The sequence below is a fragment of the Pseudoalteromonas sp. DY56-GL79 genome, assembly GCF_041414765.1.
In the GTDB taxonomy this organism is placed as follows: Bacteria; Pseudomonadota; Gammaproteobacteria; order Enterobacterales; family Alteromonadaceae; genus Pseudoalteromonas; species Pseudoalteromonas piscicida.
Window position 1 is genome coordinate 97,412 of the sequence record NZ_JANHZS010000002.1, and the last position, 164,826, is coordinate 262,237.

The window sequence follows — 164,826 nt, forward strand, 5'->3', positions numbered from 1 at the left end:
TTCATACATGTTAGACAGGTTGTTAGATGCTAGCATGCAAAATGATCCTGCTATAGTTGATGAAGTATCGAATTTGCTGAAGGAAATCAAGTCTGCTTGGGACGCGATTCCAATTGATGTACGCAAGCAGACACTGGATGCTAACGGCGCGGATGCTAATGTCGGCTGAGTTAGCTCACATAGAAGCAATCCTTAATAAGCTGGATGCTGCTTGTCAGGCAGGTGAGTTGGAAGAGGCTCAATGTCTTTTCATTCAGATAGACAAACAGCTCCGGACAACATTAACAGCTGAAGTGTTAGCTGATTCAGAACAAGCTCAACAATCGGCTTTAGTCATATTCAATCAAGTCCAATCAATAATGAGCCAGTTGCAGCAGGAAAAAAGCGCTGTTGCAAAAGAACTATCACAAGTTATTGGCAATAAAAAAAAGATCAAAGCGTATAAAAATATTTAATACGACACTGGCAAATTTATGAACAAAGACCCCTTATCACAACAATTAGAGTCTCTGAGTGAGCAACTTTCGGATACCGTTGCTCATCAGGCTAAAGAAGCCAAGTTTGCTGAAGAAGCTAACGAACGTTTTAATCAAAATTTAAAAAGTTTCGAAAAATATTTCCCCAGTATTGCACAGACCATCAAGGAGTATCATGTTCGTGAAGACTTTTGTCTGCACGTGACTGCATCAGGGCATGGTAACTTTATTCCAAAGGGCTGTACAGCGCCAATTTATTCTCAGTCACCGATAGAACAAACCCAAACTCAAGTTGAGAAGCAGCTCAGTAAACCTGTACTAAGTCTTACTGATTATACCGGTTACGGTCAAAATCAAGAAGATGATCGCCTGCATGTCCGTTATATGACCGAACTGACTAATTTGATGGTTGATATTCGAAACCAAGGCGAAGAAAAACTAACTAATTTACCTGAACATTTCCCAACAGCAATTATTTTTGGTATTGGTTTGGGGTATCACATCCCATTATTGTTTGAACGGACTCAGTTTGATTATACTTTCCTAATAGAGCCCGACTTTGAGCAGTTTTTTGCGAGCCTATTTTGTACCGACTGGTACCAGATTATTTCAGATATTGACGAGCAGGGTGGATGCTTATTTTTTCACTTGGGAGTTGACCATAGTACGTTTATCCGAGACATTGAAAAAATAGCTGAAGATGTTGGTGCATTTGCTCTTGTTAGAAGCTTTTGTTATCAGCACACACCAGATGCACGATTGAATGTGCTTATTCAACAATGGGCGAAGGATTATTTCCGCTTTCAGTTTGGACACGGGTTTTACAATGACGCCGTGACAGGATTAGCTCACAGCATTCACCATGTTAGAAACAAAGCGGCATGGCTTACCAAAGCAAGCACAAGCTTAAATAAAGACACACCTGTTTTCATTATAGGCAATGGTCCTTCGTTAGATGAAGCTGAAGACTTTATTAAGCGCAATCACAAAAAAGCAATTGTAATTGCTGCAGGCACATCGATCGCCACTTTGTACAGAAAGGGGATCCCGGTTGATTTCCACGTTTTAGTAGAAAGGCCATATTCAAATTACAAAATCTTTGGTGATATTGTTCCACCAGAGGTTTATCAAAATACCAATCTAATCGGGTTAAGCACCTTATACCCAGATACAAATAAAAGATACAAATGGGCTGGCATCGCTGCGAAAGGCTCTGAGGCTGGTACTTCGATGATGGACATTATCGCATTGCGTTATATGTCACAGACTTTGCCAAAAATCCCGTATAGTAATCCAGTTGTTGCGAATACCGCTTTATCATTTGCCTTGTATTTAGGGTTTAGAAATGTGTACCTATTTGGCGTTGATAATGGAAAAGACCCTAGAGGTGCTCATCACAGTAAAGACAGTATTTACAGACCTAGTAATGACGATGATGAATCGTTGGGGTTGGGCCACTTAGAGATACAAGGCCACACTTTAGACGGTAATCTCGGTGGCATTGTTGTATCAAACGATCTATTTATGATCGCTCATGCCCAACTTGAAAAGCTGCTTAATTATTATGACGTCAATACATGTTTAAATATCGGGAGCGGCGCTAAAATTGAAAAGGCACTACCAGTAAAAGCAGATGACTTACTCGATATTGAAGAAGATTATGATATTACTGAAACTGTAGAGTTAATTAAGTCTGATTGCTTTGATGTATTTAACCTTGATGATGTAAGTGATGAATTTATTGCACTAGATAGCCTTAATGAACTTGTTTTGCATATTTGTGAGATAGCGTCAGAACCCGTGAAGTCCAGGCAAGAAGCAGCGGATCAGCTAAGGCGTCAATCACGCTATTTGTTTGCATATCGAGACTCTATTCTGGGACACCTATTTCATTTGGTAAAAGGGTCGCTACTGTATTATCACTGTCCGATGATAACCTTACTTTATACATACGAAGATGAAACTTTTTGCTTAGCACAATATGAAAGGCTGAATCAGCTTTGGATGAGTTATATCAAGGAAATTTATACTCATTTTTGTGAACATTACACTGAAAAATGTGATCTAGGAAAGGAGTTGCAGTAGTGCACTACGAAGAAAGTGAGCAATTTTACAGTGACCTTTATGACGAGTTGTTTCCAATCTTAAGGTCGATCACCGGACCTGGGCTCAGACAAAGTTACGACATTTTTGGACGATATATGCCATTGGAGAGACTATCTATTCCAACTGGTACTGCTTTATTTGACTGGCAGGTCCCTCAGGAGTGGCACTGTGATGAGGCTTACTTGGTGGGCCCTGACGGCGAACGTATTGCTGACATAAAACGGCTTAACCTTGAAGTTGTTAATTATTCTGAGCCAGTAGATAAGATCTTAACGCTAGAAGAACTCCAGCCTCACCTGTATAGCTTACCTGAATTACCAGAAGCTGTTCCCTATGTTACTAGTTATTATAAAAAGCGTTGGGGCTTTTGCCTGAGCCAGACACGTAGAGACGAACTAAAGGCTGGTCAGTATCGAGCTGTAATTAAAAGCAAATTTGTGGACGGTCATTTAGATATCGAGCACACGCTGCTTGCAGGGCAATCTAAACAGGAAGTGCTACTTAGCTCTTATCTATGTCACCCCTCTATGGCGAACAATGAGCTTAGTGGTCCTCTGGTGTTGCTTGGGCTTTATCATCGAATAAAGCAATGGCCAAAGCGCCGCTACTCATATCGTTTTGCGCTTCACCCCGAGACCATTGGAAGTTTGGGGATGTTACATGTAATGCAAAATCATTTCCGCCAAAACTTAGTTTCAGGGCTTGTACTGAATTGCTTGGGCGGAAGTCCACGGGAGCTAGTGTTTAAGCACAGTCGAAATGATAATGGGTTATTAGATAAGCTGCTTTATCATCTTAGCGAAGAAGGATATGGCCATAGCAATATTCCGTTCACACCACTGAGTGGCTCTGATGAGCGTCAGTATAATGCCCCTGGGTTCCAGTTTCCAGTTTGTTGCGTCAGCCGCAGTTTCCACACAGGTTACAAAGAATACCATACATCATTAGATAACAAAGAATATATGGGGATCAAGCCGTTATTAGATAGCATAGACAAACTGGAAAAGATCTTCCTAGCCTTTGAGCAAAGTGCGCGGTTTGAAAACACGCATCCTTATGGTGAGCCCAATTTGGGTAGTCGTGATTTATACCCAACTCTCAGCTTTTTTAGTGAAGAGCGAACCCGCCAACTGGATGAACTAAATCATATCAAGATGTTACTTTGCTACAGCGACGGGGAACATGACACGATAGATATTGCACGTAAGTACAGTCAACCGGTTACGGAGTTTGCAAGTGCAATCAGTAAACTTGAGGGGCATGCGCTACTAAAAATGTTATCTCCTAATAGGGAGGAGTCATGATGGCAAATAGTCAAGCGGTAGTCGTTGGGGGAGGTATATGTGGTCTGGTCGCAGCTTTACTGTTAAAACGACGCTTTACCAATGTGGTACTGATTGAACAGGCAGAAACCGTTGGTGGTTTGTTTTGTTCCGTGAAAGATAGCTCTGGTGCTGCTTACGATATGGGTTCGCATATACCTAATGCTACTGGAATAGAAGAGCTTGATAAGATTTTGTTTTCGGATGCCGATAGTGGCAGTTGGAATAAAATATCTAGACTACGCTCAGGAAACTTCTTCGGCGGTAGTTGGGATTTGAACAGTCCATTTCCTGATGCGACTAAGTTACCAAAAGAGACTTACTTAAGTGGCTGCGGTGAACTGATCAATTGTACAGAACTACCGGATACTGACCTGATTTACGATTATTGTGTAGACTCCTTAGGCATTGTTTTTACTGAAAGTATTGTGCTGCCTATTTTAGAAAAGCTCTATGGTAAGGATGCGCCACTGAAGGAGTTAACAATGGCGGCGGGGCTGTTTGGATTTACACGCATTCTCGCATTACCTGCAGATGTGACTGCGAACCTCAAGCAGTTACCAGCATTTGATGCTAAGCTTGGATACCAGCGTGAATCTGACTTTCAAAAACGTAAGGTGCAAGATAACCTCAGTGAGGTGACCTACTACTATCCAACCACAGGGGAGGGGATTGGTTACTGGGTAACGCAATTGCAACAGCAGGTTGAACAAGCAGGAGTAGAAATCATTACTTCAGAGCGAGTTACACAAATAGTGCATCGCAACAGTAAGGTTACCAACTTGGTGTTAGCTAATACTGAACGAGTGTTAAAGTGTGACTTTTTATTCTGGAGTGCTCCACCTTTCATTGCCTTGAGTGCAATGGGGCTGACGCCTTCCAGAGGCCAAATTACCTTGCGAACTGCGCTGATTTTTCACCTAAATTTTGACCGTCCTTTACTAGATAGAAATTCCCATTATCTTTGGGTTTGGGATCCAGACTGCGCTATTTTTCGTTTGACGTTATATCCAAACTTAATTGGTCGAAGCACACATCATCACATATCTGCGGAGATTTTGTGCAGTCCTGATGAAGTAAGTTCCTTTACAGAAGCGGAGATTATCAAGCAACTCAAGGCGATGGGGATTGTTGACCCAGAAGCGAAGCTTGTAAGCGGTCATACTCAAGTGATCAATAACACTTTTCCAGTTCCAACAACAGAGTTTCAGGCCGTTAATCAGCAGAACTACGAGACATTGACAAACTGCGTCGACAACGTCGTTGTTTCGGGTCGTTTCAGTGGAAAATGCTGGCGTCAGGCTGAGGTATTGATTGAGGCTTATGAGTCAATTATGCGGGCAGCCGACGCGAGTTAAACGTCGGCCTGTGTTAGCCAAGCCTGATATGAAAATATGGTTCGATATTGCCACCGAAACTCAATTTGAACCAGCCCCTCTGCGGACTGTTAATCCCCTCTAAATCCAATCGCGAGATACCTTTTTGCGCTAGTAGCGGGAAGGCTTGCCACAAAACAGCCGTCCCAGTATGGCTATCGCGCATGTCTGGGTGGTTTGCGCCGTAAAAATAGTAAGCAGTATCTTGATGAATTAAATAGGTCGCAAAACTACCGATTTTTTGGTCCTGAGTTTGTGCTTGATACATACATAGCAGCCCCTGTTCAGCTAAGCTTTTTATTCTTAGTGCTAGTGACGACAATTGCCTACCATCGACCTCAATTCCCTGACGCGCCATGGTCAACCCATAATATTGAGCGAACAAATCAAAGTTTTGTGACGGCTGGAGTGTTACTCCTTTTTTAATGCCATAGCGTATCTCCTGACGCCTTGATACTGAGCTATTGCTGTAGTTATCAGACTGTTCAAGTTCTACTTCTGTGGTGTTAAATTCATCGAGTTCAAGTATAGAAGTATAGCGCGGCACAGCAGCAAACATAGGGCCGTCATTATGATAATTGATCCACAAAAAGGCACGAATATCTTTAATGGCCGGGTGCAATTTGAGCTGCACCTGAGTGTAGTGCTCTGTGAGGTACTCGGCAATATATTCTTGCGCTGCGAACAACTCGGAGTGGCCCTGGGCACGATTAAGGTGACTGATATTGCGATGCGCTATGCCGTCATGGATAACATCATGGTGGCCGATGACCTGAGTTTCGCTTTCATCTACGATCAGTAGCACAGCGGCTATTTTTTCTTTGCCTTTACAGCAATAATAGGCGTGATACTTCACACCCAGCAGCGCAATAAACTGGCTATGAATAAACGGACTACCATGGGGAGATGTGGCGATAAAGCTGTCCCAGTGATGGTCCAGCTCACAACGCTCAAGAGTAAACTTATTCTTCATGAGTTGGCTTTTTCAGTACCATACTCCAAGCAGCATGTACTCCATCGCTGCCGTACTCGCTAGACTGAGCGTGACTGAGTGACACAATTTCAAATCGCGATACTAGCTGGTGGATGAGGTCTGCGTTAAAGAAATTGACGTTTCCAACACCTGCAAATGGTCCCCAAGTGTAGCCTGTTTTAGTATATTCATCGACCGACTCAGGCGCTTTAGCATAATCAGAGTGCTCAGTGCTAAACCAGTCAGTGATCAGTAATACACCGCCAGGCTTAAGTTTATCGTAAGCCTCATCTAGGTAGCGCTGAATGCTACTGGCTGGATTGTGTACGGATGCGCCCCGGTCGATGATTAAGTCGAACTGTGTTTGAAAGGGCCAGGGTTGTGTAAAGTCACCCACATACAGATTATTTGAAATGTTAGTGAATCTTTGTTTCAGCTCACCAATAATAAACTCGCTGCCATCAATACCATAAACGTTGGGACAATAACTGAGAAAAAAGGGAAAGTTTGCGCCAGCACCACATCCGACTTCCAAAATAGTAAAGTCTGGATTGCCCTCGCGCAGCTTAGTGTTGCGCAGAGCTCCGCTCACAATTTCGCTCCATGGCCAAACGGACATGTGCTGATTACTGCGGTAAAGTTGATCCCAGTTTTGACAAAATGACATAAATTATAAATCCTTAGACTTAGATTATTCTTTTAAGTTAAGCAAAGTTTGCGCCATTATAACAGTGGCATTGTCTGATTTTCGGCAATCTTTTGCGCTTCTGAGTAGCTTTCTGGTGTACCAATATCAATGTAATGCTCATCGACCAGCCAGCCTTGTAACTTACCAATCATACTAGGCACTACATCCAGGCTAAGCTCATAGGGCCGATCCACTTCTAGGTGCGAGAAATAGCGTTCATAGACTTCAGGTGAAAATATAAAGAGGGCGCCACTGGCAAGGTTGCCAGGAGGGTGTTCGACCTTTTCATGAAACTCCTGAATAACTTGATTTTCATCCAATTTAACAATACCACAGCTACGTGGCGTCGGGGTTTCGAACAAAAGTAAAGTAGCATCGGTCTGCGTCTGGCGTTGTTTATGTGCCTCAAGCATGCCCGCTAATGAGCTTTGACAGTAGTTATCAGCATGGATCACCATACATGTTTCTCTGTGCCAGAAATTTCGGTTGCGTACCAGTGTTCCTGCCGTGCCCATCAATTCAGGTTCGTAACTCAGGATAATGCGGTCATGATACGGGCTGGCGGCTACAAAGGCTTCAACCTGCTCACTAAAGTAATGGGTATTAACCAGGATCTCATCAACCCCAAGTTGAACGAGTTTATCTATCCATAAACCCAGCAAGGGTTGACCGTTGAGCGGAACAAGGCACTTTGGCAGAGTATCTGTGATTGGTCGCAGGCGGGTGCCAAGGCCTGCGGCAAGCAAAATAGCTTTCATATTAACTAAATGAATCCTTAACGGCTTGTTCAAGGAGCTGACAAGACAAAGGGGTATTACCCAGTGACGCAACCTGACATGCGGCAGCCAGGCTACCCAGGTAGCAGGCCTGCCAAATGTTTGCACCTGCAACCAACGCCAGTGAACTGGCAGCTAAAAAGCAGTCACCTGCGCCAGCAGGGTCGACGGCGTTGGTGTTCAGCGCGGGCAGGCGGTCGTTCTCCCAGTCATCAAATGTGTGATTGGGCTTGTGAATGAGGATCCCTTCTTCGGCGAGTGTAATCACCAGGTTTTTTGGCTGTGACACCTCTGTGAGCTTCTGCGCCAGGATAACCAAGCCGTCATCCGGATTATTCAGAGATACTCGCACCTCTCGCTCTGTTGGGGTTAACAGATCCATATTGCAGTAGCGGGCAATATCTCCCACTTGCGAAGAAGTCTGAGAGTCTGCAACCAGTCTGATCCCTCGCAGGTGGCAGGCAGCAGCAATTTTCTCAACCAGTGGTTGTGGTAGCAAACCGTAGTTAAAATCGGAAAATACTAACAGGTCAATCTGGTTGAGCTGGCTTTCGATTGCCTGATATATTTGTGCCTGCAACTCCTGTGATATCTTGTGTTGACGTACCTGATTAACCCGCAGCAAGGTTTTATTGCTGGCGCGGTAACGTGTTTTTAAAGGGGTCGGACGACTTTGATCGCTAAAGAACAAAGGCTCAACTTGGTAGTTTGCAATTTGCGAGCGTGTATAATTAGCGGTCTGATCCTCGCCCAATACCGAAGCCAGCACTACATGCTCTGCTCCCAGTGCTTTTATGTGTCCTGCTGTGATGGCTGCGCCGCCTAGGAATGTGTCTTTGCGGTTTGGGGTGATCACGATAGTCGGATCTTCCTGTGACAACCCTACGGCTGTGCCTTGTACATACTCGTCGACGATGACTTCGCCAATGACCAGGACACGCAGGGATTTCATTGCATCAAACAACTCATATAAGTCGTCAGCTGCAATCTTATGACGGTTGGCAAATCCTCGTGCCTGGGCAAAATCCATGCCCGGCACCGGCTTTTTGCTGCGGCGGAAAAAGTGCTCAGAATTACTTTCAAACTCACCTGAGCCAAAAATAAGCTTACCCCCGTAGCTGTTTAAGACTGCGAGTTCAGGATTTGAACGTGACTCAAACTCTTTTCCTTTAACAACTATTTGGGGCTTGAACCGTGCAACCTCTTGCTCAGGTGTGGCCGTGGTTATATGCGCTTCATCAACACACTCTAAGGACCGCACCACTTCCAGTCTAAGCTCTTCACTGACACGGCTGCGTACGGCCATAGATTTGTCCGCGTTGACAGCGACAATCAACTTGTCCCCACATTCTTTGGCGAATTTAAGAAGTCTGATGTGTCCTGCATGCAAGACGTCAAAGTTGCCTTGGACCAGGACAGTTCTTGTGTGTTTCTGTGGAGTGTCATTTGGCATAGTGTTGTTCGACTTTGACAATGGCGGCGCAAATATCCGTCACTTCTTGCTGGGTATATTGTTCATTTAAGTACAGGTTAAACGATCTGTCCCGCGCAGACACGGTATTTGGCGTTGATAATGGGGGCTTGATGTAGGGCAATGCCCACTTCCAGTCACTGATCAGGAATTTATAGTCCGGATTCAGGTCTACTCCCTCAGCTTGCAGGGCCTGACAAAATGTCAGTTTATCTACGCTGAGTGTCTCCTCGCGAATAAACACCTGAAGGAAAAACGGTGACGCACTGCCAGAGAATCTGGCAACATAACAACATGTCGATTGGGTGTTAATCCATTCAATTAGCGCATTTTGCACCGCGTTACGCGCAGTGATGGTCTCGTCAAGACGAGACAAAGAAGCATGGGCAACCGCACAGGAAAGCTCGTTGGTGTTCCAGTTAAGGGCGGGAAACAGGTTAAGCGAGGGGTCTCGTTCTGCGTATCCTTCTTGCCAAACTGGTTTTCCTCTGTCCGCATGTGCCAGAGCCATGTGATATAAAGATTGGTTTTTAGTGTAGACAATGCCGCCGCTGCCAGGGGCGGCAATATTTTTACGATACATGGTAGAGGTTGCCATGATATCGCCAAACCCACCAACCTTTTGACCATTCCATCTCGCGCCTGGCGCTTGAGAGCAGTCTTCAATGACTTTGATACCGCGCTGGTGGGCCTGGGTCACTATGGTTTCAACGTCGGTGGGGATACCCGCACAGTGAACCAGAATAATCGCACCGGTCTTGTCCGTGATCAGCGGTTCGATTTGTTCCCAGGTGCTGTTATAGCTATCCTCAGCCGCATCGGCTATCACAGGCACATATCCTTGGTGAATAATGGACGCGAGGGGCCCCGAATCGGTCACCGGTGAAAGAATAACTTCCTGACCTTGAGGTAGCATCAGCGCTGCAAGGGCAACGAATACGGATGCGGTGCCGGTTGCAACGGCTACGCTGTAACCGCCACCCATATACTCTGAAAAGGAGTTGCAATAAGCTTGCTCAAAGTCGCCGCCGTAGGGGGGATCAGATTCACTGTGCTGATAATGTGCAATCACCTTATTGAGCGCGTCTATTTCACTCGTGCCAAATGCCTTTCGGGCAGGCATAGGTGTGGTACGTACCGGGTTGCCGCCCAAGATAGCAAGGGGTTGTTTACTCATAACGCACTCCACCTGACAGGTTGTTTTGTCTGACGCGACAGATCTGCGCCAGTGAGTATTTTCACTACATTGAGGCCCAGCTCAAACTCCTCACAACATGACTGACCGCGTTGAACCTTAGCGATGAAAGACTCAAGAGACAGCCCAAGTGGCATCCGATTTGGTGAGCTAAGCGGCTGACTTTGTCCGCTATCCAGGTGTTCGACAAACAGATCCGGGTCCTCTCTGTCTACGAAATGGTAGACATCGTTGCCATAGGTCACAGCCATTTGTCTGGTTTTCTTGGCCATCCCATTCCCACCAACAACGGTTGCCGTGCTGCCATTACTAAAGGTCATAGTCACTTCAATATTTTCTCTTAATACATCCTGTGACAGATCAGCGTCGACAGGGAGTGCCCGACTGGAAATGGTGTCAGGCAATTCGCCGCAAAATTCCAGTGCTGCGGCAATAAAGTGGGGGGAATACTCCCAAAGTGGCGGCCAATTTTCTCGGGGATTGTAGGCCGCCCCTATTTTGGCCTCAAGATGTGTAGGCACACCAGGTTGCAGGCGGCGCAGTTGTGTAATTGCACTGTGATGCAGGTCGATGTGATCGACAGCCACAATGGCTTTACGTGCTCTGGCGAAGTCAAGCATCTCGGTTGCATCTGCAATGCTCATAGCCATAGGCTTTTCGATAAATAAAGGAATACCAGCGGCCATAATTTTCAGTGACGCAGCTTTGTTGAGATGCGGAGGCAGGGCCAAAATCACGCCATCTACTTTTACATCACTGCTCAGTAGCGCATTCACAGAATTAAACACCTGGCAATACGGTAATACGAAGTCGTGAGGGTTTTCGTTGCTTGTGACTACAAAGTCCAGAGACGCGCTGGTGATTTCTTCATTGAGTGTACGTGCAATTTTTTGTCCCCAACTGCCGAGTCCAACCAGTGCCAGTGAAAGTGAAGTGTGTACGCTCATTATTTAGCTTTGCTCCATATCAGCAGGATCGTCATAAAGGTCGGAGAAGTCTTGTAGTTCGCCGGTTTGTATCTGACGATGGAGTTTTAAGAAGGCACCATGAATGGTTTCAGTGGTGCCACTGTGCCAGATAACAACCTGATTCTCATGAGCTCTAAATTCTGGTTGTTCACCAAAGAAATAGCCACCGGTGGCAACATTTTTGACGCTGTTTGAAAAATGCTCCCGGCTGGTGGGGATAAACATGATCGAATTGACGTTTTCGGTAAAGAAGTAGGTGTAACTGGTGCCGCCATTGATACTCATGTTGATATGGGCACGACGGTACAGGGCAAACCGGACATGCATGTCTATAGAAGCCAGCGGCAAGGTATCGCAATGACTCAGGCACTCGGGCAGAGCTTCGCATGCTTTGCTGGTATCGCGCACGACAATAATGTGGAATTCTTCGCTGTCGACCCGTTTGGTAAATTCAGCCCATTCTTCCACCGGACTATTGCGGTGTTCATGCAGAGGGTACTCACGTAGTGTGATGACCAGCAACTTTTTACCGCCAATATTACGGTCCTGAACAAAGCTATCCACTAATGCTTCGGCATGGGCGTGCGGTCTGAAACGTGCTGTGTCTATACCCGCTCGTTTATATTTAAGCACTTGCTCAATTTTCAGGTGGATACCTCTATGTGTTTCACGGAATGACTCAGGAAAGACATGGGGCTGATGTTGCAACATCTCGACCGCTTGTTGGCGGTAGGACATTTTAGACACTCCCGAGCAGGCTGGGAGCGCTTCAAAAACAGGAATAACAATATGATTGAGTCGCCATTCAACATCATCCAGCTCATGAGAAGTGGTAAAACTCAGGGAGTCAGGATCTGAAGAGCGCTTCGGCTGGATCACAAAATGGATGGAATCGTATTGGTGCTCTTCTCGGTACAATTCTGCTTGGATAGCAAAACAGCAGCAATCAAATGTCGCAACGTTGCGAGACAAATCGAAGACAGCGTAGAGTACTTTGTCTTTGCGCACGGTGGGGATAATAACATCCTTGCACGCTACGATGATGCTTTGCATCTGGTTGTAAAAGTAAATTTTTTCCAGGTCGATACCGTGTTTAACTAAGTCATGTGCGATCTCGTCGACAAACATGGAGCAGATGATGATCCTGTCAATCTCTGTCTGGACTAGCTCAGGCAAAGATAAAGTAGGGTGGGATTCAAACTGCTCTTGTCCCGATGTGCAGGCATATATTAGTTCGTGCTCATCTGCTAGTGTTGAAGTAAGTTGTTCGGTGACTGTATTAACACCGTATAAAGCTATTTTCATTACTGACCTGTTATTCTTCTATAATACTCTTGCAATTCGTCAGGTTTATTTTCTGACGGTGCCCAGGGGGCGTATTCAACATCTATGTCTTTGTCGAATGGGCCGACATAACATTCGTGATAAACAACCCACTCTGAGCGGGCAATTGGCAGGTGCCATAATGGCGCACTAAGGCGATACATAAAAGCACCCTGACCATTATCTGACATGGGGATACGCTGTGATACCAGCCCCTTGTCGTCAAAAATAAAGACCTCCATTTCCCCTTCAATCAGATGATAGGACTCCGATTTATGTTGGGGGTGGCGGTGAGGCGTCATTAACGCGCTGCGATGCAACACAATAATCATCTCCTGGATAGGGTCTTGATTATCTCTGTGACAACACAATCTAAAGCGCTTGGTCGGGGAAGCCAACGCACGCGCTTTTAACATGTCTAAGGTACTGTTATCGACTGTCAACACGTCTTTGTCGTTGAAGATAGCAACACTCATCAGGTGTTGCTCGCTGATTTTTTACTGTAGCCACGTATCGCAAGGATATATGAGCCGATGCCATAGTGGCCACGCGGTTCAAACTCGATGTTGTATTTGTTGCAGATATCGGCCCAGGCTCTTTGCTGTCCAAACTCCGGGAGGTTACCGTTGCAGCTCCAGTCATCAAACAGCAAAATGGCACCCTTAGAAAGCAGCTCGTTGGTAAACATATAATCGAGTACCTGATAGGTAGATTCGTACAGATCGCAGTCCAGGTGTAACAGTGCAAACCGCTCTTCGGGTTTGATTTGCACCATAGTTTCTTCGAACCAACCCTGATAAATACTAAAATCTGAAAACTTGAGCTGAGTATTGAGTGTATCCGCCAGCTGTTGTGCACTGATGTCTGCACAGGCGCCTTCTCCCCAGACGTTACTCTGGACAAGAGGGGACTCCAGATCGATATCATGGGTAGAAGCTGGCAAGCCCTCAAAACTATCAAACAGGTGCAGGTGCTTAGCCGGCATATTGTAATACTGGCTGCAGTCTCTGAGAGTTCTGGCAAGCATATAGCTGGATTGGCCAGTGCCACATCCGAACTCAGCAATATTACCTGCGACCTGATTGGCCATGACTAACTCGACTTGCATCGCCAGCGTTCGAAGCACGTCTTCACGGAAGCTAAAATAGGTGTGAATATCGGGCGCTTTGCCTTGTGGGTAGCCAGTGAAAATGCCAAACTCCAGGCTAAACCCGTTCATCATATTGTGGTGCGCGACATAGACTTTTTCTTCCGGGACACCTAAAGAGAGCAGTTGGGGCTTAATCTCTTTGTGGTACTGACTGGCAATGATGATCTGATCATAGGACAAAGACGATAAAACGTCAGGCCCTTTGATTTCTACTCCTTCACGCATCGAGCCCCAAAGTGCAGCGTTGTTATCTATCAGGCATACAACCTCATGCCCTTGCTGATTTAAGAATAGCTGCAGGGTATTTTGCCCGCCTTTTCCTGTGCCAAAAATGATCACTCTCATAGAAGGTCTCCCTTAGGCTTTTTAAATAATAAAATATGTGTGTCGGTTGCATTAAGCGTCGTGACATCGCTGAAGATGCTTTTCAGTAACGCCTGCTCCGAGCTAATAAACGTAAATCCAAGCTCCATTGCTGTGCGCTCAAGTAACGCTGCCTGGTTTGACTGTGTTTGTTCGTTCATTTGTAACAGCAGATCCCCATCGGGCTTAAGTACACGCAATGATTCGGCCAGTAACGCTTGTAACCGGCTGTGCTCAAGATTGAATGTGCGGGGGGTCAGATAAACCAGCGCAACGCTGTTGGCGTCATGATAGAGGTCGACTGGTTGCTCATTCTCTGGGCTGAGTGTGTTGTAAAACAGCGATGGTGAGTCGCCATAGATGGCCCAGTTGTCGTTTTCCAGTGAGCCAATTGGATAAACACACACTTTGAGTTCACTACAACGTTGCCACGGCATAAGGGGATAATGTGAGACAATCCCTTTTATCATGGCCGCAGTGTTGCGACGACGGCTGGGCGTAATGGTTAGCTCGCAGACGATGCGCTGTGCAGAGTCACTCGAAATGCCTCTGTGTAGTAGTTGGCTGACCTCCAATAAAGCCCAGGTGCCGGTTGGCCCGGTCACAAACACTTCCTGGCCTTGCTCTGTTTTTATTGCTGTTGTACCAAGCGCTTTACTTGGTGGAGTCAAAAAGAGCAGCAGCTTTATGACTGTGTCTGGCAAACTATCGGTGTGATAAGCATTTGAGCCCAATTGAGAGTCTGATATTTGCGCCAGGCGGGTAATGCGGCCATTGACGACTTGCCAGTTATAACCAAGCTGAGTGCAGACATCGTCATACACATGAGCCAGAAATTCATCGATATGCTGTCGGGCCTCATGCGTTAATTGTAATCGTTGCACCTCCGAATCATCGTTCAGTGAGGTAAAGTTGCGGTAATAGGTGTAGTCTGACTGACTGGCAGTTGTGTCATAGCCTGAGCGAGGCAGAGATTCGGCAACCTGCCTGAAGCGGTCGGCAAAAGCTGGGTCAACCTCACCAATATAAAATTTGTTGCGAGCAAAATCTGCTGTGTGCGCGCCTTCGTAGTCGCGTCGAGCCAGATGGGTGTGTTCTTTCCATGCCTGCTCTGAGCGATACAAGGGGTTATCAAAGCTGGTTTGATAATCAAGCAGTGAGATTATCTCAAGCTCTGCCGGAGCGAAGCGTTCGAGTAATTTATCTTTAATGGCATAAAAAAATGTTTGTGATGACACTACTATCTTATAGTGCTGTAAATCTTCACGCGTTAAGTCGGTTAATCCGGTGACGGTGTCTGTGCCGGATTTGTCATCGATGAGCATAGCCGGAGAGACTAAAGCATCTTGTTTAATCAGCGCCAGAATTTGCTCACATCCACCACCACTGCCGTAAATGGCATAAGGCTCGGTGGCCAAGTTGTGCTTGTGATACTGTTCGAGAAACCGGGTTTTTATTTCACTCATAAGGACTTCCTGGATCAGACAAGCTGAAACATTACTGGCTCACATCGCTGTGTAGTGCTTTAAGATAGTGTGCAAATACCTGTTCAAAATCAGCATCGACTTCGGACGGGATCTTCAGCCTGCTTAATGGCGTTTGCGGGTCTACCGTAAAGTGGCTCGAAGTGTCGTCGAGATAAAGTGCAAACTGCGAGAGCAGCTCACACTCCATGTTATACGCCCTGTCACAGACCTCTTTGTAGGTGTCTGATGCTATAACCGGCACTGTCATTTTTTTAATCACGGTGCCTGCATCAATGTGTTTATCAATTTTATGCAGAGTAATACCGATTGGCTGCCGTCTGACAATGGCCCATTTAAACGAGTCTAAGCCTCTGTTTTCCGGGATCAGACCCGGATGACAGTTAAAAATAGTATTACCTTCAATAAAGTGCTGCGGGATGATTTTTGCGATGGCTGTGACAAAATAATCAGGTTTGTTTGCCAGCGTATTCAGACGCTCTGACGAAGCTGCACCCCAGCAATTCATAGCGTGGTAGTGAACGCCACAGGTATGGCAAAAGGCCTCTACATCTAGCTCTATGAGTTGAAATGGCCGCTCCTCAAAAGGGCGCGGCTGACTTGGGCGGTATGAAAAAGGAAAAGCAAATAGCGAGATTTCATACCCCATAGTCAAAAATTTTTGCATCAACTGATAGGTCATTAAGTGACCTGTTTGATAGGTGAAAATACCAACGTGCATAACCAACTCACTCTTTCTTGGGTGCCACACACAGCATGATCAGGTACTGGCACATTGGGAAGAAGCCGGTGTGAACCACTTCATCGTTCATCCCAAAGGGATAGACATTGTGAAAATACTGTTCACAAAATACCTTAAGATCCGCGCCTGACATACAGTTTATATGACCCTCTTTAGATGCCTTTGAGGCATACTTCTGTGACTCTAGCGAGGGGATCCCCAAGATTAAAGTACCCTGAGGAGTCATTGAAGCAACAATGTTTTCCATGAACAAACCAGCTTGTTGGGGATCGATGTGCTCGAATACATCCATCGTAAATACACCGTCAAATGTGCCTTCAACCGGACCACCAATAATGTCGTGCCCCTGAAAAGTCACATTGTCCAGATTTTTCCCCATATATTTCTGTGCATCTTGAATATGTGGCTTGTAAAAGTCCACGGATGTGAGCTTTTTCACAGTCTGAGAAACGATCAAAGATCCCATCCCTTCCTGACAACCAATTTCAAGTACATTATCGAAGTCTGCAAACATTTTAGAAACAAATTTATGGCGAGACATCAAGAAGCTAAAGCGCTTTGGGTCTTGTAAAATCCCCTGGCTGTTATAAGGACCGAGTGTCAGCAGATCCTGTTCTTCGATGTCAACGTTCTCATCCTGTTTTAGCCAGGTCTCTTTGGCCGTCTGAGATGAGCCGGTGCCAAAAAATGTCTTATCTTGTTTGTTCATATTTTTTCCTTGTTACATCGTTTCTATTCCATCCTAATTACTGCTCGGATAATTTTTTTGTTTGCGAGGTCGTCCAAAGCGTCGTTGATCTGGTCGAGCTCATAAGTTTTACTGATCAAAGAGTGCAGATCCAGCTTATTTTGTTTGAATAATTCGACAAAGATAGGAATGTCTTTGTCTGGCTGACTTCCGCCTCCCCAGCTGCCGCGAAGAGATTTGCCACGATGAAAAGCATGTGGCTCTAATTGAATTTTGAGGTCATTACTCGGATGAGAGGCAAAGACGCACTGACCACCTCCATCTCTTACAGATTCAAAAGCTTGCTCTATGGTGGTTGTGGTTCCACCGGCTTCCAGACTGTAGTCAACACCCAGACCTTCTGTGATGTCATAGATGGCACTGACAGGATCTGAATCGTTGGCATTGATGGTGTGCGTGGCACCCAGCTGCCTGGCGATGGCGAGTTTCTCTTCGCTAACGTCAACAGCGATTAACTTTGTTGGATTACTCAGCTTTGCGGCGAGCAGCGCGCTCATGCCGATCCCGCCAAGTCCAAAAATGGCCAGAGTTTTTTCTGTCTCAGGCTTCAGCTCGTTGAACACCAGGCCAAGCCCGGTGGGCAAGGCGCAGCCAAGTAGTATGGCGAGCTTGTCCGGAAAGCCTTCAGGCAGCTTCACAACCCGGTTTTCAGCCACTATGGTTTGATCGCACAGCGTCGTCGCGCTCCCCGAGTTAATGAGGTATCCGTCATGTGGATATTTTCCGCCCGGAGCATCCTGACCTTCACCTTTGATCCAGCCTATTACGACTTTGTCGCCGACCTGTACTTTGGTGACGCCGTCACCCACCGCCTCGACAATACCAACACCTTCATGTCCAAGCAGGTGGGGCAGATATTTGTCTTCACCACGACCACCATTGACTTCCATCAACTGGGAGTGGCACAAGCCGCTGTAGAGAATTTTGACCTGCACCTGGCCTGTGATAAGCGCCGGCAGTTGAATGTTGTCAACTATCTTAAGAGGCTGACCTGTTTCAAATAGTACTGCTGCTTTCATTCTAGTTGTCTCTTAATTGGGTTTGTAACGTATGCATTTTAACGTTAATTTGAGCAAAGTAGCGTTGACTCTTGTCAAGTTGCTGCGCCTGCATGTGCTGTAATTTTGCATTTCTTTCTTCTAAGCAAGAAATGTTCCAGGAAAACAGTCTCCTGGCCTGAACATCAGGTAAAAACTCGTTGAGCATGATTAAGCACCACTTGAGCAGCGTGAGCTCAAAGACGCACTTTAGAGTGTTCCCAGCGGATGCTTGTGCTGCAAATAGTGGCGAGCGTAAAAACAGTGGTAAGTAAGACAGTGGCACGGGCACAGCTGGCTGGGCAAAAAAGTCGCATAGCAGCTTCCAGGCACTGTCATTTCCAGCATATTCGAAATCAATAAAATACACGTCATCGCGATATTTCAGTGCGTTATGAAAGCCAAAGTCAGAGGGGGAGACCACGTCGTTTGGACAGGGCTGTTGCCAGTCTATACCGGGCGTTGTGCTGATAACTCTGGTGCGAAGTTCTATCGCCGTCAGCAGAGTATTGAGTTCAACGTTGTCACGCAGAGATTCGAATCGTGAAAGACGCCGTGTGACTAATTGAATAAAGTCTTCCAGTTTAGCCGGGCTATCCGCAGCCGCATTGAGCGCCGTGCGCTCAACCTGATGACTGTTGATGGCTGCAATGAAATTGCATGCTGCACTGACATCCTGTGCTCTCACTGTGTCAAAGGTGTGGCCGTCAATAAACTCGTATATGGCAGACAGGGTGTTAGAACAATAACCGATAGGCCTGGCTATATTTGAGATACCGGCCTTGTGTAGCTGCTGACTAAACTGAAATTCATTGTAAAGCTTGTCGAATGCCCGTGCGCCTGGCGCAAAGCATTTCAGAAAATAGGCGTTGTTATCCGAAAAGAGCTTATGCCCCTGATTATTTGCGCCCTGCGGCAAGCTGGAACTGCGCCAGTGGGTTTGTCCCAGAGTAGATGAGATAAAGTCTGTTAATTCAGCAGAGAACATAGCCAGGCATCCAATGCTTGCCAATGGTTGATTTGCGGGCCGCTGAACCCCTGAAGTGCGTTGGGTGCGAACAATACCCCATGACACTGTGCAGGAAAATCACTGTGCGTCAGAATATCTGGCAGATCATCAATAAACACGTCACACTTGAGCTGTGAGATACGCGCAACCTTTCGTACTTTGGTCTCGCTAAAAAAGACCAAATCAGAGTCAACAGGCGCATCGGCTGATCCGATAAAACCGTGGCTGAGGAGCCACTGTGTGGCTGCGTCATGAAAGTCAACACGCTCCCCAATAATCGGGTATTTAGTTTTATGCGACACGATGGCCAGTCTATGTCCTTGTGCATAAAGGCATTGCATTGCTGCTAGTGCACCTGGATAGGGGCGTGCCTGGGTGATTTCTTTCCCGTAGACGATACCCTGTAGCTCGGTCCATTTGGCTTCGTTGTCCTGGTCAATAAAATACTGTTTAACTTCATTTTTGCTTTGACCGACCGTCTCTGGTAGCCAGCCAAGCGCACAACCGACGCGATAAAATACGCCGGTGTAGTCGGCAATGGTGTTATCAAAATCTATGCCTATGATCACACCACACCTCGCTCTGATAAGGTGCTCATAATATCAGGCACAGTCAGACCCGCTTTGGCTCTTGCATCTGCGGTGGAATGCACCTGATCGATAAAGCGGTCCGGGATCCCGAAACGGTGCACCCGTGGCCAGTTTGCCTGTTCACTAAAGTACTCCAGCACAGCGCTACCAAAGCCACCGCTGACATTGTGTTCTTCGAGTGTGATCACATGGTCAAAACGGGTTATCGCATCGTTTAAATACGATTGGTCGAGCGGTTTTACGGTGTGGAAACTCACCAGTTCTGGCGATAATCCGCGCTCCGTCAGTTCGCTTACTAATGCTTGTGCAAGAGGCATAATGGTACCAGTACTCAGCACGGCAATGCGCTCACCTGGTTGCATCACATGCACCTTGCCAAAGGTAAGGGCAGGGTTTCCTTCGTGGACTGCCGGCTCGTTTTTCTTACCAATTCTGAAGTAGCAAGGAGCGTTAAGCTCTATCAGCTGTGGCATCAGTTGCTCAAGCTCGTATGCGTCAGCCGGGCAGACCACGTGCATATTTGGCAGTGCGCGCATCAGCGCAATATCTTCGAATGAGTGATGAGTGGGACCCAGGTTAGCGTAAGATAAGCCAGAGCCGGTGCCGACGATGACCACAGGCTGATTCTGATAAGCGATATCAATTTTGATCTGTTCAAAGTTACGTGACGTGGTAAACGGGGTGATAGTATAAATAAAGGGCTTATGGCCCATCATGGCGCTACCAGCGGCCATAGAGGCCATATTCGCTTCCGCAATTCCCGCGTTGATAGCGCGCTCTTCGGCAAACTCCTTTAAGGGGTTAAACAACCGGTTACCTATATCTGCGTAAAAGAGCAACAGTGATTCGTCGTCTTTAGCAAGCTCAGTCAGGACTCGTGCAAATGCGTTTCTCATGATATTCCCAGCTCCTGTTTTGCCTGAGCAACTTCTTCTTCAGTCGGAATGCGGTAGTGCCAGTTGTTGTCGTTTTCCATAAATGACACGCCTTTACCTTTAACCGTATCGGCCACAATGCACACAGGTTGTTGGATGGATTTTGCGGCTTCCAAAGCTTGTTCCAGCGCACCAAGATCATGACCATCGACGCGCATTGTATGCCAGCCGAAGGCTCGCCATTTCTCTTCAAGCGGCTCCAGATGCATAATCTCGGTACTTTCACCTGTACCTTGTAATTTGTTAAAGTCGACAATGGCAACCAGGTTACTTAAGCGCTTACCGGCTGCAAACATCGCAGCCTCCCAGACTGTCCCTTCATTGATCTCTCCGTCGCCCATGAGCACGTAAAAGCGGTTCTTAGCGCCTTGTAACTGTTTGCTCAGTGCCATGCCGGTTGCTAACGATAAAGCATGGCCCAGAGATCCTGAAACCGTCTCCATGCCTGCTGGGGCGTGTATTCCCGGGTGCTCTTCAAACTGGCTGCCAGTCTGACCATGCTCGTACAGTGCCGTTGGAGAAAAGTAATCACGGTAGGCAAGGGTTGTGTACAGCGCGCTGGCGGCATGTCCTTTACCCAACAAAAAGTAATCACGCTCAGGATTAGCCGGGTTGTTGGGCGTGATATGCATCGTGCGCCAATACAACACGGTCAGAATATCAACACAGGACAAACAACTGCCCAGGTGTGGTGTTTTTGTCTGGCTGGATACGTCACACAAAGTGTAACGGATCTGCGCAGCGATGGAGTTCAAAGTCATAATACGCCTACGGAATAAACCAATAAAAATCGCCAGTGTAACCGTTATCACGGAAAAACTGTTTCCAGTCATCCACATGCATAATGGTCTTGGCTGTCAGTGCCCACTCCATCATGCGTTCCTTTTCTTCATCGTTACGGTAGGCATCGACGGTAATAAAAGATTTGCCACGACTGACGCGCTCGATTTCACGCAGCGCCATGGCACATTCATTTTCTTCCAGGTTGTGAATGGTGTTGATTGACATCACCACATCAAAGCTGTTGTCTTCATAGGGCAGCGCCTTGGCATTGCCTAAAGTCAGTAGCTCCTTGACTTCTTCTTTGGCATTCTCCAGGGCATATTGAGAAATATCCAGTCCGCGCAATGTCATACCCGGGATCATCTGCTGCAGGTCGTACAGCATAAAGCCTTTTGCACATCCAACATCCAGCAGGCTAGAACTTTCATTAAGGCCGAAGTGTGCCTTCAGGTCTGGTACAACAGGCTGCCAAAAACGCGGAAAGTAACTAAAGCCACCGTAACCATAGGTACGGTCACCATCAAAAAAGTCTTTGCTATATTGTCTGGCAATTTCGCGATCTGCTTCGGTGATCACGTTGGCACGGCCCTTAGTATCGCGCTTAGACTTAGGGTAATTTTTTAATAAATCGATTTCTTGTCCGAACATAGGGAACTCACGCTTTATGAATGTAGTCATGGGGTAATGTACTTAGTTCGCTCTGGTACTGTTTGACCCAGGCAATGGTACGCTCCAGGCCGTTTTCCAGAGAGACTTGATCCTGCCAGTTCAGTTCTGAGCGGACTTTGTTGCTGTCAAGCAGGTAGGCTGCGTCTTTGCCGAGGCGATCCTCGGTGACGGCACAGACCTGTTCAAAAGGCACTTGCAGCATATCGCAGATCAGCTCAACCAAGGCGCGAATGGTGATCATGCGTTCGGTTGAGATATGATACGTCTCACCCAATGTGCCTTGTGTGCCAATCTTCAGTGTCGCGTCTGACACGTCATCGATATGGATAAACGAGCGGGTGGAATGACCACCGCCATGCAGAGGTAATACCTTACCGAGCAGCGCAAACAAAATGGTTCTGGGGATGATGCGATAGAGCTGCTGACCTTCACCATACACATTCGCTGCGCGGGTAAATAACACTGGGAATTTGTAGACATCAAAAAAGGTATGCAAGCTCATGTCTGCCGCAGCACGCGATACCGCATAAGGGGTGCTGGGCTGGTAGTTATTATGCTCTTTCACCAGACCTTCGCAGCTGCCGTACACTTCTGGTGTAGAGATATGTACGTATTTGTCCAGGTGATCCAGGTCTTTTAACTGATTGTGCAGTTTGATGGTTGACACCGCATTGGTCATAAACCAGTGTTCCGGATATTGCCAGCTTTGTCCCACCATGCTCTGCGCCGCAAAGTTATAAACAGTACTGACCTTATGGCGTTTGATCAGGGCCATAATATCGTCCAGCTGGTGGTTGAGGTCGAACTGATGAAAATCAGGCTGGTTAGTCTGCCATTTGTAGGGCAACAGAGCGGTGTGAGGTTCTGCTGAGCGACTGACTGCCAACACTGAATGTTCTTGTTTTAGTAAATGGGCGCAAAAAGAAGCGCCCGAAAAGGAGTTACTACCGAGTACAAGGATTGGCGCATTAGCCATGATTGAGCTCCTGATAAAGGGCTTTCATTAGAATGTGTCCGATCACCACCTGGGTATCTTCAGAGATCTGCATATCCTGAATCGCAAAGTGAAATGCCTGGTTGAGCAATGGCTTGGCTTTGCCGCCATCAAATCCAAGAATTCCGACAGTGTGCATCCCCAAAGCCTGGGCTTGCTCAATGGCACGGATGATGTTGCCTGAATTGCCACTGCCAGACAGAACCAGCAACACATCCTGCGCGGATGCTTTCACTTTTAGCTGGTGAGCAAAAATGTTGTCGTAGCCGATGTCATTGCCAAGACAGGTCAACACTGAACTGTTTGCTGCCAGTGCTTCCACTTTCAGGGCATCGCCCTGAGGGTGAACACCAAATGTAAAGTCGTTTGCAAGGTGGATGGCATTGGCGGCCGAGCCACCGTTGCCACACAAATACAAGGTACCGCCGTTGGCTTTCATATCCAGCAAAGTGCTGACCAGCTGTTTGACTGCATTACCGTCAAGATTGCTTAATACTTTGTGCAATGTCTCAACGTAGCTTTCAGTTAACGACACGATGGGGTCAATTGATGGTAACGGAGTGATGATACTTTGTTGCTTAGTCATAATACTTCTCGCTGCATCCACTTAAGGTTATAGAAGCGATCTTCATTTTTTAACTGGCCTCTGCGATAGGCGTCAATCAGTTCTTCAATCGCAGTGGCGACATTTTTAGTGGGCTTAAATCCAGTCGCCAACAATTTATCCGAGTTGATGCGGTAACACCTTGGATCGTTCGATGGCGTCACTTCAACGTCGCAATCGATCCGAGCCTTTACCATATTGGCGATGTCCATAATGGAGATGTTTTCAAATCCTGCATTGAACACACCACTGGTTTTTTCGGGATGTTCCAACATATAAATATACAGGTCAGTAATATCATCGATATGGATATTTGGCCGCACCTGTGCGCCACCAAAGACCGTAATCTTGCCATTCTCTAGTGCTTGCATCGTCAACATGTTGACAGATACGTCCAGGCGTTGGCGAGGAGATAAACCACAAACGGTGGCGGGTCGGACAATTTGAACGGTCATGTCATCTGCGTAGCTAAGTAGTACTCTTTCAGCGACCATTTTTGTCTTGTTATACTCGGAAATGGGCTCCAACGTTAAGTCTTCAGTAACCTGATCTTCGTCTTTTACACCGTAAACACTGCCTGACGAGGCATATATAAATTGCTTGATACCAGCACGTTTCGCTTTGTCAGCCAGCTGCATTGTGGCGAGCGCACTGACCTCCCAAGTTAACTTAGGGTTTAAATCTCCACAAGGATCGTTAGCAATAGAAGCTAAGTGAATGATGCTGTCAACAGTTGAGAGGTCTATATTTTCAGTTTGTCTAACATCGCTTTTAATTACGGTGAGATTCTCATGTGAAGTCAAGAAATTCCCAAACCATTGGGTGTCCAGCGCGATAACTCGATATCCTTTAGCCAGCAACTTAGGAACAAGCACCGTTCCTTTATAGCCGGTAGCACCAGTAACTAATACGGTTTTTTTATTCATTTTTCTCTCTTTTTGAATACGTTAATCACCAGGCATGATCTTGCTGAAGCAAAAATTGCGCCTAAATATTCATGCACAATTGACTTATTCTGTGCTAGACAGTTTTCTGTTCAACATGCTTGTTTATATCGGCTAGGTGGGGGTGATTCTTTAATGTTTCCAATAATTCGCTGTAACTAAAGTTAAGGTTGTTGTTAAATTGCAGGTAAATTGCTTGAATAGCGGTGTAGTCATCTGGTTCATCCAGTGTCAGGCGATAGTGGCTATTATCTTCTCCAGCGCTGATAGTGTGGCTATTGATGGTGTTGAATTTAGGCATACCTAAGGTGACGTGTTCTTTGTCTGGTGCACTATGTGCAAGTTCATGCGTGCGAGCCAGTAGACGAAAGGCAAATACACAGGTATCTAAACCTCGGGGAAAGCCACTATGTGGTCCTAAGCTGACCATATCCACGTTATGGTTTTGATAATAATCAATAGCTAAGCGTACCAACGTAGAGTCTATAAGGGGGCAGTCACTGGTCAGGCGAACAATTGCTGTATTGTCTTGAGCACCATAATGACGAGCGGCTAGGTAATAGCGGCTTAATACGTTTTCTGTGCTTCCGCGAAAATACTTTATATTTAAGCGTCTACAAAGGTCTACTATGGGTTGTTCAGTACCATCATCGGTGGTTGCAATAACTACATTATTAACCAAATCCCCAAGTCTATCTAACATCACTTGTAGTACAGAGCTATTGCATAACGGCAACATAACTTTGCCCGGTAATCGGCTCGATGTCATTCGGGCCTGAATTATTATTTGTAAGTCCTTCAAGGCAAACCTATTTATTGGAGATAGTTGTCAATTAGATGATATACAGAGGTTTCATGCAAGTAAAGTTGAAATGGTTTAAAGGGGATAGTGGTACCTTCTTTGAGCGAGAATGTTCTGAAAATAAACGATTTTCTACTGTTTATTTATAGTTTTTTTGGAGAAGCTTGTAGTAAGTTAATGTTTTGCTTAGAGTGGCCGATTAAAAGTAAGTATTGAATTATTCCCCCAAAAGAATCCTCTAGCAGACAATAGGGAGCTGCAGTGAACATACAAGATAGTCAATTCTATATTTATGGTGCAAGTCATTATGGCCAAGCATTAGCTGCGCACTTGTTGGAGAAGGGTCTCAAGCCTCGCGCAATTTTAGATAAATCGCCAAAATTTAATGATTACATGGGAATTCCTTGTCATGCTTTTCCCAACGATAAGCTTGATAAATGTTTTCCCGTTATTATTTCTATACTTGGTTACGCTGGAGTAGAAAAAAGTTTACTTGAATCTGGGTTTGATCAAATTGTTTCGACTCTAGATTCGTTCGACTTGTTTCCGGCAGCACTAAAGCGCCTGAACAAGTGTGGTGTACTCTGGATGCAGCCTTCTAGCGATTTGGTTGATGAAAGTAAATGTGCAAAAGTGCTGTCTTTGCTATCCGATCAACAATCTCGAGATACTTATAACTTACTTGTTAACTACCGTGTTAATCCGCGCCGCGATAACTACCCATTACCCGAACAATATGAAATGTACTTCCCAGATGACATTCCTAAATTGTACAAATACGAGAAGATGCGAGTTTTAGATATCGGTGCATATGATGGGGATACTTTGGCTGGCTTTTTTCAGCGTTACGCCCAAACTATCGATCATTATGCTGCTGTCGAAGTAAGTACAAAGAACATCAAGTTGCTAGAAGCGCGTTTGAAAGTCATGGGAGATGCTACTGAATATGTTAGTATTTATCGCAAAGCTGTAGGGCTTCCAGAAAATAAAAAACTCTTAGTGAAAGAGAACTTATCAGCAACTTATGTGAGTGTTATTGAAGAAGGTGAAGTTGCAAACGTGTCAGAAGACTGTTTGGTTGAGAGTATCAACTTAAGTGAATTAACGGCAATGACTCAATGTAATGTGATAAAAATGGATATTGAGGGAGCCGATTATGATGCTCTTGTTCAATGCAGAGATTATATAGCGGAGTGTACACCGACACTTGCTTTATCTCTCTACCACAGGCCAGAGGACTTATGGGAAATCCCGTTATTAATCGAATCTTTTGCAGCCAATAGGTATCATTATTACGTTCGCCAAGAAGGGCATTGGTTACTAGAAACTCAGTTTTATGCCGTGCCAAAAGATAAATGATACCCCTATTTTGCTCTTGGCGAAAGATTAACTCTTTAACAGTATTGAAGAACATAGATAAAAATTGAATTTAGGAACACAATGACATTTCAATCCAGTTTTAAAATCGATGGTAGGGTGATAGGACACGATCACCCTTGTTATGTTATTGCTGAAATGTCGGCAAACCATGGGCAGTGCTTAATCAAAGCGAAAGAATTAGTGCATGCGGCATATGAATCCGGCGCTGATGCAATTAAATTGCAAACCTATACAGCAGACACCTTAACAATGGACTGCAAACTGCCGCATTTTGAAGCCACGGGACCTTGGAAAGGTCAGTATCTTCACGATTTATACAAAACAGCTTACATGCCATGGGATTTTCATGCTGAGCTTTTCGAACTAGCCGCTAAACTTGGCTTGACATGTTTCTCATCGCCATTCGATAAAACCGCAGTAGATTTATTGAGCCAGCTGGATGCACCAGCATATAAAATTGCTTCACCAGAATTGATCGATCATCAGCTGATCCGAGATGTCGCCGCGACAGGTAAGCCTGTAATAATGTCTACCGGGGGCGCGACGCTACCAGAAATAGCTGAAGCAGTAAAAGTAGCTGAAGAGGCGGGTGTAACTGAGCTTGGGCTAATGAAATGTACGAGTACCTATCCAGCCCCTGCTGAGACGATCAATTTACGCACAATTCCACATATGAGAGAAGCGTTTAAGTGCCCTGTGGGGTTATCCGATCATACGCTTGGCAATGATGTACCTCTGGCATCAGTTGCGGTAGGGGCATGCATGATAGAAAAGCACTTTGTGCTCGATAAAAGTGACAACACCGCGGATAGCTTTTTTTCAATGACGCCAGATGAATTAAAGGCGCTAGTCCATGGCGTTAGACAGATTGAAAAAGCGATGGGTGAGGTTAATTATCCTACTGAAGCGTCAAAAGCTCGTCGCTGTGTCTACATTATAAAAGATATTAAATCAGGTGAACGTCTGACTACTGAACATCTAAGGCAGATGCGACCCGGCGGCGGTGAAATTATGCCAAAAGAGCTGCCGAGCTTAATAGGCCGGTCAGTGAATAGAGATCTGCGCTGTGGTGAGCAACTAGCATGGAGTGATTTATCGTGAATTTGAACAAAGAAATGCTGACCCAAACTATTCAACAGTTTTTGCTAGAAAGAGGTGTAATGGTCGCCGACAATGACATAGATTGTTATAACTTTGTAGCAGAAGGGACACTGGATTCGTTTGAAATATTAACGCTAATCATGCAGTTAGAAAGTGACTACCGTATTGCGGTGCCGCCCGAATTATTAATGGACACGGAAAATGCAAATGTAGGCACTTTGGTAAATTCACTGGTTAAGCTTGTCAATGATCGCGATAAGAGTTGATACCTTATGTGGCCTTGGCCACTTTATGCGTTGTAAGTGGTTAGCGTTAGCGCTTCAAGCTTGTGGCAAAGAGGTGATAGTTTTTGTCGATAAACCCGTTCTCGAGCAATTATCACTTGAGCTGAAGAGCAACATAAAAACTTTACCTTTTGCACAAACGCAAAAAGAAGATGCTCACAATACTTTGAAGGTACTTTCTGAGATACAAGAGCCGGTTGAAAGCATTATCGTGGACAGCTACCGTTTTGACTCAGAGTGGGAACTTGAAGTTGCGAAACAGATTCCCTCAATTGTCGCAGTGGACGATTTAGAAAGAGCGCATAGTGCTAAGCTACTTATTGATAGCAAGTGGTGTGGTGATAAGACTGGTGAGCGCTACGCAAGCTCGCAGTATAAGCTACTAGGCCCTGATTTTGCTATGCTGTCACCGGCATATCAACACTGCACACATCAAGAGCGTAAGCTAAATCGTGTGATGTTTTCTCTTGGCGGTGGAGGGGATTGGCATAGTGTTTCTGACTGGATAGCCTTGTTGCTAAATATGGCACCAGAAATTGAAATTGACGTTATCTTAGGGCCAATGGCTGAGAGAGTAGAGGCGTTAACTCTGCTTGCGAATACAACTTCTAGATTGCAGCTAATTCGGCAACCGACTTCCCTTGTGCCTTATTATCAAAGTTGTAGCCTATTTGTGGGGGCACTTGGTACTTCGCTTTATGAGCTGGCCGCAACCAACACGCCAGCATTGACGTTTTCGATTGCACCAAATCAAGACAATCAACAAAGCGCGCTTGATGATTTAGGTCATTATTTTCATGTACCAGAGCTATTAACGCGAGAGGCTAGTGAGGTTGTCGCGTTAATTTTGACGTTAGTGAAGCAGTCTACGCGAATAATTAAAGCGCGAGAAATTGCGCCGATTAAGGTAGATGGCCGAGGGGCAATTCGAGTTGCAGAGTTGGTTTTAGCGAATGACATAAGATCTTCTGTGACACAAAGGACTCTACATAGCCCAGAGGAAAATGTATGCCAGCTAACCGCACAGGTGAAGATCCGTCAAGTCAACGACTCAGACGTAAATAGATACCTTGCAGCGAGAAATTTACCAGATAACACTTGGCGTATGACAATTACTTCTGGTATTGACGTGCTGGGGCATTATCAGTGGTGGTTTGCTAACAGTAGAGAGTCATTTGTGATGGAGTCTAACGGCAAACCGTTACTATACGTTTGGCATCAAATGCATAGTATTGAAGCGCAAGAATATCTGGTTGGTGGGTGGTTTGCAGCCTCTGATGAGGTGAACTTTGCCCACGCACAAATGGTTTTGGAGTGGCAACTCCGTGAAACCGCAGCTAAATATCCTAAAGCCATTTGGCTTGCGGTAATAAACAAAGAAAATAAGTTTGTGAATCTGCTCAACCAGCGTGCGGGCTTCGTGTCTATCGAACATGATGAAAAGAAAATGCGCGCAACGCAACAGTTGTTTCCAAATGCATCGCTCTGCGAGTTTAATTATGTTGGTAAAGAGGTAAATACATGACAAAGAGTATTTACGAGTTATTCGAAGAAAATGTTAAACAGACTCCCAAGAAAGCGGCGGTTGTCTATCTAGATCAGCAAGTGAGCTATGAGGAGCTGAATCGACAGGTATTGAAGTTAAGTGCACACTTTGTACGGTCGGGTCTTACCCCCGGTCAACGAGTGGGTGTATTTGCGCCTAATGGCATCGAATTTGTCGTAACACTACTCGCTATTGCTAAGCTGGGAATCGCAGCTGTACCATTACCAATTAGCCTCAAAGGTAATGCATTAATAACAGCGCTGAAGAAAACGCCGGTTGCCATGGTTGTGGCATGGCCGACGATAAGTAAAATATTACTCGATGCCAATTTGATAGAGCCTAGTAACTTGGTAACTCTTGGTAAAGCCGTGAGTGAAGAGCTAAGTTGGGAAGCGGTTCAATCTTGTGAAAAATTAGATGACTTGCAACATGGTGTTGATCTTGATGCGCCGTTTATTTTGACGATGACCTCAGGCTCCACTGGGCAGCCGAAACCAATTGTGTTAAGCCAAGCATGTAAAATAAACCGCGCTATGGATGCAACTATCCAATATTACGGTTTGACCAAACAAGATGTGATCCTAGTAGCAACGCCAATGTATCACTCTTTAGCACAAAGAGGGGTGCTAATGCCGTTAATGCTTGGCGCTACAACCGTTGTTATGCCCAAGTTTAATCTTTCACAATGGCTAAGTGCGATTGAGCAGTATAAGGTCAGTTTTTTGTTTGCCGTAGCTGCTCAACTAGAAAGTTTGATTGCAAAAGGTACATCTGGTGCAGATTTAAGTTCTTTGAAATGTATCGTTTCATCATCTGCTGTGCTTGAGGATACGACCAAAAAGCGTTTATTAGGTATGCTAAGCTGTCGCTTTCATGAGTGCTACGGCGCTTCAGAAGTGGGTGTGGTCACTGATTTTGCGGTTTCAGAAAATCCTAATCAAAGCGGTAGTGTTGGCAAAGCACTGCCATTTGTCTCATTGAAAATTACGGATGATCAAGGGTGTGAAGTCGCAGCTGGTCAAGTCGGAGAGATATGTTGTAACACTTCTACCATTTTTGGTGGCTACCTAAAAATGCCAGATCAAACTCGGGCGGCTTTTTATGTGGGAGATTTCTTTAAAACCGGAGACTTAGGTTATGTGGATGAGCACGGATATCTCTACTACGTTGGCCGTAAAAAAGAGGTGATTTCTAGCGGCGGGATCAATGTATTCCCTCAAGATATAGAGACAGTTGTCAAATCAGTCGAAGGCGTAGAAGATTGCGTTGCATTTGGGATAAAAGACGCGCAATTGGGCGAAATTGTAAAAGTGGTCATAGAGCAAAGCCAAGACACCGACTTAATTCCTGTAATTAGAAAAGCGTGCTTGCAAGAGCTAACTGACTATCAACAGCCTAGATTTATAGAAAGAGTGGAAGCTTTACCGAGAAACCAGATGGGAAAAGTGCTTCGCAACGACGTTAAGACACAATTTAGTCAATAGAGTGAATAACCTAAGCAGGCGAAGTAAACTACTTCACCTGCTGCCATGTACCACTTTCAGCAGAGCGCTTTGCGGCTTCAAATAAAGCCAAACCTTGCTTGGCTTGCTCAAATCCAAAAACGTACTCTGAACGACTGGGTTGGTTGCTTAAGTGTAATTGGAGTGCTCCCGCAATATCGCTATATAAATTGGCAAAGGCCTCGACAAAACCGGTGGGGTGGCCAGGTTTCATCCGATTATATCGAAATTGATTCGCATACTGGCATTGGCCTGCTCTATCTAACACTTCCCGACGCCCATCATTATAGTTGAGTTCTAATTCATCAGGATTTAACTGAAACCAGCGAGCACTTCCTTTTGTGCCATACACGCGTACGGACAGACCATTTCTATGACCAATTGCTGTTTTAGACATCCACATTGAGCCAACGATACCATTTGGGTATTTCAAGAGCATATTAACGTCATCAACTAATCCTTTGAACTCTGAGTGATTAGCAAATTGCGCGCAGGTGGCTTCAGGCTCGACTTCTAATAGATAGCTAGATAAATGGTGAAGGTGCACACCTAAATCGAGACAGATAGTGGGGACGTCGTAATCTTTTAAACGCCATGATTGAGGTTGGCTAGGCTTACCTGCGATATCTGGTGGGCGTTTAAAGCCTTCTTGGGGCATTTCAAGATGAATTTTTTGTATTTCTCCAAGCGCACCATTAGAAATGATATGCTTGAGCTCCCTCACCATAGCATAACCACTGTAGTTGAAAGTTACTGCAAGAAAGTGTTTTTTGGGATCGTAACAAGCTTCAATTTCCTTCGCCTCAGCCAATCCACAAGTCAATGACTTTTCACTAATCACGGCTAAGTCTCTTGCCAATAAGGCCTTTAACACCTCAGTGTGATGAGGGGTTGGTGTTAAAATAACAAAAGCGTCTACCGCGTTTTGCTCTGCTAAAATTAACTCCTTCCAGCAGTTATAGGTACGCTCTGTACTTATATTCCATTGCTCAGCCGTGTGCTGATTGACCTTAGCGTCTCGACTAAATGCACCCGCGACGACCTGAAACTTATTATCTAAATGTGCTGCTGAAAAGTGTACATAGCCGACTGCAGAGTTATTACCTCCGCCAATAAAAGCCAGTTGCAATGGTCTATTATTCATAATCTTTCCTTTAGCTTTCATCACTGCTGGTACACTCAAGATAAAGCGCTTCAGTCGTGCTAACGATGTACTCTTGTTGGGTTAAAGTGAGGGTTGGATACAAAGGTAAAGTGATTGCACTGTAGTAGTAGGATTCAGCTTCAGCGCAATAGCCAGCCTTAAAGCCTAAATTCTGATAATAGGGCTGCAGGTATATTGGAATATAATGAACATGCGCAAAAACGCCTTTATTCCGAAGCGCGCTGACCATAAAGTTATGCTGATCAGGCGTACAACTTTCGAGTCGAATAACATATAAGTGATAGGCAGAAATTGAGCTTTCAGAGCGCGCGAGAGGTGTGATCCCAATACTATCTGCAAATAGCGTATCATACGTGTTAGCAAGATTATTTCGCTGCTTAACAAATGTATCGACCTTAGTAAGCTGTGCTACCCCTAAACTCGCGTGTAAATCCGTCATACGGTAGTTAAAGCCTAAATCTTGCTGTTGGTAGTACCAGACCCCATGGCTGGGTTCATTAAACTCGTCTGGATTTCCAGTAATACCATGACTGCGAAGCCTCGCCATCGTATTTGCCAGCGTTGAGTCATTTGTCAGCGCAGCACCACCCTCAGCCGAGGTAATTATTTTTACCGGATGAAAGCTAAAAACGCAGATATCAGAGTACTCACAACAACCCACCTTTTTATCATGATAGGAACCACCAATAGCATGTGACGCGTCTTCAATTATTTTAAAACCATACTGCACGGCTAATTGATGGATGGCCTTCATATCGCATGATTGCCCTGCAAAATGCACCGGTATAACTACTTTGGGGAGTTGGTTTTGTTGCTTTGCTAGTGCTAGCTTGTTACTGAGCGCTTGAATGCTCATATTACCGGTACTGATTTCAATATCGACAAAATCGACGCTCGCACCGCAATAAAGCGCACAATTAGATGAAGCAACAAATGAGTTTGGTGAGGTCCAGACAATATCACCTTTACCAACTTCAAGGGCGAGGCAGGCAATATGTAGTGCAGATGTTGCACTGTTTACCGCAACGGCACGATCTGCGCCAGTATACTGACAAAGTTTTTGCTCAAACTCTGGGACTTTGGGGCCTTGTGTCAACCAGTCCGATTGCAGTACTTCGATAACGGCGTCAATATCCGCTTGGTCTATTGATTGCTTTCCGTATGGGATCATAATAGTGCTTGTAGGTTAAACGCTTTTATCTCTTCCACGCTCATATAAACTGGGTTAGTCAAAGAGTTGTATTCAAATCCAGGTTGCACCGCTTTTCCTTGCTCACCAAACGCATTAAGGTCAAAAGAATTACTTCTGCTACTAAACTTGATCCCCGGAGCAATAACAAAATGATCAGAAAATTCAAAGGTGTCAAAACTTAAATCCTGAGGACACATTACTTCGTGAAGCTTTTCGCCAGGGCGTATCCCGATAATTTTTTGCGGTACATTGGGCGCCATTGCGGTTGCAAGATCTACGATTCGAATCGATGGAATTTTTGGCACAAAGATTTCGCCGCCAAGCATACGCTCAAAATTCTTAAGTACGAAGTCAACGCCTTGCTGAAGACTAATCCAAAAGCGAGTCATATCTGCATGAGTAATAGGAATATGACCTTTCCCTTCATCAATAAACTTTTGGAATACCGGGACCACTGAACCTCTTGAGCAAACCACATTGCCATACCTAACAACAGAGAATCGAGTTTTATGTCCGCCAGCCATATTATTTGCGGCGACAAAAAGCTTATCCGACGCTAATTTTGTAGCGCCGTATAAGTTGATTGGATTAGCTGCTTTATCGGTAGAAAGTGCGATTACCTTTTCGACGTCATTATCTAAAGCGGCTTCAATCACATTTTCAGCCCCATTAATATTGGTTTTAATACACTCCATTGGGTTGTATTCGGCAGCAGGCACCTGTTTTAACGCCGCTGCATGAATCACATAATCAACCCCTTGCATTGCTCGGCGCAGCCTGTCTTTGTCTCGTACATCGCCGATGAAGTAGCGCATACAACGTTGATTAAACTCTTGTTGCATTTCAAACTGTTTTAGCTCGTCGCGCGAAAATATGATGATCTTCTTTGGCTTATAACGATCTAACAATGTTTTGACATATTTTTTGCCAAAAGAGCCAGTGCCGCCGGTTATTAAAATGGTTTTATTATCAAACATAGGGTGTCCACCTACAGGTGCAATCAAAACTTTACAGTATCGAGTATCGAAACTGCTCTAGATATCTCACCGATACAATAAATTAGCTACTACTCAATACTTTATATCACTTCTATGTGTTTTGCAGTATTTATGCCAGTCATTGCAGGAAATTTAACGGCTATGGTGACTTTTTGCTCACAATAGCGTAGATTTAACCTAATGATAGTGAATGGGGGTATATATGAAAATCCAATCACAAAGTACTGCTTTTTTTAATCGTACGGAGCAGACTGCTAATAAACTCAATCAACAGCTGGCTTCTGGTAAGAAGGTTAATTCTGCTGCAGACGACGCTGCGGCTCTGCAGATCATCAATCGTTTGACGTCTCAGCAGGACGGCTACAGTCAATCCATTCGTAACGCATATGATGGTATCTCGTATTCGCAAACCGCTGATTCGGCATTATCTGGTGTGAATGATGCGGTTTCCCGAATTAGAGAATTATCGATTCAAGCCGGTAATGGGGCGCTGACAGATAGTGACCGTCAAGCATTGCAAGAGGAAGTGTCGCAGCTGCAAACGCAAATCAGTGAAACGTTTGAAAATACTACATTTGGCGGCGCACAAATTTTTGACGGTGAGCCTCGTAGTTTTCAGGTAGGTCCCGACGCTAATACGACTCAGTCGCTACAGCAGACTGATGGTGGTTTTGCCAATGCAATATTGAGTGTAGACATTTCGACGCAGGCGGGCGCACAAGCTGCCATTGATGCGGCAGATACAGTCTCTGAGGATTTAAACAGCCAACGCGCGGAGCTTGGCGCATTTGAAAATGCGGTATCTAGTACAATTCGCTCTGCAAGTAACCAACGTGAGAACATTGCGGCTAGCCAAAGTCGAATTCAAGACACCGATTACGCGCAAGCGGTGAGCGATCAAGTTGCCAACGATATTTTATCGCAAGCTTCTATTGCTTTGCGTGGTCAAGCTAATCAGTCTGCATCATCGGTACTAGGTTTATTATAAATTAATACCAAAGTATTGATATAGAACAGCTCTAGTGGCGATTTTTTGGCGTTAATGTCAAAAAGTTGCCACTTAGGTATTGCATCCCCCTTAATCTCTCTTACAATCTAACTATTGAAAAAATTTTAAGTAGATTGGTTCTCAAGCAATGGTCTTGATCTTAGATAACAACAACAAAAGAGCGATCGGATTAGGTGCGGCACTTAGTTTTGTCGGTCAAGCAAATGAAGTGCTGGCCGAAGAGCGTTATGAGCCCAAGATCCTTGATAACAACCAAGAACCAATTTTTGTGCTAGGCGCTTTGCAAAGCTTAACACACGAAGCACTAATAAAATCTCATCCAGCCGTCCCATTTTTATTAATAGGTGAAACGCTCAGACCACTACTTGCGTTGCCGAATGTGATAGGGCTCATCACCGAACCCTTTGGGCAAGAAGTCACGATGCAATTGCTACATGACTGTCAGCAATATTTACGTATGCTTCCAAACAAAGAGAACAAGCTACTAAATAAGAGCTTTGATGGTTTAGTTGGGGAAACCGAAGCGGTTAAAAACGTTCGTTTCTTGATTTCTCAAGTGGCTAAAACCGACGCCAATGTCCTTATTTTGGGGGAATCGGGAACCGGTAAGGAAGTGGTTGCACGTAACGTACACTTATTGTCTAAACGTGCGCAGGGACCATTTGTGCCAGTTAACTGTGGTGCTATCCCTGGGGAGTTGTTAGAAAGCGAGCTTTTTGGTCATGAAAAAGGCGCGTTTACTGGCGCGATTTCAGCCAGAAAAGGGCGCTTTGAACTTGCGCAAGGCGGTACGCTTTTTCTCGATGAAATCGGTGATATGCCACTGCAAATGCAGGTGAAGTTGTTACGAGTTTTGCAAGAACGCACCTATGAACGAGTAGGGGGCACAAAGCCTATTCAGGCCGATGTTCGTGTGATTGCCGCAACGCACCGTAATCTTGAAACCATGATTGAAGACGGCAAGTTTCGCGAAGACTTATTTTATAGACTCAATGTATTCCCCATTGAAAACCCCTCTTTAAACGAGCGTGCGGAAGATATTGCGCTACTGCTAAAAGAACTAACACGTAGAGTAAATGAACAAACGGGTAATTCGGTTAAGTTTACGGATAGAGCCGTAGACAGCTTAAAGTCGCACGCTTGGCCTGGGAATATTCGAGAGCTTGCAAACCTTGTGGAACGAATGGTGATTATGTTCCCAGACAAGGTTGTCGATGTGACGGATTTACCACAAAAATACCGCTATATAGAAGTTGAAGCGTTTGAGCCTGAATATCCAGAGGAACTATTAGAAAAAGATGCGTTCAATGAACTATTTAGCGATGGTTTTAGTGACGACGAAGAGGACATGGTCGCGGAAGATTTTGCGCCGCAAGCATCGAATGTTGGCTTACTGCCGGACGAGGGGATAGAGTTAAAAGAATATTTAGCAGAGCTTGAAATTGATTTGATCACTCAAGCTTTAGAGCGCTACGATTATGTGGTTGCTCGCGCTGCTGAAATTTTGGGCGTTCGCCGTACAACATTAGTTGAGAAGATGAAAAAGTATAATCTCAATCGTGACTGATAGTTCATCAATTACTACCGGATCAACTCAGCAAGGCCGCTTAATACGCGGCCTTGTGTTTTATTGTTTAAAGTCGAGTAAAATCCAAGTCTTGATAACTGGCAATAATGGTTTGTTTGCAAAAACAGTTATCGGCATGGTCGTTAACCATGCCGCAAGCTTGCATATGCGCATACACGGTCGTTGAGCCTAAAAACTTAAACCCACGTTTTTTTAAGTCCTTGGCAAATTTGTCGCTGAGTTCAGTGGTGGCAACGGCATCGTGTTTGTCACGCATGGGGTTGATAACAGGCTTGTAATTAACAAATTGCCACTGGTATTTTGCAAAGCTGCCAAACTCTTGCTGAATTTCAATAAATCGCTTAGCGTTGTTTATCGTGGCTGCGATTTTTGCGCGGTTTCTGATAATTCCGTCAAATGCTAATAGCTGCTCGACATCTTGCTCTGTCATCTGGCTCACTTTGTGTACATCAAAATCGTGGAATGCTTTTCTATAGCCTTCACGTTTTTTCAAAATGGTATACCAGCTTAAGCCAGCTTGTGCAGATTCCAATGTGATAAACTCAAACAAGCTCTGGTCATCCAGTACAGGTCTTCCCCATTCCTTATCATGGTATTCAACATAATCGGGTTTGCTCTCGTCCACCCAGCCGCATCGTATTGTCATTGTTGGCTCTCTTCTATCTAATTGTGAATATGAATAAGCTAAATGATTTACTACGCCAACTACTCATTGCGGCATCACATTTGGCTTTCAAAAACTCTATCATAATGCTGTATATAAAAACAGTGTCAATAAATTGATATTGTTAAACATTGCGTAACTCCATGTTTTAAATGAAATATAAAGTTGGATCGTTTTTTGCTTTTATCCATTGAGTTTATTTTTAAGAGAGCGGAAAAATGGCATTAGCACATGTTATTAATCCACAATTTGTACCAACGACGAATCGCTACAATCCCTGTTTGCTGCAAGAAGCCTACGTCGGTGAATTAAGCGACCTTAGGCAGCAGGCGAGTTGGTTAAGTCATCTCGTTGATACTATGCCTGCAGGTGTTGTGGTACTTGACGGTCAAGGTATGATTGCTAAGGCAAATCAAATCGCGATGGATATGTTGGGTGAACCACTCGAAGGTGAAAAGTGGTTTAGCGTTATTCAGCGTTCATTTCGACCACAGCAGGACGATGGTCATGAAGTCTCTCTTAAAGATGGCAGAAGAATTAAGTTAGATATTACTGCGCTAACACCAGAACCTGGGCAACTCATTTTGATGACAGATCTTACCGAGACGCGCCGGCTTCAAAGCCGTGTTGCGCATATGCAAAGGTTAAGTGCGTTAGGAAAAATGGTTGCTTCATTGGCGCATCAAGTGCGTACGCCGTTATCGGCTGCGATGTTATATGGTGCAAATCTAGGTGCAGCTAACCTTCCTTCGGCTTCTCGAGAAAAGTTTCACGATAAGTTGATGTCTCGGTTAAAAGACTTAGAAAGCCAAGTTAATGACATGCTGCTGTTTGCTAAAAGCGGTGAACAACAAGTGGTTGAGCGAGTGTCAATGCAACAGTTATTGAGTGAAGTCAAAGCGGGTGCTGACGCTATGGTTGAGCTTAACCAAGCAAAGTTGGAAGCATTTTTACCTGAGCCAGATATCGAAATATTAGGTAATCGTACGGCGCTTGCAAGTGCGATCCAAAATCTGATCCACAACAGTATTCAAATAATTGGCAGTGCGGCACACATTGAACTTAATGCAGAGCGCGAGCCGTGTGGCGAGTATGTACGTATCTCAGTTGTTGATAATGGTCCTGGCATTGATGAAACCTTAGTAGACAAGTTGTTTGAACCATTTTTTACCACTAAGTCGCAGGGGACTGGGCTAGGACTTGCTGTGGTTAATTCAGTCGCTAACGCACACAAAGGGTTTGCGCAGGCAGACAATGTTGAAGGTAAGGGCGCGCGTTTTAGCTTGGTACTACCACTAATTGAGGCGGAGGAGCTATGAGTAACAGAGTTTTAGTTGTTGAAGATGATGCTGGTTTAAGAGAAGCACTCATAGATACATTGCAGCTTTCAAATATCGAGTGCGTAGAAGCAAGTTGTGCGGAACAAGCCGTTTTATTGCTAAAGCAGGAAACCTTTTCTTTGGTGGTGAGTGATGTGCAAATGGGTGCCATGAGTGGGCTTGACTTGTTAAAGACCATTAAACTCAACTATCCCGAATTACCGGTATTGATGATGACAGCATACGCGACCATTGATGATGCGGTTGAGGCGATGAGATTGGGTGCTATCGACTATATGGCGAAGCCATTTGCGCCAGAAGTATTGCTTAATATGGTTGGACGTTATTTACCTGAGAAGGAAAAAGAGACAGACGGCCCCATTGTTGCCGATCCAAAGAGTATTAAACTACTTGAACTGGCCGCAAAAGTAGCTAAGTCGGATGCCAGCGTTATGGTACTTGGGCCAAGCGGTTCAGGTAAAGAAGTGTTGGCTCGTTATATTCACGATAAATCTGACAGAGCAGACGAGCCTTTTATCGCAATTAACTGCGCTGCAATCCCGGAAAATATGCTCGAAGCGACCCTATTTGGTTACGAAAAGGGGGCGTTTACAGGTGCCATTCAAGCGTGCCCTGGAAAATTTGAGCAAGCACAAAAGGGAACGATTTTGCTTGATGAGATCACAGAGATGGATTTGGGATTACAAGCAAAATTACTTCGCGTGTTACAAGAGCGCGAGGTTGAGCGTCTAGGCAGCAGAAAAACCATTTCACTGGATGTCAGAGTGTTGGCAACCAGTAACCGCGATTTAAAAGAAGCGGTGGATGATGGGGTATTTAGAGAAGATTTATATTATCGCCTCAATGTTTTCCCGCTAGAGTGGTTGCCATTGAAGGACAGAGCAGGTGATATCGCTGTGTTAGCCGAGCATTTGTTGGTAAGACATACGCAAAAAGCAGGCAAGCCAACACCTATATTAAGCATCGGTGCAAAGCGCAAGCTCAGTTCGCACACTTGGCCTGGAAACGTAAGAGAGCTAGACAACGTTATTCAACGTGCCCTGATTTTGTTCCAAGGTAATGAAATTCAAGAAGATGATATTTTTATCGAAAATTTCTCACCGATGGCTTTGATTGAGTCTGCACCACTTCTAAATCATGAAGCATCAGCTTTAATGGAGCGCTCTCAAGGTGAGGATGAAATCATTAGCTATAAAGATGAGTTACAGGATAAAGAACACCAAATTATTTTAGATACGCTGGCAAAGTTTAATGGTAAACGTAAAGAGGTGGCGGAGGTATTGGGTATGAGTCCTCGCACACTTCGCTATAAGCTGGCAAAAATGCGAGATTTAGGGATTGCGTTACCCGCTTAACCTAAGATACTTAAGCTTAAAAGGAGTGAGTTAGCTCATTGCTTTTCCAAACCTCAGGTTAAGCTTTATATGTCAATTAAAATTTAATTAGGTGCCTATAAAGATCAGCAGATCTTAGGCGCCTAGTTTTTACTTCTATGCACTGCCAATTTTTCGACATACTAAAAATGTTTCAAGATACTGAAAATTAACGATTTTAAGTTGGCACGTTTTCTGCTTTATTACAGGTAACTAAGAGTTATTTTGAGTAAAGCATCATGAAAGTACAATCATCAGCGCTATTTCAAGAAATGCAGGCAATGGCTGCAGAAGCGACGAGAAACACACAGCCATCAGTGCAGCCGGTTAAGACGGCGGCATCTTCATCGGCTCAGTTTGGCGATTTACTCTCAGACGCACTTAATACGGTTCATGGCTTACAACAAGAAGCGAAACAAAAAGTCACCGCTGTTGAAATGGGTGACAGAAGCGTTTCTCTTGCAGAAGCCATGATAGCGAAACAAAAATCGTCGGTCGCTTTTGAGGCAACAGTGCAAGTTCGTAATAAACTTGTTGAGGCCTATAAAGAAATCATGAGCATGCCAGTTTAATTGAGTGACTGTGGAGAGTAATCGTGGCTACTAATCAATCAACAGATCTTACGCTTTCCGATGCAGCGCTGAATAATGACAGCGGATCGGATGAGCAACAAGAGCAAAAATCAGGCTACTTCAGTGCGCTAAGCGGTGTTGATATGTTGCGCCAGGTTACTCTGGTTATTGCCCTTGCTATTTGTTTAGCAATCGCAATCTTTATTATCATTTGGGCGCGCCAGCCAGATATGCGTCCGCTTGGTAAATACCCAACAGAAGAACTCGTCGAAACGTTAGACTTTTTAGACCAACAGAAAATTGAATACCAATTAGATGGTAATACCATTTTAGTTGCTGAGTCGGACTATCAAGACATAAAACTACGCATGGCGCGTGACGGTTTTACCCAGTCTCCGAGTTCTGGCACTGATATTCTGATGCAGGATATGGGTTTTGGTGTTAGCCAACGTCTTGAAAGAGAGCGCTTAAAACATAGTCGTGAGCAACAACTTGCGAGAACAATTGAAGAGTTACAAGACGTAAACCGTGCAAAAGTGTTGCTTGCAATTCCAAAAGAAAACGTCTTTGCACGTCGCGAGAAAAAGCCCTCTGCAACCGTAGTTATTACCCTTAAACGTGGCAAAACGCTTGGCGGCGAAGAAGTTGATTCAATCGTAGACATTGTGGCATCAGCGGTACAAGGCCTGGAACCTTCACGCGTGACCGTCACCGATCAAAACGGTCGTCTACTCAACTCTGGTTCTCAAGACTCTTTAGCTGCACGCTCGAGAAAAGAGTACGAAATCGAACGTAAGCGTGAACAAGAATATCTAGAAAAAATTGATAGCATCCTGATCCCAACTGTAGGTCTTGGTAACTTTACCGCGCAGGTTGACTTAACGATGGACTTCAGTGCAGTTGAAGAAACGCAAAAACGTTATAACCCAGATTTACCTGCGGTTCGTAGCGAAACGACGTATGAAGAAAATAATATTGGTGGTTTAGCAGTAGGTATTCCGGGTGCGCTGACTAATCAACCTCCTATAAACTCAAATATCCCAGAGGTTGCAGGGCAAGGCGGTAATGGTCAAAGTGCGACACCAAGCAGTAATCAAAAAGAAGCAACCCGTAACTATGAATTAGATACTACTATTAGCCATAAACGTCAGCAAACTGGGGTTATTCGCCGGATCAGTGTGAGTGTGGCCGTTGACTACCTCGCAAAACCTGATGCTGAAGGTAACATGGCAATGGCGCCGCGTACGCAAGAAGAGTTAAATAACATCCGTCGTTTGCTACAAGGTGGTGTGGGCTTTGATATGCAGCGAGGTGATGCACTAGAGGTAGTGACTGTGCCATTCGTGCGTGAAGACCTCACTGAAATGCAAGAGATACCACTTTGGGAGCAAGATTGGTTCCAAAAGACAATCCGTCTTGCAGCAGGTACCTTAGTGATCATTGTGCTAATCTTAGCGGTAGTAAGACCTATGCTTAAGCGTCTAATTTACCCAGATGATACGCTTGAAGATTTTGATGAAGATGCGTTGACCAGTGGTGTAGATTTAGGTGACAGTACACTCGATATGCTAAATAACGAATTCGATGAGTCTGCGGTTGGCTTCTCTTCTGACGGTAGATTACAATTGCCAGACTTACATGGCGACGAGGACTTACTCAAAGCAGTACGTGCCCTAGTTGCTAACGAACCAGAACTCTCATCACAAGTTGTGAAAGCGTGGTTGACAGAAGATGACTGATCAAGAACAAAAACAATTGCCCGCAGCCTTTGACGTTGACAAGCTAGATGGCGTCGACAAGGCTGCCATCTTACTGCTTAGTTTGACTGAAGAAGATGCGGCTCAGATTTTGAAACACTTAGAGCCGAAGCAAGTGCAAAAGGTCGGTATGGCAATGGCCTCCATGGATGACCTATCTCAGGCTAAAATAGCAGCTGTGCACAATTTGTTTATCGAACAAATTCAAAGTTTTAGTACGATAGGTTTCCAATCGGAAGATTTCATTAAGAAGGCGCTAACCGCAGCACTTGGTGAAGACAAAGCGGCAAGTCTTATTGACCAAATAGTTATGGGCTCTGGTGCAAAAGGGTTGGATTCGTTGAAGTGGATGGACTCGAAGCAGGTTGCCAATATTATCCGCAACGAGCACCCGCAGATCCAAACGATTGTATTGTCTTATTTAGAGCCTGAGCAATCCGCCGAGATTTTGTCTCAGTTTCCTGAGAAAGTACGCTTAGATTTAACAATGCGTATTGCAAACTTAGAAGAAGTGCAACCTGCGGCACTACAAGAACTAAACGAGATCATGGAGAAGCAGTTCGCTGGTCAAGCTGGTGCACAAGCAGCGAAAATGGGTGGCTTAAAAGCCGCTGCAGATATCATGAATTACTTGGATACCAATATTGAAGGTCAGTTGATGGATTCAATCCGAGAACATGACGAAGAAATGTCGCAACAAATTCAAGACCTCATGTTCGTGTTTGAAAACTTGATGGATGTAGAAGACAGAGGTATTCAGGCTATTCTGCGTGAAGTACAGCAAGACGTACTGATGAAAGCAATAAAAGGTGCAGACGAATCTTTGAAAGAAAAGATTATGAAGAATATGTCCAAGCGTGCTGCTGAGATGATGCAAGATGACCTTGAGGCTATGCCTCCAGTACGGATCAGTGAAGTGGAAGCAGCACAAAAAGAAATTTTGGCAACGGCTAGACGTTTGGCTGACTCAGGCGAAATTATGCTTGGTGGCGGTGGTGGTGAGGAGTTCCTATAAACCATGGTCGATAAAAAGTTGTATAAAGGCCGCCCAGTCAGCACCGAAGCGCTGGATGAGTTATTAGAAAACTGGCCCATTCCAGATGTTACGGATAAGCCCGAAAAATTCCGCGGTCGTTCGACCGCATTCGGTACACCGCTTGAAGAGCTGTATACGAAAAAGCAGGCACACTCCGAACCTGAGCCACAAGAGCCTGAATTTCCTACTTTGACCATTGAAGAATTAGAGCAGATCCGTCAGGACGCCTACGACGAAGGAATAAAGCAAGGCCATGAACAGGGCTATATTGAAGGCTTTGACAAAGGGGTTTCTGAAGGTAAAGAAGCCGGTTATAAAGAAGGGGTAGAAATAGGTAAAGAAAAGGGACTTGAGGAAGCACAACCGCTTATTGAAGAAAGGATGAAAGCGCTATCCGCTATTCTAGATAGCATGCAAACGCCACTGAATAAGGTTGATGATGAGTGTGAAAAGCAGCTGGTAGTACTCGTCAATTTATTGGCAGAGCAGGTTATTTTTAAAGAACTCAAAACCTCGCCTGAACTCATTTTAAACGCGTTGAAAAAAGCAATGGACGCGCTGCCTGTAAAAGATCAAACAGTACGCATCCATCTGCATCCAGAAGATTTAGCCTTAGTGCAAGCCATGTACGGCGAAGAACATATACAATCACAGCATTGGCAGTTACTTCCAGAGCCGACGTTGGACAGAGGTGGCTGCGAGGTGAAAACGCTACAGTCATCCATTGATATGACGCTTAAGAACCGTATTAGCGAAGTGTTGGAATCATTTTTGCAAGATAGCGGTATAAACCAATAATACTGCACTGTTATCTTGATAAGCGAAGCAATCAAATCAGGATAACGATGCCTTCCTAAGGTAATTGCGAACATGTCGACATCTGCTGCTATGAGCGAGCGCATCAGTAAGTATCAGAAATTTATCAAACCATACGGGGTTGCGGTTGCAGGCAGCCTCACCCGTGTGGTTGGCCTCACCCTTGAAGCTAGGGGGCTAAGTGCTCCCGTCGGCAGTCAATGTAAAATCGAGACGCTGGGCGGTTTTATTGATGCAGAAGTCATCGGTTTCAATCAAGAAACGCTTTACCTTATGCCAAACGATCATATTACAGGCGTCCTTCCTGGAGCGCGAGTGATCCCAAAAGTCAAGGATGCTGGATTGCCTGTCGGAATGGGTCTACTTGGCCGCGTAGTTGACGGACTTGGTAGGCCACTAGATGGCCTTGGTGCCATTGACGCTGAGAAACATCTTAAATTTGCCGCAGCGCCTATTAACCCGCTTGCAAGGCGTCCAATCGACTCACCAATGGATGTAGGTGTACGCGCGATAAATTCGATCGTAACAGTAGGTCAAGGCCAACGTATGGGTCTGTTTGCAGGGAGTGGTGTGGGTAAATCGGTACTGCTTGGCATGATGACTCGAGGCAGTGAAGCGGATGTTATTGTCGTAGGCTTGGTCGGTGAACGTGGTCGTGAGGTGAAAGAATTTATCGATGAGATTTTGGGCGTTGAGGGTAGACGCCGCTCCGTAGTGGTTGCCGCTCCCGCCGATGCCTCACCGCTGATGCGCTTAAAAGGCTGTGAGAGTGCTGTGACTATTGCGGAGTATTTTCGCGATCAAGGGTTAAATGTACTGTTGTTACTGGATTCGGTGACGCGTTATGCCATGGCACAGCGTGAGATAGCGCTTGCGGTTGGCGAGCCGCCAGCCACAAAAGGATATCCGCCTTCCGTGTTTGCAAAGCTCCCAGCACTGGTTGAGCGCGCTGGTAATGGTGGTGAAGGACAAGGCTCAATTACCGCATTTTTTACGGTATTGAGTGAAGGTGATGATATGCAAGACCCTATCGCCGATGCTGCCCGAGCTATTTTGGATGGTCATATTGTATTATCACGAGAGCTTGCCGATAGTGGTCATTATCCAGCGATAGATATTGAAAAGTCCATTAGTCGAGTGATGCCTCAAGTGGTATCAGAGGCACACATGCAACAAGCCAGAGTGCTCAAACAAGTCTATTCAATGTACCAGCAAAATAAAGACATGATCACCTTAGGTGCTTATCAACGTGGCAGTGATCAGATGCTAGATCAGGCGATAAATATGATGCCTGCGGTGAATAACTTCCTTCAGCAAGGCATGAAAGATGTGATCAATTACGACGAGTGTTTACAAGGCCTCGCTAAGCTACTAGGACAAGCATAATGGCAAATAACAAACTGACTTTATTGCTTAAGCTAGAAAAAGACAAAGAAGATAACCTTCGAGCGAATTTTGTTCAAGCACAGCAGCACCTCGCAACAAACCAACAACGGTTATCGGGACTAAACGATTTCCGTCTGGAATACAGCATGCAGCTTCATAGTAAAGCACAAGTAGGTCTGTCTAGTGGCGGTTTCAATCAATACCATAACTTTATTAATAAGATTGAGCAGGCTATTGATCAGCAAGCAAAAACGGTCAACACCGCGAAGCAGGTGGTTGAACAACGCCGCAAGCTATGGCTAGCACAGCAGGCTAAAACGAAGGCAATTGAAAAGCTTATCGAGAAGCAAGCCCTCGCGAAGCAAACTCGTCTTGCCAAAGCAGAGCAAAAGATGCTGGATGAGTTTGCAACGAATCAGTTTGTACGAAAAGCGCGTGCTTGGTAAGTTGGCTCGAAATATGCTTCGTAATAATCAGCGTTTTATTATTTAGGTAGTTCACTCGTAAAAGTCACTAATATTCATAGTGTTGGTTTTTAACGGTGTATTACAACGGCAGGACATTGCCACTTTATGAGGTAGCTTTAAGATGAATCTAATGCTTGCATCCATGCTGCAACGAGGCAGTAACGAGGTTGATATTAAAGAAAAATCCCAAGATATGGATGCTGAGGGTTCTGAGGGCGGCTCTGGGTTTAGTGCTTTAATGGCTGAGTTAGCTGAACAAGAGAGTGCAAACAAGCAGGTAAAAGAGTCTGCAGATCCTGTAACCTCAGATCTGGATGCGCCAATAGATAGCGAAGTAGCATTAGATGATGCTCCGCAGTCTGATAGTAAAGCACAAGCCTCTTCTTCTAAGCAGCAAGGGGAAGTACCAACTTCTACTGTTAGCTACACTGACAAAGGTCAGGTAGTTGTGGACAAACCACTCCCAGATTCCCCTGATAATGACTTGTATGCTCAGATCAACGCTGCAAAACAGCAGAGCACTTCATTAAGTCAAATCCCAACAGCAATTGCGCAATCAGTCAAAGAAGCATTGGGCAATGCCTCTTCGGCTGATGAAGAGGTTGTAGCTAGCGATAGTGCACTGTCTCAGGAGCAACTACAAGACGAAGCAAGTCAACTCAGTCGAGGGGGGAAAGGCCAAACTGAAAACGCCGGTACTAAGCCAACCTCGTTATTACAGCAGGCAGCTTTTTTGGACAGCCAAGACTCAGAAGGTGAGGTTGCTAAACCTTCGTTATTGAATGACAGTTCAGAAACTGAAGAGCAAATATTACAGCCTAAGTTACAAAAGGATACTAGCACTCAAGCCTTGGTTACCAATACAAACATAGAAAAACTGGAGACAAGCGCTAATAAGTCAATCGGGTCTCAAGTTGAAAGTGAGTCTGAAACCGCGCAACTGAAAGAACTCTTAGCTGCTAAGAAATCAGAACTTGCTCAATCGGTTTCCTCATCTGAAGCTAAGCAATCAGAGGCAAAGCAAACCGTCTCTGAGGCTAGTGCACAAACTGCAAAAGACAAAAACGCAGTAAGTACTAAAAGCACTACAGATGTGCAAACTATGGTAGAAAAGTTGACCGTACAGCAACAACAAGAATTAAAAGCCGTGATAGCTGGTAAGCTGGATATTTATGATGCATCACCAAGTGTACAAAAAGCCGTAGCTCAATTAATTGGTAAAGGTGTTGATATCGCAAATGCACAGCAATTTAAAGCATTTGTGCCATCCTCTGTCGTAACACAAACTACAACAAACACGCCGCAAGAAGCTGCTACGGATGTTAAAAACACTACCCAAGCGTCTTTTAATGTAAATAGCGCGCAAGAAAAGTCTAACAATAGTGAGCAGCAGGCTGTGGCAGTTAAAGAGGATGAACGTGCTGAAAAAAATATAGCTGTAAATAAATTGACTAGCGATGAAAAGTTGGCAGCAGAGAAGCAAAGTTCAGAAAAACAGAACTTAGAAAAACAAATAAGTGAAAAGATAGTTGATAAAGAAAATAGTAAGCTGATGCAAGCGGAAGCAAGCATTGCGAAAGAGACGGTTAAAAATGAGCGTCAATCGGCTAATGCTGCAACAGCGATACCAACTCCAGTCAAGCCTGAAGCAAGTCCTTTAAGCGCATCGCAAGACACTAGCTCACTAAACCAAACATTGAAAGAAGTTCAGCAAATTCAACAGTCTCAGCCAACAAACCAAAGCACAACACAGACAAAGCAAGCAACAGATGCTAATCTTCAACAGGCGATTAACATAGCTCGTCAGGATGCCGCTAAAGAGTTGCATCAACGGGTAGGACTGATGCTAAACCTTAACAATAAGGAAGCTGAGATTCGCTTAGACCCGCCAGAGCTTGGGGCGATGCAAATTCGGATAAAAAGCGATGCAGAGCAGGCCCAAGTGAATATTGTGGTGCAAAATCAGCAAGCTAAAGAATTGTTAGAGCAATCACTTCCAAGACTAAGAGAAATGTTAGCTGAGCAGGGTATTGAGCTGGGTGACAGCCAAATATCACATCAGCAAGGTGGAAATACTGAATCAGAGTCGCAAACTGCTGGTGGCAATACGAGTGGACAGCAAACTCTAGGTGATGAATCGGGGATTTCTGATAATTCGCAATCGCCGCAAAAGAGAAATACTGATTCTGCAATAGATTACTATGCCTAACACCTGCTATTATTATAATTAATAAAGATCATAAGGGCTTGCTATGGCTGAAGAAACCGACTTAGAAATAGAAGAAACGGGTGGTTCTAAGAAAAAGCTGATTATCATTATTGCCGCTGCGGTATTGATACTCGGCGGTGTCGCAGGGTTTTTCTTATTTTCAGGCTCAGACGCACCAGAAGAATCCTTAGCAGAAGAGACGACAGCAAGCGAAGTTAAAGCGGAGCAAGGTAGCGCTGCGCAAATGGGGAGCGCACTGTACGTTGCTATGCCTCGCCCGTTTGTTTTTAATGTACCAGGTGCTAGTCGCGATAGAATTGTGCAAATTAAAGTTCAGCTGCTGGTTCGCGGTGATGTTAATGAAGAAGTAGCAAAGAAGCATATTCCCTTGATTGAAGGTACTTTACTGAGCGTGTTTTCAACGACTACTGCTGATGAGTTAAGCACAAGTGCAGGTAAAGAAACGTTGCGCTTAACGGCGCTAGATAAAGTCCAAGCTGCGATGGAAGGGGTTGAAGGTAGCAAAGTAATCGAGCGTGTGTTGTTTACTGGCTTTGTGATGCAATAAGGTAGTATTTGTGAGCGATTTATTATCCCAAGACGAAATTGATGCGCTACTCCATGGTGTAGATGAAGTCGAAGAAGACGAAATCGGTGATGGTGGTGACGGCGAAGGTGCTGGTGCCTTACAGTATGACTTTTCGTCTCAAGATAGAATTGTGCGTGGGCGAATGCCGACGCTTGAAATCGTAAATGAACGATTTGCCCGCCATATGCGGATCAGCCTTTTCAACATGATGCGCCGCACCGCTGAGGTCTCTATCAACGGCGTACAAATGCTGAAATTTGGCGAATATATCCATACTCTATTCGTTCCTACCAGCTTGAATATGGTGCGCTTTAGACCGCTAAAAGGTACTGGCCTGATAACCATGGAAGCGCGTCTGGTCTTTATTCTTGTAGACAACTTTTTTGGTGGGGATGGTCGTTATCATGCCAAGATCGAGGGGCGTGAGTTTACACCAACGGAACGTCGTATCGTGCAGATGCTCCTTAAGATCATCTTTGAAGATTACAAAGAAGCCTGGGCGCCGGTGATGGATGTGTCGTTTGAATACCTCGACTCAGAGGTGAACCCAGCGATGGCTAATATTGTGTCACCTACAGAAGTGGTGGTGATTAGCTCTTTTCACATCGAGTTAGACGGTGGAGGGGGCGATTTCCATATTTCACTGCCTTACTCTATGTTAGAACCTATTCGAGAATTGCTCGATGCCGGTGTTCAATCAGATACTGAAGATACCGATCTACGTTGGAGTAAGGCGCTTCGTGATGAGATTATGGATGTAGAAGTTGAGATTTCTTCCCAGTTACTGGAAGTTGACTTATCGCTTGAGCAAATAATGAAGCTTCAAGCTGGTGATGTTATTCCTGTGGAAATGCCAGAGCATGTAACGGTTTTTATTGAAGAATTGCCAACGTTTAGAGCAAAAATGGGCCGTTCTCGTGACAATGTCGCGTTGCAGATCAGTGAAAAAATTAAACGTCCAGAATCAGTTAAGTCTGAGCTTCATGTATTTACCAAAGGTGGTAAAAAGCTCGACTCTGATGCTGAACTGGCAGAATTAGAAGAAGATCTACATCTTTCTGAAGGTGTAGATTTAGATTGGTAGTCGCGGACTTGTATACGCAAAATCGTGAGACTAATTATGGACAACAAATTAACTTAATCAGGTAGTAATCCAATGAGCGATGATCAAGATACTATGGACGAATGGGCAGCAGCACTCGCTGAAGCCGAAGGTGCCGAAGGTGGCAGTGAGCCAGAAGTTGCAGAGTTAGATGAACTCAAAGATTCAGCGCCTGCATTATCGTCAGATGAAAAACGAAAACTCGATACCATTTTAGACATTCCAGTTACCATTTCTATGGAAGTTGGCCGCTCTAAAATTAATATTCGTAACTTATTACAGCTAAATCAGGGCTCTGTTGTTGAGCTGGATCGCGTGGCCGGTGAACCGCTGGATGTACTTGTTAACGGTACATTGATCGCACACGGTGAAGTGGTTGTAGTAAACGACAAGTTTGGTATTCGCTTAACGGACGTCATTAGTCAGGTTGAGCGTATTAAAAAGCTACGTTAATGCGCTGGGGTTGGTCTTTAGCAGTGTTTGGCATCGCTTTTTATACACGGGCTGTCACTGCAACAACCTCAGAGACAGTACCTAAATCTTCTGTAGGGGCTGGTACCGCGGGGTTAAGCTCAGAGCTACTTTCCATGGGATTGTCTCTGATGTTGGTGATCCTACTTATTTTAGGCTTAGCGTTCGTTTTAAAACGTTTAAATCCCAATATTGTAAACCAGAAAGACTTTAAGGTGATCCGAAGTATATCGCTCGGTACTAAAGAACGTTTGCTGGTTATCGAGTTGGATGAAAAGCAGCACTTGCTTGGAGTAACACCAAATAATATCAACTACTTATACCAGTTGGAAACACCGTTAGATGATGTTAGCCGAACGCCATTTGCAAATGAGTTACAAAAGTTTTTAGCGGGCAAAGGGCAAGTAGCCAATAACCATAATAAGAAAAGTCATGATTAGATTGCTGATACTCTGTTTATTACTGTTTTCTGGGGTAGCTTCTGCAGAAGGGATAGAAGCAATAAACGTTACAACAAACCCTGATGGCTCTCAAGAGTACTCAGTGACACTTCAAGTACTCGCCATTATGACAGCGCTGAGTTTTATTCCAGCAGCTGTTATCATGATGACTTCGTTTACTCGAATAATTGTTGTGCTTGCGATTTTGAGACAGGCGATTGGTCTGCAGCAGTCGCCATCGAATCAAATTTTACTCGGTTTATCGTTGTTTTTGACGTTGTTTATAATGGCACCCATATTTTCGCAGATAAATGATGAAGCGGTGCAGCCATATATAAAAGAAGAAATCACATCAATCCAAGCACTTGAACGTGCCAAAGAACCAATGAAAGCCTTTATGCTGTCACAAACCCGAATTAAAGACCTGGAAACCTTTGCCAAGATAGCGGGTTACGACAAGCTTGATAGCCCTGAAGACACGCCGTTTATCGTTATTATTCCGGCTTTCGTTACATCTGAGCTGCAAACGGCTTTTATTATCGGCTTTATGTTCTTTATTCCATTTCTGATAGTCGACTTAGTCGTAGCCAGTGTCTTGATGGCCATGGGTATGATGATGTTATCTCCAATGATAGTTTCCTTGCCGTTTAAGATTATGCTTTTTGTGCTCGTCGATGGTTGGAGTTTGGTCATGGGTACACTGGCCAGAAGCTTCGGATTGGGGGTGTAATGTGGAACCAGAAGTCTTTGTCGATATCTTAAGTGATGCATTGTTTTTAGTCATCAAGCTGGTGGCGGCGATTGTAGTACCTGGGCTTCTAGTTGGCTTAGTTGTTGCTGTGTTTCAAGCAGCAACATCGATTAATGAACAAACATTAAGCTTTTTACCGCGTTTAATTATCACGATTCTAGCCCTCATTTTTGGTGGCCATTGGTTAACTCAAGAACTGATGGACTATTTTAACCTCGTGGTTATGCGCATCCCTGAAATTGCAGGCTAATCATGGAGTTCACCTTTGCGGTAATCATGCAGTGGCTAAGTGATTTTTTACTTCCACTGGTGCGGATAAGTTCAATGATGATGGTAATGGCGGGGCTTGGGGCACAGAGTGTACCTGCCCGAATTAAGTTTGCACTTGCTGTGGTCGTTACCTTCGCCGTGGTGCCCGTTTTGCCCAAATCAGAGTTTACCGATTTGTTCTCCTTTTCGATGATTTTGGTTGTTATTCAAGAAATGATGACCGGAGTCGCAATTGGTTTTGGCTCTCTATTGCTTTTAAATACTTTTATCATTGCGGGTCAAATCCTTGCTATGCAAACAGGTCTTGGTTTCGCATCTGTTGTTGACCCTGCCAATGGATTAAGTGTCCCAGCAGTTGGTCAGTTCTATTTAATATTAGCGACATTACTGTTTTTTGTTTATAACGGTCACCTGATGATGATACAAATGGTAGTGTATAGCTTCGAAAGCTTTCCCATTGCAGGTAATTGGTGGGCGGTAGACAATTTTTGGCGAATAGTTAATTGGGGGGGCTGGATGTTTTCTACGGCACTGGCTCTTGCGTTAGCTCCGTTAACGGCAATGTTGGTTATCAATATCTCGTTTGGGATCATGACCAGAGCTGCACCTCAGATGAATATTTTCTCTGTAGGGTTTGCTTTTACCTTAGTTGCAGGGCTTACCATTATTTGGGCGACACTGGGTAACTTCTTAGCACAATTTGAGTTTCAATGGCTCAAAATGACGGAGCTGATGTGCGACTTAATTGGTTGCACGGTATAGGAGTTTGAAATGGCAGAAGATTCAGGTCAAGAACGCACCGAAGAACCCACCTCCAAGAAGATAAGTGATGCGAGGAGTAAAGGCCAGGTAGCCCGTTCAAAGGAGTTGGGGACTACGTTTGTGTTATTGTTTTCTGCTATCGCTTTACTAATGTATGGTCCTGGTATAGGGAAAGCGCTTTACAACGTGATGGGACGAATGTTGTCGCTTAATCGCAATGAAACCTACGATACAACCAAAATGTTTGCTGTGTGGGGGGATATTGGCGCTGAGCTGTTATTCCCAATGGCTATGTTCGTTTTTATTATCGCAATTGCCGGAATAGTGGGGAATACGTTACTCGGTGGCTTTAACTTTTCTTGGCAAGCGGCCGCACCTAAAGCAAGTAAAATGTCACCTATGAAGGGACTGAAGCGAATGTTGGGCCCACAAGCGGCCATTGAGTTATTGAAGTCAGTTCTTAAGTTTGTATTAGTTGCAGGCTTTGCAATCTTGCTTATCAATATGTATTTTAACGAAATATTACACTTGAGTATTGAACAAATCCCTTCGAGTATAGAACATGCGTTAGAAATCATTGCGTGGATGTTTTTAGCGCTTAGTTGCACTATGATTGTGATCTCCGCAATTGATGCACCCTATCAAAGCTATAATCATCATAAACAGCTTAAAATGACGCTACAAGAAGTCAAGGATGAATATAAAAACTCAGAAGGTGATCCTCAAATAAAAGCGCGGATCCGCCGAACACAAAGAGAAATGTCGCAAAGACGTATGATGCAAGATGTACCAGATGCCGATGTTGTTGTGACCAACCCTACTCACTATTCGGTTGCGCTTAAATATGACACTGAAAGGGCGGGGGCGCCTATTGTTATCGCAAAAGGGGTTGATGAACTTGCGATGCAAATTAGAAAAATAGCCAAAGGGAATGAAGTGCCGATAGTGGAATCACCTGTATTGACTCGTTCGCTTTACCACACCACTGAAGTGGGTGATCAAATCCCTGAACAATTGTTTACCGCGGTTGCACAGGTACTTGCTTATGTATTTCAGTTGAATCGTTTCCAAAAAGGCAAAGGGAAAAGACCCGTTGCACTTACTCGAGATTTACCAATCCCAGACGATTTGAAGCATTAAAATTGCCCTCATAAGAATAAGCTATTAATTGGAACGCATATTGCATTTGTTGCTATGTGTCAATTTTTTGCTTGTGTTAAGTTATGGAATTTAAAGCAGTTTTACAACAACTCAATCGAGATAAAAAAGAATATGCTAAAGGTGTGGGTACTCCATTGTTGGTGCTTGCAGCACTTGGCATGGTTATTCTACCGTTACCTCCTTTTTTGCTTGATATTCTATTTTCCTTCAACATTGCATTGGCACTAGTGGTGCTATTGGTGACTGTTTATACCTTGAAGCCACTCGAATTTGGTATGTTTCCGGCGGTACTACTGATCGCGACTATCATGCGATTGGCATTAAACGTAGCGAGTACTCGCGTCGTATTACTTGAAGGTCATAATGGTGGTGATGCGGCAGGTAAGGTGATCGAAGCCTTTGGTAGTGTTGTTATTGGTGGCAACTACGCCGTCGGTTTAGTTGTATTCCTTATCCTTATTATTATTAACTTTGTCGTAATTACCAAAGGTGCGGGTCGTATTTCAGAGGTGTCTGCGCGTTTCACCCTTGATGCTATGCCGGGTAAGCAAATGGCCATTGATGCGGACTTAAATGCCGGTTTTATCTCTGCAGATGACGCCCGGGCTCGTCGTGAAGAAGTGACTCGAGAAGCCGACTTTTATGGGTCAATGGACGGTGCAAGTAAATTCGTTAAAGGTGATGCTATTGCAGGTATCGTGATCCTCGCCATTAATATAATAGGTGGCCTTTTCGTTGGGATGATCCAGCATGATTTAAGCTTTGGCCACGCGATGGAAGTATATACCATGCTGACAATCGGTGACGGTCTGGTCGCGCAAATTCCATCTCTTTTACTCTCAATTGGCACTGCAATTGTCGTAACGCGTCAAAATGAATCGCACAACATGGGCGATCAGTTTAAAAGCCAACTGGGTAATGAAAAATCGCTAGCTATTGCTTCAGGTATTTTGATCACCATGGGACTTGTTCCAGGCATGCCACATGTTGCCTTCCTAGGTTTAGGCGTATTACTTGGGTATATAGCCTATTACACAAGCCAGCAAAAGAAAAAGGCGGAAATCGAAAAGGCAGAACAAGCTGCCAAAGGACCTGCTGCCAAAGGAGGCCATCAACAAGATCAAAAAGAGCTTGGTTGGGATGATGTACAACCTGTTGATGTGATTGGTTTAGAGGTTGGTTATCGCCTAATTCCTCTAGTTGACCAAGCCCAAGGCGGGGAGCTTCTCAGTCGTATTAAAGGGGTGCGTAAAAAGCTATCTCAGGAACTGGGCTTTTTAGTACCGCCGGTACATATTCGCGATAACCTAGAACTAGATCCAAATGCATACAATATTACTTTAATGGGAGTTGGCTCAGGAACCGGTGAGTTGAAGCATGGCGACGAACTTGCAATTAATCCAGGGCAGGTGTTTGGGCCGATTAAAGGCATAGAGACTAAAGATCCTGCATTTGGCCTAGATGCGGTATGGATTAAGCCAGACCAAAAAGATGAGGCGCATTCGCTTGGCTATACAGTAGTAGATGCTGCAACTGTGGTGGCAACACATATCAGTCAATTATTGACGAATAATGCATCACTATTGCTTGGCCATGAAGAAGTACAAAACCTATTAGATATGCTTGCGAAAAGTCACCCTAGATTAGTTGAAGGCTTAGTGCCTGATATTTTACCACTCACTACCGTGGTAAAAGTGCTTCAAAATCTGCTTAATGAGGGCGTTGCGATTCGAGATATGCGCTCGATTGTACAAACCTTAGTTGAGTACGGCCCACGGAGCCAAGACCCTGATGTGTTAACGGCTGCGGTAAGAATTTCATTACGCAGATTGATTGTTCAAGATGCCGTTGGAAGCGAAGAAGAAATTCCTGTCATAACATTGGCGCCTGAGTTGGAACAGATGTTGCATCAGTCACTTCAGAACGCAGGTGATGAGGGGGCGGGTATTGAACCTGGCTTGGCTGAGAGGCTTCAAGAATCATTAAGAGAAGCACATCACAACCAAGAAATGCTAGGGGAACCTTCCATCTTATTAACCTCAGGTATGTTAAGAAGTGTGCTGTCTCGATTTGTTAAACATACGATTCCAGGTCTTAGAGTGATGTCATATCAAGAAGTGCCGGAAGAAAGACAAATTAAGATAGTGAGCTCGGTTGGACAATAGAGGATAAAGGGGCTGTAACATGAAAATTAAACGTTTCTTCGCAAAAGATATGCGTACGGCTTTAAATGAAGTAAAAGAAGAGCTTGGTGCAGATGCTGTCATTATGTCTAACAAAAAGTTAGCAGATGGTGTTGAAATCGTCGCAGCAGTTGATAATGACCGTGCTGCTGCACCTGTTAAGCAAGCTCCAGCTGCCCGTGCGACTGCCTCAAACGAGGCTCCGACCCGCTTTGTCCGTCCAGAGCCTCGCCAAGCACAGCCAGCAAAACAAGCGCAAGTTGCCGATAGCTTAGCGGCATTGCTAGAGCGTCAGGCACCGCGCCCACGCTCACCAGAACTTGCTTCTATGTTCTCCCAATCGGGGATTGATACAGAGCAAATGTTAAGCAGCCAACGTAAAACACAAACTGCTGCGCCGGCGCACCAAGCGAAGCCACAGCAAGCTCGTCGCCAATCTTTTGACTTTGATGATGATGCATTTGAGCAGCCACAGCATTGGGGCGAGTCGGATGAGTTAGACAACGGTTTTGGTGATGATTTACCTGAGTTAAATGCCAAGCCTGACGAAATGAGTGCAATGCGCGAAGAAATGAACGCTATTCGTCAATTACTTGAACATCAAGTATCTGGTCTAATGAAACAAGAAATGGCTCGTCGCGATCCAACCCGTGCGTGTCTTGTTGACCGTTTGGAAGGAATGGGCATAGACAAAGATGTCGCTGAGCAAATGGCATGCTTTATCCCTGATGATGTGTCTCGTAAAGAAGCCTGGAATGCATTGTTAAACATGGTGATCAACCAAATGCACACCACTAACAATGATATTCTTCGTCAAGGTGGCGTATTTGCGATGGTGGGTCCAACTGGTGTTGGTAAAACCACAACGGTTGCAAAATTAGCGGCATTAGGTGCACAAAAATACGGTGCAGATAAAGTGGCGTTAATAACGACAGATACCTACAGAATTGGCGCTTACGAGCAGTTAGCTACCTATGGTAGAATCATTGGTTGTCCGGTTAAGCAAGTTAAAGATGCAAATGAACTTGCAGAAGTGCTTTATCATTTACGCAATAAGCGTCTAGTATTAATAGATACAGCGGGAATGAGTCAAAGAGATTTGCGCTTAACTGAACAGTTAAATACACTTATGCGTAGCGCGAGAGTAGATATTCGCAGCTATTTAGTATTGAGTGCGACAGCACAAATGAATGTGTTACAAGAAACAGTAAGACACTTCAAAAAAGTAAATTTAAGTGGCTGTATTTTCACAAAACTTGATGAAAGTCTAAGTTTAGGTGAGATAATTAGCATAGCGATTCAAAATCGCTTGCCAATAGGGTATCTTACCAACGGTCAGCGAGTGCCAGAAGACATTCGCGTAGCAAATGCTCAAAAGCTAGTAAAAAAGGCTGAGCAATTGTATTTAAAAAGAATAAAAGCACAGCACTCTCGACGTGTACCTGTAGCGTCAGAGTCAGTAGGAATGTATGATTAACACAGTTTTAGATCAAGCAAGTGGCCTGCGTAGAATGAGTCAAAATAGCAACCAGGGTGTAAAAGTAATAGCCGTGACCGGTGGAAAAGGTGGGGTGGGTAAAACCAACGTCTCGCTCAATACTGCCATCGCTATGGGCCAACAAGGACAGCGAGTTCTCGTTTTAGATGCGGACTTGGGCTTGGCAAACTGTGATGTGATGTTAGGTCTAAGGGTAGAAAAGAATCTGTCACACGTGTTGTCGGGTGAATGTGAACTAGATGAGATTCTCGTAGAAGGTCCCGCTGGAATTAAAATTGTACCGGCGACTTCAGGCTCTCAAAGTATGGTAGAGCTGACTCCCGCAGAGCATGCAGGACTTATTCGTGCATTTAGCGAGCTTAACACGCAATTTGATGTATTAATTGTTGATACCGCAGCTGGTATCTCAGATATGGTTCTGAGCTTCTCTCGAGCTGCACAAGATGTGATGGTTGTGGTGTGTGATGAACCGACTTCTATTACAGATGCTTACGCGTTGATCAAAGTTTTGAGCAGAGAGCATGGTGTCTATCGTTTTAAAATTGTTGCCAATATGGTCCGCAGTATGCGTGAAGGGCAAGAATTATTTGCTAAACTTTCAAAAGTTACAGACCGTTTTCTTGATGTAGCACTGGAATTAGTGGCCACCGTACCGTTTGACGAAAACATGCGTAAATCTTCTCGCAGACAAAGAGCTATCGTGGATTTATTTCCGAGTTCTCCTGCGGCGATTGCGATTAAGGGACTTGCCGCTAAGGCAGTGAAATGGCCAATTCCGCATCAACCTTCCGGTCATCTAGAATTTTTCATTGAACAACTTGTAAACGGGTGATTATGGCTTCTCCGGTCAATAGAGCTGCGGGATATCAAACTTCAGACCACATTCATAAGGTGGTTGAACGGCATGCTCCACTTGTCAAAAAAGTGGCGTGCCACCTGATTGCTCGACTTCCGGCAAGTGTGCAACTCGACGATCTGATCCAGTCAGGTATGATTGGGTTGATTGAAGCATCTAAAAATTTCGATGCAACTAAAGGCGCTAGTTTCGAGACCTTTGCCGGGATCCGTATTCGAGGCGCAATGCTGGATGAAATCCGTCGTGGTGATTGGGCGCCTCGTTCTGTTCACAAAAATAGCAGAATGGTTGCAGAAGCTATATCTGAGCTCGAATCTCTCCTTGGTCGAGAACCAAAAGACACTGAAATCGCTGAAAAACTTGATATATCTCTAGATGAGTACCATCATATTTTACATGATGTAAATGCAAGTAAAGTCATCGGGATTGAGGATCTTGGGGTTGATGAAGACGTGATAACCCCAGCAAACAGCGATTTTGCGCTAGACAAACCGTTTAATAACGTTAAAAATGAACGTTTTAACGAGTCTTTAGTAAATGCTATCAAAGCGTTACCCGAAAGGGATGCTCTGGTTTTATCACTTTACTATAACGACGAAATGAATTTAAAAGAGATTGGTGCCATCCTTGATGTCAGTGAATCTCGAGTAAGCCAAATTCACGGTCAGGCAATGATAAAGCTTAAAGCTAAAATCAATGACTGGATAAATTAGAGTACATAAAATAGTTGGGTTCGAACCTCACTGGAGGAAGTTTTGGATAAGAACATGAAGATTCTCGTGGTTGATGATTTCTCTACTATGAGAAGAATAATCAAAAACCTATTAAGAGATTTAGGCTTTACCAATGTTCAAGAAGCTGATGATGGTAGTACAGCACTTCCGATGCTACAAAATCAGGAGTTTGACTTTGTAGTAACTGATTGGAATATGCCGGGCATGCAAGGTATTGATTTGCTTCGTGCAATACGCGCAGATGAAAAGCTTAAGCACATTCCAGTGTTGATGGTTACCGCAGAAGCGAAAAAAGAACAAATTGTTGCAGCAGCGCAAGCAGGGGTGAACGGATATATTGTTAAGCCGTTTACTGCGGGTACGCTCAAAACTAAGCTTGAAAAAGTATTTGAGCGACTAGGCTAACAGCAAGGGGATATGGCCTATGTCTGTAAATGCTGCGCCTCAAATTACACTTGAACAAGCTAAGCAACTTGTTGAGCTTCTAGAACAAGGTGAACAAGAAAAAGCTGACCAGCTGATTTTAGAAGCTGCTAACAAAGAGCAATCGGAGTTATTTGCAGAAGTTGGAAAGCTAACTCGCCAATTACACGAGTCCTTGAAGAACTTTGAGCTCGATACTCGACTCTCAGATCTCACGACAGAGGCTATACCTGACGCCAAGCAGCGTCTTAATTATGTTATGGAAATGACAGAAAGCGCTGCTAATAAAACGATGGACGCGGTCGAAGAAAGCTTACCTCTTGCGCAGAATCTAGCGGATGAGTTAGCGCAAATAAAGCCCACTTGGGATCGATTGATGAGCAGAGACATTCAACTCGGTGAGTTTAAATCTCTGTGTCATGATCTCGACAGCTTTATGCAGACTTCAAAGACACGTACAGACGAATTACAAGGTTTAATGACTAATGTGCTGATGGCTCAGGACTATCAGGATTTGACTGGGCAGGTTATTCGGCGCGTCATTGAGCTTGTGAGAGAAGTAGAAGATAGTCTCATTCACCTCCTGACTGTTTTTGGTACTTCAGATGAAGCGCCTTCAACTGCTGTGAAAGCGAATGAAAACGAAATAAAAACAACTGAGACTATCAGTGATGAATTGTCTGGACCTGAAGGTCCAATTATTGACGCTGAATCGCGAGATGACGTGGTTTCTGGTCAAGACGAAGTCGATGACTTGCTATCTAGTTTAGGCTTCTAGTTGGAGAGTGTGTATGAGCTTTGAAGTCGATGAAGATATCTTGCAGGACTTTCTTGTTGAAGCAGGCGAAATATTAGAACTGTTATCTGAACAGCTTGTTGAACTAGAAAATAATCCCGAAGATAAAGAACTTCTCAATGCGATTTTCCGTGGCTTCCATACCGTAAAAGGTGGAGCTGGCTTCCTAGGTATGACCGAACTGGTCGATGCCTGTCACGGTGCGGAGAACGTGTTTGATGTACTACGACAAGGGCAACGAAAAGTAACTTCCGAACTGATGGATGTTATTTTGCAATCTTTGGATACGATCAACGAAATGTTCGCTTGTATTCAAAACCGTGAGGAACCAGAAGCGGCCGATCCTGTGTTGCTTGAAACACTCCACAAACTTAGCCAGCCTGCATCTGAAGACGAAGTCAGTGAAGTGATTGACGAACCTGCTTCTGAGCCAGAACCTGTGGTGCCAGATTTAAGTGCGGATGATATTTTATTCGACGCCGATGTTGGTTCAGGCGATGATAGCGGTTCTAGCATCGATGAGATAACAGAAGAAGAATTTGAAAATCTTTTAGATGAATTGCACGGTTCAGGTAATGCGCCTGCTGTTGCTCCTGCAACTAAACCTGAAGCTGTATCAACCGCAGATGATGGTGATATCACCGATGACGAATTCGATAACCTCTTAGATGAACTTCATGGTGTTGGTAAATTCGGTGGAGCACCAAATGCGGAAGATGCTGTTGTCCCAGAAGCGAGTGAACCTAAGGCTAAATCAACCTCACCAGCAGCCCCAAGTGGGTCTACTGGCGACGAAGAAATTACCGACGATGAGTTTGAAGCTTTGCTGGACGAGCTTCATGGTAAAGGCAGTGCACCTAAAGCGGTAGGTGAATTGCCAGTAGAGGTTTCAGAGACTAAACCTGCTCAACCTGAGCCTGTTAAAGCCGCACCTGCGCCGAAACCCGCTCCGAAGCCTGCGCCTAAAGTTGAAGCTAAGCCTGCGACTCCTGCACCGCAAAAAGAGCCAGAGGCTGCAAAAGCTTCCACACCAGCCGCTGCGAAGAAACCTGCGGCACAAGCTGAGACCACGGTCCGAGTTGATACTAAACGTCTCGATGAAATCATGAATATGGTTGGCGAATTAGTATTGGTTCGTAACCGTTTGGTTAGCTTAGCGAATAACACCAACAGCGAAAGCATGGGTAAAGCTATTTCGAACCTTGATGTAGTCACTGCTGATTTGCAAGGCGCCGTGATGAAAACACGGATGCAGCCAATCAAAAAGGTATTTGGTCGCTTTCCTCGAGTAGTGAGAGACCTTGCTCGCAGCTTGAAAAAAGAAATCAACCTAGTTTTACAAGGCGAAGAAACGGATTTAGATAAAAACTTGGTTGAAGCGCTTGCAGATCCATTGGTCCACTTAGTGAGAAACTCAGTAGATCACGGCATTGAAATGCCTGACGTACGTGAAGCGTCGGGCAAACCAAGAATGGGTACGGTCACATTATCAGCATCTCAAGAGGGAGATCATATTCTTCTCACGATTCGAGATGATGGCGCCGGTATGGATCCTGAAAAGCTCAAAAAAATTGCTATAAATAAAGGCGTGATTGACTCCGATCAAGCAAGCCGACTGTCCGATACCGAAGCCTATAATTTGATCTTCGCACCAGGGTTTTCAACAAAAGAACAAATCTCAGACATTTCTGGTCGTGGTGTTGGGATGGACGTTGTTAAAACGAAGATCACTCAATTGAATGGCTCGGTAAATATCCAATCAGAATTGGGGGTTGGTACCGTATTAGAGATTAAGGTACCGCTTACACTGGCTATTTTGCCTACCTTGATGGTGGTAGTTGGAGAGCAAACGTTTGCGTTACCACTTGCTGGCGTGAACGAGATCTTCCATTTAGATTTGACTAAAACGAATGTGGTTGATGGTCAGTTGACTATCATAGTGAGAGAAAAAGCAATTCCGTTATTTTATCTTGAACATTGGTTGGTAAAAGGTGCGAACAGGAGCATGAGAAAGGCTGAAGGCCATGTTGTCATTGCGCAAATTGGCACTAAACAAGTCGGTTTTGTGGTTGATTCTCTGATAGGCCAAGAGGAAGTCGTCATCAAACCACTAGATGCGTTATTACAAGGTACACCAGGTATGGCTGGTGCTACCATCACATCTGATGGTGGTATTGCGCTAATCCTTGATGTCCCTAACTTATTAAAACACTACGCCTAATTTTATTAGGCGTAGTTCGAATTCTAGAGCAGCATTTGCTGCTCTGCTGTAGAGCAAATTAAAGAGCGTTGCCAATGGCAGTTAAAGTGTTAGTCGTAGACGATTCTAGTTTTTTTCGTCGTCGAGTCAGTGAAATTTTAGAAAAAGACAGTGAAATCAAAGTTATAGATTTCGCAGTTAATGGAAAGGAGGCGGTTGAAAAGGCCGCTTCATTACGTCCAGACGTAATTACGATGGACGTAGAAATGCCCGTGCTTGATGGGATCAGTGCGGTGAAGCAGATCATGCAGGCCACTCCGACCCCAATCTTAATGTTTTCTTCGTTAACTCGTGAAGGCGCTAGTGCTACGTTAGATGCACTGGATGCGGGCGCTGTAGATTTTTTACCGAAAAAGTTTGAAGACATCGCTCGTAATAGCGAAGAAGCAATTAAATCATTACAAAATAAGGTAAAGGAAATTGGCCGCCGTCGCGTTAGCCGTTTTACTCGCCCTAGCATTACGACTCCGCCAAAGCGCGTCGAACCTAGAGCAACTCGTTCTGACACAGGAAGAACAACGATCCCTCAACCGGATAGAAGTTTTCAAAGACCGGTATCTGGTGGTACGTCTAGTGCTGCAGGAGCAAGAGCATCGGGTAAAAAATATGGACTGGTTGCAATTGGCACATCAACAGGCGGACCCGTTGCACTGCAAACAATATTGACCCAGCTGCCAGCAAACTTTCCTCATCCAATTTTACTTATCCAGCATATGCCGGCCGCATTTACACCTGCGTTTGCAGCAAGATTGAATAGTTTATGCCAGATTAAAGTTAAAGAAGCTGAGCAAGGTGATAGATTAATGCCTGGTGTGGCCTATTTAGCCCCTGGTGGTAAGCAAATGCTGGTTGAAAATCGCGGTGGCAGTAAGACACTAAAAGTGTTTGAAGATGATAGTCCAAGGATCACCTATAAACCCAGCGTTGATGTGACATTTGCAAGTGTTGCAAAAGCTTATGGTGGCGACACGTTAGCGATTGTCCTAACGGGAATGGGCGCAGATGGCCGAGATGGTGCTCGTATGCTAAAACAGGTGGGGGCCACTATTTGGGCGCAAGATGAAGCGACTTGTGTTGTGTATGGTATGCCTCAAGCTGTCGCTGGCGCTGGACTTTCGTCGGATAGTATCGCCCTACAAGACTTTGCTGCGAGAATTAATAAAGAAGCGGGTAACCAATAGACCAAGTCATTACTTGGTTGCTTTGCTTGAAGCTTGTAAATATCAAACGTCTAAAAAGAATGAATAACATTGAGTTGGTATAGTATCTATTGAACGAAATCAATAGTGATAAGCGAAGGAATATAGAGTGAAAATTTGGACAGTAGCAAATCAAAAAGGTGGCGTGGGTAAAACCACGACGACGGTGAGCTTAGGAGGCATTCTTGCTGAGCAGGGTCACCGAGTTTTGCTTATTGATACTGATCCACATGCTTCACTGACATATTACTTTGGTATTGATTCTGAAGAGTTAGAAGTCAGTGTGTATGATATTTTTGCACGCGGCAGCAGTATGACGAGTGAAGAAATTTTACAGTCGCTTTGCCCCTCAACTATAGAGAATCTTGATATTTTGCCTGCCACTATGGCTATTGCTACGCTTGATCGTAGTATGGGTAATAAAACGGGCATGGGGCTTATCTTAAAGAAATCGCTCGAAAAAATAGCGGATCAATATGACTATGCTATTTTAGACTGTCCACCAGTGCTTGGGGTACTAATGGTTAACGCATTAGCAGCGAGTGAGCGAATTTTAGTACCTGTCCAAACTGAATTTTTGGCGTTGAAGGGACTAGATAGAATGATGCGCACGATGGAGCTGATGCAGTCTTCACAGCAGAAACAGTATCAATATACTATCATTCCAACTATGTATGATAAACGGACCAAAGCGTCGTTGGAGGCGTATAAAACGTTGCTAGCAACATACAAAGAGGCCGTTTGGCCAGGTGTGGTTCCCGTAGATACCAAGTTTAGGGATGCGAGTCTTGCACAGCAAGTCCCAGTACAATTTTGTCCTAAATCACGAGGCGTGTTCGCTTATCGTGCACTATTGGACTATTTGAAGCAGTTAAGCTAGAGAGCATAATGAGTAAGCATTTATTTGCAAATGAAAAGGTGATGAAGCAGTATCTTGGCGCCCTATTACAAGAGGAGCCAGAGATTGAGCAATGCGAGTTATCACCAGTTGCAAAGCTACTTGAACAAGTAAAAGAGCCGGAATCCGAACTTGAAGACACAGGCCTTCCAGTTGTCGTTGCAACAGAGCCTCAGGAGTCGGTGAGTGAAGTTATTGAAGAACAACCGAGTAAATTAGCTCAAGATCTTGAAGTCACTGAAAATACATCTATTATCAAAGAACAGACAACGATAGAATCCGTTTCTGCAAGGGAAGCCTATCAAGAAGGTGAATTTCAGGCATTGTTTTTTGAAGTTGCAGGCTTAACACTGGCGGTTCCGCTTAAATCACTTGGGGGAATACACCAACTGGGTGAAGTCAATCAACTCTTTGGTAAACCTAAATGGTTTAAAGGCGTGATGCTAAATCGTGAAGAAAAGCTTAATGTTATTGATACTGCGCGATGGGTAATGCCTGAGAAGTTTACACCAGAATTAGAAGATGCTCTGGATTACCAGTATTTGATTACGCTTGGGGATAGTAACTGGGGACTGTTAGCAGAGAAGCTAGTCAACAACTTAACACTCAAGCCTGAAGACATAAAGTGGCGCACAGCGGATGGTAAACGGCCTTGGTTGGCTGGTGTGATTAAAGAGAAAATGTGCGCGCTGATTGATGTAGAGAATTTAAACCGTTTGCTAGAACAAGGCCTCGATAGTCGAGAGCAGTAACTAGTATATTGATGGAGTGAAACCATGAGCCAAGATAGACTACTTTCTGCAGACAAAAATGCTGATAGTAATGATGAAGTATTGCAATGGGTTACTTACAAGCTTGAAGAGGAAACTTACGGTATCAATGTAATGCAAGTGCAAGAAGTATTGCGTTATACCGAAATTGCACCAGTCCCAGGTGCGCCAAGCTACGTACTCGGGATCATTAATCTGCGTGGTAACGTTGTAACGGTTATAGACACGCGAGCTAGGTTTGGCCTGCAAAGTGCAGAAGTAACGGATAATTCAAGAATTGTGATTATCGAAGCCGAGAAGCAAGTTATTGGTATCTTAGTCGATAGCGTTGCTGAGGTGGTTTACTTACGTAGCTCGGAAATTGACAGCGCGCCAAACATTGGCACCGAAGAAAGCGCTAAGTTTATCCAAGGCGTATCAAATCGAGAAGGCGAGCTGTTGATCTTAGTCGATCTTAATAAGCTATTAAGCGATGATGAATGGGATGAGCTGAGTCATATCTAGATGTCTGAAGTAGTAAACGCACAAACCGTTTTACTCGTCATATCAATAACCTCAAGCATACTTGCGTTAGCATGCTTGAGGTTTGTTTTTGTGCTGAGTAAAAAATTACAGAATGCGCAGGGCCAAACAGCGCAACTTTCGAGCTCACTACAAGGATCTGAGCAACAAATAGCAATATTACGCAGCGAAGTTGCAGAGTTACGTGCCAGTATCATGAGTATTGGCAAGCGAGTGGTCGCAACCGAGCAAGAATTAAATGATGTTGCGAATCAGCAAGCGGCACAGAAATATGATGACCCCGACGCAAAAATGTATTCTCGCGCCGTGAAAATGGTGGAACTTGGCGCTGATATTGAAGAGGTGATGCGCGAGTGTGAGTTGCCAAGAGCTGAGGCGGAGCTGCTGATGTCTTTACATAACAAATCAAAATGATTGTCTAGGGCCTGTTGACCTTTCAAGTTTGTTTTTGCAGCAGTTTGATTGGTATTTATACAAGGCAGAGCCTGCGTAGCATAGTTATTCTATGTAAGTTAGGCGATAACACAGAAGAAATTCCAATCAAGCGCTGCCCTTTGGGTTCCCCTGAGTGCGCTTTGTTCTTTGTTGCTCAACTTTTGCCTAGATTACTAGGCGGCAAGTCGAGCGTCGCGATCAAAACACACTCAGGAGAACAAAAATCAAACAGCAAAGGTCAACAGGCCCTAGAAAGTAGGAAATTTTGGCTATGCCTTAATATCTAGCTTGCCACGAAAACCTTCCCAGCCAGGTGGAAACTTACCACGCATAATGTAAGAAAAAGCGATGAGTTCGGCAATCACATAGTAGAGCTCCTTTGGGATCTCTTGATGTAACTCAAGCGCACTGAGCGTTTGTACTAATGATTCATCTTCATGGATCATGATGTTTTTCTCTTTTGCCAGCGCAATAATTTCCTCTGCCAGCTCGCCATATCCTTTAAAGGTGACCTGAGGTGCGCTTCCGGCTTCATATAACAACCCGATTGCAGATTTTTGTGTCATCTCTTTTACACCTTAATGTTGATAATTGCGTGTTCATTAAAGAACTTATCTTGAAAGCTGGCTTCTTCCCTAAGGCCTATCTCAGCGACTTGTAGCTCATGAGATGCTAACTTATGTCTGAGCATTGCCAAATGTGGCTCTGCGAGCTGTTTGACCTGATTAGAGGTGGCTACTAATGCACATTCTAGAGCTTTATCCATCAGCTCGGCTTGGGCATGGATCTGACCTTTTTCAGCAAAATCAAAACAAAGACGAATAAACCACACGGATTTCTCTGGCATACCAGGTTTGGGCGATTTTTTATATTCACCTATTTGTAATTGTGTTTGCTGTTGCTCTTGTCCTACTTTAGTGGGGAAGAGCAGGTTAACAATCAACTGTGCTTCGCTGTCTTGTTTTGCAGAGTTGGTCGCTGTAGTGTGTGATTGTTGCGGTTGTAATTGGTTATGCAATTGCCCCAATTCGTTTAACAGCTCTTTTGCTTGTGGTTGTTGAAGCGCGTCTGCTGTTTGCTTGGGGGAGAGCAGCTTCAGCTGTGGTAGCAGCGCATCCAGCAAGGCTTGTATTTTTTGTGTTGCTTGTTCATTGCTCTGAGCTTGGTTTGCCACCTGACTACCTAATAGCGACACAATTAAACGGTCCAACATTTGTGTAAAGCTCGATTGAGCTAAACTTGTTGGCGTGTTAGCAAAGGTTGCCACGCCCAGTTGGCTTTCTAACTGGTTTTTAACGGTGAGCGCGTTGACTGAGCGGTCATCAAGCAAGCGCGAAAATGCTTGGTTGACTAATTTCTGTAATTCAGGCGTTTGTTTGAATGTATCTGCTTTTGCGAGCTTTTCGATGGTTGCAGAAGCTTGGCGTAACATGTTTGGTGTGTTTTCTTTTTGTTCGGGCTTAGCCATGGGCAGAGTAAGCAGGGCTTCAATTACCCCTTTAATTTGATTGCTGGTAGGCTGAGGTACTTGAGGAGGCGAAGCGGTTACTTTTGTGCTTTGTGAATGTGTAAATTGCAACTGGAGCGTTTTAGCAGGATCTACAGGCACAGAACTCGCTTTACGATAAAGCGGCCGCTCTAAGACTTGTGTCAGCTGTTCAACTTGCTTGTTGCTAAGCGACAGTTTACCTGTGAGGGTGTCCAATAATAAGGACAGGGCTTTTTGTTTCACCTCAAAATCAACCGGTGGCGCTTGATATTTTGGTGTCTCTGCTAGCTGGTGTTGTAAGTAACGAGAAATGGAGCTGGCTAACTTTTCGTTTTGCAAAGGTGTGTGACTTTTTTGCAATGGTAATGGTTGCTTTGCCATCAGCTCTGTAAGATTAAGCTTTATTTGGTTTGAGAGTTGTTGCAGTGGCGTGCTTGATTTATTTTCATTGTGAGCACTTACTTTCTCGTTTGGCGCAAGCAGAGTTGAGACCGAGCGACTCAAAACATCATTTTTACCTTTCTTGACTGGGGAGTTCGCGGGCTGATCTACCTGATTTGTGAGTGGTTTACCAAAAGGTCTTCCGATCAGTACTTGCAACGCTTTTACTACCGTTGACTTAATTTGTTGCAGATTGACTTCAAGTAACGGTTTGTCATACGCCAGCGTATGTACTGACGCTAAGCGTGACTCAAGCGGTGAAGGTGCATCCTTATTGACTACGCTTACCTGTTGCAGCAAAGCGCTAAGCGGCTTTATGGTTTCTACTTTTACTTGTTGTGTCGATTTTGTGATATCAATTCCATTGAAAGCCGTTTTTACTTCGCCCTTTTGCCATGTGGTTGCTGCTGGCCAGTTACTGCTTATTGGCGATAAGGTGACTGAACGGTCATGAATGTTAAGTGTTATTCCGCTTGGCTGCGGCTTTACCTCAACACTGCTAAGTTGACTTGAGATAAGTTTTGCAATCATTGACTTAGGTAAAGCTGTACTAAACAGCAAGTCTTTAAATTGATTGACGACTTGCAAGGAAACATTACTTTGTTGGGCACTAAGATGGGCAATGAGTTTGTTTTCACTTGCGAGCAATTGTGCCACGGCTTGCGGAAGCGGTACTTTTAAATCAAGCGCCTTGATGTGTAGTGTGGCGTCTGGCAACGTGGTAGCTGAAGACTGTACTACAGGGCTTGGCGTATGTGTCTTTAGCGTCGTTAAAATATCAAAAAGCTGTTTTGTTAGCGTTACTTGCGCTTGTAATTTGGGCGTTTGAAAGGTGATCACCTTGCCAGTTTCATCGATACTAACCTGTGCTTCTGGAAGCTGATTGGGCTGGGTTGGAGGCTTAAGCGCTAGTTGGATAGTTTGCCAGCGGCCATCAATTGCCACATCCATTTTTAGTTTATCGTTACTAATTTGGATATTCTTCGCTGCAAACGGTTGGTTTTTGGCTAAGTCTAATCTCGATACTTCGCTATTATCTGTGCTTATCACAGATGCTGTCGTCGTATTTGTTGTAATTGGCAGCTTATTCATTATTTTAAATCAAATTTTCGCTAATCGGTCGCATCGGATTATTCGTATTACCATACCATTATGTTAGACTAACGCCCAATTTTAGGTAAAGAGAAGCCCAAGTTTGCTAGAGATAGACGCCGTCACTTGTACCAAACAAGATAGATGCTTGTTTGACTCATTAAGTTTCACTCTCCATGCGGGGCAGATCATGCAAATTGAAGGCCCAAATGGTGCCGGAAAAACCTCTTTGTTGAGGATCATTGCTGGGTTCGCCAGAGCGGACGAAGGGCAGATCCGCTACAACAGCACTGATATCAGCGATGATTATGATTCATTCGCTGCCGATTTATTATTTATTGGTCATAAGACAGGTGTCAATCAACAACTTAGCGCCTACGAAAATGTCCAACATTGGCTTATGGTTCATGGCGCTCAGGCCGATGAAGAAGAAGTCTATACACTGCTTGCTAAGCTCGGCTTAATAGGGCTTGAAGATGTACCTGTGCGGACATTGTCGGCAGGCCAACAGCGCCGTGTTGCGTTAGTACGTTTGTGGCTGAATCAGGCCAAGCTTTGGGTGCTAGATGAACCATTTACTGCACTGGATAAAAAAGGGGTCGCCATGTTGCAAACCCAATTTCAGTCTCATCTTGACAAGGGGGGCGCCATTTTATTGACGACCCACCAAGATCTCACCGCACATTTTGCACAGTTACAAACCTTGGCGTTGGAGTACCGTTTGTAATGCAGACTCAACATTCTTACTGGTTAGCTTTTAAATCGGTTTACGCCAAAGATGTGACCTTGGCCTTTAGACAACGCGCTGAGATAGTCAACCCGCTGTTGTTTTTCTTAATCGTGATCACCCTATTTCCGTTAGCAATTGGGCCCGAACCTGCGCTGCTTACCAGAATGGCACCGGGTATTATTTGGGTAGCGGCGCTTTTATCGACTATGTTAGGTCTAGATAAATTATTTAGGGACGATTACAACGACGGCTCATTAGAGCAATTGATTGCTTCACCTTATCCTTTATCGCTATCAGTATTAGCAAAAGTAGCTGCGCATTGGACAGTCAGTGGTTTGCCAATGGTGGTGCTTGCGCCCTTGTTCGCGCTGTTAATGAATCTCGAGTCGCAGTCTCTCAATGCGACTGTATTGACCTTACTGATAGGTACACCGTTATTAAGTTTTATTGGGGCCATTGGCGCAGGACTCACCGTTGCATTGCAAAAGGGTGGCATTTTAATGAGTTTACTTGTCCTACCGCTTTATATCCCCGTATTGATTTTTGCAACGTCTGCCATAGATACCAGTAGCATGTCTTTAGCGTATGGTGGTCAGCTTGCAATCCTTGGTGCGATGCTTGCCGTCGCAATTGTTGCCGCACCAATTGCCATATCGTCAGCTTTAAGAGTGAGTGTAAGTTAAAATGTGGAAGTGGTTACATCCTTATGCCAAAGCGGAGCGTGCTTACCAACTGTGTAACACCTTGCTTCCTTACTTTGCCGTGATTGCGGTAGTGGGCTTAATTGTTGGATGGGTTTGGGGGTTAGCCTATGCGCCAGCCGACTACCAACAAAAAGACAGCTATCGTATTATCTTTATTCATGTGCCGTCGGCTATCTGGTCAATGGGCGCATACTCGTCTATGGCTATTGCGGCTATTGTTGCCTTGGTATGGCAAATTCGTAATGCTGAATTGGCGGTTATAGCCATTGCTCCCATTGGTGCGGCAATGACCGCGATTGCGTTAATCACTGGTGCTGCTTGGGGTAAACCTATGTGGGGTGCTTGGTGGGTCTGGGATGCAAGATTGACGTCAGAGCTTATCCTATTGTTTTTGTATTTTGGTGTTTTGTCTCTATATCACGCCTTTGAAGATAAAAAATCAGGTGGTAGAGCTGCCTGTATTCTTGCCATTGTCGGGGTCGTTAATCTGCCTATTATTCATTTCTCGGTAGAGTGGTGGAACACGTTGCATCAGGGGTCAACTATCACCAAATTTGATACTTCAGCGATTGATCCTTCTATGTTGTGGCCTTTGTTGATCAACATAGTGGCGTTTGCTGGTGTGCTTGGCGTGGTTACGCTAATTCGTTTGAAAAATGAAATTTTACGAAGTGAGCAACACCGTCCTTGGGTCCGCGAATTAGTGAATAGGGGTTAATCATGCAGTTTGAATCCTTCAGTGAATTTTTAGCCATGGGTGGTTATGGCTTTTATGTTTGGCTCTCATTTGGCTCATGTGCATTAATACTGGCTGGTATTATAGTCGGCTCTATCTTGGATGGTAAGGCGCTAAAGCAAGCAGTTAAAGCGCAAATGGCAAGAGAAGCACGCATTAAAAAAGCAAAAGAGGAGTCGCAAGCATGAATCCTAGACGCAAAAAGAGATTATTCACCGTTGTTGCCGTTATCTTTGGTATTGGCGCAGCGGTTGGGCTTACGCTTTACGCACTACAAGAAAATATTAATTTGTTTTACACGCCGAGCGAGCTTGTTGAAGGTAAAGGTGAGTTAAAAGAAATACCGCAAATTGGCCAGAAGCTGCGTATTGGCGGTATGGTTGTACCAGGGTCAGTAGTGCGTGATGAAACGTCCTTAGATGTGTCATTTAAACTTATCGACACCGGCCCTATGGTTACTATTCGTTATAAAGGCATTCTTCCTGATCTATTCCGTGAAGGCCAAGGTATCGTAGCGCAAGGGACGTTAGTTGAGTCTAATGTAGTTGAAGCGTTTGAAGTACTTGCCAAGCATGATGAAGAGTATATGCCATCAGAAGTGGCGGAAGCCGTGAAAGGCATTAAGCACGAAAAGCCAAAATATAATTTAAACAGCGAGAACTAAGATGGTCCCAGAAATAGGTTACTTCGCTTTAGTTCTGGCGATGGCATTGAGCTTATTACTGTGTATTTTCCCATTGTGGGGTGCTTATACGGGTAATTTGAGGCTGATGAAAGCCGCTCCTTCACTGGCCGTTGGTCAGTGTATTCTTGTGGTGTTCTCATTTGTGGTACTGATCTACATCACATTAATGGATGACTTTACGGTTGCGTATGTGGCACATCATTCGAGCAGTACTTTGCCTTGGTATTATAAAATCACCTCAACGTGGGGTGGACATGAAGGCGCAATTTTACTGTGGTTAGTGATGCAATCCATGTGGACCATGCTGGTTGCAGTGATGTCAAAGTCGCTACCGTGGGTATTGCGAGCGCGTGTGTTAGGCGTACTTGGCTTTTTAGGTGTGGGCTTTATGCTCTATACCCTGTGGATGTCGAGCCCGTTTGAGCGTTTGCTTCCTTACTTCCCTGTTGAAGGGCGTGATTTAAATCCATTATTGCAAGACCCTGGAATGATCATTCACCCGCCACTCCTTTATATGGGTTATGTTGGCTTATCTGTGTCTTTCTCTTTTGCAATTGCTGCGCTTTTAACCGGTAAACTTGATAACACTTGGGCTAAATGGTCACGTCCTTGGACAATGGCCGCATGGGGCTTTCTTACTCTAGGCATTACTATTGGTAGTTGGTGGGCGTACTCAGAGCTAGGCTGGGGCGGTTGGTGGTTCTGGGATCCGGTGGAAAACGCTTCACTGATGCCTTGGCTTGTTGCAACCGCTTTATTGCATTCACTCGCAGTAACAGAAAAGCGTGGTGTGTTTAAGTCTTGGACAGTACTACTTGCTATCACCGCGTTTAGTTTATGTTTACTTGGTACCTTTATCGTTCGTTCTGGGATCATCGTTTCGGTGCATGCGTTTGCAACCGATCCAGACCGTGGTTTATATATCCTGTCATTCTTGGCTGTGGTTGTGGGTGGTAGCTTAGCGCTTTACGCACTGCGCGTAGCTCAAGTATATAGCGAAGGGCGTTATCAATTCATTTCGCGTGAAGTAGCGCTGTGGATCAACAATATCTTCTTAGTGGTTGCGACCTTGATTGTATTATTGGGTACGCTATTGCCTATGATCCATAAAGAGTTGGGCTTAGGCTCTATTTCTATTGGCGTACCTTTCTTTAACCAAATGTTTGCGATATTAATCGTGCCGTTCGCGATTTTGCTGGGTTTAGCACCTATGCTGCGCTGGAAACAAAATAAAATGCCGCCACTAGTGAAAAAATGGGCTGTATTGATTGCGGTGAGTTTAGTGCTCACGGCGACGTGGTTGTACTCGAGCTACGAAGTGGTGGCGCCACTTACGTTTGTTGCGACCGCTTTAGCTGTGTGGATAAGTGTGGCTACTGCTGCTGACTTATTTAATAAAGTGACTGTTCACCCAAGTGTTGCGATCGGCTTTAAAAAGCTAGGATTGAGCTATTGGGCAATGGTACTCGGGCACGTTGGTATTGCCTTTGTTATCGCGTCGGTGACGTTAACTTCAGCATACTCAGTTGAGCGCTCCGTGAGCATGAAACCCGGTGAAACGGCGATGCTAAACGAGTACGAATATCGCTTTGATGGGGTAAAAGAAATTCGAGGCCCGAACTACGGTGGTCATGCTGGCGTAGTGACGGTATTCAAAAATGGTAAAAAAGTCACCGAGCTGCATGCAGAAAAACGCCGTTATGATGTAGGGATGCAGTTTATGACCGAAGCCGCTATTGATGATGGTTTCTTCCGTGATTTATATCTAGCACTCGGCGAGCCGCTTTCTGCAGGCGCGTGGTCGCTTAGGATCTATCACAAACCATACGTACGCTGGATGTGGCTAGGTGGGCTACTTATCTCTTTTGCCGGCTTCATTGTGCTTGCGGATAAACGCTACCGCAGCCGCGTGAAAAAATCATCCCAAGTGGAGGCTTAACATGAACCGCAAGTTATTAGGTTTAGTGCCTTTTTTGATATTTATTTTCCTGTGTGTGTTTTTGTACCAAGGACTATTTGGTAATCCTAGAGAGATCCAGACCGGCCGTTTAGGACACACTATGCCTGAGTTTTCATTACCCGATCTAATGGATAGTGATAAAACCTGGACAGCCGACTCGCTTAAGGGTGAAGTCTACTTGATGAACGTATGGGGCACTTGGTGCCCAACGTGTATCGCTGAGCTGGGTTATTTAACTGAGCTTAGAGAGCGTGGCGTGAAAATAATAGGTCTGTATTACGAGCAGGCTTATGACCCTGATTTTGGCGACCAGTTTGATATCAATGCTCTAAGACAAGATGTCAATAACATGTTGAGTCGTGCTGGTAACCCATACCAATTTAACATTCTTGATTTGGAGCGTACATTAGCACTGGATCTAGGTGTTTCAGGCGCGCCAGAGACTTTTTTGGTAGATAAGCAAGGTAAGATTTTGTTGCATCATACTGGCGACATCAATGAACGTGTGTGGCGTACTAAATTTGCAGCAATCTATCAGGAGCTAACACAATGAAATATGTAATTGTTTTGCTTTTAATGATGATTGCCGCAGCGGCGCAAGCAACGGAAGACAAATATAACTTTGCTACAGCTGAACGTGAGCAAACTTTCCGAGAGCTGACTCATGAGCTACGCTGCCCGAAATGCCAGAACCAAAACATTGCCGATTCAGATGCTGTCGTAGCCAAAGATCTACGTGACAAAGTTATCGCTTTGGTTAATGAAGGTCAGTCTAAGCAAGAGGTCATTGATTATATGATCGACCGCTATGGCTATTTCGTTCATTATCAACCACCGGTTACGCCTGCAACGATTGTACTTTGGGTACTGCCAGTGGCAATCATTATTTTAGGCTTCGGCTTTATCGTATTTCGTCAAAAGCGCGCTGCGAAAAAGCAAGATTGGAATGCAGCGGACGAACAAAAGCTGACAGAGCTCATTAATCAATATCAACGTCAGGAGCGTGAGCAGTGAGCGAATTCTCGACAGATTTAACCCAAATGTGGTTTTTGTTTCTTCTGCTGGGCGTATTTGCCGGTCTCTTTGTGGTTTTTCCGTTTATTAAAAAGGAAAAGCGCATCACGGTTGATCACGATGCGAATGCTGAGCGTATCGATATTTTCCATCAACGTTTGGAGGAATTAAAAGAAGAGCTTGCTAATCAGCGTATTGAAAAAGACAGTTATAGTGAATCCGTGGTTGAACTCAAGCGTCGCTTATTGAATGAGTTATCGCCTGAACAATCATTGACGAGTCGCGGAGACAACCGTGTGTTGGCGCTGACGGGTATTGCATTTATGGTGCTGGTCACTGGTGTCTTTTATTACTACACAGGTAGCCACAGGCAAATAGCGAGCTGGCATGAAGCCGTTGAAAAGTTACCTGAGTATGGTGAGCGTGCAGTAATGCAATCTGGAGAGCCGCTTAATGCCAACGAGCTACAAGCATTTGCGCTGGGGCTAAGAACTAAACTAGCAACAGCTGGCGATGATGCAGTTGCATGGATGTTACTTGGTCGTGTTGCAATGTCACTTAGTGACTTTGAGATGGCGATGCAGGCATTTGATAAAGCACTCGTGATGCAACCTAATAACAATAATGTTCTGGTGAATTATAGCCAAGCATTATTGATAGAGGGCTCAGAGCCAAGTATGAATCGCGCGGCAAAAATGTTGTCAAAAGTGCTCAAGAATGATCCAACGAATATTGATGCGATAAGCTTGCTGGCGTTAATTGCCTATGAACGTCAAGATTGGAAAGAGTCAAAAGCCGCCTTTGAAGTCTTGTTGTCACAATTAACCAAAGATGATCCGCGTTATGAGATGATTGCAGGGCGCATTGCTGAAATCGAACAAAAGTTGGGTCAACAAAAAGACGAACCAGTGGCTGTAAAAGCTGGTATTGTCGCTACTGTAACCATTTCAGCTGAGTTACAGAATAACATTCCAAAGGACAGCACCTTGTTCGTTTTTGCAAAAGCAGCTGAAGGTCCTGCCATGCCATTGGCGGTGGCCAAAATTACAAACTTTAACTTGCCAATGACGGTAAACCTAGATGATAGTATGGCAATGATGCCTGAATTAACCTTGTCGAAATTTTCTCAAGTTACGGTCACCGCACGTATTTCTAATGATGGTTCAGTAATGCCTTCAGATGGAGAACTTGAGGGTGTTTCAAGCGTAATTGAACTTCAACAAGGCGAAAATCAGCTCAATGTCGAGATTAGTCGTGTCTTAACAAATACAGGGAAATAAATGCTTAAAGCCGTGCTCACAGGCTTACTTGCGTTGACCATTGTCGGTTGTGCGCAAGTACCCGAAGAGAAAAAGGATCCACGAGATCCATTTCAATCACTTAACCGCCCACTCTATGACTTTAACATGGATGTGTTGGATGCCTATATTTTGCGTCCTGTTGCTAAAGGATATGTCGCGGTGACTCCCGCTCCTGTACGCAGTAGTGTCGTCAATTTCACCACCAACATCGCCGCACCGACCGATGCAGTAAACGCGGCATTGCAGGGTAAGCCTGATCATATGGCAATCAATGTTGCTCGCTTTTTAGTTAATTCTACGGTCGGTATTTTTGGCTTGTTTGATGTTGCGAAAACACTTGGTCTTGAGCTTAAAGACGAAGACTTTGGCCAAACCTTGGGTGTGTGGGGGGTTGGCGATGGTGCGTACATTATGATCCCTGGTATGGGACCGACGACCGCGAGAAACTTAACGGGTGATGTAGTCGATAACTTTGTGTTGCCAGAAATCGCACTCACAACGCCTCAGACGGTATTAGTGTTTGCGCTGCGTGCGGTTGAAGCAAGAGCGGCTTTGATGTCACAAGAAAAGCTGCTAAATGAGTCGCTTGATCCATACACTTTCTTGAAAGATGTCTATTATCAACGCCAGTTGTACGAGCTATTCGATGGCAATCCGCCAATGGAAGAAGAGCCGGATGATTTTGATGAGAACTTTTTAGAGAACTTGTAAAAACAAGGTCGGCAATCGCCGACCTTTTGGCTATCTTAGTATACGGTTAGAAGCGCCAGTTGAGATTTGCCCAGAGCGTCCGTCCCGGCTCATTGACTCGATCAATTTGGTCAAAGCCACTTACCGCGGCGCCTGAACGACTTAAATGTTCGGCATAGGTTTTATCGAGTACATTATCTACGCCAGCACTGAGCTGTAATGCATTGCTATATTGATAATTGGTATTGAGTGAAAGTGTGCCAAAGCCTGCCGTTGCAGTGATGTCCTGCCCTGCAATATTCCCTTGTCCAATCGCCACTCTATGCTGATGTTGTACTAATCTTACCAATCCGCCTAGTTGCCACTTATCGCTTAGTTGGTAATTGCTCGCAATACGCAGTTGCAGAGGCGGTTGCTGAGCTAATGCGAGATTGTCGGTAAGGTTATTACCCTTTACGTAGTTGATACTACTGGTGAGTTGCAGCGCTTTGCTCGCTTGCCACATTACTTCACCCTCAAAACCGAAGGTTTCCGCGTCAATATTTCTGGTCACTTTTGACATCATATTCATCTTTTCAAACATATTGTCGATTAATAAATAGTCGTCAATTTGGTTATAGAACACTGAGAAGTTGACGTTAATGTCTTTGAACTGCTTTACCAATCCAGCATCTAATTGCACGGTTTTTTCAGTATCGACATTAAAGGCAGAAATAGACGTTTCACTTCCTCGGCTACCACCGACTACTTCCCAGTAATCGGGAAAACGCTCTGTAACGCCGAAACCGACAAAATAGCTACTGTTTTCAGATTGTGCTTGATAGCGGCTAAATCCGCTGAATAACGTATCGTCTCTTGTTTGTAGGGCGGTTGGGTTTGGTTTCATCGACATCATTGCGCTTATCATGGTGCGATGATCTTCATTTTGCCAATCATCAATGCGCAATCCGCTAACCCATTGGCTAGTTTGACTCAATTGATATTCGAACTCGGCAAATACACCGAGCTGTCTAAATTCAGCATCTATTTGGCGTGGCATCGTTTCTACCGGATTGTTGAATTGATCTCGGCTGACTCGATTGCGGTGCTCATTTGCTTGATAATCGACACCGTAAATAAAAGTATGTTGGGTATTGATTTCTGAAGTCAACGTAAGCTTTGCGCCATAAGTTTTACGGTCTGGGTTGGAAGAGGTTGGGGTTTTCATCATCATGTTAGAGACAAAAGGACGTAAGCTATGATTGTCCATGATGTGGTCAACGTAGTTATAGTATGCGTTGAATGTTAACTCTTCAATCAGAGATGAAAGGGAAGATAATTTGATATTCAGGCCAATATTTTCTCGGTCGAAGAGGCTGCCATCCATCATGCGGTCGGCATAGGCAACTTCACCATCGCTTACCCCGTAAGTGATAGAGTAAAAAGCGTCATCGCTTGGGGTATAGGCAAACTCTGTGTCAATATTCCAGCGCTCATACGCTGAGTGAACTTTGGTGCCATTACCATCTTCATAATCATCTGCATCACTGTAATTTGCTGCTATCCGAGCGTATCCGCGTTCATTACCAGCCTTGATATCGCTGTTAACACTGTGGCGGCCTTGGCTCGAAAGCACCGCATTGGTAAAGCCAATCACTTCAGATTTAGCTAGGCGTTCATTTTCACGTTCAAACACCACAGTCGCAGCACTGTTGCCTGGACCATACAACACAGTTTGTGGGCCTTTGATGACTTTTAAGGTGTCGTAGGATTGTGGCGTAATATATGCCGTAGGCGGGTCCATGCGGCTACCGCAACCACCAAGCGTTTGACCATTATTGGCGATAATGGCAATTCTAGAGCCTGCCATGCCACGAAACACAGGGTCAGCACTTGCGCCGCCTTTTTTAATGAGTGAGAATCCCGCAATTGAAGAGAGTAAATCCGCGCCATCTTGTGCTGGTAGTGGTTGGCGTACTGCTTTGGTATCCGTTGTTAGCGTAATTGGTGTTTGCATCGGTGCAATAACAACAATTTTTTCAATTTCATCAGCATGGGTGATGGGAGATAAGGAAACAATAGCAAGAGAGAGTAGGGTGCGTTTCATAAGTTCACTTTGAAGTTGTTTTAGTGCACTTATTTTATCGCTATCAGGTGCTTAGCGGGATGCGACAGATTGTCGCATCCTTTGACAGGTTACTCTATCGCTTTTATTTGAGTGTCACTCCAAACTTGCGACTTTTGATATAGTTCGGCGATATTTTGGCTGGTTACGCCAAGAGATTTTGACATGGTGTCAACGCTATCCCAGTCACCCTTTTCCATCGATTCCGCAAGATCTAGATAAATACCAAAAGCACTCGGTTTCTTCAGTAAGGTTGATTTAATTTCTTGAGATAAGGGTAATTTCGTCAATAAGCTTGCCATATCGTCATCGAGAATGGCGTCCATCAGTGACATCATGCCAACCAAAAATGTGCTCCCAGTATCGGAGATCTTATTGGCCTTGGTTGCTATTGCTTCCATAAAATGTGCGCGCAATAAAGAGAGTGAAAGTAGCTCTTTGGGCTTTTCAGTATTAAGCTGTGAAGCAAATAATAATGAGATCAGACGCTTAAGCTCTTCACTACCGAGTACGACCAAGGCTTGTTTAATCGTTGATATTTCTGCTCGGCGTTTAAATACAGCACTATTTGCATAACGAAGAAGTTTGTAGCTTAGGTTTACATCACGCTCAAAGACCTGTGTGATCCTAGCAAGATCGGGCTCAACGCTTGAAGTCTCATAAAGCAATTCAGCCATGGCTAATTCCGAAGGAGCCAACGCTTTGGTTTTGACCATTTCGGGTTTGGCAAAAAAGAAGCCTTGAAAATATTTGAATCCAAGCGACTTGGCGAGCTCAAACTGTTCGTAGGTTTCTACTTTTTCTGCCACTAAATCAATGTTTGGGAAATCCTGTATCGCGGCTTTAATGGCATGGATTTGCTCTAGGTTAGTTGCCAACAAATCGACTTTTATCTGGTCAATATAGGGAAAAAAATGGCGCCACACATTTTGGTGATGGTAATCGTCAAGTGCAAGCGTATAGCCTTGCTCTTTAAGCTCTTTTACACACGCTAAGAGTCGTTTCCCCGGTTGTACCGTTTCTAATATTTCTACGACGACTTGTTCAGGCGCCAACATTTGCACATAGCCTTTTGCCAGCGTCTCTAGAGTGAAGTTAATGTAAGCAGGGCGTTGATTTGTGAGGTCATCAAGACCAAAGGTAAACTGGCTGCCTTCAACCAAGCGACTTGTTGCTTCATCACCGTCAATTTCGGGAAATACATTATTTAGGCCATCACGAAATAAAAGTTCGTAGCCAATCAATTCCCTTTGGACATCAAAAATTGGCTGACGAGCCGCGTAAAAGTACATAGATACTACCGTCCAAACAAAATGCTATTGGCTTTAATATAAGGTAAAAGTGCGAACAGGTCACGCTGGGAAATTGAGTTTATAGAATATGGGTAAATACAGAACATAGGGCGAATGATAATTAACCAATTGAATTAGGTACGAATAAAATACTGTTTTGATCAATGGTCGCAGGTGGTTGGGTGTATGGTTTGTGCATGTTATAGTGGGTTCTTTATGTTTTTGGCTTTTATTCAAAGTGAGTTAGAAATCGAATAATTAAGTGATAGAAAAAGCTCACATTTGGAGAAGAGCCCAACTAACAATTAGGAGGCTAATTTGGAGATAGGTACGATAATCTCTCTCGCACTGTATTTTATTGCGATGTTGGGAATTGGGTTATACGCATATAAAAAGTCGACCAGTGATGTGTCAGGCTACATGTTGGGCGGTCGTAGCTTACCACCAAGTGTAGCGGCGCTTTCAGCGGGCGCATCCGACATGAGTGGTTGGATCTTAATGGGCCTGCCGGGCGCTATGTTCCTGTATGGTTTTAGCAGTACATGGATTGCAATAGGTCTTGTGATTGGTGCTTGGCTTAACTATTTATTGGTTGCACCACGCCTGCGTGTTTACACAGAGTATGCAAATGACGCGATAACCATTCCTGACTATTTTGCAAATCGTTTTGAAGATAAAGGAAACGCGTTAAGAATAGTTTCAGCGTTGGTGATCATTGTTTTCTTCACCTTATACACCTCCTCTGGTGTGGTTGCGGGTGGTAAGCTGTTTGAAAGTTCATTTGGTATGAGCTATGAGAGTGGTTTATACATCACCACCGGCGTTGTTGTGCTTTATACTTTATTTGGCGGCTTTTTAGCGGTGAGCCTGACCGACTTTGTGCAAGGTTGTATTATGTTTATCGCTTTGATTTTAGTGCCTTTAGTTACCTTCTCACTGCTCGATAATCCGCTATCTCAAACACTAAATGAGTTAAACCCAACGATGTTAACGTGGGTTGGCTCGGCCGGTGCAATAGGTATTATCTCGGCAATGTCTTGGGGTCTTGGCTACTTTGGTCAACCTCATATTATCGTGCGCTTTATGTCTGTTCGAAGTGTGAAAGACATGCCGACAGCGCGTCGTATAGGGATGAGCTGGATGATAGTTGCAGCTCTCGGTGCTGTGGGCACAGGTTTGTTTGGTGCAGCTTACGCACATGAACATGGGATTGTTGTGGATGATGCCGAGACCATTTTCTTGATTTTATCTCAGCTATTGTTCCACCCGTTGATTGCAGGTTTTTTACTGGCAGCTATTCTTGCCGCAATTATGAGTACTATTTCTTCGCAATTGTTAGTGAGTTCAAGTTCGTTAACTGAAGACTTTTATAAGATATTTTTGAATAAGAATGCTTCGGATAAAGAACTGGTGCTTGTTGGTCGTACTAGTGTACTAGTTGTAGCGCTTGCTGCCATTTATCTTGCGTACGACAGAGATAGCTCGATTCTAGATCTTGTAAGTAATGCTTGGGCTGGTTTTGGTGCCGCATTTGGCCCACTGGTGCTGATAAGCTTATTCTGGTCTCGCATGAACTTTGCTGGCGCGCTTGCTGGTATGGTATCTGGCGCGGTGACTGTGTTGGTATGGATCTATGGTCCGTTTACTTATAATGGTGAGCCGCTTAGCGCGACATTATATGAAATTGTTCCTGGATTCATTGTTGCGACAATCGCTATCTTTGCTGTCAGCTTACTGACCAAGGAGCCAAGTAAAGAGATTACGACGCTATTTGATAAAGTAGAAAAAGCGCTTGATTAAAGGCGGTTGAAGTGAATAAAAAACGGAGCATTCGGCTCCGTTTTTTATTTCTTAAATATACGTAAATACGGTTTAAGGAGTCACTTTAAGCTTGCTCTTTTAAGTGGTTAATCACGACTTCATGGTGATCTTTGGTTTTAAACTTATTGAACACGTGCTTGATGGTACCGTCTTGACCGACTAAGAAAGATAGGCGATGAATACCATCATATTCTTTGCCCATAAACTTCTTTAGTCCCCACACACCAAACTCATCGGCTACCGCGTGGTCTTCATCCGAAAGTAAGTCAAAGTTGAGTTCTTTTTTGTTTTCAAAGTTCTTTAACTTTTTCACAGGATCTGGACTAATGCCAACGGCTACGGTGTTTAATTCAGCCAGTTCAGCTTTGTGGTCGCGTAGATTTTCGGCCTGAACCGTACAGCCCGGGGTCAATGCTTTAGGATAAAAATAGACTAAAACTTGGTGAGACTTTAATAAAGTAGCAAGTTCAACGGTCTCGTCGTTTTGGTTTTGCAGTGAAAATAGTGGCGCTTGATCACCAACTTTTAAAGTATTCATAGTAAATCCTTAGCGAATGCGTCTAAATATATAGTCTACGTTTAAGGAGTGAGAAAGATCTTCGAACTGAACTTTAAAGTTATCAATATCCACATCCACTGGAATATTAAACTCAAGCTCGCAGCGCATATGTAGCTCGTCTTCTTGCTCAAAGGTATCTGACTTCAGTGAACAAATATTCACTCCTTGTGCTGCAAAATAGCGCGTTACTTTGCTTAGTGTACCGGGAGTATCTAGTCCTTCATATTCCAAAGTATAACCTGCACTGTATTCGCCTTGCTGATGGCTCGACGTGCGTTTCATCATGGTTAAGAGACCGAGTTCCATCCCTTTTGCTGGTAAGGTATGTTCTACACGACTAATAGACGCCATGTCACCGGCGAGTAACATAATAAAGGTAAATTCATTTCCCAATATTGCGATACGACTGTCGATAATATTACAGTTGCAGTCACTCACAAGCTGGGTCAATTCGCCAACAATACCAGATCTGTCTTCTCCTATTGCGGTTAAGACAAGTTGATGGTTTGCATGCATGGTCATTTTGGAACCTCTGATTTCACGTAATGCGCTCAAGGTTAATAGTTAACGCGAAATACTACCATATCTGAGTTTTAGCGCTAGCGCGTTGTAATAAAAAATAGAATTAGGGTTGCGTGGCATGGTTGCTTGTTTTTCTAATGTATGACAAGTAACATAAGGCAAAATTTTGGCTATGGGATGTGTGTTCCCAGCATAGTACTTGGAATACTTGATACCATAGCGTTATCAATTCAAAGATTGTCAATTTTTGGCAACTTTGTGTGAACCAATTCGGCAATCCTAAATCATAACTTTGATTCGAATAATAATAGGGTTTGCTAAGGAGTAAATGAGTGCAGTATTGGATCCCAAAATCACTGGTTCTTGGAATTGCCGTGAGTCTAAGCGGCTGTAGTATTTTCACAAATGATGCACATCATGAAAGAAATTATCGTGCAAATGCACCGGTGAAAGCCCCTGAGGGCTTAGCTCAGCCTTATCGAGACCCTGAATTTGCAATGCCAGTCGGCCAATATGAAAATACAGCTGAACCGGTAAGTTACCGTGCACCGCAACAGGTACTAACAGTTGCGCAAGGCAGTTGGGTAGAGCAGGGCGAAGAAGCTGCAAGGATCTTTTTTGATAAGAATGACGGTATAGAAGATTTACCGGCATTTATTTGGCGTGCTGTGGATGGCGTTGTGGCGATGCACAATGCCGGACTTGAAAGCGATAACAAGGCGCAAGGCTCGGTAACCACAACCTGGTATTCACTGATCAAGCCAAAAGACGGCTGGTTTTGGGAAGAAGCAACAGAGCCATCTAAGCAAAAGTTTAAGTTTACTGTCGAGCAAAAAGAACATCAGCGTACGGCGTCAATTCGAGCGGAATTAGTAGATTATCAAGGCGATGGTGAGTTAACTGCGCTTCAGAAAAATCACCTCGAAGTTCGGGCACTGAACGAAGTCGTTTCAGAATTTGACTATCAATATCGTCTACTGCAAGTTGAAATGCGTAAGCGTCAGGGTGTACTGGCACTTGAACTTGGGTTTGACAAGAATGGTGATTCCGCGCTTCTGACTGAAAAAGGTCAAGAAGCGGTGCTTGATCGCTTCTCAAACTTCCTAGAACGAAGTAACTTCACGGTTGTCCGTGTCGATAGAGAAAAGCAGGAAGTTTTGGTCCGTTACGAAGCGCCTGAAAGCAGCGTTTGGGATTCTATTTGGGGTGAAGAAGCGGTTGTGTTGCCAATTGAAAATGGTGATTACACGATAAAGATCGCTCAAGCGCAGGATACGCGTACTTCAATTACCTGGAAGGATAGCGAAGGTAACGTACTTGATGCAAACACCATGAATAACCTGCATCAAGCCTTGATCACTTTGCTTAGGCAAAAAGGTCTAACAATCTAATAAATATAATAATTTAAAAACGAAAAGAGCTTCGGCTCTTTTCTTTGTTTTTGTGGAAGTAAAAAATGACAGAGAGCACTATAACACCACGCTCCACCTTACAAACGTGGTTTGCGTTTATCGTACCGTCATTGATTGGTATCTTTTTATTTATGACGCCAGTGGCGGTGGGGGAAGCAATGACTATCCCAATTGCTGTTATGGCGAAGTGGTTACAAGCGCAAGTCGCTCCTTTTATTAAAGACATGATTGTCGCAATAGTATGTATTACCGGGATCATGAGTTTGGTGATAAAGCTCCTAAGACCCCAAGCGCTATTAAAAATAACCATAATAAAGCACTTATTTGACGTTAGCTGGGTTTGGTTGATAACCCGACTAATTGGCATGGTGTTTATTGTGCTTACCTTCAATGGTGTTGGTCCAGAAGCGATCCATTCAGAAAACACAGGAGCATTAGTGCTAAATGACTTGTTACCTGTACTCTTTTCTGTCTTTATTCTTGCTGGCTTGTTACTGCCATTACTACTTAACTTTGGTCTACTTGAGATGGTTGGCACGCTCTTGACCAAAGTGATGCGCCCGCTATTCGGTGTGCCAGGTCGTAGCGCGGTAAACTGTGTTGCTTCTTGGCTTGGCGACGGCAGCGTAGGTATCTTGATGACTGCTCGACAATATGAGGATAAACACTATACACAACGAGAAGCGGCTATCATCGGCACCACATTCTCTGCGGTTTCCATTACTTTCTGTTTAGTTGTGATTGGTCAAGTTAAACTCGAACACCTGTTTGCTCCTTTTTACCTCACCGTATGTGCGGCTGGCTTTGTTGCAGCAATCATAGTGCCGCGCTTACCACCGCTAAGGTTTAAAAAGGATATCTATGTAGATGGTAGCGATCACAACCAGGATTCAGAAGCGGTGCCAGAAGGAAAAGGCCTATTAGGTCATTCTTTGGATATTGCACTTGCTAAGGCAAAAACGGCACCAGGGCTTAAAGGAACATTAGAAGAAGGCCTGCACAATGCCTTAGATATGGTATTTGCTGTACTTCCCGTGGTTATGGCAGTTGGTACTTTTGCCCTGATCATCGCAGAATACACCCCTGTATTTCAATATTTAGGCACACCTTTCGTTCCTTACCTCGAGCTACTCAATGTGGCAGAAGCCGAAAAAGCAGCACAGACAATCGTTGTCGGCTTTGCTGATATGTTTATTCCGTCAATCCTTGCTGCAGGTTCTATTGAAAGTGATACTACCAGGTTTATCGTTGCCGCAATGAGTGTTACCCAGTTAATTTACATGTCTGAAGTTGGGGCATTACTGCTTGGTAGCAAAATCCCAGTGAATTTGTGGGAGCTATTCCTAATCTTTATTTTAAGAACACTTATTACCTTGCCTGTTATCGTCTTTATGGCGAAATGGTTAGTCGGCTAAAATAAAAAACCCCCTACTATGCGAGGGGGTTTTATTTGAATAGCTAAACTTTTAGCTAATTCTTCTAAAGAGAATATTTTCCTTATCACTACTCCGCTTCATCAAAGTAACTTCAAAGTCATTCCCTCGTCTGTAAATCTAACAGGCCCTATTGACAGGTTTAGCACATTACCGATTCTATTAGAGACTTTGCTCAAGTATGGTAAATCAATAGCCTATTGTAACCGTATAGCTAGCCGAAAGTATAACAGCCTAGATCATTCTCCAAGCAAGCTCCGATTCGTTCCAAAGCTTCTTAAGTAGCATGTGTGGATAAACCCCGTTACCTTTAAGAACTTAAACCCTATAAAATTAACCTTGTTAACTATTTATTTTTGTTTTTTACGGGATGTTCAGCTGTGGCTTAGGGTGGGTTATAACTACTTGATTATAATAATTTGTTTTTTCCTGCTTTGTTTCTTTTTGTTTTTATTTTGGGTTTTATTGTTTATTAAATGTAACTTTTTGGGTTTACATGCGGGGCTTGCAACGCTAGTATGTTCCTGCTTAAGGAAAACATAGCTTAAGGAAGCTGATTTATGTACGAAGTAAAAGGATTCGGCGTATTACGTTTTGCCGCATTTTTTTTCATAGCTAGTAAAAGTTATGCATCGGGAACTGAAAACTCATGTCAAGTATCAGTACAAGTTAGAGATTTTATGCCTCGTACTTGTTATTCCGAGTATTCTGAATCTAGTTGTAATGATATTTGCGTTGCCGCAGAACCTTCTATGGAACCATCGTGTTTTAGGAAGATAGAGCTGCCTTGTGGGATAAAGCAAGAGCTTAAAGCATCGGCATTAGGGTACCAAAACAGAAATGGTCATGAATGGTTTCATGTCACCGACTTAATGAATCATACCGCCTTGATTGAGCAATATTATGTATTGCAGCAATCGCTTTACGGTGAACTATATAAAGATTTTGTTAACCCTGCAGATGTTGCAGGATTTAGTCCTGCAAGTGATAGCCTTCGAAAAGTTAATTTTAGACTGAATACTATTAGCTCAACTCGAAGCGTTGCAGCGGGTTTGTCACATGCTGCGCTCTACAGAAGATATGAGTATGGCTTGCTACTCGAAGAAAAGTTAAATGCGCATTTAGCGAAAGTGAATGCAAATATCAATCAATTTGACTTAATGAGTGCTTTTGAGAAAGAAAATCTAAAGGTGGAGATAAATCAACTGGTTGATAGCCAGACCCGGCTTTGGAAAATTCTCAAAAAATATGATGCAAGTACAATTTTATCAAGCAGGGTGCGAATTATTAATCGCAGACTTACTGCATTGAATGATTCACTAATCCTCATTCCATTTGTTCAACAACAAGCATTTATCAACAAGACTCAGGTATTAAATGCCTATTTTGATGTCAGCTTCAGACAATGCGAGACAACGACTTGCTTTAACGCACTTGATGCTAGCGCCGTGGTTATTGATACCGATTATGACAAAAAACTAACGTATTTTGAGTTATATTTGGAGCAGTTAAACAATGAAGCCTCTTTGCTGAGCAATGCTTATTCGAGTGATTATCACCCTGTTGATCCTGCTTTTGTTCGAATGCCGACTTTCGCAGGGTTTGTAACTGAGCACTATCAGGATATGCGAGCGCAGGGCACAGAACTCTCTTTGAAAAAGCTAGCGACTGCGATTAATGTTGCTTATTTAGCTAAAAATGTTGATGGCCGAAGACTGTCTCAAAAACTTGCACAGACGGCTGATAGTACGATTGATGGCTTCAGTTCAATAGCGCCATTTAATGAGCAGCACACATTGTTGTGTAAAGAGTACACACGAATAAACCCGCAACTAAGCCAGTTTCAGCAAGAGAGTTTCACTCTTGGTCATGAAGCTAATGAGCTAATTGCTACATTGATTGATTTTGGTTTAGACAGTGAACAGCTCGCTCGATTAGAGTGGATCATTACACGATTAAATGTCTTGGCGGCTCAATCAATTCAAATTGCGAACCTCAATATCACCGAAGTTGATAGGTATCAATCGGTAGTATGGAAGTTGGACCAAGCAGACAATTTCTTCACAAATAATGGCAACATCGAAATAGAATACTTGGAATACGATGGACTTTATTGGACACCAAATATGTTGCCATCAATCCCAGAGATAATGCCATCCATAGTCAATATCTCCACGCCTGAAAGTACGTTATTCCCCACCGGCAGCGCATCGGCAGGTTCGATGAATGTACTTCAAATGTTAATAAAGCAAAATCCCTTTAGTGCCTGTTCTGAGAACAATAATGAACTACAGCTCATTATAAAAGCGGAATCACCAAATGGTCAGGTTAAGCGGCACATTCTCAGAGCTACTCTAGAGCAACTCTAAGAAACGATAACTACACAGAAGGAAAATCTGATGAGCAAATATTTGCTTGCTGGACTGCTATTGTCTGGCGGAATGAGTGTGCACGCAAATGCCACGGAACAAACTATATTCGATGCCAATACCATGTGTACGGCAAAGCAAACAACGGAAGGAACAAGATACTTCCCGCCTTGTGCTTATTCGCCAACACAAGTGTATGCAGAGCAAGAATTAAGCTATTCAAGCCCAAGTATAGTAAGAAATGGATTATTCAAAACTGCGATAGAGTACACCTTTCAATGTGAGTCTATTCGACCGCTATCACTTCGGTATAGTGTTGAGTCAGATGGTGTTGCGAGTATCTCTAACCGGATTTCTGGCGCTGCTTCAAGTGAATTGAATACGATCCCATTAACTCATGGATTTTCAAATTCATATATCAGCTTTGAAGCGATGAGTGGTATCACGGGGTTTCAAGCTATCAAGCCTGGTTGTAAGCTCGTTGTTAGCAAAGTCGTAACTTATCCGGAACCCACTTATTTTAATCAAGTTGCTTCAAGCTTAAGTTCTTGGAACAGTACCTTGAGCACAATGATCAATATCTCTACACCATCTACAGGGTATTTAACTTTGCTCAATAGCATTGATAATACCTTAGATACTCTGGAGTTTGTGCTATTTGAGGTTGAAGACCCAATCACGATTGAACAACTTAATTCCGATATATCTCAACTACGCGCGTCAAAACAAATCCTCGAACAAAATTGTCGAGCAGGCACATCTGCTCAGCTATGCACGGCTGAACTTGCCAATATTCGCAGCTATGCAAATAGCAGTATTTTGCTAAACGAAATGAAAGCACAAGATTTATATCGTTACATCAATAGTCAAGTCAATTGGCTTGCAGATAAGTCGATTGGTCGTGATTACAGCATGCTAAGTCTAGTTAAGAACAAGCTAGCAAGGATTCAATGATTTTTATAACCCGTAAGGAAAATGGTATGTACTTAAAAAAGTCTGTTACATCAGTTTTAGCTGTGCTACTTAGTAGTTCAGTAGCATATGCTATGCCAGATGCAACAAAAGGAAACCCTCTTGATTCACTTGGTATTCCAACGCCAGCCGGTGTTGGTGACATCACAGTTGACCACGAGAACCCAAAAACACTACATGTTGGCCCAGCAAGCAGCAAAGTTATTATTGGCGATTATGCGGAGCTTGGTTCGTCGGGACCTCAGTGTTCTGATTATAGCAAGATAAAAGCTGACGCTTACCGTCAGAAATCAACACCAGCACAACAAGAGCAAGCTTATCGTAACAGAGAGTTTGTCAGTAACTGGTATCAGTTTACTTATGCATTGCCGCGCTCATCGGTTGAAACTATAAGAAAGATCAGCGATAGCCGCGCTGAAATGGACGAATTAGCGTTTCAAAATGCGGGTACTATTGAGCGATTTAAAGCAGTAGATGCAAAGTGGAAAGGTATTGCCATTGAGCTTGGTGCTTTAGAAGATGAGTTTGATACGCTAGATAAGGCGCAAGCTACTGAGACAAATACCTGTATCGTCTCTTACTCTACTAACCCTACGATGCTGAGTCAGTGCATAGTGGGTGTTATCACCAAATATCAAGCACCAAAGGCTGCCGTAACTGCAGAAATTGACCGAGTGAAACAAGATAGAGCGGCAATTCGTGATGAATACTACGAAGCAAAGGGCCTTTATGACGCGTATGAAGATAAAATCACACGCTTAGATAGTTCGCTTGATTTTCAAACTCGATTACTCGCAGCGCAAAGTGCAATCGTGAAATCAGCTTGGGAAGTACAAACTGATGTCGTTGAAACGAGTGGTGCCAAGATCACGGGTCTTGCTAGTGCGGGCTACAACCTTTGGGAAAATGAACGCGACTTATTAGCAAGCACACTTTACCAAGCAGGGCATGGTGACTATAGCGTCAAACAGCTGGATGTATTTAACGTGCGGTTAAACTCAGGTGTGACTCAGGCCAACCCAACCGTTGAGGCGAATAACTCTCCGCTGTTCTATAAGAATGTTTGGACTTTCCCTGCCAATACTTTGGTAAACAAAGATGTATTGCGTGATTGGGCAATGCCATTTGAGCGAGAGTTGGAAGGCGACACAATTCACTTCGACACGATGGATGCTCATTCTTTTGCATCTGGTGGTATTAACTTCTTTGTAACCCGTGACGCTCGTTGTGGTGAATACTCTGAACAAATCGAAGAAGAGTATACGGGTAATGAAAATGGGGTTTCTGCATCTTGGAGTGTAAAGCGTAAGCTTTATGAACCACAACCAAACCGTAGTGTATTCGTTGCAAACCTAGGCTTAGCCTACAACTACTACGCATTCCCTGGCGAAATCAAAGGTGAGTGTTCGATTGATGTCGACCGCATGAATAGCTACTGGAGAAATGCGGGTAAATCTAAGGGATGGAGCTGGTTCAGAAGCAAGACTCGTTCATGGGATCACATTCGTGAGGAAGCAAGAGAAGAGCTTGGCATGGAATGTTCGCTAGATCTGAAACCACAATCAAATGATCCGGCATTAGCTGCAGAGATTGCTGCTAACTTAGAAGCTGAGATGTACAACGACATGTGGACAATGTTCCTGTCTGTTTACGCTGAGTCTTACGACGTAGTTTCTGATGAGCCTGTTGTTGATGACGCAGGTAAAAGCCAAGTTGGCGCGCAACTTGGTGACGGTATCACTAAGTTCTGTAAATCGGCAGTCTGTGGTTTTGCGAATGTTGTGTTGAGAACATTAGACACTATTGGTGGCTCTAAAGCACAAGGTACTACTTCGCATGTATCAACCAATTACGGAAAAATCTGGAAACGATTTAATAAACGTACTTGGACTGTTAAGGAAGGCAGCGCATTAGTTACAGCAAAAGTTTGTGTAGATAAAGCAAGCTGTAGTTAATAAAAAATGTGGGAGAGGGTTCCACTTCTCCCACAAGTTTAAAAGGAGTACCTAAAGTGAAAGTGAAACTAATTTTGACAGGTGGGTTAATCAGCGCTGCACTCATCGGTGCTGCTGTTCATTTTAAATTACAAGACACGCCTATTGAAACCCTCAAGGTAAGCGTACCAAAACGCGCAGATAGTCCAGCAAAGGAGCTGGAACACAAAGACATTACCGCGAACGGTAAGTCAGAAGAAACAAAAATAGAAGCAGTAAAACAAGTAGAGCCAACGCTGAGTGCTCAACAACTACTAGAAGTTGATATGAGTAAGGAAGAGGAATATTACAGCTTTTTACTCGAAAACTTTCCCGAATTAAAGCAAGAAATTAGTGAGTATCGCCAGAGTGTTGGTGAGCAAAGAGAAAAAGTGCTGGGTTACAAAGAGAAAATTGCCAACCGCAATCAACAAATCTCTCAGTATGGTAGTACTTCGGCTTCATTAGATAGCATGCTCAAAGCAGAACGAGATGAGTTACTCCTGAGTGCAAACGTACTGGGGAAAAAAGCGCAAGAGCTCAATGAGTCGATTAGATTAGCCGCTGCAAGATATAACTAAAAGTTGTAGTTATAAAAGGAATTACATTTTGAATTTTAAAAAAGTTTACATCGCTGTTGTAACAGCAAACCTACTCGCTTGTGGTGGAAGCGATGCCGCCACTATCAATGCAGTCGAAGCTGGGCAAATGACAGACATCACGCAACCTCAAGCGTATTTACATGCTTCAGCTGAAAATTTGTTTTTATATCAGAATATTACGCTTGATGCTTCCTCAAGTACCGACACGCAAAGTGAGTTAACTTTTTCTTGGCATATCGCAGATAGCCAAGGTGGCATAGTTGAGAGGGTAGAAGCGGTCGATTCTGTTATCCAATATCGTCCTACCACCGCTGGCAATTTTAGTGGCGTGGTCACAGTCACTGATAGTGCTGGTAATAGCGATACTGCAAAAGTTGATTTTGTGGTGAGTGAAGAGTCAGTGATTGCTTTGGACTTGGGCCCTGATTTTGATTCTAAGAAAGGGAACAGTATTACGCTGAGCGCCAGAGAATCAGTTTCACAAGCAGGAGTCATTGAACATGCCGTATGGTCAATTACGGCTGCACCACAAAACTCGACTGCAAACCAAGCTAGTCCCTTATCTGAACTGGAAAGCACCTTTATTTTTGATGAAGTTGGTCATTATGAGATAGGGGTACAGGTGACGGATGAAGATAACAATATTGTGACTGATACTGTGTCCGTTAAAGTTTCTGACCGAATGCAAAATGCAGCACCACAAGCCGACATTTTTGGTCTACGTACGCAAGTAAAACCTAACGAGATGCTGTTGCTAGATGGGTCAAATAGTTATGACCCTGATGTTACCGACTTATTGATATATTCATGGAAAATAATCGAAAAGCCTAGTGGAAGCTTTGTTCGACTGAGTTCACCGTTCGATGAGCAAGTAGCTGTCAGCGCGACAAAAGTTGGTGACTATACTGTCCAACTGAATGTTAAAGATCTTGGCGGCCTATCCAGCGACGCGTTATATCACTTTACGGTGAGTAATGCTGATCAACCACCAATTGCTATGTTGGGTGCTGATATTTCAGCGACTCAAGGAGAGGTGGTTAATTTGTCCTGCGATGCATGTATTGATCCTGAACAAGCAGAGCTTAGTGGGCAGTGGAAACTGACGATTAGACCTTCTGGGAGTTCTGCAAATATTATTGGTAAAGAGCAGCTACTCGGAGCAACATTAACGCCTGATTTAGCGGGAATATACGGTATCAAGGCGTTAGTATCAGATGGCGTATCGCAATCTTGGTCGAATACACAACTTATCAATGTCAGCTCAAGCGGTGAGAGTAAACCTTCAGCGTTTATTGCTCCAATCTCAGACATTACCTTGGGTGAAAGTATCGTACTCGACGGTTCACAAAGTCGTGATCCAGAAGGGATGCCTTTGTCCTATATTTGGCGCATCGCCAAACAGCCTGGCTCTGATACTTTGCCAGCGCTGCAAGACGCTAAAATAGAGTTTACGCCTTCTGCTTTAGGTAGTTATCAAATTGAACTGAAGACTTTTGATGGTGCTCTATATTCAGAGGCGACATCGGTGACGTTTAATGTAACGGATAACCAATCGCCGATTATTCAAATTAAAGAACCATTAGAGACGGAAGTTCAAGTTGGCCAGTTGGTCAGCATTGATGCTTCACAAAGTTATGACCCAGAAGGACAAGCACTAAGTTACAGTTGGAAGCTGATAGGTCCAAACAATGACGTATTGACCGGTAATGAAAACACTAGCCTATTTTCGTTTACACCTGATTTGGCTGGGGTTTACAGAGTTGAGTTGGTCGTTAATGACACAGACGGTGCGAGTGCTAATCGCAACTTCGAATTTACCGTATTAGATTCTCCACAGCTAATCTATGGTTCAGTTAAAGGTCGACTAGTCAATAGCCAGTTACGAGGCATAGCCGATGTTAATTTAGCTATCAACGGTATGTCCGTCGTAACGGACAATCTCGGCGGGTTTTCTACCAGCGTACAGTTGGCTCGTGGTGAGAGAGTGATAATAAAAACGGCCGACGATAAAGTAATCAATGCCACTTATCAATCAGTATCACAACTCAACGATGGTTTCCAAATTTCGCTGGGTGAGGCATTTGTGCCGGTGATGCAACCTGTAAGACAGCATGTTTGGAGCTGTTTCGGTTATCAAGGTCAGAGCCAAATTAATATTAAATATGAGCTGGTTGATAGCTTTCCTGCAAGCAGCCCTTTTGTATTTGACTACAACAAAACGATAAGCGTACCGCTGAACAAGAGGCAAGAAATGTCTTTTCCCGCAACAGCTACTTACCGCATCACGCCTGCTGAAAGCGACACTTACTATGTGAGTTCCACGACTAATCGCCTTGAGGTAACGCTACTTGAAGGCTACCAGCAACCGATAGTTTATAACATTTGCAATTACAAATAAGGAAAATAATGAAATATCTATTTGCTCTTTTACTTGCGTCTTCGTCAGTGGTGCATGCTGCCGAGCCCATCTTAGTTTGGGGAACTAAGTACAGCTATAACAAAAGCGACTTTGAACCAGAAACGGTGGTTAACGGTAATATTTATACGTATACGTCAAATATAGAAATGTTGCTTGATGAATATGACGACTTTATCGGTGATTACCCTGTACTTACTTTTGATTTGAGCGCTGAAATTATGGCCGATGCAGTGCCATACCCGATACCACTTTCGTTAGTTGCTAGTTGCCAAAACGACTCTGGATATTCAGAGGCACTTGGCTTTAGTCAAAGCATTTTAATTGAAAAGTATAATTTCGTGCTGCCTGCAAGAATGAATGTTTTTAATCGTGTAAAAACAAATGGTGCCTGTAAGCAGCTTCGAATCGACATTGTCCCGCATACCGGCGAACTTATTGATTTGGACGCGATAATAAAATCTATCCGCTTCGATGCACTCATCTTATCTGATGCACAGTAATTCTAATAACTAAAGGAATAATAAGGAAAACACATGTTTAAAAAATCTTATCTTTGCGCTTCAATTGGCATAGTAATGTCTATGGGCGTATCAGCAAGCCAGATCGAAGAAACAAACGACGGGGTCGTTGGTGCGGATCTCCAATCAGGTTTAATCAATACTCCTGCGCGCCCGATTGATAGCGGCTGCTGTGATTATAGATATCCGTCACGACCTTGCCTTGAGCCTTTGTCTGATCAAAAAGTATTAACTGAAGCAGAGGTTGCTGAGAGCTTTAATCTACTGTCTGCTGAGCCTATTTATGTCGGCGGCGCTCGCTATCAATTAACCAAAAGTGACATGAAACCGATATATTCGTTTGAACCTATATATGGTCCGTGTCCTGGTAACCCGCCAGAATATATTAGAGTGCTTAAAGGGTATGAAGTTGAGCTACCGGTTGATGGTGATTTTGGTCAAGATCTGATTTATGAGGTAACAGGCAGAGCCAGTACCTCTGTGTCTATGTCAGTAAGTTGTGGAACGGGGAGTTCGGCGTTTACATTAAGCGATAGTGGAACAAAACTGATTATTTCAAAACGTCTAAATACGGGTGGAACATGCAGCAAAATGCACATCAAGGCAAAAGCAGCTAGAGGTGCATTGACTAGCCTAGATCTCACTGTTGCTGTTTATACTCCACTTCAATAAGGATATTATAATGAAAAATAAAATTCTATTTGCTTCTTTGTGCACAGTATTGTCTTCATCTGTGATGGCATCTGGCATTGCCCCCCCTGATATACGACTATGTCCTAGGTCAGTTGGTGCAGTAGAACCATTGACTCCTGCTCCGCTCTATACAAAACAAGATATGTTAGATGTTGCCGCGAATATTACTCCACATGGCGTTTATATTGGTGGACAGCGCTACAGCTTTGATATTCAAGATTTTGCACCTGTTTATGATGTGTATTACGACAGAATATTCAACCAAGAAATGCAATATATCAGTTCATATAAGGCGCAATTTATTGTTGATGGCGATTTCGGGCAGTTACTGAATTTTGATATATCAGGTAGTTTGAGTGAGAAAGGTAATATTACGGTTTCATGTGGTGATTTCCGTGCGTCAGCATCCGGAACACGTAGTATACAAGTGAATAAGCAGCAGCGTACAGGCGGAAGCTGTGACATTATGACAATCACAGTCTCGGCAGATAGAGAACCTTGTCGTATTTCGGACGCACCGCCAGCAAGCGCTGAAATGGATTCGATGAACTTTACCGTTATCATTTCAGAAAACCTCGACTGAGCACTAAGGAAAAGAACATGATAAAAATAAAGAAGTGGCCACTATGGCTACTTGCTTTACCTTTGGCGGCTGCAGCGAATACAGAAAGCTCAGCTACTGCGGTAATTATTGATGATGGTATAAAGCAGCTGCAAATTGCAGATTTTACACCAGTCACATCGAGTTGGGCTGGCAGAAATGTGATTACTGGCTATGAAGCCTTATTGGATGTAGATAACAGTAGCGGCGCCGATAGTTTGTTATTTAATGCAACAGCTGAACTCTCTGCCACTTGGTTTGCTGCAAATTTCATTGCGGATATTAAGATCACTTGTAGTGGTATACCTGTGGGTTATGACCTTGCCCAAGGTTATCGAGCACATCGCTATTCTATTCCCGGTCAGGTACAGATATCTGAGTTAAGAAAAGGAGTAAGTGACTGCAAGCAAATTAAAATTAACATCTCTAAGCGAGGGTCACTCAGTCGTCAATTTTTCACTCAGATAGAAAGTATAGATTTTGATTTGAGTATTGAAAGTATCAAAGGAGCAAAGTGATGACCTCTAAGTCAATTATAATTGCGGCGATGCTATTTTCAGGTGTGTCTGCCAATGCTCAAGCTAACTCAGTACCTTTTAGTGATGCAGAGATGACGGTAAGCGACAAGGGATACACGTTGTCCATTGCGCCGCTACAATTTGAGGGTAATCGACACTTATCTATTGAACTTGAAGTAAGTGGAGTTAAAACGATAAGTCGTCAAAGTATCTCTGTGTGCACCTATCTGCAAGCTGATGTGTGTACAGGTGCAACTCGTGAGGTGAACCATACTGAGGCCGAATTTGAGGCGCAGGTTGCACTGCGTTGCGATGACAACGTTTTGTTTGACATCACAAGCCACGACAGTGAATTTACCAACGAAAATGTGGTTGCAGACATCGCAAATATTCGCGTTGAGCAGTCTGTTTTTAGAGAAAATCTGTCAAGCTGTGAGTCTTTAACACTCAATGTGAATTTAGCTAAAGGCGACCGTGTTAGCACTGTACTTGGAAGCTATACAGTGTCTGATTCAACCTCAAACTAAGGAAAGGTGTATATGATGGTTAGAAAATTGCTTTCTGGCGTTGCTTTTTGCTGCATTAGTGCAATTACTAATGCAAACCCAGTACATGTTGGTGGTGTTATATACCAATTGGACTTCTCTGACTTTACGCCCATCACTAAACCATATGGTAGTACTACAGCAGTGGTAGGCTATGAGAAAGAGCTGTTTGTTGAGGGCGATTATGGTCAGTCTCTGCTCTATGAAGTTGATGGCGAGATTAAGACCAAATGGTTTGCCGGCAATATGCTTGCTTCAATGTTTGTCAGTTGCAGTGATGCAACCAATGATCCTAGTTCTGAGCAAATAATTGGGGCGACTTTTGCCTTTGGAGTGAGGTATGACCAAGTATCCTATACCGCAAAGCCAAGAGTCAGTGAGATCCGTAATACAGCGGGTCAGTGTAAAAAGATGAAAATCCGAATTAATAAAGAGGGTAATTTAAGCCGTCAGTTTTACACGATTTATACCGATATGAAGCTGCGAGTTAAAGTCATCGAAGTGGTAGGTGGCTAATGAGCAAGTTATATTGTTCACTTGTATTATTTGGCAGTATCGCGGTGAGCACTCACTGTGTTGCACTACCAACTGTTATTACTGGTGAAACCATTAATTTGACTAAATCCGACTTTGCCGTTATCAAAGAGCGATATAGTGTTAAAGATGGCGAACCCCAGTATGCTGAAACTGGATATGAGTTTCCCTTTGAGACACTCATTATCGGCCAAAACAGTATATTGGACTTTAACCTCAGCGGTTCAGTATATAGTGCGTGGTATTCGTCTAACTTTGCAATGGACTTTCAGTTGTATTGTGAAAATACCTTAGTTGCTGAAGATAGGGCGTTTGGTGTTCGATATCAGCAGGTTAGCTATTCGGCGACGCCATATATCAATACTAGATCAATAGCGGTACCAGATGGTTGTGGATCTGGGAAGTTGGTCTTAACAAAGGTTGGGAATTTATCGCGTGCTTTTTATACACGTATACAAGATATCAACCTTAATTTGACTATCAACAAACCATACTAGCGCTACGTTTATTTAGTGGTAGTCAAAGACAACAAGGCCAGCTCTGAATTATTGTAGAGCTGGCCTTCTTTTAGTGTGGCAACAGTCTTACTTAGAACGCTCGCTCTAAGCTGCCAAGTAACTCAACCTCAGCAACTGCAACTTGTTCTAACTTGCTTAGTTCCAGTGCAAGCTTATTCAGTTCAATATTATTTGATCTTGGTTTAACTAGAGCAATCTTATTTTCGAAGTCTCGTAAAATAATGAGATCGAACTTGTTTGCAATACTTTGCAGGTCACCATTATACTTAATTTCCAGATTGCCAGAAACTACCCGCTTGTTTCCTTGCTTGTCGGAAAGTACATCTCCTTTATAATAACCAACTTTGCGTATCGAGGCTGATTTTACATAGGCAATATCATGATGCACTCTAACTGTCTTTTCGGGTGCTGCAATCGCAGCTGGTAGAGCCTTTAGTCTTGCTTCTTTAGTTAAAACTGCGGTTTCAGCGGTATCTTTTACTTTTTTCAACGTTGCTACATCAACGGCTTTTAGTTCTAATGGCTTAAGCTCAGAGGTCATGACGTTTGCTAGTGTGTTCATTGAAATTACTGAGACAGAAGCCAAAAATAGTTTTTTTACATTCATTTTAATTACCTCTTACTTACGCCCGATAACTCTTAAACCCCAACCCTCAAGAGTCGAAGGTTCTGAGTTTGCAAATACAATACTCGCTTTATTAGCCCTATTTAAATAGTTTACTTGGTCCGGCTTATCAGTGTCCACGGCTCTTACAGTCCAAGTCCCCTTTGCCTGCTCACCATAAAATGCATTGCTCAAAAAGTGTACTGAAGGTAGTTGCACATAGCCTGAACGATAGTAACCATCTAGGATTGCGGGCATTAAGTGGGCATGTTTAGACGCAAGTACAATTGCCTTGGTACCCGATGGAGAAGTTACTTCAAGTGCTAGATCAGTACCAGCAGAGCTCGCGGTATCACCAGGAATACTTGGATTATTATATAGTGCCATTTCTGGGTTTGAAATCGTAAAGCGGAACTGCATCGACTCTACCGTCATTTCATCATCTAATACGATATTATGTGTAACACCTTGTGCATCGTTATCTGGAATCGTAAGGTTCAAACTTGGGGTTGTTGGTGCGACAAGTTCAGGGAACCCATTAGCATCGATTTTGGTTTCCAATATTTGACTACCAGCATCGATCCACTCAGAGGAAATTTGTGTGCCTAAGTCGGTCTTGTAGTTCATCGCCATTTTGACTGCTTTGCCTGCATTCGCAAGGCCAAACCCATAGTAGTTATTAAAATGGTAACCTGCAGCATTTTTCACCCAACCTAAATGTGCAATGAATTCGCCGGTTGGTGTTGTTAATTTAACTTGACTATTTTCTGGGTCATTCTTGACCGCTGTCGTAGCTAAAATATGACGAATGTCTCTTGCACTCAGATCTGGATTGGCCTCAAGTATCAAAGCAATCACACCAGAGGTGTTAGGAGCGGCTGAAGAAGTACCATTCATTGTATTTGTATAATTGCAGTTTGCATTCTGTGGATGGCCAGGGTAATTGAAGTTGGCAAAGGCCTCAACAAATGCTTGCGAGCCATACTGGTACAGCTCTTCTACTCCTGCAAAGCTTGAATAGCCTTCCAAGCATGTCATCTCGTCTGTTGTGACCATCGCAGGAGCAAATGCCCCGTATTCACCACCTGGAGCTGAAATAAATAGAGCACTACCAGCAGAAGAGTAACTCGACTTCTTACCATTTGCAGCAACAGCTGCAACTGTTAAGCTATGCGGCGAGCGGCTGGCTTGAGAAACGTTTACATCAATACAGCCTAATCCGATACTGGCGACATTCGTTCTTTTACAGTAGTCACCATTATGTGAACCATTAACAAACTCGTTCCCAGCAGCGACGATACTTAAGGCTCCTTTACCGTCTCTTAGAGTTGAAGGTGCATAGGCGAAGAGTGATTCTCTAACTTCGTTTTCTGGTAAAAAATGGGCAGGGCTATAGCCATAGCTTCTGTTAAATAAGACATTTTCATCTTTACGGATACCGCTACCATCCATGCCGTGAATAATGGCTAAATCTATTAGGCCACCGCGTTGATAATCTAAGTAGTTAATACTAATAAGGCTTGAGTCCGGAGCTACACCTCGCCCGCCGAGTCCATTCCACCCCTTAGCTGCGATTAACCCTGAAACAGCGGTGCCGTGCGCTTCAATATCATTTTTTTCGTATACTTCTTCGATATTACCGTCTTTGTCTTCTTGCTCAGTCCAATATCCTGTCATAGTCGGATCGGTAGGATCGCTTGCATTCGGAAGAAGGTTAATTGAACGACCTGAAAGTACATTATCGCTCAAATCTTCATGGCCGATATTTGTGCCGTGGTCAACAACTACGGAAATGATGCCTTTACCTGTGATCCCTAACGCATGTGCTTCTGCGACATTTAGGTCGTTACCTGCTATTTTGCTACCTACGAATGAATCTCTAAGTTTTTGTTCTTCGGCTTTGAGCTCATCTTCAGATGCAGAACTACCCAGTCTACGTTTGGCCATTTGTTCTACGAGCACTTCGCTTTGTGAGAATGCTGACTGTTCAGTGTTTCTTAAATGCCACTGTTGGTTTGCAAGCGGATCTGTAATTGATGCTGGGATCTCAATGCTACCATTTGCAGATTTACCTTTGGCTGTAACGGTATATTTAATTGTTGCTGCTTCGCCTGTGAGCGGCAAGTAATCAAACGTAGAGATGCTCTTTAGTGTTAAAACACCGTGTGGCAATGTATAAACATTGTCTACCGGTGTTATCTCAGTTTCGCCATCAAATATTGCGATTGAAAGGTTATCACTATCTGGATCTGAAGCCTGAATTGTACCTGAAATGGTCTGCCAGTGTTTCACATTCTCTAGCTGAGTCACACCAGCTTGAGGTGAACGGTCAATTTGTTGCGCAGTGTTGCCATTATCTTTATCACTGCCACCACAGGCTGATAGGGCTAAAACTATCGCTGTCGATAGCGCCGTGTATTTAAATTTATTGTTATTCATGTTATTTACCTTTGTACTCTTTACGGCAACAAATGTACTCAAGTAAATTTATGTTAGCAATTTTATAATTTATTTGTTTGTAATAACGATGTGAATAAAAATTATTTTTTATTCATACTTTCAAGTAGTTAATGGCATTGAAAACGAATGTAAATGGTAGCTGAGAAAGATGAAAAAACAAACAGGTTAGAGGAGTATTTAACCTGTTTGCTTGTAATCATTGGCGGGAAGCTATTATAGATTGTTGATATCCTTTTTAACTTGATAACCTTCGTCGGTCACAATCTGCTCAAGAATGGCAACTCTTGATTTCAAAGCATTAAGCTCTGTGTGCAACTGGTCTCGTTCTTTTTGGCTTTGCGAATCTAACTTTTTGTATTCTAAACGGCGTTTATACATTTCGCTAAGTATGCCTCCACCAACGCTAATAAGTACAATTAAAAAAACCATCGTAGTGCCGGACATAATCAATTTACTCCTTTTTGTTGATAATTGATGTTGATATTTAGCTTAGTCGTATTTTATCCATCTATTACCGTATGGATGTAAATAGCCTGAATTTCTGATAATGCTTATTTATCATGGATCTTGTAGAAATTATTCCATGGTTACTACATATTGCCTTGACTAAATGACAATAGATACTTTTGCGTTTGCAAGGTGATTAAGTGCTGTCACCATAAAAACTCTATTGTTGTAACAGGCAGTTGCTATATAAAGGTTTTGACCACAATGCGCTATTTTACCGCTTACTCTGGTCTAAAGTTAATTATTCATGCTTATAAAGAGTAAACTAAAATCAGTAATTTAATCTGTATACACCATAAAAAATGGCATCATGATTTGCCATCATGATGCCATTAAGTCATCTATAAAGTGAACTGACAATTGTCAGTTAGCACTCAATAATATTTACTGCCAATCCACCGCGTGCGGTTTCTTTGTACTTGGTTTTCATGTCGTTACCGGTATCAAGCATCGTTTTAATCACTTTATCTAGTGATACTTTTTGATCGCCCGTACCGCGTAAAGCAAGGCGAGATGCGTTAATAGCTTTAATAGAGCCCATCGCATTACGCTCAATACACGGAACTTGCACAAGCCCACCGACAGGGTCGCAGGTAAGACCCAGATTATGCTCCATACCAATCTCGGCGGCATTCTCGACGTGTATAACGTTACCACCCATTATTTCGGTTAGCGCGCCAGCAGCCATTGAGCACGCAACACCTACTTCACCTTGACATCCTACTTCAGCACCAGAAATTGAGGCATTCTTTTTATATAAGATCCCAATTGCCGCTGCGGTAAGTAGATAACGTGTGGCAATCTCTATATCCACTTCTTTGATAAAAGTGTGATAGTACATTAACACCGCTGGAAGAATACCAGCTGCACCATTGGTTGGTGCGGTCACTACGCGGCCGCCCGCTGCATTTTCTTCGTTGACTGCCAGTGCAAACAAATCCACCCAATCCATTGCGCGTAGCGGATCTTGGTGCGTCTCTACACTGAGTTTTAAATACAGGCTAGATGCACGACGACGAACTTTTAAACCGCCCGGTAAAATACCTTCGGTTTTCATACCACGTTCAATACAAGCTTTCATTACTTGCCAGATGTGGAACAGCGTTTCTTTTATTTCAGATTCTTTACGTAGAGTCTTCTCGTTGGCCATCATTAATGAAGACACACTGAGACCAGACTCTTTACACATTTCCAGTAGCTCAGCGGCTGAATTGAATGGATAAGGTGCCGGGTTTTCTGTTCTGATATCTAGCGCTGCTTGCTTTTCAGCTTCAAAATTCTGATCGGTAACGATAAAGCCACCACCAATCGAATAGTAAATTTGGCTATGAGCAAGCTCTTCGCCTTTGTACGCTTTTATTTCCATTGCATTGGAGTGCTTAGGCAGCGTTTTGCGACGGTGAAAAACAATCGCGCCTTGCTTAGGAAATTTTACTTTGTGTTGCTTGTCGAGATAGATAACCTGTTCATTTTCTATGGTTTCTAAGATCTCTGGTACTAGATCTGCATCTATGGTCTCAGGGTCGTAACCCGCAAGTCCCAAAATAACAGCTTTGCCAGAGCCGTGGCCAATACCTGTTTGGCCTAAAGAACCGAACAGTTCCACTTTCACCGAAGTGATATCATCAACGATGCCTTGTGCCTGAAGGTCTTGTACGAATAACCTAGAAGCACGCATTGGTCCCACTGTATGAGAGGAAGAAGGGCCAATACCGATACTAAACATATCGAATGCACTGATCATAAATTTTACTCACATTGCCTTTAAAACGGACGCCATCATAACGTGTCTACTTAGGGAAGTAACCCATAATCGGCAAAAGTATATGCCAGATTTTGCAGTAAGCATGATAGAAAGGTCTCTGATCTGCAAGGTGGAGGTGGATTTTAAAAAAGGTCTTACCAGTTAAGGGCTAAAATAGGGCGGTGAACTGTTTGACGATTTTTGCCGTTGCACCCCACAGTAAACCGTGCGGTGTCATAAATCCGTCGAGTGAAACTGGTTTGCCTTTATGGGTAAAATGGAAGGTTCGCCAATTCTTGGCCGTGCTTAATTGCTTTAATGACACCGTAAATGTGTGTTGCACTTCGTCGCTTTGATTCACCCAAGTTGCATCTTGTTGTACAGAAGCAACAACGGGGGTGATTTGGTATCCGGTGAGCGTTTGCATAAATGGTAATATGCCCAGTACTTGAGACTCAGAGATTGTCAGACCTATCTCTTCTTCGGTTTCACGCAGTGCTGTGTTGATGATATTACTATCTTGTTGTTCGACTTTGCCGCCAGGAAAGCAAATTTGACTAGGGTGGCTCGGTAACTCGCTGCTGCGTTTGCAAAACAACAGGTGCGCACGAGCATTTACATCAACAATAGGAATAAGCACCGCACTTTGCTTTAGAGTATGCAGTGCGGTTGGTGTTTGCGCCATGATGGGTGCCAACATAAATTGCGATATAACCTGATCAATCTTCATTTAATACCGGGAGGATTTTATTCACTTTGTGGTAAGTCTCTTCAAATTCCAACTGCACTTGAGAGTCTTTGACTATACCACCACCTGCCCAGCAATGTATCTTATTTTGATGACAAACTAGGGTTCTGATAGTGATAGAGGTATCCATATTACCACAGGCGCTGAGGTAACCGACTGAGCCGCAATAAACGCTGCGTCTGTGTGGCTCTAGCTCTTCGATGATCTCCATGGCGCGGATCTTAGGTGCACCTGTTATGGAGCCACCAGGGAAGGCGGCTTCGAGTTGATCAACAGCACATTTACCCTCTGCTAGTTTAGACGTTACCGTGCTGACTAGATGGTGAACAGCAGGAAAGCTCTCGATTGCGAAGAGTGATGGAACTGCGACGGAACCTGGCTCCGCTACCTTACCCAAGTCATTACGTAGTAGGTCTACTATCATGACATTCTCGGCTCGGTCTTTGCTGCTGTTTCGCAGTTTTTCAGCTTGCGCTTTATCGGCGTCAGTATTTGGTAACCTTGGCAAGGTGCCCTTAATCGGCTTAGTTTCTACAATATTGTCTTTAACTTGGATGAAGCGCTCTGGTGACACGGAAACAATGGCACTATCGCCCAAGTTAAAAAATGCTGAGAAAGGTGCTTGGTTGTGGTTTCGAAGCTTTTTATACGCTAACCACGGCGCGCCGGAAAAGCTCGCACTGAATCGTTGTGCTAGGTTTATTTGATAGCAGTCGCCACTTAGCAAATAAGATTGAATGCGCTCAAAATTTTGCTCGTATTGTGTTCTACTCATGTTTGACTGCCACTGTGACGTCAGTCTAAATGGCTCGAACGCTGAGGCGTCTTTGAGCCGCTGCAAATACATTTCTAGCCTTTGTGTATTAGGTTGTGACACATAAAACCAAGCTTTGAGTACTTTGTCATGAATTAACGCGTCTGGATACAAGCCAACACAGGCGTCGGGTAGCTTAATATCATGTTCTGCACAATGTGGTATGTGTTCAATATAACGGCCGAGATCATAGCCAAAATAACCAAGCCAACCGCCATTAAAAGGTAAATCATGGGGAGCACTGCAATTACTAAACTGGGCAAGCTTATCTTTCATCATAGTGAAAATAGAACTACTCTGCAGCTGGCCGTCTAAAAATACATTTCCGTCTTTAGCTTCAAGTAAATTAATTGGTGCAAGCGCAATGATATCGTAGCGGCTATTGATGTGATTAGAATCGCTGGAATCTAACAGGATAGCCTGAGATTCGTTTGCAAAGTGTTCAAATAATTCTAGTGCATTGTGCCTAATGTCTAATTTCGTACAGTTTATTCGCTCGTTTATCATTTACTTGACCTGCAAAGCTAGCCCCAAACGGGCGGGGAGGTTATCATAGTTACCTGCTATTCCATAGTTTAAGGTATTGAAATTGACTTTCTAACGCTGAATAACAACAATTGCCAGCGAAGTTTCAATACCAAAAAATACCGTCGAAAATTGAGGAACCGTCATGAGTACAATCCGTCAGCAAGACTTTATTGATAGCATTGAAGATGCGCTTCAATATATCTCATTTTACCACCCACTTGATTTTGTCCAAGCATTAGAAAAAGCCTACGAAAAAGAAGAAAGTAAGGCCGCGAAAGATGCAATTGCACAGATCTTAATTAACTCGCGTATGTCAGCAGAAGGTAAGCGTCCGCTGTGTCAAGACACGGGGATAGTAACCTGCTTTGTTAAAGTCGGTATGGACGTTAAGTGGGATAAAACAGACTTGACGGTACAACAAATGGTAGATGAGGGAACTCGTCGTGCCTACATGAATCCAGATAACCCACTACGTGCATCAATCGTTGCCGATCCGGCTGGTAGCCGTAAAAACACCAAAGACAATACGCCTTCGGTAGTACACATTGACTTAGTACCTGGTGCTGAAGTTGAAGTGATGATTGCAGCGAAGGGGGGCGGCTCTGAAAACAAAACTAAAATGGTGATGCTAAACCCATCAGATGATGTTGCTGAATGGGTAGAAAAAACATTACCGACAATGGGCGCTGGTTGGTGTCCTCCGGGTATGCTAGGTATAGGTATCGGTGGTACAGCAGAAAAAGCGGCTGTATTGGCAAAAGAATCTTTAATGGATCCGGTTGATATCCATGAGCTAATGGAACGTGGCGCCGAAACTGCAGAAGAAAAGCTGCGTCTAGAAATTTTTGAACGTGCAAACAAGCTTGGTATTGGGGCACAAGGTCTTGGTGGTTTAACAACCGTTGTTGACGTTAAAATCAAAACAGCACCAACACACGCAGCGTCTAAGCCAGTGGTAATGATCCCTAACTGTGCCGCTACACGCCACGTACATTTCACACTAGATGGTTCAGGTCCTGCAGATCTAAAAGCACCAAAGCTCGAAGATTGGCCAGAAGTGACTTGGGAAGTGGGTGAAGATACGCGTCGCGTCAATTTAGATACTTTGACCAAAGCAGATATCCAAGAATGGAAAATGGGTGAAACGGTGTTGCTTTCAGGCAAGATCTTAACTGGTCGAGATGCAGCGCATAAACGTCTGCAAGAAATGATGAATTCTGGTCAAGGCTTGCCAGAAGGTGTCGATTTCACTAATAAGTTCATCTATTACGTGGGTCCAGTGGATGCTGTTGGCGATGAAGTCGTGGGTCCTGCAGGCCCTACCACATCTACACGTATGGATAAGTTTACTGATCTGATGTTAGAGAAAACGGGTCTTATCGGCATGATCGGTAAAGCCGAGCGCGGTCCAGCAACTGTCGAGTCAATCAAACAAAATAAAGCCGTGTATCTTATGGCTGTAGGCGGCGCAGCGTACTTGGTGGCTAAGGCAATTAAGAAATCACGTGTTGTAGCGTTTGAAGACTTAGGTATGGAAGCTATTTACGAGTTTGAAGTAGAGGACATGCCGGTGACGGTTGCTGTTGATAGCAATGGTGAGAATGCGCATACCCAAGGCCCAGCAATTTGGAAAGCACGAATTGAAGAGTTAGATAGCAAACTTAGTTAATCAGCTATACATTGATGGAGAGTACAAAATAGGTACTTTCCACTTCAAACATTCGGTTTCAGTGTTAAGTTGGGAGCCGAAGTACTACTTAGGAGGCTATACGCCTCCTTTCTTGTATGGATAAGTTTACAACAACTAGTTACCTTCCGTTTACGTAAACAGTAACTTCAGAAAAGCTCAATAAGTTAAATTAAAATTCCTTTAATGTTTTTATTTTTGGTTTGATTTTTCTGTATTTGTTTTTATTTTGAATTAAATATTTGTATTTGCTTTGAATTGGGTTTATATCATCTCAATTTGTGGAATGGTGCTAGAGTTAGTGATAGAGTCTTGCCAATTTCAGCGCTATTTGCCCTTAGTGTGGTATTGAACGCAAAGTCACACTTAAGAGCTTACCCGTATGGGATAGATAATTTTTGGAGAAGAAGAAAGTGGCTGTATTTAACCAAGTTGAATTTGATAACCATGAGCAAGTCGTATTTTGTTCAGACGAAGCATCAGGCCTAAAAGCGATTATCGCGGTACATAACACTAAACTAGGTCCAGCGGTAGGCGGTTGTCGCCTATGGAATTATGCCTCTGATGAAGATGCAGTATATGATGTACTGCGTCTGTCTAAAGGGATGACATATAAGAATGCGGTTGCACGTTTACCATTTGGTGGTGGCAAATCTGTCATTATTGGCGATGCTAAGACTATCAAGTCAGAAGCGCTATTCAGAGCATTTGGTAAACACCTAGACCGCCTAGGTGGCAGTTACTACTCAGCTGAAGATGTAAACATCACAACCGGTGATGTAATGGTAATGCATAAAGAAACTAACTACGTAATGGGCCTCGAAGGTAAAAGCGGTAACCCTTCTCCATTTACTGCGTTAGGCACGTTCCTTGGAATTAAAGCAGCTTACCAACACAAGTATGGTCACCAAGACTTGGCTGGTATCAAAGTTGCCGTACAGGGCTTGGGTGCAGTTGCTTACACTTTATGTAAGCATCTTCATGAAGCGGGTGCAGAGCTATTTGTTACAGACATCAACGAAGAGTCAGTGCAACGAGTGGTCAATGATTTCAATGCGACTGCTGTTGGTATTGACGAAATCTATGATTTAGATGTTGATGTGTATGCGCCGTGTGCACTAGGTGCTACGGTAAATGACGACACTATTCCACGTATCAAAGCCACGATTATTGCAGGGTGTGCAAACAACCAGCTTGCAGAGTCGCGTCATGGTGAGATCATTCGTGAAAAAGGCATTTTATATGCACCAGACTATGTGATTAATGCTGGTGGGATCATCAATGTTTACTATGAAACAAAACCTGAAGGTTATGATGAGGCAGCAGCAACTAAACACGTTGAAGGTATCTACGACACGCTAACCGAAATCTTTAAGCGTTCTGAAGATGAGAAAGTTTCAACACATATAATTGCTGATAAATTAGCTCAAGAGATTATTGAAAACGGTCTATAATAACATCGCCGTTTAATTACCAGAGAGGGGCATGCGCCCCTTTTTTTGTATGAAAAAGAAAATACCTCTTGATACTTGGCCTCGCCAAGAACACTTTTCGTTCTTCAATGATTTTGCCCAACCTTACTTCACCGTTACCGTCAGCTTACAAATGGAAAGAGTTTACGAAATGAGTAAACGTAATGCCGTTCCGTTTTCTCTTAGTTGCCTATACGCACTACAACTGGCATTACAAAGCTATACCCCTATTCGTTACCGTATAGAGGCAGGAGAGGTGGTTGAATATGATGCTGTAGAAATTAGCAGTGTTTTTCTGCGAGGGGATGAAACCTTTAGATTTGTAAGGCTCGCACCTGAAAGTGATTTCAACCGCTTTATTAGCGCCAATATTCATAGCAAAACTGAGCAACTAAATGGACCGCTAGTCAATGAGCAATTTTTAATGGAAAGTCAGGTGCCAAATTGCGTGCATGTATCTATACTTCCATGGTTATCTTTTTCCAGTTTTGGTCATGCGAGACACAGTCGAGATGACTTCGGGATCCCAAAATTTGTGTTCGGAAAATACAATAAAGCAGATGGTACGATGCCATTTTGTATTGAAGTCCATCATGCCTTAATGGATGGTCTACACGTCGCTGAATTCGTTCAAATTCTGCAGGAAAAAATAGATCAAGCGATTTGGGACAGATAAACAAATTTTGCGTTAGTTCGCAGAAGATGAAATAATTTGCGTTCTGTGCAATGAGAAATCTAGCTTATGCTGCTGTTTTAATAGGTTATTCATAATTTCTATTTGGAATATCTATTCAATTTATTGGAATAAATCTGATGTAAAATATTGTAAACAGCGTATGCAAAAGGTTGGTTTTACAAAGGATGTGTATCTTTTGCTGTGTTTTTGATGTTAATTTTTTGTTTTGTATATAATTATTACTTATTTATTGACAAAAAATGTTTTCACAGTGAAGTTGACACATCGTGTTGCATTTAGCATTATTGGACAGTTGATATCTGTCAAATGATATCAGGGTTGCTCTCACGTTGGTGAGAGCGCGAAAATTATAAAAGTAACATTACTTAATTGGTTGGGAACTATGTCTGTTAAAATCAGAAAGAGCCTTGTAGCTACGGCGCTTTTAGGCGCGACAGCTTTTGCAAGCAGCAATGTGATTGCAGATCCTTTGAATGACATACAAAAAGTAGGTCAACAAACTCAAACGGCTGCTAAAAAGTCTCAAGAAAAGATTGATAACCTTTACGGTCAGTCTCAAGAAATGATCGCGGAATACCGTGGTCTGGTTGAAGAAGCAGAACTGCTTAAAGTGTATAACGATCACGTTGCACGTCTTGTAGCGGATCAAAATGCAGGTATTGAGTCTCTTGAGCGTCAAATTGGTACTATTGACAAGACAAAACAGGACGTTGTGCCTTTGATGTATCGCATGATCGATACGCTTGAGCAATTCATCAAAGCGGACGTTCCGTTTAATCAAGAAACACGTCTAGAGCGCGTTGAGAAACTTCGCAGCATCATGACTAACTCATCTGTAACAACATCTGAGAAGTTCCGTCAAGTGCTTGAAGCTTACACGATTGAAACTGACTACAGTACAACTATCGTTGCGAGCCAAGGTTCTCTTGAACAAAACGGCAAAAACATCAATGTTGACTTCGCACGCCTTGGCCGTATCGCATACGTAGCTCAGTCGTTCGACCAAAAACACGCTTGGGTTTGGAACAACAACACTAAGCAGTGGGAACAACTTGGCGAAGAATATCTTAAGCCAGTTAAGAGCATGATCCGTATTGCACGTAAGCAAGCGGCTCCTGAACTTATCGATCTACCTATCTTTGGCGCGGAGTAATTAATGATGAAGAAACTATTTAAAGGTTTTGCAGTTGCTGCAGCGTTAACAGTTTCTGCTGGTGCCGCGCTAAATGCACACGCAAACACTGAAGCTTTGGACAAAATCCTAGAGCAGGTTAAACAAAACCGTATTTCTGAAGGCAAAATCAACAAACAACGTGAGCAAGAGTTTTTAAACGATCGTGCTGACAAACAAGCATTGTTGAACAAAGCGAAGCGTGAATTGGCTGCAGAAAAAGCACGCGGTGAGCGTTTAAATGAGCAGTTCAAACAAAATGAAATCACACTTGCTGAAAAAGAAGTTGAGCTAGAAAATGCCAAAGGTACACTTGGTGAAATGTTCGGTGTTGTACGTCGTTCAGCTGCTGACGCTATCGGTTCAATCGAAGCTTCACTAGTAAGTGCTGAAAAACCTGGACGTGCTGAAGTGCTTCGTTCACTAGCTGAAGCGAAAGAGCTGCCAACTACTCGTGAACTAGAAGACCTTTGGATTGCTTTCCAAACTGAAATGACTGAATCAGCTAAAGTTTCTAAGTTTGAAGCTGAAGTTGCTGAGCTAAATGGTGACGTAAACGTTAAAGAAGTAACACGTGTTGGTAACTTCAACCTAGTTACTAAAGACGGCTACGTTATTTACGATGCTGAGAACAAGCAAATTGTTCCTCTTGGTAAGCAGCCAAGCGGTGAGCTAGGTGGTGTTGAACGTCTAATCGGTGCATCTGCTGATAAATTCGTAATGGTTGCAGTTGACCCGACTCGTGGTTCATTACTACAACTTAATACTCAACGTGCAACGATGGAAGAGCGCTGGCACCAAGGTGACACGGTTGGTTACATCATTACAGCACTACTTATTTTAGGTGCATTGATTGCCATCGTTCGTATGCTAGACCTATTCATTGTTAGCGGTAAAATCAAAGCGCAAATCAAAAACGCGAATAACCCTAACACAAACAACCCACTTGGTCGTATCTTGAAAGTTTATCATGATAACAAAGATCAAGACGTTGAAAACCTAGAGCTTAAGCTTGATGAAGCTATCCTACGTGAAACTCCGCGTATTGAGATGGGTGTAAACATCATCAAGATCCTAGCGGCTATTGCGCCACTACTAGGTCTACTAGGTACGGTTGTTGGTATGATCATGACATTCGAATCAATCACACTTTACGGTACTGGTGATCCGAAAATCATGGCAGGTAACATCTCTCTAGCGCTAGTAACTACAGCACTAGGTCTTATTGCAGCTCTACCTCTAATTCTACTTCACGCTGTTGTACACGGTCGTAGCAAAGCGGTTCTACACATCCTAGATGAGCAAAGCGCAGGTATTGTTGCTACTCACGCGGAGAAGGAGAAAGCCTAATGTTAGTCCTGATGGAGATATGGGAATCTATCAGGGATTTTGTTGCTACAGGCGGCGATGTATTATACGTGGTCGCGATAGCACTCTTTCTAATGTGGGTTTTAATGATTGAGCGCTATTGGTTCCTACTAGGCGAGTTTCCTAAGCTACACAAGGATATCGTTGCTAAGTGGGACGCCCGCCAAGATACTACGTCTTGGTACGCACACAGAATCCGCGATGCTTGGATTTCTGAAGCGTCTGAAAAATTAGATGAGCGCATGTTGATTATCAAAACATTGGTTGCGATGTGTCCATTAATCGGTCTTTTAGGTACAGTGACAGGTATGATCACAGTATTTGAAACGATGGCTACTCAAGGTACGGGTAACGCACGATTAATGGCTTCAGGCATATCAATGGCTACGGTACCAACAATGGCTGGAATGGTTGCGGCACTATCAGGTGTTTTCTTTAGCACGCGTCTAGAAGCACGTGCAAAAATGGCTAAAGAGAAGCTAGTTGATAGCTTGCCTCATCACTAGAGAGAGATTGAACTATGGCACGTAAACAACGTTTTCGTGAAGAGGAAGATGCAGCAGTAGATATGACGCCGATGCTAGACATCGTATTCATCATGCTTATCTTCTTCATCGTAACCACTTCTTTTGTTAAAGAAGCTGGTATTGAGGTTAACAAGCCAAAAGCGGCACAAGCACAAAAGACTAAGAATGCGAACATCTTTATCGCAATCCGTGAAAACGGTGAGATTTGGATGGACAAGCGTCAAGTTGATGTTGAGCGTGTAAGTGCAAACCTTGAAAGTCTGATGGCAGAACAACCTACTGACGTGATTATTATTCAAGCCGATAAAGGCGCGAAGCACGGCGTAGTAGTTCAAGTTATGGACCAAATTAAAGCGACTGGCGACAACTTGAAGATTTCAATAGCTGGAGATCAGTAATGATTCGACTTCTGTTTTCACTTCTAGCAGGTGGGGCAGTAACTCTCGGCTTGTTCTTTTTCATGTCATATCTTATCTCCGGAGGAGCAGATAGGGCAGATGTACAAAAGGAACAAATCGTAGTCGAGATTATGTCGAATCCGCCTGAATCAAAGGTGCAGCAGCGGAAGCGTGTCCCGCCTCCGCCGCCGCCACCACCTAAGCAGCCGCCAAAACCGCAGCCGCCTCAGCCAGACACGGCTGATCCTTCTGCGGGTAACATCGGCTTTAACATGCCTAGCATTGACCTAGGTGGTACTGCAGGTGGTTTATCTGGACCTGGCGAGTTTGGCCGTGATGGTGATGCAACACCTATCGTTCGAATTGAGCCAAAATATCCACCTCAAGCCGCTCGTGATGGCAAAGAAGGTTGGGTACGTTTATCTTTCACGATCAATGAGCTAGGTGGAGTCGAAGATGTTGAAATTATCGATGCTGAACCAAAGCGTATCTTTGACCGTGAAGCGAAGCGTGCACTTCGTAAGTGGAAATACCGTCCTAAAGTTGTTGATGGTAAGCCACAGAAGCAACCTGGCATCACAGTCCAGCTTGATTTCACACTAAACCAAGGTAATTAAGGAGGCAGGCATGAAAAGTTTACCCAAATTTACAGCTCTTGCTCTTCTAATTGCATTGACTGGTGGCATTTACTCAGAGTCAGTTTCTGCTGCGCCTAACTATGAAGAAATAGAGAAGCGTAAAGCGGCAAAAACTAAGATCATGGGTGAGCGAGTAGGTAAAAAGGTTGCCAAAGCGTTCGAATTATATAACGAAGAAAAAGTCGATGAAGCGATTGCAATGCTTCGCGAGCTTGACCCTTCAGATGATTTCGATAAAGCAACGGTTAACCGTTACCTAGGTCAGCTTTATGCTCAAAAGGAAAACTACGGCGAAGCGATTAAGTATACGCGTTTAGCTATTGCTCCTGATGCGCTTAACTTTAAAGATCAAGGCGATCTAATGAAGTTGCTTGGTGACCTTTTGCTAGGTACTGAAAAGTACTCAGAAGGTATCAAAGCCTATGAAGCGTGGATGGACTTTACGGGTGAAAATGACCCTAAAGTACACGGTCGTATCGCGCAAGCTTATTATGAGTTAAAGCAATATACTAATGTTATTGCTCCAGCTGATAAAGCTATCGCAGGTGTAGAAGAGCCAAATAAACAATATTATCTGATGAAAGTTGCAGCTTACTTTGAATTGAAGCAATTCAAAAAGGCTGTAGAGGTTGGTGAAGAGTTAGTACGTGTTTTCCCTGAAGACCCGAAAGCTTGGACACAACTAGGTGGCTTTTATTTGCAAACCGAAGATTACAGTAAAGGTATGACTGTAATGAAGGTTGCGTTTAGCAAAGGTTACTTTGAAAAAGAGAATGACTATAAGATTCTTGGAAGCTTATACTCTCTAACTGAAGATCCTTGGCGTGCTGCTCAAACGTTCGAAAAGGCTATGAAAGATGGCAAAATTGAACGTACTAAGCAAAACGTGACTGCGCTTGCAAGTTATTACCACCAAGCTAAACACATCAGTGATGCTGCTAAATACTATGAAGAAGCTGCTAAGTTTGACGATGACGCAGAACTTTATGGAAGAGCAGGTGGCCTTTTACTGCAAAATCTGCAGTACAGTGCAGCAGTAGTTAGACTAAATAAAGCGTTAGAGCTTGGTACCAAAAAGAAAGGCAGTACATATGCTGATCTTGCGGAAGCTTACTACTATCAAGATAAGTTCAAACAAGCTTATGCAGCAATTTTGAAGGCGAAGGAAGATCCTAGCACTAGAAGATTTGCGATTAGCTGGTCGAGCTTTATCAAAGAAAAAGCACAACGCAGGGGTGTTAGCCTCTAATTAAAAAGCCCCGAAAGGGGCTTTTTTGATTTCAAGTTTTAATGTGAAATTATGAAAAAGCATTTATTGTTCAGCCTTACTTTGGTCGCATTTATATTCCTATCCGCTTGTAGTGAGCGCAAGCCAGTCGTAAGTTATCAGGAACTCAGGACTTCTTTAATTTCTCTTAACAGTAGTTTAAGTCATTCATCTACGGATGAGATTACTGTTTTACCGTTCACAGAGGGCTATTTACAGTTACGGCACGCTTTATTATCAAGTAGTTTGAATGAATCGGATGTTATGGCGCATAAGGAGCTTGACTACTTAAGAATTCAAGAGCGATATCCAGAGCGTTACTTACCTTGGCCTAGTCATATCCCTGTACTTAAAAGCATAGAAGGTAGAGTGAGTGTTGAGGAACTTGATCTGTGGCTTAAATTTGTAATAACAAAACTAAAAGAGGCCGATGAAAGTAATATTCGCCTAAATCGGTTTGAGCGGGAAGCCGTAATAAAGCAACTTGAAGATTCAGATATTGACGCACCATCACGTTCAACGCTACTGACTTATTTAAATGATTATAAACCAAGAGCTATGCTTGGGCTGCATCAGTTACCTAATGGGAAAGAGTGGTACCAATCAAAACTAAATTTTTACGGAGCTATTCAAGAATCGCCTAATAAAGTCTTGGCGATATTATCAAAAATAGATGAGAAAAAGAGTAAGTCAATTGTGCTCAATACAACGCCTAATACTCAACAGCCTTATATACTAGAGTTATTGCCAGCTAACTGCCAAAGAATTAGTGGACTCAACTGGCGTGATGGATTTATTAATGTGCCTTCGACAGTAGCAAAGTGTACAAAGGTAATAGAGCAGCATAAAGCGCTAATCGTGACCTTAATGGAAGTGGATTTGGGAATTCATTATCAAGGGTGGTCACAAAAGCAAGCATTTGTTGCGCTCAACTCAAAACTAGCGCTGAATGAACAACAAGCACAACAATTGATTGCTAATATAGTCTATTTTCCAGCGACTATTTTTGCTGCATATCCCCATTTTTTAAAGCCTTAGTCTTACAACTGCGACAGCGTTGGGTTGCTGGATCTTGTTCTAGCAACTCAAGCTCTATTGTCTGCTCGCAATCACAGCAATAACCAAACTGACCGATCTCCATTTGGCATAATGCCGCTTCGACTTTCATCAACCTATCATAGAGCGGAAACTGCTCGGGATTTATTTTTTCCATTACAATATCAAGCCATTTATTGGGTGGGTTGAGCTCTAAGGTATTGGCAAGGTTATGAGTAAACTCATTGGGTGAAGCTTTTAGCTCTCCTAAAAAGTCGCTTCTAAGTGTAGCAAGTTCAGCTTGTAAGCTTTGCTCGTAGTTATGTGTGTTTTCATTCATGGGCGCTCTCCTATCCGACGCCCCATTATCATTTCAGTCAAACTTCACTGTTATGATTTGAATCAAGGTCTGGAGACATTGCGTATTTCTGCAACACCTTCATGACGTCATCTTTGCTTTTGAGCGTTTTGATTTCATCAAAAAGAACATGTGCGCCGCTATACTGACATTTCAAATAACTTAACCACTGTTTTGTTCTAGCCGAAAAGTACTTTTCACTCATATTCTCATCCTGATGCATGGAAGAGTGGAGGATATGGTAGACCACGTTTTCCCATTTGAGTGGAGTGTAAAGAGTTCCGTTAACATGCGCTTTGATTTTTGCTGCCAAATCGGGGGTGGCTAGCGCACCACGACCAAGCATCAAATCTTGGCATTGGCTGCGTGCTTGGCAGAGCAGTGCATCTTCCACTTGCCAAATTTCACCGTTAGCAACGACAGGAATGGTTAACCTTGATAATAAAGGTGGGATCTTTTCCCAGTACGCTGGCGGTTTGTAGCCATCTCGCTTGGTGCGTGCATGTATCGCCAAACTCGACGCACCACCTTGCTGGACCGCATCGACAATTTCAGTACTATTGGCATCATCGTCAAAGCCAAGGCGTATTTTGGCGCTTACTTGATGTTCTTCTGGTACCGCATCTCTAACTGCTCTAATGATTTGATAGATTTGCTCAGGCTCTTTCAGCAAAACCGCGCCGCCGCGGCTTTTATTCACGGTTTTCGCGGGACAACCAAAGTTCAAATCGACACCATGAGAGCCAAGCTTTACGGCCTTTCGTGCATTCGCTGCAAGCGCATGGGGAACCTGACCTAGAAGCTGTACTCTTACCGGTGTTCCGGCTCTGGTATAACCACCGTTTAATAGTTCAGGACAGTATCTAGTGAATACTCTGCGTGGAAAGGTGAGATCAACGACGCGAATAAACTCAGTCACACAAAGATCAAAGCCGCCGAGATCTGTGAGCAATTCGCGCATTTTAAAATCAACTACACCTTCCATCGGCGCCAGAACAAGCTTCATGTGTTAACCTTTAGATACAACAAAAATAAAATGAGTCACTGATGACCCATCGAAAAGCGCGATATTTTAGCTAATTGTTTGCTGCAAGTCACCAATAGGCCCTAGTTATCCACAAATAGCAAAAAGGCAGCAGATGGACTATAACTGGATGTAAACCACAACTTAGTGATCACAGCTAAAATTTTTAAACGTTTAGCGAAATAAATATTTAGACGTTTGGGTCTACTAATTGAATCTACTATTTCTGAGAGAGCAAACATTATGAATACCGTTAAAAAGAACTCTATTGCCCTTACTTTAAGCGCAGTTGTTGCAGGTACTGCTGGGTTAACCGCGACGGATGCAAGTGCTAATCCATTTAGTTTTGAAACAATGACCGCTGGTTATCAACTAGATGCTGGTGAAGGAAAATGTGGCGAAGGTAAATGTGGTGGCGACGCCAAAGACAAAAAAGAAGGTAAGTGCGGCGAAGGCAAGTGTGGTGGCGACGCTAAAGGCAAGAAAGAAGGCAAATGCGGCGAAGGCAAGTGTGGTGGCGACGCTAAAGGCAAGAAAGAAGGCAAATGCGGCGAAGGCAAATGTGGTGGCCATGCAAAAGGCAAAAAGGAAGGTAAGTGCGGTGAGGGCAAATGTGGCGGCGACGCTAAAGGTAAAAAAGAAGGTAAGTGCGGTGAAGGCAAATGTGGTGGCGACGCTAAAGGCAAGAAAGAAGGCAAATGCGGCGAAGGCAAGTGTGGTGGCGACGCTAAAGGCAAAAAAGAAGGTAAATGCGGCGAAGGCAAGTGTGGTGGTAACCACTAAGTAGAAACACCATTGTGTTCGACCCAATAGCGCTGCTGGTTATGTTAAGGTAATAGTAGCGCTATTGGGTAATTCCAAAGCGAAGCAATGCATACAGCAAAGCCTCGGTGATGCGAGCTTTGGGATCTTTAAAATAATGTCTAAAGTGAGAGAAGTATGACAGTGCAGTTAGGCAAGTTAGGACTCGGTTTGCGCCGTGAAATGGTTGATGACATGCTCAATACGCCGCCAAAGCAAGTAGACTTTTATGAGGTTGCACCAGAAAACTGGCTAAAATTTGGCGGTAAGCTTGCAAAGCAATTTCAAGCATTGACGCAACAACATACCTTTATCTGTCATGGCTTATCGTTATCGCTAGGTTCACCTGCACCGCTTGATCGCGAATTTTTATCACAACTCAAGACGTTTTTTAACCAGCATAATATCGCTACCTATAGTGAACATCTGAGTTATTGTTCGGGAAAGGGTCATATGTACGATCTGATGCCAATCCCATTTACTGAAGAAGCAATCCATCATACCGCTAAGCGGATCCGAGCAGTCCAAGAGCATCTAGAACGCCGGATTGCAGTAGAAAATGTCTCTTACTATGCCGCTCCTGGACAAGAAATGTCGGAGTTGGAATTTACCCTTGGGGTATTAGCCGAAGCCGATTGCGATTTGCTACTCGATGTCAACAACATCTATGTCAACGCTATTAACCATGGCTACGATGCTGAACAATTCTTAGCGGCTATGCCAACCGAGCGTATTGTATACGGCCATATCGCAGGCCATTATGTGGAAGCCGAAGACTTACTCGTTGATACACACGGCGCTGAAGTATCTTCGCCGGTGTGGGACTTGTTAGAGAAAGCCTATGAGCTGCATGGGGTGTTCCCGACGTTACTAGAGCGTGATTTTAATATTCCTCCTATGGCAGAATTACTGGCAGAAGCGGGAAAAATTTCAGCAATACAGGCCAAATACGCCAAGCGCTTGGAGCAGGTATAGCTATGTCTTTTGTAAAAACTCAGCAGCAGTTTATGGCGCATATCAGAGATCCAGACAACCAACCTGCACCTGAAGGCATAGAAGATCGGCGCTTAAAAATCTATCAAGAGCTGTTTTTTAATAACGTTGAAGGCTTCGTGAGCAGTGCGTTTCCTGTACTTAAAAGCTTGTATACCAACACAGATTGGTTGATGTTAATTAGGCTGTTTTTTGTTAAGCACGATTGTCATTCGCCATACTTTTTAGAGATTAGCAAAGAGTTTTTGCAGTTTTTACAAACAGAATACGAGCCCACTGAAGCTGATCCTGAGTTCTTGTTAGAGCTTGCTCATTATGAATGGCTAGAGCTAGATGTGGCAACGATCGTTGAGGCAGAGCATGAGCTTTCAATTGAAGTACAAGCGCTTGCAGATGTTGAAATTAGCTTGGCAAGTACAGCCAGAGTTGCACATTATCAATATCCGGTTCATCAGATCAGTGAAACCTTTAGGCCAACTAAAACAGCAGGGCAAACATTTAGCTTTGCATTGTATAGAGACGAAGAGGACGATGTTCAGTTTGTCGCACTAAACCCGATGACGGCCTTAATGTTGTCGGTGATTGAAGCCAATGATGGTATGCAACTCACTGACATTGTGGATGTTATCGCGCAGCAAGTGCCTCAGTTTACTATTGAGCAGCTGCAGCAAGGGGCACAGCATACACTAGCTGAATTCGCGGATCTTGGCATTATCAAAACAAAAAACCTTTAAGCTATTGGCAACATCGACTATTATACGGCCTGTTTTTGTCGTGCTTAAACTCGGACTAGGGCGCTAGTCAATGCTTTCTGCTGCTATGCAGTTGGCGTGAGTTGTAAAATTAAAGGTAGTATCTATGTCTAAAGGTGACTTTAAAGATCCGTTCAATGCAAAGTATTTCCTTGCATTTGTTGCTGTATTCGCTGGAATTGGCTGTTTAAACGCGATTCTAGGCTGGGCAACAGCGCTTGCATAAGTCAAGCTGAACGTATTTACCAAGAGGCTGCTATATGCAGCCTTTTTCGATTCAATACCGATTAATACTCACTAAATTGTTCGCTTTTCCTCCATCCTGACACACAAAGTCACTCAGTCGGTTTCAACCGGATAGAAAATTGTTATAATCTCACTCTTTTGTAATAAACTTAAAGCAAAGCAATTATGACGACAGAGAATATGTCATTGATCAAAAATAGTATCGCGACGGTTCCTAATTACCCAAAACCTGGGATTATGTTCCGTGACGTGACTTCACTTCTAGCAAATCCTGCTGCGTTTAAGGCAACAATTGATGCGTTCGTTGCGGCTTATAAAGATGGCGGCTTCACTAAAATCATCGGTACTGAATCGCGTGGTTTTATCTTCGGTGCACCATTGGCGTATGAGTTAGGTATTCCTTTTATTCCAGTAAGAAAGCCGGGTAAATTACCGCGTGAGGTGATCAGCCAGTCTTACCAGCTTGAATATGGTGAAGATACGCTTGAATTACACTCAGATGCGATTGAAGCAGGTGATAAAGTGCTACTTGTTGATGATTTACTTGCAACAGGTGGTACTATTGAAGCAACAGCAAAACTGGTTAAGCGCTTAGGCGGTGAAGCTACTGATGCTGCGTTTGTTATTTCATTGCCTGAGCTTGGTGGTGAAAAGAAAATCAATGATCTTGGGATCAAAATCCTCTCACTTGTAGAGTTTGAAGGCGAATAAGCATGAGCTATCAGGTTCTGGCGCGAAAATGGCGTCCGCAAAACTTCCATGAATTAATGGGGCAAGAGCATGTTAAACAAGCTCTGGTCAACGCACTCAATGAAAAGCGTTTACACCATGCCTATTTATTCACCGGAACACGTGGTGTGGGCAAAACAACCATTGCTAGGATCTTTGCTAAAAGCCTTAACTGCGAACAAGGCGTTACTTCAACGCCTTGTGGTCAGTGTAGTGCCTGTACTGAGATTGAAACCGGTAAGTTTATCGATTTAATCGAAATTGATGCGGCTTCTCGTACAAAAGTTGAAGACACGCGAGAAATCTTAGACAACGTACAATATGCACCAACTCGTGGTCGCTACAAGGTTTATCTCATCGATGAAGTGCATATGCTGTCGAAGCACAGTTTTAATGCGCTCCTGAAAACCTTAGAAGAGCCGCCAGAGCATGTAAAATTTTTGCTCGCCACAACCGATCCACAAAAGTTGCCTGTGACTATTCTGTCTCGTTGTTTACAGTTCAACCTGAACGCAATGACGCAAGGGCAAATAGTTGAACAGCTAGAGAAAATCCTGCCGCTAGAGCAAGTTGCCTTTGATCCAGTAGCGCTACAAACGTTAGCGAAAGCCGCTGATGGCAGTATGCGTGACGCTCTAAGTTTGACTGATCAGGCTATTGCACAAACAAATGGCAATTTAACTGTGCCTGCAGTGCAATCTATGCTGGGATTGATGGATAGTGCGCATGCGATCATTTTGCTGTCTGCAATTTTATGCCACGACGGTGAAGCCTTACTCAATACGATTGAAAAAATAGCACTACAAAATGGTAATTTTGTTAGTGTGCTGGACGATTTAATTGCGTTATTGCATGTTATTCAGCTCACTCAACTCGTGCCTAGTGCTGCGCGATTATCAAATTTTGATAACAACGACATCAAGCTATTTGCCGAGCAATTAGCACCGCAACAGGGCCAGTTGTTGTATCAACTGCTGTTAAATGGCAAAAAAGACCTAAAGTGGGCACCTGAGCCTAAACTTGGGTTTGAGATGGTCATGCTGCGCTTAATGGCGTTCGAAAAAGAAAGCCATAGCGTAGTGCCTTCCGCTCCTGTGAGCCAAGAGACTTCTGAAAAGCAAAGCAAAGTAGGGGATTTACGAGCGCTGTTAAAAAAGCCAACGGAAGATAACGCTACGGTAGCGCCATCACCTCAGGTACAGCCGACAGCAACACCTACATATGCACCAGAAGCAACGACATCAACCGCGCAACAAACAACACAGTATGAGCCGGTGTCGCCAATGCCTGCTGCGCAAAGCCAAGCACCAGTCGCCTCTGTGTCATCTGAGGCGGAGATGGCCAATCAATACGACAACATCATGTCACAGGCGGTAGAGCAGGGGTTCCAAGAACAAGTTCCTGCACATCATCATGAAAGTGCGCCAGTTGATGATGCTGCATACGCGCAAACGGCATCGCAAAACCAAGAGGATTGGTCTCAACCTGAGGTGCAAAACCAAAACGCTTCGGAACCTGCTGCTACAGCAAGTGTTACCGAGCAGCAAAACCAAGCCCAGTCAGCAATCGCACGAATTTTAAAAAATCGTAATATCTCTGGAGCGGGTCGATTGGTGGGAGCCAATGGTGAGGTAAAAAAGTCTGAGGCGCCTAGTGCGCCAATGCCAATAGAGCAAGCGCCAGCCACGACGGTAACCACACCTGAGTATCAGCCTGAGCCGCAACGCGCACAGCCCGCTGCACCTCGCTTAGCACCAAAAAAGCAAAAGAAAGCAGCGTTTCAAGAGCGCCATAAACCTATTACGGAAAATTTAGCACCAGAATTGCTAGAGCAGTTATCACCGGTAAAACAAGATGATAACGAACAAAATATTCAAGTGGAGATCCCTGCACCGGAAAACTTTGTTAGTCCAATCAGTGACATTAAGTTTGCTCACCAAAGCGACGATTGGGCAAACATGATTGAAAAGATGCAATTAGGTGGTCGAATTCGCCAGTATGCATTACACAGCGTGATAACACAGCAAGGCGCGCAGGTACAATTGCAAGTAGATGCGAGTCAACAACACTTAGACTCCGCAGTGCTGAGAGAGAAACTAACAGAAAGCCTAAGCGCATTATTCGAGCAGCCAATCGAGCTTGAGATTAACTATATCGACACGGTAAATAACACGCCGTTTTTGGTACAGCAACAACTAGATGAGCATAGGCTTGTCCAAGCTAAAGCGGCGATGCGAGACGATCCACTCGTCAGCGCATTTGTCCAAGAATTTGACGCAATGCTTGACGAAAATAGCGTTCAGGCATTGTAATTAAGGGCGTTAGCCCTTATCTTTTATCACAGTAAACCAAATTGAAGTATAAGAGAGCAGAATATGTTTAAAGGCGGAATGGGCAACATCATGAAGCAGGCGCAGCAAATGCAAGAGCGCATGGAAAAAGCCCAAGAAGAGATCAAGAGCCTAGAAGTAACAGGTGAAGCAGGAGCAGGTTTAGTTAAAGTAACTATGCTTGGTAGCCACAACGTACGTCGCGTAGAAATCGACGAAAGCCTAATGGAAGACGATAAAGACATGATCGAAGACCTACTAGCCGCTGCGGTAAACGATGCAGTTCGTCGCGTAGGTGAAGAAACGCAAAAGCGCATGTCAGAAGTCACCGGCGGCATGCAAATGCCTCCAGGCTTTAAAATGCCGTTTTAATTTAGAATCCCACGAAAATAGCGCCTGAAGGCGCTATTTTTTTGTTTGAAATTTACAGATATCAATCTTTGAATAGGGTCAGTGAGGCTGACCCTATTGATTACTGAATGGCAGCGTAAAGCCCTTTTTAATTCAATGTGCTGCTATTGCGACATTTAGAAGCTAAGGTTTTAGGCGTGTAGTCTGTAAGGTTTTTAGCTTTGCCTAAATCTTCGAGATCGACCCATGTCACCTCGTCACCATTTATAAATGCACATTCCACATTGATGGAGTGGATGCTCTCAGGCGTGGTTTGAAAATCCATTAAGTTTTTATCTAAAACTATCAAGTCAGCTATTTTGCCAACTTCAATTGAACCTAGCTTATGGGAGAGGTTATGTTGCATTGCAGGAACAATAGTGACGGCCTTTATGGCGTCTTGTATTGATAAGTTACTTTTTCCATCTGTATTTGTACCTAAATACTTTCCTCTGGATGCTAAGAATGGATATTCCCAAGTGTGGCGAGTCATGGCTTGTTCAATAAACCATAGTGGGAATAACGGGCTGATACTCAAATCGCTATGTAACGAGAAGGGGATCCCTGCGGCGAGCTCTTCTTCCATAGGGTCGATCCTATTGCCTCGTAGATCTCCTAATTCATTTCTCATTGATGCTCCCCAGTAGGCCACATGGGCGATTAAATGACTGGGTGTCAAATTCGGAAACGTTTCGCGAGCTTTGAGGTATTTATAAATTGTTTTATTTTCTTTTGTACTTTCATCTATATCATTCACTGTGGAATGAATAATTGTGTGAGCTAGATCAGTAAACGTCTGAGCGACCTGTTTCTCTTTACATGTTGAGGTGTGACGTTTTGCATCACCTGCCATTTGAGTTAGCGCATTAAGTGAATCTGATATAGCTTGATCACCATTTGCGTGAAGATTAAAGTACCAAGGCTGATGTACGCTGCTGTCACAGGTGGGTAAAAATCTAGAGAGATTTTGGACAATTTCGTTTTTGGTATAATCAACATGACCCTTGCCAAACGTGTCACAAAGTCCTGCTTCAGAGTAATCAGTACTTAAATTTGCGCTACAGCCTTGGGTAGAGCCATCTGAGAGTAGCTTAATGCCTTGCGCTGAGTACATACCGTTAAAAGCTTTACTTTCAAAAGGAATATAATCACATTCACTGGGGTTTTTAGGATCATACACACATTGAGCGCGAGCGGCTGTTGCCTCGTCTTGATAGTTGCGCCAATCGTACACAGAGCGAACTCTTGCGGCCGGTTGCAGTTGCTCCATGAGAACTAGATTGATGAAATCGTCTTTCATTTCTGTTGTTGAACCACCGTCTACTAACATGGTTACCCCCTGTTGCGATGAAGTATTGAGCAAGTACTTCATTTTCATCAAAACCTCTTCATTTTCATCTTTATCATATTTAGCTAGCTCCGGTTGCGCTGTATCTAGCGGGCAGCTGGTTGCAGGGGGCGTATTTGGTGCATGGTGTACGAGTGCTGAAATGTCTTTGCTACTAGTGCCTTTTGCTCTTAAAATGGAATTAATAAACAGCATATACGCACTTGGTTCTTTGATGAGGCCAGAGTACTGCCACTTTTTCGAGTCAATCTCTTTGTACTTAGCATTATTCACTATATCTAAGTCGCCATCGCTGAAGCATAAGGTTTTCACGATAAACTGACTGGTTTTTACGTCTTGTTCTGTACCTTCACAAGTCAATGTGTAATCCCCGACGGGGAGTTTAAAGTCAGGGTTCTCTTTTTCAAACTCATCGACTTTTGCTTGAGAAATCATGTCTATCTGTGCTTTTTTGACCACTGTATTGCACAAGCCCACTTGCTCAAACGCAGACATATTGGCGTACGCTAAATGCCCTGATTGGTCAGTCATAAATATAGCTTTGTTACTTTGTGCCGTTTTTAATTTTTGGTTGCTAATTTCGTCAATAGCTTTCATTGGGTATGCAAAAAATTCTCGATTTTCGTTTATACGCTGATCGAAAGGCCTCTTGGCATACTCTTCTTGGACCATTCGTGACGGATCAAGCCCATTTCCAATGTACCATCCAACTTTATTGACATGGTCGATTACAAATGGCGGGCTTGTTGTTACTTTTGCTATTGCTTCATCTAGGTATATAAAGCAGTGCCCCTGTCCATCTTTCGCACTTGAAGCCTTCTTATTCGGATAGTAAATCCAGCCGTAATCTTTAGAGAGCTTTTCTTGATATTTGTCTGGCAGACAAGGCATTAAATTTTTTACTCCACTCATTTGCGCCGTTGATTGTAAATGGGCATGAGGTTCTATGAATCCTGGCATTAAGGTTCTGCCATTTAAATTGAAGTAAGATATCTTGGTTTTTGGATCTTGGTGTCTAATTGTTGCTAGCTTCTCCTTTGCGTCGTCGACTGAACCGACGAATGTAATCACACCATTTTCGACCAACACCGCAGGATTATCATCTGCTCCTAAAGAGAAGGGTTTTTTGCTAGCAACAGTGATAATATTGCCACCGAAAAAAAGACTGACTTTAGCGCTAACATCATCGTCTTGTGGTTTATCATCGCTGTTATTTGTTGAACTCGAGCACGCCGAAATCAATAGGGCAGCTGCGAAACATGGGATTATATTACGCTTTTTCATAAAGTTTCCTTTGAAAATTATCTAGATAACGCTATTAAGTAGCTACAAGTTCTGGCTAGCACTCTCATACAGTCAGAAATTAAATGTAATTTTATAGTTGATTTTGCAAGGTGGTAATTACACTAAGTTACGCGCTATTACAGCAATGTTGAGTAGCTACATTTAGACCGCAAAAGTAAGCCCTGAACAAGTGACAGGTGTTAAGCAGGCTCCCTTTAACCTAAATATTTTGGGTTATCTTGAGACCGCATAATTTTACTAGCGAGCTGCATAACATGGCGGGATCAGTTACAGATATCGAAGTGAAGTTCACGAGTATGATTGAACTGAGCATCAAGAAAGTTGAAATAGATGATGAAAAACGGTCTAATAGGCTATAAAGGATACGATGTTAGGTCAGGGAATGAGCGCCGCTGTAACGATATAGCTTGTAAATCAATGCAAGTGAAGTCGCTCGCCTTAATTTTCTCTCGCCGCTTAAATAACGTCTACATTCTAGGTCGAACTAGTTTAGTCTGATCTAACAACGCGTTATGCATACTACGCATATATAATTTATAAAATCATTCCAGCAAAAAGGAGTTGCTCGTGATAGTTAAATACATTTTCACTCTGATTGGGTCCGCACTGTTAATTGGGTCTCTTTTTATGTACAACAGTACCCAAGACTTCCTAAACCGTGCAATCATTACCGAAGGCACAGTGGTAGACCTTATTTATTCCCAGTCTGAAGACTCGGATACCTATACTCCTTTCGTTAAATTCCACACCAAAAATGGCGAAATAGCGGAGTTTGTGTCCTCTACCGGGGGCGGTCCTAACAGATATTCAATAGGAGAGGTTGTAAGCGTCGTTTATCTAGAAGATTCAATCGAAAAAGCTGAAATTAACGATACTTTCTCGCTTTGGGGCGGGGTTATGATCTTAGCTGGAATAGGCTCTGTATTTTTCCTTATTGGACTTTCAATTATCTTATTTGGCGCGTCAAAAAATAAGAAGGTGAAGTATCTAAAGGAAAAAGGGACACCAGTGGTGGCTAAGTTTCAGAGTGTTGAAGTTAACCGTAGAATAGAGTTTAACGGCAAAAACCCTTACCAAATTTGTGCACAATGGAGAAACCCATCAACATCGCAATTGCATATTTTTAATAGTGATAATATATGGTTTGATCCAACCAATCACATAGACCGAGAAGAGATAACGGTGTTAATTGAAGAAGGAAACCTGAGCAAATACCATGTGGATATTTCATTTCTCCCAAAGGTCGCGTCTTAATCTTATGAAAGTGGACGGATCGTAACTACAACACTAAGTATGTAAAGTTCTCGTGGGCTGAGTTTGCAAATCTATTCGAAATAGCGCTTAATAAGGCGCTATTTTTGTCTGTATACGGAAGTAAGATGAGTAAACGTGCACTGGTTTTTCCGCCCAATTTTAAGTTGGTTTTGTACGCGATGGCAGTGATGTGCCTCGTACAGTTGTTGGGTGGTATTTTTGGCTTACCCGTCTATCGTTTTGGGATTGTACCGCATAATGTTCATCATTTGAGTGGTGTGTTAACTGCGCCTTTTGTGCATGGTAGCTGGGGACATTTGCTGAGTAATTTGCTCGGCTTAAGTATTAGCGGCTATTTGGCAGCGAGATTACCAAGGTTTAAGCGAGCAACACTTTTTATTGTGGTTGCTACAGGGCTGTTGGTGTGGCTGTTTGCTGGGCACGCTAATCACATTGGTGCATCAGGCATTGTAATGGGTTACTTTGGCTTACTGCTGGGTGCTGCGCTATTCAATCGCGATGTGCTTGGCATTGTTAGTTTTATAGCTCTGCTGGTATTGACTTATTATGCCAATATTAGTTTTTTAGCGACGTTATTTGATTTCTCGGCACAGACGAGTAGTTCAAGTCATATTTTTGGGTTTTTAAGCGGATTAGGCGGGGCATACTTAACCAAGCAAAAGCGTATTGCTCGGCGTTAAAGCAGCATAACCTACCAGTGACGGCAGGTTATGCTTTGGGATTTAATTTATTACCAAATACGCACGCGCTCTTCAGGTGCTAGGTACAGTTTGTCACCCGGTTTAACGTCAAACGCTTTATACCATGCATCATGGTTGCGAGGTGCAAGCGCTCTAAATTGACCCGGTGCGTGTGTACCTGCGCGTAGCTGGTTTAGCATGCTTTGCTCTGTACGCTTTTCTTTCCATACTTGTGCCCAAGCAAGGAAGAAACGTTGATCGCCAGTCAAGCCATCAATCACCGGTGCTTCTTTGCCGTTTAGGCTCAGTTTATATGCATGATAAGCCATTGCAAGGCCGCCTACGTCACCGATGTTTTCGCCAAGGCTGTTACGACCATTCACAAAGTTACCCTCAATAGGCTCATATTGGTTGTACTGTGCCGCGAGCTTGTCTGCTTTTTCTTCGAAAGCAGCGCGATCTGAATCGGTCCACCAGTTACGTTGAATACCGTTGGCATCTGATTTAGAACCTTGGTCGTCAAAGCCGTGGCCCATTTCGTGCCCTATCACCGCGCCAATACCGCCGTAGTTTACTGCAGGATCTGCATTTGGGTCGAAGAATGGCGGTTGTAGAATTGCCGCTGGGAAAACGATTTCATTAAACGAGCTGTTGTAATAGGCGTTAACGCGTTGTGGAGTCATTCCCCAGCGGTTACGATCGGTTTTTTCAAGCTCTTTGGCGATGCTGTCGTTGCGGAAAAACTCACGTAGGTTTTTCACATTTGCCATTAAGTTATCGCGGGTTAAGGTTAACCCATCAAATGATTGCCATTTATCAGGGTAGCCAATCTTAGGCGTAAATGCGGCAAGTTTTGCCTGAGCATTTACTTTCGTTTCTTCACCCATCCAGTCTAAGCCTTCAATCCTTTCACCAAGCGCGGTGCGTAGGTTTTCAACCAATTCTGACATTTGTTTTTTAGAAGACTCAGGGAAGTAACGGGCAACGTAAACTTTACCAATTGCAAATCCAAGCGAAGTAGTGCCAGACATTTCGCTGATAGCGCGTTTCCAACGAGCACGTGGTTCTTGTTGACCACTTAAATGTTTGCCATAAAATTCAAAGTTAGTATTGAAGATATCTTCAGACAACAGCGACGCATTGCCGCTAACTGCATGATAAGTTAGATAGTCTTTCCAAACGGCCAAGTCTTCAGAGTTGATAAGCGCAATCATTGCTTTGATCGGCTCTGGCTGAGACATATTTAGCTGAGGCACTTTGTAGCCTGTTTCAGCAAAATATAAATCCCAATTAAAGCCTGGGTATAGTGTTGCTAGCTCGTCACGTTTAACTTGATTTAATGTCAGGTCGCGATTTCTGCGTTTTTCACGTGGCCAGTGGCCCTCTGCAATTTTAGTTTCAAGTGCAAGAATGGCTTCTGCGCGCTCAGTTGGCTTGTCTTTACCCGCAAATTTAAGCATATCTGCAATATGTGCAACGTATGCTTCGCGAGTTTTAACAAAACGCTCAGCTTCTTCTAAATAGTAAGAGCGGTCTGGTAGTCCAAGTCCACCAGCACCCATCGACATTTCGTATTTATTTGGGTCTAGACGGTTAAACCACATACCGCCGCCGATCGGCGCATTGACGCCAGTTAACCAAGATTGTCCAAATGCTTTGGTGAGGCCGTCAGTGTTGTTAATGGCGTCAATGTCAGCAAGTAGTGGTTGAATAGGTTTAATGCCAAGCTTATTTAGGGTTTCAACATCCATATAAGCATTGTAAAAATCGGCAATTAGCTGCTCTTCGGCGTTTAGGTTTTTACCGTTAGCAATCTCTTCTATAATGGTTTTTACTTGCTCTTCACTGCGTTCAGCAAGCGCAGAGAATGCACCAAAACGTGTTTTGTCTGCTGGCATTTCGTAGTTTTTGTACCAAGTGCCGCTGGCGTACATAAAGAAATCATCACCTGGTTTTACACTTTCATCGCGTGCACTAAGGTCAACACCAAAGCTGCCAAGTTCAGCCTTACCAGTTGCTACAGCTGCGTTTTCTGTTTTTTGGGCTTCACTTGTTGTGACTTGTGGCTCAGAGCAAGCCGTCAGCATGATGGCTGTAAGCGCACTCGCTATTATCGTTTTTTTCATTATGTAGTCTCTATTTGGTTCGAGAAGTAGGCCCGACAGCTGTGCTATTGTACTTACTATCGGGAATGGAGCCATTGTCGAGCGAATACGCTTTTGCTGCAAGCATTTGAGTCGAATTGTTGGGAAATTCGCGATGAATGTATTTTCAAACTGTAAAATAAGTAGAAGGGTATGAAATAGGATCAAGCTTTAAATCAACAACAATATCCCTTATCATTTCGGCATTGTTATCAGTGTTTTTGCACTGCATGGGCCACAAGAAACGAATTTATGCAATTATCACCAAGTTTAACGGCGCTTATTGAAGCGCTGCGTTGTTTACCTGGCATTGGGCCTAAGTCCGCGCAGCGTATTGCCTTTCATTTATTAGAGCGAGACAGAGAGGGCGGCAACCAGCTGGGGCAAAGCCTGACGCATGCGATGCAAGCCATTGGTCATTGCTCAAGCTGCCGAACATTTAGTGAGGTTGAGGTGTGTGATATCTGCCAAAGTATCAAGCGCCAAGACACAGGGCTGCTTTGTGTGGTTGAATCACCAACGGATGTATTGGCGATAGAACAAACGGGCCAATTTAATGGCCTGTATTTTGTACTGATGGGGCATTTATCGCCTCTGGATGGAATTGGCCCCAATGAAATCGGCCTTGATGTTCTTGAGCGTAAGCTAAGTGCTGGCAATATTAACGAAGTTATCTTAGCGACAAACCCAACGGTAGAAGGCGAGGCAACGGCACATTATATTTCTGAGTTATGTCATAAATATCAGGTTGAAGCGTCACGTATTGCCCATGGTATGCCTGTCGGCGGTGAGCTTGACCTTGTAGACGGTATGACGTTAATGCATGCGTTTAGCGGGCGTAAGAAGCTCTAATCTTAACGTTTCTTGCTAAAAGCCCTGTTTTTGGAGCAATTGAATCTAAAAAACAGGGCGATTTGTTAAAAATTTTGTTCAGTCTCTTGAAAGTTTTTTCTCCTCCCCCATATACCTAGCATATTGATAAAGAACACTGCATTAATTGCTTATATTGGAGAGAACAATGTCCGCAGCTCAAAAAGAAACATTAGGCTTTCAAACAGAAGTCAAACAATTATTAAACCTAATGATCCACTCTTTGTACTCAAACAAAGAGATCTTTTTACGCGAATTAGTATCTAACGCTTCAGACGCGGCTGACAAACTACGTTATTTAGCTTTGCAAAATGGTGACCTTTACGAAGGTGACGCGGAGCTACGTGTTCGCTTAAGCGTAAACAAAGATGCAAAAACCATCACCATTTCTGACAATGGTATTGGTATGACGCGTGACGAAGTGATCAGCTCATTAGGTACCATCGCAAAATCTGGTACAGCTGATTTCTTTAAAAATCTAACAGGCGACCAAGCAAAAGACTCGCAGCTGATTGGTCAGTTCGGTGTTGGTTTCTATTCTGCATTTATTGTTGCTGATAAAGTAACGGTTCGTACGCGTAAAGCGGGTGAGTCAGAAGCAGTGGAATGGGAATCGCAAGGTGAAGGCGACTTCACGATTGCAGAAATTGAAAAAGCAGAGCGTGGTACAGAGATCACACTGCATCTTCGTGAAGAAGAAAGTGAGTTCCTTGAAACTTATCGCCTTCGCGGTATTGTGACTAAATACTCAGATCACATTTCAATTCCTGTTGAACTTTATAAAGACCCAGTTCCTGAATCTGAAGGTCCAGATGGCGAGAAAATTGAAGCGCAACCTGGCGAGTGGGAAGCGATCAACAAAGCCACAGCACTTTGGACTCGCGATAAATCTGAGATCAGCGACGAAGAATATAAAGAGTTTTATAAGCATGTTGGTCATGATTGGGAAGAGCCACTCACTTGGGCACACAATAAAGTAGAAGGTAAAACTGAATACACCAGCCTACTTTATATCCCTAAAAAGGCACCTTTCGATTTATACAATCGTGAGCGTCAAGCAGGCCTTAAGCTTTATGTACAACGCGTGTTCATCATGGATGACGCTGAGCAGTTTATGCCAAGCTACCTGCGCTTTGTTAAAGGCTTACTAGATTCTAACGATTTACCTCTTAACGTATCTCGTGAGATCCTACAAGACAACAAGATCACTCAAGCTATTCGTAAAGGCTGTACATCTCGTGTTCTTAAAATGCTTGAGCGCATGGGCAAAAACAAACCAGAAGATTACCAAGCATTCTGGAATGAGTTTGGTAATGTGATCAAAGAAGGTCCTGCTGAAGATTTCGCAAACAAAGATGCTATTGCAAAACTATTGCGTTTTAGCTCTACACATACTGACGAGAAAACGCAAAACGTATCGCTTGAGCAGTACATTGAGCGCATGAAAGAAGGCCAAGATAAGATTTACTATGTTGTGGCTGATAGCTTTGAAGCAGCAAAGAGCTCTCCGCATCTTGAAATCTTCCGTAAGAAAGGTATTGAAGTTCTGTTACTGTCAGATCGCGTTGATGAGTGGATGATGAGCCACCTCACTGAATTCAACGAGAAGCCACTTCAGTCAATCACGCGTGGTGATCTTGACTTGGGTGATATGGATGATGAAGAAACGAAGAAAGCACACGAAGAAAGTGAGAAGGAAGTTGAAGGCCTAGTTGAGCGAGTGAAAACAGCACTTGGCGATAAAGTGAAAGAAGTACGCTTTACGCACCGCTTAACAGATTCTCCAGCGTGTGTGGTTGCAGATGATCATGATATGAGCTCACAAATGCAAAAGCTAATGGAGCAGGTGGGTCAAGCCGTGCCTGAGTCTAAGCCGGTATTTGAACTTAATCCAGAGCACCAATTGGTTAAGCATTTGAATAACGAACAAGACGAAGACAAGTTTGGACAATGGGCAGAAGTACTACTAGACCAAGCAATGCTTGCAGAGCGTGGTAGCCTGAAAGATCCAGCGGGCTTTGTAAGCCGTCTTAACAAGCTAATGCTAGATCTACAAAAGTAAAATTAATTAAGTAATAAATTAGTATAACGAATTGAAAAAGCCGGTCATTGTTAAGTGACCGGCTTTTTTGTGTTTATTGATGAGAGTATATAGTGAGGCTATAGACTCTTCAGTGCGCCAACGACTTCTTCGTAGTTTGGCTCTTTTGCTAAATTTTCTACCAGCTGCTTGTAAACAATTTTGTGTTCCTTATCTAGCACAAAAATCGCACGACTGAGCAGGCCCATATCTTTAATCAACAAACCATAGTTTTCACCAAAAGAATGCCATACGGCGTCTGATAATGTTTTAACCTTGTCGATATTTTCTGCTTTGCAAAAGCGCTTTTGCGCAAACGGCAAGTCCGCACTAATCGTCAACATGGCAACATCTGGAAATTGGCTTGCTACTTTTTCATTAAAATGTTTTGTTTGAAGGCTGCAAGTGCCTGTATCTAGGCTTGGTACAACGCTAATTAAAATTGCACGACTTTCAAAATCTTTCAGAGTAACAGGGCTGAAGTCAGCATCGGCAACCTTAAAATCCGGTGCAGCCTGACCTTGCTTTACACCATTACCAAGCAATACCACCGCTTTACCTTGCGCTTTTACCTTGCCCATATCTACCGAGTTTTCAGGTAAATCATAAGCCAATGATATCGCACTAAACAGACCACTCGCTAAAACTAACGCTTTCAGCATAAAGTATTCCTTTTGAAGTTAACTTAATTGATTTGAGTGTATTATACTGACAGTAACTAACCAAGCTTAAGTGACATTTAGATTGTCAAGATGGCGTCGTTTTATTAACATATGTCGCAATTTTAAGCTTTAATCTCATAATTATAACTAAAACTTCCCGACATCGTGCCGATACGCATGGGAAACAGAAAGAGAGCTTGTATGTCAACACTAGTCCTAATTTGTGACGATTCAAAACTTGCCCGTCGGCAGCTGGCGCGTTCATTGCCAGACGACTGGGACATTAAAGTAGAATTTGCAGAGAATGGACTCGACTGTATTAAACAAATCAAAGCACTCTCTCCTGAGATTCTATTCCTTGATCTAAATATGCCGCAGATGGATGGCTATGAAGTACTACAGGCTATTAGCGAGCAAGATTTATCTGTGCTTACTGTCGTTGTTTCTGGCGACATTCAACCTAATGCGCACCAACGTGTGATAGAACTCGGCGCTATTGATTTTATCCGTAAGCCCTGCGATGCAGCTAAACTTGCTGAAATTATTGAGCATCATGGAATAAAAGACAAAGCAATCAGAGAAAGCTTGGTTCATAAACTTGGTGAGCAGCTAGACCCTGAGATCCGTGATATCTATCAAGAGCTTACAAACGTTGCTATGGGGCAGGCGGGTGATTTGTTGGCGCGATTGCTAAACGTATTCGTCGAACTACCTATTCCCAACGTCAACGTACTCGAAGTCAACGAGCTGCATATGGCACTGCAAGCGATTGATGCGAGCGCGACTACGTCGGGCGTTTGCCAAGGTTTTATTGGCGGTGGAGTTTCCGGAGAAGCGCTGCTACTGCTCAATGATTCTAGTTTCAAAGAGATCGCGTCTTTGATGAATTATCATGGCGATCTTAATACCAAAGTTGAGCTTGAGCTTTTAATGGATATTAGCAATATCTTGATTGGCGCAATTTTAACGGGACTATCTAAGCAGCTCGATATGTCTTTCAGTCAAGGCCACCCCGTGGTGCTTGGTCAACATTGTGATGTTGCTGAACTTGTGAAAGCCAACAAAGCGAGATGGCAAAGAACGCTCGCTATAGAGATTAGCTATGGCATTGAGCATCACAACATTAACTGTGACCTTATGCTGTTATTCACAGAAGACTCACTTAAAACATTAAAATACAAAGTAGCCTATTTATTGGATGATTAACTATGCCTGCAGCCGATTTTGATATGAATGAAATCCATTGGTTAATGGATATGTTTAACACCGTAGATGTTGGCTTGGTGGTGCTTGATCGCGACTACAAGGTATGTATATGGAATGGTTTTATGGAAAATCATTCCGGTTTATTACCGAGTGCGGTTAAAGATAAAGACATTTTTGACTTGTTCCCAAGTATTGATGAGCAATGGTTTAGATCAAAAGCTGAGCCTGTATTCGTGCTAAAAAATCGATCGTTTACTATTTGGGAGCAGCAGCCGTATATTTTCCGATTCAAAAATTATCGGCCTATCACAGGCAAGGCTGATTACATGTATCAGAATGCGACCTTTATCCCGTTGACCACAGTGACGGGGGATGTTGGGCATATTTGTGTGATCATATACGATGTAACCGACGAAGCAATCAACAAGTTAGAGCTTGAGTCGTTGAATAAACAGTTAGAAAAGATTAGCCGTACGGACAGTTTAACCCAGTTGCATAATCGCGGTTTTTGGGAAGAGAGCCTAAAGCAAGAGTTTAAGCGCTTGAAACGTAATCAGGGCCAAAGTGCACTTCTTATGTTTGATATTGACCACTTTAAGCGAATTAATGATGAATACGGTCATAGTGGTGGAGATGAGGCTATACGCCATATCTCAGACTTACTACGCAAAACACTGCGAGAAACAGATACTGCAGGCCGCTACGGCGGTGAAGAGTTTGCGGTGACTTTGCTCGACACAGACGTAAAAGGTGCAATCACTTTCGCTGAGAGGCTGCGATCATTAATAGAAAATTCTTCGATTTACTACGATGAGCAACAAATCAAGATTACGGTTAGTCTTGGTGTTGCCGTGTACGAAGAGTCTTTTGAAAAACATGAGCAATGGATCGAAGCGGCAGACAGCGCTTTGTATGTTTCTAAAGAGGGCGGAAGAAATCGGGTAACTGTATACTCTGAAGACATGGCCAGCGAGTAAATTTATCTTTATATAGTGGCTTTAGCGCGGCGCGGTTCTATTCATATTGCCACTTTATAATTTTTACCCCACTACCTTTTTAGTATCGGTGTGGAATGAACAGCGGTATGTTAGACAAATCAGCCGTATTGTTCGGTTATTTCTGCGAATTAAAGTGATAAAAGTGGCGTCTTACTTACCGCTAAATACATCACAATAACGACTGAAACCGGTATGGTTAAGAGTGCAAGTTTAGTAAAAGGGCCGTGATAGAGCGCCAACCAACGCCGTTGCTGAGCGCTTGCAATACCCAAGTGGACACTTTTAGATGCCTTTGCTGCTAACCAGTTTCCCAAGAAAATATCGACAATTTCTAATGGGATAATCACGAGACCGACCACCAGTAGCTTTTGCTGGAGCCATGGAGATGTAAACCATCCAGCTAAAAAAGCCATAGAAAAGCCTGTTAATAAGAGAACTATAAACGCCACATGTTCCAGTGTGACCATGAGAAAGAATACATGGCTCACCTTCGCGGTTACCGATCCTATATTTTCATTTTCTATTGCTTTTAATACGAGCCAAGCACCAAGAGCTGGGCCGAGCCAAAAAATCAAGGCGCCTAGGTGTACTAATTTTAAGATTGCGTATTCCATCTAGGCCTCAAAACTTGATGTGCAAAGATAATCATCCAAAGTGTACTAAGAGTCATGCTTGATGCAGTAAATATCTCAGCAGCTTTAAGTTGACCAGCAGCGATAGATACAGACAGCAATAAACCTAAAATCCAAGCGGTGATCCCCCACACTGATACCCATGTTTTAAATATACCTTGCTTAATGGCTAGATAGGTTAACGTAAGCCCTCCTAAATTATAAAGGCCATTACCTAGGTAACCGGTTAGATGGGTTGCAATATGCTCAAACAGTAAAAATACAGATTCGCCCATGGCTAAGTGAACTACTTTTGGTAAAACAAAGGCATAAATCACTTCAGCAATTAGATCTGGGGCCACACCCAATGCGACTAATAGCAGGCCAACATGCTTTCTAAAGTCGGCCTTGAGCTCATCTGCTAAAATAACACTAAATACTAAAAGACCTAGTGCAGAGAACATCCAAGCTATCCAAGACCACTGCCAAAATACTAAGTTTTCAGCAATAAACTCCATACGCATTATTACCGTGTTATCAAGAGGCAAGCCTGGACGCATCGGTCCATTCATTAAAAGACATGCAGCAGTAATTATTGCGGCAATCAGATAAACAACAACAAATTTGGTTTTGTATTGATCCATTGGTTTTACGTCTGGATTGGAGTCCCATGTTTCATCTTAAATCTATACCCAAAATTGGTAAAGCCTTAGTCTGAATAGACATTATTTACTTGGTGAAAATTGAATAACCCTTGTCTTTAAACTATAGCGGTTAACCGGAGTTGTGATGTCTACGCTTATGCTCTTGATATCAAAAGACTTGTAAATCACGGCTTATCTAGCTTTAATGGAGGTGTGGGGAGTTGAGTTTTCATTAGAGGTCTTTAGCCATTTATTTTAAGATGAGGTAGGTGAATAGTAGTTCCTTAAATGATTTTAACTCATTAGGAAGAATTCCATAGACTTCAGTCAATATGAAACACTTGCTTGAAATGCGTAATCACTTACAACAATAAAAGGGAATGAAAAATGAACGATAATGATGAATACTGGGGGATGCCGCTAAATACATACTGTATGTTATTACATTTGAGCCAACTGGCGAGCTTTGTTGCTCCGGGACTAGGGCTTGTATTACCGGTGGTTATGTGGGCAACCAATAAGGATAAAAGCGAAACAATCGACCAACACGGAAAAGCCACTATTAACTGGTTAATTAGCTTAATCATCTATTCCATAATTTGCGGTATTTTAGTTTTTGTTGCGGTTGGTATTTTAGGGTTCGTTGTTTTAGCTATTCTTAATGTTATATTTGCCATCATAGCCGCGATAAAAGCCAATAATGGGGAAGTATGGGTTTATCCTCTGAGCTTCAATTTTTTTAAGTAACCGGCACTTTGAATAGCGAAACTCTGCTGTTGGAAGTGTTCGCGTTAGCAGTATTGAATTAAACAAAGCACCTCAGAGCAGCACAATATAGAAGTTTGAGCTAATTTAAGGCGCCTGAATATGGGAAAGGAATCACGGCAAACACAACCTGTTTGCCGGCTCCTAAGTCAAACTAACAGAGTTACGATTCACTTTCTTCTTCAGGGCATTGAGCTATCTGCTCGAGATTGCCATTTTCATCTACTTGTTCAAGTTTCACTTTAAATCCCCATAAGCGATAGAGGTGCTTTATCACTTCTTGCTTTGAAGCGGCAAGTGGGATCCCGCCTTGTGGTACATACCTTAGCGTAAGTGAGCGATCTCCCCGTACATCTACATCATAAACTTGAATATTAGGCTCATGGTTACTGAGGTTGTACTGCGCTGAAAGAGCGCTGCGAAGTTGTTGATAACCCATTTCATCGTGAATAGGGCCAACTTCCAAATGTGGAGATTTTTGTTTGTCGACAATCGTAAAAAGTTTAAAGTCGCGCATGAGCTTTGGAGATAAAAATTGGCTGATAAAGCTCTCGTCTTTAAAATTTTGCATTGCAAAATGCAGTGTATCTAGCCAGTTGCTCCCCGCAAATTCCGGGAACCACTGTTTGTCTTCTTCTGTTGGGTTTTCGCATATACGGCGAATATCGACCATCATGTTAAAGCCGAGCGCATAGGGGTTTATCCCTGAATAAAATTTACTATTGTATGGCGGTTGATACACAACATTGGTATGACTTTGCAAAAACTCCAACATAAAGGAGTCACTTAGTTTTCCCTCGTCATACAAGTGATTCAAAATAGTGTAATGCCAAAATGTAGCCCAGCCCTCGTTCATGACTTGAGTTTGTCTTTGCGGGTAGAAATACTGTGATACTTTACGCACAATACGAATAATCTCGCGTTGCCAAGACTCCAGCAATGGCGCATTTTTCTCGATGAAATACAGTATGTTTTCCTGAGGTTCTGATGGGAACCGGGTACGGCTGTCGGTTTCTTCATCTTCACCTTTAGGAATGGTTCGCCATAATTCATTAACTTGGGACTGCAAATAATCTTCCCGCTCTTTTTGGCGTTTTTGCTCCTCAAACATAGAGATCCGTTGCGGCCTTTTATATCGATCAACCCCGTAATTCATTAACGCATGACAAGAGTCAATAAGGTTTTCTACCTCATCAATACCGTACTTTTCTTCACATTTGGCGACATAATTTTTAGCGAATACCAAGTAATCAATAATGGAAGATGCATCTGTCCAGGTTTTAAATAGATAGTTACCTTTAAAGAAAGAATTATGACCATAGCACGCATGCGCCATCACCAGCGCCTGCATAGGCATGGTATTTTCTTCCATTAAGTAGGCAATACAAGGATTAGAGTTAATCACAATCTCATAGGCAAGACCCATTTGACCACGTTTGTAGGTTTGCTCAGTCTGGATAAATTTTTTACCGTACGACCAATGTGCATAACCAATTGGCATGCCTACACTTGAGTAGGCATCCATCATTTGCTCAGCTGTGATCACCTCAATTTGATTCGGGTAAGTGTCAAGTCTGTAATGCTCGGCTACACGAGCAATTTCCTGATGATAAGTATCAAGTAAATCAAAGGTCCAATCTGGACCATCGTCAATTGGCTGATATGTCATCGCGCAACCTCCCAAAAATTATGCCGCACTTTGCTTATTTTTGTTCTTCTTGAACAATTCTCTAAAGATAGGATAAATATCTTCTACACCTCGAATGTGCTGCATAGCAAAGTTGTCAAATGAGTTGGCTACTCCTTGATACTCCCGCCACAGACTTTGGTGTGCACGGGTAGTTATCTCTATATATGCATAGTAGCGGACAATTTTAAGTAGTTTGTTAGAGAGTATCTGGGTGCATTGTGGAGAATCATCTGCCCAGTTATCACCGTCAGAGGCTTGTGCGGCGTAAATATTCCAATCGCCTTGGGCATAACGCTCTTGAATGATTTCGTCCATTAGTTTCAGTGCACTCGAGACAATTGTGCCACCAGTCTCTTGCGAGTAGAAAAACTCTTGCTCGTCTACTTCTTTTGCTTGGGTATGATGGCGGATATAGACTACCTCAATATCTTTATAAGTGCGGGTTAAGAACTGATAGAGCAAAATATAAAAACGTTTTGCCATGTCTTTTGTAGCTTGATCCATTGAACCAGACACATCCATCAAGCAAAACATAACAGCTTTGCTGGTGGGGTGTGGACGCCTTTCGTAATTACGAAAGCGTAAATCGTAATTATCGATGAAAGGCACCGCGGCTATTTGCTCTTTTAGCACTTGGATCCGCAGCTCTATATCATTGATTTTCTGTTGAGGAGGAACCGGTTCAGCAAGCATACTCGCCAGTTCTTCCTCTAATTCCCTTAACTCTCGGCGTTTACTTGAGGTCATCGCAATACGGCGTGCCATTGAGCCTTTTAAACTGCGTACGATATCTAAGTTGCTAGGCATACCATCATTACAAAAGCCAGCTCGATGCGTTTTCATTTGCATTAATTTATCTAACTGGCTTTGTTGTAAGTTGGGTAACTCCAAGTCTTCAAACAATAGGTCTAAGTATTCGTCTTTTGAAATAGAGAATACAAAATCGTCTTGCCCTTCACCTTGGTTACTTGCCTCGCCATCACCTGACCCACCACCTTGCCCTGAAGGAGGGCGCTGGATCCGATCGCCCGTTGAAAATTGATCGTTACCTGGGTGAATGAGCTCTCTGTCCCCCCCTTTTCCCTGATGGAAAGTGGGCTCGCTGATATCTCGTTGTGGGATAGAAATGCTTTCGCCACTGGAGATATCAGTCACACTACGTTTGTTGATGGCCTCTGAAACCGCTTTCTTTATCTGCTTCTTGTAGCGGCGGATAAAACGTTGGCGGTTCAGAGTGCTCTTATTTTTGCCGTTAAGACGGCGGTCAATAAAATGCGCCATATAACACCCTCTTCATACTAACAAGTTACTGTGACTTTCTAACTCTTAAATACCATTCTGAAAGTAGGCGAACTTGTTTTTGGGTATAGCCTTTATCAACCATACGATTGACAAAGTCCTCGTGCTTCTTCTGATCTTCGGCAGAGGTTTTTGCATTAAATGAAATTACAGGGAGTAAGTCTTCGGTATTAGAGAACATTTTCTTCTCGATAACCGTTCTTAGTTTTTCATAGCTGGTCCATACTGGATTGTCACCATTGTGATGGGCTCTTGCTCTTAAAACAAAGTTGACTATCTCGTTACGGAAATCTTTTGGATTGGAAATACCGGCTGGCTTTTCAATCTTTTCCAGCTCGCCGTTAAGCGCGGCTCTATCAAACAGTTGACCTGTATCTGGGTCACGATATTCCTGATCTTGGATCCAAAAGTCTGCATAGGTAACATAGCGGTCGAAAATATTTTGGCCGTACTCAGAGTACGACTCAAGGTAAGCTGTTTGTAGTTCTTTACCGATAAATTCGACATATTGTGGGATTAGATACCCTTTTAGATGGCTTAGGTAGCGCTCTTGTACTTCAGCGTTAAATTGTTCGCGCTCAATTTGCTGCTCAAGTACATAGAACAAATGAACAGGGTTTGCTGCGACTTCACTATGGTCAAAGTTAAACACACGAGAGAGGATCTTAAAGGCAAAGCGAGTTGAAAGGCCGTTCATGCCTTCGTCAACGCCTGCATAATCTCTGTATTCTTGATAGGATTTAGCTTTTGGATCTGTGTCTTTTAAGCTTTCACCATCGTAAACCCGCATTTTTGAATAGATACTGGAGTTCTCTGGTTCTTTAATTCGAGACAGTGCTGAAAACTTCGCTAAAGTTTCTAAAGTGCCAGGCGCACAGGGGGCTTCCCTGAGTTCACTATTTTCAATAAGCTTCTCGTAAATTTTGACCTCTTCAGACACGCGTAAACAATAAGGCACTTTGACGATGTAAACACGGTCTAAAAATGCCTCGTTGTTTTTATTGTTCTTAAAGGTTTGCCATTCAGACTCGTTAGAGTGAGCGAGTATTAGGCCGCTAAATGGTAGGGCGGAAATACCCTCGGTACCATTGTAGTTGCCTTCTTGGGTTGCAGTTAGCAGCGGGTGTAGCACCTTAATGGGTGCTTTAAACATCTCGACAAATTCCATCAAACCTTGGTTCGCAAGACATAGCGCGCCAGAATACGCATAAGCATCAGGGTCATTTTGAGCGAAATGCTCAAGTTTACGAATATCAACTTTACCCACCAGCGCTGAGATATCTTGGTTGTTCTCATCCCCTGGCTCTGTTTTCGCGATAGCAATTTGATCAAGAATGGAAGGGTAACGTTTTACGACCTTAAATTGTGTAATATCTCCATTGTACTCATGTAAGCGTTTAGTTGCCCATGGAGACATTATCGTTTTAATATAGCGCCCAGGAATGCCGTACTCTTTTTCAAGTAGGTCGGCATCTTCTTGTGGGCTAAACAAGCAAAGCGGGTGGTCATTAACGGGTGAGCCTTTTAAAGAATAAACCGGCACCTTTTGCATCAAATACTTGAGCTTTTCTGCGATAGACGATTTACCACCACCAACCGGGCCGAGTAAATAGAGCACTTGTTTGCACTCTTCAAGCCCCTGTGCGGCATGTTTGAGATACGATACTATTTGTTCAATGGCATCCTCCATACCGTAAAACTCATTGAAGGCAGGGTATCGAGCTATTACTCTATTCGAAAACAGCCGACTAAGTCTGGCATCTTTCGACGTATCGATCATTTCTGGTTCGCCTATTGCCATCAGAAGTCGCTCAGGTGCGCTGGCATAGGCTGATTTGTCATTTTTACAAATTTCAAGAAATTCCGCGATGGTGTACTCTTCTTCTTGCGCGGCTTCATATCTGGCCTGATAATGTTCAAATATTGTCATAACGACCTCCAATAAGCTACTTGGTGTGGTTTGCGGATCACAGATTTGGAAAGGTTACTTAAAGCTTAGTCGTGATATGAAGAATACCCAAAAAAAACTAGATTTTTTATGTATTAATGTTGAGTTACAGGCATGAAAAAAGGGCGCTTGTGCGCCCCATTGTTGCATCAATACTGATAGTTGATGTTAAGCTAGGTTGCTGTTAGCGAAATCCCAGTTAACAAGTGCCCAGAAACCTTTAAGGTAATCAGGACGAACATTACGGTAATCGATGTAGTAAGCGTGTTCCCACAGGTCAACTGTGATGATAGGGGTAACACCTTCTTCAGTCAGCGGAGTCGCTGCATTTGAAGTGTTAACGATATCTAGAGAGCCGTCAGCTAGTTGTACTAACCAAGTCCAGCTTGAACCAAAGTTGTTAACTGCTTTGTCGTTGAAAGCTTCTTGGAATGCTGCGAATGAGCCCCATTTTGCATTAATTAGTTCAGCAACTTTACCTGTTGGTTCGCCACCTGCATTTGGCGCAAGGCTGTGCCAGTAGAAAGTGTGGTTCCAGATTTGAGCAGCATTGTTGAAAACACCACCTTCAGAGCTACATACGATCTCTTCTAGTGATTTACCTTCAAAGTCAGTACCTTCGATAAGACCGTTAAGCTTTACAACGTATGTGTTGTGGTGCTTACCGTGGTGGAATTCTAGCGTCTCTTGAGAAACGTGCGGCTCAAGAGCATTTAGTGCATAAGGTAGTGACGGTAGTTCAAATGCCATATTAATCTCCATTTTTTGGTTGATTTGCCAATAACACGTACGAAAGGTAGCTAACATCAGCCCACTTTTCTATACCATTGGCCTATATAGTGATACTATAATTCCTGACTATTTTACTCAAGTTTTGGCAAACAGCAATGCGTGCCAGTGACTTAATGACTTATAATACACATTCTTTGTGAACATATGCCGAATAGCAGTCAAAGTGTAGAACATCATGACAGGCGGTCATGCTTATTTTAGCCATGTATCCCGAGATTCTATCGCTGCTTAAAGCTTGGCATTATGAATGCAACAGGTGTTGTTAAAGTGAGTAGCAAGCTAAAACGCCGATGCTAAACTAGATATTGATAAGCATTGGACGAAACGTCATTTTGAGGTAACTAATGGAAACTATTGACAAGATTAAACAGCAGATCGAAGAAAATCCAATCATCTTATATATGAAAGGGTCGCCAAAACTCCCTAACTGTGGTTTCTCTTCGCAGGCATCTCAGGCTTTGATGGCGTGTGGTGAGCAGTTTGCTTATGTTGACATTTTATTAAATCCAGACATTCGTGCTGAACTACCGCATTATGCGAACTGGCCAACTTTCCCTCAGCTTTGGGTAGAAGGTGAGTTAATCGGTGGTTGTGACATTATCATTGAGATGTTCCAAAAAGGTGAGCTTCAACCTCTTATTGCTGAAACAGCAGCTAAATATAAGAAAGACGAAGCAGCAGCGGAATAAGCTAACCGCTTATGGCAGAGTCGATACTCTGCCATGCTTTATTTTTTAAAAATCTTCTAATATCTTCCTACCTACTTTTCTTAGCAAGTCTTTTTGTCTGATGTTTGGTTGAAAACCAGAAGTTCATTGAATTTAAGATATCTACACTTTCATTAACGCTATTCGCGTTTATCTAACTTAGAGCTACTCGCTTATTTTTATCAACTCAAGTTGACGTTAGCGTCAAGCTAAAAACGCTCTCTGTTTTGCATACCTATATAAACAGTGTAATCGAACGTGCTTCGATATTGAGTTCTATAAAATCCAAAAAGTGAATAATTATTCATTTTTAACTTGGTTTACGTTTACGTAAACGTTTGCTTTTGGTTGTGTCTCGTTGCATTTTTATTGGTGTGATACCGGTGTCATTTTGCAAATTTATATTCACTATTTTCAAAGTGGCAAATTTATTACGATTTTGGCTAACTTGTCTTACCAATGAGAAATATTCAAGTTTATGAATATGTATTCATATTTGTGTTGACTCTACTTTCAATCAAGGCTAATTTTGAATATCTGCCAGCATTTCGTCGTACCGTCATGGGCTGGCCGTTGTAGCAAGGGGAGGAGTCTATGTTATACGACTCAAAATTAGAAAAAGATAACTGTGGATTTGGCTTGATTGCGCATGTAAGCGGTCAGCCGAGTCACAAACTGATCCGTACAGCAATCACAGGTTTGGACCGCATGCAGCACCGAGGTGGTATTTCTGCAGATGGTAAAACCGGTGATGGTTGCGGTCTGTTATTACAAAAGCCGGATAGTTTTTTCCGCGCCGTCGCAGCTGAAAACGATTGGCATGTAGGCAAAAACTATGCGGTAGGTATGCTATTTTTAAATCAGGACTATGAGCTTGCAGCTGCGGCTGAAAAAGTGATCAGTGAAGAATTAGAAAAAGAAACACTGACGCTCATAGGTTGGCGTGAAGTACCCACCGATCCATCTATGCTTGGTCCTATTGCTAAAGCACAATTACCGCAGTTTAAACAGGTTTTTGTCGGTGCTCCAGAAGGGTGGCGTCCTAAAGATTTAGAGCGTCGTCTATATATAGCAAGACGACGCATAGAAAAGCGTTTAGAACAAGATGAGCAGTTTTATATTTGTAGTTTGTCCGGTTTAGTGACTATCTACAAAGGCTTAATGATGCCGGCGGATCTACCGAATTTTTATACGGATCTTGCTGATATGCGGATGACCAGTGCGATTTGCGTATTCCATCAACGCTTTTCAACCAATACACAGCCTCGATGGCCGTTGGCGCAACCATTCCGCTATTTAGCTCACAATGGTGAGATCAATACCATTGAAGGTAACCGTCAGTGGGCGAGGGCACGTGCTTACAAGTTCGCGTCACCTTTATTACCAGATTTGCAAAATGCGGCACCGTTTGTCAATGAAACGGGTTCTGACTCGTCTAGTTTAGATAACATGCTAGAGCTATTTTTAGCTGGTGGCATGGACTTATTCCGTGCTATGCGTATGTTAGTACCACCTGCATGGCAGAAAAATCGCGCTATGGATGAAGACTTACGCGCATTCTATGACTTTAACTCCATGCATATGGAACCGTGGGATGGACCAGCTGGCATCGTGATGTCTGATGGGCGCTTTGCTGCCTGTAATTTGGACCGTAACGGTCTTCGTCCTGCCCGTTATGTGATCACACAAGACGGCTTTATTACGCTTGCCTCGGAAGTGGGCATTTGGGATTACGCGCCAGATGAAGTTATTGAAAAAGGTCGCGTGGGTCCAGGTGAATTACTGGTGGTTGATACTTTACATGGCAAGATTTGGCAGTCCGATGAAATCGATCAAGATTTGAAATCCAGACATCCATACAAAACTTGGCTTGAGCAAAACGTTAAGCGTTTAACGCCATTTGAAGCACTAGATGAAAAAGCGGCTGGCAAGCGCGATCTTGACGATGAAACCTTGTTGACCTATCAGAAGCAGTTTGGTTATACCAACGAAGAGCTCGACCAAGTTATTCGCGTGATGGGTGAAAATGGCCAAGAAGCAACTGGTTCAATGGGTGACGATACGCCATTTGCAGTGCTATCTGAAGGACACCGCTCGATATTTGACTACTTCCGCCAGAAGTTTGCTCAGGTCACTAACCCGCCAATCGATCCGTTACGGGAAAATCATGTAATGTCACTGGCGACTTGTATTGGTCGCGAGCAAAACGTTTTTAACGAAACCACAGGTCATGCTAAACGTTTACAGTTTGCCTCGCCGGTACTGACTTATTCTGATATGCAGCAGCTATTAACCGCCGATGATGACCATTACTGTGCGTGCAAAATTTCATTGATTTACGATATTCAAGAGTCATTGCAAGATGCAATCAAGCGCATCTGTGATGAAGCGGTTGCAAAAGCAGGTTCTGGATGCGTGATGTTAGTGCTTAGTGACCGAGAAATTGCTGCAGGCAAGCAAGTTATCCCAGCGGCGATGGCCGTGGGGGCGGTACAAAGGCGACTGGTGGATGGCAACCTGCGTTGCGATACCAATATTTTGGTTGAAACAGGTAGCGTAAGAGATCCGCACCAGTTTGCTGTTATGTTAGGTTTTGGCGCAACAGCGATTTATCCTTATCTAGCCTACGAAACCCTTGTGGCAATGTGTGATAAGAAGATCATTAAAAAGTCTTACCGCGAGGTGACTTTGTCTTATCGCGGCGCGATTAACAAAGGTTTATACAAGATCATGTCGAAGATGGGGATCAGCACCATTGCTTCCTATCGTTGTTCGATGTTGTTTGAAGCCGTCGGTTTATCCGATGAGGTGGTTGAATTGTGCTTCAAAGGAGTTGCAAACCGTATTAAAGGTGCGTGTTTTGACGACTTTGCCTTGGAGCAACAACAACTCAATAAATTGGCATTTAGCAAGCGTAAACTGCTATCACACGGTGGATTATTAAAGTATGTGCATGGTGGTGAATACCATGCCTATAACCCAGATGTCGTGCAAACTTTGCAGACCGCAGTTCGTTCGGGTAACTATCAAGACTACGTTAAATATGCGGAGCTGGTAAATAACCGTCCAATTACCAATCTGCGAGACATGCTTAAGCTTAATACGGCGCAACAAGCAATCGACATCAACGATGTTGAGCCTGCGACTGAGCTATACAAACGTTTTGACTCAGCCGCGATGAGTATCGGGGCTTTATCACCGGAGGCACATGAAGCGTTAGCAATTGCGATGAATCGCCTCGGCGGTTGCTCTAACTCTGGTGAGGGTGGTGAGGATAAGCTACGTTTTGGTACAGAAAAGAATTCGCGTATTAAGCAAGTTGCTTCTGGCCGATTCGGTGTGACACCACATTATTTGCGTTCAGCTGACGTTATTCAAATCAAAGTTGCGCAAGGGGCAAAGCCGGGCGAGGGTGGTCAGCTGCCGGGTGAAAAAGTCACCCCTTATATCGCAAAGTTACGCTATTCGGTTCCTGGTGTTACTTTGATTTCGCCGCCGCCGCATCACGATATTTATTCGATTGAAGACTTAGCTCAGCTTATTTTTGACCTCAAACAGGTCAACCCTGAAGCGATGATCTCGGTCAAGCTGGTTTCAGAACCCGGTGTCGGCACGATTGCGACTGGTGTTGCTAAAGCGTATGCCGATCTCATTACCATTGCCGGTTATGACGGTGGTACAGGGGCGAGTCCGCTGACATCGGTAAAGTATGCAGGTAGTCCGTGGGAGCTTGGCCTTGCTGAAACGCAACAGGCGCTGGTTGAAAATGGTCTACGCCACCGCATTAGGTTGCAAACAGATGGCGGCTTAAAAACCGGCTTAGATATTATTAAAGCAGCAATTTTGGGTGCCGAGAGCTTTGGTTTTGGCACAGGCCCTATGGTTGCGCTTGGCTGTAAATACCTGCGGATCTGTCACCTTAATAACTGTGCAACCGGTGTTGCGACACAAGACGATACGCTGCGTCAAAAGCATTATCACGGACTGCCAGAAATGGCGATGAACTACTTTAAGTTTATTGCGCAAGAGGCTCGTGAATTAATGGCTGCTTTGGGAGTTACAAAACTCACCGATTTAATTGGTAGAACGGATTTACTTGAAGCCATTGAAGGTAATACTGCGAAGCAGAAAAAGCTCGACTTAAGTCCGCTTCTAGCGAAGCCGAACAATCCGTCAAATGAAGCGCTGTATTGCACCCATACTAATCCATCACACTACAGTGGTGCGTTGAACGAAAGCTTACTAGCGAAAGCTAAGACGGCAATTGATGAAATGACGGGTATCTCGTTGGTGAGTCGTATTGCCAATACGGATCGCTCTATCGGCGCAATGTTGTCTGGTTATATCGCGAGCAAGCATGGTAACCAAGGTATGGCAGCAGATCCAATTGCACTCGAGTTACATGGTACTGCAGGGCAATCGTTTGGAGTGTGGAACGCGGGTGGTCTTGAAATGACATTAGTCGGTGATGCTAACGACTACGTTGGTAAAGGGATGGCTGGTGGAAAGCTAGTCGTGCGTCCTCCTATCGGTTCAAGCTTTGCCTCTCATCAGGCGGCTATCATCGGTAACACCTGTTTATATGGCGCGACCGGCGGTAAGTTGTTTGCTGCAGGTCGAGCTGGCGAGCGCTTTGCTGTGCGTAACTCGGGTGTACAAGCGGTTGTTGAAGGGCTTGGTGATAATGGTTGCGAATACATGACGGGAGGCGTGGTGTGTGTGCTTGGTCAAGTTGGCGTTAACTTTGGCGCAGGCATGACCGGTGGTTTTGCCTATGTACTTGATGAAGAGAGTGATTTTGATAAGCGGATCAACCCTGAGTTGGTCGAGCTGGTAGATCTCAAAGCGCTAGCATCGCACCAAGAACATTTACGCGGTTTAATTGCGGAGCATCTAGATTTAACGAGCTCAACCCGAGCTGAGCAGATCTTAGCTAACTTTGAGTTGTATTTGCCAATGTTTAAATTGGTAAAGCCAAAGTCGAGCGATTTAAACAGTTTACTTGGCCACCGAGCGCGTAGTAGCGCTGAGCTAAGAATTCAGGCGCAGTAGGAGAGAGCAATGAGCGAGAACGTTTACCAATTTATCGATGTACAACGTGTAGATCCGCGCAAAAAGCCTATTTCTGCGCGTAAGCAATCTTTTGTTGAAATTTATGAGCCATTTTCTGAGCAGCAGGTTCATTCGCAATCTGATCGTTGTTTAGATTGTGGTAACCCGTATTGTGAATGGAAGTGTCCAGTTCACAACTATATTCCGCAATGGCTCAAACTTATTCGTACGGGCAGAATCATTGAGGCAGCGGAGCTGTCTCACCGTACCAATAGTTTGCCTGAAGTGTGTGGCCGAGTTTGTCCGCAAGATAGGCTTTGTGAGGGGTCGTGTACGCTGAACGAAGAGTTTGGTGCAGTGACTATAGGAAATATTGAAAAATATATTACTGATACGGCGTTTGCACAGGGCTGGAAGCCTGATCTTTCTTACGTTACTTGGACCGATAAGAAAGTCGCAATCATAGGCGCGGGTCCGGCAGGACTTGGCTGTGCGGATATTCTAGTGCGAAATGGCGTGCGCCCTGTGGTGTATGATCGCAACCCTGAAATTGGCGGTTTGCTGACCTTTGGGATCCCGTCATTCAAGTTAGAAAAATCGGTAATGGAAAACCGTCGCGAGATTTTCACCGAAATGGGCGTTGAGTTTAAACTCAATACCGAGGTTGGTCGTGATGTTTCAATGGATGAGTTATTGTCGCAATACGACGCCGTATTCTTAGGTGTGGGGACGTACCAAAGCATGAAAGGCAATCTTGAAAATGAAGATGCCGATGGTGTTTATGATGCGCTACCATTTTTGATTGGTAACACCAACCGAGTCATGGGTTATGACGAAAGCCAACATAGCTATGTGAACATGGCTGGTAAGCGCGTAGTGGTACTAGGTGGTGGGGACACAGCGATGGACTGTGTTAGAACGTCAGTCAGACAAAATGCGCAATCCGTGACCTGTGCTTATCGTCGTGATGAAGAAAACATGCCAGGTTCCGTTCGAGAAGTTAAAAATGCCAAAGAAGAAGGGGTTGAATTTAGATTCAATTTACAGCCAGTTGGTATTGAAGTCGACAGCTCAGGCAAAGTCACGGGCGTTAAAATGGTGAAAACACAATTAGGTGAACCCGACAAAAATGGTCGCCGTAGTGCTGAAACCGTGGAAGGCTCTGAGCATACACTAGAAGCCGACGCGGTGATCATGGCATTTGGTTTTAAGCCTCACAACCTTGACTGGTTAGCACAATACGATGTCGCAATAAATCACTGGGGCGGTATTGTTGCACCAGAAAAAGGCGCATTTACACATCAAACAAGTAATCCGAAAATCTTTGCCGGTGGTGACGCCGTACGAGGTTCTGATTTAGTGGTAACGGCGATTTTTGAAGGCCGCAACGCAGCTGAAGGCATTTTGGACTATTTAGAAGTTTAACGCTTTTGTCGTTCACAAACCCCAACTACATTCGTTGTAGCTGGGGTTTTTTATTTGAATTTTGCGTAGGGACTGTTTATCTTTTAAGTTTGTTTTTGCAGCAGTTTGATTGGTGTTTATACAAGGCAGAGTCTGCGTAGCATAGTTGTTCTATGTGAGTCAGGCGAGAACACAGTAGAAATGCCAATCAAGCGCTGCCCTTTGGGTTCACCTGAGTGTGCTTTGTTCATTGTTGCTCAACTTTTACCTAGATTACTAGGCGGCAAGTCGAGCGTCGCGACCAAAACGCACTCAGAAGAACAAAAATCAAACAGCAAAGGTCAACAGACCCTTGTTAGCCGCTAACTTAATTTCACTCAACATATATTTATCAATAGTATTAAGGAAAGATCATGAATGAAACGATAAACTCAGGCGCTGATGCGGTCACTGCAAAGATAGCGAGTGTAAACGATTGGCGTGCAGTGGTATTGCAGCAGATCAGAAGTCTGATCCTAAGTGTCGATAAAGAGGTAGAGGAAGATATCAAATGGCGTAAGCCAAGTAACCCAACAGGAGTGCCTGTATGGTCAAAAGCTGGCATGATCTGCACGGGCGAAGTTTACAAAGATAAGGTCAAACTTACCTTTGCATATGGCGCAAAATTTGAAGATGAGCACCAGTTATTCAATAGTGGGTTTGCTGGTAATACTCGAAGGGCGATTGATATTAAACAGCAGGACACTATCAATGAAGCCCATTTCTGCACATTGATCCGTGCAGCAATTCAATTCAACCTTGAAAAATGAAACGCAAAACGCTCTGATTTAATGTAGCATTCGTGAAACCGCTTTGTGTAAAGTTGGCTCAAAGTTTGGTGGCAAAGCTTCAGGGTTTCAATGTGGCGTCCTTGTGACGTTCGCATTAAGCTCCGATAAAAGAAAAATAAAAAGGAATGAAAAATAACGAATGCAAAAAATCAAAATAACGACAAATTTACATCTCTATCAATTTCCTCCTTTTGCTGGGGATCATGTTGGCTACAATATCTATGCTTTTATTCACAACAATACCGCCATGCTGCTTGACACTGGCTTTGAAACGCATGGACAAGCTGTTCGCGAAGATCTAAACAAACTCAATATCTCCGTATCGCAAGTGTTATTTTCACACTTTCATCCGGATCATATCTCTGGGTTGCCAGCGCTTGCAGGACCAAAACTGTTTGGAAATCATCATTATAAAAACATATTAGATAAGTATACTGCTAAAGAAAAGCATCACTATTTTGATGGGCTTAATGAGCTGCATGAAAACTCTGTGCTACATTTCGGTGAGTTCGAGCTTAAATTTGAGTTGATTACTGGACATGTGGAATGTGGTTTATACACCATCATTAATGATAAATATATTCATGTAGCTGATGATATCATGACGTCAAACGAGGCAGAGGCGCTTCTGCCTGCGGTCCATATTAGTGGGGCTCGAGCACATTTTAATTCCCTAGAAAAATTAAAAAAGTATGCCGATCTCACTTTACTGCTCTCTCATGGTAATCCAATTTCTGGTACGGAACCGATTTTAACCGCAATATCTCAAAGGCAAAGTTATTTAGAGGCGATAGCCCAAAGTGAGTCACCATTGAGTCTTGAAAACGCCTTGACTGGATGTACGGCGGAGTTTTTACATACAGAGTGGCATAACTACGTTTACCGTTAATCATGTAAAATTGCCTTTCGTGTTTGCTAACAGGCTATGTTTATAGGTTGTCTACAAACATAACCCGTTAGGACTGATGACAGGTGGTCAATGTTTTACGCACTTTGTACTTGTAATAATTCCTTTGCACTCGCTCTTGTCGTGTCACTTATTTTATCCCCACCAATTAACCTTGCTATTTCATCAATGCGTTGGCTTTCTGCCATTGGGGTCATTTTGGTAAAGGTTTCGCCATGTTCTACCCGTTTTGCGACAAAGAACTGGTTGTGACCACTGCATGCCACTTGCGGTAAATGGGTAACACAAATAACTTGCGTGGACTGACCAAGCTGGCGTAGCAATTTACCTACGGTTGCAGCCGTTGGACCTGATATCCCAACATCAACTTCATCGAAAATCAAAGTGGGTGTTGTGACGCGTGTTGCGATAATCACTTGAATGGCTAAGCTTATCCGAGATAGCTCACCACCCGAGGCAACTTTGCCCATCGGTTGTAAAGGTTGTCCTGGGTTAGTAGAGACGTAAAATTCAATGTGATCATACCCAAGTGGACTCGGTTTAGCGCCAAGGTTAGGCGTTAACTGGATCTCAAATTGACCATCACCCATCGCAAGCTCTTTCATACTTGCAGAAATTCGTTCGTTAAGAGATGCACTGGCTTGCTGGCGGCTTTGACTTAATCCTAGTGCAGCTTGATTATAGGCGTTGATGGCTTCAGCAATTTCTTCCTCTAACGCATCCAGTCGTGCAGAATCTGAGCTAATAGACTCAAGCTCATGTTGCAGTGCTTGATGGTGCTGATATAGCAATTCAGGCTGAACTTGATGTTTTCTAGCTAAATCTAGAGCTTGAGAGAGTCTATCTTCTAGCTCTTGTAATCGCATCGGATCTTGTTCGACCGAATCGGAATAACTGCGGATCTCTCTACTGGCTTCTTCTACTTGTACTGCTGCCTCTTCTAGCACTTGCGCAATATTCTCGAGAGTTTTGTCAAAACTGGTGAGTTCAGAGAACACTTGCGCACTTTGTTGTAGTTGCGATAGCACAGTCTGCTCGTCATTTTCATAAAGGCGAGAGAGCTCACGGTGGCATTGTTCTAAAATGGTTTGACTATGGCTTAGGCGCGAATGTTCGGTCTCAATATCTTCATATTCGCCTTCCTGTAAGGCAAACTCGTCAAGCTCCGCTACTTGGTACTCAAGAAGTTGTTTTTTTGCGGCTTGTGCCTGTTGTGACTTTTGAAGTTCGGCATATTCTTTTTGCAGTTTATGGTAGTGATTGTATTGTCCCTTAACTGCTTGTAACAAAGTCGTGTGGCTAGCGTAGGCATCAAGCAAGTGCAGTTGATACTCTGGCTTTAGCAGTAGCTGATGGGCATGCTGCCCATGAATTGCAATAAGATGTTGCCCAAGCTCCTTTTGCTGGCCTGCAGTAACAGGGGAGCCATTGATGTAGCTTTTACTACGCCCACTTTTACTAATAACACGACGAAGAATACATTCATTCTCTTCGTTATCTAGCATATGCTCTGTTAGAAAGCGTTTGGCAGCAGGGAGATTTGAAACATCAAACTGAGCAGAGATATCCGCCTTATCGGTACCTGGACGAATAGCAGAGGGATCAGCACGCTCACCGAGACATAAAGAAAGCGCATCAATTGCAATGGACTTACCCGCGCCTGTTTCACCTGTAATTGCGGTCATGCCGCAATGCCAGTCAATATTTAGCGCACTAACAATAGCAAAATTTTGAACATTTAAAGCTAAAAGCATACTGTACACCCTAACAGATAATTACTGTTAATTTATACAGTATTTTGTTGTTTAGCAACTCAAATCAAAAAATTTTACTAAAAATAATAGCAAGATTAACCAACAGCATGCTCTTTTACTAAAGCTGCTGCTTGCATTTGTTGGTTGGATGGCTCTGAGCTACTTAGTTCTGGTGAGTCTAATGCAACTTCATCTTGTTGTATTGCTGGCGTATCAGGTGTTTGAATGCGTGCAATGAGAGCTGGAAGCATCTCGCGATAGAAGTCACGATTATAGGCAATGCCTGCCGTAGGTAATTCGGCAACAAAATATTGTAATTGCTCAGCAAGCAAATCCATATTGCCATTTGAGCGGCACTTATTAAGCTCGTTTGTCACTGAATAGATAAATAACTCGGACACTTTTTCCAGTTGCGCCAAGTTCTCTTCCGAGTGGGTTTGAACGACAAAAAAGTTGCCAACAATTGCATTGATCTGCGGTGCGTATTTTGGCCTTAAAATCTTCGCTTCGACGAATTCAGCAACTTTAAGTTTAAAGTTGCTGCTAATCACTTTTAAACGATCGTTAAAGGCTTTTTTTTCCGCTTCACGGGCTTTTCTTCTATTGTTTTCAATCACTAAATACACAGAAAGTATAGTGATAAGCAGCGCCAATGTGAAAAATACAACGTAAGCCATTTTATTGTTATTTACCTAAATTAGAAAATTTAACCAAGGTTATTTTGCGTAACTTTGTGGACTTAGTAAAGCCTACTGCCCCAATTTAATTTCTGTCTAAGAACATTGTAGTAGGAGTAGCATTTGGGATGTATCAATCTTAGTCTTTTCTCCGCTTTTTTGATGATAACTTCGTCACCGGGTAGCACTGCCAGTACAACATGACTGTCACAACTCACTTGTAAGCTGTCGGTGTTTTCTAGACTTAACTTAAGTTTTACTTCTTTTTCTGCATCCACCACTAAAGGTCTGCTAGATAAAGTATGCGGAAACATAGGCACCAGTGAAATAGCGTCGAGTTCCGGGGTTAAAATAGGCCCGCCACCCGAAAGCGAGTAAGCGGTTGACCCCGTTGGTGTCGAGACAATTAAACCGTCTGAGCGCTGAGAAAATACAAAGTCGTCATCGATAAAAGCCTCAAATTCAATCATATGCGCAACTTTATCAGCGTGTAATACGGCTTCGTTCATTGCTAAATTTGCGCTTTTAAGTTGGTGATGTCGGTATACTGCCACCTCCAACAGAAATCTCGATTCTTCAATAAATTGGCCGCTCAACACCGCTTCTAGCTGCGCTTCGAAGCCTTCGGGGTTCAAATCTGTCAAAAAGCCTAAGTTACCGCGGTTAACTCCGATCACGGCGACATCAAAACGAGCCAGTACTCTTGCTGCGCCAAGCATGTTACCGTCACCACCAACAACAATAGCAAGGTCGCAACGTTTACCTAGTTCAACTAACTCGACAACAGCATCTTCGTCTAACGACTTTATTTGCTCCGCAACGCGATCTTCGACGAGTACTTCATATCCTAATGCTTGCAAAAATGTGTAGAGTCGTTGTAAGGTCGTCCCCGCGCCTTCGTGGTTGGGTTTGCCAATTAAGCCGATGGTGTTAAACGTGGTCGTCATTCAGTCATTTGTCCTTGGTATCTTTGTTGCAAGATTATATTAAAAGCGTAGTGCTTGAAACTGGCAATTGACACCCATATTAAAATAATTATGAAACTAAATCCCAGAGATGAACAAATTCTGTGTGCGGTCATGCGCCATTATTGTAATGGTGAAGGACAGCCTGTTGCATCCAGCAAAATAGCAAAGCAGGACGGCCTTGCTATTTGTTCTGCAACCGTACGCAATGCAATGGCAAGACTTGAAAATCAAGGCTTATTGTATTCGCCGCACACGTCAGCTGGCCGCGTGCCCACCGACCAAGGTGTAAAATTCTGGCTACAGGAGTTTTTTCCTCTGGCTGATGTTGCCGTTCATTGGCAACCTGATCAATCCGCAATAGTCTCTTTTGCACATTTATTGAGCCAAAACTTTCAGGTCTGTTGCTGCGTGGGGTTACCACAAGTTAGCAGCAAGCAAATGTTCCGTGTGGAAGTGCTCGATTTTGATCGTAAAAATTGGCTGGTTCTGCTGTTAGACAGAGCGGGGCAATCACACAATATTTGTATTGATAAACCCGTAGATGACTCCGACGCGTTGCGATACCAGTTTGCAGCTTGGATGAATACCGTATTCAGTCAACAAACTTTAGTTGAAGGGTTGCACCGAATGCGCGCCATGGCGCACAGTGCACCACCGAGTTGTCATCATATTTTGGCCCAGTGGACCAAGCAGTTAAGTCAGCAATTAGGCTCAGATAATGCGATTGTTGTCGGCGAGCGTTACTTATATAACCGCTTAGAGTTGGATAGAGAGATTAATCTTGGCGTCGGATTTTTAGACCAAGTTGAAGACCGCTTAGCGTTTAAAGACGGCGTATCCGTGTTACTTGGCGAAGAGCTAAGCATGCTCGGTTTACATCGCGTAGTGGTGCTCAGTGTGCCGTATTTCTCCAAAGGAGAATATCAAAGTCGCTTTTGCGTCATTTGCCCTGCGGATTCAAAGATCGAAGCCATCTTGTCAGAATTCAAAAAATTGCCGCAATAAAGGGTTGAAACTCTCATTTCAATCCCCATAATTACCGCAGTTGTAAAGAATCGGAGAATCACCACATGTCTGAGCAGACAAAAGCCCCAGAGCAAGAGCTTGAACAAACACAAGCGGAAGCAGAAGTTGTAGAAGCACAAGCAGAGCAACAAACTCAGGAAGAGCAGGCAGAAAATGCGGGTGAGTTAAGCCCAGAAGAAGAAATCGCTGGTCTGTACGCTGAGCTAGAAACCGCTAAGCAAACTATCGACTCACAAAAAGATAGCGTTGTTCGCGCCGCCGCTGAGCTTGAAAATGTTCGTCGCCGTGCAGCGCAGGACGTTGAAAAAGCACACAAATTTGCACTAGAAAAGTTCTCAAACGAATTGCTACCTGTAATCGATAACCTAGAGCGTGCGATTGAGTTTTCTGACAAAGAAAACGAAACGCTAAAGCCTGTGCTTGAAGGTATTGATATGACTATCAAGACATTTGCCGATGCCCTTGCTAAATTTGGTGTTGAAGCGGTAAATCCACAGGGTGAAACATTTAACCCAGAGTTACACCAGGCAATGTCAATTCAGCCGAGCAATGATGTATCACCAAATACAGTGCTTGCTGTGATGCAAAAAGGTTATACCTTAAACGGCCGTCTGTTGCGCCCTGCGATGGTTATGGTGTCTAAGGCTGCTGAGTAAGCAAATCCAATTTGAAAAAGCCGCTCATTGAGCGGCTTTTTTGCGTTTAGGAACAAGTGTATTCGCTTACCAACTACACTGTTTCACTTTATCAAACCAAGGACTGGAAAAAGACTTGGCGGTGATGGGGAGGGGGGCAGTGACTTCGACGCCTAATTCTTTTGCTAAATATCTATGTACTAGCAGTTTTACTTTATCGCTTTCTAACTGGGTATATGCCAGTTGTAACGCTTGCTTAGTGTTTTGGTTGGGCATTTCTCCTTCGAGTTGTTTATAACGCGCCTCAAGCCATTGTAGCCAAGCTTGTTTTGATTCGTTTGGAAAAGCTGTAGTTAGGGTAGATGTGGGCCCTTGTAAACGTTCGTAGTTGACGATTTGCTTTTGAATAAGAAAGACAAACATCAAGTTAATGCCCGCTGAGATTTGACCCGAGCGTTTATCAACAGCTTGATAACCCAACAGGGCATGACGAAAATACTGCTCGGCTTCAAATATTCGGCCTTGATCAAGCGCGAGGCTACCTAAGTTGCTTTCGATCATCGCAAGTACTGGGGTTTGTTTTAACTCCTCAGCCAATTTGCGTGCCTTGGCATACAATGTTCTCGCTTTTTGATAGTCATCTTGGTTGCGGGCAACTAGCGCCATACTGTTAGTTAGCGTAAGCCGTTGGCGGTCATTTTCTGTATATTTGTAGGCACACTTGAGGCTAGTATCAGCATCATCAAGGTACTCCTGTCGGCGTAACCAAATCCCAAGTGCGCTTAAAATGGTAGGGAGGTTTGCTTTAAAAAACATGTCATCTGGATACAAAAAGGCCGCGTTTATTGAGGTATAGAGCCTATCTACTTTATTTGTTGGTACAGAGGCTCGAGCGCTCAGCAAATGCCACTGAATAAATAACGGCACAGGTACATCTTGCAGCTGTTCTAAACTGTCGAGAATAGTCAGAGATTGTGCAGGGTTAACCGTTAAATAGTCGCTGGCCTCATCTAGCTTACTTTCAAAATATGAAAAGTCTTTCGCCAACGCGTGTTGGCAAAAATAAAATGTACAAGTTACAAAGAGTAAAAACCGAACCAAGCAAACCCCAACCACATTTTGGCGCATCTACTAACTGTAGTCGGCAGTAACAAATAGTTCCAAATCAATTACGATAAACAGCATTATACAAAGATAAGCAACAATGTAGAGGTCGCCTCTTTAGTTATCAATGGGGAGCGGAAACTTGATGAAAAGAAAACAAATTGCCGAGCTCACTTTGGTGCAATTCAATTAGCCGATTGATGTTTTCAAGATCTAAAGTAGTTAAACTGACTTTGCTAAGCATATAGCTAACTGGTGTTTTATTTGCATCGACACCTGAATAGATAACATCGGTATACTCTTTGGTTTGAATAAAGTATTCGCCCGCGAGCTTATCTTCAACAACATAGTCAACTCGCTGTTTACGCAACATTTTAAAGCGACGAGCGGCGTTGGGCAGGTGTACCAGCTGATCGTTATAAAAGTCTTGGATCAGTTTTTCAAAGGCAATACCGTAATAGCTGCCAGCATTCAGTGCAAATGTGTTTCCTGCAAGGATCAACGACTCGACTTCGCCGCCAATTTTTGGTTTGTCTTTATGTTGGAATAATGCCATGACTTCTTGGCGGTAAGGTGTAGTAAAGTACGCAAACTTAGCTCTCGTTGCGGTTTTGGTCGCGGCCACCACTAAATCTACTTTGCCTGTTTTTAGCTCCGTTAGCATTCTTGATGAGGTGGGATAAAATACATATTTCAAGCAATAAGATGAATCGTTAAACAAGGTATTTAGCGCATTAATTTCTATACCAGAGACATTACCTCCGCTGCGAGAAATATAGGGAGGCCACTGCGTTTCGTTCATTCCTACACGCAAAGTTTTATCGCATTTGGCCGACGCTTCGAACGCTAAAAACGCGATGAATAAACAGAGTAAAAACGATCTAGCGTATTTCATGGTGATCGATCCTTGCAGATGAGTAGAGGTGATTATTTTATCAGTAAATCAAAAAAGGTACACGAGCTTTGTTAAACGATTAAGTTTGTAACCGCTAACCGCAGAGTGTTCTCATATCTGTAAAAATTACTGCATATTTCGGCTATGTGCGAGTACGGTCGCGATGGTATTGATAAGCTCAAGCTGCTCTATGGGTTTGGCAACATAGCCATCAAATCCAACGCGCTCATACAAGGCTTTGTCTTCCGGAAAAGCATTTGCAGTTAATGCGATGATGGGGATATTGGGATCCTTCCTCTTAAGACGTTTGCAAGCTTCAACGCCATCCATTTCAGGCATTTGAATATCCATAAGTATCAAGTCGGGTTTGTTTAGCTCGAATTGTTCAATAGACTCTTTACCGTTATTTGCAATCGCAATATCACCATTGGCTTTACTAATCATAGAGCGCACTACCAGCTGGTTTACTGGGTTATCCTCAGCCAGCAATATGGATGTGCCGCTCAAGTCAGCTGCTTTTAGCTGGTCGCCTTTTGGTTGTTCTGACGTAACCTCAGATTTTTGCATGGGCAGTTCGACGCTAAATAGGCTGCCTTCACCGATGGTACTTTCTACTTTAATTGTGCCGCCCATCAAGTCAATTAAAGAGCGGGTAATGGAAAGACCAAGCCCCGTACCACCAAATTTTCTGGTGGTGGACTTATCTGCCTGCTCAAATCGTGAAAAGAGTTTGTTGATAGTGGCTTCTGTCATCCCTATGCCAGTGTCGGCAACGGTAATAAGCATACCTGAATCATTTTGAAGCGGTTTTATATGGGTAATAATGCTGCCCGTTTCAGTAAACTTAATGGAGTTTGACAAGAGGTTAAGCAACACTTGCCTGACTCTGACTTCATCCCCAAGCCAAAATTTATGCTCAAGTTCAACGTGGATCTTAAGCTTTAGCCCCTTGTTTTTTGCCAACACTAAGAAGTCTGAGCGTAGATGTTCAACCAACACCTCAATATTAAATGGCCGTTCTTCAAGCTCAATTCTGCCGGCTTCGATTTTAGAGAAGTCCAATATATCGTTAATGATAGTGTTAAGTGCCTTAACTGAGTAGGTGGCCTTCTCAAGCAGATTAGTGGCAGTGCTGTTAAGTGGCTCCGACTTTAATAGTTGTAATGTGCCGTATAAGCCGTTCATGGGGGTTCGTATTTCATGACTCATATTAGCCAAAAAGACGGATTTTGCCTTGGCTGCTTGCTCAGCTGCTTCTTTGGCGTGCGAGAGTTCTCGCTCGTGCTTAAGCTGCTCTGTGAGGTCTAATGCAATACCCAAAAATCCATCAATGTTGCCACGTTCGTCGGTCAATGTCGTTACGTTCAGCTTAATTTGAACGTATTGATTTTGCTTAGTAACGTAAGTCCATCGGCTAGTATCTACCACACCTTGTTTGGCTTTGGCGACAAAGACTTCAAATCCAGGTTCAATGACTCTGCCAAGCTCTTCCGTTAACGCTTTTGCTCTTGCAACGACCTCTTCTTCAAGATGGAAAATGGCGGGAGATGATTTACCAATGAGTTCATCTTTTTTGTACCCTAACAGACGTTCAGCTGCGGGGTTAAACTGGGTAATGATACCGTCAGGATCGGTGGCAACAATGGCATAACCCGAACCTTCAACAATACTGGTGTGAAGTTGGCTGTATTTTACGATTTCTTTAGTTCGTGCTTTGACTTCCTGTTCTAATGAAGAGTTCAGTTTAGCAAGAGATTGTGCTCTTTCTTCTTCGGCTGCTAGCTTTTCCTTTTCAGCTAAGCGCTGACGCGTAAAGCTTAAAAGCAAAATATAAGTGATGATTGCCAATAGCGTAGAAACCAGCAGCGCGACCTGTAAAATGGTATTAGGAGAGACGAGATTGAGTGAACGGATAAACTGCAGAGTTGGCCAAATTTTTACTTCCCAAGTGCGACCAAACAAGGTGACCTGTTTAGCCACTGAGTTATCTAACTCTTTAACATCTTCTTTTAGCACCTGATAAAAAGGTATGGTTTCATCGTTATTGGTTACATCGGAAATTTGAATCGAAACATCTTGTCGAAAAGACAGTAAAGTTGACAAGATCTCATCGATAAGTAACGGGGAATAAGTCCAACCAACTAGGTTGTCTAAGCGATTTTCTTCATTTTCCGCCATACCAATAGAGGTATAAATTGGGGCGAGTATCAAAAAGCCATATTTAATTTTATTGTCGGCTTGTACCAAGGTAATTGGAGCGGTAAGTCTCGGTTCATTGGCAGTAGCTGCTTCTATTGCCGCCGTTCTGCGACTAGCTTCGGAGCCTATATCCAGGCCAACGGCTTTATCATTGTTTACTTCGGGCTCAATATACTGAATAACAAATTTGCTGGTGTTATGCGGGTTCAGCGTTTTTATGGAGAACGTTCTGTCAGTACGCTCAGCTTGTGCTTGTTGCACAAAGCTACTTATGTCATCGACGGGGACATATTTGATGATCCCCACGCCACGAGCCCCAGAATATTCCGCTTGGAAGTCAAACGACCTGATATAACGCTGCATCGCCTGATAGTCAAAGCTGTGTTGTTGATTCGCATAAATTGCAGTGCGAAGCCCCAAAATACCGTACCAATACAGCGTAACGCGCTCGTTCACCCCCTCAGTCACATGGTCAAGCCGTGAGGCAAGTGCCGCCGCTACCTTTTCAGCATGATGCTCCTTTTCTTGCTCATATAACACCAGCCCGTAAAGCATACTGCCAACCAACACAAGTAGTGCAGCAACAAGTGGCAAAAATCGGCTCTGGCGAACTGTGTGAGCATTCGCTAACGACACGCTATATTCCTTACGCTGTAAATCTAACCAATATGTTAGTCCAGATTGTATTGAATTGATAGTGATTACGGCGAAGTGACAATGCTGAATTTGTGCCTAAATTGGCTCATTAAAGACATATTTTGAGTTGTTATTTGGATAAATTGTACTCGACGGCAAAGTACTGCGTGGTTCGTATCGCGGCGATAAAAAGACGGCATTACAACTTGTTACTGCATACGATACAGAGTCAGGGTTAGTACTGCCACAACAGTCCACTGAAACCAAGCAAGGCGAGATAAATGTTGTGCGGCAATTGCTTGAAGTGCTTGATATTAAGGGCAGCGTTATCACTGTGGATGCGCTACATTGTCAACGGCAAACACTTGAAATGATCGCTGCGAAAAAAGCCGATGTTGTGGTGCAGGTTAAAAAGAATCAGCCCAAGCTATATCAGGCTGTAACCGATCAATTTCAACGCGTATTCGATGCTGGCAAAGAGCAAGTCGTAACCGAGGTAAAGCAGCAAGCACATGATCGCACAGAGACGCGGATAGTGTATCAACTCAAGCCAAAATTAGACGAAGCGTTAGCGGTGAGTTGGCCGACAATTCGCAGCACCATCGCGGTAGAACGACACAGAACCTGCGGCGGTAAAATCAGTATTGATACCAGCTACTACGTCAGCTCAATGTCACCAAAAAATAAGATGCTAGGCCGCTAAATCCGTCAACACTGGCGTATAGAGAACTGTCAGCACTATGTACTAGATGTTGTCTTTAAAGAGGATTCATCAAGAATTTGTCTCGATGGTGCGGTGGAAAATATGGCCCTATTCAGGCGTTTTGTAATAAATATGCTCAAGCAGTGTGAATGCGGCTTACCGAGTCAACGGAGCAAATTGAAAACCGCTGGCTGGAGCGACAAATTTAGGGCACTGGTGTTCTTTGGCTTATAAGTAATCAAAGTATGCTCCTCCCCTGTGGTATGTACTAACCCATTAGGAGAATAAAATGAGACTAATTAACCTGATGTAATGGTCTCCTCCCACACTCGGCATCGGTGTGCCATGATTGAATTGCAAACAATCAAAATGGGAGAAGACCAAATGCAGATTACAACAATCAGTATCGACATCGCAAAAAATATTTTTCATTTTATTGGATGT

151 protein-coding genes and 1 pseudogene (1 of these 152 running past the window's edge) are annotated in these 164,826 nt (G+C 43.6%); 97 read left to right on the plus strand and 55 right to left on the minus strand.

Features of this window, described 5'->3' with window-relative positions; translation table 11 throughout:
* The 5 genes in view from fliS to NO992_RS01805 are tightly spaced (at most 18 nt apart) and all read left to right on the plus strand, a layout consistent with a single transcriptional unit that may run on beyond the window.
* Positions 1 to 169, plus strand: the end of a protein-coding gene (gene fliS, locus NO992_RS01785; RefSeq protein WP_010369245.1) for a flagellar export chaperone FliS. The gene continues 260 nt to the left of window position 1, outside the view; the window shows 169 of its 429 coding nt (coding positions 261-429); the start codon falls outside the window, past its left edge; it ends in the stop codon at positions 167 to 169.
* On the plus strand, positions 159 to 455 hold the full coding sequence (locus NO992_RS01790) for a hypothetical protein (RefSeq protein WP_371373892.1): 297 nt from the start codon (positions 159 to 161) through the stop codon (positions 453 to 455). The genes fliS and NO992_RS01790 overlap by 11 nt, the downstream gene beginning before the upstream one ends.
* Positions 456 to 473: 18 nt before the next feature.
* Positions 474 to 2,561: a 6-hydroxymethylpterin diphosphokinase MptE-like protein gene (locus tag NO992_RS01795; protein ID WP_371373895.1), complete on the plus strand. Its 2,088-nt coding sequence runs from the start codon at positions 474 to 476 to the stop codon at positions 2,559 to 2,561.
* Positions 2,561 to 3,886, plus strand: a complete 1,326-nt coding sequence (locus NO992_RS01800; RefSeq protein WP_010369239.1) for a DUF4910 domain-containing protein — start codon at positions 2,561 to 2,563, stop codon at positions 3,884 to 3,886. Before NO992_RS01795 ends, NO992_RS01800 begins: the two co-directional genes overlap by 1 nt.
* Positions 3,883 to 5,262, plus strand: a complete 1,380-nt coding sequence (locus NO992_RS01805; protein WP_371373898.1) for an NAD(P)-binding protein — start codon at positions 3,883 to 3,885, stop codon at positions 5,260 to 5,262. The genes NO992_RS01800 and NO992_RS01805 overlap by 4 nt, the downstream gene beginning before the upstream one ends.
* A gap of 13 nt (positions 5,263 to 5,275) precedes the next feature.
* On the opposite strand, the gene NO992_RS01810 is transcribed toward NO992_RS01805, so the two are convergent.
* The 22 genes from NO992_RS01810 to NO992_RS01915 form a co-directional block, all read right to left on the minus strand.
* Positions 5,276 to 6,253: a GNAT family N-acetyltransferase gene (locus tag NO992_RS01810; RefSeq protein ID WP_017218076.1), complete on the minus strand. Its 978-nt coding sequence runs from the start codon at positions 6,251 to 6,253 to the stop codon at positions 5,276 to 5,278.
* Positions 6,243 to 6,920, minus strand: coding sequence for a class I SAM-dependent methyltransferase (locus tag NO992_RS01815; RefSeq protein WP_235368074.1), 678 nt, complete (start codon positions 6,918 to 6,920; stop codon positions 6,243 to 6,245). The genes NO992_RS01810 and NO992_RS01815 overlap by 11 nt, the downstream gene beginning before the upstream one ends.
* 56 nt (positions 6,921 to 6,976) lie before the next feature.
* On the minus strand, positions 6,977 to 7,699 hold the full coding sequence (locus tag NO992_RS01820) for an NDP-sugar synthase (protein ID WP_371373902.1): 723 nt from the start codon (positions 7,697 to 7,699) through the stop codon (positions 6,977 to 6,979).
* A 1-nt stretch (position 7,700) separates the two neighbouring features.
* The gene (locus NO992_RS01825; protein WP_371373905.1) at positions 7,701 to 9,170 is read right to left on the minus strand and encodes a PfkB family carbohydrate kinase; all 1,470 of its coding nucleotides are present in this window, start codon (positions 9,168 to 9,170) and stop codon (positions 7,701 to 7,703) included.
* Positions 9,160 to 10,365, minus strand: coding sequence for a DegT/DnrJ/EryC1/StrS aminotransferase family protein (locus NO992_RS01830; RefSeq protein WP_235368071.1), 1,206 nt, complete (start codon positions 10,363 to 10,365; stop codon positions 9,160 to 9,162). Before NO992_RS01830 ends, NO992_RS01825 begins: the two co-directional genes overlap by 11 nt.
* Complete coding sequence (locus tag NO992_RS01835) at positions 10,362 to 11,330, minus strand: Gfo/Idh/MocA family protein (protein ID WP_371373908.1); 969 nt, start codon at positions 11,328 to 11,330, stop codon at positions 10,362 to 10,364. Before NO992_RS01835 ends, NO992_RS01830 begins: the two co-directional genes overlap by 4 nt.
* 3 nt (positions 11,331 to 11,333) lie before the next feature.
* Positions 11,334 to 12,656 (minus strand): hypothetical protein, encoded by a 1,323-nt coding sequence (locus NO992_RS01840; RefSeq protein ID WP_371373911.1) that lies wholly within the window; start codon positions 12,654 to 12,656, stop codon positions 11,334 to 11,336.
* Entirely contained in the window at positions 12,656 to 13,150 is a 495-nt protein-coding gene (locus NO992_RS01845) for a WbuC family cupin fold metalloprotein (protein WP_010369222.1), read from the minus strand. The genes NO992_RS01840 and NO992_RS01845 overlap by 1 nt, the downstream gene beginning before the upstream one ends.
* Positions 13,150 to 14,169: a TylF/MycF/NovP-related O-methyltransferase gene (locus NO992_RS01850; protein ID WP_371373915.1), complete on the minus strand. Its 1,020-nt coding sequence runs from the start codon at positions 14,167 to 14,169 to the stop codon at positions 13,150 to 13,152. Before NO992_RS01850 ends, NO992_RS01845 begins: the two co-directional genes overlap by 1 nt.
* A complete protein-coding gene (locus tag NO992_RS01855; RefSeq protein WP_371373918.1) occupies positions 14,166 to 15,653 on the minus strand; it encodes a hypothetical protein in 1,488 nt (495 codons plus the stop codon). Before NO992_RS01855 ends, NO992_RS01850 begins: the two co-directional genes overlap by 4 nt.
* 31 nt (positions 15,654 to 15,684) lie before the next feature.
* Positions 15,685 to 16,392, minus strand: coding sequence for a formyltransferase family protein (locus NO992_RS01860; RefSeq protein ID WP_371373921.1), 708 nt, complete (start codon positions 16,390 to 16,392; stop codon positions 15,685 to 15,687).
* A gap of 7 nt (positions 16,393 to 16,399) precedes the next feature.
* Positions 16,400 to 17,122 (minus strand): bifunctional 2-polyprenyl-6-hydroxyphenol methylase/3-demethylubiquinol 3-O-methyltransferase UbiG, encoded by a 723-nt coding sequence (locus NO992_RS01865; RefSeq protein WP_010369209.1) that lies wholly within the window; start codon positions 17,120 to 17,122, stop codon positions 16,400 to 16,402.
* 23 nt (positions 17,123 to 17,145) lie between these two features.
* On the minus strand, positions 17,146 to 18,180 hold the full coding sequence (locus tag NO992_RS01870; protein WP_371373925.1) for a zinc-binding dehydrogenase: 1,035 nt from the start codon (positions 18,178 to 18,180) through the stop codon (positions 17,146 to 17,148).
* A 1-nt stretch (position 18,181) separates the two neighbouring features.
* Positions 18,182 to 19,186 (minus strand): phosphotransferase, encoded by a 1,005-nt coding sequence (locus NO992_RS01875; protein WP_235368063.1) that lies wholly within the window; start codon positions 19,184 to 19,186, stop codon positions 18,182 to 18,184.
* Positions 19,168 to 19,776: a hypothetical protein gene (locus NO992_RS01880; protein ID WP_010369202.1), complete on the minus strand. Its 609-nt coding sequence runs from the start codon at positions 19,774 to 19,776 to the stop codon at positions 19,168 to 19,170. Before NO992_RS01880 ends, NO992_RS01875 begins: the two co-directional genes overlap by 19 nt.
* Entirely contained in the window at positions 19,773 to 20,693 is a 921-nt protein-coding gene (locus NO992_RS01885; RefSeq protein WP_371373930.1) for a transketolase family protein, read from the minus strand. The genes NO992_RS01880 and NO992_RS01885 overlap by 4 nt, the downstream gene beginning before the upstream one ends.
* A complete protein-coding gene (locus tag NO992_RS01890) occupies positions 20,690 to 21,493 on the minus strand; it encodes a transketolase (RefSeq protein WP_081629137.1) in 804 nt (267 codons plus the stop codon). Before NO992_RS01890 ends, NO992_RS01885 begins: the two co-directional genes overlap by 4 nt.
* A gap of 7 nt (positions 21,494 to 21,500) precedes the next feature.
* On the minus strand, positions 21,501 to 22,193 hold the full coding sequence (locus NO992_RS01895) for a class I SAM-dependent methyltransferase (protein ID WP_232288067.1): 693 nt from the start codon (positions 22,191 to 22,193) through the stop codon (positions 21,501 to 21,503).
* Positions 22,171 to 23,160, minus strand: a complete 990-nt coding sequence (locus NO992_RS01900) for a GDP-mannose 4,6-dehydratase (protein WP_010369193.1) — start codon at positions 23,158 to 23,160, stop codon at positions 22,171 to 22,173. The genes NO992_RS01895 and NO992_RS01900 overlap by 23 nt, the downstream gene beginning before the upstream one ends.
* Complete coding sequence (locus NO992_RS01905; protein ID WP_010369191.1) at positions 23,153 to 23,764, minus strand: SIS domain-containing protein; 612 nt, start codon at positions 23,762 to 23,764, stop codon at positions 23,153 to 23,155. Before NO992_RS01905 ends, NO992_RS01900 begins: the two co-directional genes overlap by 8 nt.
* Positions 23,761 to 24,708, minus strand: coding sequence for an NAD(P)-dependent oxidoreductase (locus tag NO992_RS01910; RefSeq protein ID WP_010369189.1), 948 nt, complete (start codon positions 24,706 to 24,708; stop codon positions 23,761 to 23,763). Before NO992_RS01910 ends, NO992_RS01905 begins: the two co-directional genes overlap by 4 nt.
* Before the next feature lie 94 nt (positions 24,709 to 24,802).
* On the minus strand, positions 24,803 to 25,507 hold the full coding sequence (locus tag NO992_RS01915; RefSeq protein WP_371374091.1) for a cytidylyltransferase domain-containing protein: 705 nt from the start codon (positions 25,505 to 25,507) through the stop codon (positions 24,803 to 24,805).
* A gap of 282 nt (positions 25,508 to 25,789) precedes the next feature.
* Between NO992_RS01915 and NO992_RS01920 the strand changes: the two genes are divergently transcribed.
* The 5 genes from NO992_RS01920 (at position 25,790) to NO992_RS01940 (ending at position 31,323) form a co-directional block, all read left to right on the plus strand.
* A complete protein-coding gene (locus tag NO992_RS01920) occupies positions 25,790 to 26,887 on the plus strand; it encodes an FkbM family methyltransferase (RefSeq protein ID WP_371373936.1) in 1,098 nt (365 codons plus the stop codon).
* 81 nt (positions 26,888 to 26,968) lie between these two features.
* The gene (gene pseI, locus NO992_RS01925) at positions 26,969 to 28,009 is read left to right on the plus strand and encodes a pseudaminic acid synthase (RefSeq protein ID WP_371373939.1); all 1,041 of its coding nucleotides are present in this window, start codon (positions 26,969 to 26,971) and stop codon (positions 28,007 to 28,009) included.
* Positions 28,006 to 28,275 (plus strand): hypothetical protein, encoded by a 270-nt coding sequence (locus NO992_RS01930; protein ID WP_010369181.1) that lies wholly within the window; start codon positions 28,006 to 28,008, stop codon positions 28,273 to 28,275. Before pseI ends, NO992_RS01930 begins: the two co-directional genes overlap by 4 nt.
* Entirely contained in the window at positions 28,256 to 29,818 is a 1,563-nt protein-coding gene (locus tag NO992_RS01935; RefSeq protein ID WP_371373942.1) for a pseudaminic acid biosynthesis protein PseG, read from the plus strand. The genes NO992_RS01930 and NO992_RS01935 overlap by 20 nt, the downstream gene beginning before the upstream one ends.
* Positions 29,815 to 31,323 carry a class I adenylate-forming enzyme family protein gene (locus NO992_RS01940; protein WP_371373945.1) on the plus strand — a complete coding sequence of 503 codons (1,509 nt, stop codon included), beginning with the start codon at positions 29,815 to 29,817 and terminating at the stop codon, positions 31,321 to 31,323. Before NO992_RS01935 ends, NO992_RS01940 begins: the two co-directional genes overlap by 4 nt.
* A gap of 28 nt (positions 31,324 to 31,351) precedes the next feature.
* On the opposite strand, the gene NO992_RS01945 is transcribed toward NO992_RS01940, so the two are convergent.
* From NO992_RS01945 to pseB, 3 genes are read right to left on the minus strand one after another with little or no spacing between them, the layout of a single operon-like run.
* Entirely contained in the window at positions 31,352 to 32,485 is a 1,134-nt protein-coding gene (locus NO992_RS01945; RefSeq protein ID WP_010369176.1) for a Gfo/Idh/MocA family protein, read from the minus strand.
* A gap of 10 nt (positions 32,486 to 32,495) precedes the next feature.
* Positions 32,496 to 33,677: a UDP-4-amino-4,6-dideoxy-N-acetyl-beta-L-altrosamine transaminase gene (gene pseC / locus NO992_RS01950; protein WP_371373948.1), complete on the minus strand. Its 1,182-nt coding sequence runs from the start codon at positions 33,675 to 33,677 to the stop codon at positions 32,496 to 32,498.
* The gene (gene pseB, locus NO992_RS01955; RefSeq protein WP_371373951.1) at positions 33,674 to 34,675 is read right to left on the minus strand and encodes a UDP-N-acetylglucosamine 4,6-dehydratase (inverting); all 1,002 of its coding nucleotides are present in this window, start codon (positions 34,673 to 34,675) and stop codon (positions 33,674 to 33,676) included. The genes pseC and pseB overlap by 4 nt, the downstream gene beginning before the upstream one ends.
* Positions 34,676 to 34,898: 223 nt before the next feature.
* On the opposite strand from pseB, the gene NO992_RS01960 reads away from it, so the two are divergent.
* Together NO992_RS01960 and NO992_RS01965 are read left to right on the plus strand one after the other, a co-directional pair.
* Positions 34,899 to 35,684: a flagellin gene (locus NO992_RS01960; protein ID WP_371373954.1), complete on the plus strand. Its 786-nt coding sequence runs from the start codon at positions 34,899 to 34,901 to the stop codon at positions 35,682 to 35,684.
* A gap of 148 nt (positions 35,685 to 35,832) precedes the next feature.
* Positions 35,833 to 37,272 (plus strand): sigma-54 dependent transcriptional regulator, encoded by a 1,440-nt coding sequence (locus NO992_RS01965; RefSeq protein WP_039492533.1) that lies wholly within the window; start codon positions 35,833 to 35,835, stop codon positions 37,270 to 37,272.
* Between the two features lie 67 nt (positions 37,273 to 37,339).
* Here NO992_RS01965 and NO992_RS01970 read toward each other — a convergent pair whose 3' ends face one another.
* A complete protein-coding gene (locus tag NO992_RS01970; RefSeq protein WP_371373957.1) occupies positions 37,340 to 37,939 on the minus strand; it encodes a DNA-3-methyladenine glycosylase I in 600 nt (199 codons plus the stop codon).
* Between the two features lie 236 nt (positions 37,940 to 38,175).
* Here NO992_RS01970 and NO992_RS01975 point away from each other — a divergent pair, with 236 nt between their 5' ends.
* The 29 genes from NO992_RS01975 (at position 38,176) to NO992_RS02115 (ending at position 67,012) form a co-directional block, all read left to right on the plus strand.
* Positions 38,176 to 39,276, plus strand: a complete 1,101-nt coding sequence (locus tag NO992_RS01975; protein WP_095728221.1) for a PAS domain-containing sensor histidine kinase — start codon at positions 38,176 to 38,178, stop codon at positions 39,274 to 39,276.
* Entirely contained in the window at positions 39,273 to 40,652 is a 1,380-nt protein-coding gene (locus NO992_RS01980; protein ID WP_371373960.1) for a sigma-54-dependent transcriptional regulator, read from the plus strand. Before NO992_RS01975 ends, NO992_RS01980 begins: the two co-directional genes overlap by 4 nt.
* Before the next feature lie 257 nt (positions 40,653 to 40,909).
* Complete coding sequence (gene fliE / locus NO992_RS01985) at positions 40,910 to 41,242, plus strand: flagellar hook-basal body complex protein FliE (protein WP_010369155.1); 333 nt, start codon at positions 40,910 to 40,912, stop codon at positions 41,240 to 41,242.
* Between the two features lie 20 nt (positions 41,243 to 41,262).
* Positions 41,263 to 42,981: a flagellar basal-body MS-ring/collar protein FliF gene (fliF, locus tag NO992_RS01990; protein ID WP_096040862.1), complete on the plus strand. Its 1,719-nt coding sequence runs from the start codon at positions 41,263 to 41,265 to the stop codon at positions 42,979 to 42,981.
* On the plus strand, positions 42,974 to 44,014 hold the full coding sequence (gene fliG / locus NO992_RS01995; protein ID WP_010369151.1) for a flagellar motor switch protein FliG: 1,041 nt from the start codon (positions 42,974 to 42,976) through the stop codon (positions 44,012 to 44,014). Before fliF ends, fliG begins: the two co-directional genes overlap by 8 nt.
* Positions 44,015 to 44,017: 3 nt before the next feature.
* Complete coding sequence (gene fliH / locus NO992_RS02000; protein ID WP_371373963.1) at positions 44,018 to 44,833, plus strand: flagellar assembly protein FliH; 816 nt, start codon at positions 44,018 to 44,020, stop codon at positions 44,831 to 44,833.
* A 72-nt stretch (positions 44,834 to 44,905) separates the two neighbouring features.
* Positions 44,906 to 46,237, plus strand: coding sequence for a flagellar protein export ATPase FliI (gene fliI / locus NO992_RS02005; protein WP_017218040.1), 1,332 nt, complete (start codon positions 44,906 to 44,908; stop codon positions 46,235 to 46,237).
* A complete protein-coding gene (gene fliJ, locus NO992_RS02010; RefSeq protein ID WP_371373967.1) occupies positions 46,237 to 46,683 on the plus strand; it encodes a flagellar export protein FliJ in 447 nt (148 codons plus the stop codon). Before fliI ends, fliJ begins: the two co-directional genes overlap by 1 nt.
* A gap of 142 nt (positions 46,684 to 46,825) precedes the next feature.
* Positions 46,826 to 48,913: a flagellar hook-length control protein FliK gene (locus NO992_RS02015; protein WP_371373970.1), complete on the plus strand. Its 2,088-nt coding sequence runs from the start codon at positions 46,826 to 46,828 to the stop codon at positions 48,911 to 48,913.
* A 43-nt stretch (positions 48,914 to 48,956) separates the two neighbouring features.
* Complete coding sequence (gene fliL, locus NO992_RS02020) at positions 48,957 to 49,481, plus strand: flagellar basal body-associated protein FliL (protein ID WP_010369126.1); 525 nt, start codon at positions 48,957 to 48,959, stop codon at positions 49,479 to 49,481.
* A 10-nt stretch (positions 49,482 to 49,491) separates the two neighbouring features.
* Complete coding sequence (gene fliM, locus NO992_RS02025; protein ID WP_010369125.1) at positions 49,492 to 50,586, plus strand: flagellar motor switch protein FliM; 1,095 nt, start codon at positions 49,492 to 49,494, stop codon at positions 50,584 to 50,586.
* A 72-nt stretch (positions 50,587 to 50,658) separates the two neighbouring features.
* Positions 50,659 to 51,057, plus strand: coding sequence for a flagellar motor switch protein FliN (fliN, locus tag NO992_RS02030; RefSeq protein WP_010369124.1), 399 nt, complete (start codon positions 50,659 to 50,661; stop codon positions 51,055 to 51,057).
* Complete coding sequence (gene fliO / locus NO992_RS02035; protein WP_069018762.1) at positions 51,057 to 51,515, plus strand: flagellar biosynthetic protein FliO; 459 nt, start codon at positions 51,057 to 51,059, stop codon at positions 51,513 to 51,515. The genes fliN and fliO overlap by 1 nt, the downstream gene beginning before the upstream one ends.
* Complete coding sequence (fliP, locus tag NO992_RS02040) at positions 51,508 to 52,245, plus strand: flagellar type III secretion system pore protein FliP (protein ID WP_010369122.1); 738 nt, start codon at positions 51,508 to 51,510, stop codon at positions 52,243 to 52,245. The genes fliO and fliP overlap by 8 nt, the downstream gene beginning before the upstream one ends.
* A 1-nt stretch (position 52,246) precedes the next feature.
* Positions 52,247 to 52,516 (plus strand): flagellar biosynthesis protein FliQ, encoded by a 270-nt coding sequence (fliQ, locus tag NO992_RS02045; protein WP_010369116.1) that lies wholly within the window; start codon positions 52,247 to 52,249, stop codon positions 52,514 to 52,516.
* Positions 52,517 to 52,518: 2 nt separating this feature from the next.
* Positions 52,519 to 53,298 (plus strand): flagellar biosynthetic protein FliR, encoded by a 780-nt coding sequence (gene fliR / locus NO992_RS02050; protein ID WP_010369114.1) that lies wholly within the window; start codon positions 52,519 to 52,521, stop codon positions 53,296 to 53,298.
* 9 nt (positions 53,299 to 53,307) lie between these two features.
* Entirely contained in the window at positions 53,308 to 54,438 is a 1,131-nt protein-coding gene (flhB, locus tag NO992_RS02055) for a flagellar biosynthesis protein FlhB (protein ID WP_010369112.1), read from the plus strand.
* Between the two features lie 83 nt (positions 54,439 to 54,521).
* Positions 54,522 to 56,624, plus strand: a complete 2,103-nt coding sequence (gene flhA / locus NO992_RS02060) for a flagellar biosynthesis protein FlhA (RefSeq protein ID WP_010369109.1) — start codon at positions 54,522 to 54,524, stop codon at positions 56,622 to 56,624.
* Positions 56,625 to 56,643: 19 nt separating this feature from the next.
* Entirely contained in the window at positions 56,644 to 58,119 is a 1,476-nt protein-coding gene (flhF, locus tag NO992_RS02065; RefSeq protein ID WP_253105304.1) for a flagellar biosynthesis protein FlhF, read from the plus strand.
* Entirely contained in the window at positions 58,112 to 58,972 is an 861-nt protein-coding gene (locus tag NO992_RS02070) for a MinD/ParA family protein (protein WP_010369106.1), read from the plus strand. The genes flhF and NO992_RS02070 overlap by 8 nt, the downstream gene beginning before the upstream one ends.
* 2 nt (positions 58,973 to 58,974) lie before the next feature.
* Complete coding sequence (locus NO992_RS02075) at positions 58,975 to 59,709, plus strand: RNA polymerase sigma factor FliA (protein ID WP_010369105.1); 735 nt, start codon at positions 58,975 to 58,977, stop codon at positions 59,707 to 59,709.
* Positions 59,710 to 59,751: 42 nt separating this feature from the next.
* Entirely contained in the window at positions 59,752 to 60,135 is a 384-nt protein-coding gene (cheY, locus tag NO992_RS02080) for a chemotaxis response regulator CheY (RefSeq protein WP_010369104.1), read from the plus strand.
* 19 nt (positions 60,136 to 60,154) lie between these two features.
* Positions 60,155 to 60,931 carry a protein phosphatase CheZ gene (locus tag NO992_RS02085; protein WP_010369103.1) on the plus strand — a complete coding sequence of 259 codons (777 nt, stop codon included), beginning with the start codon at positions 60,155 to 60,157 and terminating at the stop codon, positions 60,929 to 60,931.
* Positions 60,932 to 60,944: 13 nt separating this feature from the next.
* Positions 60,945 to 63,170, plus strand: a complete 2,226-nt coding sequence (locus tag NO992_RS02090; RefSeq protein ID WP_045961661.1) for a chemotaxis protein CheA — start codon at positions 60,945 to 60,947, stop codon at positions 63,168 to 63,170.
* 74 nt (positions 63,171 to 63,244) lie between these two features.
* Positions 63,245 to 64,390 (plus strand): chemotaxis response regulator protein-glutamate methylesterase, encoded by a 1,146-nt coding sequence (locus NO992_RS02095; RefSeq protein ID WP_371373980.1) that lies wholly within the window; start codon positions 63,245 to 63,247, stop codon positions 64,388 to 64,390.
* A gap of 127 nt (positions 64,391 to 64,517) precedes the next feature.
* A complete protein-coding gene (locus tag NO992_RS02100) occupies positions 64,518 to 65,288 on the plus strand; it encodes a ParA family protein (protein ID WP_010369100.1) in 771 nt (256 codons plus the stop codon).
* 8 nt (positions 65,289 to 65,296) lie between these two features.
* Complete coding sequence (locus NO992_RS02105) at positions 65,297 to 66,058, plus strand: chemotaxis protein CheW (protein WP_371373983.1); 762 nt, start codon at positions 65,297 to 65,299, stop codon at positions 66,056 to 66,058.
* 24 nt (positions 66,059 to 66,082) lie between these two features.
* On the plus strand, positions 66,083 to 66,580 hold the full coding sequence (locus tag NO992_RS02110; RefSeq protein WP_010369098.1) for a chemotaxis protein CheW: 498 nt from the start codon (positions 66,083 to 66,085) through the stop codon (positions 66,578 to 66,580).
* Positions 66,581 to 67,012: a DUF2802 domain-containing protein gene (locus NO992_RS02115; protein WP_253107355.1), complete on the plus strand. Its 432-nt coding sequence runs from the start codon at positions 66,581 to 66,583 to the stop codon at positions 67,010 to 67,012.
* Positions 67,013 to 67,302: 290 nt separating this feature from the next.
* On the opposite strand, the gene NO992_RS02120 is transcribed toward NO992_RS02115, so the two are convergent.
* The gene (locus NO992_RS02120; protein WP_088531003.1) at positions 67,303 to 67,599 is read right to left on the minus strand and encodes an EscU/YscU/HrcU family type III secretion system export apparatus switch protein; all 297 of its coding nucleotides are present in this window, start codon (positions 67,597 to 67,599) and stop codon (positions 67,303 to 67,305) included.
* Positions 67,600 to 67,604: 5 nt separating this feature from the next.
* Positions 67,605 to 70,055 (minus strand): flagellar hook-length control protein FliK, encoded by a 2,451-nt coding sequence (locus NO992_RS02125; RefSeq protein WP_371373987.1) that lies wholly within the window; start codon positions 70,053 to 70,055, stop codon positions 67,605 to 67,607.
* Between the two features lie 103 nt (positions 70,056 to 70,158).
* Between NO992_RS02125 and ccmA the strand changes: the two genes are divergently transcribed.
* From ccmA to NO992_RS02175, 10 genes are read left to right on the plus strand one after another with little or no spacing between them, the layout of a single operon-like run.
* Complete coding sequence (gene ccmA / locus NO992_RS02130) at positions 70,159 to 70,782, plus strand: cytochrome c biogenesis heme-transporting ATPase CcmA (RefSeq protein WP_083838450.1); 624 nt, start codon at positions 70,159 to 70,161, stop codon at positions 70,780 to 70,782.
* Entirely contained in the window at positions 70,782 to 71,468 is a 687-nt protein-coding gene (gene ccmB / locus NO992_RS02135) for a heme exporter protein CcmB (protein ID WP_010606377.1), read from the plus strand. Before ccmA ends, ccmB begins: the two co-directional genes overlap by 1 nt.
* A gap of 1 nt (position 71,469) precedes the next feature.
* Positions 71,470 to 72,207, plus strand: coding sequence for a heme ABC transporter permease (locus NO992_RS02140; RefSeq protein WP_010369087.1), 738 nt, complete (start codon positions 71,470 to 71,472; stop codon positions 72,205 to 72,207).
* Positions 72,208 to 72,209: 2 nt separating this feature from the next.
* On the plus strand, positions 72,210 to 72,413 hold the full coding sequence (gene ccmD / locus NO992_RS02145) for a heme exporter protein CcmD (protein ID WP_371373991.1): 204 nt from the start codon (positions 72,210 to 72,212) through the stop codon (positions 72,411 to 72,413).
* Entirely contained in the window at positions 72,410 to 72,889 is a 480-nt protein-coding gene (gene ccmE, locus NO992_RS02150; RefSeq protein ID WP_010369083.1) for a cytochrome c maturation protein CcmE, read from the plus strand. The genes ccmD and ccmE overlap by 4 nt, the downstream gene beginning before the upstream one ends.
* A gap of 1 nt (position 72,890) precedes the next feature.
* Positions 72,891 to 74,849 carry a heme lyase CcmF/NrfE family subunit gene (locus tag NO992_RS02155; protein WP_371373994.1) on the plus strand — a complete coding sequence of 653 codons (1,959 nt, stop codon included), beginning with the start codon at positions 72,891 to 72,893 and terminating at the stop codon, positions 74,847 to 74,849.
* Between the two features lies 1 nt (position 74,850).
* A complete protein-coding gene (locus NO992_RS02160) occupies positions 74,851 to 75,423 on the plus strand; it encodes a redoxin family protein (protein WP_045961646.1) in 573 nt (190 codons plus the stop codon).
* Positions 75,420 to 75,884 (plus strand): cytochrome c-type biogenesis protein, encoded by a 465-nt coding sequence (locus NO992_RS02165; RefSeq protein ID WP_010369077.1) that lies wholly within the window; start codon positions 75,420 to 75,422, stop codon positions 75,882 to 75,884. Before NO992_RS02160 ends, NO992_RS02165 begins: the two co-directional genes overlap by 4 nt.
* The gene (gene ccmI, locus NO992_RS02170) at positions 75,881 to 77,164 is read left to right on the plus strand and encodes a c-type cytochrome biogenesis protein CcmI (protein ID WP_371373998.1); all 1,284 of its coding nucleotides are present in this window, start codon (positions 75,881 to 75,883) and stop codon (positions 77,162 to 77,164) included. Before NO992_RS02165 ends, ccmI begins: the two co-directional genes overlap by 4 nt.
* A complete protein-coding gene (locus NO992_RS02175) occupies positions 77,165 to 77,896 on the plus strand; it encodes a VacJ family lipoprotein (RefSeq protein WP_017218026.1) in 732 nt (243 codons plus the stop codon).
* 46 nt (positions 77,897 to 77,942) lie between these two features.
* Here NO992_RS02175 and NO992_RS02180 read toward each other — a convergent pair whose 3' ends face one another.
* Positions 77,943 to 79,961: a TonB-dependent copper receptor gene (locus NO992_RS02180; RefSeq protein WP_371374001.1), complete on the minus strand. Its 2,019-nt coding sequence runs from the start codon at positions 79,959 to 79,961 to the stop codon at positions 77,943 to 77,945.
* Between the two features lie 89 nt (positions 79,962 to 80,050).
* On the minus strand, positions 80,051 to 81,271 hold the full coding sequence (locus NO992_RS02185; RefSeq protein WP_371374003.1) for an EAL and HDOD domain-containing protein: 1,221 nt from the start codon (positions 81,269 to 81,271) through the stop codon (positions 80,051 to 80,053).
* A 318-nt stretch (positions 81,272 to 81,589) separates the two neighbouring features.
* Here NO992_RS02185 and putP point away from each other — a divergent pair, with 318 nt between their 5' ends.
* A complete protein-coding gene (putP, locus tag NO992_RS02190) occupies positions 81,590 to 83,071 on the plus strand; it encodes a sodium/proline symporter PutP (RefSeq protein WP_253107371.1) in 1,482 nt (493 codons plus the stop codon).
* 85 nt (positions 83,072 to 83,156) lie between these two features.
* Here the strand turns inward: putP and bcp are convergent, their stop codons facing one another.
* Together bcp and NO992_RS02200 are read right to left on the minus strand one after the other, a co-directional pair.
* Positions 83,157 to 83,630, minus strand: coding sequence for a thioredoxin-dependent thiol peroxidase (gene bcp, locus NO992_RS02195; RefSeq protein WP_010369066.1), 474 nt, complete (start codon positions 83,628 to 83,630; stop codon positions 83,157 to 83,159).
* 9 nt (positions 83,631 to 83,639) lie between these two features.
* Positions 83,640 to 84,173: a glycine cleavage system protein R gene (locus NO992_RS02200; RefSeq protein ID WP_010369065.1), complete on the minus strand. Its 534-nt coding sequence runs from the start codon at positions 84,171 to 84,173 to the stop codon at positions 83,640 to 83,642.
* Between the two features lie 332 nt (positions 84,174 to 84,505).
* Here NO992_RS02200 and bamC point away from each other — a divergent pair, with 332 nt between their 5' ends.
* From bamC to NO992_RS02270, 14 genes are all read left to right on the plus strand, one after another.
* Complete coding sequence (bamC, locus tag NO992_RS02205) at positions 84,506 to 85,564, plus strand: outer membrane protein assembly factor BamC (RefSeq protein WP_371374008.1); 1,059 nt, start codon at positions 84,506 to 84,508, stop codon at positions 85,562 to 85,564.
* Positions 85,565 to 85,629: 65 nt separating this feature from the next.
* Positions 85,630 to 87,000, plus strand: a complete 1,371-nt coding sequence (locus tag NO992_RS02210) for a YjiH family protein (protein ID WP_371374011.1) — start codon at positions 85,630 to 85,632, stop codon at positions 86,998 to 87,000.
* 578 nt (positions 87,001 to 87,578) lie between these two features.
* Positions 87,579 to 89,387, plus strand: coding sequence for a hypothetical protein (locus tag NO992_RS02215; protein ID WP_010369061.1), 1,809 nt, complete (start codon positions 87,579 to 87,581; stop codon positions 89,385 to 89,387).
* Between the two features lie 30 nt (positions 89,388 to 89,417).
* On the plus strand, positions 89,418 to 90,341 hold the full coding sequence (locus NO992_RS02220) for a hypothetical protein (protein WP_045989866.1): 924 nt from the start codon (positions 89,418 to 89,420) through the stop codon (positions 90,339 to 90,341).
* Positions 90,342 to 90,367: 26 nt separating this feature from the next.
* Positions 90,368 to 92,314: a hypothetical protein gene (locus NO992_RS02225; protein ID WP_010369056.1), complete on the plus strand. Its 1,947-nt coding sequence runs from the start codon at positions 90,368 to 90,370 to the stop codon at positions 92,312 to 92,314.
* A 56-nt stretch (positions 92,315 to 92,370) separates the two neighbouring features.
* A complete protein-coding gene (locus NO992_RS02230; protein WP_223229695.1) occupies positions 92,371 to 92,913 on the plus strand; it encodes a hypothetical protein in 543 nt (180 codons plus the stop codon).
* A 28-nt stretch (positions 92,914 to 92,941) separates the two neighbouring features.
* A complete protein-coding gene (locus NO992_RS02235; protein ID WP_371374015.1) occupies positions 92,942 to 95,332 on the plus strand; it encodes a PKD domain-containing protein in 2,391 nt (796 codons plus the stop codon).
* An 8-nt stretch (positions 95,333 to 95,340) separates the two neighbouring features.
* Positions 95,341 to 95,853, plus strand: a complete 513-nt coding sequence (locus NO992_RS02240) for a hypothetical protein (protein WP_010369049.1) — start codon at positions 95,341 to 95,343, stop codon at positions 95,851 to 95,853.
* Between the two features lie 33 nt (positions 95,854 to 95,886).
* Positions 95,887 to 96,543 carry a hypothetical protein gene (locus NO992_RS02245; RefSeq protein WP_010369048.1) on the plus strand — a complete coding sequence of 219 codons (657 nt, stop codon included), beginning with the start codon at positions 95,887 to 95,889 and terminating at the stop codon, positions 96,541 to 96,543.
* Between the two features lie 10 nt (positions 96,544 to 96,553).
* The gene (locus tag NO992_RS02250; protein ID WP_371374019.1) at positions 96,554 to 97,147 is read left to right on the plus strand and encodes a hypothetical protein; all 594 of its coding nucleotides are present in this window, start codon (positions 96,554 to 96,556) and stop codon (positions 97,145 to 97,147) included.
* 17 nt (positions 97,148 to 97,164) lie between these two features.
* Positions 97,165 to 97,683 carry a hypothetical protein gene (locus NO992_RS02255; RefSeq protein WP_371374022.1) on the plus strand — a complete coding sequence of 173 codons (519 nt, stop codon included), beginning with the start codon at positions 97,165 to 97,167 and terminating at the stop codon, positions 97,681 to 97,683.
* Complete coding sequence (locus NO992_RS02260; protein WP_253107377.1) at positions 97,683 to 98,210, plus strand: hypothetical protein; 528 nt, start codon at positions 97,683 to 97,685, stop codon at positions 98,208 to 98,210. Before NO992_RS02255 ends, NO992_RS02260 begins: the two co-directional genes overlap by 1 nt.
* A gap of 12 nt (positions 98,211 to 98,222) precedes the next feature.
* Positions 98,223 to 98,744, plus strand: a complete 522-nt coding sequence (locus NO992_RS02265) for a hypothetical protein (RefSeq protein ID WP_010369040.1) — start codon at positions 98,223 to 98,225, stop codon at positions 98,742 to 98,744.
* Positions 98,744 to 99,259: a hypothetical protein gene (locus NO992_RS02270; protein ID WP_010369038.1), complete on the plus strand. Its 516-nt coding sequence runs from the start codon at positions 98,744 to 98,746 to the stop codon at positions 99,257 to 99,259. The genes NO992_RS02265 and NO992_RS02270 overlap by 1 nt, the downstream gene beginning before the upstream one ends.
* A 91-nt stretch (positions 99,260 to 99,350) precedes the next feature.
* On the opposite strand, the gene NO992_RS02275 is transcribed toward NO992_RS02270, so the two are convergent.
* The 6 genes from NO992_RS02275 to pabB all read right to left on the minus strand — a co-directional run bounded on the left by NO992_RS02275 (position 99,351) and on the right by pabB (position 106,664).
* Complete coding sequence (locus NO992_RS02275) at positions 99,351 to 99,887, minus strand: hypothetical protein (RefSeq protein WP_253107388.1); 537 nt, start codon at positions 99,885 to 99,887, stop codon at positions 99,351 to 99,353.
* Between the two features lie 12 nt (positions 99,888 to 99,899).
* The gene (locus NO992_RS02280; protein WP_371374026.1) at positions 99,900 to 102,323 is read right to left on the minus strand and encodes a S8 family serine peptidase; all 2,424 of its coding nucleotides are present in this window, start codon (positions 102,321 to 102,323) and stop codon (positions 99,900 to 99,902) included.
* A 234-nt stretch (positions 102,324 to 102,557) separates the two neighbouring features.
* On the minus strand, positions 102,558 to 102,788 hold the full coding sequence (locus NO992_RS02285; RefSeq protein ID WP_010369032.1) for a hypothetical protein: 231 nt from the start codon (positions 102,786 to 102,788) through the stop codon (positions 102,558 to 102,560).
* 430 nt (positions 102,789 to 103,218) lie between these two features.
* Positions 103,219 to 104,595 carry an L-serine ammonia-lyase gene (locus tag NO992_RS02290; RefSeq protein WP_371374029.1) on the minus strand — a complete coding sequence of 459 codons (1,377 nt, stop codon included), beginning with the start codon at positions 104,593 to 104,595 and terminating at the stop codon, positions 103,219 to 103,221.
* A 169-nt stretch (positions 104,596 to 104,764) separates the two neighbouring features.
* On the minus strand, positions 104,765 to 105,325 hold the full coding sequence (locus tag NO992_RS02295; RefSeq protein ID WP_130164471.1) for a CoA pyrophosphatase: 561 nt from the start codon (positions 105,323 to 105,325) through the stop codon (positions 104,765 to 104,767).
* Positions 105,315 to 106,664 carry an aminodeoxychorismate synthase component I gene (pabB, locus tag NO992_RS02300; protein ID WP_130164470.1) on the minus strand — a complete coding sequence of 450 codons (1,350 nt, stop codon included), beginning with the start codon at positions 106,662 to 106,664 and terminating at the stop codon, positions 105,315 to 105,317. The genes NO992_RS02295 and pabB overlap by 11 nt, the downstream gene beginning before the upstream one ends.
* 163 nt (positions 106,665 to 106,827) lie before the next feature.
* Between pabB and NO992_RS02305 the strand changes: the two genes are divergently transcribed.
* The 10 genes from NO992_RS02305 to NO992_RS02350 all read left to right on the plus strand — a co-directional run bounded on the left by NO992_RS02305 (position 106,828) and on the right by NO992_RS02350 (position 116,948).
* A complete protein-coding gene (locus NO992_RS02305; protein ID WP_010606398.1) occupies positions 106,828 to 108,354 on the plus strand; it encodes a fumarate hydratase in 1,527 nt (508 codons plus the stop codon).
* A 431-nt stretch (positions 108,355 to 108,785) separates the two neighbouring features.
* The gene (locus NO992_RS02310) at positions 108,786 to 109,826 is read left to right on the plus strand and encodes a Glu/Leu/Phe/Val dehydrogenase (RefSeq protein WP_010369022.1); all 1,041 of its coding nucleotides are present in this window, start codon (positions 108,786 to 108,788) and stop codon (positions 109,824 to 109,826) included.
* A gap of 31 nt (positions 109,827 to 109,857) precedes the next feature.
* The gene (locus tag NO992_RS02315) at positions 109,858 to 110,520 is read left to right on the plus strand and encodes a CatA-like O-acetyltransferase (RefSeq protein WP_249031242.1); all 663 of its coding nucleotides are present in this window, start codon (positions 109,858 to 109,860) and stop codon (positions 110,518 to 110,520) included.
* A 403-nt stretch (positions 110,521 to 110,923) separates the two neighbouring features.
* Positions 110,924 to 111,694: a DUF3450 domain-containing protein gene (locus NO992_RS02320; RefSeq protein ID WP_138582638.1), complete on the plus strand. Its 771-nt coding sequence runs from the start codon at positions 110,924 to 110,926 to the stop codon at positions 111,692 to 111,694.
* A 6-nt stretch (positions 111,695 to 111,700) separates the two neighbouring features.
* The gene (locus tag NO992_RS02325) at positions 111,701 to 113,062 is read left to right on the plus strand and encodes a MotA/TolQ/ExbB proton channel family protein (protein WP_237116945.1); all 1,362 of its coding nucleotides are present in this window, start codon (positions 111,701 to 111,703) and stop codon (positions 113,060 to 113,062) included.
* A complete protein-coding gene (locus tag NO992_RS02330) occupies positions 113,062 to 113,586 on the plus strand; it encodes a MotA/TolQ/ExbB proton channel family protein (protein ID WP_017218012.1) in 525 nt (174 codons plus the stop codon). Before NO992_RS02325 ends, NO992_RS02330 begins: the two co-directional genes overlap by 1 nt.
* 14 nt (positions 113,587 to 113,600) lie before the next feature.
* Positions 113,601 to 114,005 (plus strand): biopolymer transporter ExbD, encoded by a 405-nt coding sequence (locus NO992_RS02335; protein WP_010369015.1) that lies wholly within the window; start codon positions 113,601 to 113,603, stop codon positions 114,003 to 114,005.
* A complete protein-coding gene (locus tag NO992_RS02340; protein WP_010369012.1) occupies positions 114,005 to 114,622 on the plus strand; it encodes an energy transducer TonB in 618 nt (205 codons plus the stop codon). The genes NO992_RS02335 and NO992_RS02340 overlap by 1 nt, the downstream gene beginning before the upstream one ends.
* A 10-nt stretch (positions 114,623 to 114,632) precedes the next feature.
* Complete coding sequence (locus tag NO992_RS02345; protein ID WP_010369010.1) at positions 114,633 to 115,892, plus strand: hypothetical protein; 1,260 nt, start codon at positions 114,633 to 114,635, stop codon at positions 115,890 to 115,892.
* 51 nt (positions 115,893 to 115,943) lie between these two features.
* Positions 115,944 to 116,948 (plus strand): hypothetical protein, encoded by a 1,005-nt coding sequence (locus tag NO992_RS02350; protein ID WP_248694115.1) that lies wholly within the window; start codon positions 115,944 to 115,946, stop codon positions 116,946 to 116,948.
* On the opposite strand, the gene NO992_RS02355 is transcribed toward NO992_RS02350, so the two are convergent.
* Positions 116,911 to 117,285, minus strand: coding sequence for a TraR/DksA C4-type zinc finger protein (locus NO992_RS02355; RefSeq protein ID WP_010369006.1), 375 nt, complete (start codon positions 117,283 to 117,285; stop codon positions 116,911 to 116,913). The genes NO992_RS02350 and NO992_RS02355 overlap by 38 nt on opposite strands.
* A gap of 37 nt (positions 117,286 to 117,322) precedes the next feature.
* Positions 117,323 to 118,309, minus strand: a complete 987-nt coding sequence (locus NO992_RS02360; RefSeq protein ID WP_371374036.1) for a tRNA-dihydrouridine synthase — start codon at positions 118,307 to 118,309, stop codon at positions 117,323 to 117,325.
* A 261-nt stretch (positions 118,310 to 118,570) separates the two neighbouring features.
* Between NO992_RS02360 and NO992_RS02365 the strand changes: the two genes are divergently transcribed.
* The 6 genes from NO992_RS02365 to NO992_RS02390 all read left to right on the plus strand — a co-directional run bounded on the left by NO992_RS02365 (position 118,571) and on the right by NO992_RS02390 (position 124,550).
* On the plus strand, positions 118,571 to 119,110 hold the full coding sequence (locus tag NO992_RS02365) for a hypothetical protein (protein ID WP_371374039.1): 540 nt from the start codon (positions 118,571 to 118,573) through the stop codon (positions 119,108 to 119,110).
* A gap of 156 nt (positions 119,111 to 119,266) precedes the next feature.
* Positions 119,267 to 120,103, plus strand: coding sequence for a DUF692 domain-containing protein (locus NO992_RS02370; protein ID WP_371374041.1), 837 nt, complete (start codon positions 119,267 to 119,269; stop codon positions 120,101 to 120,103).
* Positions 120,104 to 120,105: 2 nt separating this feature from the next.
* On the plus strand, positions 120,106 to 120,855 hold the full coding sequence (locus NO992_RS02375) for a DUF2063 domain-containing protein (RefSeq protein WP_010368996.1): 750 nt from the start codon (positions 120,106 to 120,108) through the stop codon (positions 120,853 to 120,855).
* A 429-nt stretch (positions 120,856 to 121,284) separates the two neighbouring features.
* Complete coding sequence (apt, locus tag NO992_RS02380; RefSeq protein WP_010368992.1) at positions 121,285 to 121,830, plus strand: adenine phosphoribosyltransferase; 546 nt, start codon at positions 121,285 to 121,287, stop codon at positions 121,828 to 121,830.
* 2 nt (positions 121,831 to 121,832) lie between these two features.
* Positions 121,833 to 124,160, plus strand: a complete 2,328-nt coding sequence (gene dnaX, locus NO992_RS02385) for a DNA polymerase III subunit gamma/tau (protein ID WP_371374044.1) — start codon at positions 121,833 to 121,835, stop codon at positions 124,158 to 124,160.
* A 63-nt stretch (positions 124,161 to 124,223) separates the two neighbouring features.
* On the plus strand, positions 124,224 to 124,550 hold the full coding sequence (locus NO992_RS02390; RefSeq protein ID WP_010368987.1) for a YbaB/EbfC family nucleoid-associated protein: 327 nt from the start codon (positions 124,224 to 124,226) through the stop codon (positions 124,548 to 124,550).
* 127 nt (positions 124,551 to 124,677) lie between these two features.
* Here the strand turns inward: NO992_RS02390 and NO992_RS02395 are convergent, their stop codons facing one another.
* Positions 124,678 to 127,200 carry an amidohydrolase family protein gene (locus NO992_RS02395; protein WP_371374048.1) on the minus strand — a complete coding sequence of 841 codons (2,523 nt, stop codon included), beginning with the start codon at positions 127,198 to 127,200 and terminating at the stop codon, positions 124,678 to 124,680.
* Positions 127,201 to 127,788: 588 nt separating this feature from the next.
* Between NO992_RS02395 and NO992_RS02400 the strand changes: the two genes are divergently transcribed.
* Positions 127,789 to 128,475, plus strand: a complete 687-nt coding sequence (locus NO992_RS02400) for a DUF3592 domain-containing protein (RefSeq protein ID WP_371374051.1) — start codon at positions 127,789 to 127,791, stop codon at positions 128,473 to 128,475.
* Positions 128,476 to 128,600: 125 nt separating this feature from the next.
* Positions 128,601 to 129,176 carry a rhomboid family intramembrane serine protease gene (locus NO992_RS02405; protein ID WP_235368036.1) on the plus strand — a complete coding sequence of 192 codons (576 nt, stop codon included), beginning with the start codon at positions 128,601 to 128,603 and terminating at the stop codon, positions 129,174 to 129,176.
* 50 nt (positions 129,177 to 129,226) lie between these two features.
* Here NO992_RS02405 and NO992_RS02410 read toward each other — a convergent pair whose 3' ends face one another.
* Positions 129,227 to 131,302 (minus strand): M13 family metallopeptidase, encoded by a 2,076-nt coding sequence (locus tag NO992_RS02410; RefSeq protein ID WP_371374054.1) that lies wholly within the window; start codon positions 131,300 to 131,302, stop codon positions 129,227 to 129,229.
* Positions 131,303 to 131,572: 270 nt separating this feature from the next.
* Here NO992_RS02410 and recR point away from each other — a divergent pair, with 270 nt between their 5' ends.
* Positions 131,573 to 132,172: a recombination mediator RecR gene (gene recR, locus NO992_RS02415; protein WP_017217997.1), complete on the plus strand. Its 600-nt coding sequence runs from the start codon at positions 131,573 to 131,575 to the stop codon at positions 132,170 to 132,172.
* A 166-nt stretch (positions 132,173 to 132,338) separates the two neighbouring features.
* The gene (gene htpG, locus NO992_RS02420; RefSeq protein ID WP_017217996.1) at positions 132,339 to 134,252 is read left to right on the plus strand and encodes a molecular chaperone HtpG; all 1,914 of its coding nucleotides are present in this window, start codon (positions 132,339 to 132,341) and stop codon (positions 134,250 to 134,252) included.
* A gap of 98 nt (positions 134,253 to 134,350) precedes the next feature.
* Here the strand turns inward: htpG and tpx are convergent, their stop codons facing one another.
* A complete protein-coding gene (tpx, locus tag NO992_RS02425; protein WP_017217995.1) occupies positions 134,351 to 134,932 on the minus strand; it encodes a thiol peroxidase in 582 nt (193 codons plus the stop codon).
* Positions 134,933 to 135,133: 201 nt separating this feature from the next.
* On the opposite strand from tpx, the gene NO992_RS02430 reads away from it, so the two are divergent.
* The gene (locus NO992_RS02430) at positions 135,134 to 136,138 is read left to right on the plus strand and encodes a response regulator (protein ID WP_010375391.1); all 1,005 of its coding nucleotides are present in this window, start codon (positions 135,134 to 135,136) and stop codon (positions 136,136 to 136,138) included.
* 2 nt (positions 136,139 to 136,140) lie between these two features.
* Positions 136,141 to 137,115: a diguanylate cyclase gene (locus NO992_RS02435; protein WP_010375394.1), complete on the plus strand. Its 975-nt coding sequence runs from the start codon at positions 136,141 to 136,143 to the stop codon at positions 137,113 to 137,115.
* A 149-nt stretch (positions 137,116 to 137,264) separates the two neighbouring features.
* On the opposite strand, the gene NO992_RS02440 is transcribed toward NO992_RS02435, so the two are convergent.
* Entirely contained in the window at positions 137,265 to 137,750 is a 486-nt protein-coding gene (locus NO992_RS02440) for a DUF2269 domain-containing protein (RefSeq protein ID WP_253106965.1), read from the minus strand.
* Complete coding sequence (locus NO992_RS02445) at positions 137,732 to 138,391, minus strand: hypothetical protein (protein ID WP_371374059.1); 660 nt, start codon at positions 138,389 to 138,391, stop codon at positions 137,732 to 137,734. Before NO992_RS02445 ends, NO992_RS02440 begins: the two co-directional genes overlap by 19 nt.
* 387 nt (positions 138,392 to 138,778) lie before the next feature.
* Between NO992_RS02445 and NO992_RS02450 the strand changes: the two genes are divergently transcribed.
* Positions 138,779 to 139,138 (plus strand): DUF4870 domain-containing protein, encoded by a 360-nt coding sequence (locus NO992_RS02450; protein ID WP_010375399.1) that lies wholly within the window; start codon positions 138,779 to 138,781, stop codon positions 139,136 to 139,138.
* Between the two features lie 181 nt (positions 139,139 to 139,319).
* Here NO992_RS02450 and NO992_RS02455 read toward each other — a convergent pair whose 3' ends face one another.
* The 4 genes from NO992_RS02455 to NO992_RS02470 form a co-directional block, all read right to left on the minus strand.
* Positions 139,320 to 140,825, minus strand: coding sequence for a SpoVR family protein (locus tag NO992_RS02455; protein ID WP_371374062.1), 1,506 nt, complete (start codon positions 140,823 to 140,825; stop codon positions 139,320 to 139,322).
* Positions 140,826 to 140,843: 18 nt separating this feature from the next.
* The gene (locus NO992_RS02460) at positions 140,844 to 142,127 is read right to left on the minus strand and encodes a YeaH/YhbH family protein (protein WP_253106971.1); all 1,284 of its coding nucleotides are present in this window, start codon (positions 142,125 to 142,127) and stop codon (positions 140,844 to 140,846) included.
* Positions 142,128 to 142,152: 25 nt separating this feature from the next.
* A complete protein-coding gene (locus NO992_RS02465) occupies positions 142,153 to 144,075 on the minus strand; it encodes a PrkA family serine protein kinase (RefSeq protein ID WP_017217990.1) in 1,923 nt (640 codons plus the stop codon).
* A gap of 186 nt (positions 144,076 to 144,261) precedes the next feature.
* On the minus strand, positions 144,262 to 144,843 hold the full coding sequence (locus tag NO992_RS02470; protein WP_010375405.1) for a Fe-Mn family superoxide dismutase: 582 nt from the start codon (positions 144,841 to 144,843) through the stop codon (positions 144,262 to 144,264).
* A gap of 386 nt (positions 144,844 to 145,229) precedes the next feature.
* Between NO992_RS02470 and NO992_RS02475 the strand changes: the two genes are divergently transcribed.
* The 5 genes from NO992_RS02475 (at position 145,230) to NO992_RS02495 (ending at position 153,767) form a co-directional block, all read left to right on the plus strand.
* A complete protein-coding gene (locus NO992_RS02475) occupies positions 145,230 to 145,574 on the plus strand; it encodes a Grx4 family monothiol glutaredoxin (RefSeq protein WP_010375406.1) in 345 nt (114 codons plus the stop codon).
* 612 nt (positions 145,575 to 146,186) lie between these two features.
* Complete coding sequence (gene gltB / locus NO992_RS02480; RefSeq protein WP_371374068.1) at positions 146,187 to 150,644, plus strand: glutamate synthase large subunit; 4,458 nt, start codon at positions 146,187 to 146,189, stop codon at positions 150,642 to 150,644.
* Between the two features lie 9 nt (positions 150,645 to 150,653).
* A complete protein-coding gene (locus tag NO992_RS02485; protein WP_253106976.1) occupies positions 150,654 to 152,069 on the plus strand; it encodes an FAD-dependent oxidoreductase in 1,416 nt (471 codons plus the stop codon).
* Positions 152,070 to 152,461: 392 nt separating this feature from the next.
* Entirely contained in the window at positions 152,462 to 152,857 is a 396-nt protein-coding gene (locus NO992_RS02490; RefSeq protein ID WP_371374072.1) for a DUF1801 domain-containing protein, read from the plus strand.
* A gap of 160 nt (positions 152,858 to 153,017) precedes the next feature.
* A complete protein-coding gene (locus NO992_RS02495) occupies positions 153,018 to 153,767 on the plus strand; it encodes an MBL fold metallo-hydrolase (RefSeq protein ID WP_371374075.1) in 750 nt (249 codons plus the stop codon).
* Positions 153,768 to 153,862: 95 nt separating this feature from the next.
* Here the strand turns inward: NO992_RS02495 and recN are convergent, their stop codons facing one another.
* The 3 genes from recN to nadK form a co-directional block, all read right to left on the minus strand.
* On the minus strand, positions 153,863 to 155,539 hold the full coding sequence (gene recN / locus NO992_RS02500) for a DNA repair protein RecN (protein WP_010375416.1): 1,677 nt from the start codon (positions 155,537 to 155,539) through the stop codon (positions 153,863 to 153,865).
* Between the two features lie 95 nt (positions 155,540 to 155,634).
* Positions 155,635 to 156,216, minus strand: coding sequence for a hypothetical protein (locus NO992_RS02505; RefSeq protein ID WP_371374078.1), 582 nt, complete (start codon positions 156,214 to 156,216; stop codon positions 155,635 to 155,637).
* A gap of 62 nt (positions 156,217 to 156,278) precedes the next feature.
* Positions 156,279 to 157,163: an NAD(+) kinase gene (gene nadK, locus NO992_RS02510; RefSeq protein ID WP_017217984.1), complete on the minus strand. Its 885-nt coding sequence runs from the start codon at positions 157,161 to 157,163 to the stop codon at positions 156,279 to 156,281.
* Between the two features lie 90 nt (positions 157,164 to 157,253).
* On the opposite strand from nadK, the gene NO992_RS02515 reads away from it, so the two are divergent.
* Entirely contained in the window at positions 157,254 to 158,189 is a 936-nt protein-coding gene (locus NO992_RS02515) for an HrcA family transcriptional regulator (RefSeq protein ID WP_171039494.1), read from the plus strand.
* Between the two features lie 65 nt (positions 158,190 to 158,254).
* Positions 158,255 to 158,866 carry a nucleotide exchange factor GrpE gene (gene grpE / locus NO992_RS02520; RefSeq protein WP_010375425.1) on the plus strand — a complete coding sequence of 204 codons (612 nt, stop codon included), beginning with the start codon at positions 158,255 to 158,257 and terminating at the stop codon, positions 158,864 to 158,866.
* 66 nt (positions 158,867 to 158,932) lie between these two features.
* On the opposite strand, the gene NO992_RS02525 is transcribed toward grpE, so the two are convergent.
* The 3 genes from NO992_RS02525 to NO992_RS02535 form a co-directional block, all read right to left on the minus strand.
* On the minus strand, positions 158,933 to 159,973 hold the full coding sequence (locus tag NO992_RS02525; protein WP_371374083.1) for a tetratricopeptide repeat protein: 1,041 nt from the start codon (positions 159,971 to 159,973) through the stop codon (positions 158,933 to 158,935).
* Positions 159,974 to 160,073: 100 nt separating this feature from the next.
* Positions 160,074 to 160,844, minus strand: coding sequence for a substrate-binding periplasmic protein (locus NO992_RS02530; RefSeq protein WP_371374086.1), 771 nt, complete (start codon positions 160,842 to 160,844; stop codon positions 160,074 to 160,076).
* A gap of 126 nt (positions 160,845 to 160,970) precedes the next feature.
* Positions 160,971 to 163,679, minus strand: a complete 2,709-nt coding sequence (locus NO992_RS02535; protein WP_371374089.1) for a CHASE domain-containing protein — start codon at positions 163,677 to 163,679, stop codon at positions 160,971 to 160,973.
* Between the two features lie 142 nt (positions 163,680 to 163,821).
* Here NO992_RS02535 and NO992_RS02540 point away from each other — a divergent pair.
* Positions 163,822 to 164,616, plus strand: a pseudogene (locus NO992_RS02540) (ISAs1 family transposase); the annotation flags it as partial.
* Between the last annotated feature and the right edge of the window lie 210 nt (positions 164,617 to 164,826).

Coding starts and splice junctions, on each gene's coding strand:
- NO992_RS02270 (WP_010369038.1), top strand. CDS start 98,744: ATGAGCAAGTTATATTGTTCACTTGTATTATTTGGCAGTATCGCGGTG.
- gltB (WP_371374068.1), top strand. CDS start 146,187: ATGTTATACGACTCAAAATTAGAAAAAGATAACTGTGGATTTGGCTTG.
- NO992_RS01830 (WP_235368071.1), bottom strand. CDS start 10,365: ATGAGTAAACAACCCCTTGCTATCTTGGGCGGCAACCCGGTACGTACC.
- NO992_RS02515 (WP_171039494.1), top strand. CDS start 157,254: ATGAAACTAAATCCCAGAGATGAACAAATTCTGTGTGCGGTCATGCGC.
- NO992_RS02140 (WP_010369087.1), top strand. CDS start 71,470: ATGTGGAAGTGGTTACATCCTTATGCCAAAGCGGAGCGTGCTTACCAA.
- NO992_RS02450 (WP_010375399.1), top strand. CDS start 138,779: ATGAACGATAATGATGAATACTGGGGGATGCCGCTAAATACATACTGT.
- NO992_RS01870 (WP_371373925.1), bottom strand. CDS start 18,180: ATGAAAGCAGCAGTACTATTTGAAACAGGTCAGCCTCTTAAGATAGTT.
- NO992_RS01835 (WP_371373908.1), bottom strand. CDS start 11,330: ATGAGCGTACACACTTCACTTTCACTGGCACTGGTTGGACTCGGCAGT.
- NO992_RS02180 (WP_371374001.1), bottom strand. CDS start 79,961: ATGAAACGCACCCTACTCTCTCTTGCTATTGTTTCCTTATCTCCCATC.
- NO992_RS02160 (WP_045961646.1), top strand. CDS start 74,851: ATGAACCGCAAGTTATTAGGTTTAGTGCCTTTTTTGATATTTATTTTC.
- fliR (WP_010369114.1), top strand. CDS start 52,519: ATGGAGTTCACCTTTGCGGTAATCATGCAGTGGCTAAGTGATTTTTTA.
- htpG (WP_017217996.1), top strand. CDS start 132,339: ATGTCCGCAGCTCAAAAAGAAACATTAGGCTTTCAAACAGAAGTCAAA.
- NO992_RS01865 (WP_010369209.1), bottom strand. CDS start 17,122: ATGAACAAACAAGATAAGACATTTTTTGGCACCGGCTCATCTCAGACG.
- NO992_RS01820 (WP_371373902.1), bottom strand. CDS start 7,699: ATGAAAGCTATTTTGCTTGCCGCAGGCCTTGGCACCCGCCTGCGACCA.
- NO992_RS02265 (WP_010369040.1), top strand. CDS start 98,223: ATGATGGTTAGAAAATTGCTTTCTGGCGTTGCTTTTTGCTGCATTAGT.
- NO992_RS02465 (WP_017217990.1), bottom strand. CDS start 144,075: ATGACAATATTTGAACATTATCAGGCCAGATATGAAGCCGCGCAAGAA.
- nadK (WP_017217984.1), bottom strand. CDS start 157,163: ATGACGACCACGTTTAACACCATCGGCTTAATTGGCAAACCCAACCAC.
- fliG (WP_010369151.1), top strand. CDS start 42,974: ATGACTGATCAAGAACAAAAACAATTGCCCGCAGCCTTTGACGTTGAC.
- NO992_RS01805 (WP_371373898.1), top strand. CDS start 3,883: ATGATGGCAAATAGTCAAGCGGTAGTCGTTGGGGGAGGTATATGTGGT.
- NO992_RS02530 (WP_371374086.1), bottom strand. CDS start 160,844: ATGAAATACGCTAGATCGTTTTTACTCTGTTTATTCATCGCGTTTTTA.
- NO992_RS02015 (WP_371373970.1), top strand. CDS start 46,826: ATGAATCTAATGCTTGCATCCATGCTGCAACGAGGCAGTAACGAGGTT.
- NO992_RS02175 (WP_017218026.1), top strand. CDS start 77,165: ATGCTTAAAGCCGTGCTCACAGGCTTACTTGCGTTGACCATTGTCGGT.
- fliE (WP_010369155.1), top strand. CDS start 40,910: ATGAAAGTACAATCATCAGCGCTATTTCAAGAAATGCAGGCAATGGCT.
- NO992_RS02070 (WP_010369106.1), top strand. CDS start 58,112: ATGATTAACACAGTTTTAGATCAAGCAAGTGGCCTGCGTAGAATGAGT.
- NO992_RS02220 (WP_045989866.1), top strand. CDS start 89,418: ATGAGCAAATATTTGCTTGCTGGACTGCTATTGTCTGGCGGAATGAGT.
- NO992_RS02340 (WP_010369012.1), top strand. CDS start 114,005: ATGATTCGACTTCTGTTTTCACTTCTAGCAGGTGGGGCAGTAACTCTC.
- NO992_RS02445 (WP_371374059.1), bottom strand. CDS start 138,391: ATGGATCAATACAAAACCAAATTTGTTGTTGTTTATCTGATTGCCGCA.
- pabB (WP_130164470.1), bottom strand. CDS start 106,664: ATGATAAACGAGCGAATAAACTGTACGAAATTAGACATTAGGCACAAT.
- NO992_RS01815 (WP_235368074.1), bottom strand. CDS start 6,920: ATGTCATTTTGTCAAAACTGGGATCAACTTTACCGCAGTAATCAGCAC.
- NO992_RS02225 (WP_010369056.1), top strand. CDS start 90,368: ATGTACTTAAAAAAGTCTGTTACATCAGTTTTAGCTGTGCTACTTAGT.
- NO992_RS02075 (WP_010369105.1), top strand. CDS start 58,975: ATGGCTTCTCCGGTCAATAGAGCTGCGGGATATCAAACTTCAGACCAC.
- recR (WP_017217997.1), top strand. CDS start 131,573: ATGCAATTATCACCAAGTTTAACGGCGCTTATTGAAGCGCTGCGTTGT.
- fliN (WP_010369124.1), top strand. CDS start 50,659: ATGAGCGATGATCAAGATACTATGGACGAATGGGCAGCAGCACTCGCT.
- NO992_RS02390 (WP_010368987.1), top strand. CDS start 124,224: ATGTTTAAAGGCGGAATGGGCAACATCATGAAGCAGGCGCAGCAAATG.
- NO992_RS02475 (WP_010375406.1), top strand. CDS start 145,230: ATGGAAACTATTGACAAGATTAAACAGCAGATCGAAGAAAATCCAATC.
- NO992_RS02335 (WP_010369015.1), top strand. CDS start 113,601: ATGGCACGTAAACAACGTTTTCGTGAAGAGGAAGATGCAGCAGTAGAT.
- NO992_RS02440 (WP_253106965.1), bottom strand. CDS start 137,750: ATGGAATACGCAATCTTAAAATTAGTACACCTAGGCGCCTTGATTTTT.
- NO992_RS02505 (WP_371374078.1), bottom strand. CDS start 156,216: ATGGCTTACGTTGTATTTTTCACATTGGCGCTGCTTATCACTATACTT.
- pseC (WP_371373948.1), bottom strand. CDS start 33,677: ATGATCCCATACGGAAAGCAATCAATAGACCAAGCGGATATTGACGCC.
- fliP (WP_010369122.1), top strand. CDS start 51,508: ATGATTAGATTGCTGATACTCTGTTTATTACTGTTTTCTGGGGTAGCT.
- NO992_RS01860 (WP_371373921.1), bottom strand. CDS start 16,392: ATGCACGTTGGTATTTTCACCTATCAAACAGGTCACTTAATGACCTAT.
- fliO (WP_069018762.1), top strand. CDS start 51,057: ATGCGCTGGGGTTGGTCTTTAGCAGTGTTTGGCATCGCTTTTTATACA.
- fliL (WP_010369126.1), top strand. CDS start 48,957: ATGGCTGAAGAAACCGACTTAGAAATAGAAGAAACGGGTGGTTCTAAG.
- NO992_RS01855 (WP_371373918.1), bottom strand. CDS start 15,653: ATGAGTGAAATAAAAACCCGGTTTCTCGAACAGTATCACAAGCACAAC.
- NO992_RS02495 (WP_371374075.1), top strand. CDS start 153,018: ATGCAAAAAATCAAAATAACGACAAATTTACATCTCTATCAATTTCCT.
- NO992_RS02405 (WP_235368036.1), top strand. CDS start 128,601: ATGAGTAAACGTGCACTGGTTTTTCCGCCCAATTTTAAGTTGGTTTTG.
- NO992_RS01970 (WP_371373957.1), bottom strand. CDS start 37,939: ATGACAATACGATGCGGCTGGGTGGACGAGAGCAAACCCGATTATGTT.
- NO992_RS02255 (WP_371374022.1), top strand. CDS start 97,165: ATGATAAAAATAAAGAAGTGGCCACTATGGCTACTTGCTTTACCTTTG.
- NO992_RS02090 (WP_045961661.1), top strand. CDS start 60,945: ATGAGCTTTGAAGTCGATGAAGATATCTTGCAGGACTTTCTTGTTGAA.
- NO992_RS02395 (WP_371374048.1), bottom strand. CDS start 127,200: ATGAAAAAGCGTAATATAATCCCATGTTTCGCAGCTGCCCTATTGATT.
- NO992_RS02355 (WP_010369006.1), bottom strand. CDS start 117,285: ATGAATGAAAACACACATAACTACGAGCAAAGCTTACAAGCTGAACTT.
- NO992_RS02365 (WP_371374039.1), top strand. CDS start 118,571: ATGAATACCGTTAAAAAGAACTCTATTGCCCTTACTTTAAGCGCAGTT.
- NO992_RS02455 (WP_371374062.1), bottom strand. CDS start 140,825: ATGACATATCAGCCAATTGACGATGGTCCAGATTGGACCTTTGATTTA.
- NO992_RS02320 (WP_138582638.1), top strand. CDS start 110,924: ATGTCTGTTAAAATCAGAAAGAGCCTTGTAGCTACGGCGCTTTTAGGC.
- NO992_RS02290 (WP_371374029.1), bottom strand. CDS start 104,595: ATGATCAGTGCATTCGATATGTTTAGTATCGGTATTGGCCCTTCTTCC.
- NO992_RS01875 (WP_235368063.1), bottom strand. CDS start 19,186: ATGTTCTCTGCTGAATTAACAGACTTTATCTCATCTACTCTGGGACAA.
- NO992_RS02250 (WP_371374019.1), top strand. CDS start 96,554: ATGAAAAATAAAATTCTATTTGCTTCTTTGTGCACAGTATTGTCTTCA.
- NO992_RS02105 (WP_371373983.1), top strand. CDS start 65,297: ATGAGTAAGCATTTATTTGCAAATGAAAAGGTGATGAAGCAGTATCTT.
- NO992_RS02295 (WP_130164471.1), bottom strand. CDS start 105,325: ATGAAGATTGATCAGGTTATATCGCAATTTATGTTGGCACCCATCATG.
- NO992_RS02315 (WP_249031242.1), top strand. CDS start 109,858: ATGCGCCCCTTTTTTTGTATGAAAAAGAAAATACCTCTTGATACTTGG.
- NO992_RS02240 (WP_010369049.1), top strand. CDS start 95,341: ATGAAATATCTATTTGCTCTTTTACTTGCGTCTTCGTCAGTGGTGCAT.
- bcp (WP_010369066.1), bottom strand. CDS start 83,630: ATGAATACTTTAAAAGTTGGTGATCAAGCGCCACTATTTTCACTGCAA.
- NO992_RS02305 (WP_010606398.1), top strand. CDS start 106,828: ATGAGTACAATCCGTCAGCAAGACTTTATTGATAGCATTGAAGATGCG.
- NO992_RS02345 (WP_010369010.1), top strand. CDS start 114,633: ATGAAAAGTTTACCCAAATTTACAGCTCTTGCTCTTCTAATTGCATTG.
- NO992_RS01945 (WP_010369176.1), bottom strand. CDS start 32,485: ATGAATAATAGACCATTGCAACTGGCTTTTATTGGCGGAGGTAATAAC.
- NO992_RS01900 (WP_010369193.1), bottom strand. CDS start 23,160: ATGGCTAATGCGCCAATCCTTGTACTCGGTAGTAACTCCTTTTCGGGC.
- NO992_RS01790 (WP_371373892.1), top strand. CDS start 159: ATGTCGGCTGAGTTAGCTCACATAGAAGCAATCCTTAATAAGCTGGAT.
- NO992_RS01965 (WP_039492533.1), top strand. CDS start 35,833: ATGGTCTTGATCTTAGATAACAACAACAAAAGAGCGATCGGATTAGGT.
- ccmD (WP_371373991.1), top strand. CDS start 72,210: ATGCAGTTTGAATCCTTCAGTGAATTTTTAGCCATGGGTGGTTATGGC.
- fliH (WP_371373963.1), top strand. CDS start 44,018: ATGGTCGATAAAAAGTTGTATAAAGGCCGCCCAGTCAGCACCGAAGCG.
- tpx (WP_017217995.1), bottom strand. CDS start 134,932: ATGCTGAAAGCGTTAGTTTTAGCGAGTGGTCTGTTTAGTGCGATATCA.
- flhB (WP_010369112.1), top strand. CDS start 53,308: ATGGCAGAAGATTCAGGTCAAGAACGCACCGAAGAACCCACCTCCAAG.
- NO992_RS02325 (WP_237116945.1), top strand. CDS start 111,701: ATGAAGAAACTATTTAAAGGTTTTGCAGTTGCTGCAGCGTTAACAGTT.
- NO992_RS02285 (WP_010369032.1), bottom strand. CDS start 102,788: ATGTCCGGCACTACGATGGTTTTTTTAATTGTACTTATTAGCGTTGGT.
- fliJ (WP_371373967.1), top strand. CDS start 46,237: ATGGCAAATAACAAACTGACTTTATTGCTTAAGCTAGAAAAAGACAAA.
- NO992_RS02370 (WP_371374041.1), top strand. CDS start 119,267: ATGACAGTGCAGTTAGGCAAGTTAGGACTCGGTTTGCGCCGTGAAATG.
- NO992_RS02360 (WP_371374036.1), bottom strand. CDS start 118,309: ATGAAGCTTGTTCTGGCGCCGATGGAAGGTGTAGTTGATTTTAAAATG.
- NO992_RS01795 (WP_371373895.1), top strand. CDS start 474: ATGAACAAAGACCCCTTATCACAACAATTAGAGTCTCTGAGTGAGCAA.
- NO992_RS02165 (WP_010369077.1), top strand. CDS start 75,420: ATGAAATATGTAATTGTTTTGCTTTTAATGATGATTGCCGCAGCGGCG.
- NO992_RS02280 (WP_371374026.1), bottom strand. CDS start 102,323: ATGAATAACAATAAATTTAAATACACGGCGCTATCGACAGCGATAGTT.
- NO992_RS02185 (WP_371374003.1), bottom strand. CDS start 81,271: ATGTACTTTTACGCGGCTCGTCAGCCAATTTTTGATGTCCAAAGGGAA.
- NO992_RS01850 (WP_371373915.1), bottom strand. CDS start 14,169: ATGAGAGTGATCATTTTTGGCACAGGAAAAGGCGGGCAAAATACCCTG.
- NO992_RS01845 (WP_010369222.1), bottom strand. CDS start 13,150: ATGAGTGTTGCTATCTTCAACGACAAAGACGTGTTGACAGTCGATAAC.
- dnaX (WP_371374044.1), top strand. CDS start 121,833: ATGAGCTATCAGGTTCTGGCGCGAAAATGGCGTCCGCAAAACTTCCAT.
- NO992_RS02200 (WP_010369065.1), bottom strand. CDS start 84,173: ATGACCATGCATGCAAACCATCAACTTGTCTTAACCGCAATAGGAGAA.
- NO992_RS02490 (WP_371374072.1), top strand. CDS start 152,462: ATGAATGAAACGATAAACTCAGGCGCTGATGCGGTCACTGCAAAGATA.
- flhF (WP_253105304.1), top strand. CDS start 56,644: ATGAAAATTAAACGTTTCTTCGCAAAAGATATGCGTACGGCTTTAAAT.
- NO992_RS02460 (WP_253106971.1), bottom strand. CDS start 142,127: ATGGCGCATTTTATTGACCGCCGTCTTAACGGCAAAAATAAGAGCACT.
- NO992_RS02275 (WP_253107388.1), bottom strand. CDS start 99,887: ATGAATGTAAAAAAACTATTTTTGGCTTCTGTCTCAGTAATTTCAATG.
- NO992_RS02110 (WP_010369098.1), top strand. CDS start 66,083: ATGAGCCAAGATAGACTACTTTCTGCAGACAAAAATGCTGATAGTAAT.
- NO992_RS02430 (WP_010375391.1), top strand. CDS start 135,134: ATGTCAACACTAGTCCTAATTTGTGACGATTCAAAACTTGCCCGTCGG.
- NO992_RS01960 (WP_371373954.1), top strand. CDS start 34,899: ATGAAAATCCAATCACAAAGTACTGCTTTTTTTAATCGTACGGAGCAG.
- NO992_RS02210 (WP_371374011.1), top strand. CDS start 85,630: ATGACAGAGAGCACTATAACACCACGCTCCACCTTACAAACGTGGTTT.
- NO992_RS01935 (WP_371373942.1), top strand. CDS start 28,256: ATGATCGCGATAAGAGTTGATACCTTATGTGGCCTTGGCCACTTTATG.
- NO992_RS01905 (WP_010369191.1), bottom strand. CDS start 23,764: ATGACTAAGCAACAAAGTATCATCACTCCGTTACCATCAATTGACCCC.
- NO992_RS02350 (WP_248694115.1), top strand. CDS start 115,944: ATGAAAAAGCATTTATTGTTCAGCCTTACTTTGGTCGCATTTATATTC.
- NO992_RS01980 (WP_371373960.1), top strand. CDS start 39,273: ATGAGTAACAGAGTTTTAGTTGTTGAAGATGATGCTGGTTTAAGAGAA.
- NO992_RS02470 (WP_010375405.1), bottom strand. CDS start 144,843: ATGGCATTTGAACTACCGTCACTACCTTATGCACTAAATGCTCTTGAG.
- NO992_RS02375 (WP_010368996.1), top strand. CDS start 120,106: ATGTCTTTTGTAAAAACTCAGCAGCAGTTTATGGCGCATATCAGAGAT.
- NO992_RS02215 (WP_010369061.1), top strand. CDS start 87,579: ATGTACGAAGTAAAAGGATTCGGCGTATTACGTTTTGCCGCATTTTTT.
- NO992_RS01910 (WP_010369189.1), bottom strand. CDS start 24,708: ATGAATAAAAAAACCGTATTAGTTACTGGTGCTACCGGCTATAAAGGA.
- NO992_RS01940 (WP_371373945.1), top strand. CDS start 29,815: ATGACAAAGAGTATTTACGAGTTATTCGAAGAAAATGTTAAACAGACT.
- ccmE (WP_010369083.1), top strand. CDS start 72,410: ATGAATCCTAGACGCAAAAAGAGATTATTCACCGTTGTTGCCGTTATC.
- NO992_RS02085 (WP_010369103.1), top strand. CDS start 60,155: ATGTCTGTAAATGCTGCGCCTCAAATTACACTTGAACAAGCTAAGCAA.
- ccmB (WP_010606377.1), top strand. CDS start 70,782: ATGCAGACTCAACATTCTTACTGGTTAGCTTTTAAATCGGTTTACGCC.
- NO992_RS02125 (WP_371373987.1), bottom strand. CDS start 70,055: ATGAATAAGCTGCCAATTACAACAAATACGACGACAGCATCTGTGATA.
- NO992_RS01885 (WP_371373930.1), bottom strand. CDS start 20,693: ATGAGAAACGCATTTGCACGAGTCCTGACTGAGCTTGCTAAAGACGAC.
- NO992_RS01895 (WP_232288067.1), bottom strand. CDS start 22,193: ATGACTACATTCATAAAGCGTGAGTTCCCTATGTTCGGACAAGAAATC.
- pseI (WP_371373939.1), top strand. CDS start 26,969: ATGACATTTCAATCCAGTTTTAAAATCGATGGTAGGGTGATAGGACAC.
- NO992_RS01975 (WP_095728221.1), top strand. CDS start 38,176: ATGGCATTAGCACATGTTATTAATCCACAATTTGTACCAACGACGAAT.
- NO992_RS02485 (WP_253106976.1), top strand. CDS start 150,654: ATGAGCGAGAACGTTTACCAATTTATCGATGTACAACGTGTAGATCCG.
- NO992_RS02260 (WP_253107377.1), top strand. CDS start 97,683: ATGACCTCTAAGTCAATTATAATTGCGGCGATGCTATTTTCAGGTGTG.
- recN (WP_010375416.1), bottom strand. CDS start 155,539: ATGCTTTTAGCTTTAAATGTTCAAAATTTTGCTATTGTTAGTGCGCTA.
- apt (WP_010368992.1), top strand. CDS start 121,285: ATGACGACAGAGAATATGTCATTGATCAAAAATAGTATCGCGACGGTT.
- NO992_RS02525 (WP_371374083.1), bottom strand. CDS start 159,973: ATGCGCCAAAATGTGGTTGGGGTTTGCTTGGTTCGGTTTTTACTCTTT.
- NO992_RS02155 (WP_371373994.1), top strand. CDS start 72,891: ATGGTCCCAGAAATAGGTTACTTCGCTTTAGTTCTGGCGATGGCATTG.
- NO992_RS01825 (WP_371373905.1), bottom strand. CDS start 9,170: ATGCCAAATGACACTCCACAGAAACACACAAGAACTGTCCTGGTCCAA.
- NO992_RS01890 (WP_081629137.1), bottom strand. CDS start 21,493: ATGACTTTGAACTCCATCGCTGCGCAGATCCGTTACACTTTGTGTGAC.
- NO992_RS02120 (WP_088531003.1), bottom strand. CDS start 67,599: ATGACACAAAAATCTGCAATCGGGTTGTTATATGAAGCCGGAAGCGCA.
- flhA (WP_010369109.1), top strand. CDS start 54,522: ATGGAATTTAAAGCAGTTTTACAACAACTCAATCGAGATAAAAAAGAA.
- fliI (WP_017218040.1), top strand. CDS start 44,906: ATGTCGACATCTGCTGCTATGAGCGAGCGCATCAGTAAGTATCAGAAA.
- NO992_RS02115 (WP_253107355.1), top strand. CDS start 66,581: ATGTCTGAAGTAGTAAACGCACAAACCGTTTTACTCGTCATATCAATA.
- NO992_RS02410 (WP_371374054.1), bottom strand. CDS start 131,302: ATGAAAAAAACGATAATAGCGAGTGCGCTTACAGCCATCATGCTGACG.
- NO992_RS02095 (WP_371373980.1), top strand. CDS start 63,245: ATGGCAGTTAAAGTGTTAGTCGTAGACGATTCTAGTTTTTTTCGTCGT.
- NO992_RS02245 (WP_010369048.1), top strand. CDS start 95,887: ATGTTTAAAAAATCTTATCTTTGCGCTTCAATTGGCATAGTAATGTCT.
- NO992_RS02435 (WP_010375394.1), top strand. CDS start 136,141: ATGCCTGCAGCCGATTTTGATATGAATGAAATCCATTGGTTAATGGAT.
- pseB (WP_371373951.1), bottom strand. CDS start 34,675: ATGTTTGATAATAAAACCATTTTAATAACCGGCGGCACTGGCTCTTTT.
- grpE (WP_010375425.1), top strand. CDS start 158,255: ATGTCTGAGCAGACAAAAGCCCCAGAGCAAGAGCTTGAACAAACACAA.
- NO992_RS02330 (WP_017218012.1), top strand. CDS start 113,062: ATGTTAGTCCTGATGGAGATATGGGAATCTATCAGGGATTTTGTTGCT.
- NO992_RS01810 (WP_017218076.1), bottom strand. CDS start 6,253: ATGAAGAATAAGTTTACTCTTGAGCGTTGTGAGCTGGACCATCACTGG.
- NO992_RS01840 (WP_371373911.1), bottom strand. CDS start 12,656: ATGAAAATAGCTTTATACGGTGTTAATACAGTCACCGAACAACTTACT.